The sequence below is a fragment of the Halomonas sp. SpR8 genome (assembly GCF_031010195.1).
Taxonomy (GTDB): domain Bacteria; phylum Pseudomonadota; class Gammaproteobacteria; order Pseudomonadales; family Halomonadaceae; genus Vreelandella.
In genome coordinates, this window is the sequence record NZ_JAUAMC010000002.1 from 115,344 (window position 1) to 346,029 (window position 230,686).

Below are 230,686 nucleotides of genomic sequence, written 5' to 3' on the forward strand. Positions count from 1 at the left end.
ATAGATGCTGGGCAACGCCAGGGCAAAGTGAAGCCAGCCGAACGTCAGTTGCTTGGCTATCACAGAGCGCATCAGTTCCCCCTCCTACGCGCCACCAGTGCGGTGGCTGGCGCCATGGGAAGCGCTATCGGCTGCGCCTCACACACTTCGAAACCCTGGGCCAGCAGTGCTTCGCGCAGCTCACCGGCCTGGGTCACTCGACGCCCCTGCCACAGTAGCGGCAGGTAATAGGAGAGCATGCGGCGGGCCGCCTCGGGTTCATCAGGAATTTCAGCGTGCACGCAGATCAACTCACCGCCGGGCTTTAGTGCGGCATGCAGTTTGGCCAGGCAGGCCGAAAGCTCGGGCACAAAATGCAGTACCGAAGAGCACCAGATCAGATCGTACCCAGTGCCGATGTCATCCCTCGCCAGATCGCCGCCCCGCGCTTCGATACGTGACACCAAGCCGGCTTCGGCGATATGTTGCGCGGCCACATCGGCGGCTTCTGGCAGTTCAAAGACCACACCGCTCATCTGTGGAAACGCCTTCGCCAGGGCTACGGCGACTAGCCCTGGGCCTCCGCCTAGATCCAGCAATCGCCAGGCTGCTTCAGGCGCCATCCGTTGTGCCACCACTTCACAGGCGGCAGGCGCTGTCACCGCCATCTGCTCACGTGCCAGATGGCTACGTGCCGCCGCAGCCCAGCGCTCACCGCTGGCTAGCGGCGCCGACTGCCTCTGTTCGTGCAAACCCTCGGCCAGCCCTGCGCCAAAGTCTCGCAGCGAGGCGAGTCGAAAGCGCCAAGCCTCGCCACAGTACAACGGCGAAGAAGATGCCAGGTAGCGCTGTGCAACATCAGTGCAGATATAGCGCCACTCACCTGCAGCATCTCGATGCCGGTCGAGAAGGCGCATGCTCCACAGCAGGGTCAGCCAGTGTTCGACGCTCACTGGCCGCCACCCTCTGGCGTTGGCCAAAGCCGCCGCCGAGTGAGGCTGCTGAAGCGTTTCGAAGAGTCCCTTTGCCAGCGCCAATTGCAGTGCTTCGGCCTGCACGGAGGCCAGCGCTAGATCCCAATAGGGTTGCAGTGCATGGGGAAGGAGGTCGTCAGCATGGCTCATAACGACACCCCCAAGCGCAAGCCGATTTCACGGGGAGGGCTGTACTCCCGCACGCTGTCATTGAGCAGGCCGACGGCGTCGTAACGCCGGTCAGTCGCGTTGTTGACGTAGACCCCCAATTGCCATGGCCCATGGCGATAACCACCCGCCACATCAAGCAGGACATGCCCAGGGCGACTGAAGCGGTTGGCCGCATCCAGGTAGGTTTTGCTCATGCCGCTGAGATTGGCCTGGGCATACCAGTTCTGAGGCGAGTCGTAGCGCAGCCCCAGACGAGCGCTGATATCAGGCGCAAAGGGGTTATGGTGACCGGCATGGTCACCGCTAAGATCATTGAACTCGCGAAAACGGGTACGATTGAGGGCCAGGCCCGCCTGGAGCGTCCAATGTCCGCCCAGCAGGTAATCAAGATCCAGTTCGAGACCCCGCGAGCGTGCGGCGGCGGCATTGGTGATCAGTACGCTGCCGGGCTGGAGAACCTGCTGCACCTGCATGTCGTCAATGGTCATCCAGTAACTGGCGAGCCCATAGCGAAGCCGTTGCGAAAACGCCGTTCCTTTCATACCCAGCTCATAGGAAGTGACTTCCTCCGGAGCGTAACCGGGGTAGCCACTCTGCGCCGAGAAGGAGTTGAAGCCACCGGCACGAAACCCTTCGGCATAGCGGGCATACAGCCAGTCGTCATCACCCAGACGGTACTGCAGAGCCAACTGCGAGGTAACATCACTCCAGCGCTCACTGCGTTGCCCGGCCCCCTGGGGCGTCAACGCCACCCGGCTCTGCTCTATGCGTAGGCCTGGTGTTAAGCGCCAACGCTTACCCAGCGGCAGCGTCCACTGCCCGAATAGTGCGAGGTTCTCAGCCTCTAGCGTCGCCTCATTGCGCTGGGTGCCCATCGGGTTGCTTTGTTCGAACTGCAGCTGATGGTCATCACGGTCGCCGTACAGGCCCACTACCCAACTGCTCTGCCCCTCATCGCCCTGACGCTCCAGGCGCAGTTCCTGAGATAAGGTGGTCAAACGCTGGTCGCGCCCCATGGCAAACCGCTGGGCCGGCGTAAGATCGGTATCTTGGGTAATACGATCGTGGATCTCTCGCCGCGCAGTGATCGAGCGCAGCGCTAGATCTGCCGTCAGCGCATGGTGTACATCTAAAGAGACATCCTCGCCGGATGAGCGATTGCTACCAGGGTCAAGCGACGTAACACGGCGCGACTCGTTCTCGACCCGCCCCCAAGGCGCCGCGCCATCACGATAGTCCAGCCGACCATAGCGTAGGGTAACGTCGGTGTCCTGCGTCGGCAGCCAGCGTAGACTCAGGCGTCCACTCTTGCGTTGGCGGTCATCTGCCTTACCATCTTGTCCCTGGTTCTCTACGAAGCCATCCTGTTGGCGCCACTCTCCGCTGACACCCAAATAGAGCTGTTCAGGCACTAGCGCCTGGGCAGCATCAAGGCGTAGCGAGGTTAAATCGCGGCTGCCCAGCGTAGCCTCCAGTTCGGCATAAGGGCCTTCATCCGGTTGACGGGTATGCAGGCTGATCACTCCGGCCTCGGCGTTGCGGCCATAAAGCGTCGACTGAGGGCCACGCAGCACCTCGACCCGCTCCACACCGAGCAGGTTGTGATCGAACCCCTGACCGCTCACCACCGGCACGCCGTCAATCAGCATCAATACCGACGAGGAGAAGGCGGTGGCGCCCGAGGTCAGCCCGCGCATTACCGGCAACGCGGTACCCGACTGGCCAAAGGGCTGAAAACTCAATCCAGGCGTATAGCGCGCTAATTCGGTGATATTGGCAGCGCCTGTATCAGCCAGCGTCTCGCCCCAGATCACCGCCAGGCTCGACGGCACTTCCTCTTCGGCCTGGGCTACCTTATTGGCCGTCACGTTTACCACTGGCAGCCCTTCGCCTTGAGCGATGCTGACCGTACCGCATCCTCCCAGCAGGAGTATCACCGCCACTTTCTTCAACCCTTTGCGCTGCATCGTTCCCCCTTAAACGCTGTTGCTGGCTCCTACTGGCGCAGGAGTGCTTAAGGGAGTAGGCTAGCGACAAACGATATCAATTATCATGCTCATTCATATGCAAACCAATTCACTTCTTATGCATAGCGATACACCACTGTCCCCCGATAGGCCCCTACAAGGCTCCCACTGCTGCGTGCTAGATGATGGCCTCTCGGTGGTGCTCACCCGCTACCGTGCTCGCCAAGCGCTGGTCGAAGAGAGCCACACCCCTCATACGGGGGCGGGCGTGATTATTACCTTCGGTTTGCAAGGCCACTCTGATTATCGAGAGCGCTGGGGGCCGCGTGTCGACTTCCGCCACGGCCACACCACGGTTACCGCCTTTGACCATAGCCAAGGCGAGCGCCACATTCCGGAAGGTGAAACGGTGCTTCAGCTACGCCTGGTGGCCAGCACCGGCTGGCTAGCGCGCTATTTGGGGGAGCGTTACCAGTCAGCGCTCCCCGCCTCTAAGGGCGTTCGATCACTGGCGTTTCAGCCCACGTCAGCGGGCAGCCGCGCGCATCTTCAGGCGCTCCAGGCTTCCCTCCAAACAGATAGCGCTCGTATCCAGAAACACATTCACGCCCTAAGCCTGCTGGGAGAACAACTCGAAGCGCTGTTACCGGAACCCCGCCATACACAGCACATCGCCACCGCCGACGTCGAACGCATCGTTCAGGCCCACGAGATCCTGATCAACGAATTAGACCGTCCATTAACGCTGGCTTATTTGGGAGCTCGGGTGGGATTAGGGGAGCAGAAACTAAAGCAGGGGTTTCGTCGCATGTTTGGCACTACCCCTCAGCACTTTCTTCATCAACAGCGCATGCGTCACGCCCATATGCTGCTGGAGAGCGGCCAACAGGTCGCCCAGGCCGCCTACGCCACGGGCTATCGGCACCCAAGCAACTTCAGCTCAGCTTTCACGCGCTTCTTCGGTTATGCCCCTAAAGCCATTAAACAGCGCAAAAGTTGATAACAAGCGAAACGCTTTCAACTCACCCTCGCCACCGCATCGCGGCTGGCCGCTTCACGCTGCTCACCGGTAAGTTCAACTAGCTGACCGCCGCGCATTTCCAGCAGCCGGTCGGCCTGGTCGAAGTAGTGGTCGTCGTGGCTAATCACTACCAGCGTTTTGCCTAGCGCCCTTAGCTGCGGTATCAGCTCACGGTAGAACACCCGCCGAAACTGGGGATCCTGGTCGGCGGCCCACTCGTCGAGCAGCAAGAGGTCGCGCTGTTCGGCCACTGCCAGCAGCATCGCCAGACGCTTACGCTGACCCTGAGAGAGGTTGATGTTGGTAATGCGGTCGCCATCGAAATCGAGCTTGCTGTGCATACCTAAGGCTGCCAGCCACTCTTCCATCAGCACCGGGTCGGGTGACTCGCCCGCGGGGCCCATCAAACGGTCAAATAGATGCAGGTCGGTATAAATCGCCGAGAAGTGTTGGCGATAGCGTGTCCAGTCCTCTTCCCGCAGCGGCATGCCATCGACCCGTACGCAGCCGCTTTGCGGTTGATAAAGCCCTGTAAGAAGCCTTGCCAGAGTCGATTTGCCACTGCCGTTGCCGCCAATCAGAAACACCACTTCGCCGCGATTTAAGGTCAGATCGATAGGGCCGATAGCAAAGCCCGGCCGGGACTCCTCATCCGGGTAGCGATAGCTGACCTGTTCCAGAGTTAGCGCCTGCCAGTTGTGGCGCAGCGCAGAGTGCCCAAACGCCTCACGGTGCTCGGCCAGATCTAAGCTGCTGATCTTTTCGAACGCTACCCGGGCATTAATCAGCGTCGGAAAGGCACCAATCGCCTGCATCAGCGGCGCACGCAGAAATAGCAGCGTGAGTGAGAACGTCGTGGCTACCTGCACCGATGCCCAACCCAGACCATTGGCCAGGAAGAACGCTACGCCGATAGCCCCCAACATCATAATGTTGAACCAGTTCACCGCGCTCAGATGATAGGTATCGCCAAGAATAAAATGGCGCCGACAATCCTTTGCGTTCGGGGTGTAGACATCGCGATACAGCCATTCGGCACGGTCGCGATTTAGCGCCAACTCTTTGCGCCCCTCGATCACCGACTGGTAATCCGCGTAGAGACGATCCTGTATTTCGCGCAGTTTGGCCATATGCCCATAGACCCGGGCCACCAAGCGTATGCCAATTAAAATAGTCACGATCACCCAAAGCGCGGTGACACCCAGCATGGCAGGCGAAAGCCACGCCAGGTAAAGCGTGGCGCCTACCGTCAGCACCCCACCCTGCACTAGTTCCGGCAAGCGTATAAACGCAACGGTCACTGAACTCACGTCGGTGGAGAGGCTCGCCAACAGGCGCGCACTGCCAATCTGCTCGGCGCGTTCGATATTGGTATCCAGAATTCGCTTGATCAACTGCCCCCGCAGCCGGTAGACAAAATGGTGGCCCAGCGTGGTCAGCGCCAACTGAGATGTCAGGGTAATAACCAGTAACAGCGCTATTAGCCCCAGGAACTCAGGCAGGATGCGCCAGGGGTCAGTGAAAGTGCCCAGCAGCCGTTGATTGATAAAGGCGATGACACCGATGCCCAAGCCAGCGCTTATTAGGCTGAGCAGTACCACGGCCACAAACGGCCAACGATAATCACGCCATACAATCCTCAACAGTTCCATGACAAGGCTCCTTGGCGATTCGAAGGTTAGCGCCGACGCTTGACCGGCTTATTTTCGGGTTTTAGCGGGCAGCCACCGCAAAGCGGCTCGCCGGGTAGCCGGTATTTGATACAGCACAGCCGCCGCACCCGGGTCGGCGTCTCACCGCCTAGTTCCAGATAACGCACCGGCTGATAAAGCGGGTTGCGCCGCCCATCGGGGAGCGTCTTGGTATTGAGATAATCCAGCAGCGGGTCACCCGCGCCGCTGAATTCCGGGAGTCGCGAGCAGGTCTTTCCCACGAACTCCACATAGGCGCCAAGGTTGCTCCAAAACACTTTGGGAGAAAGCCCAGAGACCGCTGAAAGCGCCTCAATAAGTGGCGCACAGTGGTCGTCAAACAGCGTGGTAAAGCGCGCCAGGGGCGCTTGAGAGGAGAGCGGGAAGCCGCCGTGTGGCAACCAGATACGCCCGATCTGACCTTTATCGCCAAACGCCAGCCGTAGTTCGTTTATACCCACCGGCAACGCGTAACTGAGGAGCAGATTGGCCACCAGCGTCGGAATCGAGACAATGCTGAAATGATACTTCGACCAGATTGAAGCGACGGCTTTGCGGTCGGCATCTTCACCGTGGCTGCGGCCGTAACGCGCCAGTTGCTCACTTAAGAAGTCTCGATCCAGCAACGCAGAGACTGCCAGCGTCGGTTCATCAGGCTGACCAAACGCTGGGGCTTTCAGGTTATCCAGCGGTGGCTGGCGGTAGAGCGCTAACAGCGCCTCCGCAGGATCCACCGCTGCTGAAAGCTCACTCGTTTTGATCGCCACACTGCTCATAGCCGCCGCAGCCCCCACATAAAGTAAGCGCCGCCAATCAGGGAGGCGACCAAGCCGGCCGGTATTTCATAAGGGAAAATAATCTGCCGGCCGACCCAATCCGCCAGCACCATCAGCAGCATACCGATCAACGCCGCGCCCAGCAGATGCTGCCCTGCCCGGGAGAAGCCCACCAAACGCGCCATATGCGGCGCTAACAAGCCAATAAATGACAGCGGCCCAACCACCAGGGTGGCGCAGGCGGTGAGTAGCGCCACCAGCAACAGCAGCGCCAGGCGGGCACGGTTCAGCGTTACCCCAAGCGCTTTGGCCGTCGGTGCGCCTAACGGCATGATATCCAGCCAACGGGTAAACGGCAGCGTGACCAGTGCCAGTACGGCGGCAATACCGCCGACGACAACGGCGTTGGTGATATCCACATAGTAGGTAGAGCCCGCCAGCCAGGCGATCACCTGCTGACCGCGCGGATCGCCACCCGCCAGCATCACGCTGCGCACCGCATCAAACAGCGCGCTGACAGCCACCCCGGTGAGCAGCAAACGCTCGGGGAGATAACCGCTCTTGCGGTTGATACCCACCAACACCACCAGCGTCGCGAAAGCCCCCAGAGTGCCGACGCCAATCAGCATCATATTGGTGGGTGCGGGCAGCAGGAAAATCCCCAGAATCAGCGCAATGGCACAACCACCGCTGATACCCAAGACTTCGGGGCTGGCCATGGGGTTGGCGGAAAGGCGCTGGAGAATCGTCCCGGCAATCGCCAGCATCAACCCGCTGGCGGCAGCCGCCATCACCCGCGGCATGCGCCACTGCATCACGTTCCAGTTATCCGGCGACAACAAGTACCAGCCATCAACACCCTGGCCTACGAGCAGCCCAAGCAGCGTGGCGCCCAATAGCGCGAGGATTAAACCCGTCGCCAAACGCGAAGGCGCCGGATGGCGATGGGCGAAAACCCCCGCCCCTTTAGGCGGCTGGTCGCCCTGGAGTTTCAGGCGCGGAATCAGCCACATTAACAGCGGCGCCCCCAGGGCACCGGTAATCGCTCCGGTCGGAATAAAGGCCGCCACCATACCACCGAAATGCTGGAGCAGCAGATCCGTGGTGGTCAGCAGCACAGCCCCAAGTAGCGCCGACCACAACAACCGCGGTCCTAATCGGCGCGCCCCGGCCATGCGCACAATATTGGGCGCGGCCAGACCGATAAAGCCGATGATGCCCACCACGCTGACGATGCTGCCGGTGATAAACACCGCCAACCCCATGCCCGCAAAACGCAGATAGGCAAGCGAGACGCCGAGGCTCTTGGCGCTGGCGTCGTCCAGCTCCAGCACCGCCAGAGGGCGCAGCAGAAACCAGGCGGCCACACAGCTAATCGCTAGCCGTGGCCAGAGAATCGCCACGCCATCCCAGCCATTTTGTGCCAGCGAGCCAGCGCCCCAAATCAGCAGCCCCGAGAGCGCCTCGTGGTTAAACAGCAGCAGCGCGGTGGAGAGCGCCCCCAGGTACAAATTGACGACCAGACCCGATAGCACCACCACAATAGGGGCCAAACCGCGCCGCCAGGAGAGCAAGAAAACCAGCCCCACTGCCAGCGCGCCGCCCACCAAGGCGACCCATTCGCGACCCGCTACCAATAGCCCCGGCGCCAGCAAGGTGGCGGTCATCAGCGCCAAATTAGCGCCTGATGCCACCCCCAGGGTCGTGGGCGAAGCCAAGGGGTTGCGCAGCACCTGCTGCATGAGCACACCCGCCAGACCCAAACCGCCCCCGGCGAGCAGCGCGATCGAGAGGCGCGGCCACCAAGCGTAGTAGAGCAGCAGCTCATCAACGTTCTCAAAGGAAGGCGCCACTAACGCCTTTAGGCCCAGAGCAAAACCGCCCTGCCCCTGCAGGCCAATCCAAAATAGCACCACCATCGGCAGGCTAAGCAACAGGCAGGCTTTCGCGGGCGACATGCCTCCCACTCGTTGGGCAACTTGCGCGGCACCTAGCATAGCAGGCCCCCTTTTGTGGTGACCGTGTCGTTCGCAAAGCGGGACGTGATAGGCAGCAGAATCATTGTCTTAGCCTTACTATGTTCGTGAGGTTGATAATTGAATTATTGACAACGATTCTAAATGATAATAATTAGCACTACAATTGACTCCTTGATTTATGCACACGTAAAGGAGACACCACCATGGCAGCCAAACCGAGCTACCAGCTTTTCGATATCACCCTCGCCCGGCGCACTCAAGTCAGCGCCTCGCTCGTCAGGTTCACCTTTACCGGCCCAGACGTTGGCCACATGGCGACCTACGCCCCGGATCAGCGCGTCAAGCTGTTCTTCCCCGAGGGCGGTGGCAGTCTCGACCCGTTGTTCGAGATCGCCAAGCTGGAAGAGCACGACTGGTACGGCGCCTACCGCGCCCTACCTGACGCCCAGCGGCCCTCTGCGCGCACTTACACCATCCGCGCCCTTCGCCCGGAAAAAGCCGAGGTGGATGTAGAGTTCGTACTCCATGGCGACAATGGCCCCGCCTCACGCTGGGCAATGCGCGCCCGCCCCGGCGACCGCCTTGCCATGACAGCCCCCGTCGCCAATGCGGAAGGCCCAAAACTGGGCTATGAGTGGAAGCCACCACAGAACGTGCGCCGGATCCTCATCATCGCCGATGAAACCGCCCTCCCCGCTGCCGCTGGCATTCTGGAAACCCTCGATGGCCTGCCTTTAAAACCCAGAGTCGAAGCGCTGTTCGAAGTGCCCCGCAGTGACGATGTTCAGCCGCTGCCCCAAGCCGCCAAACTGCACTGGTTGGCCCGAGATGCCGAGCCCGGCTGCCAACACGGGGAGCTGCTGATGAGAGCGCTGCGCGATATCGATTTGCACAGGGAAATTCAAGCGCTAGGCGGCACGCTTGCTGACGCTACTACCAGCGCGACTACCAGTGCCACGATCAACGACGAAAGCGACGATGAGGACGGCCCACTCTGGGAATCCGCCACCCTGGACGACAGCGCGCCCTTCTATGCCTGGATTGCCGCTGAAACCAAGGTCGCCATGAAGCTGCGCCGCTATTTGGTCAACGAATGCGGGCTGCCCAAACAGTACGTCACCAGCATGGGCTACTGGCGCCAAGGCAAGGCCGATGGTTAAAGGAGCGGCAAACAGCACAGCGCTAAACAGTGATCACATAAGCACACTAGCTCAAACACCTATTGGCTGGCGAGACAGCCCCAGCCACTACGGACGCATAAGCCGTGCGCTGCACTGGCTGACTGCCGCGCTGGTCACGCTGCAATTTACTGTGTTGCTGGCTTGGGGAGGGATGGGCGAAAACACGATTACGCTATTTTTGGCGAACATCGGGCCTCATGGCTCGTTAGGTTTTCTGATTCTGATCGTGACCCTGGCACGCCTTGGCTGGGCATGGATCAACCGCAAGCAGCGCCCATCCCAGCCGCCTGGATGGGGTGGGCGCATGGCGCGCCTTGTGCATATCACCTTTTATGCGCTGCTGTTGTGGCTACCCGCTTTCGCCGTTCTGCGCCAGTATGGCCGCGGCGGCGCGCTGCGCTTTTATGGCATGGAGCTACTGCCCGAAGCCGAGCGCGACATCACCTGGATGATCGCACCCGCCGACCTCCTTCACGGCCCACTCTCGTGGCTTCTATGTGGGTTAGTCATCGGCCATATAGTAATGGCACTGGTTCACAGGTTCTGGCTCAAGGACAAGGTGTTGGCGCGGATGATGGGAGTAAGTGATGGCTAAGGAACTGACGAATCTCCGCGCTAAAAATCAGCCCACTGAAAACGTCAGTTCTGTCGACCCAGTCCCCATGATAAAAACGGCTAAGTTCTCATCAGCATGATGTACGACGTGATATTGCACCACTTATAAAGACCTTACTCTTCGGCCTCTTTTATTCTAGAAAATGCCCGGGTATCAATGACCCGGCGGCGGTGTTCCTGGTAGGCCACCGCGAATATCAACAGGAAGCCAAGTAGCACGCGCTGCAGGTGAAAATCAGCCCCAATGAGCACCATCCCATTTTCGAGAACCCCGATGGTCAGGATGCCCAACAAGGTACCTCCAATGGTTCCTACACCGCCATAAAGGGCCGTTCCACCCAGCACCACAGCGGCAATGATGTGCAATTCATAGAGATTACCAAGGCTGGGTGATGCCGCATTAAGGCGGCCCACGATAATCGCCGCCGCCAGGCCGACACACGCGCCTTGAAAGGCATAGACAGCCACCTTGTGCCGGTTCACATGAATACCCAGAACTTGACAGGCTTCTTCATTCGAGCCTATCGAGACAGTGTGGCGACCGAAACGGGTGTGGAAAAACAACCAGTAGGCGAAAGCTGTCGCTGTCAGAGCAATAATCGCTGGAACCGGTACGAAACCAATGAACCCCTGACCGATGAACCTCAAAGACTCCGGCATCCGAATGATTGATCCCCCCATGAAAAAGTGAGTAGCGCCACGCAGAGCAACCAGCATGCCCAGCGTGACGATCAGGGGATTGATCCGAAAGCGTGTAATGACCAGACCGTTGAAAGCGCCTATCAAGGTGCCCAGTCCGACGACTAGCACCATTGCAATAGCGACCGGCGTGCCTGCTTCGATCAATGTACCAAGCACCATGGCACAGAGACCCAAGTTCGAACCGACAGAGAGGTCTATTCCACGACTTGCAATGACAAATGTCATTCCCAGGGCGATTATCAAATACACCGCCACCTGTCGCAGAATATTCATTTGATTGCCAATATCGAGAAACCGGTCACTCAACAGGGTGATACCAATATAAAGAAAAACGATCACAATGATGAGCGGGTTGATTTTATCGAGCAGGGAAGCCTGTGACCCTTTTTGCTTAGCCATCCCTGTATCATTGGCCTTACTTTTTAGACTCATCATTGCAGGCGTCCTCCCATGATCAGTTGGACGACATCTTGTTGGCTGACCTCATCGGTGGCTACGCTGGCCGCGATACGTCCTCCCTGTACAACCACGATACGGTTGGCAATGGAAAAGACATGCTCCAGGTTATGACTGATAACCAGGATCGAAAGACCTTGAGCATGCAGGTTTCTGATGACATTAAGCACCTTGGCTTGCTCTTGGATGCCTAAGGCCGCCGTTGGCTCATCCATAATCATCAATTGAGCCTTGGCGGAGAGAAGGATACGTGCAATTGCGATTGCCTGGCGCTGCCCACCCGACATCAGTCGCACTGGACGATCCACCGATTGCAGTTTGATCTTGATCTGATCCAGTAAACGCTCGGTCTCGAGACGCATTTTCTTGCGATCGAGTATCGGCAGAAACCCTAGCCACCGCTTCATTGGCTCCTGCCCCATAAACAGGTTGCCAGGTGCATCGACATCGTTCACCAGCGCCAGGTCCTGAAACATGGTCTCGATACCTGCGTCACGCACTGCATCGGGCCCGCTGGGATGAAACGGTTTACCCTGCCAGAAGAGCTGCCCGCCATCTGGCTTCACAACGCCAGACAGCATCTTGACGATAGTGGACTTGCCAGCACCATTATCACCCACCATGGCGACCACTTCATTGGGGAAAATATCGAAAGAGACTCCCCTTGCCGCCTCAATAGCACCGTATGATTTCCTCAGATCCTGTAGAGAAAGCAAGGGAGAAACAGCAGTATCCATAGAATCCATAACCCCTAAAATATCTCGTTCATCATCCTGCACGAGTTGCAGGACACTCCCTGAGAAGACGACACCTCACCCAAGCCGGATCGATAAAAAAGGTTCCGGCCACTTTTCATTGACCGTGGTAGTCACGCAGAAAAGCGTTGACGTCGAACATCTCTAAAGGCACGAACTGAGCAATAGAGTAGACGGATTCAGTGACAGGAATGTCGGAATAGACCGTCTTCTGGATCTGGTCTTCATTACCCGTCAGGTGTTGCAACAAGGCCTCTGCCGAGGCACGCCCCATTGAGCGAGGGTCTCTGAAGGGGGCTACGCCTATCTCACCCAGTGCCACGCCTTCCAGCTCTGCAATCGTGCCTCCCATGCCGCCGACAATAATCTCACCCGGTTCCAATCCGTTGGCGATCAAGGCTGAGCTAGCTGATACAGACATATAGCTATTAAGAGCCACGATGGCATCGAAATCATAGGCGGCCAGGGCACGCTCGGTCTGCGTATAGGCAAGATCACGGTCAAAGTCCGCATACGCTTCATAAACGATTTCAACATCAATGTCTTCAGCCTCTTCGAAGGCACGCAATACCCCTTGGCCGCGTGCCTCCGAGATCTCAGAGTCAGCGGGCCCCCAAAGCATAACGATCTTGGGGTTGAAGTTGCCTTCACCACGCAAGTGATGCATTAACCAGTCGCCTGTCTTATAACCCATTTCATCATGGCTATAGACGACCCAGTTCAACACTGCATCATCATAAGGAACACCGCCCTCGGGGCGTTCATAGTCAGTCATCAGCAGTTTGGCACCGGAGTCGGCGATAGCCATTAGCCCAGGCTCATTAAGATCCAGAGAGGTTGGCCCCATCAGCACGTAGTCCAGCTCCTGAGAGGCAAAGTTTTCAAGGTTCTGTACCATTTGAGCATGATTTGAGGGCGTATCAGGAGCAGCCTGATAGAACTCATATTCGAGCCCAGCTTCGTCAAGGTGCTCACGAAACCCTTCCCGCAACTGCCCAAATATGGCACCCAAGTCGATGCTGTGCGCTGCGAAACCAATTTCAATAGGCTCATCGGGGAAGTCGCTTTGCTGGGCCTGTGCACTTCCCACTATGAACACAGTGGCAATTACAGCGCAGGTGCCCGCGAAAGGAAGATGGCCAAAGCGACTGTGTTGCTCTGTTATTCTCATGTGTAACCTCATTCTAATTATTATTGTCGCGATAGTCATAGAAGACTGACAAGTATCAATTATGGCTGGAGCGATTTAAGTGGCTAGATTCTCCAATTAATATTGGGCAGTGTTGAGGAATTAAAGATTTTATAGAGTGTACTATCGTGCAGATTTATTATTATTTTTCCTTAGCGATACTGCATTCTTGAAAAGAGATCCGAAGCCGCTGTAACTAAGTCTGAAAAGCACACCAGACTATTTTGATTACTCCCTGATCAAAAGATCGTACACGACCCATAAAAAAGCAAAGTTGCTGGACCTAGACTTTGGGCAAAGATATCAGAGGCTTCGGATTTTGCACTGCAAAATGAGGTATCAGACTCTGTTCATAAAGATCACAAACAAAGCGAATGGACAAAATCCTAACGCGCTGATTTGGCATCTTCCCCAGACGCTCTCCGCCTCCTGATTTCAAGGCATCTTGACCGAATCAATTGGCCGCCGTAGAAACCACCTCCGCACTAGTTGGCTGTTCACCACCCACCTGCTCTGGCGCCAACAGCTTCCCACTTTCCAGTCGCACCAACCGATCCGCGAGGTGAAAGTAGCGATCATCGTGGGTGATGACCAGCACTGCCTTGCCCATGCGTTTCAGCTCGGGCAACACCTCGCAATAGAACACCTCTTTGAATAACGGATCCTGATCCGCCGCCCATTCGTCAAACACCAGGAAAGGCCGATCCTCCAGGTAGGCCACTACCAACGCCAGGCGCTTGCGCTGCCCCTGAGAGAGCGCCTGAGTGGTGAAGGCACCGTTTTCAACCCGTACCTTGTGCTGCAGATGCAGCTTGGCCAGCAGGCGGTTGCCCTCTTCGTCGAGATCTTCCCGCGGTGCTTCCAGCAGGCGCTCGAAAAGATAGAAGTCAGAAAAGACGACCGAGAAGAGCTGCCGGTAGGCATCCCAGCCATCCGCCTCGACAGGTTCGCCATTGAGCGACACCTCGCCACCATCCGGCGGATAAAGTCCCACCACCACTTTGGCCAGCGTGGTTTTGCCGCTGCCGTTACCCCCAACCAGGAACACCACTTCCCCCGGCGTAAAGCTTAAATTAATCGGCCCTAGTTCAAAGAAATCATCGCTCTGCTCGTGGTAGTACTGGTGGGTGACGTCACGCAATTCAAGCCGTTGAAAATCAGGCAACTGAGGTGATGTTTGCCTCTCCTGCCCCTGGGGCATCTCGCGGGTGATGTCATCAATTCGGCTAGCGGCTACCCGCGCCATATTGATCCGCGGAATATTGATCAGCAACCCTTCCAGGGGCGTCACCATAAACACAAACACCAGGGCAAAGCCGGTCATTACCTGGGTTTGATTAGGCCCATCCCCCGCCAATACAAACAACACCAGGCCGATGAAGGCATACATCAGGAACTGCCCCCAGCTGGTCGAGATCACGAACAGCGACATGCCATAGGTGCGCAGCCGCCGCACGCCTTCAACCGACTCCCCCAGTATCTGATCCATAAAGACCCGGCTCTTGCGCTGGTGCAGCCGCAGCTCTTTCGCCCCATCGGTAAGCGCACGGAAATGACCAAACAAGCGATCCTGCTCTGACGAGGCACTCTGGAGATAGTGAATAGCGCGTAAGTGCACCAGATGATAGCCGACAGCGCCCAACCCAATCACCCCCAGTGCAAACAAGAACACCTGCCATGACAGCATCGCCAGGTAGCCCAAGCACCCCACCACGATAACCGTATTGGTCAAAATCACCGGCAAGCTAACGAACAGTACCGCCACATTGTTGCTGTGCTCGGTGAGCGCCGATTGGATCCGCGCACTGCCCACACGCTCGAAGTGAGCAAAGGGGGTCTTGGCCACGCACTGGGCGACGAAACTGCGTAACTCCGCCAGGGCACGCTGCCCCAATCGCTCAAACAGTGCCGTCGACACCATTCGACAGACCATCAACGCCACGGCAATGCCCGCGAAGGCCCAGGCAGGGTTGGCATGAGTAGCGGCGCGGCTGGCGGCATCGCTGGTCAACGCAGCATTAATTTGGGCAATCAGCAGCACGCTGAAAAGCCCCGAGAGAATACTGGCCAGCGCGGCGGCGGTCATCAGCCCGCGGGTTCGACGAAACAGATAGGAAAGCACATTCACCTCGTTGGAAAGCGATTGGAAAGCAATTGAAAACCGGCAGCTACCTCTAAAGACGAATCACTCCCGCAAAAAGTTAATCAATTTTTATGTAAACAAGCCTCATTCTCATTCGTCCTTAGATAAGGAAGTCAGTAACGCCGCCCCGTGGCAGGTGATTTTTACGGCTGTTTTTTCATTGTTTTTTTTCGATTCGTTTTTGTGATTCGTTCTTATTGATAGGAGCTTTGCGGTGTCCAGTTCTGTCCAGGCACAAACACAGGTAGACGTACCCTATGAAAGCCCCGCGGAAACCTCTCTGCTCTCACGGCCTGAGGGCTACGGCTATCAAGTCATGGGTGATTCCACCACGCAGTCACTGCTCGTTAAGGGTGATCAAGAACGTCTTGAATGGTCATTGGTTGACGATAGCAACCACTTGACGCTGCGCTGGCCACAGCGCTCCGCGCCACCTCTCCCAGCGTTACTTGCGGCTATCGAAGGAGCTTTTGCCTGTTACCCAGCCACTGTTGCACTACACCTTCAGCTACCCACTGTTGTGCATGCCAACCTGTGTGCAGCCGGCATCGCCGTTAAAGATAGCCATGGAGAACTCTGGGCCTACGCAGAGCTATTTTGGCAGTTGCCAACCCTTTGGCTCACCTCCCCCTCCATGCGTGCCTACCCGCAGCAACCCATTTTGGAGAACGGCAAGCGACATCCACGCCGCCCGCCGCGCCCCAGCGGCACGGTCTATCAGCGCCATATTCCCTGGCTGAATGCCACTCTGAGTTTTCGCGTCCTTGACCTGGAACTCGACCTTGAACGCTTTAGCCGCTGGATGAACGACCCGGTCGTCGCTCACTTCTGGGAAGAACAAGGTGACCTGCAACAGCACCGCGAACGGCTGGAGAGCACGCTGCAAAATCCCAGCGTTGTGCCGCTGATCGGCTGTATTGACGGCGAACCCTTCGGCTACTTCGAAACCTACTGGGCCAAGGAGGATCGCATCGGCGCTTATTACGCTGCCGATGACTTTGATCGCGGCTGGCACGTACTGATCGGCGAAGCTGCTTTTCGCGGGCGGCCTTATGTGGCGGCCTGGATGCCCTCTATCTCGCACTACCTGTTTCTGGACGACTGCCGCACCCAGCGCCTGGTGATCGAGCCCCGCGTGGACAACGCCAAGATGCTGCGAAACCTTGCCCAGTGCGGTTACGCGCATGTTAAGGCGTTCGATTTCCCCCATAAGCGGGCCATGCTCGGCATGCAGCTACGCGAACACTTTTTTAACGAGCGCAGTTGGATACCGCTGCCTCCGCACCCGGGGTCAGCGCCACGACCCGACCCACGCTTCAACCTATAGACACATCAGCCACGAGGACTCTTATGCATATTCACGACTTGATCGGCATCGGCTTCGGCCCCTCCAACATTGCTCTGGCCATTGCCCTCGACGAGCAACGCCACTCAGGGCAAGCACGGGATGCCTTGTTTATTGAGCGCCAGCCCTGCTTTGCCTGGCACCCGCATATGCTGCTGGAAAATGCCCATATGCAGATCTCTTTCCTCAAAGACCTGGTCACACCGCGTAACCCAGGCAGCCGTTTCAGCTTCCTCAATTACCTCCACAGCAAAGGCCGCCTACAGGACTTTATCAACCTGCAGACCTTCTTCCCTAGCCGCCACGAATTCAATGACTACCTAAGCTGGACGGCCAGCCACTTTGAACACCAGTGCGCCTACGGAGAGGATGTGTTTGAAGTACTGCCCGAAACTGACAATGACGAGGTCGCCTACCTACGCGTTCGCTCAAGGGATGAAAGTGGCGCAGTACAGGAAAGGCTCACCCGTTCACTGGTGGTCAGCGTAGGCGGCGCGCCCAATGTGCCTGAATGCTTCGCTGAGCTAAAAGACGACCCGCGGGTCTTCCACTCCAGCCACTACCTCCGGGAGCTAGCGAAGCAAGACGCCCCCAAACGCATCGCTGTAATCGGTGCGGGCCAGAGTGCCGCTGAGATATTCCTTGATCTGCACAACCGCGAAGGTATTCAGGTGGATCTTATTAGCCGGGCATGGGCCTTTAAGCCCTCGGACGACAGCCCCTTCGTCAACGAGATATTCAATCCCGAATACACCGACTACGTGTTCAACAACCCCACCGGCCAGCGGGAAGCATTGCTGCAGGAGTACAAAAGCACCAACTACTCTGCCCCTGACTTGGCGCTGATTCAGGAAATTTACGATGTGTTCTATCAGCAAAAAGTGACCGGCCAGGCCCGCCACCGCTTCCGTCGCCGTCATGAGGTTATCGGCAGTCAAGCAGGCCCAGAAGGCGTTGAGCTAAACGTGCGTGATTTGGAGACTGGCCATACGGATATCACCCGCTACGACGCCGTGGTGTTAGCCACCGGCTATGTACGCGATACCCATAAACGGCTACTGGCCCCCGTTGCGGACTACCTGCCTGATTTTGCCGTCAACCGCCACTATCAGCTTTACACCAAGCCTGAGTTCAAACCGGCTATTTTCCTGCAAGGCAGCTGCGAACCCACCCATGGTTTGAGCGATACCCTGCTGTCGATTTTGGCGGCGCGGACAAGTGAGATTTGTGAAGTACTTAATGAGGCGCTACCAGCGGCCCATTCAGAGGCATCAATTCCATCGCTAGTAAGCACGGACTAACCAAGCACTATCAACGCATGGCCGTTCTCCTAGAGCGGCCCTTAATACCGAGACTTACGCCCATTATGTCCTTACATCCTGATGTCGCCGCTTTCTTAGACCTGATCGCCGATAGCGGCAATCCGCCTTTCCACTCGCTCTCACCAGAACAGGCACGCGCTGCCTACGAGGCATCATCACAGATGCTTGATGAGCCAATAGCTAACGATGCAACGTCCCTGAGTATCACCTGCCGAGATGGACACCGTATAGAACTACGCCGCTACCAAGGCGAGGAGTCTTTATCGCCCACCCTGCTCTACTTCCATGGCGGCGGCTACCTACTGGGCAGCCTGGACTCCCACGATTCACTCTGCCAAAGCATCGCTCAGGCGGCTGGCTACACAGTGCTGGCTGTCGACTATCGCCTGGCCCCCGAGCACAAGTTTCCGACGGCTTTTCACGATGCTGAAGATGCCTATTGCTGGTTGCTGAAGCATGGAGAAGAGATGGGCATCAATACATCACGTATCGCCGTCGGTGGTGACAGTGTAGGCGGCACCCTCGCCACGGCTCTTTGCATGTCAGCGCGTGATAATGGTTGGCACCCTCCACGCTGCCAGATTTTGCTCTACCCCTGCACCAGTGCCTGGCAGGACAGCGAGTCTCACCGCCGATACGCACAAGGCTACCTGCTAGAAGCAGACACCCTGCAGTGGATGTTTGGCCACTATCTCAATAGCGATGAGGAGCGCCACGACTGGCGCTTTGCGCCGTTGGAGGCGGCAGAACTCAAAAACCTACCGCCTGCGTTTATCGCCCTGGCCGAACATGATCCCCTGGTCGACGAAGGCATCGCTTACGTGAACCGTTTACAGCAAGCGAACGTGGATATCCAACTGACTGTTTACCCCGGTATGGTGCACGACTTCGCACGACTAGGCAGCATCGCGCCCGAAGCAACCGGTCAGGTACGCGCGGATATCGCCAAGGCGCTACGGCACCATCTCAGTCACTATCCAAGCCCATCAGATGTTTAATTGCCGCCGCATGGGGCGCTGCATGGATGGTAAATGCAGCGCCTCTAGTCACAGGTACCTTTTTAAGCAACAGAGTGTTGCAAGAGCGTACAAATTCAGAACATAATGCTAATAATAACAATTACTATTAACATACAAAATATCATGCAAGGGGATTACTATGCACCAACTTCGTACCGGCCTGCGCAGGCACCTGCTCACTGTGGCCATTGCCAATGCCTGCGCGGCAACCCTATTCGCGGCTCCGGCGGCTCTCGCTCAAGGCACCACAACGCAGGAGTCAGAAAACGACGAAGCGATCAATACATTACCCACCGTCCAGGTAACCGGCGAGTACCTGCGTGATGCTTCGACGGAAGGAACAGGCTCATACACAACTGACTCAATGAATACCGCGACGCGGCTAGGCTTATCCATTCGTGAAACACCGCAATCAGTATCAGTTATCAGCCGACAGCTGATTGATGATATGCAGTTGGAATCACTGGCGGATGTGGTCAATACAACGACGGGCCTCACTTCAACCCAGCAAGATAGCCAAAGACATGTTTTTTCAGCACGTGGATTTGAGATTAATAATTATCAAATTGATGGTATACCCACAGCTTGGGAAAGTGGTTATTCCGCTGGTGAATCACAAATGGACACCATACTTTATGACCGTATTGAAGTAGTGCGCGGTGCTAGTGGCTTGACTTCCGGTGCGGGAGATCCTTCGGCTGCGATTAACCTTGTGCGTAAAAAAGCGGATAGTGAGGAGTTTACTGGACATACCACTGTCAGTGCTGGCAGTTGGGATCGCTATCAGGGGACTGTGGATATTTCGACGCCGTTAAATGAAGCTGGAACAGTGCGTGGTCGCGTCGTTGGCAGCTATCTTGAAGAAGGTTCTTTTGTTGATTCGCTGGAAAATGAAAAATCTGTGCTTTATGGCACTTTAGCTGCCGATCTCACTGATAATACATTGATGAACATTGGTATCAGCCAACAGCAAAACAGGCCCACAGGCTCAACTTGGGGTGGTTTGCCTGTTTGGTTTAGTAATGGAGAAAGAACAGATTGGTCTCGCTCTAAAACGGTCGGCGCAGACTGGACAAGATGGGATTCTGAAGTCACTAATTACTTCGTCAACCTCGAGCACAATTTTGATTCAGGCGCATCACTTTACGCAGCTTATAGCAACAATATTAATCATGCTGATTTACCATTAGTCTATTTGTACGGTGCTCCAGATAGGCAAACCGGCCTTGGAATGGGGGCGTTTCCGGCTTGGTACGAATTTGAACGAGAGCAGGATAATATCGATATCTATGGTAACCTGCCATTTGCATTTTCTGGTCGCGACCATGAGGTGACTGTAGGTCTGATGCACAGTAAGCAGGACTTTACCTCTGAGCGGCGGAATCCACTGAGTGCACCACCAGTCGGAAATTTCTATGAATGGGATGGCTCTTATCCAGACCCTGGGTGGGGCCCAAAAACATCCTATACAAGAAAAGAAACTGAACAACTTGGTGGTTATGGAGCTTTACGCTTATCACTGACTGACCCACTGACACTTATCCTGGGTAGTCGCATTACCAATTGGGAAACTGAAGGCATAAAAACAAATGGTGACTTCTATGAGTTTAATCATCATCAGGTAGTCACACCCTATGCCGGCTTAATCTACGATATTAATAATGTCTATTCAGCTTACGTTAGCTATACAGATATTTTCAATCCTCAGGACGCGCAGGATAGAAATGGCAATTATCTTGACCCACTTGAAGGTAAAAACTATGAAACCGGCATTAAAGCGGAGTATTTTGAAGGGCGTTTGAACGCCATGCTATCAGTATTTCGTATTGACCAGGATAACTTGGCACAGCCCGATACGGGATATTTGGTTCCTGGAACCACTAACCAGGCCTCATATGCTGCGGAAGGCACTACCAGTATCGGCTATGAGTTTGAAGTGTCAGGTGCTATTACCGATGATTGGAATCTTATGTTCGGGTGGTCACAGTTCCAGGCTGAAGATTCTGATGGCTCAGCAGTAAATACCGCTCAACCTCGTCGTACCGCGACCTTGTTCACTACCTATCAACTAAATGATTTAACCCTTGGCGGTGGTTTCAATTGGCAAAGTTCCAACTACACAATGGTAACCAACCCTTTGGGAAATAGTGAAGAAGTAAAACAGGGTAGTTATGCGCTTACTCACCTAATGGCCAGATATCAGATGACACCGGAATTAAGCGCTCAATTGAATGTAAACAATCTATTTGATGAGAAGTATTACACCAACAGTGGTGCTTGGTTCGGGCAGTTAGCGTACGGCGCTCCACGTAGCGCAAACTTGACATTAAAATATGATTTCTAAAGCATCAGCATAGCAATATTTAAAACTTTCGCATCAGATGTTTACCCAGCCCTATCTATTTAGGGCTGGGTATTTTAACAAAGAACATTACTGCCAAAAGATAATATTTTCTAATGCATGTCTAGGCACCGGCATCGGTGGATTATCCTTTTAACTTAACACCTTAACCCATGGCAGTCATGATACATGTCTCTAAGGCGCGACACATGAAGTTTTTCACGACAGTACTAGCGTTTCTTACATTCTGCAGCATTGCATATGCTGGCGAAAGGCAACCCATTGCCACTTTCGACTGGGCTGTTTCAGAAACCCTGAGTATGCTGGATATTGGCCCGCTAGGCGTAACGCAACTGGAAACTTATAACGAGTGGGCAAATAACGGGCTTATCACATATGATGCTATAGATCTTGGCTTTGGCTCGATGCCAAACCTTGAGCTGATGTCACACCTAAACCCTTCACTAATAATAGGGGGTCTTACACGTCCGAATGAAAAACTATCGCATATCGCGCCCACAGAAAATATCTCCCTATTTCCGATTACGGGCGACCCTTGGCAGGCAGTGCAAGACTTCACTCTGGCTTTAGCGGAGCGACTGGGGCGTCAAGAACATGCAAAGCGTCTTATCCTCGAATATGAACAACAACTTAGTAGGCTCAGCCATAAGCTTTCTGAAGAACAAGCCCCCCTTCTTATTATCCAATTTAGGGATGATCGACATGTCTGGATATATGGAGGAAATAGTCTGCTTCAGGGTGTCTTAGATCAGCTCGGCCTTACTAATGCCTGGAATCAACCAACAAACCATGTAGGTGTTTCTGTCGTTAGTATCGATGAACTACCTGCCATTGAAGGTAGATTGGTTGTTTTGAAGAGCCCTCATTATACTGACAGCATTGGTGATCGCCTCAACCGTGGCGGACTATGGCAGGCGTTGTTACGTCTTCGCAGTAGCAATACTATCTACCTTCCAGTCAATTACTGGACTCTGGGAGGCCTCCCCTCTGCCATGCGTTTCGCTGAAACATTGGTAGAAACGCTTGATTTAGTGAATGAGGCTCCTCATCTGCATACATCCAACGCCTTTCCAGCGCACGATTCTGGAATGGATCTATCTCTGAGTGATTTGGCTGGTCTAGCTTTTCACCTACTCACCGAAGCTTAGTCTACCTAGAGATGCTGAGGCAGAAAGTTGAATGCTACTAGCTATCCCTTGGAACCTACCCTTCGCTTAATCGGCTCTGCAAAGAGGTATATAGCCCACTCGGAAAGAACGGAAAATATCACCTAACACCAGTATATCTAGCGATGGAAAAACGATGAAAAAAGCATACCTATATTACATAAAAATCAATCAAAGCTATGGTATTCATCACCACAAAGCACTGTGCCGCGTAGTGGCGATATATATAGCTATAGTTTTATACTTCCCTACCCCTGTTCACGCCCACGCCCCTTCCATCATCACAAATAGTTGGACGTTGGCTGAAACTTTAATTGCCTTGGATAGCCCCCCACAAGCTATCGCCATGACTGAAGACTATGAAACCTGGGGGCATGATAATTTGCCAACAGAAGTTAAAAATATTGGTTTGATTCAGCAACCTAATTTAGAACTCATAGCTCAGCTTTCTCCTCATCTATTCTTAACAGAAGAATACTTCAGACTAGATGAGCGAATAGCACAGCGTTTTACAACGTTAACTTTACCACAACATGACAGAAGTGTGAGTACTTGGGAAGGTCTAGTATTGCTTACTCAAGAAGTATCGGCATCTGCTAATACACATCTCTCACATGAGGAGCTGCTTAATGAGTATGAGGCAAAAATTGACAACCTTAAAGAAAGATTAGAAAACTTCATTTCTCCCCTACTGATCATTTATATACTAGATGACAGACATGTTAGGGTTTTTGGCGAAGGTAGTCTTGTTCACACAATGCTAGAAAAGCTTGGAATTACTAATGCTTGGAATAAACCAACAAGCCGATGGGGTTTTTCGGTTGTGACCACTGATGAACTTATAAATATAGATGCCCAGCTTGTGATTATCAAAAAACCAGGGGCGTACAATAACTTTAACCCCCAAAATCATAACTCCGGATTATGGGGCTATATTCCTAGTATCAAGAATGGAACAGCAATATCTACACCTCCCTTTTGGATGTTCGGCGGATTGCCGTCAGCATATCAATTTGCTAGCAACTTGGTAGATAGCCTGGAAAGGAACTAGCGGCACATCAGCATGCTTGATCGCCAACTAAGTGTTTATGTGCATAAACGTGCCGCAGGCAACTTACCTTAAAAGTCACCGCTTTACATGAAGAGCTATGCAGACGAGCTTATCAATCGATAAACTTTATCAACCAGTCAACTTTCAAGCCAAACGCTGTCATCTCTCAGAGATAGCACCCCGCATCACTAGAATCGACACTGATTACTCCAACGGCCACCTCTGATGGGTGGCCGAGAAGAGAAAATATTTTTAGCAATCAACCATTCATACTAGTTCCTCCGCTGCAAAGGTTACCCAATTCCCCCCGTCCTGCAATTCCCCCACCAGCTGCAGCACCAGCGAATCACTGGAAACTATCGAGAAGTGATCCTCAGAAGTTTCAATAGCACGACGTGGCGCTTGCCCCACTTGATGCGTTAGTGCTTGCCGTTCCTCTTGTGGACGCCCTTCAGACCACCAATAATCCGCCTCACAGCTCAGCGTCGGCAAAGTATCGGTCTGCAGGGAAAGCCTCTTCAGATGGCGCGCCACACAGAAGATCCGGGCCAGTTCTTCACCACCCAGTGCAGCATAACCTTCCCGTCCGTTTGCCATATCTGACGCCAGTAAGCGTTCTAGCATAGTGGCGAGTTCCGTTTCGCTTGGCTCCTTACGGGGCGCTTTGTGAGTACTATTGGCAACGCTCTCAGATGAAATGCTCGGCAAGATGACTGACACAAAGGCCGCAAAATCCTGCAGCCAGTCATCTTCGCTCGTCTGGCCGCTACCGGGGATATAGGGATCGACCAGTGCCAACAGGCTCACCTCCTGGGCTTGCTTTTCAAGCCGTGCCGCGATCATTGCTGCCAAGGTACCACCTAGGGACCACCCTAATAACCGATAGGAGCCCTGAGGCTGCAAGCTAAGGATAGTTGTCGCATAGTCATCAGCCATCGCTTCCAGCGATGTATCACAATGTTGCGGGTCGGTTAGCATCCGGCACGGCAGTCCATATACCGTGCATACTCCCTGTAAACGCCGTGCCAGCGGTTGATAGTCGTAAAGGGTGCCCATACCAGCATGCACGCAAAACAGCGGTGACTGCCCCTGACTCTCGCCATTGAGCATAACTACGCCATCCAGCAAGGCAACCGAAGCTTCTCCCAGCCCCAACAGGCCAGCAATGGTTGGCTTCTGCATCAGATCACGCAGTTTAAAATCAAGCGTGCTCTCCTTTAGGGCGCGCACTCGGCTCAACACTTTCAGGCTCAGCAGGGAGTCTCCACCCAGTTCGAAGAAGTTGTCGGTTTCACCGACTCGCTCAATACCCAATACTTCCTGCCAAATCTCGGCGAGTTGGCGGGCTTCCGGTGTAGAGGGGGCCACGTGCTCGCGGTTTTCATCCAGCCGCGGCTCAGGCAGCGCCGACTGATCCAACTTGCCATTGACCATGCGTGGCAGGGCTGTCAGTACCATCATATGTGCTGGCACCATATAGTCGGGCAGATGTGCTTCGAAATACCGACGTGCACGTTGCACTAATCGAGTGTTATCCGCCTCATCAGCTACCAGATAAGCAACCAACTGATGCCCAGTCGAGGATTCATGGGTAACGATGGCAACATCACTCACGCCAGGTATTTCGCGGGCACGTGCCTCTATCTCACCCAGCTCAATACGGAAGCCACGTACCTTCACTTGATGATCCGCACGGCCCATATATTCCATATCGTTATCTTCTCTCCAGCGCACCAGATCCCCAGTGCGGTAGAGTCGCCCGCCCAAGGTGTCGAAGGGATCAGCCACAAAGCGCTCGGCAGTCAAGCCGGTACGTCCAAGATAGCCCCGCGCCAAACCATAACCTCCGATATACAACTCACCCACAACGCCCTTGGGTACCGGTTGCAGGTTGTCGTCCAGCACGTAGAGCGACCGCTCGCCAACGGGGCGACCAATCGGTGCATAGGCACAGTCAAAGGTCTCCTCGGCGGGTGTCTTCCATAGCAGTGGTGTCACCACCGTTTCGGTGGGCCCATAGCCATTGATGAACCAGCGCGGCCGCAGTGTGCGGCGCGCTTTGTCATAGGCTGCCTTGGGCATCGCCTCGCCACCGAAGACGTAAAGCTCCACCGGCGGCGTATCATCACGCCCTTCTGCCCAGTCAGCGACTTGATTCAAATAGGCCGGAGGGAAAGCCACGTTCGCTGCCCGATAGCGTTGCAGGGCCGTGTAGGCTTGTTCCGCGGTCCATAACTCTTCTTCCCGAATTGCTAGGCTCATCCCCGAGCACAGGGCTGTCAGCCAGCGCTCATGAGCTCCATCGAAGGAGAATGACATGAAGTGTAACTCGCAGGAGTCGGGTTCCATGTCATAGAGTTCGCTAATTGCCTGGCAATGCATCGCCAGCGGGCCATGTGCCACTGTAACGCCTTTAGGCGTACCGGTAGAGCCCGAGGTATAGATCACGTAAGCCAGCGACTCTTCGTGCACGGCCACATCGGGATCAGCATCGTCATAACGGCTTAGATCAAGCGCCTCGCAATCCACATAAGGTATACCCTCCACCGCTGCCAAACGCGGCAGTACCCCGTGCTGCGTAAGCAGCAGGGCCATGCCACTATCCTTGATCATAAAACTCAGACGTTCGGGCGGATAGGTCGGGTCGAGTGGCACATAAGCGCCGCCCGCTTTGAGCACGGCCAGCAGAGTTACAATGACTTGGGGCGAGCGCTCCAGCGCCACGCCGACCCGCACATCGGGCCCCACCCCTTGCTCGCGCAGATAATGGGCAAGGCGATTAGCCTGAGCGTTGAGCTGCACATGGCTTAAAGTCTGGTCACCCATACGAAGTACAGTGCTATCTGGCTGTGTATCCGCATGCGCAGCGATGCGGCGATGCACTGGCATGCGGGAGAAGCCACTACGGCCACTCTGGCCTAATTCACTCAGCGCATCCCATCGAGCTGATTCAATCCATTCCAGCTCACCCACAGGCCGATCCGGCGACTCCGCCATCTGACGAATGAGCAGCTCCATAGCGCATTTCAGTTCATCAATGAACGGCTCTGGGAAGTCCCGTCGGCTATAGCAGTACTCGATCTCCAGCTCATCGTCGATCACCACCTGCAGATCCATCGCGTAGCCAGTTATGCCTTCCCCGGCAACCTCACCAAAGCGCAGACCATGCCGCTGCTGATCACGCATTGTTCTATCGACGGGGAAGTTCTCAAATACAATGATACTGTCGAACAAGGCGCGGCCCGATGACCCAGACCAGCGTTGGATATCTGCTAACGCGGCATGTTCATACTCACGAATGCCCAGATTGGTCGCCTGCACACTCTGCAAGTAAGCACCCACACTCTGCTCAGGCAGCACCGTCAACGCCACGGGGATAGTGTTGATAAACAGGCCTACCATCTCCTCAGCGCCTTGCAGGCTCGGTGGGCGGCCGGAGACCGTCGCGCCAAACACCACCCGTTCCTGATGACAGTAGCGCTGCAGTAGCACCCCCCAAGCTGCCTGTATTAAAGTGTTTAGAGTCACGCGCTGCCGCTGGGCAGCAGCTTTTAGGAGCGCGGTATCTTGCCGTCCTAGACGGGTATAGCGTTTGGCGAATCCCTGGGCCTCACCCTCTTGACGGCTCGACTCGGCCAACAGCGTCGGCCCTTCCAGCCCCACCAGTTCCGATGTCCAGAAGGCTTGAGTCGAAGCGGCATCCTGACGCTGCAACCAGCGAATGTAGTCACCGTAGGGCCTCCCAGCAGCCACCAAAGGCTCTTCCGCATAGCTGGCCAGCCACTCGTTAATTAGACGGGCTTCAGACCAGCCATCGGACAAGATATGATGCCGAGTCCATATCAATTGATAGCGGTCATCATCAAGCCGAATTAAATGCAGCCAGGCTAATGGGGGGGTCAGCCAGTCAATTTGGCGCTTGAGCACTTGCTCAGCATAGGTGGCGAGGGACTCTTCGAGCGTATCTTTCTTACTACGCCAATCCAACTGTACGATTTCTGGCTCCACTTGCGTAAAGACAAGTTGTAGTGGACGCGCCATACCCGCCTGCCATAAGAAACCCGTTCTTAGCGTGGCATGGCGCTCAACCATCGCTTGCCAAGCTCTCACTAGTCTATCGGCATCCAAGCCACTGACGTCTACGTTCAATTGATTGACGTAGAGCCCCGGCTCTTCCGCTTCAAGAGAGTGGAAGAACATCCCCTCTTGTGTGGGCGACAGGGGGTAAACATCTTCGATATTGTCCTGGTCTAAGCCTAGGGCTTCGATCTGCTCACTGCTCAGATAATCCGCCAATTCATTGAGCTCAACCTCACATCCTTGCGCTTCCTCCTGCGCACCGGTCGCATTAAACGCCAGCTGGGCTATGCTCTGATGCTCAAAGACTTGCCGAGGAGTGACCGTCCAACCAGCCCGTTGCAACCGAGAGACGATCTGCAGGCTGAGAATAGAATCCCCACCCAGCTCAAAGAAGTTGTCGTGCCGCCCCACCTGCTCGACTCCAAGTATCTCTGACCAGATCTCTGCCAGCGCTTCTTCTATTTCGCCTTGAGGCGGTTCGTACAGCGAACCACTGGTCAAATCCGGCTCGGGTAGGGCCTTGCGGTCTACTTTACCGTTAGCATTCAGCGGCAGTATATCGAGGGTGACCACAACTCCCGGCACCATATAATCCGGTAGCTTTTGACCCAACGTCTCACGTAGTAAGGTGCTATCGAGTTCACCATCGGTCTGGGGAACCACATAGGCCACCAGCCTCGAGCCACTGGGGCCTTCTTGCGCTACCACCACCGCCTCGCGAACCTCCGGCAGAGCTAATAGCTCGGCTTCGATCTCGCCTAGTTCAATACGCAAGCCGCGAATCTTCACTTGATGATCAAGACGGCCCAGGTACTCGAGCTGACCATCGACACGCCAGCGCACCAAGTCGCCGGTGCGGTAGAGGCGCTCGCCCTGCGCAAACGGATCGGCGACAAAACGTTCTGAGGTAAGGTCAGGGCGATGGAGGTATCCCCGTGCTAAGCCCACGCCACCAAGATAGAGCTCACCCGCGACTCCGGGCGGCGCCAAATTAAGATCGCCATCCAGTACGTAGGTGCGAATACCGGCGATCGGCTGGCCGATCGCTACCTGGTTGCGCCCATCGTCTTGGCAAGTCCAGTGGGTAACATCAATCGCTGCTTCGGTGGGACCATAGAGATTGTAGAGTCCTGTGTGAGGCAAACGGGCAAACACCTGATTCTGCAGTTCAGTTGGCAACGCTTCGCCGCTGCATACCAGACGCGTCAGGCTTTTGCAGGCTTCTACCTCGCCATGGGCCAGGAAGGCCTGCAACATTGAAGGTACGAAATGTAGCGTGGTGATTCCGTGGGTACGGATCAATTCGACCAGTTGGGCTGGCTCACGGTGGGATCCTGGTGGCGCCATCACCAGTCGGGCGCCCTGCATTAGCGGCCAGAAGAATTCCCATACAGAAACATCAAAGCTGAAGGGCGTTTTCTGTAGCACCGCATCGTCGGCCGTTAAGCCATAAGCACTCTGCATCCACTGTAGGCGATTGGTCAGGGCATGGTGACGGTTGGCCGCTCCTTTGGGTCGCCCGGTGGAGCCCGAGGTGTAAATCACATAAGCAAGATGTTCACCGTGCAGTTCTACCTCTGGGTTGGTTGACGCATGATGTGTCACATCCAACCGATCCAACTCGATAACGCTCAGCCCACCGGCCACCGGCAACGTATCACGTAGATGCTGCTGGGTAATCAGCAACTCGATACCGCTGTCCTCTACCATATAGACCAGCCGCTCGCTCGGATAATCCGGATCCAACGGCACATAGGCACCGCCCGCCTTGAGAATCGCCAGCAACCCCACCACCATCTTGATGGAGCGTTCCATAGCGATGCCCACTCGGGTCTCTGGCTTTACGCCAAGGCCGATCAAATAGTGTGAAAGACGATTCGCGTGGGTATTAAGTTCAGCGTAGCTGAGTGACTGATCAGCAAATACGAGCGCCGTAGCTTCTGGGGTTACCGCAGCTTGGCGTTCAATTAGGTGGTGGACAGGCGAAGCATTGGGATACCGCTGAGAGCCTTTGCCCCACTCCTGTAATTGACGTTGTTCGCCCTTATCAAGCAACTCAATATCCCCCAGCGCACACTCCGACATTTCTGCCAACGCCTCTAGAATGACGGCGTAGTGCTGCGCTAGGCGCTCAAGGGTAGTTGTGTCGAATAATTCTTCAGCGTAAACGAAGCTGGCCTCTAGGCGGCCATCCGAGCGCTCTACCACATTCAGCGTCAGCTCGAACTGCGCCTCGCTCTTCCCTAGTGGCCAACTACGTAGCTCCAGTCCAGGTAGAACCCGCAGCTCGTCTTGATCCTGCCGCTGATGATTAAACATCACTTGGAATAGTGGTGTGTGGCTCAGGCTCCGCTCGGGCTGAAGTGCTTCCACCAATTGCTCAAAGGGCAGATCCTGATGCTCTTGAGCGCCAAGCGCCACAAGCTTACACTGTTCCAACGCTTCAGCTAGACTTAAGCGGCTACTCAACTGGTTGCGCAACACTTGAGTATTAACAAAGAAGCCCACCACGCCCTGGGTTTCCGTCCGGTGGCGGTTGGCGATTGGCACGCCGACCCGAATATCTTCCTGCCCCGTATATCGATACAGCAGCGCTTGGAAACCAGCGAGTAACGTCATAAACAGGGTGACACCCTGAGCTTGGGTTCGCTTGCGCAGCCCGTTTATCAGTGACTCTGGGAGCACCATATGGTGGCGCGCAGCGTGATAATGTCCATCGTTACGGCGTGGGCGATCAGTCGGCAACAGCAGTACTGGGTGTTCGTCACCAAGTTCCGTCTGCCAATAGGCGAGCTGGCGCTCTTTCTCGCCCGCTTCCATCCATTGACGCTGCCAGAGTGCATAATCAGCGTACTGAATCGGCAGGGCTAGCGGCTGCCACGTCTCACCCGTTACCCGAGCGGAGTAGTCCGCTGCAAACTCATCGATGATCAACTGCATCGACCAGCCATCGGAGATGATATGGTGCATTACCACCACCAACAAGTGCTCATCTTCAGCTAAACGCAGTATCCCCACGCGCAAAAGTGGCCCCTGCTCCAGATCGAAAGGATCATGGCGCAGAGCAACCTGATTCTCTATCGCCGCTTCGCGTTCATCCTTCGGCATATGGGCTAGGTCAACTTCATGCCATGCGAAGTTGCTCTCGGCCTGCACCACTTGCATCACCCCATCCTCGCCATCGTCACGGAAGACCGTGCGCAATGCCTCATGACGAGATATTAAGGCGGTGAAGCTACCCCTCAATGCCTCCGTATCCAGCGAGCCCTTAAGGGTTAGAGCACCCGTAATATGGTAAGCGCTGCTTTGGGGATCCAAGCGCCACAGAAACCATTGCCGAACTTGAGAATAGGAAAGTTCACTTCGCTCCTGAGTCTTTCGCCTAACGATTGGCAACTGCGAAAAGTCGATACCCTGTTGCCTCAAAGCCCCAAGAAATGCGCTCTGCTTATCCCGTGCCAGATGTGCGAAACGCTCAGCAATCGTGTGTTTATTGAGTTCCATATCAGCTCTCCATACCATCTAATAGCGCTGCCATCTGTTCAAGCTGTGCGCCTTCTTCCTCTTTAGCGCCTTCACCCCATTTCTGAATGGACTCACACATTGAGGCCAAGGTAGCGCGCTCGAAATAACTGCGAAGAGGGAGCCGTATATCAAAATTTTCTTCCACCCTGGACTGTACCCTTAAAGCCGAAAGCGAATGGCCACCCAGCTCAAAGAAGTTGTCGTATCGCCCCACCTGTTCGATGCCAAGTATCTCTGACCAGATTTCCGCCAGCGCTTCTTCTACCTCGCCTTGGGGTGGCTCGTACTGCGAGCTACCGACCAAATCCGGAGCGGGCAGTGCCTTACGATCCACCTTGCCGTTGGCATTCAGCGGCAGTGCCTCGAGCGTGACCACGACGCCCGGCACCATATAATCCGGTAGCTTTTGACCCAGCGTTTCACGTAGTGAGCTGGTGTCGAACTCACTGTTAGTTTGGGGGACCACATAAGCCACCAGCCTAGAACCACCGGGGCCTTCTTGGGCGACCACTACTGACTCGCGAATCTCCGGCTGAGAGAGTAGTTCGGCTTCGATTTCACCAAGCTCGATACGCAGGCCGCGAATCTTCACTTGATGATCGAGGCGGCCCAGATACTCGAGCTGGCCATCCTCCCGCCAGCGCACCAGATCGCCGGTGCGGTAGAGGCGTTCGCTTTGCGCAAAAGGATCCGCGACAAAACGTTCTGAAGTAAGATCAGGGCGGTGCAGATAGCCCCGCGCCAAGCCCGCGCCACCAAGATAGAGTTCACCAGCGACTCCGGGCGGCGCCAAATTAAGATCGCCATCCAATACGTAGGTGCGAATACCGGCGATCGGCTGGCCGATCGCTACCTGGTTGCGCCCATCGTCTTGGCAAGTCCAGTGGGTAACATCAATCGCTGCTTCGGTGGGGCCATAGAGGTTGTAGAGTCCCGTGTGAGGCAGTCGAGCCAATACTTGGTTCTGCAGTTCAGTTGGTAGCGCTTCGCCGCTGCATACCAGACGCGTCAGGTTGGTACAGGTTTCTACCTCGCCATGGGCCAGGAAGGCCTGGAGCATTGAAGGTACGAAATGTAGTGTGGTGATTCCGTGGGTACGGATCAATTCGACTAGTTGGCCTGGCTCGCGGTGAGCGCCTGGTGGCGCCATCACCAGTCGGGCGCCCTGCATTAGCGGCCAGAAGAATTCCCATACAGAAACATCAAAGCTGAAGGGCGTTTTCTGTAGCACCGCATCGTCGGCCGTTAAGCCATAAGCCTCTTGCATCCACTGTAGGCGATTGGTCAGTGCATGGTGACGGTTGGCCACGCCCTTGGGTCGCCCGGTAGAACCCGAGGTGTAAATCACATAAGCGAGATATTCACCGTGCAGCGCCACCTGTGGGTTGGTTGACGCATGATCCGTGACATCCAACTGATCCAGCTCGATAACGCTTAAGCCATCGGTCAGAGGTAGAGCATCAACCAGATGTCGCTGAGTGAGTAACAGCTTGATGCCGCTGTCTTCGACCATATAGGCCAACCGATCGCTCGGATAATCTGGATCCAACGGTACATAAGCACCACCCGCTTTGAGAATACCCAATAGACCCACTACCATCTCAACTGAGCGCTCAACAGCGATGCCCACTCGGGTTTCGGGTTTTACGCCTAAACCAATCAGATAGTGGGCCAAGCGACTGGCGCGAGTATTGAGTTCGGCGTAGCTGAGTGACTGACCTGCGAACACTAATGCCGGAGCATCGGGGATTTCCGCAGCCTGCTGCTCAATCAGTTGATGGATTGGTGCAGCCGCGGAATACTGTTGGGTATTCTCTCCCCACTCACTCAACAACAGCTGCTCGTCTGTTCTAAGTAGGCTGATCTCACTTAATGGCTGTTGAGGCGCCGCTTCCAGGTTATCTACAATGCCTGCAATGGCTGAGTTCAAGTAATCACACAGCCGCTGTGCACCGATCAAACGGCTCACCTGGCCTACCAACTGGAAGCCGTTACCCAGGTCGTCCACCGACATCGTGATCGGATAGTTGGTACGCTCCTGCCCGCCCAGCACCTCCATACCTTCCCATGTATGAACAACCTCCCCCTCTTGCTGAGGTGCGCTGTAACGATAGTTCAGCAGACTCGTGAATAGTGGCGTTCCGCCAGACAACCCACTACAACGCTGTGCTAACCCAAGACTGGCATGTTCATGATGCATTAGCTCAGATAGGGTGTCGTGGGTTTGGCACAGGCACTTATCGGCACCCCGCGCCCCCATTTTAATACGCACTGGTAGCGTATTAATAAACATTCCCAACGCTCGCTCGACCCCTTCAGTACCCTGCATACGCCCGAACAGCACAGTGCCAAATACCACATCGTCATGCCCAGTCGTTTTGCTGAGCACCAAGGCCCAGGCTAGGTGAAATAGGCTAGCCGTGCTAACACCATGGCGCTGAGCCTGTTGCCGTACCTGCTGAGCTAGCTCCGCCGACAAAGGAACGCGCACTTCTTCGATATCGCTACCATTGCTGCGAATGTCTAATAGCCCAAAGGGTGCTGTCGGTTCTTCAACATCACCCAACTGCTCACGGAAGAAAGCCTCGTGATTCTCCAGACTTACCCCTAGCCGGGCCTGCGCCACGAAGTTGCGGAATGGTAGCGGCTTAGGCAGTTCGTCCTCACGACCTTGCTGGATCAGAGCAATTTCTTCCACCAGGAGCTCAAGGGTGGTGTGATCCATGACGAGATGGTGGCTAGGTAACTGCAACAACCAGCGTCCGTGCTCGGCATCGTAGGCAGCCAGCGCCCGAATCATAGGTGCTTGGCGCACATCAAGGCGATGGTGCTCAGAATCCACCAGGATGTATAGCCATTCGGCCACACCGCCGGAGGCCGCATCTGGCATGCTCGGCCACTCGATATCCAGCATGGCATGTCGATACACCACCTGCACCGGTTCGCGGAGTCCTTCCCAGTACACCGCAGTACGTAAAATATCGTGACGGGCTATGAGCTTATTAAAACCAGAAATAAATGCTTCCAGCCTCTCCCTGCTATCAAAGCCCAACAGCCGGGGCGTCACATAGGCATCGCCCTCTTCCTGCAGCCGGTGATGGAAGAGAATTCCCTCCTGTAATGGTGCCAGTGGATAGATATCCTGAATATTACTCGCCCCACCGGGCACTGCCGCTTCGATCTCACGAAGCTCTTCAGCATTAAGTTCTATTAGTGTTAGCATGTCAGGCTGAAGAGTCTGACAATCGTGAGGGATCAGACTGGGCGGAATGATGATCTCAACTTGCTCGGGTGCTTGCATCAACGCGTGAGCAAAGGATGCCAGTTCCGGGTATTGGAACAGAGTACGCACCTGCGCCGTCAGTCCCCGATGCCGCATTTGTTCCAACACCTTCAGAGCCAACAACGAATGGCCCCCCATCTCAAAGAAGTTGTCGTGGCGACCTACCTGCTCGACGCCAAGTATCTCTGACCAGATCTCTGCCAGCGCCTCTTCAATTTCGCCTTGAGGCGGCTCGTACTGCGAGCCACTGGCCAAATCTGGCTCGGGTAGGGCTTTGCGGTCTACTTTGCCGTTGGCATTCAGCGGGAGTGCCTCAAGCGTCACCACGATTCCCGGCACCATATAATCCGGTAGCTTTTTCCCTAGTCGCTCACGCAGTACAGCAGTATCAAGTTCACTGTCGGCCTGGGGAACCACATACGCGACTAGCCTAGAACCACCAGGGCCTTCTTGAGCGACCACCACCGCCTCGCGAACCGTCGGCTGAGAGAGTAGTTCGGCTTCGATCTCACCAAGCTCGATACGCAGGCCGCGGATCTTCACCTGGTGATCGAGGCGGCCCAGGTACTCGAGCTGGCCGTCCTCCCGCCAGCGTACTAGGTCACCGGTGCGGTAGAGGCGTTCGCCCTCTGTGAACGGATCGGCGATAAAGCGCTCCGCAGTGAGATCACTGCGATTGAGATAGCCACGGGCCAGACTTACCCCGCCCAGGTACAACTCTCCCGCGACGCCCTGTGGTACTAGGTTGAGTTCACCATCCAAGACGTAGGTACGAGTAGCGCTAATAGGTCGCCCAATGGGAATCTGACGGTGAACGTCATCACGGCACCACCAGTGAGTGACATGGATGGTGGTTTCGGTGGGGCCATAGAGATCATGCAGGTTGGCACCGTCGAGACACTCAGCCACGTCCTGCTGTAACGTGGCTGGAACGGCCTCGCCACCGCACATAATATGCTTGAGCCGCGTCTTGGCCTTAACATCGGGATAAGCCAGGAAGGCCTTGAGCATTGAGGGAACAAAATTGAGCGTGGTAACGCCGTGCCGCTCGATCAGCTCGATGATGCGCTCTGGGTCCCGATGGTCGCCTGGTTGGGCGATCACCAAACGTACCCCGACACTCAGCGGCCAGAAAATCTCCCATACAGAGACATCGAACCCGAACGGCGCCTTGTGCAGCACGGTATCTGTATCGGTTAGTTGGTAGGTCTCCTGCATCCAGAGCATGCAGTTGGTCAAGGCATCATGGCGGATGGCAGCGCCTTTGGGCCGGCCGGTAGAGCCAGAAGTGTAAATCACATAGGCGAGATGCTCGCCGTGCAGCGCCACTGCTGGATTGGAGGAGGCGTGATGTGCGACATCCAGCCGATCCAACTCAACAACACTGAGTCCATCCGCTACCGGCAATGATTCGCGTAAGTGGTGTTGAGTCAGCAGCAGTTCGATGCCACTATCTTCGGCGATGAAGGCCAGTCGCTCCAAGGGATACTCGGGATCTAGCGGCACATAGGCGCCGCCTGCCTTGAGAATCGCCAGCAGTCCCACCACCATCTCAATGGAGCGTTCCATAGCGATGCCCACTCGGGTTTCGGGCTTTACGCCTAAACCGATCAGATAGTGGGCCAAACGACTGGCACGGGTATTGAGTTCGGCGTAGCTGAGTGACTGCTCTTCAAATACTAGTGCCGTGACCTCTGGGGTTAACGCAGCTTGGCGCTCAATTAGATGGTGAATCGTCCCTACGTCAGGGTAGCCTTGGGCACTAGTACCCCACTCGGACAACTGCCCCTTTTCAGAATCACTCAGCAGATCAACATCGTTTACGGACTGGTCAGGATACTTAGCCAGCGCCTGGAGTAATGATTGATAATGGGCAGCAAGACGCTCGATAGTTGCAGAATTAAAAAGCTCGGCAGCATACACAAAAGTTGCTCGAAGCGTACCATCAGCCCCTTCGATTGTGTTCAGTGTCAGTTCAAATTGCGCGGCCTGCTCCCCCAAAGAGTAATTCTCGAAGGATAAATTCGGCAGGGTTAACAACGACTGTGAATCTTTTCGCTGATGGTTGAACATCACCTGGAAAAGCGGGCTGTGAGATAAGCTCCGTTCCGGTTGCAGCTCCTCGACAAGCTGCTCAAAGGGTAGATCTTGGTGCTCCTGCGCCCCTTGTGCTGCGCGCCTGCTTTGCTCTAACGCCTCGGCCAGACTCAATCGGTCATTCAACTGGTTGCGAAGTATCTGAGTATTAACGAAGAAGCCCACAACTCCCTGGGTTTCCGGTCGATGGCGGTTGGCGATTGGCACACCGACCCGGATATCTTCTTGTCCGGTATAGCGATACAGCAACGCTTGGAATCCCGTCAGCAGCGTCATAAATAGAGTGGCCCCAGCAGCCTTACTCCGCAGACGTAACCCACTCACCAGGGATTCTGGCAGCGCCACCTGGTGATGCGCAGCGCGATAACGACCATCATTGCGACGTGGGAAATCGATTGGTAATTGCAGTACTGGGTGCTCGCTACCCAGTTCCAGCTTCCAATAGGCCAGTTGGCGTTCCTTTTCACCCGCATCCATCCATTGACGCTGCCACACTGCATAATCAGCGTACTGAATTGGCAAGGCTGGCGGCTGCCAGGCTTCACCTGTCACACAAGCACGGTAGTCGGCAGCAAACTCATCAATGATCAACTGCATAGACCAGCCATCAGAGACAATGTGGTGCATCACCACTACCAGCAGATGATCATCTTCAGCACGCTGAATCACCCCCACACGTAGAAGCGGCCCAATTGAGAGATCAAAAGGGGTGTCGCAAATTTCTCGAACCGCAGTATCGGCAAGAATTTCACATTTTTCAGGCGAAATATTGCTTAAGTCGGAATAGCGAAAATCATATGCGTTTTTATCTAAGACAACCTGTTTCGCCAGGCCATCATTATTGGACACGAATACTGTCCGTAGTGACTCATGACGCTCCACCAAGGCCGTGAAACAACTCTGCAAAGCCTCAAGGTCTAACTTACCCTTTAGGTTTAGCGCCCCTGAGATATGGTAAGCCGTGCTTTTAGGCTCTAGTTGCCACAAAAACCACTGACGTGTTTGAGCATAAGATAAAGGCAATGACTTTGTTCGATCAGCGTTTGGCAACACAGGTATGGTTGGCTCTTGCTTCTTATCCTCTCCCTCACCCTGTAACTCATGTGCAAGTTCAGCAAGAGTTTGCTTCTCAAGTAACTGTTTAGGCGATACCCGCAAGCCACGCTTTCTTGCCCTAGCGACTACTTTCAGACTCAAAATCGAATCCCCCCCCAGCTCGAAGAAATTGTCGTTGCGCCCCACTCGCTCGCAGCCGATCACATCGGCCCATATCTCAGCTAGCGCCGTTTCGATATCGCCTTCGGGCGCAGCGTACATATCTCGGCTGGATGTCTTCAGTTCCGGCAGCGCCTTGCGATCCAACTTCCCATTGGCGGTTAGCGGCAGAGCCTCCAGCCGTACTATGGCGCTGGGCACCATATAGTCAGGCACGCGTTCGCCAAGCTGCGCGAGTAACGCGGCGTCATCGACATCACTCCCGGCGGCCATAACCACATAAGCACACAGTTGCGCGCGGCCTTCTTCGCTCTCCCGCGCGACGACTTCGGCCTCCGCAATACCCGGCTGATCGCGCAGCAGGGCAGCGATCTCGCTCGGCTCCACCCGATAACCGCGAATCTTGACCTGATCATCCACACGGCCAAGGAACTCCAGGCTACCGTCGGCCAGTTGGCGCACACGGTCACCGCTGCGATAGAGTCGCTCCCCCGCATGGAAGGGGCTGGCGACGAAACGTTCCGCTGTTTGCCCCAGCCGCTGTAGATAACCTTGAGCCAACCCAGGGCCACCCAAGTAGAGCTCGCCGGCAACGCCCTTCGGCACCGGATTAAGCCAGGGGTCGAGCACATAGGCCTGAGCATTGGCCAGCGGTTTGCCGATCGGCAGGGTGCTGGCAGCTCGAGCGGCTATGTCGGCTTGCTGGGTGAGAATACCGACCGTGGTTTCCGTAGGGCCGTAGTGATTAAGCACCTGGCAGTTTGGCTTGAGTTCGGCGATACGCGCCAGTAGCGCCCAGTCGGTCGCTTCGCCGCCCAGAATCAGGCGCTCGTGCGGAAGCACGTCAGCCGGAGTTGCCGCACTCAGCAGCGCCCGCAGGTGGCTAGGCACAATTTTGAGCACATCCACCTGCTGTTCGCGCATATAAGCCGCAAAGGCATCTGGGTCGAAGGCGCACTCGGGGGAAATAAGATGCAAGGTACGCCCGGTGCACAAGGCACCAAACAGCACGGTATGGCCCAGATCCGCCGCTACCGTCGATACCATCGCCATGTTGCGGGCACCTTCTGGTAGCGCCAGCGCTTCCAGAACGCCCTGCACGTAATTGGCCAGCGCACCGTGACTGACCGCTACCCCCTTGGGCTTGCCCGTGGAGCCAGAGGTATAGATCACATAAGCGGTCTGCTGGGGATGGATGATGGGCAGTTCGTGCTCTACTGCAGCCGGAATATAATCAGCAAACGCCAACTCCATTACCGGAACGTCACCGCTCCAGTCGCAAGCCGTGCAGCTCAGCAGCAAGCGAGCGCCACTATCAGCCAGTTGATAGGCCAAACGCTCCGTTGGCAGTTGCGGATCCAGCGGTACGAAGGCTCCGCCCGCTTTGAGTACGGCGAGGATACCAAGCACGTATTCACACGAACGCTCGGCGTGAATGGCAACACGCACCTCGGGGCCAACGCCTTCTGCGATTAGTGCTTGTGCCAGACGCTGGGCTCGAGCATCCAGGCTGGCATAAGTGACGCCATGATCCGGCTCATCTTGCATCGCAAGTTGTTGGGAATGCTCTTCGACGGCTCGATCCCAAAGCTGTATGACGCTCTCAGAAGGATATGCGGTAGATTTGCCCTCAAGCACCGAAGTGGGGGCAGGGATTTCGAGCGATGCCAACGGTGCATTTGGTTCTTTAAGCACTTGCTCAGCCAGACTTTGTAGTGCTCCGGCGAGTCTCTTGATTGTCTGTTCATCAAACAGTGCCGTCGCATAGGCGAAGACGCAGCGAATACCATCGGAGGAATCGGTAAAATCAAAGCTTAGATCGAAGTGAGCATCACCACCGCTGAGTTCTTCAAGATGTACCTTTAAATCACCTACGGTCTTTTCTCTTTCCAGCTCTTTCTGCTGGGTGCACTTGACCTGAAATAGCGGATGTACGCCAGGCTGGCGCCCAGGCTGTACCGCCTCTACCAAAGTATCGAAAGGAATATCCTGGTAGTCCTGCGCATCAAGCACGGTTTCTTTAACAGCGCCTAATAAACTGATAAAACCCTTGGTAGGCTCTAATAAAGTTCTCAGCACTTGAACATTGAGCAGGTAACCAATCAAACCATGTGTTTCAGCTTTGTTTCGATTAGCACTTGGAGAGCCTATCCGAATGTCGCTTTGTCCACTAAAGCGATGTAGCGTCAGCTTTAACAGTGACAGCATCACCATATACAGTGAAGCGCCATGCTCACGGGCTAGCTGATGAATACCGTGGCTCACCTCACGAGATAATTGAGCATGACACTGACCAGCTTTCGATGTTTCCAAGGAACCTCTTGGGCGATCAAAAGGAAGATCGATAGGCGCGTGCGAGTCCCCCAAGCGTTGGCGCCAATGGTCTAGCTGCCGCTCCATTTCGCCAGCCTCAAACCAACTCCGCTGCCATATCGCATAGTCACCAAACTGAATGGGTAACGATGGTAGTGCTGCATTACGTTGTTGGATTCGGGCTTCGTAAAGCTCGAATAGCTCATTGATGAGCAGTTGAATCGACCAACCGTCACAAGCGATATGGTGCAATACAATGGCAACCGCATGATGGTTAGTATTCAACTGGTACATTGCCATGCGGAATGGCGGTTCAACATCAAGCGCAAACGGGCGCTGAGAGAACTCGCCAATAAGGCGCTGTAGCTCTTTTTCCTGCTCTAACTCGGCATGGTGCTGCAAATCATCGTGTAATACCGGCACCTGCCAGCCACTGAGAACCTCCTGCTGAGGCTCTCCATCCTCGCTCTGAGGATATATTGTGCGGAGTACTTCATGACGCGTCACAAGGTCATTCACACTCGACTCGAATGCAGCAACATCCAGTGGGCCTTGCAAATGAAACACACCAGGCATGTTATAAGCTGGGCTTGCCGGATCAAGCTGCCATGTCAGCCATAAGCTACGCTGCGAATATGACAACGGAAATTGCTCAGCTCGGGTAGCCGACACGATAGGAAGCTCACGAAAATCGATGCCACTACTTCTCAGCTTATTCAAAAAACTTCGCTGCGCATCAAACTGTAATTCTGCAAAACGTTGAGCAATCTTTCTTTCATCCAATTCCATGCCTCACCCCTCCAATTCATTGAGCAGTTGATCCATAGTGGAGAGCCGCTTCGCGCGACCACCATCGGCATTCACCTGTTTTAACGCGACTTGTGTTGCCATTTTCGCCAGCGTCGGATATTCGAATATCAGCCGTACTGGCAACGCCTCTCCAAAACGCTGCGTGAAACTTGCTGATATCTGCATCGCTGCAAGCGAGTGGCCTCCTATTTCGAAGAAGTTGTCATGGCGCCCTACTCGTTCGACGCCAAGTACTTCAGACCAGATCTCTACCAGCGCTTCTTCCACCTCGCCTTGAGGCGGCTCATACTGCGAGCTACTGGCAAGATCAGGCTCGGGCAGGGCTTTGCGGTCTACTTTGCCGTTGGCATTCAGCGGCAAAGTATCGAGGGTGACCACAGCTCCCGGCACCATATAGTCCGGCAGTCGTTGTCCTAGTGCTTCACGTAGTGAACTGGTATCAAGTTGAATGTCGTCTTGGGGAACCACATAAGCGACTAACCTAGAACCACTGGGGCTATCTTGAGCGACCACCACCGCTTCGCGAACCTCCGGCTGAGAGAGCAGTTCAGCTTCAATCTCACCAAGTTCGATACGCAGGCCGCGTATCTTCACTTGATGATCAAGGCGGCCCAGATACTCAAGCTGGCCATCCTCCCGCCAACGCACTAGATCCCCCGTACGGTAGAGGCGCTCTCCCTCGGTGAACGGATCAGCGATAAAGCGCTCCGCCGTTAAGTCGCTACGATTGAGATATCCACGGGCTAGGCTTATCCCGCCCAGGTACAACTCTCCCGCGACGCCCTGTGGTACTAGGTTGAGTTCACCATCCAAGACGTAGGTGCAGGTGCCACTAATAGGCCTCCCAATGGGGATCTGGCGATGAGCCTCATCACGGCACCACCAGTGAGTGACATGAATCGTAGTTTCGGTGGGACCATAGAGGTCATGCAGGTGGGCACCATCAAGACACTCAGCCACGTCCTGCTGAAGTGTGGCTGGAACGGCCTCGCCACCACACATAATATGTTTGAGCCGCGTTTTGTCCTTAACATCTGGATAGGCCAGAAAGGCCTTGAGCATTGAGGGAACAAAATTGAGCGTGGTAACGCCGTGCCGCTCGATCAGCTCGATGATGCGCTCTGGGTCCCGATGGTCGCCTGGTTGGGCGATCACCAAACGTACCCCGACACTCAGCGGCCAGAAAATCTCCCATACAGAGACATCGAACCCGAACGGCGCCTTGTGCAGCACGGTATCTGTATCGGTTAGTTGGTAGGTCTCCTGCATCCAGAGCATGCAGTTGGTCAAGGCATCATGGCGGATGGCAGCGCCTTTGGGCCGGCCGGTAGAGCCAGAAGTGTAAATCACATAGGCGAGATGCTCGCCGTGCAGCGCCACTGCTGGATTGGAGGAGGCGTGATGTGCGACATCCAGCCGATCCAACTCAACAACACTGAGTCCATCCGCTACCGGCAATGATTCGCGTAAGTGGTGTTGAGTCAGCAGCAGTTCGATGCCACTATCTTCGGCGATGAAGGCCAGTCGCTCCAAGGGATACTCGGGATCTAGCGGCACATAGGCGCCGCCTGCCTTGAGAATCGCCAGCAGTCCCACCACCATCTCAATGGAGCGTTCCATAGCGATGCCCACTCGGGTTTCGGGCTTTACGCCTAAACCGATCAGATAGTGGGCCAAACGACTGGCACGGGTATTGAGTTCGGCGTAGCTGAGTGACTGCTCTTCAAATACTAGTGCCGTGACCTCTGGGGTTAACGCAGCTTGGCGCTCGATCAGCTGATGAATTGGTGAAGTGTCGCAATAATGCTGAGTATTCTCTCCCCACTCGCTCAACAACTGCTGCTCGTATTTTCCTAGCAGGCTGATTTCACTTATCGCGTGCTGCGGGGCACTTTGCAGACTCGCTACGATGCCTACCACCGCTGCGCGCATGTAATCACATAACCTTTCCGCGCCAACCGAACGGCTTACCAAGCCGGCTAGTTGGAAGCCCTCCCCCAAATCATCCACCGACATTCCCACTGGGTAATTAGTCCGTTCCTGCACACTTAGCGCCTCCATACCCTCCCAAGTAGGCGTGGTACTTCCTTCCAGTTGAGGCGCACTCAGACGGTAGTTCAGCAAGCTCGAAAACAACGGAGTGCCCCCAGGCAAACCACTGCAACGCTGCGCTAGGCCAAGACTGGCATGTTCGTGGCTCAGTAGCTCAGAGAGAGCATCATGCGTTTGCCGTAAGCATTCATCGACTCCTTGAGAACCCAGTGTGATGCGCAACGGCAGCGTATTAATAAATACTCCTAGTGCTTGTTCGGCACCTTCGATACCTTGCATACGTCCGGACAGCACCGTGCCAAACACCACATCATCTTTGCCGGTGGCTTTGGCCATTACCAGCGACCAGGCGAGATGGAAGAAGGCCGCCACGCTGACGCCGTGGCGCCGAGCCTGCTGGCGGATCGCCGCCGCTAGTTCACCATCAAGTACCAGACGCTGCTCGTCGATATCGTCACCATCACCTAGGACATCGTTGAGATCGAACGGCAGCGTACCCTCGTCAAGATCGCCAAGGCGACGGTGGAAGTAGGCCTGGTGCTCACTGTCAGACACGCCCAAGCGAGCCTGAGCGATGAAACTGCGGAATGGCATGGGCTCGGGAAGCTCCGCAGAACGCCCCTGCTCGATCAGGGCGATCTCTTTGACGACCTGCTTAACCGTCATATTGTCATCTATTAGATGGTGGATAAGTAACTGCAGCAGACAACCACTATCGACTGTGTCCTCAATGGCCACAGCTCGCATCAAGGGTGCGCGACGCACATCTATCCGGCAGCGACCGGGGCTGGCGGCGTGAGACAACCGTTCCAGGGGAGACAGCTTCGAGCCTTCAATACCATCGCCGGACGCCTTCCCAAGCCACTCCACCACCAGCGGTGCTTGGCGGAGGACAACCTGTACCGGTTCGTCGAGTCCTTCCCAGAAAAAAGCAGTTCGTAAGATATCGTGACGTGCCATTACTTGGTTAAAGCCATCGATGAAACTTGCCATGCGGGTGTGGTCGTCAAAACGCATGGTGTAGGAAGTGATGTAAGCATCACGCTCGGCGTGCAGCCGATGATGGAAGAGAATGCCCTCCTGCAGTGGCGCCAAGGGGTAGATGTCCTGAATATTGCTCCCCCCACCTAGTATCGTCGACTCAATGCGCGCAATCGCTTCCCGGTCGATCGATACCAGGGGGAGCATCCAGGGCTCGATAGTTTCACAGTGCTCGGGAATTAGGTTGGGCGGAACCTCCACCTTATGCAGGTTGTTAGCCGCTTCTAGCACCTGCGCGAAATCACTTAAACGCGGATGTTCGAACAACTCACGGATGGCAATATCCCGGCCTCGTTCGCGCAATCGCGCAATCAGCCGCAATGCAAGCAGCGAATGCCCGCCTAACTCGAAGAAATTATCGTGGCGGCCAACCCGCTCAACTTCCAGCACCTCACACCAGAGCCCTGCCAGACTGACTTCCCACTCGCCGCACGGCGCCTCGAACTCGCCATTCCCGACACCCATGTCGGGATCGGGCAGCGCGGCACGATCAAGCTTGCCATTGGTGGTTAATGGCAGAGCGTCCATGACGACCAGCGCGCTGGGTATCATATGGTCGGGGAGATGGTGACTCAGCCGTTTGCGCAGTACCTGAAGGTCGACTTCAACCACGGCCCCGACCATATACCCAACCAGCCGGTCGCCTCCAGGCCCTGAACACGCCACGACCACAGCATCACGAATTTCCGGCTGAGCCAACAGGCAGGCCTCGATTTCTCCGAGCTCGATACGGAAGCCGCGGATCTTGACCTGCTGGTCACCACGCCCCAGATACTCGAGCTGACCATCATCACGCCAGCGCCCCAGGTCGCCGGTGCGATATAACCGCCCACCTTCACTATCAAAAGGGTTGGCAACAAAGCGTTCGGCACTCAACCCGGCGCGCTTGAGATAGCCACGGGCAAGTCCTGCGCCCGATACGTAGAGCTCGCCGACAACGCCGATCGGCACGCGATTAAGGTCATTATCCAGCACCTCGATACCGAGGTCGGGAATGGCGACACCCACCGGGCTGCGCTGCCCTTGCAGATCCGCTGCGGTGATCGGGCGATAGGTCACGTGAACCGTCGTTTCGGTGATGCCATACATATTGATAAGGCGTGGATGCGTATCGCCGAAACACTCGATCCATGGCCGCAACATTGCAGGCTCCAGAGCTTCGCCACCGAAGATGACAACCCTCAGAGCGAGATCCTTACGTGTTTGGATGCCAGGCACGTTGATTAATTGACGGAAGGCAGATGGCGTCTGGTTGAGTACTGTCACTTGTTCCCGGCATAGCAGTTCAAGGAAATCTTCGGGGGAGCGACTGGTCCAGAACGGCACCACGACCAACTTGCCGCCCGTACAAAGGGCACCAAATATCTCCCATACCGAGAAGTCGAAGGCGTAGGAGTGAAACAGTGCCCAAGTGTCTTGCCCAGAAAATTCAAACCAACTCGCCGTAGCGTCAAGCAATCGCGTCACATTGGCGTGACTCAGTTGCGCGCCTTTAGGCTGGCCGGTAGAGCCCGAGGTATAAATGACATAGGCGAGGTTATCACCACTCAGCGCTAAACCCGGGTCGTGCGTCGGCTGCTCCGTGACGTCTAAGCTATCCAACGCGACACTAGTTAGCCATTCGCGCTGAGGGAGCTTCGTCGCCAGCTCAGACTGAGTAAGCAGCAGTTCAATGCCACTATCCTCGACCATATAGGCGAGCCGTTCGGCGGGGTAATCCGGATCCAGCGGCACATAGGCGCCACCCGCCTTGAGAATCGCCAGCAGCCCCACCACCATCTCGATGGAGCGCTCAACGGCAATACCCACTCGGGTCTCGGGCTTTACGCCTAGACCTATCAAGTAGTGAGCCAAACAGTTGGCACGAGCGTTGAGTTCGGCGTAGCTGAGTGACTGATCCTCAAATACTAGTGCCGTGGCCTCTGGGGTTGCCGCAGTCTGGCGTTCAATTAGGTGATGGATAGACGGGGCCTCAGGATACCGTTGAGAAGTTTTACCCCATTCCTGTAATTGAAGTTGCTCACCTTTATCAAGCAGCTCAATATCCCCTAATGCCTGCTCTGGTGACTTAAGTGAATTTTTCAGTAAGGCCTGAAAATATCCCGCTAAGCGCTGGATAGTGCTGGGTTCGAAAAGAGCCGAAGCATAAATAATACTGAATTCCAACTGTCCATCTGGGGACTCACGTACATCCAGTGTCAAATCGAACTGAGCATCCTGCTGCAGTAACTCCACGCCTGTAAGCGCTTGGTCGGGCAACGCCCGAAATGCACTTAGATCCTCTTGCCGATAGTTGAGAACAACCTGAAAAAGAGGATTCTGAGTCGAACTACGCGCAGGCTGAAGCGCTTCAACTAACTGCTCAAAAGGTAAGCTTGAGTGCGCCAGAGCACCGATAACAGCGTCTTGACACTGTGTCAGTATCGTTTCAAATGAGTGGCGACTATCGATATCATTGCGCAACACTAAAGTATTGACGAAAAAACCGATTACCCCCTCTATTTCCTGACGCTGTCGATTAGCAACCGGCACTCCCACGCGGATCTCTTGCTGCCCGCTATACCGGTGCAACAGTCCTTGAAAGGCTGCCAAGAGCACAGTGAAAAGGCTTGTATTCTGACTCTCGGCGAGTCGGCGCAGGCCCACTTGGAGCTCGTTGGAAAGAGCAAACTCATGCTGACCGGCACGCTTAGCCGTCGACGCCTGACGGGGATGATCAGTTGGCAAGTCCAACACAGGGTGCTCACTGCCAAGCTGTTGTTTCCAATAAGCAAGCTGTCTCTCACCCTCACCGGCTGCCAGCCAGTCACGCTGCCAACTTGCGTAGTCAGCGTATTGGACACGCAACTCAGGCAACTGAGCAGGCTCACTACGAATATGGGCGCGGTAAGAAGCCACCAACTCATCGAGCATAATCTGCATCGATACGCCATCGGAGATAATGTGATGCATGACAACGACCAAGGCATACGCATCGTCGCTCACACGCAGCAACGCCGCTCGCAACAGAGGGCCTGTTGAGAGATCGAAGGGCTCGTTATTAAGCCTTCGGATCGCATCTTCCTCGTTCTGCTTCAACTGATCGGCGGGCACGTCACGAAAATCGACGATTTCCAGCCCAAAGGAAGCGTCAGGTCTAATTAACTGCTTGGGAACTCCCTCATCGTCAACGTAAAACAAGGTACGCAGCGACTCATGCCGTGCTATCAAACCGTCAAAAGCATCATGCATTGCTGCAGTGTTCAATTGGCCTGATAAACGCAGAACGCCACCGATATGATAAGCCGTGCTCTCAGGCTCCAGTTGCCATAAGAACCATAGGCGTTGCTGGTCATGAGAGAGAGGCAGTGGCTCAGCACGACGCGCAGTTGACAATACCGGGATAGGCAAACGACCCAAATTGGTATGATCATTTCTTATGCGCTCGACTTCCTTCGCCATAGCAGACAGTGAGAAATTCTCGAAAACTGACTTAACTGAAAAATCAAGCGCCCAATGCTCGCTAATGCGTGAAGCCAGCTGCACCGCCGCCAGAGAATTACCACCACTAGCAAAGAAGTGGGCATTGCTCCCCAGTGGCGTTACCTGGTCATCGCCCAGCACTTGGCGCCATAGCGTCGCTAACTTCTGCTCCGTTTCGCTCCCAGCTTCTGCGGTAGAGTGCGATGACTCTCCACCACCAGCGCCCTCATCGTCGCCACCGCTGACAAAATGCCCAAAGGCGTGAATGGCGTAGGCATCCAGACTGCCCGCCTCCCAGCCTTGACGGCAGGCGCTGCGCTGTAACTTGCCGCTGGAGGTTTTAGGAAGGCCGCCGGGGTTGAGTAGTATCGCGACAGAAAGCGGCTCATGGCAGGCGGACCCTACCGCCTCACTAAGCGCCTCGATCAACTTCTCGGCGGGTACCAGCTTCTGCATACCGCGGGAGACTTCTGCCGCAACGCCGATCCCTTCAGCGCCTTCCGGCGTGGTCACGGCAAAGGCCGCCACGCGCCCTTTGCGCACGGCTTCCACTTCCGCCTCGACAGCGCTCTCGATATCCTGGGGATAAACGTTATGGCCGCGCAGAATGATCAGGTCTTTAATACGCCCGGCGATATACAACTGCCCTTGGTGCAAAAAGCCTAGATCGCCGGTACGTAGCCAGCGATCGTCTCGGGCGTCGAGGCCTTGTGCATTGGTATTGTGAGCCTCGCTATCGTGAGCCCCGGTACGTTGCCAGCTAACGCCATCCCGGGTAACGAAAGTTTGGGCCGTGGCTTCGGGGTTCTGCCAATACCCATGTGCCACGCTGGGTCCATTGACCCAGATCTCGCCGACGTCGCCTTCGGGCAGCGAGTGAAGCCCCTCTGGATCAACAATGTCGATTGCGTGACCTGGTTCCGGCGTGCCGCAGCCTACCAGCGTATTGCCTTCAACCGCTGAAGCGGCCTTCCCCTCAGCCAGCGACTTTTGCGAAAAAGCCGTGCCCACCACGCCTGTACCGCGTGAGTTACAGCTGACCAATAGCGTGGCTTCAGCCAAGCCATAGCAGGGTGCTGCGGTGTCAGCGGCAAAGCCCGCCGGGCGAAAGCGTTCAATAAAGCCAGTGAGAGTCGTGTAACGTACCGGCTCGGCACCTGAAAACGCGACCCGCCAGCTGGATAAATCGAGTGTCTCAATCTGTTCGTCGCGAATACGATCAAGGCACAGCCGATAAGCAAAATCGGGGCCGCCGCTCATGGTGCCCCGATGGCGGGAAATCGCTTCCAGCCAGCGTACCGGCCGCTGTAAAAAGAAGGTGGGGCTCATTAATACCAAAGGAATACCGCGATAAATGGGCTGTAACAATCCGCCGATCAGGCCCATATCGTGATAAAGCGGCAGCCAACTGACGAAAACATCGTCGGCACCAATCGCAAAGCCTGTCTCGATAGCACGCTCGTTGGCCATCAAGTTGCCATGGCTGACCATGACTCCTTTGGGCGTGGCTGTGGAGCCTGAGGTGTATTGCAAAAAGGCGATATCATCGCGCTTGGGGCGATGCTCGACCCAGTGTTCAGCGCGGCTCTCATCTACGGCATCCACGGGGATCAGTTCGGCGCTACCGAATCCCTTGCTGGCCGATGCGACCACATCAATAATCGTCGTAGAGGTAAGCACACAGGCAGCCTGGGAGTCGGCGGCAATGGCCAGCAGACGCGCCAGGTGCTGCTGCTTGGCCGACTCCGGCGGGAAGACCGGCACGGCAATCACCCCGGCATATAGGCAGGCGAAGAACGCCACCACGTAGTGCTCATCGTTATCCAGCAGGATCAAGGCACGCTCACCCGCCGGGAACCGCTGCTGTAGCTCGCTGGCCAAAGCACGCGAACGCCGCTCCAAGGTGGCGTAATCAAGGGTGGTATCACCTTGAGCGTTCACCACTATCAGCGCCCTGTCATGGGGCCTTTCCTGGGCTAAGCGACTTAAATGCTCTACAAAGTTGTTAGAAACACCGTTGTGGGGCGAGCTACTGAACGTTGTCTGGGCGTGCCTAATATTCATATGCGTACCTGCTGGAATTCCTGGCCGTGGGGTTGAGCCGTTATCTTCAGTCTTTGGAGAGGTTGCCGTGACCTTCCGCCATGGCGACGACGACTTTGCGCGGCCCTTTAAACGGCGTGCGCGCATGGGCGACCAGCATGTTGTCGAGCATCAGCACATCGCCCGCCTGCCAGGGGAACATCACCGTTTCGTCGGCCAGGACGCCGCGGATCTCATCGAAAATGGCATCGTCAATGGGGCTGCCATCGGCAAAGAAAACGTTGCGCGGCATGTCTTCTGGGTCAAGCAGCTCTTCCAGCGATTCACGCACTTCTGGCTGCAGGTTGGAGACATGGAAAAGATGGCCTTGGTTAAACCACACCTGCTCACCGGTGACCGGATGGGTCTCTATGCTTTGGCATAGCTGGGTGGTGCGCAGATCGCCGTCGGGTTTCCACTCACAGCGAATCCCCGCGCGTTGGCAGAATGCCTCCACTTCGGCGCGGTCTTCGGTGTTAAACACCTTTTGCCAAGGCATATCGAAATCGCCGTAGTTGCGTACGTAGAGAATGCCGGGGGCAAAGCGCTCGCGGATCTCTGCTGGCATGCGGCGGTAAATAGCGCGGCTATCGGCAATCGGGGTCTCTCCCCCTTCAGGGGAAGCGGTGACACAGTGGAACCAGATTTTCATCGGCCACTCGCGGGTATAGGCCTGCTCGTTGTGTAGGGGAATATGTTGGTGAGCGGGGTATTCGGTGGAGGTATAAATGCCCGATGACACCGCTGAACGTGGCGTGGAAGCGAACTCATAACTCAGCAGCGGATGGCCAAACGCAGCGGCAAACTGCTGAAAATCGTCAACGGAGGGAACATCGAAACCTCTCAGTAGCACGCCGCCCACCCTGGTCACCAGAGACTCGATATCCGCACGAAAATCGCCAAAGGCTTCCAGCAGCGGCTGCCCCGGGTAGGTGGGGGAAATCATAATGGGCAGCTCTGAATCAGTTGGCCCCTGACGTTCGGGTACGGTGTTGGGTTGTTGCGTGGGTGTTGCGCTTTGGCTGTCCATTATTGATCTCCTAAAAAGTCGTTGAGTAGCGTTCGCTCTGGACATAGCTCTTTGCATAGCCCAGGGCAGCGGCATAGCCACTCGGCGCGGGCAGCGGCCATGCTTGCAAAGGTGACAAAACGGGAAGCGAGTGCTCGAGGCAGTAGCTAGTGGGTGGCACTGGAGATGGGCTAACCGAGAGCGCCTGTAGATGGTCAGCGATTCCTAACCCCAAGGTTTTGAGCACCGCTTCTTTAACCACCCAGCGCTCCATAAAGGGCAGCGTGGCGCCGCTAATGTGGTCGCGCTGCTCGCTAGGCGATAGCACCAACCCGTGTAGCGGCGCCAGTTCGGCCTCGGGTCGGCGACGCTCAATATCGACCCCCACCGCGCCGCCGGGAGCGAGCGCGATCAAGGCGACATTGCCAGAGTGGGAGACACTGAAGGCAGGCCCATCACCGCCTTCCAGCGCTGGTTTGCCGTAGGCGTTCCGGGTGAACACCAGCTTTTCTGGTGCTATACCGGTGTGCGCTGATAGCAGCCGCCGCAGGGCAGCGCGTGTCGCCACGGCGCGCACGACATCGGCGTGATGGCGGAGCCGTTGGCCGCGCTGCCACTCAGCTCGGCTCAGCAGTCGAGCATCGTCGTCGGCTACCGGGGCGTTAAGGTCAAGCGCTAGGCACCAAACCTCAAGCCCTTCGGGCACCCCTTCAGCTAACCGCAGGCGCTGCATGGGGCACCTCCTCTAACCGTCGGGCCAGCGCCCGTTCGATGGTCGCCAGCACTTGCGCCTGCTGCTGGCGAATAAAGAAGTGGCCGCCTTCGAACCAATCTAATGAGAATGCTCCGCCCGCTTCCCGCTGCCACGCTTCCAAGCGCTCTCTGTCAATATCGTCTTCGCGCCCAGCGAGTACCTGTAGGGGGTATGCAAGCGGCTGCCCGCCGCGATAGCGGAAACTGCGACAGAGCCGGTAGTCCGCCGCCAACACATCCAGGGTGAGACGCAGCAGCTCGGGGCTTTCGAACACCTCCTCTGGAGTACCGCCCTGTTGGCGCAGATCAGCGATTAGGGCCTCGTCATTATCCAGCCCCGCCAAGCGCTCCGGGTCGCGCATCGAAGGGGCCGCACTGCCCGAGGCGAATAGCATCCGTGGCTGAGGGCGCCCCACATCGCGCAGGCGTGCCGCCATGCCGTAGGCCAGCAGTGCCCCCATGCTGTGGCCGAACAGGGCAAAATCGCCTCGCATCCGCGTTGCCTGCTCTTCGCACAGCCGTACCACCTGGGTCTCGAAGTCGCCGATCAGCGGCTCACCCAGGCGTTCGCCACGCCCAGGCAATTCGACGGGACATACCTCGACCCAGGCGGGCAACTGGCGTTTCCAGCGCAGATACATGGTGGCGCTGGCCCCGGCGCAGGGCAGGCAGAGCAGCCTTAAACGCTTAACCTGCATTCACCTGCTCCGCCTCGGCGCTGGCCTGCTCATCCATCCATTGGCGCAGCGAAAGTGGCCGCATATCGGTCCAGGTCTTTTCGACGTAGGCTAAGCAGGTTGGCTTATCGCCAAGCACGCCGGTATCCGTCCAACCGGCAGGAATTGCCTTCCACTCTGGCCATAGGGAGTACTGCTCTTCGTGGTTGACTAATACGCGGAAAACACCATCTTCACGATCAAAACAGCTTGTCATGGGTCTAACCTCATCGTTGCCTAAGGAATGAGAAATAAAACGCAATTGCTTCTCATTACTTAACGACGAGTGAGACGCTAGAAAATTTAGTGTTGGAGGGAAGAAAATAGAAAAATAAAGGGAGGGGGGCGCCAGTTCGTCGGCATTACCTTTGCCAAGCTAAAATGGCACCGGTGGGCATCAGCTTTAGCTCGCGCACATTTAGCTAGCCTGACAATCTAAGGGGGGATTAAAAAAAAGGGAGCAAAAAACCGTGGCGTATCAGTTGCGCTCATCATCACTTGGGATCAGCCCTGTTAGCAGCCAGAGTTGTTCCGCTTCATGAAACACTTGGCGATGCTGGGAAGAAGCCGCCAACCACGCATGGAACGCGTCACGGTCAGCGTCACTTAACGTCTTTTCATGCTCACGCATCAGCCAGTCCAGCGCCGTTTGCCAAACGCTATCATCGCCACTGTTGTTATCCATCGTTACCGTCAAACCTCGCTACTGCTGCCTGCCATCAGTCAACTTACTTGGTAAGCGCCGAGGGTTTTCAACGCTATCGTTATTCGTTGACAGTGTAACAAAGCGACCACAAAGTGGGGACGGAACGTGGGCTTACCGATCTGGCAACATCTGACCTCGTAGCGACCGGCGGCAATGAGTCAGTGCATCGCGAATCATAAAGTTAACTGACGTGGTAGAAACACCTAGCTGTAGCGCCACTTCCCGCTGGGTATGGCTTCCCGATCGATAGAGTTCAAAGGCGCGGCGCGTACGTTCTGGCAGCTCGTCCAACGCTTCAACCACCTGGGCCAAGGCCTGGCGATCAATCGCAATCACCTCAGGTGAGTGTGACGCGCAAGAGGCGTTATCCCCCTCCTCTGCTTTTGCAAACAGCGCTGACTCAAACGCGGAACGTCGGCAGCGGTCAATGGCGAGGTTGCGCACCACCCGTGACACGTAGGATATGGGCTGTTTTACCTCAAAAAGCGTGGTTGCTTCTGAAATTTTCAGATAGGCATCCTGCACAACATCATCGGCTTGATCAGCACTGCCCAATACTCTTGCAGCGACACAGCAGAGCCTAGGCCGCTGATTAACGAAGATGTCTTCTAACTCAGCGCTCCAGGTCTGGGTATTCACTGCTTGGCCTCCTGCCTGAATTAGCACCACGAAATAAATGGCAACAATTATTATTTGCGTTAACCCTCAGTAAGTCAACCGGTGCGAGCTAACCCACTTTTTATAACGATATGCTGGTTGATAGAACGGCTACATAGAGTCCTTCCCGCCCTTCCTATGCGTAAAGCGTTTTCTCCTTGGCCTCCCCTCTCCAGAAACCCGCAATGCATTGACTTCACCCATAAGCCATTCATAATACAAATAATAACGATTAATATTCGTAATAATAGAAAATATTAACGCAAGGAGAACATTCGTGCACCATCCCACTTTCCGCAAGCGGGGGCTGACAATCGCCATTGCTGTCGCTACCTGCAGCGCGTCGGCTGTTGTCGTGGCGCAGGACGCTGCGCTGGCACCTTCGTCAGGCGGTGAATCTTCAACCTCGTTACCTACACTGCAGGTCACAGAAAGTCGTCTTTATGAAGAAGCGACAGGGCCTGTGCATGGTATTGCTGCCACCCGCAGCGCGACAGGCACCAAAACCGATACGCCAATCATTGAAACGCCACAATCCATCTCAGTGGTCAGTAGTCAGGAATTCCGCAATTATGGCGCGCGCAACGTGAACCAAGCGCTGGGCTATACGGCTGGCGTGGCAAGCGCCTATGGCGGGGGAGGTGCCGATACAACCCATGACAGCATGATGATCCGCGGTTTCAGTGTGTATAACAGCTACCGGGATGGCAGCAAATACCAAGCCAATGTGTTCGATGCCCAGCAGGAACTCTATGGCCTGGAGCGGTTGGAGGTACTCAAGGGACCCTCGTCAATTCTGTATGGTGTGGCGTCTCCTGGGGGATTGATCAATGCGGTCAGTAAACGCCCTACCCGCGAGCCCTTGCGCGAAGTTAATCTCGAGGTAGGCAGTTTTGATCGGCGCCAAGTCTCTGCAGACTTCTCCGACTCGCTGGATGAAGACGGTGAGTTTTCATACCGTTTAACCATGCTGCGCCGCGAAAGCAACACCTTTATCGACCATGTGCCCGATGATCGCACCTACATCGCGCCTGCTTTTAAGTGGCAGCCGAACGAGGATACCTCGCTGACCCTGCTCAGCGAGTATCAGCGGGACGAGACAACTTATATCTATGGACTACCCGCCAGCGGCACCATTCTACCCAACCCCAACGGAAAGATTCCTCGGGAGCGATTCGCTGGCGAGCCCGGCTTCGACGACTACGATAACGAGAGTTACTCCCTCGGCTACCTGTTCGAGCATGACTTTTCCAATCGCCTGAAACTCAGTCACAATTTTCGCAGTTTCCACTCGGATAGAAACTTCGACAACGTCGGTATTGTTCAGCAACCTCAAAGCGCCGCTGGGCGACTGTTTTCCAGAACCGCCCATGACCGCCGCGATGCATCCAGGGCAGTCACCTCCGATACATCCTTGCAGTATGACTGGGAGGCCGGAGCAACAACCAACACATCACTGGTCGGCCTTGACTACGTCCGCCAGCGCCACGAAACAGAACGTTACCAGCAGACTGTCCCTGCCCTGGATCTCTTCAGCCCTGTCTATGGAAGTGGGGAACTGGGTGAGAGTGTCCCCAATCCATATTCCAATGTGAGCCGTAAGGAGCAGGTTGGGCTGTATCTTCAGAACCAGATGAAGATTGCCGATAAATGGGTCGTCATGCTGGGCGGGCGTCAGGACTGGACAGATACCGAAGCGTCTCGCTATTTCGACCCTTCTCAGGAGCAGCAACAGGATGATGAGGCCTTCACTGGCCGTGTTGGGTTCGTTTACCTGGCCGAGAATGGTTTGGCGCCCTTCGCCAGCTTCAGTCAATCCTTTGAGGTGGCAACGGGTACTGATCGCAACGGCGACCAGTTCGAGCCGACCCGAGGTGAGCAGTATGAGCTGGGGCTGCGTTTCCAGCCAGAAGGCTGGGATACTATGTTAACCGCTACCGCTTACGAACTGACCCAGGAAAACATGCTGGTCGCTGACCCGGTCGACACCACTTTCCAGACACAAATAGGCGAAGTGCGCTCCCGCGGCGTCGAGCTGGAGGCCAAAACGGAGATCGGCCTCAATACCAACCTGGTCGCCGCCTATGCCTACACCGATGCCCGAACCACAAAAAGCAGCCCGGCCACTCCCGAAAAAGTCGGGGAACGAACCGGTCAAGCCCCCTACAACCAGTTCTCGCTATGGGGTGACTATCGCTTCAGTGATTTCGGTCTGCCAGGGCTAAAACTGGGGGCGGGTGTACGCTATGTTGGCTCGACGCTTCCTAACGCTTATCTTGATGGCGAAGTGCCCGATTTTACTCTTGTTGACGCCATGGTCAGCTATGAGACGGGCCCATGGTTACTCTCCTTGAATGCGACCAACCTGACCGATGAAACCTATATCGAGTCTTGCACCTATGCGTGTTTCTATGGCGAACCGCGCAGTCTTGTCGGTACGGCGTCCTATCAGTGGTGATGATGGCGCTTTGTTATCCACACAAAACAGGCATGATCGTGAAACTGTTTGATCGCTCTATACGCCAGAAAAGCGTCGCTTTGGCAGTCGCCTTGCTGATCGGTTTAATGATGAGCAAGGCATTGTCTGCAAGTAACGAAAACAGCGTAGCGCCATTAGCTACGTTTGATTTCGCCATCGCGGAAACCCTCAATGCAATTGGGAACCCGCCTAGATTTCTGTCGGGTCTAGAAGGTTATGAAACATACTCGCGGCAAAGTGGCATTATTCCCAATACGACTAACCTGGGTTTTCGTCATCTTCCTAATCTTGAGCTACTGGCAAGCGATCCCCCACAGCATATTCTGATTTCACCGCCCGCTCATGCCAGCTTACTGCCAAGACTCAGAAAAATTGCTGGTGTAAAGGAGTACCCACTTTATAACCATGCCGATATCGATGGCGACCCAAACGGCTGGGAAACGATCAAGGAGCTGACGCGACAGCTTGGTGATTTGGCTGGCAACCCTTCCGCTGCGGAAAATTATATCGAGCAGTCCAACGAGCACTTCGCATCTCTAAAGCGAGCGCTTAATGATATCGATTCACCTGTTTTGCTGGTGCGCCTGTTGGATGAGCGCCATGCCCGTGTTTATGGCGCAGGAAGCGTTGAAGGCATGGTATTAAATCACCTTGGCCTTCAGAACGCCTGGCAGGGGGATTTAGGCCAATGGGGGATGACAACCGTCAGCGCAACGCCTCTGTTTGATATTGAGTCTACATTGGTGTTTCTTGACAGCCCCTACGGCCCCGACGGAGGTGTGAGGCAACTACTCTCCGATGGACAGTGGCGACACTTACCGAGCGTGGAACAGGGAAACTATACGATTATTCCCGTCAACTATTGGTCCTGGGGAGGACTGCCTGCTGCCCGGCGCTTTGCTGACAGCCTTGCCAGCCATCTTATTGAAGACGGCAACACGATAGATTCGTACCAGTGAGCCTACTCAAGCACGCCACTGTCATCGCCATGTCATGAATGGTTGTTTACCTTTATCAAACGATTTAATAACAGCCATGCACCGTTAGCGCGACGGACACCCAGGAGAAACACAATGCTTGATAGCAGCAATGACCTGCTCAAAACGGTAAAGCAAGCCGCCTATGAGGCTGGTGCCCTGCTGCGCGAGGGGTATTCGCAAAAGGGCCGGATCGCTTTTGAGCAAAAGGGGGCGTCTGACTTTGTCAGCTACTACGATACGGCAGCGGAAAACATCATTATCGACTGTATCAGCAGCGCGTTTCCCGATATCGCTTTCTTAGGCGAAGAGAGCGGCCTGACACCCACCGATAGCGACTATACCGTGATCATTGATCCCCTTGATGGCACCAGCAACTTTTTGCATGGAGTGCCTCACTTCTCGGTTTCGATCGCGGTCACCAAGGGTAACGAGCTCGTCATGGGTGTTGTCTATCAACCGCTGCTTGATGAAATACTTTGGGCGGTCCAGGGCATGGGGGCTTTTCTCAATGATCGACAGCTCACTACGCCCTCTCCTCGCCCCATGACCGAGATGCTGGTGAGCACTTGCCTGCCCTACCATGCCAAAGGCGACTGCACCAAGACCCTGGATCAACTCGCCGTGCTGATGCCCCAAGTGGCTGGCATCCGCAGCCCCGGCTCAGCTGCGCTTGAGATCGCCTACATCAGCCTGGGCCGTTTTGATGCCTTTTGGTCCCAGGGCGCGGAGCTTGAATTTTGGGATATCGCCGCCGGCATTGTGATTGCCCGAGAGGCTGGTTACACCGTCACGGATCTCGCGGGCGAGCCGAATCCTGCTCAATGGAACAGCTTACTTGCGGCACACCCCGAGAGGCATGGCCAACTGCTAGCGTGTTTAAAGGCCTGCTGATAAACGAGCAACATGCTCCTTAAGCACACGCCTTGTTTCGCAGACGCAAACAACGGTCACTGCTGAACACATGCCCAGCTTATTTCTTGTTCTTTCCTCCCTGGCGCGCTTTGAAGCGGGGGTTGGCCTTACAAATGACATAGAGCCGCCCGCGACGTTTGACCACTTGGCAATCAGGATGGCGGTTTTTGGCGGACTTGAGTGAGCTAAGTACTTGCACGCTATATCCTCTATTTAGCGTCAGAAGAGCGGCGCGAAACCGTACCGAAACGCTGTTGGAAACACGCCACCCGACCCTCTGCGGATACTCTGCGTTGCTCACCGGTATAAAAAGGGTGAGAGGCGCTAGAGACATCCAGGTCGATCACTGGGTAGGTATTACCATCATCCCAGACAATCGTCTGCTTTGAGGTGCAGGTGGAACGGATCCGAAAAGTGGCGCCGCAACTGGTGTCGCGGAACACCACGTAGTCATAGGCAGGATGAATCCCCTTTCGCATGTTCGACTCCTTCAATCATATTGATATAAGATAACATACCAATTAAATATGATTCTCATTAGCGTGTAAAGGTTGTTATCTAACCATTTTGACTCTCAAGCAACACGCCACACCGACTCGGTTCTCCCTGGTTCACCCGCTGCGCCCCCTTCCTCGGTATAAATCATTTCATTTTTTTGTTAAAAATGAGAACTATTAGCACTAGAATGGGCCATTATCATTAACCCTATCGTCAGGAGTGATTCATGTTCGAGGTCAAAGGTGCCACTTTTGAAATCAATGGCAAGCCGATTCTCAATCCCATTGACCACAGCTTTCATGAAGGCAAGGTTTACGGCTTGATTGGCCACAACGGCTCGGGGAAGTCGACGCTGATAAAGCTGATGGCCCAGCAACAGCCGGTCAGCCAAGGTGAGATTCACTTTGACCAACGCCCGCTAAGTGATTGGGGGAACCGCGAGTTCGCTCGCCAAGTGGCTTACCTGCCCCAGCATTTGCCCAGCGCTGAAAGCCTTACCGGGCGAGAACTGGTGGCTTTTGGCCGCTACCCTTGGCATGGCCTGTTGGGTCGCCATAACCAGGAAGACAAAGACGCCATTGATCGCGCCATTGCCCTGACCCACACCGAGGCCTTTGCTGACCGCTTAGTCGATACGCTCTCCGGTGGTGAACGTCAGCGGGTGTGGCTGGCCATGCTACTGGCGCAGGGTAGCCGATTTCTGCTGCTAGATGAGCCGCTCGCGGCGCTGGATATCGCCCACCAGATCGAAGTGTTGGCGCTGATCCGCAAGCTGTGTGATGAGTTAAATCTGGGGGTCATCATTGTGCTGCACGATATCAACATGGCCTCTCGCTACTGCGATGAGCTGATGGCGTTGCACAGCGGTCGTTTACTGGCCTGCGGCTCCCCAAATGACATGATGTGCGATAGCACGCTGGAAGCGATTTACGGGCTCCCCATGCAGGTCATGAAGCACCCCAACGGAGAGCACAATATCGCCGTGGCGCAATGACAGGTTACCTGCCAAATGGGCTGTTAGCGCTAGCCTGCGTTGGTTTTCTGGCTAACACCCAGGTTATGGCTTCAGTGGATGTTGTGACCCTGGATTGGACGATCGCCGAGACGTTGATCGCCCTTAACCATCCACCGGTAGGTTTAGCGGAGATTCCCCCCTACCAGCGCTGGGCAGGGGCTGGGGCGTTACCCGAAGGCGTGCTTGATGTGGGCCTTCGCTCGCAGCCTAACCGCGAACTCATCGCCCAGCAGGCTCCTGATCACATTCTACTCTCGCCGCTGTTTATGCGCTTAAGCGACCAGCTTGAGGCCATTGCCCCTGTCACCGGGTTAAGCACCTATCAGCTTGGCGAGCCTTTATGGCAACGTCTGCAGAACACAACTCATAGCCTAGCTGAGCTAAGCGGTAACCAGGCGGCAGCCGCTACGCTGGTCAACACCGTCGAAACGTACCTGGATCAACAAAAAGCGCAGCTTGAGGAGCAGCCACCGTTGCTGGTAGTGCAGTTTATCGACGCACGGCATCTACGCGTGTTTGGCGAGCAGAGCCTTTTTCAGGCGGTGATTGAACGCTTGGGGCTTACCAACGTTTGGCAACAACCCACCAATCAGTGGGGCTTTTCGACGGCCGCTCTAGAAGAGCTGCTGGCTTACTCAGAGGCGGCTATCGTTGTCGTTGAGCCGCTGCCAGTGGGCATGCAAAATGGTTTTTCTAGCAACGCGTTATGGCAACATTTACCTGCGGTGCAAGAAAACCGAGTCGTTCGCCTACCGGCCGTATGGAGTTTTGGGGGTTTGCCATCGGCGGTGCGCTTCGCTGAACTGCTCAGCGAAGCGCTGCTAGCCCGCCAGGGATAATTTAGAAGATAGCTTTTAGAAGATGGTTTAGAAGATAGCTTAGAAGATAATTTAGAAATCGAGCGAAGCAGAGAGCTTTACCGTGCGCGGCTCGCCTTGGGTCAAATACCCCCCGGTTGCCGAAGCCCAGTAGTTCTCATCGGTGAGGTTTTCAATATTGGCACGCAGGGTGAGCGTGTTGGTATTTAGTGGCATCGCGTAGCGAACGCCGAGATCCCAGCGGGTCCAGGCCTCTACCTCAAGCTGGTTTGCAGCGTCTAAATACTGGCTGCCATTGCGAACGGCGCGGCCGCTGAGTGTCCAGCCCGGCGCCTGGGGAATATCCCACTCACTGCCCACGACTAAACGATAGCCAGGCACACCCACCGCATCATTGCCTTGGTTAGTGCCATCATCCGTGCGGGTCAGCTCAGGATCAATCCACATGGCGCTACTCAGCAGGCGCAGCCCGTCCAGCGGTTCACCGTAAACGCTCAGCTCGACGCCACGATTGCGCTGTTCGCCATAATAGTCATAAACGCTGGTTTCAGGGTCAATAAAGGCGTTGGGCTGTTCGATTTCAAACAGGCTCACACTGCCACCCAAATTACCCAAATCGAGTTTAGCGCCTATTTCGTTCTGCTTGGCTTCAACCAAGCCGATACTCTGCCCTGCATTAACCGCCGTGGTGGGCGCCGTATCGCCCGGTTGCAGCGCTTCGATATGGTTGGCGTAGAGCGATAGGGAGTCAGTCGGTTTTACTACGACGCCATACACAGGCGAAAGCCGTGTATCGTTAAAGTTAACATCAAAGTTGCCGTCGTAATCATAGTTGCTCACGTCGACCTCCTGATAACGAGCGCCTAAGGTCAACAGCAGCCGATCATCCAGGAAGCCCAGGGTATCGGAAAGCGACACGCCGTTATTGCGAGTACGGCTACGTAAGTTTGGGTTGCTCATATCCCCGCCGTCCCAATCTGGCGCTTGCAGCGGCACATCGGCAGGTTGATAAATGTTGGTATCGCTAGGAGTAGTCAGCACCATCTCATAAGCCGAACGAGTAGTGCGATAAACGCTGGAATAGCCTAAGTCCAACTGGTGGCTGACCGCGCCTGTATCAAAGGCGCCCCGCAAACCAGCCTGCCCGCCAATACTTTCAGCACGATAAGGCACTTCCATCTGCCCGATAATGGCGGAACCATCCGCCACATTCACGACAGGCGTTGCATACATACCACTTTCACGAGTGTCGCTGCCACCCAGCGCTGCATAGGCAGTCCAACTGTCGGCAACATCGTACTCACCGCGCAACATCGCAAAATTGGTCTTCAACTCGGTATTGACCCACTCCGGCGCATAGTTGCTACTTGCTGAGGGAGCATCGGGGATGCTCATCAGGCCAGCTCCAACCCTGACCACCGGACGACCGCCATTCACTGTGTGAGCTTGATGCCCTATATCCAACGAGGCACGACCGCGTTCACCGCGATAATCCAGTCCCACTACGGCGGAGGTTGCGCGACGCTCTTCATCATCAATCGCGACTTCACCCCGGCCACGCTCAATACTGGCACGAACGCCAAACTGATGCTCATCGCCAAAACGCCGTCCAAGTTCTAGGCCACTTTGAACATAGCCGCTGCTAGCCACCCCGGTGGTTAATTGCGTGAGTGGCTCATCCGACGCACGCTTGGGCTCAATGTTGATAGCACCACCGACACCAGAGCCACTGGGCGCAACACCATTGGCAAAGGCATTGGCCCCCTTAAACAGCTCCACACGTTCGGCAATATTGGTCGCGACCACCTGACGGGGTAATACACCATAAAGTCCGCCGTAAGCGATGTCTTCGCCATCAAGTTCAAAGCCACGAATTTGAAACTTTTCGGCGTAGTTGCCATAGCCATAACCGCTTTGTACCGATGCATCATTGATCAGCACATCGGCCAGCGTCTCCGCCTGCTGGTTGTCGATTAGCTCAGCGGTAAACCCAATCACATTGAACGGCACATCGGCTGCATTGCGCTGCCCCCAGGTGCCAACACGCGCACCCGTGGCCACTTGGCCACCGGCAAACACAGGCGCCAGAGTATCACCGCTTGCGGTGGCTTCACCGATCACCGTGACTGTCTCAAGCGAGGCATCGTTATTGGGAGAGGATTGCCCCCAAACAACTCCAGGCAGCGGCACGACGCCGAGCACGACAAAAGTAAGCGTACGCCAGGAGGGGGAAGGCCGAGACATATCGTTTCCTCTATTATTAGCAGCAGTTGACAGTCGCTGCGACAACATAAGCCGCAGAAGGAGAACAAATGCTATATCAAAGAGGAATTATTGTCATAAGCTAAATAAACGTATTTATCAATCGCAGCTATGCGTTAACGCGGTTTAGATATTTATTTGCGCGACTGCATCTTCACTCGCGCGCGCACGCTGCTCGCCTGTCAGCTCGCTTAACTGCCCCTTCGACATCTCCAGCAACCGGTCGGCGTGGACAAAGTAGCTGTCGTCATGACTAATAGCGAACACGGTTTTGCCCATGGCTTTTAAGTGCGGTAACAGCTCGCGGTAGAACAGCCGCCGGAACTGTGGATCCTGGTCCGCCGCCCACTCGTCGAGCAGTAAAATATCGCGCTTTTCGGCAATCGCCAGCAGCAGCGCCAGACGTTTACGCTGGCCTTGGGAGAGCTGGGTGTTGATAACGCGATCTCCCTCCCACTGCAGTTTGTACTGCATCTGCAGCCGTTCAAGCCAGGTATCAACGACCTGCGGGTCAGCGGGCAGACCTTCAGGGCCCATGGTCTGATCAAACTGGTGGAAATCGGTAAATACGCTGGCAAAACGGGCGCGGAACGCTTCCCACTGTTCGGTAGTGACCACCTGCCCATCAATCTTAATAGTACCGCTTTGGGGGCGGTATAAACCGGAAAGCAGCCTAGCCAGGGTCGACTTACCGCTGCCGTTGCCGCCGATCAGAAACACCTGCTCACCGCGCTCTAGAGTCATATTAAGCGGCCCCACCTGGAAACCTTCGCCTTGGGCAGTATCCGGGTAGTGGTAGGTGACCTCTGCCAGCTCAAGGCGTTGCCAATCGGCCAGCGTATCGTCTACCGCAAAACTTGACTGGTACTCGGCTAACTCCAGGCTGCTCAATTTATCAAAAGCCACTTGAGCACTAATTAAGGTTGGCCAGGCGCCCACCGCCTGAATCAGCGGTGTGCGCAAAAACAGCAGCGTCAACGCAAACGTTGAGGCTACCGTGGTGTTGGCCCACCCCAACCCATTAGAGAGGAAAAACACCACGCCGATGGCGCCCAACATCATAATGTTGGACCAGTTATTGGCACTCAAATGGTAGGTATCAGCGCGAATAATGTGGTGACGATAGTCGCGTGCATTGGCGGTATAGCGCTCATCATAAAAACGTCGGGCACGGTCGCGGTTCAGCGCCAACTCTTTGCGCCCCTCTATGGCGGCCTGGAAATCTTTATATAGACTGTCTTCGCTTTCGCGCACCAGGCGAAAGTGGCGATACACACGCGACACCAGCACCCAGCCTACACTCATGGTAAACGCAATCCAGACAATCGTAATGACCACCATTTTGGGTGACAGCCAGGCCAAATAAGTGATGGAGGCCAGCGTTAGCACCACGCCCTGTATCAATTCCGGCAGGCGCACAAAACCAATGGTGATGTTGCGCACATCGCTGGACAGACTGGCCAGTAGGGTGGCGTTACCCAACTGCTCCAAGCGCTCAATATCAGTGTCGAGAATCCGCTTCACCAGCCGCGAACGTAGGTCAAATACAAAGTGGTGCCCCAGCACGGTCAGCGCCAACTGCGTACTTAGCGTAACGGCCAGTAGCACCGCCAGCAGACCTAGAAATTGCGGCAGCGCGGCCATACTACCTACTTCAATAAGCCGTTGATTGATAAACGCAATCACCCCCACGCCTAAGCCAGCGCTCAGCAGGCTCAAAGCAATGGCACCTAAAAAGGGCCAACGGTAGTGATGAAATACTAAGCGCAGCAGTTCCATGGGGCTCCTTGCCTTCCTGTAAAGGGCGCTGAAGTCTATCAGCAGCAGCTCTTGCCAAGAAAGCGTTATGCAACAGGGTTAATCAAGATGGCTAGTCGAAATGGTTAATCAACATGGTGCTACGTACTATCAGGTCAGATGGTTATCCCAGCGGAGTTCCAGGCTGGCGAGCAGTTCGGGCGCTGCCGTGTCAGGCGTTACACGGTAGAGCCCGCCCTGACCGGAGGAGACCAGAAAGCCGCCGTTACCATCGCAGCGGGCACCGGCGGCGTCGGGTAATTCCAGGTTGGCGTTCAGACGGCCTTGCTCCGCATCCAGTAGCAGTACCCGATTGCCGCGGGGAGCGGTAATCAGAACGTTGGCCGAAACACGGCTAAACGCAACGCTGGCGGTGTAATGACGCAGGCTGGTCGTGACCTCATCGGGCAGCGCCAGTTCCGAAAAGCGCCCGGCGGCATCCAGGCGGCAAATCAACGGATGGGGCTCCCACTCGGGGCCTTCGAACTGGTACCCGGCAATCACCGTGCCGTCTGCTGCCACGTCCAGATGACGGCAGCTTAGCTGGTGGTGCGAAGGTTCGTGACGGGCCAGAATCTCGCCGCTATGGCGATTCATCAGCAGCAGCGCCGGGGCCATGGTGTCCAGGTTGAGCTTTACCCGGCCGTAGTCGGGATGGGTCTGAATGCCGCCCAAGCCAATCACCAGGGAGTCACCATCCGGCATCAGCCGAAGCTCATGGGGGCCAATACCCTCCAGCGGCATGTCGCGTACATGGGCGTAGTCGTTGGCAGCGTCGTAAACCCGTACGAGCCCGGCGCTATCCTCCAGGCGATTGGCAGTGACATACAGGTAGCGTCCACTCAAGTCGAACACGCCATGGCCGTAGAAGTGATAGCCCTCTCCGGCGGCGATGGTGTGGGCAAGTTGGCGGCTGTCGCCGTCGATCACGTGCATCCGCGTACCGGGGCGGCGGGCAAACAATACCGCTTGGCGTGAATCCGGCCGCAAGCAACCGCCGTGGCAGCGCTCCGGCACCTCAATCATAAAGCGGGTCTGACCATCCAGTGCCACACCGGCGATAAAATGCCCGCCGCTGGGATCATCCACCGCGCTAAATAGCCAGTCCACCTCCTCACGGGCAGGCAGCGCCCAACTCAGCGGCGTCAGCGCCATGGCCACGCTGCCCAGGCCCACCTTAAGTATCTGGCGTCGCTGCATGGCTTAGTCCCCGTCGCTGGAATTAAAGCCGCGTACCAGGCCAAGCTCGCCTGCGATCTCGTTACCCAGCAGATGGCGCAGCTGGCTGATATTGATGTAAAGCGACTGCAGACCGTGAAACGCCGCTTCGTCGTCCAGGGCGGGCACCAAGCCCGGCGGCAGTTCGCTGGCCTGGGCGAGCGTCTTATCCAACTGATCACGAAACGCCTCGGCGAGGGGCAGCGCGTCGGCCTCGCGAAGCAGCGTGGTGAGGCCGGGCAGGAAGCCGGTACGCAGACCTTCCAGGCTGCTCTCTACTAAACGAACCGTCTGCCCACTACGCCAGGCTTCGGCCAGATAGCCGTTGGCGGGGGCCCCTTTGAGGCCCATAGGCTCGCCAAGGCGTTTATCTTCGAGCAGTTCGAGGGCCTGGATAGCGCTGGCCAGCGTAGTCTCGGTATAGCGCTGGGTATCGTCAGAGGTATCAATATAGTGCTCGCCAAAGGCTTGCCAATCGCGATGCAACGCACTGGTGGTATCCGCTATATGCGTCGTGATGGCCTGCATGAGTGCACAGGCATTAGGCTCGCCAAGGGCCTGCTGGTCCATGGCATCGTCATACAGCAGGTACTCCAGGGCGGGAAAGCCCTGGATCGCCACGCTGTCACCGGCAATCGCCTCGGCATCCGGCGCGTCGGCGGCTTTTAACCATCCGTTCACTTTACGGCCCACCAGGTTTTTGCGATCCGGCCAGAACTGCAGCTGCCAGCCCCGGCTGTTCTGCTCAACCGGGCCAAACTGGATAAAGCGCACCGCCTGCCAGGCCTGATAGGCGCTCAGCCAGTCATTCTCCAGCCGCTGCCTGAGCGCTTCGTCGGGGCCCTGACAGAAACGCGCGGCGCTAGTCTCCAGGCGCTCGGAGGCGGCGCTCAGCTCGGCATACTGCAGCTCCACTGCGCCGTGCCAAATATCCCGCGGTGTGGGTGCGTCCGCAGCAAAAGAGAGCGGTGCCGCCAGGAGCGTACAGGCCAGCAACCCCAAGCGGCGAAAAGATGCGATCACATAAACTCCTTGGCAATCAAGCCTTTCAACAATTCAACAACCCTTATAGGGATTCAAGAAAACGAATAAGTTCAGCGCGCTGGTCTTCGGGCAAGGCACGATAGCCCTGGGTGGCCTCTTCCGCCTCGCCACCGTGCCAGAGAATCGCCTCTTCCAGGGTGCGAGCACGACCATCGTGAAGAAAACCCGCCCGAGGATTGACCGTTTGGGCCAAGCCAATCCCCCACAGCGGCGGCGTGCGCCATTCGCGGCCATCGGCCTTGAACTCGCTGCGATGGTCGGCCAGAGCATCGCCCATGTCGTGTAACAACAGGTCGCTATAGGGCCATATTATCTGATCCGCCAACGCCGGGCGTACGACATCCGCCGCGGTGCGATGACGAGGTGTATGGCAACTGGCGCAGCCCAGGGCATTGAAGTGGTCGGCGCCCCGTTTGACCGCCGGGTCATCCATGTTGCGGCGCATGGGCACTGCCAGGCTGGAGGCGTAGAAGGTCACGAAGTCGGCTACGTCATCGCTGACCTCAGGTGTTCCGCCATTGGGAAACTCATCGCAGCCCTGGCGCTGGGTGCAGTCGGTTTGCGGCACCAGGCTGGAGGTCAGCCCCATATCGCCAGCAAAAGCATGCAGGCCTTGCTGCTCAATGCTGGGCTCGCCGGCTTTCCAGCCGAAACGACCCATAACGGTGTTGCCCGTACGCAGATCCCAGACCTGATTGGCACGGCCGGAAATGCCGTCGCCATCGGCGTCGTCAGGGTCGGCGGCGGCCAGCAAACCGGCTTCGGGAATCGCCTCCAGCAGACCCAGACCAATCATCGGCGGCGCCAGCCGCGGTGAGGTCTGCAGATCCTCGGGCAGCTCGCCGTAGGCGGGTTCGGCAATCGAGTAAAGCGGCTCTTGCAAGGTAACGCTAGTGCCATCGGCAAACGTCACCTCCCGAGGGCGATACTCGATCAGCATTTTGGCCTCCGGTTCGGCACCGCTAATGGCCGCCGTTTGTAACTGCAGGCCGTAGCTTGGCACGGGAAGCGCGCCGCGCTGTTCTAACGTAGTCGGATCCGCTTGGCTGGAAGGCATAGAGAGACGCAGAAAGAGCGCGATAGGGTTTTCATCGCCCGTCGGAGGATGTCCCCGGCCATCTTTAATGTGGCAGCCCTGGCAACTATTGGTATTGAATAGCGGGCCCAAGCCGTCGCGGGCCTCGGTGCTGGCGGGGGCGGCCACCCAGGGGTTGCGGAAGAAGCTATTGCCGACGCTGAAATCCAGCCGCTTGGTCATCGACATATTACCCAGCGGCAGCGAGTAGGCGTTGTGGTCGAACTGTTCCACCGACCCATCGCCGCCGCTCATGGGCGTCTTTTGAATTGGCGGTGACTCACTGGCATATAGCGGCGCTGCCAGCAGCATCAGGAAAATGCCAGCTCGAATATAACGGCAGGGGTAGACAATACACCTACAGTGACTCATCACGCTCTACCTTGTGTGCCTACTCGCTTGTCAGGAAAGCAAAAGCCGCACGACAGCGATGCTGCCGGCGGCTCACATTGCAACGCCAGTCTGTCTTAGAACTGGTGACCAGCGTCATCCGGCTGCAAGGAGGTGACGCCCAGCTCGCCAGCCGCCTGTTCGATGGATCCTGTTTGTGCAACGAGCGTAAGAATCGCCTCATTGATCAGTTCGCTGCCTTGCTCATTGCCCGGCGCGATCATCATGTCGAAGGCCATTGGCGAGCTCTCGGCTTCTGCCGCCTGCTTGATCGCATCAAGGCGTACCATCGTGGCTTCAAGCTGTTGGCGAAGATCGTCGGCCAGCTCGCTATCTTCCTGCACCAGCAGGTCTTGCAGCGAAGGCCCCTCGACCACGCTGCCGTCAAGGCGCTGGTAGGTGCCGGTATAGATATTCTGAACACCCTGACCGTTGTAGTAGTGAGAGTTGTGGGTATTGTCGCTGAAGCAGTCGTGCTCATCCTCAAAAGAGTTGGCTTCAAGAGCGACCTTCAAGCGCTCACCGGCCAGCTCACCCAGGGACAGCGAGCCCATGCCGAACAGCATGCGGCGCAGTCCCTCCTGATCGCTCTCCGCCAACAGTTCCTGGCGATAGTTGCCCTCTGTTTCCGGCGCCCACTGGGCCACCATCCACTCAAGGTCGTCGACTAACAGGTCGGATACCGCGTCCAGGTACGTGCGACGGCGGTCGCAGTTGTCATGGGTGCAATCGTCGCCGGTTTGAAAATCACTCACCGGGCGTTCGCCGCTGCCTGCCTCAAAGCCGTTTAGATCCTGTCCCCAGAGCAGAAACTCGATAGCGTGGTAGCCGCTGGCAACGTTGGCTTCCGAGCCGCCGATTTCATTCAAGTCGGCGAGCAATTCCGGGGTGATCTCGCTAACGTCCAGGCTTTCGCCACCCACATTGATTTGCTCGTTGGCAATGATATTAGCGGTGGCGCCTTCGTTACCCAGTTCGTGCTGATAGTCATCGCCCTCGACGTAATCGATCATGCCCTCATCGAGGGGCCAGGCGTTTAGCTGCCCTTCCCAATCGTCTACCACAGCATTGCCGAAACGAAACACTTCGCTCTGCTGATAAGGAATACGCGCTTGCAGCCAAGCGTGTTTGGCAGCCTCCAAGGTCTCGGCGGTGGGGTTGGCCAGCAATTCGTCGATACGCTCGTTCAGCACCTCGGCGGCGCTGAGCGCATCGGCGTAATTGGCATGCGCCAGGTCGGCGTAGTGGGTCACCACGGCATCGGCGCTAACAGTACCGTCTGCGGCAGTGTCGGCAAAAACTGAGGTAAAAGGCATCAGCGCGCTAAGCGCAACGATGCCAGCAAGAGGGCGACGGAGCATGATGGCGGGCATGACAGTATCCTTTCGGCTATGGCGTAACAGAAACTACTCACATAAAGTGCTAGGCAACCAGGGAGGTTTGGGCGCGCTAGCCATGTCTGAAATGTAATTCATTGACCTATGAGATTCAATCCTATTTAAGTTTAAATAGAGAGCAATACTGAAGTTAATCGCTCTTTTTTGCTTTATGTCACTTATTCTGTCGTGGGAACACCACCATGCTGGATTACAAACTGCTTCACGCCTTAGCGACCGTGGTGGAGTGCGGCGGTTTCGAGCGTGCAGGCGATGTACTGGGGCTTTCGCAGTCAGCCGTCTCTCAGCGCATCAAAGCGCTGGAAGTTCGCCTGGGCCAGCCGGTGCTGGTTCGACACCCGCACTTAGCCCCCACCCCTGCGGGCCAGAGATTGTTAACCCACTATCAGCAAGTGCAGCTATTAGAACGAGATCTGCGGGGCTCCCTGCCCACCCTGGATGATCAGGCTCCGCGCCTGCGTATTGCTATCAATGCAGATAGCCTGGTCACCTGGTGGGCTAAGGCCGTCGCACATATCTGTCAGCAGGAGGGAGTACTGCTGGATCTAGTGATCGAAGATCAGGATGTCGGGCTCAAGCGCTTGCGTGATGGCGATGTAGCCGCCTGCCTGTGCGCAACCCCCCAGCCAATTGCCGGCGCACGCTGTGTGGCGCTGGGCGAAATGCACTACCATCCGCTCGCCTCACCCGATTACGTGGCGCGACACTTCCCGGATGGGCCCAACGATGAGGCTTTCCAACGGGCGCCGGCTATCGTCTTCGGCCCTCATGATCAGTTGCAGCATCAGTTTCTGGCTCAGTGCGGTTACCATGGCCGCTTTCCTTACCACCTCTGCCCTTCTTCAGAGGGGTTTGTGCGCTTAGCCGCAGCGGGGATCGGTTACGGCATGATGCCCCAATTGCAGGTCGGCGAATTAATGGCGAGCGGCCAATTGACCAGTATTGCTCCCGGTCACTCTTTAGCGGTGCCTCTTTACTGGCATTTTTGGCGCCATAGTGGGCAGTTAATCCAACGACTTACCCAGCAGTTGAGCCATAACATATATTAAAAAAAAGGCTGTTGTGATGCTGGCTAAACTCGACACGATTTGCAGCTGTTCACTCCTCTATACCCCCTACCGTTCTACACACCCTACCGTTCACAACACTTAATCAAACAGGCTCATACGCTTCATAACGTTATCGCGCTTGATTTTCCAATGGAATATGGCCCCTGCGACATGTAGTACCAGCAACCCTAAAATGCCCCACCCCAAACGTTCATGCCACATAAACAGCTGTTCAGATAGCTGCTCGCGTTCGCCAATTAACCCTGGCAAATGCCAGTGGAAAAACTCAACGGGGAATCCACCGCTTGCCGTTGCAGCCCAGCCCAACAAAGGCATGATAATGAGCGCTAAATAGAGCAAATGATGAACGCTGCTACTCACCACTCGCTCGAAGGCGTTCAAAGGCGGCTCATGATCAGGCACCACAAAGGCCAGACGGGTAATAATACGCAGCGTCATTAGCAGCAGGATCAGCACGCCCAGCGTCTTATGGCTGGTATACAGCAAGTTCGTGAGCATATTGCCAACTAAAGCGATGGTGCGTTCATAACCCAAAAAGCCTAACGTTAAACCACTGGCCAAGGAGAGCAACACCGCGCCAGCCACCAACCAGTGCAGCATCCGATGCGGGTAGATATAGTGATCCAGTTCGTGCATGTAGTGCTCCTAACAGCCAATGCATTTGCTTTTTAGTCTAGTCAGTAACGCTCCCTAGCGCCGATTAAAGCACTCCGCGGCTATCAACGCTAAACGTTACTGGCGAAATACCTTATTGCGCTTGCTCGGGCGCGGCCAACTGTTCACGTATTAGCTCCCCCAATCGGCGCACAGGTTCCGAAGGCCGGTGTGGCGCCCGGTGGAGCGCTAGCTCAATCATTGGCAGCGCAGGCAGCCCGCTGCTCTCATCCAGCGGCCTCAGTGCCGGTGTCAACATGCTGCGAGTCACCACCACGATAGCCAGCCCAGCGGTCACAATCGGCGCCAGCCCCGCCATAGACTGGCTAGTATAGGCAACCCGCCAGCTACGCCCGGCTGATTGCAGTGCCTGCTCAGCCACTTCACGAAACACATCGGCCCCCGGTGAGTAGAGTGCCAGCGGTAGCGGGTCACTAAGCAGCGGCTGCTGGTTCATCCCCACGGCCCACAACAAAGGCTCCCGGCGGATAACATCGCCGCCTGGCGAGTTACGCTGCCGGGTTACCAGGGCTAAATCCAACTCTTTGGCTTTCACCTGTTCGACGAGATGTGTGCTGGTACCGCAGATCACTTTCAACCCGACCGCAGGATAAAGCTGATGAAAATAGGCAAATACCGAGGGCAGTAGCGATGCATAATCTTCAGGTATGCCCAAGGTGAGATCCCCAGTGACCTGACGCGCCTGCATATCGCTCCACGCCTCATCATTAAGCGCTAATAGCCGTCGGGCATGGCTGAGTAAGCGCTCACCTTCTGAAGTAAAGCGTATTCGCCGTCCTTCTCGCTCGTGCAGCGTGAGCGATAGCTGCGCCTCTAACCGCTGTAGCTGCATGCTCACGGTGGACTGGGTGTACGCCAGTCGTTTTGCAGCGGCGGTTACACTGCCGGTGTCTGCGATGGCCACCAGAGTACGCAGCAGTGTCAGGTCTAACGTGGGAGCGCGCATATATCAGCCCTTATTTATCACCATCCTTGATGATAACGATCATAAAAGATCGATATTGTGATGTATTCATAATGAGTATGCTGCTCAGCACATTCACTAATCAAGGAGAACTCTTATGCATCCCGTTCACTCCCCCGCGTTATTTCCACGTTGGTACAGCGTTGGTGCGGCGTTAGTGGCCGTGATGCTTTGGAGTGCGGCGCCGCTGCTAGCTGAGTTTGCCAAAGCGACACCGCCCTTGCAGCTAACCGCCGTTACCCTGTTAGCAGGGTCATTAGCAACGCTGCCGTTAAGCCGCCGGGGCAAGGTCGCCAACTGCGGCACAGGGTGGCAACTGAGTGTTTGGGTGGGAATCCCACTGCTCATCTTTGGCGCTGTCAGCACCTACTTTATTGGCATGCGGTTAGCGCCCGCCGCCGAAGCGGCGCTGATTACCTACACTTGGCCGGTGCTGTTTGTGCTACTCAGCCAGTGGAGCCGTTTTGGCCGCTTACAGATTGCGGGGGTTATCGGCGCGCTGATTGCGTTTTCGGGTGCGGCGTTGCTGCTGGTTCCTCAAGCCATCAATGGGGGGCTGGGAGGTGCCACCACGGGCTACGCACTAGCCCTGTTGGCCGCCTGCTGCTGGGCAATCTATTCTTGGTTAAGCCAAGCAGCGCCAGTGGCGTTAACGCCGCTGCTGCCGCGGCTACTGCTCATCGCCTGTGCTATTGCCTTGACCGCGAGCCTGGCACTGGAAGGCACGCTAGCTTTTCCCAGCGGGGAGGCATTGCTGGCAGGTATCGCCCTGGGATTAGGGCCTTACGGAGTAGCCATGGTGGCGTGGGATAAAGCATTGCGCTGGGGGCATGCGAGCCTGGTGGGCAGCTTGGCCTATGGCGTGCCGATCCTGGCCGCCCTGCTGCTGGTGCTAGCAGGCATGAGCGTACTCGACTGGCGTTTACCCGCCGCGGCCGTACTGGTGGTGGTAGGCTGCCTCAAAGCTGGCCGCTAACTTCTTACCATTTAACCTCCCCACGCCTAACAATTTACGCCTCACAATTCAATCCTCACTACCGACCAACGCCCCTATCACGATAAGCGACAGGGGCGTTGGGCATTATTGATTAACGCTGACAATTAAAGCTAATTATCAAAGCTCTGGAGGAATATCCGTCGGCTCCATCTCCAGGCTTAGTTCGAACAAGCCACTACCGGTAGCGCTAAAGCCCCGCGCGCTTACCGTGTAAGTACCCGGCAGCAACGGCTCCTGAAGGCGAGAGTCGGTACCGCCCGCACCATCGTCATCACTGAGAGCAACGCCTTGACCACTAATCTCGATAAAGGTATCAAAATCGGTAGAGCGCATTTCCAACGTCACTAACGAGCTCTCAGCCACCTCCAACTGATACGTCAGCGGTTCACCGCTATACCAACCGTTAAGCGCTTCACCAGGAGTAAGCGTGCCTTCATTACGCAGCTCCACATCGGGCATATCACGCGGCTCCATAGAGAGCGTAAACATGCCGCTGCTCTCGCCATAGGCAGTGCGTGCCGTTAACTGATATTCACCGGGGGCAAGAAAATCAGCGATGCTAGCATCCAGATTACCGGCACTATCATCATCTTCTCGGTAGTAACCGTTAGGCCCCTCAAGCACCAGATACGAGTCGATGTCGCTGGCGCGCATGTCAATCTGGTACATGCCAGCTTCTTCTACTTCTACTTGGTAGCTAAGGTCCTGGCCACTGTACCAACCGCTGAGAGAATCATCGGGAGTGAGCGCTCCATCATTGCGCAGCTCGCCATCACCCGGTAACTCATGAGGCTCTACTGAAAGCGTATAGATGCCGTCGCCATCACCGTAGGCACTGCGGGCTGTCAGGGTATATTCACCAGGCTCCAGAAAATCAGCGATGCGCGCGTCTAAATCACCAGCGCTGTCGTCGTCTTCGTGGGTATAGCCATTCGGCCCTTCAATCTCCAGGTAAGCATCGAAGTCTTCAGAGCGCATTTCCAGTTGGTAAAGGCCCGCTTCTTCTATGTTCAGGGTGATTTCACGGGCATCCCCCTGCAGCCAACTATCGATGGGCTCACCCACTGCTACCGTGTCGGCATCCGTCAACTCAACGGTTCGAGTGCCAACGGTAAACGGGCCATAGCTGTGGGCATCAGCACCGCTAACGACCACCACATAGTCGCCACTCTCCTCAATACGGTGGCGAACGACAGGGGCATTATCGAGTAGCTGTAGCTGGTCATCATAAAGCGCCACAACACCCTGCAAGGCACCGTTGAGAGAAATCTCAACGATTTCATTCTCTTCCAGCGAAATGGCATAGCGCATGAAGCGGCTGCCATCGTTGCCGTTCAGTTCGCTGGCGGAGGTTATTTCGCCACGCAGGCGCTCATCAAGGGTGAGCTTTTCAAGGCCAACAATAGCCTCGGCAACCGGCGGTTGATCCGTGGTTTCAGCGCTTTCGGCAGGCGCTTCATCGCTGGTCTGCCCTGGCATAGGAATAATTTGAGCGGCGAGAAAACCAACGGCGGCGCCACCAACCGCCACCAATACAAACGCAAACGAAGAGGATTTAGCCACAAGCAGCTCCTTGTTAAGTCGCAATAACAATCATTAATAAGTTAAGCAAATATGATTATAAGATGCTTACTCCACTAAAGTTAACGTTTAATGAAAAACCGTCTATGAAGAACCGTCTATAAAAGGCCGTCCATGAAAGACCGTCTATAAAAGACAGCGCATAGCACAAAGCCCTTTCGTTATGCATGTCATACCTGGGCGGATAAGTCACTGAAACCCAAGGGCACATATGGAGAGATTAAAAAATCTTGAAATTGAACCTATTTGCATCGATCTTCTCAAAGCTTGCTGACTCGTTGCGACAAGGGTAGTATCGATAGGCCTATCAGGCACCTCATCAAGAGTGCGGGATTCGCAACACGCAAAACCGAGGTACTCCTATGGGAGCCCAAAAACGACTGATCCGAACGATTTGTTTGGCAGCGGTAGTAAGCAGTGCTGCCAACAGTGCTTTTGCACATGAGACAGAAACGCAGGAAGGCGTCGCCTCCTTTTACAGTGACCGCTTTCAAGGCGCGACCACTGCCAGCGGAGAGCCCTTTGATCAACAAGCGCTGACCGCCGCCCACCCAAGTTTGCCGTTTGGCACAAAGGTGTTGGTGACACGCCCGGACACGGGGCAAGCAGTAGAGGTACTGATCAATGACCGCGGCCCCTTTATTCAAGGACGCATTATTGATTTATCGAAACGCGCGGCTGCTAAGCTTGGCATGATTCGCCGCGGTACAGCTCCCGTGATGGTAACGCTGTTGGATTAACGGATAACACATCCTTGATTGTTGTGTGATACCCCTTAGCCTAATCAATGCGACAGCACACAAAGCACCATTAACACAAGCCAGTAAATAGACAGGGCGACCAGCGATGGTTCGCCCTGTTTTCTTATATGGCTTACTTCCCGATACATTAACGAACTTGCAAGCAGGCTAAGTGTCTCTATGCTGCAGGAAGTTCAACACGCTATCCGCAGGAGGCACTTATGCAGTCACAATTTTATACCTTGACCGATTACCCCAACGGCCTACCCGACCGGGCGCTATTCAAACTAGAGACACAAACGCTACCCGAACTGGCCGAGGGCGAAGTACGCATTCGTAACCACTGGCTTTCCGTCGACCCTTATATGCGCGGTCGCATGAGTGGTATTCGTACCTATGTGGATCCGTTTGAGCTCGGCAAGCCCATGGAAGGCGGCGCCATTGGCGAAGTTATTGAAACCCATGATTCAAGCCTAAAAGTGGGCGACAAAGTCAGCCATATGGGCGGCTGGCGGGATATTGCCCAACTGCCTGCTCAGGGTGTTACGAAGCTACCCGATATCGACGTTCCCGAGCAGGCCTATCTCGGCGTGCTGGGCATGCCGGGCATGACTGCCTGGACTGGCCTAAACCTGATTGCCGAATGCAAGCCTGCCGACAACGTTTTAGTCAGCGCGGCCAGCGGCGCAGTTGGCTCGTTAGCCGTCCAACTGGCTAAAGCGAAGGGCTGCCATGTGGTGGGTATTGCGGGCGCCGCTCATAAGCTAGCCTGGCTGGAGTCATTGGGCGTCGAACCGGTCAGCTACCGGGATAGAGACGCTTACGAGCTTAGCGATGCTATTAAGCTCGCCAGTCCCAACGGCATCGATGTCTATTTCGAAAATGTCGGCGGCATTTGCCTTGAAGCAGCACTGAGCCAGCTTAATGAAGGCGCACGTATCGCCGTGTGTGGCATGATCGATGGCTACAATGACAAAGAGCCCGCTCCTGGCCCCAGCAATCTCGCCCAACTGATCATGCGCAAAGCCAAGATGCAGGGTTTTATTGTTGCTGACCACTGGGCAAACTATAGCTACTTTTTGAACGAAGTAGCTCCCCAAGTGGCAGAAGGCAAGCTGGATTACAAAGAGACGGTCAAAGAGGGGTTAGAGAGCACGCCTGATGCTTTCCTTGCTCTATTCAACGGCGGCAATACCGGCAAAATGCTGATCAAGCTATAGCACTCCATTTAACTCTCTCTTAATTCTCCCCTCCCTCATCTTATATCCTGACCACAGCGCACTTTTTTGCTGTGGTTAGGCTGTATAGCTAAGAAAAAATCGTCAAAACGTTAGACCAATGGCGAGTTGATAATTAAAATCATTCTTTAGAAATGTGTGTTTTAACCCATCGCCGCTGTCGATGGGCTAAAGCGCGTTGCAGGTACGCTGTTATAAGGGGATGTCTCATGGAACAACACATGCGCGATCACGGTAAGTGGCCAGCGATTTTCGTTGGCCTACTGCTGCTCATCGTTGGCTTGGTGCTGGCCATTGGCGGCGGCAAACTATTAAGCCTGGGCGGCAGTGCTTACTACTTAATTGCCGGGGTCAGCATTATTGCCTGCGGCGCTCTCTTTGCTCTACGTCGAGGCGCCGCCCTCTGGCTCTACGCGCTAACCCTTTTTACCACCCTGGCATGGGCACTGTGGGAAGTTGGCCTCGACTGGTGGCAGTTAGTGCCTCGGGTCGCCATTCTCTGCCTAATCGGCATTCTGCTGCTACTGCCCTGGTGGCGTAAGCCGCTGCATTCAAAAGGCGGCAGTCTGGCGCTTGTTGGCAGCATTGCTGCCGCTATTATCGTGGCCATTGCCAGTCAGTTCAGCGACCCCGGCACTATCGAAGGGTCGCTGGCAAATAGCGGCACACCCACCGATAGCGTCAACCCTGCCCAAGTGGCAAGTGATGACTGGCCCGCCTATGGCGGCACCAATGCGGGCACCCACTACTCCTCTCTCGATCAAATCACGCCCGACAACATCGGCGAGCTTGAAGAGGTATGGCGGATTCAAACCGGTGACAAGGCGGGCCCTAATGCGCCGCCTGAAATTACCAACCAGAATACCCCGCTAAAAGTGAACGACAGCCTGTATATTTGCACGTCGCACAGCCGAGCGATGGCGCTATCTCCAGAAACGGGCGAAACCCTGTGGTCGTTTGATCCTGAGATCAGCACCATGGGAGCGGATGATTTCTCAGGCTGGGCGCACATGACCTGCCGCGGCCTCGCCTACTATGACGCTGCTAACTATTCCACTGACGCAAGCGCAAACAGCGATGAGGCTGACAATAACGCAACACCCAGCAGCGCTACGTCGCTCTCTTTTGATATCTTTAATAACAACGACATTTTCAGCCTGGATCTCTCCTTCCTGTCGCTGCTATTTGGTGTTGAAGCAGAAAACGACACTCCACAGCCAATGCTCAGTGAAACCGATGTCATGTGCCCACGCAGGCTCTACCTGCCCACTGCGGATGCACGCTTGATTGCGCTGAATGCCGACACGGGTGAGCGCTGCGCCAGCTTTGGCGATAACGGCGAAATTGATCTTACTAACAACATTGGTGAGTTTTCTCCAGGCGGTTACTACTCCACCTCGCCGCCCACGGTCACTGAGAACCTGGTTATTCTAGGCGGGCACGTCACCGATAACAGCTCCACAGACGAACCTTCCGGCGTTATCCGTGCCTTTGATGTGCATACTGGTGAGTTGGTATGGAACTGGGATAGCGGCAATCCCGACAACACCGATCCGCTGCCAGAAGACGAAACCTACACGCGCAACTCTCCCAACGTATGGGCACCGATCAGCGTTGATGAAGAACTAGGCCTCGTTTACCTGCCCATGGGTAACGCGACGCCTGATCAGTATGGCGCCGACCGCACCGAGAACGATGAAACTTACAGCGCAGGCCTGGTAGCACTTAACGTCGATGACGGTCAGGTGGCGTGGGTTTATCAGTTTGTGCACCACGACCTATGGGATATGGATACACCGGCACAACCAGCGCTCATTGATCTGGCAACTAATGAGGGCACCCAGCCCGCGGTTATTCAGCCGACCAAGCAAGGCAGCCTGTATGTATTAAACCGCGAAACCGGCGAGCCGATTGTACCCATCGAAGAGGTGCCCGCGCCGCAAGGTGCCGTGGAAGGCGACTGGACAGCGGAGACCCAGCCGCGCTCAGCGCTAAACCTGCTACCACCGCCGCTCACCGAGCGCGATATGTGGGGCGCTTCACCGTTTGACCAGATGATGTGCCGCATTCAGTTCAACTCCTTGCGCTACGAGGGCCAGTACACGCCACCTTCGCTGGAAGGCAGCATTGTTTATCCAGGCAATGTGGGTGTGATGAACTGGGGTGGCGTTGCAGTGGATCCCGAGCGCCAGGCGCTATTTACCGGGGCTAAATATCTGGCCTTCGTTTCCACGCTGGTACCCCGCGAAGAAGTCGAAGAGGGCGAAGGCTCCGCCAGTGAACAAGGGCTGCAAATTAATGAAGGCGCGCCCTATGCCGTGAAGCTTGGCCCACTGCTTTCAGTGCTCGGCCTGCCCTGCCAAGCGCCTTCCTGGGGTGACGTTGCGGGCATCGATCTGCAAAGCAACGAGGTAGTGTGGAAGCACCGCAATGGCTCGACCCGCGACAGCATGCCGTTCGGTCTACCGATCGGCTTGAACGTTGGTGTCCCTGCACTAGGCGGCCCGTTAACCACCGCTGGCGGTGTGTCATTCTTGAGCGGCACACTGGATCAATACCTGCGCGGTTACGACATCACCACTGGCGAGGAGTTGTATAAAGCCCGCTTGCCTGCAGGTGGCCAGGCCACGCCAATGACCTATACCGGCCAAGATGGCCGCCAATATGTAGTCGTCACGGCGGGAGGGCACGGCACCTTTGGCACCAAAATGGGTGATTACGTGATTGGCTACGCGCTGCCGGAGTAATCGGTTAGCTTAGCGTCATCACCAATGATAACGGGCGACCTCATCAATGAGGTCGCCCGTTTTTATTAGCACAGGCTTTAAAGCCTGACGTTTAGCAAAGCATCGTTCAGAAAAATACCTTTTAGAAACGCACTTCTAATCCACCATAAACACTGCGCCCGGGAGCAGGTTCGTAGAAACGCCCAAAGGTGCCGTTCAAGCGCACGTTGGCGTAGTGCTCTTCATCAAACAGATTGCGCACACCTACGTAAGCATTTAGCCGTGTATCGCTACCCAACTGCCAGCCATCCCCCACACGCAGGTTTACCAGCCAGTAGCTATCAACCTCTGTTTCATTGGCGTTGTCGGCCACCATATCACCCGTGTACTGAGCTTCCAGCGTCGCAAAGCGCTCATCAATCCCCTGCCAGGTTAGCTGGTTGACCCAGGTTTGCTCGGGCAGGCCGGGAATACGATTACCAGCAAAGCTTTCAGTGGGGGTGGCGAACTGATCAAACTCATAACGGGCTAGCGTCAGGGCGCTATTTAGCCGCCACTGGCTAGCCACCTGCCAACCCAGCGACAGCTCAATGCCGTCCCGGTCGGTGTCGCCCGCGTTTTGATAGAAGGTGCGGCCGCCGTCATCATAAGGCACCAGCTCATCGCGTACGCGCACTGAAAACAGCGCTAAATCGTAATCCATCGCCAGCGGCTCGACATAACCTCGCAGACCCACCTCACGGTTCCAGGCTTTTTGCGGCGACACCGATGGGTTAAAACCGCCGCCTGCGGGGTTAGCAAACTCTGAGAACGTCGGCGTTTCAAAAGCAGTACCGGTATTGATATAAGCCTGATGCTGCGGGCGATAACGGTAGCTTAGCCCCGCCGAACCGCTCCACTCATTGAAGGTTTGATCACCGCTTTGGTCGCCATCGTCTTGGAAGCGGTCATCCACTTCTAATTCAACCCGATCAAAACGCGCTCCGAGGGAGAGCGTCACTTGCTCGGTGAGCGCCAGGTCGCCCTGGGCAAACACTCCCGCTGAGGTCGCGGTTTGGGTCTCTTCCGCCACCTGCTCGCCGACAACGCCTTGGCCGTTTACATCGTTGCGGAAGCGCTCATCGTCCTGGCGGGCCACATCAACACCGGTGATATAGCTCAACGGCAGGCCACCCAGGCTGACTTCATGGTGATACTCGGCGCTCGCGCCCAGGTAATCGCGCTGGTAGCCGATGCGGCTATCGCCCACGTAGGGCAGTTGCTGCTCAAAATCGCGCTGCGCGACGAAGCCTTTTAAATAGAACTCGCCAGTGCCTGCGGACAAATCCTCGTACTGTAATCCGAGAAGCTGCTGATCAACGCTCTGCCCTGCGTCTAGCGCCAGCGAATTAGGTGCAGCTTGATCACGGCCACTCGCCACTTCACGCGCGTTCAGCGCGCCAGGATCTTCGGAGCGGGGATTTTCAAGCAGATTAATGATCGCGGTTAACGCCCGATCGCTGCCTAACTCGCGGCGCAGCTTGGCATTCAGCAGGTATTTCTCTGTGGAGCTCTGCTCCCGATAACCATCCACATTGAGCGCTGAGAAACTCACATGGTGCGACCAATCCCCCTGAGCACCACCTGTTTGCACGACCGCTTTACGGTAGCCATCGCTTCCCACCTCGGTGCGCACGCTTGAGCCAGGGTTATCGCGCCCGTCGGCGGTAGTGACATCAATTACTCCACCTGCCGCGTTACCGTAAAGCACCGAAGAGGGGCCACGAATGACTTCAATACGCTCAGCACTGTCCAGGTCAATGGCATCTAACTGTGCCTGGCCGTCCGGCAGCGTATAGGGAATACCGTCGACCATCACCGTAATCCCGCGCACGCCAAACGGGGCGCGGGCACCAAAGCCGCGAATAGAGATTCGCTGGCCTTGGGCAAAGTTGTCGCGGTTTTGCAGGAAAACCCCTGGCACCCGCACCAGCGCTTCATCTATTCGCGTCCGCTGCTGGCCTTGAGCGATGGCTTCGCGGTCGAGCGAGGTTACCGCCGCGGGAGTGGCATATAGCTCCCGCGATAGCCGAGGCGCCGTCACTTCCAGCGTGGCCAAGCTATTGCTATCGGCCGGATTCTCTTGAGCCCAGCTTTGGCCTGCACCAAGGCAGCTTAATAAGCAAAAAGATGTGGTGGTTACTTTTAACGGCAGGTTGAACACGGAGCCTCTCCCAAACAGCGTAGAGCGAAATAAATGGCGGAATTGAACGATTGTCTACTCGGCTAGTCGTAGAGAATTAGCCAAGGCATGGATAAATAGATTGATCGTGCCTACACTTGTACAAGCTACCCCAGTGAAAGCAAAGGAGGCTTCATGGCGTTTACCGCGACTGATCCAATCAAGATGATTTTTGCCGTTATCCTTCCACCACTCGGCGTATTTTTCGAGGTCGGCTTTAAAGGACACTTTTGGCTGAACATTATTCTAACGCTATTTGGCTTCATACCGGGCATCATCCATGCGTTTTATGTGATATTGAAACACTAGGTTTTAAGAGCCGGTTTTTAAGAGCCACTTACTAGTCAGACAACGCCGCCCAAGCTAACGCTGGGGCGGTTTTTTCTTTAAGCGTAATTATCATTTATTAACAGCGATATTGTCGTACGGCCAGCTGCGAAAAGAAATAGTGCGCGCCTCCAACGCTTGGAAACGCGCATCATCAGATATAAGAAGCAAGATAATCCAGAAAGGCTTTGACACACGCCGGATTTCATGGCACTGTAGCGCCAGTTGGTTAGCAAGCAAGCATGGTTTCAGAAGTGTACGAAAAAGATTTAGAAGTGTACGAGATAGACGTGTACAAAATCTTTCGGCAAGACTGCAATTGTATTCCTTGTTTTATCCGCTATTAATCTGGGTGATACCAGGAACTTTACAATGCGCTTTGCGCGAAAGGATTTTACTATGTCTACTGGCACAGTTAAGTGGTTCAACGATACTAAAGGCTTCGGTTTTATTGCTCCTTCTGACGGCGGCGATGACCTGTTTGCCCATTTCTCTGAAATTCAAGCAGACGGCTTCAAAACCCTGCAAGAAGGCGCTAACGTCTCTTTTGACGTTACCCAGGGTAAGAAAGGCCTTCAGGCTTCAAACATCAAGCAAATTTCCTAACATTTATTGTTAGCAGTTTGCTCGAACCTTTCGAGGTTCGGATAACAAGGCCCGCTTATGCGGGCCTTGTTGCGTTTGGAGTATGTTGTGTTTGGAGCCTACCAATGTTGCGTTGGGAACTTAAGCACCCCTTTCTTATATCCGCGCATATATCAATATTCGCACATCCACCGTCACTGTTAGCCTCTCAAGCGCTGCCGCGCGAGCACGCCCTTCGGCGCTGGCCCGGTAAAGATGCGGTGTCATCGCCAACAGATCGGCAATTTGTTCGCTTCCCTTCAGTGGTAACGAGTAGCTTACTCTCTCGCTGCTATAGTTAGAAAAGCCTTCTAGTGCTTCCGCCTCACTCGAACGTTCGGGCTTTAATGTGGGGTAGATAATCTTCCGCAGCTCGCGCAGATGATCAGGCCCCGCCTCTACTTGCAGCAGCACACCGCCCGTTTTCAGCACACGAGCAAACTCGCTAGCCACAGGAAAGCCAAACATGCACAGGACGCTATCCAACGTTCCCGTCTGCACCGGCAAGTGCGCATTACTTCCCACCACCCAACTGCTTAGCGGTGATTGCTTAGCATCTTGTTTGGCAGCAGCTAGCACCGCCCACTTAGAGATATCCAATCCTATCAGCGAAAGTGACCGCGTGTTAGCCGCAGCGTCAGCTAGTTGGCGAAGGTAGTAACCTTCCCCACAGCCCGCATCCAGGCAGTTAAACGGCTCACTGTTTAGCAATTGAGACTCAGCGTAGCCCAACACGGCATGACCGACGGCATCCGCGATGGGCTGATAGTGCCCAGCGTCAAGAAAGCGCTGGCGAGCAGCCACCATTGTCTTGCTATCACCCGGATCGTGGGAGCGCTTTTGCTGCACTGGCAGTAAGTTAACGTAGCCCTGCTTGGCGATATCAAAGCTGTGCCCCTCAGGGCAGCTCCAAGCGCTGCCCGAGTGAGCTAGCGGGCTGCCATCTAATGGGCAGGCCAGCGCCTGGAAAGGAGTGATGCTCATAGCTGTTTCTGTAACCATTGTGGAAGGGTTGGAAGTGCCATAGAGGGCTGACCATTCAGCGCGTCACCAGGACAATGCCGACCAAGATAACGCCGCCGCCGATCAGAAAATTGATGCTTAGCGGCTCATTGAGCAACAGGGTACCAAAAAGGACGCCGAAAAGCGGGCCTAGAAAAGAGAACACGCCCAACTGGGACGCGCGATAGCGGCGAAGCAGCGTGAACCACAGCATCAGTGCGGCAAATGAAATAATCAGCGCCTGAAAAGCGAGGCTAGCAACCGCCATGGAAGTAAACTGCGCGCTCATTAACTGCCCCGACAGCGCCGCCACTGGCAGTAGCAACAACGCCGTCACACTTAGTTGATAACTCAGAGTGAGCTCTGCGGGGGCCTCAGACAGCGATGTCTTGCGGATCACCACCGTCGTCGCCGCCCAAGAGAACCCGGCCAGCAAACCCAACGCATCGCCGATGAGAATATCGATGCTGTAGGCACCGCTCGGCGCCATGGCAATCACCATGCCCAGAAACGCCAAGCCAACGCCCCACCACTGGCGAGGAGAGAGCTGCTCCCCCGGTACCCAAAGATGTAATCCAAGCGCTGCGAAGATGGGCGCGGTATAGAGAAAGACCGACATATGCGAAGCCAGCGTATAGGTCAGCCCCCAAGCGACAAAAACGAACTCAGCAGCAAAGCCAAGGCCAACCAGTAGCCCAGGGCCCCAGTGGAGCCCCACATCCGCCCAGCGAATGCCGCGCCAATAGGCAAGCAATCCCACCAGACAGCCTGCGATAGCGGAGCGCAGGGCGATCTGCACCACAGGTGAGATATCCTCAGCCACGCCTTTAATCGCCACCTGCTGAAATCCCAGCACCAAACAAAACAGTAGCATTAGCGAGGCTGCCGTCGCATCCACAGACTTTCGCTGCGTATGCCCTAGCATGCTGGCAGTATGGGCATTTGAGGCTATCCTTTGATTATTCATAGTGAGCTCCTATAACATCAAGGCGCTCATTGGAGCAGTAAGCGAAACGGCATACAAACGATTACTTATCAAACCTAGGCTTAGGAAAACTCACGCTATGAGAATAGAAAGGCTTCCGCTGAATGCACTGCGCGCATTTGCCGAAGCCGTGCGGGAAAATAGCTTCAAAGCCGCCGCGCATCGTTTAGGGGTGACCCCTGGGGCCGTTAGTCGGCAGGTGAAACAGCTTGAGGATCGCTTGGGCGTGGTGCTGTTTGAACGGCATGCCAATGGCGTGTGCGCAACCGAAGCAGGCCGAGGGCTTGCTGAAGATGTGCAAGCGGGTCTTTTGCGCATCGCCAGTGGCGTGCAGAACGTCACCGAGCGCTCAGAAGACGCTTTTCGCTTGCTATTGAGTGCGCCACCTTCTTTCCTACAGCTTTGGCTACTCCCCCGCTTACCCGGTTTTGAAGCCAATGAGCGGCAAATAGAGATCTCTCTGGATGCCGAGGCGCGCTTATCGCCGCCGCTATGGATGCCCAACAGGGCACGCTTATCGTTACGCTACGGCCAGGGGCCCTGGCCCGGTGTCACCAGCCAGCGTCTGCTTGAAGACACCCTCTTTCCTGTTTGCTCGCCCACCCTGTTAGCGCAGGAACATATACACACGCCCGCCGACTTGCTGGCCCAGACACTGCTCACCGTGGACTGGTGCAGCCAAGCGGGTCACCCTATCCCAAGCTGGCACGACTGGTTTAAAAACGCTGGGGTGACAATCAAGAAGATCCCCCACCAGCGCCAATACTCGCTCTACAGTTTGGCGCTCGATCAGGCTATGGCCGGGCAGGGCGTGGTACTGGCCAGCTACCCATTGGTAGCCGACCGTCTCATCAGCGGGGTGTTGGTGCGCCCTTTTGCGGAGCACTATCCGCTCGACTCTCCATTCGCCTATGAACTGGTTCTGCCTTCTGAAGGCGTAACACCACCGGCAGTGGCACGCTTCATCGAGTGGCTAGAACAAGAAGCCGCCCACTTTCGGGGCACGCCCCCAGACAGGCATCTATAAGGCAACTCAACCATGCATCGACTGCTACACGTGAAGGGCGCCTTGCCCTATCTGATCGCCATCTTTCTCAATGCCTTTGTGGATCTGGGCCACAAGATCGTCATTCAGAACACAATCTTCAAAAGCTACGATGGCGAAACACAGGTCGTACTTACCGCGCTGGTTAACGGGCTTATCCTGCTGCCGTTTATTTTGCTGTTCAGCCCGGCTGGGCACGTGGCCGACACTTACCCCAAAGTACGCATTTTGCGCGCATCGGCCTGGGCCGCGGTGGCGGTTTCACTGGGCATTACGGCCGCTTATTATCAGGGCTGGTTTTGGCTTGCATTCGCGTTGACACTGCTGCTGGCTATTCAGTCCGCCTTCTACTCACCGGCCAAATACGGCTTGGTGAAAGGGCTGTTCGGCAAGCCGCGCCTGGCAGAAGCCAACGGGTTGATCCAGGCTGTCACGATTGGCGCCATTCTGGCAGGCACCGTGGCGTTTACTGCCCTGTTTGAAACCTGGATAACACCGACTGATCAAACCCCGGCACAGTTGTTGCACCAGATAGCGCCACTGGGTTGGCTGCTAGTACTCAATAGCGCTATTCAGGTGGCAACGCTTTATCGCCTGCCGCTGGATAACACCACGCGACCGGATACCCCGCTCACCTGGCAGCGCTACATCAAGGGCACAGCCCTGAAAGACAACCTGCGCATTATTGCCCGCCAACCCGTTATCAGGCTCTCGATTATCGGCCTGGCCACCTTCTGGTCGGTGGGCCAAGTGCTTCTGGCTGCCTTTCCTGCCTATGCCAAAGATGCTTTAAGCATCAATAACACCCTGGTGTTGCAAGGCATTCTGGCGGCTAGCGGTATCGGGATTGCGCTGGGTTCGGTGCTAGCCAGCAAGCTCTCTCACAATCGCATTGAAACCGGCTTGATCCCTGTCGGCGCCGTCGGGGTCGCCGTGGGGCTATGGTGCCTGCCGCTGTTAACCACACCCGTTGGCCAAGCGCTAAACTTTGTGTTTATCGGCATGATGGGTGGACTGTTTATCGTACCGCTTAACGCGCTGATTCAGTTTCACGCCGCCGACAACGAGTTAGGCACCGTGCTGGCCGCCAATAACTGGATACAAAACATCGCCATGCTGGGCTTTTTGGTGCTCACGGTGCTGTTCGCTTTAGCGGGTGTAGATAGTCATTACTTGCTGTTACTCATTGCCACGGTGGCAATGGTCGGCGGCGGCTACACCATTGTTAAACTGCCCCAAAGCCTGGTGCGCTTTCTGTTGAGCTTCCTGCTGACACGCCGCTACCGCGTACACGTTCATGGCTTGCAAAACCTACCCGCCCAGGGCGGCGTGCTGCTATTGGGCAACCACATCAGCTGGGTGGATTGGGCCATGGTGCAGATTGCCAGCCCCCGCCCTGTACGCTTTGTCATGCTTAGATCGGTTTATCAGCGCTGGTACCTACGCTGGTTCTTAAAATCTCTGGGCTGTATTCCCATCGAACGCGGCAGCGGTGCCGAACAAGCGCTGGCCGATGTGGCTGAACAACTCAACGCTGGCGAGGTGGTGTGCCTATTTCCAGAAGGGGCTATTAGCCGCACTGGCCAACTGGGTGAATTCCGCCGCGGCTATGAGCGCGCCTGTGACATGGCCAACCCCGATGTAAAAATCGTGCCTTTCTACCTGCGCGGCCTGTGGGGTAGCCAGTTCTCCCGCTCGTCCAGCAAGTTAAAGGAGCTGCGCAACGCGCCGCTGCACCGCTCGGTCGTGGTCGCGTTTGGCAAACCACTGCCCAAAGATACCCCCGCTGATGTGCTTAAGCGGCGCATTTTTGAGCAGGCGACGCGTTCTTGGCAGCGGGCCATGGACGAGCTACCCACCCTGCCCAACGCCTGGATTCAAAGCGTTAAGCGCCGCCCTAGCGACCTTGCCCTAGTAGATACCCTGGGCCGACCCCTCAACGCAAGCCAAGCGCTCACCGCCAGCCTGCTGATGGCAAAACGGTTTCGCAAGCTCAACCCAGGTCAGAACGTCGGCCTACTGCTACCGACTAGCAGTGCAGGCGTTATCGCCAATATAGCCACGCTGCTGGCGGGTAAAACGCTGGTAAATCTTAATATCACCGCCGACCACGCGGCAGTTGCTTCTGCCATTTCCCAGGCGGAAATTACCACCGTGTTCACCTCACAGCGCTTTGTGAAGAAGCTTGAGCAGCGCGGTCTCGACGTTAATCAACTCCTTGCCGAAAAACAGGTGGTTTACCTCGAAAACCTGCAAAGCACCATTGGCCGCGCCGAACGCTTAAGCACCTGGCTCGCAGTACGCATACTGCCGATGTGGTTAATCCAGCACGGCTTTTGCCGCGGCCACGATGCTAACGCGACCGCCGCCATCCTGTTTTCCAGCGACGGCGAAGGCAATCCCAAGGGCGTGATGCTCAGCCACCGCAACCTGATGGCCAATATCAAACAAACCTCTGACGTACTCAACACCCAGAGCAACGATGTATTAATGGGCTCATTGCCGTTGTTTGACGCCTTCGGCCTCACGGTCACCCAACTTCTACCGCTGATTGAAGGGCTACCACTGGTGTGCCACGAGGAACCTGACGATGCCCAGGGTATCGCCGACGCTATTGCCAAACACAAAGTCAGCATCTTGTTTAGTATGCCGATCTCGCTGCAGATGTTTGTCGATAATCCAAAGGTTCAGCCAGCCATGCTGGAAAGCTTGCGGGCGGTGGTCGTAGGGGCAGAGAAATTCGAGGAGAGCGTACGCGCCAGCTTTGCGGAAAAATTCAACAAGCCTATCTACGAAGGCTACGGCGCGACTGAAACCGCACCAGTGGCATCGGTCAACCTGCCCGACGCCGTGGGCGCTAACTACCAGCAGGTACAACGCGGCAGCAAGCCAGGCACCGTGGGCATGCCGCTCCCCGGCACCAGTTTCAAGATCGTCGACCCTGATAGTTTTGAAGAGTTGCCCACCGGCGAAGCGGGCATGATATTAATCAGTGGTCCGCAGGTGATGCAAGGCTACCTGAATGACGCCAAGCGCACAGCCAAGGCGCTCCACAAGGCCGATGGCCACCGCTGGTACATCACCGGTGATAAAGGCTTTATCGACGAAGACGGTTTTTTGACCCTGATTGACCGTTACTCTTTAAGTCACTGGCAATCGCCGTCATGGAGAAATGATGAACAGTGACTTATAAATGTTTTGAAAAGAAATTCATCAGCAACTCGTAGTGCTTATTCTGCCCAGCGCAGTTGGGTATATGGTCCTCGCCTTCGTAGTAGTGCACTTCCGGGTTACGGCCATGCTTGATTAGGCGTTTTTCCAGGCGCCTGGTCATTTCAACCGACCACATGCGGTCTTGCGTGCCATGAGAAAGAAACAGCGGCCCAGGGTAGCGCTCAATTTCTATCGATGTGGTGGGCAATAAGCCTTCATGACTCCCCTGCCATGTCCAGGCGCGCTTACTGACGTCCCAGGCTTGCCAGCCGGGGTCGCCAGCATCGCGAAAACCACGGGCATCAAAGGCACCGCACACCACATCGGGCGGGCTATGAGCGGCGATAGCATCTGGCGTACCTTCGATCTTATCTCTTGCCATCAGTGAGCCGAGCAATAACGCGTGTTCGGCACCGCGTGAAAGACCATAAAACCCAACCCGCTCATCCACGTATTGAAAACCCCGAAGTGCACTCAGCGCTTCCACGCTACGATCGAGCGGGTAATCGATAATATGCCCCGCATTCCAGGCATTACCACCACTTGAGTAGCCATAGGGAAATGCCAAGAACCCATGCGCTGCGAATAGCATCGCGTCCCGGTGACTCCACCCTGCCCAAGCGCCTTCAGAACCATGCAGCAGCATAATGGCTGGAAAAGGGCCATCGCCCGGCGGGCCATAAGTAACGCCCCAGCCGGGTAACTCGCGCTGCACGATATTTAAAGGCATTTAGGCTCCCCGAAGGCTTCCCACATACTCACCCTTTACTTCGTATGCCATCGACACTGATTCATCCTATTCCGACGCGTTTCCCTCAGCATTATCCACCTCCGAGGAGTGTTTTACTTTCGCCCCACGTGCAACATCCTGATGACTGATAACCACGACGTCTCTCGGCCACCACTCGGGATGATTATCGCGGATGAACGCCATGAGCTTTTCGCGTACGTGCATTTCAGCTGTCCATCCAGCCATAGGATCAGAGGTCATTAAATAGCAGGTCACGGTTTGCGCCGTATTCGATTGTGCCGTTACGTAACAAAGCAGTTTATGGTGCTCAATAACGTTGTCTTCCTCTTTGGCGAACTCCAAAAACTTGTCTCTTATTAACTCAATATCGGCGCTCAGGTGCAGTGTCAGCTCCACGTAACGGTACATCTTGATGCTCTTGACTGAGAGATTCTGGAAAGGCTTCGACGTAAAGTACGTGACGGGCACGATCAACCGCCGTTCGTCCCAGGTTCTTAAGCGGATGAAGGTATAAAAGATGCCTTCTACATAGCACCACTGGTCTTCAAAGATCACCAAATCGCCAATACGAATCGGCTTGGCAAACGACAATTGAAACGACGCTAAAATATTGCCCAATACCGCCTGACCGGCGACACCCACGAGTACCGCCAGAACGCTGGCAGATGCCAGGATGGATAACCCCATCGACTCAAAAATCTGTATCTGCCCCAGGATGTAAACCGACACCCCGGTGACGGTCACCAGGATAATGATACGCCGCAGTGCGTAGAGCGATGTCAGCAGCTTGCGCTCATCCTTGGGCTTGGTGTCATCTATCTCCCCCACCAGCCGCCGCGTCATGCGCAGCATCAGAGTATCCACGAAGCGCAGCGCAATGGAACCCGCACACCAGGCGAGAATACCGATAAGCAGTACGCGGAAGGTAGTGGTCGCGACCGCTGAAAACGACACCACGTAGTCCAGCAGCATCTGGGTGAAAAGCGAGATCACGATCAGCGCCGCCGGCATGCCAATCTGCCCGGCAAACATACGAAAGGCACCGGCGGGTAGCCAATTAGACATCACACCTATTAGGCGGTGGACCCCCCAGCCCACAATGCCCACGAACAGCAAAAAGACCGGAATGGCCACCCACTCCCAAAGTCTCAGCAACCCAAATGATGACTGCAGACTTTCGGGAATGTATTGCTCCAGCATCGACGGGCCGTACTGCTCATAAAGCATCGGAATGTACGACACGCTGATGGGCATGATCAGCCATACCGGTTCATCGTCACCGACGCGGTAGCGGGCTAGACGGATATCGTAGGTTTGTCCATCGGCCCGCAGCGATGCCAGTTCAAGGTTACGCCGCGTTTCGCCAACGCGCGGGTTTTGTCCGGCGGGATCTTCTATCACGGCGTCTTCCCGCCCCGAGAGATTATCGACGCTGATCCGTTCGCCACGCTTGAACACTTCCGCCAACTGCCGAGCCAGTTCCTGACCTTGTTCGCGCTGCTCCTCGTCGCTCAACTCCGACAGATTGAGCATGTGCGCCGCTTTTTCGTACTCTTCCTGTTCGGTGAGATCGAGAAAGCTTCGCATGGCTTCACGCGGCGTGACGCGGCTGGCTTCTTCAGGTATTTCGCCAAGCCCGGTATTCAGTGAATCAACCGTAAACCACCGACTGTCCTCGCTCTCTCCTCCTTGAGGTTGCGCCGCGCTGACGCTGGAAAACGCCAATGTTACTAGTAATATCAGCCATGCGGGCCACGAGCTGTTTGCTTTCATACATGCCTTATTGATTGAGGTGGGCCTATGTATTGTCCATCGACAGGCTAATCGTGTAGCCAGCTCCGCGTTAAATATGGCGCCATCCTTGTCAGTGGAAGCGCAAATTACAGCCCACCTTCCTTGATGGTGCAAGGTGCATTGCACCATTAATCTGCGACGCATCTAGAAACTTTAATTAGGAATTCGTTGTTTTCACCTCACGGCGGAGCCCTGCCTTACGTTCCACTAACGCAACGCTGAGTCCCAACACACCCATCTATTACGCCTTTAGCCCTAGCGGTATGCTCTTTGTGTGACAGCATAACCCTGCCAAAAGGAGAGTATGATGAAAAAACTGTTGCAGGTGACCAATGCACCTCGGCCTCATTGGGTAGGCGATGGGTTCCCAGTGCGCTCGCTTTTTTCCTATGGTCAGCATGCAAACAAGCTGAGCCCTTTTCTATTACTGGATTACGCAGGCCCCAGAGACTTTCAGCCTGCACAGAAACCTCGCGGTGTGGGGCAGCACCCTCACCGCGGGTTCGAAACGGTCACGATTGTTTACCAGGGCGAAGTTGCGCACCAAGACTCCACTGGGAGGGGCGGCGTGATAGGCCCCGGCGATGTGCAGTGGATGACCGCTGGGGCAGGCATTTTGCATGAAGAGTTTCATTCGCCGGCATTTACGCAGTCAGGTGGCTCACTGGAAATGGTCCAACTGTGGGTCAACCTGCCCGCCAAAGACAAGATGGCTAAACCTGGCTACCAGGCCATCTTTGATCGGCAAATCCCACGAGTTGATCTGCCTGAAGGAGCAGGCTGGTTGAGGGTAATTGCCGGTGAGTACCAATCTCAATCAGGGCCGGCAGAGACATTTACGCCAATAAATGTGTGGGATCTAAGCCTGAATGCTGGGAAAGCCACAACGCTTGCCCAGCCCAATGGCTGGACTACTCTGCTGGTGGTCTTGAAAGGCACCGTGTTGGTCAACGGAGAAGGAATACTCCGTGAAGCACAAGTGGCCGAGCTGGCGCGCGAGGGCGAAACATTTACCCTAGAAGCCAATAATGATGTACAGCTGCTACTGCTTGCAGGCGAGCCCATTAACGAGCCGGTGGTGGGGCATGGCCCCTTTGTCATGAACAGCGAAAAGGAGATCATGGAAGCGATGGATGATTTCAACAACGGTCGTTTTGGACAAATAACCGTCTGATATCGCTTTTGATTTAACGCACTAAGTCAGCTAGCTGCCCTTAGCAGCTAGCCTTTTTAGCCGTTTTATTTGCTTGGCTGAACAGGAAAGGGGATAAATTCCGCATCGTCCCCAGGTGGAAGGCGAAAGCGGCCATGTTCAAAATCCGCCTCTACCCAAGCCTGCTTGGCGGCCTCAAGTTTTTCCCGGGAAGAGGCGACGAAATTCCATGAAATATACCGTGGCCCATTCAGAGTTTCGCCTCCCAACAACATCAATCGAGAACCAACTTCCCCTGCTACCACCGTTATCGGATCGCCGGGGCGGAACACCATCATCCTGCCAGCCTCAAACGATTCTCCCGCAATACTGACACTGCCAGACATCACATAAATACCTCGATCCTCATGATTATCCGGTAACGGTAACTTTGCGCCTGGCTGCAGCATTGCATCTGCATAAAACATTTCAGAGAAGGTTTTTACCGGTGCGCTTTCCCCCCAAGCCGTGCCTAGAATTAAGCGCACTTCCTTACCCTCGCCTTTAAGCATCGGCAGCGTCTCCTCGCCATGATGCTCGAAGCTGGCTGGCTTGTCTTCATGCGCTTCGGGAAGCGCGACCCACGTCTGAACACCTAGCAGAGAGTGTGAGTGCTGGCGAGTAATTGAACTGGTGCGTTCAGAATGGGTGACCCCATTGCCCGCTACCATCCAATTAACCGCGCCGGGACGGATTATTTGATTAGTGCCCAGGCTATCGCGGTGCTGAAACTCCCCCTGGTACAGATACGTCACCGTAGCCAGCCCAATGTGCGGATGCGGGCGAACATCAATCCCCTCTTCCTTAAGAAATTCAGCAGGCCCCATCTGATCGAAAAAAATAAACGGCCCTACCATCTGGCGATTAGGGGCAGGCAGCGCACGACGCACTTCAAAACCACCCAGATCCCGTGCACGGGGAACGATCAGTGTCTCTATATCGTTCAGATTACCTGCGGAGGGGCACCTAGGCTCAATATCGGGCATCCAGCTCATGTGAGTTACTCCGGACATAATGGCAAGCCAAGATCAGCGAAACATCCATGGCGCGGTTAAGCGAACAGAGAGGACTGGGAGATAACCCTCTCCCAGTCGTGAACACGGGTTACTTGCTGGTTAGCGTGCTGTAGCTGTTCATTAAATTACGATAGTCAGGAATGTGGTTGGCGAACAGAGCCCCCAGACCTTCAACATCATTGCGCCAATCGCGATGCAACTCGCAAGCTGTGCCAAACCATGTCATCAATTGCGCACCGGCACTGGACATACGATCCCAGGCGGCGTCACGGGTAAGTTCGTTAAAGGTGCCGGATGCATCGGTAATAACGAACACATCGAACGCTTCTTCAAGGGCAGAAAGCGCCGGAAAGGCAACGCACACTTCAGTCACCACACCTGCGATAATTAATTGCTTTTTGCCAGTTGCTCTAACGGCGTTGACAAAATCCTCATTATCCCAGGCATTGATTTGCCCCGGACGGGCGATGTAAGGAGCGTCTGGAAACATCTCTTTTAACTCAGGCACCAGAGGGCCATTGGGGCCATCTTCAAAGCTGGTAGTGAGAATGGTGGGCAGCCCAAAATATTTAGCCAAATCCGCCAGCGCTAATACGTTATTTTTAAAGCGATCCGGATCAATATCACGCACTAGAGATAACAATCCTGTTTGGTGATCCACCAATAGAACAGCGGCATTATCTTTATCGAGACGAACATAGGGTTTAGCCATGACATACTCCTTTTATCTATTTAGCTTAGTGAGCGCTTCGCATGCAAAGCACCAGCGCGTGTTTCCACCTGCTTTATAAAGTGTAGTATTCCGTTCATGCGATGATTAGATAAGAAATTAAGACACACTGTTGCACAGGGAGAACACACATGACGGCCCCTAACCTTAACGATCTTTATTACTTTGTGAAGGTAGTCGATTATGGTGGTTTTTCTCCCGCGGCTAGAGCCACAGGCATTGCAAAATCAAAACTGAGCAGGCGTATCAGTGAACTGGAAAACGAGCTAAATGTTCGTCTTCTAAACCGTTCCACACGCCATTTATCACTTACCGATATCGGCAAGCGGTATTATCAGCACTGCAAAGCCATGCTGGTGGAAGCGAAAGCAGCCCAGCAGTTCATTGAAGAGAGCAAACAGACCCCCTGCGGCATTATCCGCATAAGCTGCCCCACGGGCTTATTGAGCTTTCACGTGAGCGAGATGCTGGCGGACTTTATGGCCCGCTATCCCGAAGTTCATGTGCATCTTGAAGGCACCAACCGACGCATCGATCCGTTCGTTGAAGGTGTGGACGTTGCCCTGCGTGCACGCCCCCTCCCACTTGAAGACAGCGATCTGATTCTTAAAGTGCTGTCAGATCGTGGACAGTGCCTAGTGGCAAGTCCCGCGTTGCTTGAGCAGTATGGCGTACCCTCTACCCTGGATATGCTCGCCACGCTTCCCAGCTTGAGCCGAGCAAGACCGGAAGAGCCCCATGTATGGCGGTTGCAGCGAGAAGGAGAAGAGCGTGTGGTGGAACATTCACCGCGCTTTATTACTACCGACATGACCGCGCTATATAACGCGGCCCTAGCAGGTGTCGGCGTGGTTCAATTGCCTAGTTTGATGCTGGGTAATTCGCTGACGTCAAAAGCCCTGGTACACGTCATGCCAGAGTGGGAACCCCGGCGGGAAGTCATTCATGCTGTTTACCCCTCTCGACGGGGCTTGCTGCCTTCCGTCAGGGCGCTGCTGGACTTTCTTGCCGAGCGCTATGCCGCGCTGGGTTCTGAGCACTGATGACATAGCACATTACCTAGCCCTATCTCCCAACCGATTAAGCTCATCATCGTACATAGCCACTAACAGTAGCTCACCTGTAGCATTTACCCGAAACAGGCCGTAGCGGGCGGTCTCATAGCGTTCGGCGTGTCCCTCCTGAAAGAAGAACGCATTAGTGGCGAAGCGTACTTGCCCGTTGCGCAGCCGATAGCGCAGTTGCCGTTCGTCATCGGCTAAAGAGGTGCCATCGCATTTACTCCAGCTTGGTGAAACGAAGTCGAGCAATCCGAGCAGGCGGCAGGAAAGAGTCTGATCGGGCATCTTCCCAATAGTGTTTGAACACCGTGTGCTCGCACTTGGTGTTGAGCAGCTCATTGGGCTTCAAGAAAGTAAATATCTGATCGTAGGACTGAACCTCGTTTTCCGAAGCTCTCCGGATAATGTGCTCGGGCCCCAGTTCGCTAGGGTGGCTAAGCCCAGCGGCACCCAGCATTTCCGCCAGCGCTTTTAGGGTATTACGGTGGAAGTGATAGACCCGCGCGGTTTTATCGGCCACATCCAAATGGCGGCTCCGGTTGGGGTCTTGAGTGGCTACACCGCTGGGACACTTGTCGGAGTGACAGTTAAGCGCCTGAATACAGCCCAGTGAAAACATAAAGCCCCTGGCCGAATTGCACCAGTCGGCCCCTAGCGCCAAGGTTCGGGCAATGTGAAAGCCGGACATGATTTTGCCCGCCGCACCAATACGAATCTCCTCGCGCAACCCGGCTCCCACCAGGGTGTTATGCACCAGCATGACGGCTTCGGTTAATGGCACCCCCATGCGATTGATAAGCTCTAGCGGCGCCGCACCGGTTCCCCCTTCGCCACCGTCCACGACAATAAAATCAGGTCGCTCGCCGGTTTCCAGCATGGCTTTAACGATCGCAAACCACTCCCAGGGGTGGCCAATCGCCAATTTAAAGCCGACCGGCTTGCCCCCCGAAAGTGAGCGCAGGCGGGCAATAAAGTCCATCAGCTCCAGCGGCGTAGAAAAGGCCGAGTGGGCCGCGGGGGAAATGACATCCTGGCCCATGGGTACTTCCCGCGCTTCGGCAATTTCTGCGCTTACCTTGGCCGCTGGCAATATGCCGCCATGACCAGGTTTAGCGCCTTGCGAAAGCTTAATCTCGATCATCTTTACCTGATCGTCACTGGCGTTGGCAGCAAAGCGCTCCTCATTAAAAGAGCCATCTTCGTGACGGCAGCCAAAGTAGCCAGAGCCTATTTCCCAGACCAGATCACCACCATGCCTGCGATGGTAGCGGGAGATCGACCCCTCTCCGGTGTCGTGATAAAAACCGCCCTTACACGCTCCCGCATTGAGCGCTTCAATGGCATTGGCTGAAAGCGAGCCAAAGCTCATCGCTGAAATATTCAGTACGCTTGCCAGGTAAGGCTGGCGGCAGTGGCTGCCGCCTACGCGAACTCGGAAGTTCGCGTTTTCAATAGCGCAGGGCAGTAGCGAGTGGTTGATCCATTCATGCCCCGGCTGATACATATTCAGCAAAGAGCCAAAGGGCTTCTTATCGCTCTCGTTTTTAGCACGCTGATACACCACCGCGCGCTGTTCGCGGGAAAATGGCCGTTCGTCTAGATCAGACTGAATAAAATACTGACGTATTTCCGGCCCGATAGATTCCAAGACATAGCGGACGTGGGCCAAGATCGGATAATTGCGGCTAACCGTTCGTCGCGTTTGGCGAAGATCATACAACCCCAGCCCAGCCAGCATGCCAAAGATCGCTACGCCCCACAGCCACATTAATGAGAATCCCACCCCCAGCAGCGAAACCGCCAGCAGGATCAAGCAGACAACAAAGACAGTATTACGCAGAGGAATACGGGTTAACCCCCGAGCTTCGATCATCAGTACACGAGCTCCTTATTAACACGCCGCCACAGGGGCAGTCCCTTTGACTGGCGCGACTTAAACGTAATGGACTTGTGTAAGTTTTGGCGAACTTACGACACCCATTGATATCGAATGCAGCATTCACCTCGTATGCTACCTGTACAGGCTCTAATGGAGACACCTAATGCTAATAAAGATTGCCAAACCGAGTGATTTACACGAATCCGATGTCACGCCGGAATCTATCTACCTCTCCCGGCGGCGCTTTATGGGCGGCATGGCAGGCCTAGGTGCAGGGCTTGCTCTTTCCGGCCACGCCCGCGCCAATGCCGACTACTCCGATGTACCCGAAGGCGATGCGCCAGCCTGGTTGAAAGAAAAAATCAGTGAGACCCAATGGCGGGCCATCACCCCTAGCGACCCGGAAAAAGATAAAATCGCCCCCTTTGATGACGCCAGTGGCTACAACAACTTTTTCGAATTCGGCACTGACAAGGGCGACCCCGCCCGACATGCGGGCAGCCTACAGACAGAGCCGTGGAGCGTGGTAGTCGATGGCGAAGTCAATAACGGCGGGCGTTTTGCCCTAGAGGACTTCGCCAAGCCTTCGCAGTTTGAAGAGCGCATTTACCGTCTGCGCTGCGTCGAGGCGTGGTCGATGGTCATCCCCTGGCTGGGTATTCCGCTGGCGGAAATTATCAAACGCGCCGACCCCACCAGCAAAGCCAAGTACGTACGCTTTGAGACCCTGGTAGACCCCGAGCAAATGCGCGGCCAGCGCTCATCGTTCTCAATCATCGACTGGCCCTACGTGGAAGGCCTGCGTTTAGACGAAGCCATGCATCCGCTAACGCTGCTGTCCATGGGTATGTACGGCCGTGAGCTGCCCAACCAAAATGGCGCTCCCCTACGGCTGGTAGTGCCCTGGAAATACGGCTTCAAGAGTATCAAATCGATTGTGCGCATCTCGCTGGTGGAAGAGCAGCCGGTTAACTCCTGGCAGCAGATTGCCTCTGATGAGTATGGCTTTTATGCCAACGTTAACCCAGAGGTCGATCATCCGCGCTGGAGCCAAGCCACCGAGCGACGTTTGCCCAACAGCCTGTTCAACCCCAACACCATCGACACCTTGATGTTTAACGGTTACGCCGACGAAGTCGCCGAGCTGTATGCGGGCATGGATATGAGGAAGCACTACTGATGGCAACGCAGCATAAATGGCTAGCCTGGCGCGTCGCGGTATTTCTAGCAGCGCTAGCACCGCTGCTGTTTTGGAGTTGGCAGGTGGCGAATAACGCCGCAGGCCCTGAACCGGGGCGCTACCTGCTGCTGAATATTGGCATCGGCGCGCTATGGATATTGCTACTTACATTGAGCCTGACACCATTAACCAAGCTCACCCGTTGGAAAGGCTTTGCGCTAATCCGCCGCCAGTTGGGTCTCTGGGCGCTCGCCTACGCCACTCTGCATATGCTCAGCTATGCGCTGTTTATTCTCGGGCTTAACTGGGCGCTGCTAGGCAGCGAGATCGTCAAGCGCCCGTATATTATCGTCGGCATGATCGCGCTGATCGGCCTTGCCGTGCTGGGGGCGACCTCTAACAAGTGGTCGATGAAGCGCCTAGGCAAACGCTGGAAGCCACTGCATAAATTCTCTTACGCCATTTTGGGTTTGGTACTACTGCACTTCTTCTGGGTAGTACGCGCCGATATGCAAGAGTGGGCGATGTACGCCGCGATTGCTGCGCTGATTATGACCACCCGCCTGCCGCCTGTTGCCCGCTCCCTGCCTAAACTGCGCTATCGTTTTAGCCGTTAAAGCGTCAATAGATACCCACTTACCGAATGGATTCATGTTCTGTTCAGCTAATACGTTTATGCTGCGTGCAGTCAATCGGATACCGTTTGGAGTAGTGATAAATGGCAGTAACATATTTGGGCGCTGGTCGGCTGGTTTCGGCGCTGGCACTGATGTTGATCGGAACTGCCGCGGTTGCAGAGCAATCTGCGCAAGTTGAACAGCCGTTGCGAGTCGAACAACTGCAGCGCTGTGGCAACCTGCTGCAATTGGATAGGCAAGCGTTCTGTCTGCGCGTCAGTGGGCTTGAGAATGGCGATTTTCAGGTGAAACTGAACGGTAGAGCGCTTCAGCCAGATGACATCACCCACGACAACGACCGGGTGCGTGTAAGCATCAGCAGCGCTGATGCACAAAGCGGCCCGCTATGGTTTGAGCAGCGTGAACAGTCCAGCAACCCGGTTTGGCTCAGTCTTAACGGCAGCCACGTAGTCGCCGCCACAGATCAAGAGGTGGCCAAGAACATGGATGGCTTGACCACCTACGTGGATCTGGTCAGCCTGATTATTGAAGAGAGCCACGATGGCGCCGAGGAAGCCCAGCGTTTGGCAGAGAAGTACGACGCCGAAGTCGTCGGTATGATCCCACCGCTCAACACCTATCAGCTGCGCTTGCCCGTCAGCAACCTGGAACAGCGCGACGCGCTGGTACTCAGGCTGGGCAGCGAAGTGAGCGTGGATGCGGTGGTGGTCGAAGAGTCGGGGGCAGAAGAAAGCATTGAGAGTGAGACGGAAAAGCCGCCCGCTGCGGATAATCAGGAGTGGGCGTCGAATCGCTTCCTGGATGCCGTGAACTATTACCAGCGATGCTTATCACGTCAGGGCCACGGCGGGGATATCGAGACGCAGCCCATACGTATTGGCGTCATCGAGCGCGAGGTGGACTTCGACGCGCCGGATTTTGCCGATTACCTGGGTGACTGCCGCACTGATTCAACGCGAACCTGCGTTTACGCTCGCGATGCTGCCAAGCCCGACGGGCATGGCACAACGGTCGCTGGGGTATTTGCCGCGGCCTGGAATGAAGGCGGCAATAGTGGTTTTTTACGCGGGTTGGACGATGTGAGCCCTGGCTTCGACGTAATTGTGGATCGCAATTCAGATGCAGGCATTACGGCGAATGTTGCGGCTTCAGTCAATCTGGTAGAGGACGGGGTACGCGTACTCAACTGGAGTTGGGGCATTCACCGAGTAGGGGCCATCGATATTAACGGGAAGGAGATCGATTCGCTGGTGCGTTCCGGCATCGCCATGAGCGGTTACGAAGAACTGCTTGAAGAGTTCTTCTTATGGCTGCGCCGCGAACACCCCGACGTAGTGGTCGTGAACTCAGCAGGCAATGCGTCGTCATTTTCGGGAAGTGACGATTACCGCCTGCCCTCCTCGTTTATTACCGACCAACTGTTTGTGGTGGGTGGGCATCAACGCAGCGATGAGGATGTTCAGATTGAAGATCCCCGCTATGTGGTCAAACGTAACGCATCCAATATCGATATGCGGGTGGATATAACCGCAGCGGCCTGTGTACGGGGCTCTTCACTGGTAGAAGGTGAGCAAGGCGAAGCCCATTGCGGAACCTCCTACGCGACGCCTCTAGTCGCCGGCCTATTGGCGGCAATGATGTCGATTGACCCCGAGCTTACCCCGGCACAATTACGCATGCTACTTCGCCGCAGCGCCATGACGATCGGGGAGGAGTACGATTTCGAGCCGACAGACGCGGATGACCTAACCGCGCCGATACTGCCATCGGAACGGGCTAACGAGCTGAACCACCCGGATATAGGCCTTTCCGCCCGGTTGGATATGTACAAGGCGCTGGATCTAACGGTGCAAAGTCTGGATCGGGATCGCTAGGTCAGATAAATCAGCCAAACAAAGCCCACTTCGCGAGGTGGGCTTGTCCGAATCAACTACGTTAAGCCAAGTACTTAAGCCAAGTACTTTAGCCAAGCACTTTGCGAAGATGGGCACGATAAGCCGCTTTGTCGCGACCGACATCCGGCATCTTCATAACATCGTTGGCGATAAAGGTCGGCAATGCCTCTAGGCCGATAAACTCCTGCGATTTGTGGAATGGGAAATAAACCCCATCCACACCACGCCCTTCAAAGAAATTGTACGGCTCGTCGAAGGCTTCCAAAGGGGCATTCCAGGTCAGCGACAGCATATAGCGACGCCCTTGCAGCAAGCCGCCACTGCCATACTGTTTGGTCGGATCTTGGCGTGAGCGGCCGTCGCTGGCGTAGAGCGAACCGTGACCTTCTGTGAACACTTCATCGATGTAGCGCTTAACGATCCACGGCGCGCCCATCCACCAGCCCGGCATCTGATACACAATGGTGTCAGCCCATAGGTAGTTTTGAACTTCGTCTTCAAGATCGTAACCTTGATCAATCACCGTCTCGCGCACCTCATAGCCCATTTCCCGCAACGTACTCATCGCCACGCCGTGCAGGGTATTGTTGAGTTCACCGCCAGAGTGTGCAAACGCCTTGCCACCGTTAATCAGTAGAATCTTCATCTAACGCTTTCTCCCAAAGAGGTTCATCATCAAAGCTAACCGAATAGATTTGACGTTAATGGCGCGTATTGTGGGAGTAACAGCGCGGAAAAAGAAGCGACGTACCAGCAAGACTCTTTTGATTTTAAATCAACAATGTTAAACACTCACAAGGCAAACGGCAGCGCTATGAAAAGCAATTTATGAAAAGCACCCTTGAAGAACAACAAGCATTTGTGACGGTCGTGGATAGCGGCTCTATCACCGGCGCTGCTGAGCGGCTTGGTATGACCGTTTCCGGGGTTAGCCGTACGCTTAACCGTCTGGAGCAAAAACTTGGCGCCACGCTATTACGTCGCACAACGCGCCGCTTGGAAATGACCGAAGAGGGCGAAACGTTTCTAAACCACTGCCGCCATATTCTGGCTGCCGTTGAAGAAGCCGAAGAGGCAATGCTGGATCGCCACAATCAGCCCCAGGGCAGGCTGCGAGTTAACGCCGCCCCCAGCTTTATGCAGTTCGTGATTGTGCCGGTGATTGGCGAGTTCCGCGCCCGCTACCCTGGTATTACGCTGGAACTGGATACCCATGATCGCTTTGTCGACCTGCTCGAACAGCGGGTTGATCTGGCCATTCGCATCGGCAATCTGGAAGACTCATCCCTGCACGCGCGCTTACTCGGCCATAGCCCGCTGCGCCTTCTTGCCAGCCCCGCTTACCTTGAACGCCATGGCGTACCGCAAAATATTGAAGACCTTCAACAGCACAGCTTGCTGGGGTTTAGCCAGCTAGATCATCTCAACCAATGGCCCCTACTCCGCGCCGACGGCAAACTATTACATATCACGCCATCGCTGGCGGCCTCCAGCGGCAGCACGCTGATAGAGCTGGCCATTGCGGGAGAAGGTATTGTTTGCTTGGCCGACTTCATGACTATTGCACCCCGCCAAAAAGGCACGCTCGTTGACGTACTGCCCGACCACATTGAACCGCAAACCCAAGCCGTAAACGCCGTGTACTACCGCCAAACGACACTTTCCCAGCGCACACGGCTGTTTATGGAGTTTTTGGCAGAGCAACTGCCGGGTAGGTATTTGAAGGGGTGATAGGATTGGCTATCTTGCTTGCGCCAATGAGTGCCAAAAGTGCGCCAGCGCTAAGCCTCAACCCACCAGCTTCGTATAGACTCTCGTTTTTATTTCGGATCTTAGTAAATACTGTTTAACCCACCACCCACTCATTAAAAGCCCGTTGCTCGGTATCGATGCCTTTATGCGCATAGTAGACCAGCCGCAGGTGGCGCTCTTCATCAACGGTGAGCGTCGTGTGTTCAAACGCTACAGCACCTAGTGTTTCAAGATATAGATGACGCACTCCCTGACAGGGCGCGTTGACCTCCTGATTTTTCCACCATGCCTTAAACTCTGGCGCCACTTTGGTTAACTCTTCAACCAACTCATTGATAGCGGGATCTTCAGTTGCACGGGCAAAGTCGCGCTGGAAACTGGATAGCATCTGGCAAACCTGCTCTTCCCAGGGTGAGAGCAGTTGGCGCATGGCAGGATCGGCAAATAACAACCACAGCATATTGCGGCGTTCCGGCGAGTGAGCAGAGAAATTGAACAGCTTATCGGCGGCAGCGTTCCAGGCCAGTACATCCCAACGTAAGTTGAGGATATAAGCGGGCCGTGTGGGCAGGTCATCCATCAAGGTTTGCACCAGCGGCGGCACGCTGCACCAGGTTTTGCCGAGCTCAGAGGGTAGCCGCTGATGGGCAAGTAAGAACAGATGGCGGCGTTCAGCCGCATCCAGCTTGAGCGTCTTGGATAAGTTGTCCAGAAACGTCGCCGATACGCTAATATCGCGTCCCTGCTCCAACCAGGTATACCAAGTCAGCCCCACCCCCGCTAACGCGGCAACCTCTTCGCGCCTTAACCCTGGCGTGCGCCTTCGGCGGCCACGAGGCAGCCCCACCTCTTCCGGCACGATTTTCTCGCGATGCTTGCGTAGAAATGCAGCCAAGTCTTCCCGCGTTCGAGTAAGCGTCCGGGGAGCGGTCATCTTGTTACCTTTAATAACTTATCACTTTTAATAGCTTATCACTTTTAGTAATAGCATAAACGGTTAAATTGTACCCCTCTAAAAGCCTCTCCAGAATAGCCTCTCGCTGAAAGAACTAGCGATGATTTTTCGATCCTTATCTGACATGGAGAGCGTGATGGCTGACCAACCTCGTTTATCGGTTTATTTAATAGCTTTGGGGGCATTTGCGCTGGGGATGGCCTCTTATGTAACCGCTGGGCTTATTCCACTTATCGGCGACGCTTTTAGCGTCTCTGCTGCCAAGGCTGCCCAGTTAGTCACGGCGTTTACCTTAGCCTATGGCTTAGGCTCGCCCGTCGTCGTGGCACTACTGCCCGGCCATCATCAGCGCTTGGGCTTACTGGTGGCGTTAGCCGTTTTTATCGTGGCTAACATCGCCAGCGCGCTGGCCACCAGTTTTCTACCCCTTGCTATATGGCGAGCTATCGCGGGCGTGGGCGCGGGGGTTTATCTTGCCATGGGCATTGCCGCCGCAGCCGCCATTTCGCCTGAAGCGCAGCGTGGTCAAGCGATTGCGATCATCATGGGCGGCATGGCGAGTGGCACAGTGTTGGGTGTGCCGATTAGCCTGTTATTGGCCGAGCGTTTAGGTTGGGCGTCAGCGATGTGGCTTATCGCAGTACTCGGCTTCATCGCCTGCGCGGGGCTACAGCTGAAACTGCCTGCGCTTCCACCCGCCCCCATGCTGTCACTTGTCCGCAAACTGGCGATTTTGAAAAGCCCTCACGCCATGGGCATTCTGACGGTTTCCTTGTTGGCAGCCATTGCCAGCTTAGGGATGTATACCTTTATCGCTCCGTTTATGGCGGCCACCGAATCGGGCGCTGTTCAGTCGATCACCGGTTATTTATGGGTGTGGGGGATTGGCGGTGTCGTAGGCAGCTTTCTGATTGGCCCATTGATCGACAAATTTAACGGCCCGGTAATTACTTTGGCGATTATGCTGCTGCTCTTTATCGCGCTGATCGCCCTACCTTTATCGGCATTCGTTCATCCACTGATGACGTTACTGCCGATTGCGCTTTGGGGAGCCGTGGGCTGGGCGCTGCAAGTGCCACAAAACAACGAACTCGTTCGTACCCGCCAAGCCCATGGCGACGGCAATTTAGCCGTCGCGCTCAATGAATCAGCGCTCTACTTGGGCAGTGCGATAGGCGCGGCGAGTGGCGGCATTTTGCTTGCCTTCCATCTGCCCGTTTCGATATTAGCGGTGGGCGCAGGGACGATCGCCGCATTGGGGGCATTCGTACAGCTGGCGCTTGTGGTAAAAACCCAATATTAATGCCGCAGGTGATTAACGGAGAGCACTCGGATGCATAGCAGGCTTAACACGCCAATTTAGCCAATCGTAACCGTGCAACCGACGAAGGGACGTCACTATCCGTTAGGCTTTTCTGGCGTCCATCCACTTACTTGCCGTTCGCACGGTGATAACAATCGCGCTTAAGGGAACAATGATCAAAACAGCCCCCAGCGCCAGCATCGCCTTGAAACCAAACAAATTGAACAGCACTAATCCGACAATACACCCGGTCAGGAATGAAAAAATCGTCGTCAAATGCGTATACAGTTGCTTTCGGCAAGAACGGCGGTCGGTCGCCTCACCACGTGCCACCAGTGATGATAAGAACGAACCTAACGCGATGCCAGCATCCGTTAGAGTGCCGGTCACGTGAGTCGATCTCACCCGACCGTTTGAGAGTTGCGTTGACGTCGCGTTATGTACTCCCATCAAGAAGCCCAATGCTATCAGCACCTCCTCGTTGAAGCGCGCTGAGTAAAACAGTAGTTCAAACACCGATACTGCAGTCAATGCCACGCCTTCCGCCAAGAGAATCAGGCAGAAGATGGTTCTGAGCTTTTGCCCCACAACCACGGCAACGCGTGCGAGCGTGCTGCCAAGCACGAATGCCAAGAGCAGAGCTGCCAGAAACAACAAGCCATAGGTATTGGAATTGGCCACTTCGGACGATATCTGTGAGGCATTGCCGCTCATATGGGAAGGCAGAAACCCAAAGGCCCCCAACGCCATGGCATTGAGAATACCGGCAGCTGTCGCGAGCACCAGTGCCAGGCAACGATCCTCGGTATGAGATCGAGCTTTCTTCTTTTTGATCAACAAGCGCCTTCTCCGGCAATCTAAGAGTCGGCAAGTACGACACTAATACTAAAGCATAGTTCTATTTTTACTAATTGAGTTTAGGCTGACATACTAATATCCTAATTCAAGTATTAAATACCAAACATCAGCGTTCGATGCGCAGCAAGCCCCGCCATAGCGCCGTCGGCAACGGCAAAGGTGACCGAGCCCGCCGCTCGCGCTATATCGCCGCAGGCGAACACGCCGGGGATTGACGTGGTCTGCATTGCATCGGTTTTGACGATACTCCCCATGGGAGACTCCTCAAGCTCGCAGCCCAATTGCGCTATCAGCGGGCTAAGGTGAATGCGTGGCGCGACGAACAAACCCACCAGTGAAAACACACGATCATCCTGCATTACTAGCTCAACACCCTCAGCCTGCTCATTAAGACGTGCCGCTGCGCCATATTCTACCTGGGTGCCGCGCGCCTTAAACTGCGCCAGCTGTTCGGCATTGGGTGCAAAGGCATCATTTAGAAACAGCGTCGTCGCGCCCCAGTCGGGCAGCATCAATCCGTGGTGCATCGCAAGCTCCGAGGTGGCCAGCACTCCGATGCCCTCTTTGCCCAGTTCATAGCCGTGGCAGTACGGGCAATGGAAAACGTGTTTGCCCCATAACTCGGCGAGCCCCGGCAACCCTGGCAGCTCATCGGTAACCCCCGCAGCTAGAATAATGCGTCGTGCTTGGTATGAGCCGCCATCAGCCAGTGCGACAGAAAAGTTATCCGCCTGCCCGGTTATCGCCGCCACTTGCCCCGTGCGCCACTCAACCGTTGGGTACTCCATCAGCTGGCTACGGGCCTCTGCCGCTATCTCCGCGGGCGGCGTGCCATCCTGAGTTAAAAACCCGTGGGAGTGAGCGGCAAAGCGGTTGCGGGGCTGTCCAACATCGACCAGCACTATCTTCCGCCGCGCACGGGCGAGCTGTAATCCTGCTGCCATGCCTGCGTAGCTGCCACCGATAATCACTGCATCAAAATTCATTACCCTGCCTCCGATTGCGCCCAGCTTTTACAAGCCGAGAGTGAATACACCAATATCATGTATCTTTTATTGATACATTAAAAGGCACACAGCGGTCAATGACAATATTAACAACGAGGGTGGGAGTGAATCAGGCAGGCAGTAGAGCGTTAAGGCGTCGGCAGCTGGTAGCCTTTGCGCGTGGCAATATCATCAAACTGTTCGGCAAGCTCTGCCAGCGTGACCGCTCCCAGGCGGTCGATGAGCAGCGCTTCCGCTTCGCGCATGGCATCGAATAGCGTTGCATTAACCACCTGCTCTACCGCGCAGTCCGGGTTATCACGGTCGGTGCCGATAGCAAAAATACGTGGCCCGCCCACGGCGTTATGGATATCCAGCAGCGTTACATTGTGCAAGTCGCAGGCAATGCGCCAGCCGCCGTTGTGACCCTTTTCAGATTTTACATAACCCGCCTTGCGCAGCCCCGCCATGGTCCGCCGCACGACGGCAGCGTTGGTGCCTAGCATGGCACCAATCTGCTCGGAGGTAATCGGCTGGGATTCTCGCGCAATGTGCAGCAGCACATGCAGCATGCGAGAGAGGCGGCTATCTGTTCTCAAGGGCTGTTCTCATGGGCTGTTCTCAAGGGCAGTGATCAACTATTCAGCGAAAACAAAGGAAAATCGACGATAGGCACCTTAACACATCCACCACTGGGCTAAGCACGAAACCCGTCAGCCAAATCCCATAGGTGACGACACCTCGTTCGCCTTTAAAGGCAATCTAGGTTTATTCTCACTATACTATCGGCAGATTTGTACTCGGCTGGGGTTAAATTTTCGTCCTTCTAGTCCACTTAAGGTTGTTATGGGTCTTCAAGAAATCGCTGTTGGCGGCATCTACTTAAGCCCGCTGCTGATCTACGCGCTCATTGGCTTTATTGCTACGCTGGCTATTCGCTCGCTGCTGCACTGGGTAGCTGGCGAATACGCGCTCTGGTACGAGGCATGGTTCGACATCTCACTATTTGTCATCTTTACTGCGGCCACTACCTTCATTTTTACCGTGTTGCTTCAAAGCCCTTGAGATAGCCCTTGAGATAGCCCTTTGAGACAGCCCTTTGAAATAGCCCTTGAGAGAATCGCTGATGCGCCCTTCGCTTCGTATTGTGCTCACATTAATTATTGTCGCTATCGCTATTGCTGCCGGCGCATGGCTATGGCGCTACTACCTTTACACCCCCTGGACCCGCGACGCTCGAGTCCACGCTGAAGTCGTTACCATTGCCCCGGATGTCTCCGGCTGGGTACGCACGCTTGAGGTGGCCGATACCGACTATGTTACCCAGGGCGATACGCTGTTTGCGATCGACGATACTCGCTACCAAGCGGCGGTCGACAGTGCCCAGGCCACGGTTGAACACCGTCAGGCAACGTTAGAACTAAACCGTGCCGAAGAGAGCCGACGTAACCAGTTGAGCAACAGTCGTGCGATTAGCGCCGAGAACCAGCAGATCGCCCAGATTAATTCACGCATCGCCGCCGCCGATTTACAGCAGTCTCAGGCGGAGCTAGCCAGCGCCCAGCTAGACCTTGCGCGCACCCAGTTAACCGCGCCTGTTAGCGGCCATGTGCTTAACGTGCAGCTAACCACAGGTAATTACGTTAATCGCGGTACGCCGGTGATGGCGGTGATCGCCGACAACTCCTACTACGTGGTGGGCTACTTTGAAGAGACCAAAATGGGCTCAATCAAGGTTGGCGACCCAGTGGACGTGATTCTGATGAATGGCGACACTCACTTGGAGGGCAGTGTCACGGGCATTGGCCGGGGCATCGCCGACAGTAATACAACCCTCAACCAGCAGTTGCTGCCCCAGGTGGCGCCCACCTTTAACTGGGTGCGCTTGGCCCAGCGCATACCGGTTCGTATTTCACTCGATGAGGTTCCTGATGAAACGCTGCTCAGCGTCGGCATGACGGCGACCGTGCGTGTTCGCCCAGTCGAAAACCCTGCCGAACAGCCTGAATGACCTATGTCACCGTTTATTAGCACCTACCTGACGCCCAACGCCACGGCGGTCAAATTTGCCATCAAGACCACCCTGGCGATGATGCTCGCTCTCTATGTTGCGCTCTGGTTTGACGTGGAGCGCCCCTATTGGGCGCTGATGTCAGCGGCCTTTCTGCAGATCCGCCCGATGAGCGGTATGGTGGTGGAGAAAGGCATTTGCCAACTTGTCGGCACCTTTATTGGTGCCGTGGCGGGCATCGCGATAATGGCGCTGTTCGCCCAGGCCCGTGTTCCCGCGCTTATTGTGCTAACCGGCTGGATTATGCTGTGCACCTATGTCGGTTCACTGTGGCGCAACAACTACACCTACGGCTGCCTGATGGCCGCCGTCACCGCGATGCTGATCGTGGTGATTTCCAGCGGCAGTACGCCCGCCGGGATTTTCGATATCGCCGTGGCGCGCCTGACGGAACTGGGGTTGGGTGCGGTGTGTGCCATGCTGGTTAGTTCGCTGCTCTGGCCAACCCATGTGGGCACACACCTAGCGACTCAGGCCGACAGCGTGATTAACGAGGCTTTTGAACATGCCGCCCTGCGCTTGGAAGCCAGTAACGATATTCCCGCGATGCAGAAAGCTCTGCGCGATAGCCTTGGGCCGTTAACCCTGCTAGAAACCGATAGCCAAGCCGCCCGCTTTGAAGGCCCGGTAGGTCCTGGCCGGGTGCGCGCCACCCACGTATTAACGCGCCGCACGCTGCGCTTTTTCGCCACTCTTCAGGCGCTTCATCAGTTGATGCACGACCACGCCGACCGGCTCTCGCCACAAAGTATCGAGCTCGCGGGTCAGGTCGCCCAAGGCTTTCGCGATGCCGAACACGTCAAAGGCGTGGCGGACGCCAGAAAAGCGCTTCAAACGTTACGCCATCAGGTTCTTGAAAGCGATGATGAAAACAGCTTGGCTCCGCTCGACCGACGCCTGCGCTTGGGGCTGCGTGAGTCGCTCGGTCACGCCATGATTATGCTTGACGCCCGCGAGGCGATTGCCTCGCCCGCTAGCCATCAACTGCGCTCATCGCCGCTGGCCTGGCATCGCGACCACCTCGCCGCCAGTATCAACGCTATACGCTCGGGGCTGGTGTTCTCGCTGCTGGCCACTTTCTGGATTGTCACCGCCTGGCAGAGCGCCATGATTGCGATGATGCTCGGCACGCTGTTTTCCGCCTTCTTCGCCAGTCGTGATAATCCGATAGCGATCACCATGATGTTCTACAAAGGCATGCTGGCGGCGATTCCCAGCGCCTTTCTATTTGGTCATGTGCTGCTTTCCCAAGCCAATGGCTTTCCCCTGCTGGCACTTATTTTCGGTACGCCGCTGTTTTTGGGATTATTGGGTGCCACTAACCCGGCCACGATGGGTTACTGTCTGGCGTTTACGATTTTCAATATTCTGCTGACTATGCCCGGCAACGGCATGGATTTCTCGTTCGATAGTTTCGCCAACCGAGTAGTGGCCGTGGTGATTGGACTTAGCTGCGTCGTCATGGGCTTTCGTCTGTTGCCAGGACTAGGTACGCGCCTTAGACGGCGGCGGTTAATCAACGCCATTTCGACGGATATTCATGAGCTAACGCGTCGCTCAATTCGCGATGCCGAAACCCGCTTCAGCGGCCATATGGCGGATCGCCTACTACACTTGGCCCAACACGACGACATGCTGCCCGAAGAGCAACGTCACCTGTTTATTCTTGGCCTAACCGGGCTGGATGTGGGCACCGCTACGCTGCGCTTGCGCGACCGCCTGGATGACGCTCCGCACCCCAACATCCGTGGGGCACAACAACACCTGCTACGCACGCTGGCGAGCGGGTTTGAAGAGAGCGCCAACGGGCGCCAGCCACAAGGTATTCGTGAAGCAGGTAAGCAGTTGGAAGGGGCGATAGAGGCTTACGGCGATGTACCCGCAGACCGTCGCGTCCTGCTGGAGGGCTTGATTGAGCGGCTCGAACTGGCCCTGGAGCGCCTGGGACACATTATGGCGGAACAGCCGACGCCTCCTTTCGCAACCACTCGCTCCTCCAAAAGTGCGACTATGCCCGCCGATCAACGATAGGCGCATGCTGCGCCATCAACTCCACGACCCAATCGATAAACACACGCAGCTTGGCGCTGACGTGTCGATTCGGTGGAAAGGCGATGTACATTGGCATCGGTTCCAGGTGCCAATCCTCAAACAAGCGCACCAGTTCGCCGCGCGATACATGCTCCCTGGCCATGTAATCCGGTAGCCAAATTACGCCAAGACCGGCCAAGCCCGCTGCAAGCCCGGCATTCCCATCGTCGACCGAGATCACATAGCGCCCCTGCACGCTGACACGCTCTTCGTTGCGGTGCAGGGCGTAGGGAAAAGCCAAGCCCGAGCGCGCCCATCTGAAACCGACGATGTAGTGAGGGGGAAGTGACAGCGCTTGCGGGTGCGAAGGGACACCTGCCTTTTCCAAATAGCTCGGTGCGGCGTAAACACCAAGACTCAGATCACCTATGCGACGTGCCACCAACGATAAATCGGTAAGTTCCCCGCCGCGCACCACGCAGTCCACGCTTTCACCGATTAAATCCACCATGCGATCACTGACGCCCATATCGATTTGAATATCAGGATATTGAGCGTGGAACGCAGGCAAGGCGGGAATCAGGATCATGCGAGCAAAAGGGCTGGGTACGTCCACTCTTAGTCGACCGCGAGGCAACGCAGAAGCGTTGGACAGGCTGGTTTCGGCATCATCCATATCGGCCAGCAGCTTGATGACGCGCTCGTAGTAGGCGGCGCCGTCCGCCGTGACATTAACCTTGCGTGTGGTTCGGTTGAGCAGCGTTACACGCAGCCGTGCCTCCAGCTGCTGCACGAGTTGCGTCACGCTGGTCTTGCTCATGTGAAGTGTTTCAGCGGCCTTGGTAAAGCTGCCCGTCTCCACAACCCGAGCAAAGGCCTGCATTGCGTTAAAACGATCCATGACTGTGCCAAGCACCTCATGATTATTTGAAAACTACAAACAATGTTAAACAGAATTCGCTGTTTATCCACCACAAATGCAAGCCTAAAGTGACGTCATCGTAACTAACAGGTCAATTTTGACTTACTGATGGAGATACATATGGCTAAGCGTGACGTGGTTTTCCCATCGGGCCGCCAGGCACTTTATGAGCAGAACGCCTATTCTGCTGCCGTTCGCTCCGGCGACCTACTGTTCGTGTCGGGCCAGGTCGGCAGCCGTGAAGACGGCTCGCCCGAGCCGGAGTTCGCCGCCCAGGTACAGCTCGCTTTCGACAACCTGCAGAGTGTTCTGAAGGCGGCGGGTGCCAGCTTTGAGGATATTGTTGATGTGACAAGCTTCCACACCGACCCGGAAGCCCAGTTCACCGCGGTCATGGAAGCCAAGGCGCGGGCGTTCCCGGAAAAACCCTACCCCAACTGGACGGCGGTCGGCGTGACATGGCTGGCGGGGTTCGATTTTGAAATCAAGGTTATTGCCAGGCTCCCATCCCTCAAATAAGCGTGTGCCTATGACTCCATTCGTCATGCACTAAAGGAGCGGCTTGAGTCGCTCGAAGTGTATAAGGAGATAGCGCTATCTGCCGATAGGGATGAAGTGACTTAATAAGCAGCTCACGCTAACGATTGCCTTAGCTCAAGCGCCCAGTCGTTACGACATCGCGGCGCTTCTGCTGGCGGCTTTGATGGTTTTCTGAAAGTGCAGGGCATCGCGTTTCGGCGACGCCTGAAAAAGCCGTCCGTATTCCCGAGTGAACTGAGAGACACTTTCGTACCCCACCTCGAAGGCCGCATTGCTCGCGGTAAAACCTTCGTCAAACATCAAGCGGCGCGCATCGATCAAACGTAACCGCTGTTGGTATTGGCCCGGCGTGAGTGACGTCATGTGCTTGAAGTGCTTGTGAAATGAGCTAAGGCTCATGCCCGCTTCTGCGGCCAACTTTATGCTAAAACACCAAGCCATCGTGAAGTGCCAGCGCGCGGAGTGGGCGTCACGTGGAGAAAATCCACGCTCCAGATGACACATCAACCTGACCTGATCTGCAATCACTTTCCACCCCGCCGAGAAAGCGCCGAAGCGATCATATCCGAATTCTCTGTTCCCCATTCGCATAGCGGGGCCAGGGTGCGGGCGAGACTCCGACCGCTTGGTGTCAGAGCATAGTCCACACGCGGCGGAATCTCCTTATGATCGGTTCTTATCACAACACCATCCGACTCCAGCTCTTTGAGTTGCTGGATAAGCATTTTGTCGCTCACACCTTGAACGCAACGCTTAAGCTCACCGTAACGCTTTGATCCATCATGCAGGAAAAAGAGGATTAGCGGCTTCCACTTACCTCCTATTACGCGAAGCGTGGCGTCCAGACCACACGTAAACGGCGGAATAATATTGGCTGTTTTCATTTCGATCTCCCTACTTACCAAAAGGTGCATACTTGTATTAAGTATATTGCTCGCCCTACAGTGCTTACGTCAACAAAGGGAGAGCAACAATGAACCAGTTTCAGACCACCACAAGTGCGCCATCTAGATCTCTTTCTAGTCCACGTCCGAGCTATGACGTTTCAGACGAGACCATCCAGCTTCTGTTCGAGTTCTTCAACTCGGGGGATCATCGCTAGGCACATCACATCCTCGTTGGCGGGGCTAACCATGAGAGGTAAAAACATGAACATTGGCATCATCGGCGCGGGCCAAGTGGCTCAGGCGTTCGCCCATAAAGCGATCGGAGCCGGTCATACCGTCATCCTCAGCAGTCGTCGCGGCCCAGACAACCTGGCCGCACTGGTTGAAGGCCTCGGGCCGTCGGCAACCGCAGCCACGCCTGCGAAAGTGGCCGAGAATCCCGTGGTTTTGCTCGCGGTGCCCTGGCCGGAAGTCGATGCGGCCCTGCGGTCACTTCCCACATGGCATGGACAGATATTGATCGATGCCACCAATGGATTCGGGGAAAACGGGCTCGTCGACTTCGATGACGGAAGCTCCAGCGAGACGGTCGCGGCACTCGCGCCTGGGGCGCATGTCGTCAAGGCGATGAACTCGCTCTTCATGGCTAACTTCGCGCTGGAGCCCATCTCTGACGGCTTTCGTCGAGTAGTGTTTGTCGCGGGCGATGACAGTGCGGCGAAGACTGAAGTCGCAGATCTCTTCGAGAGTTTCGGTTTTGCCTCAATCGACCTGGGAACCCTGCGCAAAGGCGGACGAATGCAGGCGGTGGGCTCGACGCTTGCTGGCCATGACTTTTTCCTGCCTTGGCCGGCACCGCGCTCCTTCCCCGCCTTCAACGGCGAACGATAGCAGGAGCATGAATATGGACACGCAAAGCCGCACAGGCCAGCAAATCATCCAATATTGCTACGGCGATCCCAACGAAGTACTCAAGGTTGAAGATGCGACCTTCGAACAGGCGATCACCGCCGTGACGGCACCGAGCAAGACCGGCAACATCATCCTGAAATTCTGAGGAAAATCCAATGGATACCTATGACAGCGAATTGTTCAAGTCGATCAAACTCGGCGACGTTGAACTGCGAAACCGCGTCATCATGGCGTCGATGTCACGGGCACGAACCAGTAATCCCGAACTGATCCCGACCCCGCTGCAGGTCGAGTATTACAAGCAACGGGCGTCAGCCGGGCTAATTCTCAGCGAAGGAACGTGGCCGAGCCGCGAGGCCATCGGTGCAGCCGATGTGCCAGGCCTTTTCACCAACAAACAAGTGGAGGGCTGGAAACCGGTGACAGAGGCGGTTCACGAGGCCGGTGGCCGTATTTTCGTGCAACTCGGGCATTGCGGCGCAGCTTCGCATTCGGCCCTGCTCGGCGGTGCGCAGCCGTTGGCGCCCTCGGCAGTGAACCTGAATCACCAGGTGTTTGTCGGCGGCTTTCAGCAAACGACCACACCAAGGGCGATGACGGCCGGAGACATCGCACGTACCGTTGAAGATTATGCCCAAGCGACTCGCCTCGCTCAGCAGGCAGGGTTCGACGGTGTCGAACTGCATGGAACCGTCGGCTTTCTGATTCCTCAATTCCTGAGTGACAAGTTTAATCTTCGTGATGATGGTTACGGTGGAAGTGTCGAGAATCGGATTCGCTTTCCACTAGAGATCCTGAAGGCCATGATCTCCGAATGGCAACCGGGAAGAGTCGGTTTGAAGCTGAGTCCAGCAGTTGGCTTGGGAGACCTACAACCCACGCCTGCCACTTTGCCGACGTATGAACGCCTCATTACACGGGTCGCCGCATTGAAGATCGCCTATCTCCAACTCCAGGAGTCGCCAACAGATTTGACTGGAACGCCTGTCGAGGTTTTGAACGAAGGAACTGCCAGATATTTCCGCCCGTTCTTCGATGGCCCCATCATTGCCAATGGTGGGCTGGACAAGGCTAGGGCTGAGGGGGTGATTGCGTCAGGTGCCGCAGATGCAGCAGCGTTTGGGAGTCTCTATTTATCCAACCCTGACTTTGCCGAGCGACTACAGCGTGGTGTCCCACTCGCCCCCGTGCCCTCACGGGAAACCTGGTATGGCGGCGGCGCGGCCGGATATGTGGATTACCCACGTGAAACGTGATGGTCGATTCGGCGATGGGTTGGACGCGGCAAGCCCTAGCGTTGGCCGCCATAAATTACACAACCGAGAAAGATGGCGATAAGCATAATTCATGGCAACACTTAATCCCCAATGAGTTGGTAAGGTTCAATCGGCGGATAGAGGTTACGCAATTCACCCATTTAAAATCTCCAGCTATCGATGTCTTCTAGTGAGGGGCACTTGGGGCTAAACTGGTATTTCCACGCTGCTTAGAGCAGCCAGCCCCCAATACCCCTGACGCTATGATCAATACCTTTGCCGTCTCCAACTACCGCAGTCTGAAAAACGTTGTCTCTCCCCTGTCGGGTCTCAATGTGGTGACCGGGCCCAACGGGTGTGGTAAATCCAACCTGTACAAGTCGCTGCGGTTACTGGCAGAAACGGCCAAAGGCAACCTGATCGCATCGATCGCCCAGGAAGGCGGGCTCGATTACACCTTCTGGGCTGGCCCGGAAAAACTCACCAATAGCATGAGAGACGGCTCAGCCCCCATTGAGGGCACCGCCAAAAAAAGCAATACCCGCCTCAGGCTGGGGTTTGTCGGTGAAGACTTTGGCTACGCTATTTCGTTGGGAATGCCTGCGCCCCAGGGTTTTGCGGGCTACGGGGATCCCTCCATGTTCCAGTTCGACCCCGAGATAAAGCGTGAATGCATTTGGGCAGGCGACGTTTGCCGACCCAGCAGTTGCCTTATCGACCGCGTTGGCTCTGTGGTCAAAGTTCGGGTCGGTCGCAAATGGCAGGTGTACAACGCCCACCTCAACAGCTACGAAAGCATTCTTAATGAAATCAGTGACCCGATCGCCGTGCCTGAAGTCCATGCGGTTCGGCAAGCCATCCGCCATTGGCGTTTCTACGATCAGTTTCGAACTGATCCACAATCCATCATTCGCACACCGCAAATCGGCACCCGCACGCCAGTGCTGGATCACGATGGCCACGACCTAGTGGCCGCCTTACGAACCATTCACGAGATCGGTGATCGAGAGGCACTGTATGCAGCGATTGAAGACGCCTTTCCGGGCGCGAGTATAAGTTTTGCGGCCGACGCCGGTAACCGTTTTGTGCTGCAATTTCTGCAGGAAGGATTATTGCGCCCGTTGAACCAGTCGGAATTATCCGACGGTACACTTCGCTATCTGCTTTTGGTGGCGGCGCTGCTCACACCCAGGCCGCCTTCCCTGCTGGTGTTAAATGAGCCGGAAACCAGCCTACACCCGGATTTGCTACCCGCTTTGGGACGCCTGATTATCCGTGCATCGCAGGAGACCCAGGTGTGGGTGGTTTCTCACGCGCCACGCTTGGTGGCGACTTTGGAACAAAATGAGGCCTGCAACTCTATTGCGCTGGATAAAGCGTTTGGCGAGACCGTTATTCTCGGTCAGGGCTGGCTCGACGAACCGCCCTGGCAGTGGTTGGATTAAAAAGCAAAGCGATCTGTCGCACGTATCAACTGGTCGAGGATGCCAGGTTCGCTCCAAGCATGCCCTGCGCCTTCGATTATATGGAACTCGGAATCTGGCCAAGCGTTATGCAGCGCCAGCGCATAACGAACGGGGCATGGCATATCATAACGGCCATGAACGATAACGCCGGGAATACCTTTTAGCCGATCGGCGTTAGCAAGCAGCTGCCCTTCTTCCAGCCAGGCTTTGTGGGTAAAAAAGTGGTTCTCCAACCGCGCAAACGCCAGCGCAAAGTGCCCCTCTCTGTAAGGAGCCGATAAGGCAGAATCGGGTAGAAGAGTGATGGTTTCCCCTTCCCATATCGTCCACGCTTTTGCCGCTTCAAGCTGGGCTACAGGGTCGTCACCCATCAGGCGGCGATGGTAAGCGGCTACCATATTGTGCCGCTCTTCTATAGGAATTAGTGACTGAAACGCCGCCCATTTATCAGGAAACATTTCAGACACACCAAATTGATAATACCAATCAATCTCGGCTTGGGTGACGGTGTAGACGCCTCGCAAAATCAGCTCACTCACGCGATCTGGGTGCGACTGGGCGTAGGCAAGGCCCAGGGTAGACCCCCAAGAGCCGCCAAAAACCATCCACTGCGTTACGCCAACATGTTCACGTAGCCTCTCGATGTCTTCGACTAAATGCCACGTCGTGTTGGCTTCGATACTGGCATGGGGCTCAGAACGACCACAGCCGCGCTGATCAAAGAGAAGAACGTCGTAGCGCTCAGGATTAAACAGGCGCCGATGATCGGGCGAAAATCCACCGCCGGGGCCGCCATGCAGAAACACCACAGGTTTACCGCCTGGTTTACCCACGCGCTCAAAATAGACCGTATGGCCATCCCCCACATCGATCATGCCTGTTTCGTAGGGTTCGATCGGTGGGTATAGCGTTCTCAAGTTCGTCATTCATTCCTCCCGCTTCAATTACACCTTTCCAAATACCGTTTGACACTGTTGTCTTCGCCAACGACTTTACTACAGATGGCTCTTATATGACGCCGAAGAACGGTCTAGTATCCAGAGAAGGAAGTGAACCAGAAAGCAGTATGGTCAGCACTGTATCAATCAGTCAGTAAATGAAAAGGATCTCATCATGATTGAGTCAATCGAAGAACTCGAAACGATTAGAAAATCGTGTCATTCGATGGTCACCAAGAGCTCAAGCCTCTCTGCAGGTGCGGCGGTTATCCCCATACCTGGGGTAGATGTAGGCTCAGACGTTGCCATATTGATGCGGCTAATTCCCAAAATTAACCAGAAATTTGGTTTAACACCTGAACAAATCGAAAGCCTGGATACAGAATCCAAGCTCTTTGTGATGACGGCTATATCGAATACCGGCAGCAAAATGGCCGGTAAATACATCACGAAAAAACTTATCGTGATGCTGCTAAGCAAGATGGGCGTCAAGGTGGCATCCAAGGGTGTTGCTAAGTTCGTTCCCGTTCTAGGTAGTGCTGTAGCAGGTGGGATTAGCTTTACCGCGATGAAGTACATGGGTAATAGCCATGTTGAAGATTGTTATCAAATTGCCTTGGCAACACTGGAGAATGAACGGCGAAAGCACGAAATCATCATCGAGCCAGAGCCAGAACAAGGCGGCTAGCCAAGCCGCCTATTGCCTCAAGCAGGCTGAGGCTTGTTGAACGCCTCACCAATCAGTTTGCCCGGCAGGGGCCCTGTCATCGTTTCCTGGGGTTGATAGTGCATAACCGAGCGAATTGCTTCACCACGCCGCAACAGATCAAACGCCATATTGATGTTATCGTGGGTCATGTTGTGCGTAATGTAGGGATCAACGTCGAAACGCCCTGACAGCCATTCATCGACCATGCCCGGCAGCTCGGAGCGCCCCAGCACACCGCCGAACGCGCTACCCCGCCAGACCCGCCCCGTCACTAGTTGGAAGGGACGTGTCGATATCTCCTCACCGGCCCCAGCAACACCAATGATAATGCTTTCACCCCATCCCTTATGGCAGCACTCAAGCGCAGCCCGCATTAAGCGAACGTTGCCAACGGCTTCGAAGGAGAAGTCAACGCCACCATTGGTCATTTCGATGATCACTTCGTGCAGTGGCTCACTATATTCGTTCGGGTCGAGACATTCTGTAGCCCCAAGAGATAAGGCAAGTGGAAACTTGGCTGGATTAACATCAATACCAATAATGCGTCCGGCGCCCTGGAGCTTGGCTCCTTGAATAACAGCCATTCCAACGGCACCCAATCCAAATACCGCGACAGTATCGCCCTGCTGAACCTTGGCAGTATTCCTTACGGCGCCCATGCCGGTAGGTATCGCGCACCCCATCACACTCGCCTTTGCCAGAGGTGCATCACGACTTATCTTTGCCACGGCAATCTCAGGTAGCACCGTGTATTCACTAAAGGTACTTGTTCCCATGTAGTGATGCAGCATTTTGCCTTTATAGGAGAAACGGCTGGTACCATCCGGCATTAGCCCCTGCCCCTGGGTTTTACGAATAGTCTGAGAAAGGTTGGTCTTACCTGAGCGAATATAGGCGCAGTTCGGATCCTCTGGTGTATAAAGTGGGATAATATGATCGCCTGGCACCACCGACGTTACCCCGCGACCGATCTCCTCAACAATCCCTACGCCCTCATGACCCAACACACATGGAAAGTTTCCCTCAGGATCTTTACCAGACAGAGTGAACATATCGGTATGGCAGAGGCTTGTAGTGACAATTCTGACCAGGACCTCCCCCGCTTTGGGGCCTTCCAAATCGACCTCCTCGATTTCAAGTGGCCGGTTGGGTTCCCAGGCAATGGCTGCACGTGTCTTCATCATCGTCTCCGCGGTTGAACTTCAATGCACTTTATATGTTATGTTATAACATAATTTTAAAGATGCGAACCACCAATGAACATTTGGATAGAGCTAGAGAATGCCGAGCGTGGTGAATGCCGCCCATTGGCGGCGGTGATCGAATCTATTCCCTGGAACACCGACGGCTTGATCACCGCCATCGCTCAGCAGCACGACAGTGGCGAGGTACTGATGTTGGCTTGGATGAACCACGAGGCGTTGCGCGAAACACTGGCCAGCGGGCAAGTCTGCTACTGGTCTCGCTCGCGACAGACCTTGTGGCGCAAAGGTGAGAGTTCCGGCAATCGCCAGCACCTAGTTGAGGCACGGCTAGATTGCGATGGTGACGCGGTGCTGTTACGAGTCGACCAACAAGGCCCCGCCTGCCACACTGGGAGACCCAACTGCTTTTACAACGCCATTCGCCACGAGACAGTCGAAGTCATCACCGCTCCGCTTACTTGAATCAAGACCCACAGCCAACCGAATGCGTAAGTACTACCACAACAGCAAGGAGTAATAACCATGCCTTTACTGGATAGCTTTACCGTCGACCACACCATCATGAACGCCCCGGCAGTGCGTGTCGCCAAAACCATGCACTCGCCTTCCGGTGATACCATCACCGTGTTCGATTTGCGCTTTAACAAGCCCAATGAAGCCATGATGGGTGAAAAAGGCATCCACACCCTAGAGCACTTATTTGCCGGTTTTATGCGCAATCATTTAAATAGCGACAGCGTCGAAATTATTGATATTTCGCCGATGGGCTGCCGTACCGGGTTTTATATGAGCCTGCTGGGAAGCCCAAGTGAAGAGAGTGTCGGCAATGCTTGGCTCGCCGCCATGCGCGATGTCTTAGCAGTGAAGCGAATGGAAGAGATACCCGAACTCAACGAGTTTCAGTGTGGCACCTTCGTTATGCACTCGCTAGACGACGCCAAACAGATTGCGCAAAGCATCATTGACCAAGGGATTGGGGTTAACAAAAACGACGACATCGCCCTCAGCCCTGAGCGACTAAAAGCGTTAGGTAACGACGTTAAATAACAGTCTGAGGCGGACAACAGCTTAAGCTGTTGTCCGATGCACCCCGCTTGGTTTTAACGAATAACCGTCACAGGACCGTGATCGTCACAGTGGTCATCGTGGGGATGATGTAAGTGGCCATCAACTAAGTAGTCGACATGGTCGCCATGGGGAACGGCTTCGTGGCCGCAACCTGGGCCGTGTACGTGACCCGCATCATGACCTGCACATTGGTGATTAGGTGTACACGCATCAGGATTTTTGTCCGACACCTCAATCACATGCTCATCAACATGATCGCTGTGGGGATGGTGCAGGTGACCATCGTGCAAGTAATCAACGTGGCCGTTATGCTCAATTTGCGTATGACCACAATTCGGGCCGTGCTCGTGTGGGTGATTTTGATGAATATTACAGCTCATCGTTGCCTCCTTGAATAGCATTGATAGATAACGTGTGGTTGATAGATAACGAATGGATCGTAGGTATTACTCTGACGCTTCTATCCCTTCATCAGCATGAGCGAGCGCGTTTTCAATTAACTGAACAACGTGCTGGTCGGCCAAACGATAATAAAGATGCCGAGCATCGCGCCGACGTTTCACGAGGTTGGCGTTCAATAGCGTTTGCAAACGTGCTGACACGGTGGATAGCTTATTGCCGTCAACCACCAGCTCGCCGACACAGCGCTCCCCATCTTTCAGTTGATACAGCAACAACAGCCTTGCCGGGTCTCCCAGTGCTTTGAACAAAGCGGCTGTTCGCGCTAGCTGTTGAGCGCTCGGCACAAGGTCAGGAGCAACCGACTCATGGACATGTGACTGGCAAAATGTCATTTAATATTCCAATATTCCATGTAATGACATCAGACTAGACCAAGAAACCGTGCTTGGCAATAAAACAATGCTTTTCCAGCGCTTGCCCGTTAGCCTGTTTAGGTCTGCTCAAACAGCTTTCCTGATAAACACGTTTGAAGAAGCCTAAAAAGCAAAATCCCCACCTACAATGGCGGGGATTTCCGGCTGTTGGCTTGCTTGCCAATTATCTTATCTGCATCACCAGCGATAGCTCACTTTAGCGCTGATTTCGCGACCCGGATTATAGTAATCAGCCGTGCTTGAGCCGACCACGTGCTGCTCGTCGAGCAAGTTACTGACATTAACGGCTAGGTCAGCATCTTTGGTGAGCTGGTAGCTGAAGGCCGCGTCAAACAGCGTTGTCGCACTGCTCTTGGATGTGTTGGCGACATCAAAGTAGTAAGAGCCGACATAACGGGCGCCGAGACCAACACTCATATCCTGGCTTGGCAAGGTATAGTAGCCCCACAGCGACGCCGTATGTTTGGGTGCAGCAGTAAACTCATTGCCCTCCCTGGAAGCATTGCTATCGCGCACTACTTCTGACTCCATATAGGAGTAACCACCGGCCAAGCTGACGTTATCGGTCAACTCAGCTTTCGCTTCCAGATCAAGGCCCCGCACTCGGGATTCACCCACGGTTTCTCGTTCAATAACGCCATTGTCCTGCACAACCGCGATAGTGACGTCATCCCGGGTCAGGTCATAGATAGCCGCCGAGAACAGCGCATTGGTACCAAAGGGAGCGTATTTCGCACCAATTTCGTACTGTTCGCCCCGTTCAGGCTCAACGCCAATCGTAGGCGGTGCGACCGACTCTACCATGCTGATATAGGTAGAAACTTCATCGGTGACGCGATAGGTCAGTGCACCGCGGAGTGAGGTCTCCGAAAAGTCATCGGAATCGGTGACGCCCGCCATGTTGGTGCTGGAGACATCCATTGAGTCGTTACGCACGCCCGCGGTCACGATGAATCGATCATAGAAGGACAAATTCTGGGTCAGGAAGACCGACTCAGTGGTGAAGTCCTGCTTGTTGCTGCTATAGACGTTGAGGCTACTCGGTGCACCACTAAAGACGGGATTTGCGATATCAATGGAGGTCGCATCCCCGTAAAACGAACTGTCTTCGGTAGAAGCATCGCGATACTCGACACCCACGAGCGTGCTGCTATCAACCCGGTCAAAGCGGGCGTCGTACTGCAGGATCGCGTTGCCGATCAACTCCTGAGCTTCGCTGTCGGAGCCAAAATAATCGCGATCCACCACGCTGCCTACTCGCGCTGCAGAGTCAGTGATATAGACGTAACCGAAGTCGTCGGTCAGATCGCTGTAACGCAGGTTACCCCGCAACGTCAGGCCGTTATTGAAATCATGGGTAAGCTGGCCGGTGATGCTGGTGCGCTCAACGTCGTGATAGTTGAAACCAGGCTCGCCAAAGAAATCGCTGCGATCATACTCCCGGTCAAGTGGGTAACCACCGCTATTGGGGGTGTCGTCACGCTTCAGATAGTCGAAAATAACACTCGCTGAGGTGTACTCAGTTGGCTCCCAGGCCAGGCCACCCATTAAGAAACCATTGTTATCTTTGGAGTGATCGTATTCTCGATCGCTGTCCCGGATAGTGCCGGTGAAACGGTAGGCCACTGTCTCGTCAGCGTTAAGCGTGTCACCCACATCCACACCGGCCTCTTTTGCGTCGAATGAACCGTAGGAGAGATAGCCCTCCCCAAAACGTTCAAACCTTGGCCGTTTGCTCACAAAGTTGACCGAGCCACCTGGATCCGCCGGGCCAAACAGAGTGGAGTTGGCCCCACGCAACACCTCAACGCGCTCGTAGGCGTAGGGTTCCTCACGAACACCGCGCATTGAACCTAATGTCAGCCCATCACGGTAGGTGGTGGCCTCGAACCCGCGGATTTTGAAATAGTCGTTCCGGTCATCGGTGCCGTAATAATCGGTGAGAATCCCTGGGGTATATTGCAGAACTTGCTCGGTGGTGGAGGCGTTGCGCTGCTCGATCTCCTTCTCAGTGATGACCGACACGGAGGCAGGTGTATCGAGAATACTGGTAGCAACCTTACCACCCACCCAAAGCTCCTGGGCCACTATCGAGTTGGCATCATCATCGGCATAGGCCTGGGCGTTGACGATAATGGGGGCGAGGCGATACCCCTCGTTATCGTCACTGCCGTCGCCGGTTTCCTGCGCGTTCCCGAGCATGGGAATAGTCACCAGCGTCGTGCCGCACAGAATGCCGGTAGTGGTCTGCTGCCACCGTACCCGACCTGCTTTGCGCCGGACTGTGCTATTGCTATCAGTCATGTTGAAGATCCCTTGAAATGAATAAACCTACCCTGCTCGCCTCGTGGTTTTCTTTTGAAAGGCCGGGAGAGTATCCGAAGCTAGCATCTTCGAGTCAATAGTGATAATACCAATCATAATCATTTATTTTGAACTTTTGATTATGATTGCAACACACAGTGACGCCATGCTCCCCCCGAACTACCCGTCATCTATCCAAGGTCGGCGCGCAACAATATCCCCTTAAGATTGAGCACGCCTTGGCTGCCAGAAAAGCCCGAGCGGGTCACCATCATGACCTGAGCCAATCACGAAGCGCCGCTGGTTCGAGCTCAATGCTTACTCAGTTGAGCGGGAAAAGAGGCTGCTCAATGGCACGCCCCACCTGCAGTACCTTGGCGTCATCAAATGCTTTGCCCATGATTTGGACGCCTATAGGCAGTCCTTGATGATCCTTGCCGAACGGCACGGTGAGCGCGGGCAGCCCGGTCACATTGGCAGGTGCACATAAGCGCACATACGCCTCGGTAACACTCTCTTGACTGCCGTCTTCCCAGGTAAACGTTTCCTGCTCTATACGCGCGGCTGTCTGGGGCACGGTTGGCGTCAGTAGAATATCGATTTCCGAAAACAGGCCACCCCAGCGCTGTGCGATCAGATGACGGGCGCGCTGTGCCTTCAGATAGTCTCCAGCGGGCAGCAGTTGTCCGGCTTCGAGCAACGTGCGTACATCGTCACCGTATAGCGATGCGGATTGGCGTATGTCCTTGGCGTGTACAGAGGCCGCCTCGGCCACCATCAGACCCCACTGGGTCGGAATGAGGTAGTCAGCCAGCGGAATATCCACCTCCACCAGCACCGCTCCTTGCTGTTCCAAATGCGCTGCCGCACGCCTAACAGCAGCGCCTACTGGCGCCGCAACGTGGTCAAAGTAATAGTTACGCGGGATGCCAACACGCAGCCCTTGCACATCCGCCTGCGCGTTGATATCAAAAGCGGCGGGCGGTTTGCGGCTGGCGGGGTCGCGCGCATCAAAGCCCATCACTGTCTGCAATAACAGGCCAACATCCTCTACCGTGCGTGCCATAGGACCCGCATGATCGAGTGACCAAGCCAGGGGCGCAACGCCGTGGCGTGAGACCAAACCATACGTTGGCTTAAACCCGACTAACCCATTAAGTGCTGCGGGCACTCGAATCGAGCCACCGGTGTCTGTCCCCATGGCTGCCCAGGCACCGCCATAAGCTACCGCTGCTGCAGAACCCCCACTGGAACCACCCGCCGTGCGCTGTGGATCAAGCGGATTGCGCGTTTGAGGTGTAGTCAGGCCGAAAGCAAACTCATGCAGATGGGTCTTGCCCATCAGTATAGCGCCGCCACGCAGCAAGGTATCCGTTACCGCGCTGTTAGCCTCTGCTCGATGCCCATCCCGAACACGGGAACTGGCCGTGGTGGGTTGGCCGGCAACATCGAAAAGGTCTTTTAGCGCGACAGGAATGCCATGCAGCGGACCACGGTAACGGCCATGATGAATGTCTCGCTCGGCCTCACGTCCCTGCTCACGAGCGGCTTCTTCCCATACAGATACAAACGCATTGATCTCTGGCTCTCGCGCACCAATACGCTCCAGGGCTGCATCCACCAATTCTACTGGCGACAGTTCGCGTGCTGCGATGGCGGCACTGGCTTGGGCCAGTGTCAGGTTTAATGGGTTTAGCATGGCTTGTTCTCCTGGCTGGCATCAAAAGCAAATGAAGGAGGGTATGATTCATCGATAGGTAATTCGTCGAGCCGGACAATTACCGTGTGTATGTGATGCAGTACCCCAGCGATCAGGGGCGCACGTTCAGAGGCCAGGGGCAGCCCCAGACTAGTCGCCAGAGCCAGGGTTTCCTCGGTGGACATAGGGAAGGTATTTTGAGCAGTCATGCTTGATTTCCTTTCTTCATTGAGGTGCGCGCTTGCATAAGCAGTAGGGTAATGGCCAGTAAGGCCAGTGCTGTGATCACCGCACCATAGACATTGACCGCTGCCAGCAAACCGACCCTATGAGCCAAGTAGCCGACAACCATCGTGGGCACGCTATGGGCCAGATAGCTTTCGATATAAAACACCCCCATCAGCGCGGCACGTTCATGGGGTTCGGCCAACGGGAGGACACTGCGCACAGCCCCGAAAAAGCTCGCGCCAAACCCAAACCCCGCAATGACCGACCCAACCAGTAGCAAGGCAGCGCCTTCCTGGTTAGCCCCTGTCAGAATGACGACCAGCCCGACGACCAAAGCAAACGCACCAGATAAAAGAGTTTTAAATGCACTCAGCTTGCGAGCTGCCAGAACCGCAGTGGCCCCGGTGAGCGGTAGAGCAGCAACGACAAGCCCCCCCAGCCACGGCGTATTCACATGCGTAACATCAACGATCAGCGATGGCATCAGCGATAGATAAAAGCCGCCCAACATCCACGCAGCCACATTCGCCGGGGTGACAGATAACAACGTCTTGCGCGCTTGCAGCGGCACGGTAATGCGTGGTTTCAGGCTTGCCCAGGCACCCGGGCGATACGTCGCTGTCTCCGGCGCCAACCAAAGCAAGGCCAACACCACTAGAAAAATAGCCAGCAGCAACACGTACACCATGTGCAGCGGATCAGGCGCCAACACGACCAACGAGGTGCTGCCTAGCGCGCCAGCTGCCATACCAAGCAGCGGCGAGATGCTGTTGATCACGGCCCCCCGCTCGCGGCTAAGATCGAGTATCGCCGCGCCGACTGCCGCAGTGGCCATGCCGGTGGCAAAGCCTTGCAGCGCACGCGCCCCCATCAGCCAACCCGGCCCGGTAGCACACAAAAAGCCCACCATGGCGATGATCTGTAGCGATAAAGCCAGGGCAATCACCGGACGTCGGCCAATATGATCTGACAGCCTCCCCGTCACCAGCAGTGCCAGAAGCAGCGCCAGCGCGTAAGCGGCAAAAACCACGGTCAGCAGTGTGGGACTAAAGCTCCATTGCTGCTGATAAAGCTGATACAGGGGGGTAGGCGTACTTGATGCCGCCAAAAAGGCAATCATTGTCGCTATGTGAAGGCAAATGGCACTGGAAGAAGACAGTCTCCAGCTCGAAGAATGGCGGGCGGTATCAGAAACGTTGATGGACATGATCCCTCTCAAAAGGCAAAATATTAGCGTTAAGGATCATAGACTCAACAAACCACTAAAGCAAATATTTTGCTTTAGTGGTTTGTTTCACCGTACCGGTGGCCGTACCGGCGAATAAGCACAGAAGGAACACATGACCACCACACCCACTCCCCGTCCAGGAGGCCGCAGCGCTCGTATTCAGGCTGCCGTTCATCAGGCCGTTCAAGAGCTGCAACAGGAACAAGGGCGGGCCGGGCTTACAGTGCCCGCTATCGCCAAACGCGCTGAAGTCACCCCCTCGACGATCTATCGTCGCTGGGGGGATCTTTCCCAGTTACTGGCCGACGTTGCCATCGAGCAACTACAGCCCGAGCAGCCGCCAGCCGATACGGGAAGTCTGCGTAGCGACTTGTTAACCTGGCTTGTTGAGTACTTTGAGGAAATGTCATCAGCCCCTGGGCGGGCAATGCTCCGCGATGTGCTAGGCACACAAGACCACGCTTGTGCGGGGAAATGTGATGGCCTCTTGCGTCAGCAGATCGAAGTAATAAACGAACGCGCCCTCGCCAGAGGAGAGCAGCCGATTGACATAGGGCTGGTCACCCAAATAGTAGTGGCGCCTCTGATGTATCGCATACTGTTTGCCAACGAAACGCCAACTACGCAAGCCATAGAGGCGCTGCTTGAACCGTTAGTCAGCTCAGCAGATGGCTGACCTCATCCGTAGTATGTAAGCGTTGCGGCTAGCCAGCGACATAGCGGTCATAGCACTAAATTAGACGTATCTCACTCGGCGTTAGCAGCGGCCTCTAAACGACCACGTACACGCGGGCAAAGAGCGTTAGGAGCGCCCCAGCCAGGCATTGACATCTTTTACACCAACCTATTCTATATAGGAATTAATACTATAAAAACAATGAATTTCTGTTATTAATCCCTTTCCCATAATATTCCTCTTCTGGAGCAGGCCATAACAGCAGCTCGTGCGCTTTTGGTTAGCACTGCTTCTTTAAAACTATGCTTCCAAATTTAAAACTATGCTTCCAAAGCCATCTTTCCAAAATTCATGCCTCCAAAGGGGATAACGATGCCAAGGCAAGCCGCTGCATGGAAGGTGAACCTGTGGGTTACGGGATCAGGATCGTTTATCAACATTGTCGCCATGACGATCATGCTGCCTTTTCTGCCTCACTATCTCGGTAACCTTGGGGATTACTCGGAGGGAGAGACCTGGGTATGGTCAAGCCTGGTGTATGCCTCGACCTTTCTCACCGCCGCGCTGTTTGCGCCTTTATGGGGACGCCTATCCGACATCTATGGCTGCAAGATCAACTTGGTACGGGCCAGTGTCGGCATGCTCGTTTGCATGACGCTTATGGGGTTGGCTACCAGTGTCTGGCAGATGGTCATATTGCGGTTACTGACAGGCGTGGCCGGCGGTTACACCTCAGGTGCGACGATTCTCATGGCGAAGGAGGCGCCTGAATCCCGCGCGGGGCATGCGCAGGGGGTACTGTTTGCCTGCATATTAGCGGGCAGCCTGGCAGGCCCCCTGCTGGGCGGCTTTATCTCCGCGCGCCTTGGCATGCGTGAGGCGTTTTTCATTACCGGCAGCATGATCCTCTTGAACGTTATCGCCACCCTTTTTCTGGTCAAAGAGCAGCCTACGCCACAGCGGTCACGTAAAGAGGGAAAAGCGCCCGCCGCGCCTTTCGATTTCAGGATCTGGGCACTGTTGATCGCCACCCTAGGGCTGCTAGTAGCTAACCTGTCGATAGAGCCCATCATCGCAAGCGTTGTGGAAGGCGTGTATCACGCCCCTTTAGAGACAACGTTAGCGGCGGGGATCGTTCTGTCGGCCACCGCCTTGGGGAGCCTGTTCTCGGCGCTGACGCTAGGCCGTTTGGCTGACCGCTATGGCGCCATGCGTGTGGCCGCCTATAGTTTCAGCTTGGGCGCTTTGCTCATTCTCCCTCAAGCCTTTGTGACGGATGTTTATACGTTAACAGGGCTACGTTTTGCGATGGGGCTCGCCCTGGGCGGCGTGCTGCCGTGCCTAAAATCGGCCCTCAAGCATGCCTACCCCGATGCCGGAAGCCTTGGGCGAGTGATGGGTGTTTCTACTTCTTTTCAGTATATCGGCCAGGTAGTGGGACCCTTAATGGGAGGCGTGGTGGCTGCCAGTTGGGGCATCCACTACGCCTTTTATGCCACCGCAGCAGCGGCAGCGTTGTGTGCGCTGCTCATTACGATCAGTCGGCGGCATTTGGGTGAGCCGGTGCCTGCATAACGGCCCCGGCTACTGTGCCCAGGCAGTTACCGTTTCATGCATCCATGGCAAAAGAATGCGATCTGACTCAGTGCGCCTCGACAGCGGCACGCCCTTTGATGATTGAGCGGGCAAGCAGCAGATACGCCACCGAGCCGCAGGCGGCCATGGCCAGGATAACCGCTCCAAGCGTATGCGGCAGCAGGGCAGACAGTGCGCTCAGAATCCCAGCGATGCCGAACTGGGCGGCGCCCAGAAGCGCTGCGGCCGTTCCACTGCTGGTGGGAAAGAACTCCAAAAAACAGGCCTGAATATTCGGCGAGATCGCCCCTACCGCACCGATGGTCAGCATCATGGCGGGCAGGAAGGCATAAAGCGGCCACTCCATGAAGGCAGCCATCACCAACAATACGATACCGACCGCCTGACAACCCGTCGCCAACTGCAAGATACGCAGCGACGGCAACCGAGAAAGCAGCACACGATTGAGAATATTGAAGATAAGCATCGCGACGATATTCGCCGCAAACAGCAGTGAAAAGGCCGAAGGCGACTGACCAAAGTGCCCCTGATAGATAAATGACGCATAGGTGATGAACATCATCAGAGTAGAAAACGAGGCAGCCTGCCAAACGATGAACGGCAGGGCTGGCTTTGTCGACAGCACCAGTTTGTAACGCGCCAGTAGGCTCATCTGAGGGCTTTTAGCTCGCGACACCTTGCCCGTGCCAGTAAAGAGCACGCGCACCAGCAATGGCACCAGCAGCAGCGCGTACGCCGCTAAAGCAAAGAAAATAGTGTGCCAGGAACCCAACAACAGAATCGCGCTACCTACGCTAGGCGCAATGCCCGGCGCCAACACCATGATAAAGCCCATCATCGAGAACAGCTTCGCGGCGTCGCGGCCCGCCACTCTGTCGCGCACTAACGCGGGTACCGATACCAGGGTCAAACCGGCCCCAATGGCTTGAATGGCCCGCCCTCCGAGTAGGGAGTTCAGGGAATCCGCCATACCAATGACAATGCTTGAGAGCGCAAAAATCACTAGCCCGCTCATCAGAACCCGCTGCCGTCCGAAGCGATCCGAAAGCGCACCGCCGATCAACTGACCCAACGCCAGCGCAAAGACATACACCGACACACTCAACGATACCGCCTGCTGAGAAATCCCCAGCGATTCGCCGATGACCGGAAAGGCCGGCAGATACGTATCCATAGAGAACGGGCCCAGCATCATGGTCAATGCCAGGCTCAGCACCACAATGAACGGCGTTTTAGATTGGGTCATAGCAGCTCGCGGTATAAGGGCGTAATGATGGACAACATCATTGATATGATAACGACTGAGACTATCAAGGCAATCGAATAGACAACGAGGGATATACTGCATGGCGGTAATCTACACAACATTCGGCCAGTCTCTTATAGATTAGCTCGGCTATTCTAAGAACTATACTAAGAGCCATGCGAAGAACCATGCTAAGAACCATGCTAAGAACCATGCTAAGAACTATGCTAAAGACGATGCTGAAAGAACATCCCCAACAAGGAGACCAGGATACCTACCCCCAGCCAGAGCGACTCCATCTCGACAGCGATGAAGCGACCGGCTATCCAATCACCCCGCTGCCGGTGCTATCAATTGTTCGATGAACGGGGCAGATAGATGAGACTGCCACAGCAACCTGCAACGTTCACTTTGGCAGCTAACGCCGGAGCAAGAACCGCAGGGATGTGCCACAGTCCGGCCGGCATCACTCGCGTGCTCCTGCCTTGTCTGGGTGGCTACCCAGCATCAGAAACACCACCACCGACAGCAAGGCGATCAGAATCGCAGCGACTGTCAGTAGGATCGAGTGCGTGGTGGAGAACGCCGCCTTCGCGGCCATGATGAGTGCATCCGCCTGATCTGCGGCAAGTCCTTGTGCCACAACGATGCTGTCACTGATCGAGCGCGCAGCCTGTGCACCGAGGGCTGGCTCCAAGTGTGACGGCAGCACGATGGTATTGGTGTACACGCTGGCCATGAAAACCCCGAATAGGGTGATGCCTAGCCCACTACCCAATTCATACCCGGTGGCTTCCAAAGAGCCTGCAGCACCTCCTTTACTGGCATCCACGGCCCCCATAATGGCAATTGAGGAAGCGGTCAGACCGATGCTCAACGTTAGCCCCAGCACGGCCAACGCTGTTGGCACTGTCCAGTCAGGTGCGTGGAAGTCAGCTCGCGCCAGATAGGCCAGAGCGGCTGCCGCGAACCCCATCGACATACTAGCAACCCGCCGTAAGCCAAACCGGTTGGAGAGGTAGCCCGCAACGGGGCCACCGGCTGCTGCGGCCGCCATGATCGGCACCATGAAAAGGCCAGCCTGCAACGGCGTCTTGTCCAGCACATACTGCAACTCTTGCGCCAACGTCAGTTCGACGCCTGCCAGCGCGCCGGAGGCCACTAGCGCCATCACCATGCCAGCGACAATGGCCGGATGGCGAAATAGCGATAAGTCCAGCATCGGCTCCGCCGAACGCAACTGGATACGTGTAAACCAGAACAGCATCGCTAGCCCCAAGAGGAGCACCAACCCTGCACGCCACAGCGGCTGCCCCGCTCCCATCCCGGACTTGATGCCGTAGACCACAGCGATGATGCCAACAAGCAGAAACAGGGCCTGATCGAACGCCCATTTGCCTGGTGTCGTCGCCTCGCGGCGCGGCAGCAGTGCATAGGCAACCGGCGCCACCACTAGCATGATGGGCACATTGATGAGAAATACCGAGCCCCACCAGTAATGTTCCAGCAAGGCACCACCAATCAATGGGCCCACTGCCGCGCCCGCGGCCCCCACCGTTCCCCATAAGCCAAGCGCCATCGCACGCTCGCGCTCGTCCTCGAAGGTTTTACGGATGACACCCAGAACACAGGGCATGATCATCGACCCGCCAATAGCTAGCAGCACTCGAGCACCGATCAACATGGCGGGTGTCGTCGAGAATGCCGCCAGTAGTGACGCCACCCCGAACACCAAGAGCCCGGTCAGCAGCACACGACGCGTACCGATTCGGTCAGCCAGGGTGCCCATCGGCACCAGCAGGCCCGCCATCAGCAACGGATAAATATCGATGATCCACAGCACTTCGGTGCCAGTGGCACCCAGCGCCGGCGTCAGCACAGGTACCGCGACGTGCAGAATCGTCATATCGATGACAACAGGCAGGAACGCCAGCATGACGGCAAACAGAACCAGCCACCGTTGTGGGATAGCAGCAAACATTAGCTACTTAACTCCTGAATAATTGGATATAACTTACCGTTATGGGGTTCGCCAGCCATTAACGCGCTCCTGAAGACCCATCACGAAAACGAAGAACACCGGGACGAAGAGAATCACCAGAAGCGTTCCGCTAACCATGCCGCCGAACACCCCCGTGCCTATCGCATGCTGGGTTTTGGCACTGGCGCCAAACGCAACCATCAGCGGCACCACCCCCAAGCCAAAAGCGAGTGAGGTCATCAGAATCGGGCGCAGGCGCAGGCTGGCGGCTTCCACCGCGGCCTCCATCAGCCCCTTACCTTGCTCACGCAACTGTTTTGCAAACTCAACGATCAGGATCGCGTTTTTCGCCGACAACCCGATCACGGTGACCATACCGACTTTGAAGAAAACATCGTTAGGCAGGTCTCGCAGCAGCATCGCAGCCACCGCACCCAGCAACCCCAGCGGGACAACGAGTATCACCGACAGCGGAATGGACCAGCTCTCGTAGAGAGCGGCTAACACCAGAAACACCGCCAGGATTGACAGCGCAACCAGCATGGGTGCCTGGGCAGCGGACTGCCGCTCCTGAAGGGATTGCCCCGTCCAGGCCACTGCGAAGCCGGGCGGAAGTCGCTGCGCCAGACGTTCCATTTCAGCCATCGCTTCACCGGTGGAGGCCCCCGCCGCCGCACTACCGGAAATGCTGGTGGCGGGGTAGCCCAGGTAGCGCACCATTTGCAGCGGTGTTTCGTCCCATACCGGGGTAACCACCTCTGACAGTGACACCATGCCTCCCCTGCTATTACGCACGTGTAGCTTGAGCACGTCGTCGACCTGCATACGTGCCGACGCATCCGCTTGCAGAATCACCTGTTGCATCCGCCCCTCATTCGGGAAATCGTTGATGTAGGAGGATCCCATCGCGGTAGACAGGATTTCGCTAATGTTGGCGAACGATACCCCGAGCGCTTCGGCTTTCTGACGATCAATGTCAAGACGAATGCTCGCACCTTCCGGAAGGCCGTCGGAATAGACGTCGCTGACTACCTTGCTCTGCGCCGCCAGTTCAAGCAGCGTCGTCTCGGCAGCCTTAAGGGCGGCCGGCCCCTGGTTGCGTCGATCCTGTAAGAACATCGTAAAGCCGGACTTGGTGCCCAATTCATCAATGGCCGGCGGCAACATACTCATCACCGTCCCTTCGTTCAGTTGACTCATGGCTCCCTGGACTCCTTCCGCTTCACTCGCCGCCGTGGCACCGTCACGCTGCCCCCAATCCTTTAGCGTGGTGAACGTCAGCGCCGTATTCGCGCCAGACCCGGAGAATCCGAAGCCCAAAATAGACATATTGCCGTCCACTGCAGGGCGCGCCATGACGTACGACTCATACGCCCTGACGACATCCAGGGTACGCTCGGTTGTCGCATTGGCAGGTAACTGGATACTGGCCATGAAATAGCCTTGATCCTCTTCCGGCAGAAAAGCCGAAGGCAGCTGGCGGAAGGCGAGCACCAGCACGCCTGCGATGACCACAAACACCAGCATGACCCGACCACTACGGGCGACTAATCTTCCCACACGCGATTCGTACCGAGCGGTCATACGTTTAAGCGCTTGGTTGAACCAGCCGAAGAAGCCGCCTTTGTCGTGATGCCCCGATTTAATGGGTTTGAGAAGGGTTGCGCATAGCGCCGGTGTCAGCGTTAACGCCAGAAACGCCGAGAACAGAATCGAGACCACCATCGCCAGGGCGAATTGCTTATAGATCACACCGACCGAGCCACTCGAGAAGGCCATCGGAATAAACACCACCGTCAATACCAGGGTGATGCCCACCACCGCACCAGTGATCTCCTTCATCGCCTTGATGGTGGCGTCCTTTGGCGACAATCCCTCTTTGGCCATGATGCGCTCAACGTTCTCGACCACCACGATAGCGTCATCGACGATGATGCCAATCGCCAACACCATGCCAAACATCGTCAGAACGTTGATTGAGAAACCTGCCAGCAGCATCACCGTGAAGGTTCCCAACAGCGCAATCGGCGCGACCAGTGCGGGAATCAGCGTGTAACGGATGTTCTGTAGGAACAGCAACATCACCAGGAAGACCAGTACCATCGCCTCGATGAGGGTATGGATGACCTTCTCGATAGAAACCTTAACGAACGGGGCCGTATTAAAGGGGATCGATGAGCTCATGCCCGCGGGTAGCGCCTGGTTTAATTCAGCCAGGCGCGCCTGGACACTTTCCGCCGTGCGGACAGCATTGGCACCGGGTGCCAGCTGTATGGCCGCCGCCGTCGCTGGCTGGCCATCCTCACGATTGGAGAAGCCGTAGGATTGAGCGCCCAACTCGACTCGCGCCACATCGCCCAACACCACGTTGGAGCCGTCTACATTAGCGCGAAGTACGATAGCAGCGAACTCTTCCGGCGTGCTCAATTGCCCCTGTGCAGTCAACAGCGAGGATACCTTTTGGCCGGGTAAGGCCGGAGACGCGCCGATGCTGCCCGGTACAATCGGTGCGTTCTGCTCCATGATCGCGGTCGAGAGATCATTTACCGACAAGTCGAAAGCAATCAGCTTCTCCGGTTCTATCCAGATTCGCATTGCCTGCTCAGCACCGAACAGTTGCACACGACCAACACCGTCAATGCGGCGCAGCTCCTCGACGATATTACGCGCCATATAGTCGTTCAGAGCGATCTCATCGAAGCGCCCATCCTCGGAATTCAGGCCCACGATCATCAGAAAGCTGGATGACGCTGACTCTACGCTCAACCCATCCTGACGAACCGCCTGAGGTAACCGAGGTTCGACTGCCTTGAGTCTATTCTGCACATCCACTTGGGCCAGTTCCGGGTTTGTCCCTGGCTTGAATGTGGCGATGACAGACGCCGACCCCGAAGCATCGGCCGATGATTCGAAGTACAGCAGGTTCTTGACACTGGACAGCTCACGTTCGATGAGACTGAGCACGGCGTCGTTCATGGTTTGCGGTGTGGCGCCGGGATACGTCGCAGTGATGGTCACCGACGGGGGCGCTACCGAGGGGTAGTGAGCGACCGGCAACTGAGGAATGGCGATCACGCCCAGGAGGATGATAAACAGCGCGACCACCCACGCGAAGACTGGGCGCTGGATGAAGAACTGGGGCATTACGGAGACTCCTGAAGCTTAATAAGAAGATGCCACTGAAGCCTCAAGAGGCGATGACACATGCCAATCAGTCGCGCTGACTTCGATACCATCCGCCAGTCGCTCTATACCCTCGACGACGATCCTCTGTCCCGCTGTCACCCCCGCTTGCACCCGATAACTGCCGTTCGCCAATTCACCAAGCTCCACTGAGACCATCAATGCCTTGTCGCTGGCACCAATCAACCAAACGTAGGGCTTACCGCCGATGCGCACCACAGACTGTTGCGGCACCGTCAACGCATTGTCATAGCTTGCATAGGGCACGCGGGCCCGCACAAACATACCGGGCAGCAGGCGCCGATTGGGGTTGTCCACGAGTACACGCAGCAAAAGGTCACCTGTGCTGGCATCCACATTGATACCCGAAAAAAGAATGCGTCCGGTGACATCGTAGGGCGTACCGTTGCTGCCGAGGATCGTGACCGGCAAGCCTTTGTCGAGGGAGGGTTGCGCCGCTATCGCGTCTTGAAGCGATTCGAGCGAGGAAACCGAGCGCCGAACATCCACATAGACCTTATCGATCTGCTGAACACGGGCCATGGGCGTACTATCACTGCTGGCGACCAGCGTTCCCTCCGTCACCAACGCCTGATCAATTCGGCCTGCAATGGGGGACGCCACCGTGGAGAATTCCAAGTCAAGACGGCGGCGAGACAGCGTGGCACGCGCTTGGGCCACCTCAGCGGCGGCCTGCTGGCTTTTGGATACGGCGTCATCGTAAGCCTGGCGGCTAACCGACTCTGCCCTGACAAGCGGCTCCAACCGCGCTGACTGCGCACGGGCATGGGTAAGCTCGGCTTCGGCTTTCTGCAACGCCGCCTCTGCCGTTTCCACTTCAGCTCGAAATGGCGCAGGGTTGATTTCGAATAATGGCTGCGTCGCAGTCACGTCGGTTCCCTGCTCGAAAAGTCGACGTTGGACGATCCCGCTAACCTGCGGACGAATTTCCGCCACTTGAAACGGGGCGACCCGGGCCGGCAAGTCTCCGCTCAGCTCCAATCTAACGGGTTCCAAGGTAACCACAGACACTCGGGCAGGAGACGGCGCTACTTCTTGCTCAACTGGCCCGCAGGCAGTTAGCAAGGTGAGTAGCAAGGCACAGAAGCCACCATTGCGGTAAATATATCGGATCGTCATACATCGTCCCTTCAGGCATAGTTCTTGCTGGCATAATTACTGCAGACTTAATTTCTGCAGACATAGGCAAACATTTGCCTACCAATAGAATTGAAGGGGACTATATCGCTGTAGCGTGGTATTAACGTCGACGGTATGTGTAGATATGATGGAGAACACAATGAATGTTTCACTAGGCACTTTCATGTCCACGACTCATCAGTCGCCAAGTTCTCCTCCTGCCCTGCAAGCATTGGTTCTCATCGCCGAAGACGAGCCTGAGATCGCTGATATTCTGCAAGCTTATCTGAGACGTGCGGGCCTCCGAACCATCTACGCAGAAGATGGACGCAAGGCATTGGACATGCATTTTTCGATGAAACCCGATCTCGTCTTACTTGATGTAAAGATGCCTAAACTGGATGGTTGGCAGGTACTGTCAGAGGTTCGCCACCGCGGTGAGACGCCCGTCATCATGTTGACCGCCATGGATCAGGACATCGATAAACTGATGGGTTTGCGCTTTGGTGCCGACGACTACGTCGTCAAGCCGTTTAACCCTGCTGAGGTCGTCGCACGCGCTCAGGCAGTGTTAAGGCGCACCATGGCTGATGCAAACCACCAACCCCGTGTCCTCCGGGTTCCGCCCTTTGAGATCGACCTGGAACAACACGAAGCCTTTGTTCAGGTGGGAGAAGAGTCACATAGCCTTGCGTTGACGCTCACCGAATTCAGATTGTTGACGCACCTTGCACGCGTACCCAAAAAAGTTTGCACCCGCGCAGAGTTGTTGGCCGCCTGCCTACCCGAAAGTGAAGCACTTGAACGCACTGTCGACAGCCATATAAGCAAGCTGCGTAAAAAACTGGAAGACCTCGGTGTGAGAGGCATACCCGTTGGCATACGCGGTGTCGGGTACCGGCTGTGGGGAGCAGAATGAAACTCATTGGATTGAGTCGGACAATCGCATTGACAATGGCAGCGATGGCGTTTGGCATAACACTGCTAGTCGTAGTGACCTCTTATGTTTTCTATTTCATTACCTTCCATTTTTGGCAGGGGTCGATTAGCGAACCAAACATGTTCCCGTCGGGGCTCGAGTGGGCTTGGCTCGTTGGCACTACGTTGGTTGGGCTCGCGTTCGCCGTGATAGTGGGCATTCACTTGGCACGTCGCATTCTGGTGCCGCTAAACTCCGTAACAGAAAGCATGCGGCGCGTCGCGCAAGGCGACCTGGACGCACGCGCCATGACGGGTGATAGGTCGTTAGGCGAGGCCGCCGTTTTGGCAAACGACTTCAATGCCTTGGCAGACCAATTACAGCGTATGTCCAAGGAAATGACGTTCTGGAATGCGGCTATTGCCCATGAGCTGCGTACGCCCGTTACTATTTTACGCGGACGCCTGCAAGGCTTGGCAGAAGGCGTATTCCCCCCCGCCCCCCCCCAGTTTATGAGCCTCCTTACCCAAATCGACGGCATGGCTCAACTGATTGAAGACCTTCGCGCCGTGAGCTTGGCCGACAGCGGCCATCTGAACCTTGAGATCAAGAAATGTGATCTTCCTACTGAAATTGAATCAGTCGTAGAATTTTGTAGGCATGCCCTAAATGCATCAAATCATTATCCGACCCTTGATCTGCAATCTGGCGCCGTGTATTGCGATCCTGTCCGTATTCGTCAGGCATTGCTTGCGCTGCTGGAAAACGTTCGCCAGCATGCATCACCAGGGTCACTCATCATCCAAACGCGCCAGGATGACGGGTGGTGTGTTTTGCGTGTGGTGGATTCCGGCCCAGGTATTCCTCAGGAATATGCCTCTCATATTTTCACAGCATTCCGGCATGCGCGGGATGCTGGCAATAATATGCAAGGAAACAAGCGAGGAAGTGGACTCGGATTGGCGGTGGTGGCAGCTATTGCCAGAGCCCATCGTGGCGAGGCCAGATGTTACCCCTCTGATGAGGGTGGATCTTGTTTCGAATTGCGTTGGCCTTCTCAATCACACAGTACGTGATCACATAGCGCGTGATTGCTAAATGAATCAACTTTACGTCTTTAAACCCTGCACCCCATAAAGACCCGATCCACAAAACAGGCATCCCCCGAGCAAGCAATACTCAACGCACAAAAACCATCACCACCAGCACCATTGTCAGCAGTAGCAAGTATACCCCGGCATGGATGCGATCAGGGATGCGTCCGATCCATATCGACGCCAGGCGGATACCGAGCCATGAGCCCACCGCTAGCACCAGCAACGCACGCACATCCACATAGCCCGCATACCAGGCCCCAAAAGCGGTGCCACTTGCCGACAGCAACACATATGTTGCGGTACCACTTACCGCCATCGGCAACGATAACGGGTTAGCCATTGCCGTGGCCGCTGTCATGCTGGCACCTCTTCGGCGCATGAGCGGTACGGTCATTACGCTACCGCCCACACCCAGCAAGGCGGCGACCGCTCCGATGAACGTTCCCGTCATCGCTGTTACCAGATGCCCCATGGGGCGTACATCACCACTCGCCTGGTGCAGAAAACCGGGCCGAAGCACAGCATCCAGAATCGTAATACCCAGATAGCCGATAAAGGCCCAGCGCACCCACTCCCCACTTAACGACACGGCGGCTGCCGCTCCGAGCACGGCCCCCATGGCGATATAGCCAACCATGGGACGCACCAGATGCCATTGCACAGTCTGTCGACGGTGATGACGCCAAGTCGCTAATGATGCAGCAAACACCATCAACGCGGTCGAAGTAGCCACCGCGATATGCATGGCCGCCTGACCGATACCGCTATCCAGCCCATGGACGGAAATCAGCAGGGTATACAGCAAGGGAACCACGACAAACCCACCACCGAAACCAAACAACACAGTGGTAACTCCCGCCAACCCGCCACAAAGAAGCAGTACGCTATACACCGCCATTCTCCTGAAGAAACGCAATAGCAGGCACTATATGACGGCAGAAGTTGGCCGACCCTCGTCATTTGGACAATAATCATTGTGTTTCGGCCAGGTTGACGACAATGCTTAATATTCCCCTGTCAGACGTAGACGATGTAGCACGCCCCCTGGTGGCCATCGGCACTGATTACCGCCCCGGCACACTGCTCGACTTTCATACTCATCGTCGCGCCCAGTTTCTTTATGGGATGACAGGTCTTATGGAAGTCGACACGGATGACGGTACCTGGATGGTGCCACCTTTCAGTGGCGTCTGGCTGCCTGCGGGCAAGCACCATCAGGTACGCATGAACGGGGTTAGCACCATTGATTTTTTAGCGGGCTCATATCCCTGGCAGGTGTCGTGCTCGTAATCGCTATCGGTACATGGTCGACGAATAAATAGCTATAACAGAGATCCGCCACATCGCTGCTGCAAACGTTATGGCATGCGTCCAGTCATCGCTCGATGAAACCTTCATTGCCTTACACGAGACGACCTACCTTATTAGTTCAACTGGCCAGAATATCCTTAACGTCATGCCAAGGAACGCTTGTTCAGGAAATTGAGATCCAAGAAACGCAGATTGGCCATATCAATTACCAAGCTTAAAAGAGGCTGTTAGTTAATATGAGTATTATTGCCGTTGGTGTCTTGCCAAGAGAGATAGTTATCTCCCCACTCTTTCATGGCGTTGAGCACTGGGGCCAGAGTCAGCCCAAGCTCGGTAAGCGAATATTCGACACGTGGGGGAACTTCGGCAAACACTTCTCGAGAGATAATACCGTGCGATTCAAGCTCTCGAAGTTGCAATGTCAACGACCGTTGCGTGACGCCACCGATAAGCTTGCGAAGCTCTCCAAATCGTTTGGTTCCGCTGAGTAGATAGTAAATGATCAGCGGTTTCCATTTGCCGCCAGCAACAGCAACGGTCGCTTCAACAGTGCACCGATACTCATGAGCTTCTTGCTTCTTCATCCGTTATACACCCGCCATTAGTATAAAATATATCCCTATATATCAAATATGTGCCTACTTTTCAATCTCACACCTAGTATCTAGAATATCTCTTTCGCAGCAGCTAGTGCTGTGCTGCGCTCTTTTACCTGAAAAGCTTGATGGAGCACCCTGATGAAAGCAGCTTACTATGAAGCCCTAGGCAGCGCTCGTGATGTGCTGAAAGTCGGTGAATTGCCGGCACCAGAACCAGGGACAGACGAGGTGCGCGTCCGCATTCATGTTTCCGGACTAAACCCAACCGATGTCAAGGCGCGAACTGGTTTCTCCGCAGAAATGCCTTATCCGCGCATCATTCCCCATCAAGATGGCGCAGGGGTTATTGATGCCGTTGGCGCGAACGTGCCAACGGATAGGCTTGGCGAGCGGGTTTGGGTATACGAAGCACAATACGGTCGAGCGACAGGCACGGCAGCAGAGTTCGTTGTGGTTCCTTCGCGTCAGGCGGTTCACTTGCCGGATACGACCTCATTTGAAGTAGGTGCTTCGCTTGGGATTCCGGCGCTAACAGCTCACCGCTGCCTGTTTTCCGATGGCAACCTAGAAGGTCGGCGAGTGCTGGTTCATGGAGGAGCCGGCGTGGTCGGAACAGCAGCAATTCTATTGGCAAAATGGGCCGGCGCATGGGTTTCAACAACGGTAATGAACACTGAACAAGCCACCGTAGCCGAAGAAAATGGCGCAGATCTAGTGATCGACCGAAAGTCGGCAGATGTTGCGAGTATTGTTTTGGAAGCCACAGAAGGACTTGGCGTTGACCATATTGTCGATGTCGCTTTGAAGCCCAATCTTGACATCAACTTGGCCTGTTTGTCCCAAGGAGGGGTTATAAGTGCCTATGCAACCGCTAATGCAATGGATGAGCTTTCCATTCCATTGTTGAAGGCCATGATGCATGGCTGTGTCTTCCGTTTCGTGTATATCTACAATGTACCCGATGAGTTGAAACAAGCTGCTATAGCGGATATCAACTCGTGTCTTGAGGCCGGATACTACTCGCCAAAAATTGGTTTAAACATGCCTTTGCGGAATGTAGTGGATGCTCACGAGGCATTGGAATCGTCCAACGTTATAGGCAAGGTTCTTATACACATGTGAGCTGACAACGCGGTCGAAGTAGCCACCGCGATATGCATGGCTGCTTGGCCGATACCACTATCCGGCCCATGGGCGGAAATCAGCAAGGTATACAGCAAGGGAACCACCACAAACCCACCACCAAAACCAAACAACACAGTGGTAACTCTCGCCAACCCGCCACAAAGAAGCAGTAAGCTATACACCGCCATTCTCCTGAAGAAACGCAATAGCAGGCACTATATGACGGCAGAAGTTGGCCGACCCTCATCATTTGGACAATAATCATTGTGTTTCGGCCAGGTTGACGACAATGCTCAATATTCCCCTGTCAGACGTAGACGATGTAGCACGGCCCCTGGTGGCCATCGGCACTGATTACAGCCCCGGCACACTGCTCGACTTTCATACTCATCGTCGCGCCCAGTTTCTTTATGGGATGACAGGTCTTATGGAAGTCGACACGGATGACGGCACCTGGATGGTGCCACCTTTCAGCGGCGTCTGGCTGCCTGCGGGCAAGCGCCATCAGGTACGCATGAACGGGGTTAGCACACGAAGCCTGTATATCGAGCCCGACGCAGCGCCACGCGCCTCTCGCAACTGTGAGGTGCTGGTCGTGACGCCTCTCTTGCATCACCTACTACTGGCTTCCGCCAGCGTACCCGCACTTTATGATGAAAGCGGGCGCGATGGCGCCCTGGCACAACTACTCCTGCACGAGCTCCAACTGGCTACATCGCTGCCGCTGTTTGCGCCCCTGCCCCACGAGCCTCAGTTAGCCACACTGTGCAGAGAGTTTCTTGGCCAGCCGAACATTCACAGCCTTCCAGAAGAGTGGGCCCGGCAGTTACATCGCAGCCAGCGCACATTTAACCGCCTGTTCCGTCAGCAGACCGGTATGTCCTTTGCGATATGGCGCCAGCAGGCCTGTCTGATGGCGGCTATTCCCAGGCTGCTATCCGGCAGTTCCGTTACCCGAACCGCGCTGGAACTTGGCTACGACAGCCCGGCCGCCTTCTCCAGCATGTTTCGCAAGGTGCTCGGCCAATCCCCAACGGCCTTCGTCCGGGCGGCTAATCGCTAACAGGCAGATCTGCCCCAACATACCTAGCTTTTTTCAGTTACCCTTCGGCAACGTGATGACCCCTTTAAGATAAGGCGCCACGCGGCCTTTGATGATCACCCGCTCGCCTTCCACGATGCAGCTCAGCGCGCCTTTGCGGGCGCCACCCTGGCGTGCGGTTAGGGTTTGCTTGCCTAAGCGTGTCGCCCAATAGGGTGCAAGCGACGTATGGGCCGAGCCGGTCACCGGGTCTTCTTCCACGCCCACCTTGGGGCCAAACCAACGGGAAACAAAATCCACATCATCACCTTTAGCGGTGACGGCTATGCCCCGCCCCGGCAACTGTTTAAGCTGCTGCATATCCGGCGCTAACGATTCGATCAACGACGCATCATTAATCACCACCACGATATCGTCAGAGATCAGCAGTTCCTCAATCGCGACACCGCCGAGCGCTGCCGCTACCTCAGTGTGCATTGCCAAGGGTTCAAGCGTTTTAGCGGGGAAGTCCATCGCCAGCTCGTCACCCTCACGCTTTACTAATAGCTGCCCACTGCGGGTCTGAAATTGCAGTATTTCTGAGCTATCGCCTAATGCATTAAAAATCACCCACGCCGCCGCCAACGTGGCATGGCCGCATAAATCCACTTCCACAGAAGGGGTAAACCAGCGCAGATGATAGCTGGATTCAGTCGGCACAAAAAAGGCCGTTTCGGACAGGTTGTTCTCCGTGGCAATGGCCTGTAACAGCGCATCATCCAGCCACACTTCCAGCGGGCAAACTGCCGCAGGATTGCCCTCAAAGGGCTTAGAGGCAAACGCATCTACTTGGTAAAGATCAATGTTCATAACAAACGGCCTTATCTAACTTCAGAGGTCACTTCGGGGGCGGCGCTAAACCTGTTCACGATGATACCAAGTCTTAATTAGTCAAGGTTCGGCTGAGCAAGCTCACCTCCTGCTCGAACTCTATATCATGCTCGGTTAAACGCCGCTAGTTTAGGGTGTAGCATCTGAGTAGCCCGCTTGCGGAACTGCACGGCGCGATGGGACTTTAATCGGTAACAACTGAAACAATGACATCCAAGCTGTAATACTGAGTTTCACTCTGAACCTGACGTTTACCCTCTTGGAGAACGAACCGGAATTTCCGGATAGTTTCGTCCCTCTCTAGCTGTGCCTCTTGGCGAACTACCAAGAAATTCTTAGCAGTTGCTATTTACTCACGACTCGCCAATCTCGACAGTAAACCCATCATCTCTTTACGTGGCCATAGATACCCTCGGCCTTTTACCGTGCGCGGCGACTCTGCCAGCCAGGCACCCGCGTTATAGCCTGTCATTTCAGCCACATTCAGTTGGTCATAATGCAAGAGGTGTTCAAACTCCTCCTTCATTCGGTTAAGCGTGCCTTGTACAGAGCGGCTGCACTGGGTATCCACCTGTAAAGGGCGTAAATAACGGTGGGCAGCCTCCATATGACTCTCATCCGCACCACATTTGAGCAAAGTGTTCATCAGTGCATCATCAAAACGGTCATTTAACTCCACGAAATCAGGTTTTGTAAGCGCAGGCAATACCAATGGGAAGCGAGTTTTATCGTGCACCAGTAGTACGCAATTGCGCCGCTGCAACGTTACTAAATTCCCATGCCAATGGCTTAACGGGTTGATATCTAGCAGCGGTTGCTTGTAAATCCATTCCGTTCGTGGCGTTACATTAAACTGACCGTCACTATTTAGCGGTAAGCGCTCGTATAGTTTATGTGTTGCATGGAGTTGAATCACAGCACTGCCTCAGTATCGATAGCTTCATTCTTCTTTCAGTAGTATGAAATGCTCAATCAGCCGAATCATCAATGTTTTCTGATCAGGCAAGCTTTCAGCCACTAACAGCGCTAACGCCACCAAGGTGTTGTCATTGATCAGTTGCTCGACAGGCCGGGCCAGCAGTGCCTCGTTGCGGCGCAGGTACCATAGAAATAGAAACGAACCACAGCGCTTATTTCCATCGGCCAATGGATGGTTTTTGATCACGAAGTAAAGCAGGTGCGCCGCACGGGTGGCCACGTTGGGGTAAAACAGTTCGTCGCCAAAGCCCTGTTCAATGGTGGCCAAGGCTGATGTCAAACCATCGCCCCTCACCTGCCCAAATAGTTCGGTTGCCTCGCCTTTGGCGATTAAGGTTTGCTTTAACTCACCAATGGCTCTCAAGGCTTCTTCCAATTCCAGCGAGTGCATACCGGGCTGCTTAATGCTTAGCTCGGTTAATTGCTGCTCATCGTAGCCTTGCAGCAAGCTCCATGAGCGTGCGTAGTCGCTAATCACACTCGCTACGGCCTCGCCTTCTGAGGTTACCAAGCCTTGATTGGTCAAGGTTCGGCTGAGCAGTTTTAACGCCTGTTCGAACTCTATGCCACGCTCGGTCAAACGGCGTTGATTCAGGGTGTAGCCTTGAACAAGATATTGCTTGAGTACATCTGTAGCCCACTTGCGGAACTGTACACCACGCTGAGATTTCACGCGGTAGCCAACTGAGATGATGACATCAAGATTGAAGTGATCAACCTGATACGTTTTGCCATCTTCGGCAGTATGTGCAAAATTTGCACATACTGAATTTCGCTCCAGCTCACCCTCTTTAAAAACGTTGCGAATGTGCTTTGTAATAACCGAACGCTCGCGTCCAAACAATTCACACATCTGCGCTTGACTTAACCAAACGGTCTCCTGCTCCAGCGTCACCTCTAGGTGTGCTTGCCCGTCTTCGCTGGTGAATATTTGTATCTGCTGGTCATTCATAAGTGTTGCCTCCAGGTTTACATCGAGCCTTATGCATCCCTAAAGCAAGCATCACTTAATGCAGCAACATTCACTTTTGCCTACCAGAGCGATTACTCGAGCGCGCTTATCATTAGAGATTAAGTAAACCTTAACAGAAAACTGTTTATTCATACAGTCGAAAGAAGATACAAAAAACCGTTGACCTCAAGCAATCTCACAAAGCCCGGATCTCAGAGATACATGAGCCGATTATGGTTTCTATTCGGCTCATGGCTTGTCAGGAAGCCAAACAAGTGGGAGAAACGATTAAGCAATGATGAGTAACCTGCGGAACTGCTTCTTCACACACCTTGGCACACCTGCGAGCGGTGTTGCTTCAAAAGACAATCATCCAAGCAAAACGCTACTCACCCCAAGGTTTTCACGAAATGTTCGGCCAGCGCCCCTACTGCTGGCAATATATCTTTGTGGGAAGGGAAAGCCATATACAACCTATGCTGTTGCGCCAGTTTCGGTTCGTCTATATCAAGGGTTACCAGTTTTCCCTCCGCAAGGTCGTTCTTGCAAATTGGCAGTGGCAGATAAGCGATGCCGCCTCCTGACAGGCATACTTGGCGCAACAGCTCCAAGCTATTGGTTTTTATGCGAGCATTCCTCCCGCCCAACGTCAAGAACGTAAGCGATGACTCTCTGGATGGATCATCTTCGACGAAATAGCTGTTCAGCATATGCTCCGCGAGTGTTTCCGTTCGCAATGGCACAGACGACGCTTTCAGATAATCAGGACTCGCCACAAGCACCGCAGAAAAATCTCCGAGACGTCGTATCACAATAGATTCGCTATCAGGCACTCCGACTCGGAGTGCAAGGTCGATGTTTTCTTCCACCAACGCGGTCACCCGGTTAGTAACTTGCGCCTCGATGTTTATTTCAGGGTGCTTCACGATGAAATCCAACAGTGATAAAGCGAGCTGTTGTTGTGGATATTCTGCCGGGACGCTAATCCGAAGCGTCCTTTTGAACCTCCCTGCCCCTCGACCGATTTTTTCTTCGGAAGCCACAAGAGCATCAATGGACAAAGACGTGCTTTCGTAAAGCATCTTGCCGTCCACGGTTAACGTAACGACGCGCGTGGTTCGCTTGAACAAGCGCGTACCCAGGTGATCTTCCAGCGCATTGATACGGGCACTGATAGTTGAGCGAGGTAAACCTAATGCTCGAGCAGCTGCTGCGAAGCTCCCGGCCCTCACAACCTCTACGAACGTTCTTATTTGGTTCAGATCCACAAAATCGCACTCACCAACTGTCCAATAAAATGGACACTAAAAACATCATTAAACGGTAACTTGTTCAAAAATAGCCGAATACACTACCTCCCGTAAATCCTAAAAACACAACCCTTGAGCGGAGGTAAATCAAATGCAAACCAAACGAGTTATCGAGCCGGAACAGACTAATTTTTCTGGGATGTCCTGCGATCTCCTGGTAACCCAAGACGATGCCGAAGGCTTATTCAATGTTATAGAGATGCGCGTGGCGCCTCAGATGGGCGCTCCTTTGCATATTTCCTTCGATGAATATAAGTTCTTCAAAATCATCGGTGGCAGTTTCGAATTCTACGCAGCTGACGAGGTGTGGAATCTGCAAACCGGCGATAGCGCCATGGTCAAGAAAGGAGACAAGCACGGCTTCAAAAACATCGGAGAAACAATGGCTACCATCATGCTGGTCTCCAGCCCGTCCCGACATGTCGATTTCTTCAAAGAGATGGCCGCCCTAGCCACTCCTCATGATCCCAAACAAGTGATGGAGGTTTGCGAACGCAACCGCCAGCAATTGCTAGTGACATTATAAGTCTAAACCTCAGACACTAAGCCGTTTCGCAACCACTAATGTCGACCGCGCAGTTAAGGCAATGATCGACAAAGTGGTTGCTTCGCGAGAGATTGCATGCGCACTTCAAGGCCCACACCTATGCGACATGCGCCTTCTTGGTGGGAATGAAGTGTAGCCCTCCCACAACAACCGAGCCCACCAAAAAGCCAATCACCGCAGAGCACAGCGTATTGAAGCTCCAGCCCAGCATGCCCCCCAAGGCGCCGGTCGCCTCGCCAATGCCATGCTCAACATGGTGTACCCACTCATAGGGCGCGTTAAACCAGCCCGTTCCATCGGCACCCAGATTGGCCATCAGGATATGCCCACCCACCCAGAGCATAGCGACGGTTCCCACGACCGAGATGATCACTAGCACCTTGGGCATGGCCGTCACCAGAGCACGGCCCAGTGTCTGCATTGCCGAGTTATCCCGCTGGGCAAGCGTCAGGCCGATATCATCCATCTTGACCAACAGCGCCACCACGCCATACACAAGAAGTGTGATGACAAACGCGACTACCACCAGGCTCGCCAACTGCGACCAGACCCCTTGATGGGAGACCGTGGCAAGCGCGATCACCATGATTTCGGCGGAAAGAATCAGGTCGGTTCGAACGGCACCACTCACGATCTTTTTCTCGGCTTCCGGGCCCTTTTCTACCGCTGGCTTTTCGTCATCATGCCCGCCGGAGAGCTTATGCCAGACCTTCTCTGCGCCCTCAAAGGCCAGGTAGGCGCCGCCCACCATCAGGATAATTGGCAAGAGAGAGGCAAAAAAGTGATTCAGCAGCAGCGCCACCGGCAGGATAAAAATCAGCTTGTTGCGGATTGACCCCAACGCGATCTTTTTCACAATCGCCAGTTCACGCTCCGCTGTTACCCCCTGCAAATATTGCGGCGTCACCGCCGTATCATCGACCACCACCCCGGCCGCCTTCGCCGTTGCACGCCCAGCGGCGGCACTGACATCATCCAGTGATGCTGCCGACAACTTTGCCAATGCGGCGATGTCATCCAGTAATCCTATTAAGCCGCCTATGGCCATGAATGCTTCCTTTGTGAATAACAGGTGCAGATAGTAGAGCACAAAGCGGCTAGGTTGCCTTAAACAGGTGTTGAGGTACGCATCCCCACCTCGCTCAAGAAGTTGAACAACCCAACGCCGATGAACTTGGATAGTGAGGTGTGATTACACAGCAAGGGCAGTCACTCGGACTGCCCTTCCGTTCTATGCGTGAACCGGGAATGCGGAAATTAAAGCAGATTAGCACTTAACTTATATGCAATTTCTCCGCCGTACGAGCGCATGACATCCCGGCAACTGCTCCAGCAGCGTTGTACCGTCATTAGGATGCTGAAATCGCTTAAATGACAAACGAGGCCGATCACCATAACGGTGCGGCCTCGCAAGACTAAATAAGAGGCGACAACTTTCGCCTCTTTTCTACGGGGATACTCTTTTCTACGGGAATAAAGGACACAAGCGGTACGGGAAGTTTTTCTGATTAAAAGTTCTGCTTTCTGCAGTACCTCACGAACCGCTTCGTCCGTCAGTTACCCTGTGAGGGGATAAACACGCCACGGAATCGCATATTACCGGATACAAGACGATCATATGCTTCGGTTGCCTGATCGAGCGAGAAGGTCTCGACAATCGGCTTAACTTTACCTTTTGCTACAAAGTCAAGCACCTCACTGAGGTAATGTTGTCCCCCATGTGTCGAACCGATCACTTTCTGTCGCATCATGTGGAACGGCACGCCATCGGATGAGATCGAGAACGGCTTTGTAAAGTCGAGTCCGCAGAGTACCACTCGGCCGTCCACTCTTAGTCCGTTGATCGCTTCTTCCGCCGAACTGAAATGGTTGGTGGTGACAAGCAGGATGTCCGCACCGCCAATATCTCGAAGCTCTTTGCCATTGGCAACGACTTGGTCAGCTCCCAGTTGGATGGCCAGTTCTCGCTTGTCCGGTGAATGTGTAATAGCTATGGTCTCAAATCCACACGCTTTGGATAACTGCAAAGCCATGTGTCCCAAGCCGCCAATGCCTACAACAGCGATTTTCTCGCGCGGCTGCGGCGCAGCATCACGCAGACCGCTCCAGGTGGTATACCCCGCACACATCATCGGGGCGGCATCTACATACTCCAGGCCATCGGGCAACAACACTGTCCCTTCGGCCGAGATAGCAATGTACTCCGCATGGCCTCCTTGTGCTGCGAATCCCGTAGTGCGGGGCTCGTCGCAATTCATCGCAGTCTGCCCGGTCAGAGGACGGCTTTCTCGGCAGTAAGGGCAACGTCCGCACGCGGACTGCACCCAGGTCGTGCCGACCCGATCTCCTACCCTGCGAGTACGCACCCCAGCGCCGACTTCGACAATCTCGCCGACAACTTCGTGTCCCGGCGTTTGAGGATAGATATCACCACCATAACCTTGAGTCGCCCACACATCCGTGTAACACATTCCCGAGGCGTGAACTTTCACCAGAACTTGTCCCGGCTCAACCTTAGGAATGGGAACTTCTTGAACTTCCCAGGGCTGATTGGGCCCCGTCATCACGATTGCCTTCATTTTCATCGTCTTCACCTTTACATTTGGTGCGTTGAAGTATCCCGACGGCGAAAGAAGTTGGCGATCAGTAAGGTTTTCAAGCGATCGCCTGACGGGATGGTTCTCAACGGTGAGCTGTCGTTTTTCACACTAACAGATTCAGCTTATGGTACCTTTATAATCAAAACAATCCGCTTAATATTTGATGATAAGATGAAAGTAATTCACCAATTAAAAGGCACCGATCTGCCGGCATTCAGCGTATTTCTGGCAGTCGCGAACCATCGAAGTTTCCGTCACGCGGCCATCGAACTTAACATGACCCCCTCGGCGATCAGCCATTCAATCAAAGTTCTCGAGCTACGGTTGAACGTTCGGCTTTTCAATCGAACGACTCGCAGCGTCTCCTTGACAGAGGCGGGAGAACGCCTTGCGGCGAAACTACGTCCGGCCATGGACTCGATAGAAGCAGCTATCCAAGAACTGGACGGCAGTGACCAGCCTCCGAGCGGTACGGTGCGCATCAATGCAAGTGAAGGGGCCATTCGCTTAGTCCTAAGGCCTATACTTGCGAGCTTTCTGCGTAAGCACCCTCAGGTACATCTCGACATCGTCAGTGATGGCAAACTCAGCGACATCGTGGCAGGCGGCTTTGATGTCGGTATTCGATTGGCAGAAGCGGTACCAAAAGACATGGTGGCGGTACCCGTCATGGGACAGGTGAGATTCGCGGCAGTTGCTTCTCCAGACTACTTCAAACAGCGAAAACGCCCAATCGTGCCGCAGGATCTCTATAGTCACGACTGCATCCGCTTTCGCTTTGAAAGTGGCGCGATCTACCGTTGGGAGTTTGAACGACAGGGGATCGTCGAAAGGATCAATACTACAGGCCCCCTGACGTTGAGCGATCAGCCGTTGATGGTGGAGGCTGCAATCGATGGAATCGGCATTGCTTTCGTGCCCGACCATCTTGCGGCAGAAGCACTGCACGACGGTCGCCTCGAACGAGTTCTGGAAGACTGGTGCCCGGCGTATCCGGGATTGTGTCTTTACTACTCGGGTCACCGCCATGTTTCATCAGCCCTACGCGCACTAATCGATACGCTAACTCGCAAGATAAGAAATTCATAACGTCAGGGGTACTCTCCGCAAGGAGCCAAGTCGTATCGTACATCGTCCGGTTGCTGCATGTTCATTCGAGTTATCGTCTGCCAATCTGCGAGATATTATAAAGATCAAATGATACAACTAATCTGCTATCGGCAACCGTCTTCGGCTAAAGGCGGTCAAGGCCACCAGCAACGCTGTGGTGGTTAATATTGCCACTGCGCTCATTGCTATACCCACACCAGGCCCCCCTGCTCCAACTGCCCAAAGACAAAGATGGAGACGGTGCGCATACCGGCTGGTGCAACCATTATCTGATAGGCTGTTTGTAAGTTTCATGCAAAGCCTAGTGTCACTTACGACTCAGCACCTCACGCAGCCAGCCAAGCAACGCTTCGCTGCCTGGGCGTTGGGACGCACCCTCGCGTGTGTATAGGGCGATGGCATCATGCTGGGGTAAGCTCTCTCCCACTGGGCGGATCAGCTCTCCACTTTCGATCAGACGCTGCGTAGTTCGACGCCACCCCAGGGCAATACCGTGCCCTGCGACAGCCGCTTGAAGTAGCAACGGATAGCTATCAAAAACGCCACTCTTGTCGAGTGAAATATCAAAGTGCCCCATGGCACGAAACCAGCCATCCCACTCCAACCAGTCTGCCGGTTCAGCGTGGTGATGAAGTAAGCGATGGCTAAGCAAACTATCGAGACTCAGCGGCGTTGAAACCCCATTCAGGTAAGCCGGGCTGCAGACCGGAAATATCTCGTCCTTAGCGGTAAACACCAATCGATGGCTCCCGCTGGGCCGTCCGTTGGTTTGCAGCGCTATATCGAAGCTGCCACTAAATTCGGTAATTGGCCGTGTAGAGGTGGCCAGTTGAATCTCAATCTCCGGGTAGCGCCGGTTAAAGTCAGCCAGCTGTGGCATCAGCCAATAGAACGCTTCGCATAACTGGCAGAACAGCACGACGCGTTTATCATCGGGGTCGCCACGCAGCCCCTGAGCCCCCGTGGCAATACTTTCCAGGGCCTGGGAAACCGTACGACCAAACTCACGCCCCTCACGGGTAAGAAAGACCCCGCGATTTCGGCGCTCGAACAGCAACACGCCAAGATCTTCTTCCAATGCACGAATCTGTCGACTGATAGCCGCCTGAGTCAGGTGGAGCTCATCCGCCGCACGCGAAAAGCTTTCCAGCCTGGCGGCAGCCTCAAAGGGGCGCAGAGTCGCCAGCGGCGGAAGAGACTTGATGAAGTTATCCATAATTTGAGCTCATGCATTGTGACGCAGAAGTCGTTTGAAGCACTGCTAGCGGCAGCGGCATCCTAGAGCGGAATTCGTCACTGGAATGCTGCAATGAAGGCTCTCCCTGAACACGAAGATAATATCCTACAGGGCATAAGCCTTATCGTGGGGGCTGTCTTTCTGCTGGCATTGACCGACGCCCTGGTTAAGTATCTGAGTGCCAGTATGTCGCTATGGCAACTCTATGTCATCGGGTCATCAGTATCGCTGCCGATACTGTTAGGGTTAATCATTGGCCATGCAGGCCCCCGCCCCAAGGTAAAATCACGCCGCTGGGTGGCGATAAGAAGCCTGCTTCTGTTGCTGATGTGGATAGCCTATTACGCAGCACTCCCACTGATTCCGCTCTCGGTGGCGGCGGTCGCCATTTACACCACGCCGCTGTTCATTGCCGTGCTGGCTGCTTTTGGGGCGGGCGAGCATCTTTCACGCCAGGCGTGGCTGGGCATCTTCTGCGGTTTCCTGGGCGTAGTAGTGGTGTTGCGCCCCGGCGGCGACACCTTTACGCCTGCCACACTGCTACCCGTGCTTGCCGCCCTCTTTTATGCGCTAGCAATGTTGGTCACTCGCCACCACTGCCAAAGAGAGCACCCCTTACTTCTGACCCTGGGATTGAGTCTGTCCTTCCTGGCGGCAGGTAGCCTCTTCAGTGTGCTGGTCGCAATAAAAAGCACCACATCGCTCGCTGAACGCGCGCCATTCCTGTTCGCCGGTTGGCAACCGCTAGACGCCACAGCGCTATTGATCGTGGGTGCCTACGCGCTATTGCTGATCATTGTGAATACCGGCGTGGCAAGGGCCTATCAAATTGCCCCTTCGGCGTTGATCGGCACCTTTGATTACGCCTACCTCATCTTTGCCTGCCTTTGGGGCTATCTGCTATTCAGCGAAGTGCCCGACGCCATGACTTGGCTGGGTATGGGCATGATCTTACTCGCAGGGGTGATGGTGTTGCGGCAACAGCGGCGCTAATCGATATGTCTGTTTACTTCTTCGCCGCCCACACCTACTCGGCATGCGCCTTCTTATTTGGAACGAGGTGCAGCACCCCCACCACCACCGAGCCCACCAAAAAGCCAATCACCGCAGAACACAGCGTATTGAAGCTCCAGCCCAGCATGCCGCCCAAGGCACCGGTCACCTCGCCAATGCCATTCTCAACATGGTGTACCCACTCATAGGGCGCGTTAAACCAACCCGTACCATCGGCACCCAGATTGGCCATCAGGATATGCCCACCCACCCAGAGCATAGCGACGGTTCCCACGACCGAGATGATCGCTAGCACCTTGGGCATGGCCGTCACCAGAGCACGGCCCAGTGTCTGCATTGCCGAGTTATCCCGCTGGGCAAGCTTCAGGCCGATATCGTCCATTTTGACCAACAGCGCCACCACGCCATACACAAGAAGTGTGATAACAAGCGCCACCACCACCAAGCTCGTCAACTGCGACCAGAATCCCTGATGGGAGACCGTGGCAAGCGCGATCACCATGATTTCGGCGGAAAGAATCAGGTCGGTTCGAACGGCACCACTCACGATCTTTTTCTCGGCTTCCGGGCCCTTTTCTACCGCTGGCTTTTCGTCATCATGCCCGCCGGAGAGCTTATGCCACACCTTCTCAGCGCCCTCAAAGGCCAGGTAGGCGCCGCCCACCATCAGGATAATTGGCAATAGAGAGGCCAAAAAGTAATTCAGCACCAGCGCCACCGGCAGGATAAAAAGCAGCTTGTTGCGAATCGAGCCCAGCGCGATCTTCTTCACAATCGCCAGTTCCCGCTCAGCGGTTACCCCCTGCAAATATTGCGGCGTCACCGCCGTATCATCGACCACCACCCCGGCCGCCTTCGCCGTTGCACGCCCAGCGGCGGCACTGACATCATCCAGTGATGCCGCGGACAACTTCGCCAATGCGGCGATGTCATCCAGTAATCCTATTAAGCCGCCTATGGCCATGAATGCTTCCTTTGTGAATAACAGGTGCAGATAGTAGAGCACAAAGAGGCTGGGTAAGAGCACCAATAAGAGTAGTTACCGGGCACGATAGCCCAGCGATGCTGCTTCGATATTGGCAACTATCGATATGCTCTAGAAGCATTGTGATGGTAGGTAAGACTCCAACCGATAAAGTGCAGGTAAGTTTATGAATACGTCTTTTCATCTCAACCTCGACCACGAGCATTTAAAGTGCCCTATGGGTTCTTTAAGGTTTATAAATGACTTATCAGCTTGGCACATTACCAAAGCTTGCCCATAATGAGCAGTTAAAAGCTCACAAAGATCCTTAAGGGTCTTAAAATACTCAAAAAATGGTACGGCAATGAAACGGGCACGCAGCTACTCTCGCGTCACAAAACAGGCGCTCTCGATCCTCGGCAAGTTGATCAAGGCTGGCCGTTTGGAGCGCAAACTTACGGCTACCGAACTGTCGGAACGCGCAGGCATCACCCGAAGAACCCTCCGCAATATCGAAAATGGCGAAGCCGGTTCTGAGATCGGCACCGTCTTCGAGGTTGCCGCACTCGTCGGCGTCCGTTTGTTCGATGTTGACGAACGGACACTCGCGATGAACAACGCCCATCTAGAAGAAAAACTAACGCTGCTACCTAAGAGCGTCCGCCATAGTAAGCAGGAGGTCGATGATGATTTCTAAGCTTACTGACCACAAAGAGGCCTATGTCTGGCTTTGGCTGCCGGGAGAAACGCACCCCGTCGTGGCCGGCCGCATCACACAGAACGGGAACAACTATGGCTTCAACTATGGCGCCAGCTATTTGGAGCGTGATGCCGCGATACCCATCTATGACTCAGAGCTTCCGCTCCGCCGCGGCCTGATCGAACCGGCCGCGGGCTTGGCAATGGCCAGTTGCCTTCGTGATGGCTCGCCTGATGCTTGGGGCCGCAGGGTTATCATCAATCGTCTGATGGGCGCTAAGGCCGCCGAGACCGAAACCAGCGACATCAACGAACTCACCTACTTGCTTGAGTCGGGATCGGATCGAATCGGTGCACTCGATTTTCAGCATTCCGCCACGGAATACGTTCCCCGCCTCAAAGCAGAAGCATCCTATGAGGAATTGCTGGAAGCAGCCGAACGGATCGAGCAAGGCGCCCCACTGACACCCGCGCTCGATCAGGCGTTGAACCACGGAACATCGATCGGCGGCGCCCGCCCCAAAGCCCTGATCGATAACGGCGAACACAAAACAATCGCCAAGTTCTCTTCAAGCACGGACATTTACAGCGTCGTGAAGGCGGAATTTATCGCCATGAAGCTCGCGGCTTTGTGTAACCTCAATGTTGCCCCTGTCTCGATGATCGCGGCTGCTGGCAAAGACGTGCTGCTCATAGAACGCTTTGACCGCCTCAAATCAGAGGCTGGCTGGCAGCGCAGAGCAATGGTGTCGGCTCTGACGATGCTCGGCCTTGACGAAATGATGGCGCGCTATGCGTCTTATGAAGATCTTGCTGAGATCATCCGTCACCGCTTCACCAAGCCAAAGGAAACGCTGAAAGAGCTGTACGGACGGATCGTTTTTAATATCCTATGCGGCAATACGGACGACCATGCTCGCAACCATGCCGCATTCTGGGACGGCGAGATGCTTACCTTGACCCCTGCCTATGATATCTGCCCACAAGGGAGAACCGGCAACGAGGCGACACAGGCAATGCTGATCAAGGGTGAAAACCGTATGAGTACGCTGCATAACTGTCTCACGGCCGCGCCTGATTTCTTGCTCAATGAAAAAGAAGCCAAGAGCATCATCGATAACCAACTCGCAACGATTGCCAGTGAATGGAAGGAGCTCTGCGAGGAAGCCAAACTGACCGAGACCGACCGGAAGCTCTTTGTCGGTCGGCAGTTTTTGAACAGCTATTGCATTGAAGGCCTGGGGGCCGAACATAGCGCGCTACGTGAAGGCTTTGAGTCTGCACGGGCGCAGTTGCTCTGTTAAAAAAGTTACTCGGTTAAAAAGGCGACCAGTTGCGCTGTTCCGAAATACAGATGAGCCGATTGCCTATCTATTCAAATCATATTATGAGCCGATTAAGATTTTTATTCGGCTCACAGGCCAGTGAGGTGTATTCATAGAATAGAGAGGGCAGTCACTTGGACTGCCCTTTCGTTTCATGCGTGAAGCGGGAATACGGAAATGAAATCAGTGTCAGCGCTTACCTTCAATGCGTAGCGTCGCCACTTCATCTAGCGCCAAGCCTGCCGCTTCAACGATGGCCAGAGCATCGAAGATGGCGAAAGTCCAGCAACCCAGATTCAATGCCCAACAACCTGGGTTTCTCCATTTCGGCGGCCCGGTTTGAAAGCATGTGAACTAGCCGCGCAAGCGATGATGAAGGCGGCGCCAAGCAAGACCACCAGAGCCCAGGGGAAAGCACCGACACCCCATGAATTAAGAAGCATACCGCCAGCTACTCCACCGCCAGCAATCGCAGCGTTCCATGTCACCACATTCATGGAAAGCGCCACATCGGCGCCACTTCCAGCAGTATCGGCCAACGCGGTTTGCAGCAGTGTGGCAGCACCGCCGAAGGTGACGCCCCAAATCACAACGCCGATGTAGACGACAACAGGATTTTGAGTATTCAAACCAAAGATGAAGGCGGTTATCGCGAAGGCGGTAAGGCTTGCGAGTACTGTGACCCGCAAATGGCTGTCCACGAGTTTTCCCGCAATCCAGATGCCGACAAGCGACGCAGCACCAAAGGTTAATAGCACCAGATCAATCCGTTCGCCGAGTCCCACTGCCCCCACAAACGGCGCAATGTAGGTGTAAAGAATATTGTGGGCCAGCATCCACGTTAAGACCACTCCAAGCACTGGCCGCACGCCAGGTGTCGTAAAGACTTTTCGCAATGGCATACGCTCGCTGGCGGACTGTCCAGGATAGTCTGGAACCTTAGCAATGACCCATACAGTCAACATAAGCGTCAAAGCGGACATGACCCAGAAAGCGGTACGCCAGCCAGCGACCGAACCCATGTAGGTTCCAAGAGGCACCCCTAGCGACAACGCAATCGGGATTCCGACCATCGCTACGGCCATTGCACGCCCTTGCTGATGCGGAGCGACCATCCGTCTCGCATAACCAGCGAGAAGACTCCAAGCCAATCCGGCGGCAACACCCGCAAAGAAGCGGGCAACTAACGTTAGGCCATAGGAACTGGACAGCGCCGTGACCGAGTTAAAAACGAAGAACCCGATAATGGTGAGCAGCAAGACGTTACGTCGCCGCCAACCACGCGTAGCAATCGTCAACGGAATCGCTGCTAACAACGACCCCAGCGCATACGCCGTCACCATTTGACCTGCCAACGCTTGGCTAATCCCGAGACCGCCACTGATTTGAGGTAATAATCCCGCAGGTAGAGTTTCTGTCACGATGCAGATAAAGCCCGTCATGGCCAAGGCCAACAGTGCGGACATGGGAAGCTTATCGGTCGCAGCCGATTCCGCCTGAATAGATGAGTAGTCCACAAAAAATACCCTTTCGAAGATGAAGGTTAGCGCTGGGCAGCAGGCGCCCAGAGCATTGCGCGAAACATATGTATCGATCGGTATAAATACTCGGGACTATGCAGATTATTGTCAACAAGTTTTGTATCGAGTAGTATATAAGTCACTTATCTTAATGACGTACTGGAGTTATAAATGGCACAGATGGGGCGTCCCAGAGCGTTTGATCGGCAGCAAGCCATTGAGCAAGCGATGCACCTTTTCTGGGAGCAGGGTTATGAGACAACGTCTCTGAGCCAGCTCAAAACTCAGATCGGCGGCGGCATCTCTGCACCAAGCTTTTATGCTGCTTTCGGATCCAAGGAAGCCTTGTTCGACGAAGCTGTTCAGTGCTACCTGGAGAGCTATGCCCGCGTGACAGACTGCTTATGGGACGATGAAATAGCTCCCAGAGAAGCGGTCGAACTGACGCTACGTCGTTCGACGAAAATGCAGTGCGAATCGGGACACCCAAAAGGCTGCATGGTGGCCTTGGGAACCATGAGTGCGCCAAGACATGAGCATGCGCATGTCACAAAGCCGTTGGCCGTTTCACGTGCGCGTACTCATGCCGGGTTTGTACGATGCGTTGAGCGTGGCATTGCTATGGGCGAGCTCGCCGAAGGAACCGATGCTCAGGCCATGGGGACGGCATTCAGTAGTTTTCTGCTGGGTGTGTCGATATCAGCGAGGGACGGCGTCAAGATATCGGTCTTCAATGCCTCTATTACCGAGCTTATGAAATTGTGGGACGCCGCAAGCAATGAGCGATAGGGACTTTCTCAAATAGAACGTCTCCAGCCCTTAAGCAATTTCCCATGACGCCCATCCGCTGCTAGGCGATGCCCAACCCATCCGCTGCCGCCTCTACCATCAACTGGCTGCTATCCAGTGTCATAACGCCGGATACGTCAACCGACACATCCTGACCATGCTGGTGGAATTCCCAGCGGTAACGTTTCCCGCTGGGCAACCGCTGCTTTATGCATTGATGCATGGCGAGTTGGTCGGGTGTTTCGGGGATCGGTTTGCCGTATAAATAATCAGGAGAGGCAATGGCGAGGAAGCGCATGTCACCCCCGACGGGAATAGCGATCATATCCTTGGGGACGGCTTCTCTTAGTCTCACCCCCGCATCGAACCCCTGCTCAACAATATCGACCAACCGCCCTTCCGCCACCAGATCAAGTTCAACGCCGTCGTAAAGCGTTAGAAATCTCGGCACAACACGCTGCAGCAACAGGCGAATAGCCCCTTCGCTACCGTTAATGCGTAATCTGCCCGTTATCTTTCCTTCCAGGCTCGAGGCCTCTTCCAGGAGGGTATCCAGCTCGCCCAGTAGCGGTCCCAAACGCTGAAGTAACCGCTCACCACTTTCGGTCAACGAGACACTGCGCGTGGTGCGGTGTAAAAGGCGCGTGCCGAGCCTGCGCTCGAGGGTTCGCAGAGTATGGCTCAGCGACGACCGGCTGACGCCCATCAAGTCCGCCGCACGGCGAAAGCTGCGATGTTCGGCCACCGCTTTAAAGGCGTTAAGATCGGTTAACGTTGGCTTGCTCATTGGTGAATACCTTTCACTACTTCATCTCAATTGTTGAGTATTCAGTTAACAGTATTACTGGCCTAACGTATCTCCTGCAACGCCCAATCAACCCACGGGAGATAAAGCATGGCTAACACCTGGCTAATTACAGGCACCTCTACCGGCATTGGCCGCCTTCTTACCGAACACCTGCTTGAACGCGGCGATCGCGTTGTAGCTACGCTGCGACGCAACGGCGCGCTGGACGACCTGCAAACCCAGTACGGGGAGCACCTTCATATAGTGAACTTCGACGTGACCGATACGCAGGCAATGAGACAGGGCGTAGCGCAAGCCTTTGCCGCTTTCGGCCACATCGATGTGGTAGTCAGCAACGCAGGCTACGGCGTGTTCGGCGCCGCCGAAGAAGCCACGGACGAACAGATTGAACGACAGATCGCGACCAACCTAACCGGTTCGATTCAGCTCATTCGTGCGGTGCTGCCTCACATGCGCGAACAAGGAGGTGGCCGTATCGTGCAGGTGTCGTCGGAGGGCGGCCAAATCGCCTATCCCTGCTTTAGCCTTTACCACGCCAGCAAATGGGGTATCGAAGGGTTCGTCGAGTCGGTCGCTCAGGAAGTAGCGCCCTGGGGTATCGATTTCATTATTGCCGAACCCGGCCCCACTGCCACCCAGTTTGCGGATGCACTGGATCGCACACAGCCGATGCCCCTATATGAAGAGACGCCAGCGGGCGAGCTTCGTCGTGGATTAGCCTCTGGCGCTTTCACTATCAAAGGCGATGCGGCAAAAACCGTTAACCTCATCATCGAAACAGCCGATATGCCCACTCCCCCGCTGCGCCTGGCATTAGGCAGCACGGCCTACCACTCCATTCATAATGCGCTCACGCAGCGGATGAGCGAACTGGAGGCGAACAAGCAGCTAACACTGGCAGCAGATAGCGATGCGTTCATCGAATAACCTGCCCAAGACAAATGCTACCAATGAGCCGATGACGGCGTTTTTTCGGCTCAGTTAATGAGCCGAATCAGGTTCGTATTCGGCTCACATAGCGGGCATTCGGTTGAGTATATGAATCTTACGGAGATAAGCGATGAGTCAACTAGCGGGTGGATCAGCGACTGAGAGCGCAGTATTAATACTATTAAAATAAAGACTCTCAATGTAATTACTTAGGCCAAAGCCGCGTCAACACTTGCTCTAAATGAAGCCTATCTGCCCGACGCTTATCCTCAGAACGCCGAGCCAAATTCTGCAACTTGCGTTTAACACCCGGCAGGTTGCGAGCTTGAGGCAGTCCAATCAGATCAAAGTCCGGCTGCTCATCTTCAACGGAAAGCAGAAACTCTCGCGAAGGCTCGTCCATCCACCCACCAAGACGTACCAATAGCCGTTCCCGATATGTCAGTAGCTCATGCGCAGTGACGGGTTCCGCCGTCATACCCTTAAAATGTGCCTGAAAAATATCTTCAAAGCCCTTAGGCATCTGCGGTTCAAGGATTTCCCAGGCGGGTTTTGGACTACAAGTTAGGTAAACCAGGAAAGTGTACCAAAGCGCCCTATCGGCTCGCTTGTCATCCAGTAATAGTCCTACATCGAACAAGTCCCGTGGGTGCTGACGCGATAATGCTGCTGCTAGCTTCCCCGCATACAAATCAGCAAAACTCAGCACCTGAACGGTAGCGAACCCAAACGCGTCTTCAACCATCGGCCGAACATCCATCTCACGCACTGGATGTACCGTGCCACGCATGACGGGGGTGGTCTCAATCTGCACCAATGCTCTGCCGCGACTGACAATCAACCGCGTGAGACCTTTACTACCTTGGCTCGCCGAGGGCTGCACGTTCATTGTTTTAGATTGAGTTCGTATGGCATCAGCTAGCGTGATCAGCGCATTATCAATCGCGGCGGCGTCTTCAGCGAACCCGTGGGTCGGCAGCCATGTAAGATCGATATCCACCGACAATCGAGGGAGGTCGTGCTCGAACAGGTTAATCGCCGTTCCGCCCTTCAATGCAAAACGTGGCTCCAGTGACAGTATCGGAAGAATATCTACCAGCAGTTGTACACGATCGGTATAGCGTTTATACCAAGTGCTCATCCAAGTCCCTCGGTAGCGTGATCTGATAAGTCGGGTGTAAACGACCACCGGGCACCAGAACGCGTTTACCGCTGCCGAGATCCACCCCATCTAACGAGATTCGTTTTAACCATGCATGCTGGTACCGATCCGCCAAGGCAAGAAACAATCGCTTCGCCTTGATGCTATTGCAGTGGCGTAACAACTCCGTCACGCGCCTTGGGCTCAGTGTTGCCAAACTCTGCATAAGCGTATCGGCTTCGTAGGCCAGCACCGCGCTGGCGGGGTCATCGCACAGCTCCAGTATCGCGCGCTCAGGTGTAGCATAAACAATGGCTCCCGAACCAGAAAGCACCTCTTGCCGCTTAAGGCCCTGCTCAAGTAGCTGACATTTCTGCGTATCCGCAGTGAAATCAGGCACCGGCCAGTCAAAGGGGGGCTTGCCGCAGAACTCAAATCGATCAGGCATAGCCAACTGGCTAAGCCAACCAGGCGGCCGAGTAGACCCGTAAAGCGTTACCGTGGCAGCTTCGCCGAGCCGAAGGTAGTGTTCATAACCTTGCATTGCCAACGCGAAGCGCCCGCCGACGTATAACGCAAAGCCCTCCCGCTCTTGCAAGCTCCTTAGCACGCCCTGCCATTGCAGCCGCCCGCCCTTTCTCAGATAGACGCCCCGCGCCGGAGACACCAGCCAACCGCTGGTGACATAACGCGACACAAGGCTTCTCGAATAGCCATGCGCCTGCAGCCAGCGGCTTGAGACTAAATCAGAGTCTCCCAGGCTAGCTATCAAGTGGTTTAATTTTGGTGATTTTTGCTCACTCATAGTAAACATAATACGGCTTTCAAAAACCCTGTCCAGTGAATGCAAGGTTTACCCAAAAGCTTTTTTGATCACTATGGGTGAGCCTATTGGCTATATCTTGAACTCGCCCTCAAGAATTGCTTACCCACAGGATTAAGCGCCTGCCGTTTAGGCCAAAAGGCAATCAGGTTCCGGTCACGTCGGGGAGATAACGGACGCGTCACAACGTTAGCGGTCGACTTATTATTTAACGCCAAGGTAGGAACCAAGCTAACACCCACATCGCCAGCGACCATCTGCAATAGCGTTCGCGTATCGCGTACCCAAAAATCCACCTGGAAGGTATCGACTTCCTCCAACGAGTGGGCAAATATCTGCTGAATCAGCGCTTCACAACCGCCTGACGACATAACAAGCGGGTGCTCCGCCAGTTCCGCCACCGTCACGCTGGCTTGTTTGCTGAGGGAATGGCTTGCGGGCAGCACGGCAACAATCTCATCCTTCATCAATAGCTGCCAGTCAAAGTGTTCACGCCAGTAGGTGAGATTCGGCTGGGTGATATCGGTTGTGATGCCCATATTGACTCCACCCACTCGTTTATCTCTTACTCCATGCCTTCCAGAACCAGACTGATGGCATCGGGGTAGCGGCTCGTAAAACTCGCAAGCAGGGGCGACAACCAGCCAGTTAACGCAAGACGCTGTTGCCCTAACACTGTAAAGAAACATTGCCGGCATAAACGGAACTTACATTTGTGCAGATAGTGTATCGCCAACCAGAAAGTGGTCAGTTACTCAGCAAAACATAAACTGTGAAAATATAATTTTTTATAATTATAATTCGTGCAGCAAGAAGCTATGGACAAGTTTAGCACTAGTAAAAGCTGCATATTTTTGCCAATTATCATTTTTACTAGTATTGGCAAAATCACAAACAGATTTAACAACAACATGTTTTATATTTTTTGATGAAATACTAGCAGCATAACAAAAACCATAAGCTTCCATCTCCACTCCAATCGTTTCTCTATGCTGACTAACTATTTCACTAACAGTATCAGGATTTTCTAGAACTACAGCACCAGTAGCCAAAGGGCCAACCAAAAGATTTAGGGGTGTTGTTGGTCTTTGTTCATAGGGCCATGCTGAAGAAATATCATCTAAATATTTACGAGACACAGATAGCTTTTGAAATTTAGCTCTAAGAATCGGATCAAGCTGTATTTGATGTGGAGCAGAAAGTAATTTAGCAGCACCATTTACAATTGTGCTTTTACCACTTCCCCAATCCCAGCATGGATCGGCAACAAGAATGTCTCCAAAATTAGTTTTACCCTCTACGCCAGCTGCTATTCCAGTCATAAAAACCATATCAGGGCTAAACTTTTCGCAGACTTTCATCGTAGTTGCTGCAGCAGAAGACATACCCATTCTAGAACAACTAGTCGCTAATATAGTTAGTGTACCACCCTCTCCTTTATCGATTTCGCCAAAATAATATGAGTTACTATCATTAGGAAATGTTTCCTCCCTCCAATCTATATCCAATGCAAGTATAGCTTGAAGTTCAATTTTATGTAACGCTGTTATTATAGCCACATCAACTTTAAAAGGCTTTGGCACAACATGCTTAATTTTAGTTTCAATAATACTTTTAATTTTTATTCTATCACCGACTGCGAGCAAAAGAGGCCAGCCAGCATCTTCAAAAAAAACTTTACACTGATCATAAGATTCTTTATGTGATGTTATTCCAATAATATGTGTAGGCTTTTTTAACGAAACATTGTCGGAGCAATATGATATTAATTCAACACCACCTTTAGGATCTATTGGCTCACCTATATCACTCGGAATCTGTAAATCAACAATTAGCAAATCATAGAAATCTTGGCGCATTTTAATAATCGCAGATTTTGCTGAATTACAACACTCAATCTCGCAACCTTGTATGTCACTTACAATATTGGCTATCACTTGAGTTTTTTGATAAGTGTCATCTACAATAAGTATTTTTGAATTCATTTCACAATACCAATTAATAAATTTTCTAGTTTTTTCTGCCAAGCTTTATCAGCAGAACTATAATAAATCGACCCTAAATAAAAGCTCGAATACTCAGCTTTAAAGAAAGAATCTAATTCTTTTAATTCAATTTGCCCTTTAGCGAAAGTTGCATATTGAGTCACAATAATAACTGGTGTAAAAATACCGCGTAAATCCATTTGTGCAAGAAACTCTCTTCCTGCAAAACTCTCTGGAGTGCCGCCTACTGGATCATCAGGACCAGGATCAAAATTAGGCATACTCATGTCCAACAAAATTAAATCATAAGTACCGTTGCATACAATTTCTTTCAAACCGGATCGTAAGGATTGCCGCACGTTAATATCAGCGCTCTTTTCAAGAGCATTTCTTAAAAAAATTATCACATCATCGCTTTTTTCTTTCTGGTCTTCCACCAAAAGAATTCTCATAATCTTTTTATCCTTAAAACCTTACTTTCGACTAAAATTAATTTTACCACGAAATCACTATTTTCTTTAAAATACATTTCCGCCGAGTGTTTAATTTCAAGATCTTTTTCGAGTATTTTCCATAATTTAAAAAAACCGGTTCCACCCTCTTTCTGAAGCACACCTTTAATCAGACTTTCGTTACCATAAGCATCTTGATAGAATTTTAATTTTTTATTTAAGTCCGTTACCGACCCATCTAAATTACAGTTGTTCTCAACCTGTATTACTAGAAAACCTTCATCATCTTTAAACACTCGAAGCTTTATTCTCAATTGACTCTTTGGGATATTAGATTTCGAAATTGCATTTTCAAATATAATGAAGAAAACATCCACCATATAAGACAATGTTCTTTCCGAAAATACGTAAGTATCATTACAAATAAATTCAACATCGACATTCAATGTACTTCTAGCTATATCAATACTTGTATCTATTTCATATTCTTCTTTATCATCATAATCTGTATGAGCAAACCATGAGCATATGACATCAATCTGAGAATTCAAATTTGCTTTTGCCCGGTCAACGGAATTACAAAAATCAGAGACCAGCCCATTTGAATCAAATTTTCTAACCACCTCAGCTTTCAATTCATCGAAGAGATTAACGACTTGCTTTAAAAAATCATTTTTTATGTAGCCTTGAACTTGCATTAGATTATAATCAGTGCGATCCCAAAGCCATTTATTTGTTACTTTTACAAAATCATTATAACTTGGGGAAATAGGTAATTCTTTTTGGATAGCATACGACTCTAGCAATGATGTTGAATAATTAAACATAGCCAATTGATTTTTTTCGGCACCTTTAGGTTTTACAAGCTCTTCTTCAAGTATATAAACTTGCAATCTTTCATCATTTAACTCTGAAATCAACTTTTCATATTTTTTTGAAAACTCACATATAATACTTATAATTTCTGAATTCTCGGATTCTTTAAATCCCCAGGCTTCCTTCCCCCACTTAGAATCATTAATTGTTTCCTGTGTAGCACTTTGTGAGAAATACAAATCCTCATCTATTACTGGTTTACGTAATGCTGTAGGTAAAACCCCATGCCTTATACGTGTACTTAAATGATTATTTAAGCCTCTACCTCCATAAGCAAATTCAGAACGCATCAATTTAATAAGATTAAGAAAAGTTGAATTTTTAGAGCTTATACGAAAGTCTTGCAAATGAACCATTGACAAGGCTTTCCAATAATTAACACCGTCTTCTTCTAAAAAAATTCTTAATGGGTCTAAAACCTTTTCTAAATGGTTATCATCATTAGCTTCGTTATTAGTTTGAGAACTAAGTTCGATATATTTTTCAAACAGTGATCTATACTGCTGTGAGTCTCTTCCATTAAATGTAGAAGTGTCTACGTATATTCTACTATTTTCTACCTTTTTAACAGCACGGCGAATTATATGAGACCTATTGATCTCTTTTGCTTCATTTTTAATATACTCATCATTATCACCTTGTTCCATTAAGTATTTACAAACTTTGAGACGACTTTCCTCAGTATGACGAACGCTTTCAAAGCTAAAGTACAACTTCATTACACTGGGTGTACAAACCCATTTAAGAAAATAATATAACTTTTCGTTAGTGAACTCTTCTTCTCTCCCAAACAAGTCCTCAGGATATACAGCATTGTTCTTAATTAAAAAAGTTTCAAATGCCAATTTTAAATTAGGATCGTACTCGGAATCTTTAAAGCGAGAGTGGAGAGAATATGCAATAGGGATATTAATCGAATCACTTTGTGTAGCATAATCTTTAGCAACACTAAGAATTCTTTTTGTGTCAAATGTGGAGAATATATTTTCATTAGAAAGAGATATATTCACAAACTCTTCAATAGCTTCTTCATTTCTACCAGCAAGAAGAAGCGCTTCTACTAAATACCTAGCGCACTCTACTCGCGTAATAGTATCTTCACACTTAATCAACAAATTAAATGAGTTCACAGCATCATCATAATTCTTTTTTTCCAATAGACTTAATGCATAATACTTTTTCTTCCTTATTTCATCAATTTCTAATTTAAGTATTTTATTTGAGTCATTTTTATACAAATAGTAAAAAAGCTTTAATGATGACGATTCGTCTTTAACCTTATGTAAATGATCAAAATATTTGTCTTTTAAGTCTTCCCCTATTATATTAACTTTTTTTGGGCCATATTGATCAGAATATACCGATAGCATATTATCATAGTTTCGCTTCTCAATTGACCTTATAAAAGGTGCCTCCCTCTTCGTAAAAAGCAATAGTTGCCTATACCATCCTATACCTTTATACTTACTAGCTTCACAAGCAAGAGTTTCTAAAGATTTTTTATATTCTTCACCTTTAAAATAAACATCCTGCATTAGTGAAAAAAAGCCACAGAAAGCATTAGATTGCATAAGCTTTCCACTACGAATATTTGCCTTTGCTATTAATTCTAAAATTGGTATACCATACTCTAAACAACCAGCTTCATTTGCAGTCATACAAACTTCATCATAATTTCCTACTGTGTATAGATCAATTAAATCTAAAGCTTTTTTATCCTCTTTCCAGACGCTATCATACCCAAAATAATTTGAAAGCCCTTGAATAGCTGGGTAAGTAAAATTTGAACCTAAATCAAGAATCAGATGTTTAACCGGATAAGATGATAAATATTTGCTACCCACTTCACCAGTTGTATATATAAGATAGTCCAAAACCAGATAAAAAACATCCAATATAGATGTGTCTTTTACGATATTAAAAATATTATTAAAATTATAATCTTTACTTTGATCAAGCCAAAACAAGCTGTATAGCAAATAATCTTTAATTGGTTCTGGCGCAGAACGCTCTATTTCAAAAATATTAGTTTTTGTAGCTGTGAAAAATATATCTGGATCATTATGGTAGCCCGCACCATAGTTAACAAGATAATTAAACAAAGGATCTTGAGATACACCTTTTATCGAAGACATACTTTTTTTTGGTGGCACTTCTTGAGAATCACTCTCAATTGCACCGCGTAAATAAATACTCCACAATGAAATGCCACAAGATAAATCAATTTCATCTAAAATACTAATTGCTTGGCTGTACTGCTCGCTGAGAATAGCATCCCTTATTTCTATATCTTGATTTAATGCATACTGAATTATAACCTTATGGTGCTCAATAAGTGCCATACACCAAGCAAGATTCTTTTCAAGAGAAGCCGATGGCGTTTTTGCTTTAAAAAAATCCTTTACTCCGGTAGCTTTTGATAGATAAATCGCATCAAAAAAAAATGGGTGCCTTGCAACCATCGAAAAAGTGTTTCTTATTTCACCGAAAGTCAACTCTTCAAAATATTGATTCTTTGCTCTTCCTGGTGTTTTACTATTAGCAAAAATCTTTGATATTTTCTTTTGACTAGCTGTTTTCTTATGTTTAAATCGTTTCATCTGACTTCTCAATCTCTATTTTTCTTTATATTAAATGAATATTTTCATTTTTATGAACTTAAATTTTTCCTGCTTTAAAAATATTACACCATATACAAAAAATACGTAATTTATCCGAATAAACCACATCCTAATAAAAAAATTAACAGAATTACAACATCTGAAAAAAAAGCCACCCGAAATACGAGTGGCTATCGATCACCTAACAGCGTTCACGAATAATCTCACTCCCACTCAATAGTAGCAGGCGGCTTACTGCTCACATCATAAGTCACCCGCGAAACCCCCGCCAACTCATTGATAATCCGATTAGAAACCTTCTCCAGCAGCTCATAGGGCAGGTGCGCCCAGCGGGCGGTCATGAAGTCGATGGTTTCTACCGCGCGTAGTGCAATGACCCATTCGTAGCGGCGGCCGTCGCCTACCACGCCTACAGATTTCACCGGCAGGAACACGGCAAACGCCTGGCTGGTTTTTTCGTACCAGCCAGAAGCGCGAAGCTCTTCGATGAAGATGGCGTCGGCGTCGCGGAGGATGTCGGCGTACTCTTTCTTCACTTCACCCAGAATACGCACGCCCAGACCGGGGCCAGGGAACGGGTGGCGGTAGACCATGTCGTAGGGCAAGCCGAGTTCCAGGCCGAGTTTGCGCACTTCGTCTTTAAACAGTTCGCGCAGCGGCTCGACCAGCTTGAGCTTCATGGTTTCCGGCAGGCCACCCACGTTGTGGTGGGATTTGATCACGTGGGCTTTGCCGGTTTTAGAGGCAGCGGATTCGATCACGTCCGGGTAGATGGTGCCCTGGGCGAGGAAATCCACGCCTTCAATTTTGCTGGCTTCTTCATCGAATACGTCGATAAAGGTGTTGCCGATGATTTTGCGCTTCAGCTCAGGGTCTTTCTCGCCCGCCAGCTTGCCGAGGAACAGGTCTTCGGCGTCCACGCGGATCACCTTGACACCCATGTGCTTGGCGAAGGTTTCCATGACCTGGTCGCCTTCTGCTTTACGCAGTAGGCCGTTATCAACAAATACGCAGGTTAGCTGGGTGCCAATCGCTTTGTGCAGCAGCGCCGCCACTACAGAGGAATCCACACCGCCGGAGAGGCCGAGCAGTACGTGGCGGTCGCCGACTTGCTCGCGCACGCGCTGTACCTGGTCTTCGATGATTTGCGCGGGCGTCCAGAGTTTTTCGGCTTTACAGATATTCAGCACGAAGTGCTCAAGAATACGCTGGCCTTGCAGGGTGTGGGTCACTTCCGGGTGGAACTGAACGCCGTAAAACTGCTTCTCTTCCCAGGCCATGGCGGCAATCGGGCAGCTCGGCGTGGAAGCGGTCACGGTGAAGGTATCCGGCGCTTGGGCCACCTTGTCACCGTGGCTCATCCATACGTCCAGCAGGGCCTTGCCGGAAGCGGCGTCTACGTGGTCTTTAATGCCGTTAAACAGCGCGTTATCGACGTCGATCTGGATCTGCGCGTAGCCGAACTCGCTCTGGTTGGAGCCTTCCACTTTACCGCCTAGCTGCTCGGCCATGGTCTGCATGCCGTAGCAGATGCCAAACACCGGCAGACCCATTTCAAACACGCACTGGGGCGCCCGCGGGGAGTCCAATTCGGTCACGGATTCCGGCCCACCGGCCATGATAATGCCGTTGGGGTTGTACTCGCGGATCTCTTCTTCGGTGATATCAAACGCGCGGACTTCAGAATAAACGCCGATCTCGCGAACGCGGCGGGCGATCAGTTGGGTGTACTGGGAGCCGAAGTCGAGAATCAGAATCTTGTGGGCGTGAATGTCACTCATGGCGGGGTCTCGGTTAAGCGGTGTGGGTGCCGCTGGTAAGGCCAAAAAGCAAGCGGCGAGCTTTGCCCGCCGCCGTTTTAACGTAGAAGCCTCTGATTAACTATTGCGCTTGACCATACTGCGTTAAAAATCGCCTCAAAATGCTCATTTACAACTTGTAAACTCCGCTTTCTCGTTGATTTTTGCCTTGTCTGGTCTGCGCTCATTACGTTAATCAAAGGCTTCAAAATCTTCTACTGGTTAGCTCACCCGGTAGTTGGGAGCTTCTTTGGTGATCTGCACGTTGTGGACGTGGGATTCGTTAAAGCCAGCGCCGGTAATTTGTACGAACTCCGGCTTGGTGCGCATTTCCTGAATATCGCAGCAGCCGGTGTAGCCCATGGAAGCGCGCAGGCCGCCCATCAGCTGGTGGACGATGGCGCCCATCACGCCTTTATAGGGCACGCGGCCTTCGATGCCTTCCGGCACCAGCTTTTCGGCGCCTTCGGCTTTATCCTGGAAGTAGCGGTCGGCGCTGCCCTGGTTCTCGGACATGGCGCCCATGGAGCCCATGCCGCGGTAGGCCTTGTAGGTACGGCCCTGGTAAAGCTCCACTTCCCCCGGTGCTTCTTCGGTACCGGCCAGCAGGCCACCGACCATCACGGCGCTGGCACCGGCGGCAATGGCTTTTGAAAGATCGCCCGAAAAACGGATGCCGCCATCGGCAATCAGCGGAATATCGAACTCTTTAAGCGCTTCGGCGACGTTGGAAACGGCGGTAATCTGCGGTACGCCAACGCCGGTCACAATACGCGTGGTGCAAATTGAGCCAGGGCCGATACCCACTTTGACGGCATCTGCACCCGCTTCGGCCAGCGCTCGGGCCGCAGCGGCGGTGGCGATATTGCCGCCAATCACCTGAATGGCCGGGAAGTTCTCTTTGATCCAGCGTACGCGATCAATCACGCCTTTGGAGTGGCCGTGGGCAGTATCTACCACGATCACATCTACCCCGGCTTCAACCAGTGCCGCCACGCGATCAGGCGTTTCCGGGCCGGTACCTACCGCAGCGCCGACCAACAAACGGCCATCGCTGTCTTTGGCGGCCATTGGGTAGGTGCGGGCTTTTTCGATATCCTGGAAGGTGACCAGGCCGCGTAGGTGGAACTGGTCATCGACAATCAGCATTTTCTCGATGCGGTGTTCGCGCATCTTGGCTTTGCTGGTTTCGAGATCGGTGCCTTCCTTGACGGTAATCAGTCGCTCGCGGGGGGTCATGATGTCCGCTACGCTGTCGCCGTGGTTGGGCTGGAAGCGCATGTCGCGCTCGGTCACAATACCTACCAGGGTTTCGCCTTCCACTACAGGAAAGCCGGAGAAGCCATTTTCCCGCGCCATGGCGAGCAGGTCTTCCAGCTTGGCTTTGGGGCTAACGGTCACCGGGTCTTTCACAATGACGCTTTCGTGTTTTTTGACCTTGCGCACCTCGGCGGCTTGCTGGGTCATGGCCATGCTCTTGTGGATAATGCCGATACCGCCTTCCTGGGCCATCGCAATCGCTAGACGCGCTTCGGTAACGGTGTCCATCGCAGCGGATACAAGCGGAATATTGAGCGAGAGATTACGAGTCAGGCGGGTTTTGAGGCTGACATCCTTGGGAAGAACATCGGAGAAGCCGGGAACGAGGAGTACGTCATCGAACGTTAGTGCTTCTTGGGCCAAACGTAGCATAGCGGCAACACCCTGATTGAGAGGAAGTGGGGCGTGAAAGGTTAATCGCCTATTATAGCTTTTTGAGGGGTGCCCCAGCAATGCAGTCGCACTGCTGTGCTTATACCTATTGCTAATGACGTATGCTGTTAGGCTGATTGTGCCGTTATTTTGGTAGGGCCGACTACTTTCATACAAGGCTTGGCTATTTTGAACTAAGGCAACGCTATGCAGGAAACCGTAAAAGCCCTAACCGTCAGCCAACTCAACCAGCGTGCCAAGCAGACCCTTGAGCACGATGTGGGCGAGGTGTGGGTGGAGGGCGAGCTCTCTAACGTTTCCCGCCCCGCTTCCGGGCATGTCTATTTCACCCTGAAAGATGACCGGGCGCAGATTCGCTGTGCGCTGTTTCGTCAGCGGGCGCGGTTTGTCTCCGCGCCGATGCGCGATGGCGACCAGGTCAAGCTACGCGGGCGGGTATCGCTGTTTGAACCCCGCGGTGATTACCAACTGATTGCCGAGGCGGTGCAGGCCGCGGGCCTGGGCGAACTGCTGGCCGCCTTTGAGCGCTTAAAAGCGCAGTTGGATGGCGAAGGCGTGTTTGCCAATGCGCGCGAACTGCCCTTCCCACCGCGCAAGATTTTGATTTTAAGCTCTGCTACCGGGGCCGCTATTCGCGATGTGCTGGCAGTGTTGGAGGCCCGCTGGCCGCTGGCGGACGTGACGCTAATTCCGGTGCCGGTCCAAGGTGCGGAAGCCGCCCCGGCGATGATCGCCGCCTTGGGCCTGCTTAATCGTCAGGCACGGCTAGACCCTGAGCGCGATGTCATTTTGATTACTCGCGGCGGCGGCAGCCTGGAAGACCTGTGGGCGTTTAATAACGAGCACCTGGCCCGGGCGATTTTCCACTCCCGACTGCCGGTGATGTCGGCGGTGGGCCATGAGGTGGATGTCACCCTGGCGGATTTTGCCGCCGATATGCGCGCACCCACACCTTCAGCCGCCGCCGAACGGCTGGTGCCGGATCAAACCACCCTTAAGCGCCAGCTCGAGCACCAACACAGCCGCCTGCAGCGGGCCATGCAGGCGCGACTAGAGCGCGATAGCCAACGGCTGGATACTCTCCGCGCCAAGCTGCGCCACCCCGGCGAGCAGCTTAACCGCCAGCGCCAGCACTTAACTGCCCTCTCCCAACGGCTAAATCGCGCTATTCAGCAAACGCTCACTCAGCAGAAAGCTCAGGTAAACCAGCTGAGCAGACGATTAGCCAGTCAGGATATGGCACGGCTGCATCGGGCGGAAAGCGAGCAGGTCCATCAGTTGCAGCGCCGTCTAAGTAGTGCCATGCAGCGCCAGTTAGAAACTCGCCAAACACGCTTAGCCAGCGCGGCCCGCGAGCTAAACGCGGTCAGCCCGTTGGCGGTATTGGGGCGTGGCTATGCGATTGCCCAGGATGAGCAAGGGCAAGTGGTTCGGCGTGCGGAAGATACCCAGCCAGGCCAGAAGCTCAAGTTAAGCTTGGGTGAAGGCAGAGTAAGCGTGGAAGTAAAACGGCGCTACAAGAAGTAGCGCCGCTAGTGCTTCATCGACGGATATCAACTCAGCTTATTTCTTATCCTTGCTCGACTTCTGTTTTGAATCATCATCGTCGGCTTCGGGGTTAACGTGATGCGTGTCTGGCATCGGGTTAGCTTCTTCGTAATGATCGTCTTTATGTTTGGGCGCTTTCTCGTCTTTTTTACCGGCTTGTGACATATCACGTCCTCCAGGCTGTGAATAACGTTGGCATTACATTGCATGCTATTCACTGTAGTTCTTCACACGTAACTTGCAATCCATCGCCTCTCGCCTGAAAACGCTTACATCATAAAAATAAACCCAAAAAACAATAGTTTAATCACTAAAAACATCAAGCCCACCCAGTAAATTAGCAAACTAAATAAAGCTCATGCATTGCCGCTATTGCTACGTTTTCCAGCTCCCACGACACCCCATGAGAGCGGTTTGCACCTCTGGGTTACTCGGGTCTACATTAGACGTGGAGGTCTAAGGAAATAGACGCTAGCGCTGATTTATCTTCAGCCTAGATATCCTCGTATTCTGTGCCCACAATGGAGTGACCGCACATGAGTGATCAACAGCAACCTGCCCAACACCAAGACAAGCAGCCTGGCGATGAACACGCCATGCACCCTCAGCCTGAGTACATTCGCGAGAGCTATCGCGGCGCTGATAAGCTGCTCGATAAAGTGGCGATTATTACCGGCGGCGACAGCGGTATTGGTCGGTCAGTGGCCGTTCACTTTGCTCGCGAAGGTGCGGACAGCGTGATCGTGCACTTAGAAGAAGATAAGGATGCCGAAAAGACTAAACGGCTTGTTGAAGCGGAAGGTCGGCGCTGCCTCGTCTTGAAAGGCGATGTGGCTGAACCGGCGTTTTGTCGCGAGATCGTCAAGCGAACGCTCGCCCATTTCGGCAAGATAAATATCGTAATCAATAACGCCGCTGAACAGTACGATTGGGAGGATATTACCGAGATTCCTGACGACCAACTGCTGCGCACCTTTCAGACCAATATCTTTAGCCACTTCTATCTCAGCAAATCAGCTCTGCCCCACCTCAGCAAGGGCGACACCATCATTGCCACCTCATCGATCAATGCTTTTAAGGGCAATGACACGCTGATCGACTACACCGCCACCAAAGGCGCTATTCAAGGACTGGTGCGTTCTCTAGCCATGTCGTTGATGGACCGCGGTATTCGTGTGAATGCAGTGGCACCAGGGCCAGTGTGGACACCGCTCATTCCCGCCAGTTTCGATGATGAAAAAGTGGCTTCGTTCGGCGATCAGGTGCCCATGAAGCGCGCTGGCCAGCCCAGCGAAATGGGGCCTGCGTATGTCTACCTTGCCTGCGAAGAGTCGTCCTACATGAGCGGCCAAACGCTGCACTTAAATGGTGGGGTTATCTTAAATACCTAGAAGTATTACGCGTATTACCGGGGTGGCTTAGCGCCGCCTCTCACTGCCGTCTGGGAATAGCACTCGAATACGTATTGAGATGTAAGAGGTGTTTATCCGCTTGCTGCAAGGCTTCGAGCGTCTTAGGCCGATCAAATTCCGCCAATAAAGTACACAGTACTTCGGAGACGGCTAACGCAGGGGTTAGCGTATGGAAGAAGCTATCGCTTCAGCGGCGACACTTCACTATCGGTTAATGGAAACAATGCTCACAATATCTTTATAGATGTGCCAATCTCCTTGTCATGTGAATTTCTCACCGTTGGATAATAAGGGAACGAGGCTATGACGCGTATTCTTCACCGTGGTATCGGCACAGACCTACCTCATGCGGCGTCGGCGCAGGGCGTCTATATCACCGATACCTCGGGACGTCGCTATCTGGATGGCTCAGGCGGCGCGGCGGTAACAAGCGTCGGTCATGCCCACCCGGAAGTGCTGGCGGCCATGCGCTCGCAGATTGATAGCCTGTGTTACGCCCACACCTCCTTTTTCACCACTAACGCCGCCGAGGAGTTGGCCGAAAAGCTGGTGAATTTAGCCCCTGAAGGGCTGGATTATGTCTATTTGGTGTCGGGTGGATCAGAAGCGGTTGAAGCGGCCCTAAAAATGGCCCGGCAGTACTTTGTCGAGATTAATCAGCCCCAGCGGCGGCACATTATTGCCAGACGGCAGAGCTACCACGGCAATACTATCGGCGCGCTGGCAACCGGTGGCAATGCCATGCGGCGCCAGCAGTTTCAGCCCATCTTGCCTGAAACGCACCACGTATCGCCCTGCTATGCGTACCGCGATAAGGGCGACGATGAGTCGCCAGAGGCCTATGCTGCCCGGCTTGCCGAAGAGCTTGAGGCAAAGATTCTGGCACTTGGCCCTGAGGAGGTTATGGCCTTTGTTGCCGAGCCCGTCGTCGGGGCTACCTTAGGGGCGGTCGCTTCTGAGGCGGATTACTTCAAACGCGTGCGTGCCATTTGCGATAAATACGGCGTACTGCTGATCCTCGATGAGGTGATGTGCGGCATGGGCAGAACCGGCACCGTCTTCGCCTGCGAACAAGATGGGGTAACGCCGGATATCGTCACCATTGCCAAAGGGCTGGGGGGCGGCTATCAGCCAATCGGCGCGGTGATGCTATCGGCCAGCATCTACGCCAGCTTTGCCAATGGCTCTGGGCTGTTTCAGCATGGTCACACCTACCTGGGCCACCCTATCGCCGCCGCGGCCGCCAACAAAGTCGTTGAGATCATCGCACGACCAGAGACGCTGGCGAACGTTAATGCCATGGGGGCTAGACTGCAGCGCGGCCTTGAAGCGGCGCTCGGCGCATCACCTTATGTGGGCGACATACGCGGTAGGGGCTTGTTTCGCGGTATCGAGATCGTGGCGGACAGAGAGAGTAAAACGCCTTTCGATCCGGCGCGAAAACTTCACGCCAAGATCAAGCGGCAGGCCATGACGCGTGGCCTGATCAGCTATCCCATGGGCGGCACTATTGACGGCATTTACGGTGACCATATCTTGCTGGCACCGCCCTATATCATCGAGCCTAGCGAAGTCGATCTGATCATTGAGCGTATTGCCGATTCCATAGACGCCGCAATCGCAGAGTGATGGCATAACAAACAACTATCTGAAAGGAGCTCGCCCATGACATCGTCTCCCTGCCCGCCTATTTCCGACGCCGACTGGCCTGAGGAAATCACTCATCTACGCGAAGATTTTGCTGGCGGACTCAACGTTTATCGCACCATGGCCCATCACCCGGCTCTGCTCGCCGCCTGGGCTCCTTTGCGCCAACACGTTGTAAAGGAGAATGCGTTAGGCCCGGAATTAACCGAAGTGGTGATTCTACGTGCGGGGCTTCGTATGGGCGCGGCGTACGAGTGGGCCCATCATGTCAGTCGCGCGCTCGCCCTGGGTTTCTCCGAGGCTCGGATCAATGCGATTCGCGGTAACCCGGAAGGCGTTGACGGTCTTATCGTCAACGCCGTGGATGCGTTATTCGATGAGCGCATGCTCACCAAGGAGCAGGAAGCCGAGCTTGCTGCGGCAATCGGGCGTAACGCCGTCATCGATCTGATCGCCATGGTGGGTTTCTATTCGGTGCTGGGCTATTTGCTCAAAACCTACGACACACCGATTGATGAGAATATTCAACAAGAAGCGCAAAAAATGCCGACGCTGTTTTCAATAGCGCCAGGCTCCAGCTCATAAATCAGCTGTGCTAACGGTTCCCCCTTTTAAAAGCGGGTTACGTTAGTTGCTTGACCAGTACCTTCGATTTGCGGGCGTGATTGTAAGTTTCGCGTTTCAGCGGCGGCAGATCTTCCAGGCTGGCGGCGCGGAAGCCGCGCTCGACAAACCAGTGAGCGGTATGGGTCGTCAGTACGAAAATTTCGTTTAAACCGCGCTGGCGGGCGCGCCGTTCCAGCGCTTCCACCAGGCGCTCGCCGCGCTCACCGCCGCGGTAGCTGTCGTGAACTGCCACACAGGCCAGCTCGGCAATGCTGGTATCGGGAAAGACTTGCAGCGCGGCACAGCCAATTACCATGCCATCGCGCTCGATCACCATGTAGTCATCGATTTCGTGCTCTAAGCGCTCGCGAGAGCGCGCCACCAACATGCCGCGCCGCTCTAGTGGTTCTAGCAGCTCCAATAAGCCCGCCACATCGTTAAGCGTGGCCGGGCGTAGCTGTTCGTAGCGGTGCTGGGTAATCATGGTGCCCACGCCGTCACGGGTGAATAGCTCACCCAGTAAGGCATCATGATTGCGCCACGAAAGCAGGTGCGTGCGTGCCACGCCTTCCCGTGCGGCGGTACAGGCGGCCTGCAAATGGCGGGCTAATTCACTGCCCGGCACCGCGGCCGTTAAACGCGGCTCGGCTTCCGCTGGGGAGAGCTGGCGAAGCAGTGCACCGCCTTCATCTTCCAACCCTTCTGACTCACCAAGCAGAATCAGCTTATCCGCCTTCAGCGCCACGGCGGCATGCTGGGCGACTTCTGAGGCGTCTAGATCAAACACTTCGCCGGTGCTGGAGAAGCCAAGCGGCGGCAGCAGTACCAGCGAGCCTTTCTCCAGCAGGCCCTCAATCGCATTGGCGCGCACCCGGCGCACTTCGCCGCTGTGGTCGAAATCAACACCTTCGCGCACGCCAAGAGGCTTAGCGGTGACCAGATTGCCCGAAATCACGCTCAGCTCTACACCGTGCAGCGGCGTGCTGGGCAAGCCAAGCGAAAGCCGCGCTTCCAGCCATAAACGCTGGTGAGCGGCGACCTGCTCAACATGGGCCATCACAGCGCGGTCGGCCACCCAGCGGCCATCAATACGGGTTGGCTCGACGCCAGCGGCGGTGAGCGCTTCATGCACCTGGGGGCGAATGCCAAACACCACCACCAAACGCACGCCCAGCGTATGCAGCAGGGCCAAATCCTGAATCAGTTGCTCCCCTCGCCCAGACGCCATCGCTTCGCCTTCAATTAAGATGACAAAGGTTCGTCCCCGGTGAGCATTAATATAAGGGGAAGCGTTACGAAACCAATCAACAAAGGGGAAGCGCGTATCCAAGGGCCGCTCTCCGGCAGCAGGTGAAAGAAACAGGCGTTTAGCACATCTAACCTGAATACTTTAACAGAGCACGAAAAACAGCGGCACCTTCTAATGTCAATCTGCTCAATCTAATGCAGAAAAACATGAAGATGCCGCTGTGATTTTATCGCTTAGGTCGTTCTTAATGCGTTCGAGCTTGGGTGTACTGCGCTTTTGCTAGCTTATTTATGAGCCAAACATGCCTTTGAACATAAAGAAGAACAGAATCGCGAGGCCCGCACCCGCCGGCAGCGTGATCAACCAGGACATCACAATGGTGCCAATAACGCGCAAATTAAGCGCTGCCAAGCCACGTGCCAGGCCGACACCTAACACCGCTCCCACTAGCGTATGGGTAGTAGATATCGGCAAGCCGGTACCCGAGGCCAAGACGACTGTCGTCGCCGCCGCCAAGGTGGCCGCAAAACCGCGGCTTGGAGTGAGCTCTGTAATCCCGGTACCCACGGTCGCGATCACTTTATGGCCGTAGGTAACCAACCCCACTACAATGCCACCGCCACCAAGTACCAGTACCCACCAGGGCACTAGCGCGGCACTGTCGATGACGCCTTCGCTACGTACAACGCTAATAACCGCAGCGAGTGGGCCAACCGCGTTCGCCACGTCGTTGGAGCCGTGGGCAAAGGCCATGGCGCAGGCGGTAAAGATCATCAGTACGCCAAATACCCGCTCGACGTTGGCATAACCAAAATGATCGCTGGTGTTCTGCACGTATTTGACCCGTCGCTCCATCACTACGCCTAGCGCCATAATTATTAAGCCAATCGCAATAGAAATCAGCAGGCTCTGGCCGAAACTCAAGTGTAGCCCAATATGTTTCAGGCCTTTGGTCAGTGTCACCATTGCGACGATAAAGCCGACCAGGAAGATATAGCCTGGCACATAGCGTTTGGCCGCAGCAAAAGGATCGTCGTTTTCAAAAATCAGGTGATGAACCGACTTAAACAACACGAAACCGATCGTACCGGCAAGCAGCGGCGAGATAATCCAGCTAGAAGCAATTTGCCCCACTTTGCCCCATGCAACCGCATCAACGCCAAGCCCCACAGCCCCAAAACCAACGATGGCACCGACAATTGAGTGAGTCGTAGACACCGGCCAACCGCGTGCGGACGCTATCATCAACCAAATCGCGGCGGCTAATAGCGCGGAGAGCATTCCGTAAACCAGTAGATGCGGATTATCCGCCAATAATACGGGGTCAAGCATTCCCCCTCGAATGGTCGCGGTGACTTCACCACCGGCCAACCAGGCCCCCAGAAACTCAAAGATAACCGCGATAAGAATGGCTTGTTTGATGGTGATCGCTTTCGACCCCACCGAGGTTCCCATTGCATTGGCGACGTCGTTCGCACCAACACCCCAGGCCATAAAGAAGCCGAACAAACAGGCCAAGATAATGAAGATTTCACTGTGCTGGACAATAATCAGCATGAAGCTCCCCTTAGCGGGCTGTCAGGATCTGCAAACGGCTACCCACACGCTCGGCGCGGTCGGATAACTCGCCCACCCATTCGATGATCTTGTAGAGAAAGATCACATCTACGGGGGGCAGCTCGCTCTCAAGCGCGAACAGCTGGCGACGTATAGTCACCTGTTGATCATCGGCCTGGTGTTCGAGGACGTGCAGCTCACGAATCATTTTCTGCATCACATCAGAGACGTTTTTGCCAAAACCGGACTCCAGCAGGTCTTTAAGCTCTTCCAATGCCTGGCGAGCCTGTGCAACACACGCAATGCTGGTACGAATGTAGTCAAGCATCGGCTCGGCCAACTCATCCGGCACGCGCATTTTACGCCCCAGCATAATGCCGGTAATGTCGCGCACCTTATTGGCGATTTTGTCCTGCACACTGATCAGGTCGAGCAAGTCAGACCGCGACACCGGTAGAAACATGGTGTTGGGCAGGTTCAACCGCAGATCTGTTTTCAGCGTATCGGCATCGTGCTCTAAGCGGGTGACGTTTTCGCGCAGCTCCGCTGCTTTGTCCCAGTCATCAGCAAGGGTTGCCTCAAAGAACGGCAACAGCTGATCGGCGCATTCATTCGCCTTGACGATATGGGCCAGTAGCGGCTGGAATGGCGAGCGGCCAAACATCGAAGAAAAAGGATTGGAGGTAACCATAGTGCCTTTAAGCCTGTTTTCGGGAAGCCTGGAGATGGCGGCGCCAGTATAATGAGTGTGCTCGCCGCCGTCATGAAAAGTTCATAAATGTCATCAAATATTCACTCAAATGCCACAATACCAAGGTAGCTAGTTTCATGAAAAACCCCAATCCAATGGAAGTAGAGCTTAAGCTAGCGCTTGGCCCGACAGGCCCCAGCACCCTGCTTGAGCAGCCTTTCCTGAATACCACCAGCGCCCGCCAACAAACGCTGGCCAATAGCTATTTCGATACGCCGGAAGGCGATTTGGCTAAGGCGCGCCTCGCCGTTCGCCTGCGCCAAGTGGATGGCATCGTGCTGCTTACGGTGAAAACGGCAGGCCAAGGCGGTGGTGGGCTTTCTCAACGACAGGAGTGGGAGTGGCAGGTGTCTGGCCCCGCGCTAGATCTAGCGGCGCTCGCAAAGTTGCCCCCTTTTCAGGGTGAACTCGCCCATGCATTGCCTGCGCTGGCGCCTCAACTGCGTACCGACTTCTCACGCCGCAGTTGGCAGTTAACCGGTTTAGCAACGCCAGACGCCACAAGCCAGGGCAGCCATATCGAACTGGTATTGGACGAAGGTGAGATTATTAGCGGTGGCTACCGCACACCAATTCGCGAAGTGGAGCTTGAGCTGAAAGATGGCGACCCTGAATCGCTGTGGACACTCGCTCTACAACTCGCCGAGCAGGTTCCGCTGCGCCCCTCAGACAGCAGCAAAGCAGCGCGGGGCAATGCGCTAAGCGAACAGCGCTGGCTTCTACCTGAAGCGCACTCGCCAGCAGAGTGGCTACACCGTGCTACGCTGGCGCTAGATGCCTACCACGACAGCCAGCAGGCGGCCTTTTTAACCGGAGCTCAAGCGGCGTTGATACAGCTTGCCGAACACCCGGCGCTCGACGATTCGGCTCGCGTTTTTGCCCAGGCGCTTCCCCGCGCACTAGGTGCCGATGGCCAGCCAACGGCTGCTTATGGTAAAGCGGCGTTGACACTTGCGCATCGCTTGGCTTACCAAACCGCGCTACGCTAACATTTCTCGTTATTTCAGGACTGGATTGAGGCACTCTTCAGGATAATGCAATGAATTTACACTTAACCCCCGGTGCGGAAGGCCTGCGCGCCCGACTGTTTCATATCATTTTCGAGTCTGACACACCGGGGGCGAAAGCGTTTGATATCGCCTTGATCGTGGCCATTTTAATCAGCGTCGCGGTTATTCTGCTGGATAGTATTGAGATTTATGCCGAGCGCTATGGGCTCATTTTCTTCTACATCGAGTGGGCGCTGACGATACTGTTCAGCATTGAGTTGCTAGTACGAATTTACTGCCTTGAACGCCCTTTAATCTATCTAAAAAGCTTTTACGGCATCGTTGATTTAATCGCTATTTTACCCACCTGGCTGGTACTGCTGGTGCCAGGGGCGCATGCGTTGGTGATTGTCCGCCTACTGCGGGTGCTACGTATCTTCCGCATTTTGCGATTGATGGAGTTTGTCGGCGAAGCAAGCCTGCTAATGGATGCTCTCAAACGCAGCATGCGTCAAATACTGCTGTTTTTTTCGGCTATTTTTATGGTGGTCACGCTTTTTGCAGCACTGATGTACACCATCGAAACGCCGGAGGCGGGCTTTACCAGCATTCCCATGTCGATGTACTGGGCCATCGTGAGCATGACCACGGTCGGCTACGGCGATATTGTGCCCGCTACGGCGTTAGGCAAAGCGATCACCATGGTGCTGATGCTACTGGGCTACTCAGTTATCGCCGTGCCCACCGGGGTGTTCTCTGCCCAGGTGATACGCTCGATTCGCGAGGAGCGCTACTCCGAAGAAGCCTGCCCCGGCTGCGGGCACGACCGCCATGACAAAAAAGCCCGCTACTGCCTGCGCTGCGGCACTTGGCTGGATGAAAATAGCGAAGACCCGCGTAACAAAGACGAAGATAGCCACGAGGAAGACAAAAACGCGCCCCAAGACGGCTAAGTCTGAGGCGCGTAGTGTTTTCATTGAGTGCGGGATGGAGTGGTTATTTAACCGGTCACTCCACTTCGTGAGGGGCGTCCCAGGCGTCTAACTCAGCATCGCTCCATGCGCCATAGGTCGCGTTGGGGAACACGATCCAGTCCTTACCAAACCGCTCGGCATTCTCTTCAACCAGCTCGTGCTGCTGTTCCAGATCGGCACCGGCGAAGTCACCTGCGAAATCGTGTAGCGAGTCGCCTAGCTGCATTACCAGGGTGTGGTTCTCAACCACCTCGGCGCGGCGCTCCGCCTTAGCAGGCCCTAATAGCATCACGCTCTGTTCAGAAACCTGGGGCAGCTCTAGCGCTTCTAGAGTGGCAATCGTATCGGCCTCGTTCTCCTGGTAGCGGTCTGAGACGTAAAAAATCGCCACGCCCTGCTCGTCCGCGAAATCCAGAAACGCTTTGGCACCCGGCATTAAGCGCGGCTCACCCTCACGCTCCCAATGCTTCCAAGTATCCCAGGTGGTGTAGTCGTGGCATGCCTGCATATCGCGAACCAACAGCGCGCTATTATCCAGCACCGTTTCATCCAGGTCGGTAATGATAGCCAAGTCGTCGCTGCCACCATGCGCCTCGATCTGATCCTCAAGCCGGTAAGTGGCGAGGGCAAATCCCTGGCGCTGCAAGGCGGCCGCTTCTGCAGACTGCTGCTGATAACGCAGACCCATCGCATAGGCTTGCTGAGCACACAGTTCTGCGCCATCGCTAGCCGCGTGGCTGGTCAGCGGTAAAGCGGTCAGGCTGGCTAACGCTGCCAGAGTGCAGAGTCGAGAGGTGAAAGGCATTGTCATTGAATGATCTCCTGGGATAGGCGATCTCAAAAAGACGAGGCGACTCCTCGCCTTAAAGGACCACGATTTATTATCGAAAATAAGCATAAAGAGCATATTTTATTTTCATTGAACATTCAAATAACGATAAAACAGAGCAAATTCCTGCTCGATCTGCCTACGAGCCAGAGATTTGCCTTGAAAAGTGCTTTTAGCCGACGAAAGGAGAAGTGTCGCCGCGTCCTTCGCGAACAATTTTGGGCGGCAGTTCGCGCAGGTCGATAACGCTGGTGGGATCCAAATGGCATGCGCCGCCATCAATAATGGCATCCAGGTGGGCACCAAAACGTTCACGGATCTCTTCTGGGTCGTTCATGGGCAGGTCATCACCTACCGGAATCAGCGTGACGCTCATCAACGGCTCGCCTAACGCCGCCAGTAGCGCATGAGTAATGCGGTGATCCGGCACACGCACGCCAATCGAGCGGCGCTTGGGGTGCAGCAGCAGGCGCGGCACTTCGGATGTTGCATCCAGAATATAAGTATAGGGGCCAGGCGTGTGGGCTTTTAGCAGCCGGAACACGTCGTTATCTACCTTGGCATAGGTACCAATTTCCGATAGATCAGAGCACACCAGAGTAAAGTTGTGCTTATCGTCCAATGAACGCAGCCATTTAATTTTTTCGATGGCTTTTTTTTCGCCCAAGTGGCAGCCCAGGGCATAGCCCGAGTCGGTGGGATACGCCACCACGCCGCCTTTACGAATGATCTCAATGGCCTGATCGATCAAGCGCTTTTGGGGGTTTTCTGGATGAATCTGAAAATACTGGCTCATAAGTTACTCCTGTCCGTAGGCTCTATGCATAAACAATTCATATAACACAGTGTAAACGTTAGCGAATCATCTCGCTGCAAGCGTGCCTGCTGGCGCCTCGCGCAGATGCACCAAGCGCGGATGCTGCCATATCGGTAGCGCCGCCGTGCGCGGAATTAAGCTCATACTCCCGGGTGCCGCGTGGCTGCCGGGAAAGTGAAAGTCGCTGCCCATGGAGGCATACAGCTCACGCTCGACCAGTTGACGCGCCAGGTCACGGGTGCTGTCCGGGTTCTGCTGGCCGCTAACTAGCTCGACCGCTTGCCCGCCCGCCGTCTGAAAGGTGTCCATCAACAGCCCGCGCTTACGCCGGGTTAAACCGTGGCGCAGCGGATGGGCAATCACCGCCACACCACCAGATTCGACAACCCAACTCACGGCTTCGCTGATTTCCGGCCAGTGAGCTTTAACATCACCCTTCTTGCCGCTGCCCAAATAGCGCTTAAACGCGCTGGCCCAGTCGGGCACGACGCCTTCAGCCACCAGCGCGCGGGCAAAGTCAGGACGACCAAGAGGGCGGTCGCTGCCAGCGTGCAGGCGCGCTTTTTCCAGGGCGTTGGATAAACCGATTTTTTCCAGCCGCTCGGCAATCACCTCCGCGCGCTGAATTCGCGCTTCACGCTGCTGAATCAAACCCTCCACCATTGGCCCCTTTAAGCCGCCGGGCAGTAGCGCGACAACGTGGATATTCACACCTTGCCAGCGTGTGGATAACTCACAGCCAGGCACAAGGCACAGCCCAGCTCGCTCAGCCGCGCGGCCCGCTTCTTTAATGCCGTCCATGGTATCGTGGTCGGTAAGCGACATATGCGTCAGCCCGCGCTCAGCGCACAGCGTTACCAGCTCGGTGGGCGTTAGCGCGCCATCGGAGGCAGTAGAGTGCATGTGCAAATCAACCGGGTAGCGTTGGTCGGCATCAAAGGTGTAAGGGAGTCGGGGCATAAATGACGCCGTGTGGGCAGTTTGTCAGAATGCGCTTTTAAGATAGTGTAAAACGCGTTGTTCAGCGGTGAATGACGTTCACAGCAAGCCAGAACAGTGAGTAAGATATGGTGCGCGCTTAAGCCAGTGCGGTCAATTAGCGGTCACATTGCTTCCCCGTTTTATCAAGGAGTTATATAAAAATGCTGTATGCCATTATCAGTGAAGATGTCCCCAATAGCCTAGAGCGTCGCTTGTCCGCTCGACCCGACCATCTGGCGCGCCTGGAAGCATTGCGCGATGAGGGACGCATCGTCTTAGCGGGGCCTCACCCTGCTATTGACGCTGAAAATCCCGGCGATGCGGGCTTCTCCGGCAGTCTTGTGGTGGCAGAATTTGAAAGTCTTGAGGACGCCCAAGCCTGGGCCGATGCGGATCCTTATATGATTGCCGGCGTCTATGCCAAGGTCATCGTTAAGCCCTTCAAAAAAGTGTTGCCTTGATCTCCAAAGGCGAGTGTGGAGGGTCCACCGGGGTTGCAAAGAGTTTTTCACAGAGCCTGTGGAAAACTCTGTGCAAACCCGGCGGACGCTTTGCGCTAACCCAGAGATAGCGCCAGCGCTGGCAAATTGATCGTTTTTTAACCACCTATTCACCAAGATGGATACCTGCTTGACCCAACGCCCAAACGCTTTACCTCCCCTAGCGGCATTAACCACGCCAACACTTACCTGGAACGAGGGAGCGCCTCACTCGCAGGCGTTTGATGATGTCTATTTCACCCGTGGCGATGGGCGAGCGGAAACCGAGCATGTCTTTCTTGACGCCAACCACCTTCCTGAACGCTTTGCCGCTTGGCAGGCAACGCGCCCCTTCGTAATCGGGGAAACGGGATTTGGCACCGGCCTCAACATGCTCTGCGCTTGGGCCTGTTTTGAACAACATGCGTCCCCTAATGCCCGCCTGCATCTGTTATCCACAGAGAAATTTCCCCTTGAGCGGCATGCGCTTGAACAAGCGCTCTCGAGCTGGCCTTCACTCGCCCGTTATGCACACACGCTGTGTGCCCAGTGGCCCGCTCCGGTAAGCGGCATTCACCGCCTGCACTTAACCGAGCGCGTCACGCTTGACCTCCACTTCGGTGATACCACCGAACGCTTAGCGCAATTAGACGGCCAGGTCGACGCCTGGTTTTTAGACGGCTTTGCGCCCTCTAAGAATCCCGATATGTGGCAGCCTGAGCTATTTAACGCCATGGCCGCCCGCTCGCGCCCTGGCGCTACTTTCGCGACGTTTACCTGCGCGGGGATTGTTAAGCGCGGCTTGAGAGCGGCAGGCTTTAACTGGAAAAAAGTGCTGGGTTATGGCCGCAAACGAGAAATGCTTGCGGGCAGTATCGAGACGCCGCCCGTCGACCAGCGCCGCCAATCAACACCTTGGTTTACCCCACCGCCGGTGACGGCTGTAAAGCACGATGCGATGAACGTAGCGATGCACGTAGCAGTAGTCGGTGCAGGCCTTGCAGGAAGTAGCATGGCGGCAGCGCTGGCTAGACGTGGCATTAAGATGACGGTCATTGAGCGCGAAGCCCCCGGCGCGGGCGGCTCGGGCAATCGCCAGGGCGTGCTGTATGTAAAGCTCGCCGCTGAGACCAATCACCAGAGCCGTGTTTATCTCGCGGGATTACTCTATAGCCAGCGCTGGCTGGCGCAGCAGCACGCCTCCCAAGCCTTATGGCAGCCCTGCGGCGTGGTGCAACTGGCGAGTAGCGATAAAGAGGCTCACCGTCAGCAGCGTTTTATTAACAACCACCCACTGCCCAGTGACGTCGTCACCTGCATGGAGAATCCGACGCTAGCCGCTACGGCAGGCATAAGGGTTGACGCCCCCCACGGGCTCTATTATCCACAGGCAGGCTGGGTACGCCCTAAGGCGCTTTGTGAGCACTTGCTTAGCCAGCCAGGCGTTAGCGTGCAGCAAGGCGACGTTACCTCACTGACCCAACGTGAGGGTGGCTGGCAGCTTAATCTTGCCGATGGCAGCACATTCGAGGCGGATCAGGTGGTGATTGCCAGCGCCCATTTAGCCAATCGCTTTGCCCAAACCGAAGCGCTGCCGCTGCAGTCGGTGCGCGGCCAGATTAGCGAAATGAACCTGCCTGAATCAGTATCTGGCCCCAAACGGGTGGTTTGCGCGGGGGGCTATGTCGCCCCAGCTCTGGATGGCGTGCTGACCTTCGGCGCCAGCTTTGTGCCTAATAACGCCACAATCGATGTGACGGCGGAGGATCACCAGCGCAATATTGATGAGCTGCGTCAAACGCTGCCTGCATTGATAGAAGAGCTAGAACAGGCGGGAGCAAAGCTTACCCCTGCAAACCTAAAGGGCCGCACGGCGGTGCGTGCAGCAAGCCCCGACAAAACCCCTTACGCAGGGCCAGTGCCGGTAGCCGAGGCGTGGCGCGCTGACTATGCGCTGCTCAGCAAAGATGCCACTCGCGTGGCGGATACGCCTGGCGAGCACTACCCCGGTCTGTGGATATCGACGGCCCACGGCTCGCGGGGATTGGCCAGCGCACCACTGTGCGCCGAGGTGATTGCCTCACGAATATGCGATGAACCAATGCCACTTGAAGCGCCGCTGGTAGATCATCTTCACCCAGGGCGGCGGATTATCAGTGCGATTATTCGCGGCGCGAACACTTTAGGCACCTCTGATTAGCCGAAAGATTTAGATATCACCCTCTTCCTCATCGTCGGCTATATCTCTGCCAAACGACCGCCATCGAGCCAGAGTCATCACTTCGGTCATCTCTAGCTCTAAATCATGGGCGATGATTAGCTCGTTGCGTTCAAGCTGCTTTTTCAGCTCGGCTACCCAGCCGTGCATTCCCTCGCCCGTGGTATCGGTGGTGTCGTAGCCTTGGCGCGTCACAAATGCCTCTAGTAACGCATCAAGGGTTTCCGGTGGCAGCATTCTGGCGGGCACTTCAATAAAACGACTCATTAACGCTGCTCCCACGCTGCCAAACGTTCAATAAAGGTGGCTTCATCAATCACTTCGACGCCCATCTGCTCGGCTTTGGTAAGCTTGCTGCCTGCCGCTTCACCTGCCACCAAACAGGTGGTTTTTTTCGAGACGCTGCCCGCCACCTTGGCGCCCAGCGCTTGCAAGCGTGCCTTGCCTTCATCACGGGTCATGCTCTCAAGCGACCCCGTCAGCACCCAGGTTTGGCCTTCCAGCGGCGTCGGGCCCTGGGTGACTTCCGCTTCTTGCCAAATAATGCCAGCTGTACGTAATGCAGTAATGGTTTCCTGATTATGCGGCTGGCGGAAGAAAGTATGCACATGGGCGGCCACAATCGGGCCTACATCATTAACCGTTTCCAGCGTGGCCAGTTCAGCGTCTTGAACACCTTCCAGGGTGCCAAAGTGATTGGCAAGGTTCGCCGCCGTTGCTTCGCCTACTTCACGAATGCCCAGCGCGTAAATAAACCGCGCCAGGGTGGTCGATTTGGCAGTTTCGAGGGCATTGACCAGATTCGTCGCTGACTTCTCGCCCATCCGCGGCAGGCTTTGCAACTGTTCAACAGTTAAGTCGAACAAATCGGCGGGGGTTTTTACCCAGTCCAAATCGACCAGTTGCACAATCAACTTTTCGCCTAAGCCGTCAATATCCAGCGCCTTACGGCTAGCGAAGTGTTTGAGCGCCTCTTTACGCTGCGCCGCGCAGTAAAGGCCGCCCGAACAGCGCGCCACCGCTTCGCCTTCCAAGCGTTCGATTTCAGAGCCACACACCGGGCACTGTTGGGGGAAAACAATGGCCCTAGCATCAGCCGGCCGCAGCTCGCTGTGTACACCAACTACTTGGGGAATAACGTCTCCCGCCCGCCGAATCGATACCGTATCGCCGATCATTACACCCAGGCGTTTGATCTCATCAGCGTTGTGAAGCGTGGCATTGGAAACCGTCACGCCCGCTACGGTAACCGGCTCAAGCCGCGCTACCGGGGTAATTGCCCCGGTGCGCCCCACCTGGAACTCTACATCGTTGAGGATGGTGACCTCTTCCTGGGCAGGAAACTTAAACGCCACCGCCCAGCGCGGCGCGCGGGCGACAAAGCCAAGCTCACGCTGGTGGCGCAAGTCATTGACCTTGATCACCACGCCGTCGATATCAAAACCTAAGCCATCACGCTTTTCACCCAACTGTTCACAGTAATCAGCGACGGCTTCGGGGCCTTTGACAATTTTCAGTTCACTACTAGAACGAAAGCCCCAATCTTTAAGCCTTGCCATCTGGCGGCTATGAGTTGGAATCACGCTGTCATCTAAATTTGCCATATTAATGCGGGCAACTTGGTAGGCGTGAAACTCTAGCGGGCGTTTCGCGGTAATGCGCGGATCTAGCTGACGCAGGCTGCCCGCCGCTGCATTACGCGGGTTGGCAAATACCTTGCTGCCCTCTTCCCGGGCGCGCTCATTGAGCGCCTCAAAACCGGAATGACGCATAATCACTTCGCCACGTACTTCCAAAAGCTCAGGGACGTTTTTGCCCAGCAGTTTTAACGGCACCGAGCGCAGCGTGCGCAGGTTAGACGTAATGCCTTCGCCGGTACGGCCATCACCCCGCGTCGCCCCACTAACCAGAATACCCTGCTCGTAGACCAACGATACGGCGGCGCCATCCAACTTGGGTTCGCAGGTAAACTCAAGCTCGTCAGCGGTGCACTCCAACCGCTCGGCTACCCGTTCGGCAAAGGCGAGAATATCGTCACGGCTAAAGGCGTTATCCAGCGACAGCATAGGAATAGCGTGAGCCACCGTGGGGAAGCCGTCCGCGGGTGCTGCGCCAACGCGCTGGGTCGGCGAATCAGGGCTCACCAGCTCTGGATGTTCGGTCTCCAACCGCAGCAGGCGCTGGAATTTGCGATCGTAGTCGGCATCCGTGAGCGTCGGTTCATCCAGCACGTAGTAGCGGTAGTTGGCCTCATCCAGGGCAGCCCGCAATTGGGTAATCTCTTCCAACGGTTTAGAAACAGACTGACTCATTTAATGGGTTCCAGTACTAGCGAATAGCGGCCACAATCAATGCAAAGCCTAAAGAGTGTCAAAAAGAGTAGAAATGGTTCGTATTGAACAAAAACACCCGCCTTCTGGCAAGAAGGCGGGTGTTGAGCAGCAGGAGTGGCTTAGCGAGCTTGCATATGCCGGTGCAGGCGGTGGCGGCGCTCAAACTCCCGTACCCGTTGGCGGGCAAATTCGATCGTTTGAGCGGTCATCACGCTACGGTTTTCATCTTTCAATTCGCCGCCCATATGACGCACCACCACCATGGCGGTTTCCACCATCGCTTCAAACGCGGCAGAGCTGTCAATGGCACCAGGTAGCGGCATCAGTAGCGTAATACCGGGCGTCATAAACTCATCCATCTCTTCAATGGGGAAGGTGCCGGGCTTCACTATGTTAACCATTGAGAACTGCAGCTCGCTGTCTTCACTTTCCGTCTCAAAGCGATGGAAAATGCCCATCTCGCGGCTGTAGCGCAAACCACACACCATCATCAGCTCAAGCAATTTACTACCGTCGAAACCTTCTGGATCACGCGACAGTATGCTGATCACCACCACTTCTTCAGCGTTAGAGAGCGTCTCTTTAGCGTGTTCGCCGCTGACATCATGGCGTAAGGCTTTTTCTAATGTGGGATGAACACGCACACGCTCTTCTGCGGCACGATCGTCATAGGCCATATCGCTGGCATAATCGGTTTGGTCATCGAAGCCAGCAAGGTGCTCTTCTGAATAGGAACCCTCATCATAAGAATTTTCTTCATAGCCGGCATGGCCAGAATGCTCATAGCGAAGAGCCTCTTCTTCAGCAAGACGCTGCTGAGCGGAAAGCCTCTCTGCGGCTGCGGCATTAGCCGCTGCTTCGCGTGCCTGAGCTTGTTCTTGAGCTAGGCGTGCGCGCTCAGCGTCAGCGGCTTCTTTCGCTTCACGGCGCTGTTCGGCTTCAAGCGCTTTACGCTCTGCCTTTTGCTTGGCCAAGGCTTTATCGCGCACCGCTTTCTCGGCCTTTTTACGCTGTTTCTCTTTTCGCAGCTCGATCAAACGGCGCTTCAGAGAACGCCCCATGCCTTCAAAGTCAACCAGCCGATACTCATCAACTTGGTGATCGTCGAGTTCTTCTTGCTCGCCCACGGTGTCAGAACGCAACTGACGCCGTTTAGGTGAATGCTCATTGGCATGTTTGGCAAATACAGCATCTTCCGGCTCAGCGCGCAGCACTGGCTCAGCGTCGTAAGAAGGCTGAGCTGTCTTTTCAGGATCTGAAGCCGTATCACTCGCACTTATCGACATTGCGTCAGTTGCAGCAGGTTTAGCCGCCATGGGCTCATGCTCGGCCGCTTCATTGACCGTTTCATCAGACGAACTTGACGCTACAGGTGAATGAGCAGATTGCTCTGCTTCATGAGGCGGCTGCACAGCAGCGTCAACATGGGCGTTAGACGTGTCCGCTGTCGACTTATCGGTCATCGAAAGGCTTGGTTCGCGACGCTCATGCTCAGTCGGCATGGATGTAGGTGTAGATGAAGCCGTAGAGGACGCAACTGGATCGGCGGTCATTGCAGCGGCCGTTGGCTGCTGTGCAATAGAGGCTGCTTTATCCGCTTTATCCGCTTTACGTTTAGCCGCTTTAGCCGAAGCGGAACGTCTAAACTCAGCAAGCACCCTGGAAGGCCCAGGATGCTCTTGACGTTCTAACTTTGGCTTATTGCCTAAGCCGCTATAGTCAGCAGGCTTAACGACTCTGGCACCGCCATTCGGAAGTTCCCAATTGATCTCAGCTTCTTTAGCTGCTTCATCCGGGTCGTCTAGCGAACTTCCGGAAGCATCTTTACCTGCCAGATCAAGGCGGGGTACACGACGCTGACGTTGAAATCTTCGCGCACCGTCTATAACGATGAGCGATACCAACGCCAGCCCTAAAATGATTAACCACTCTCTTAGTTCCATGTCGAACATTCCATGGTCGTCTTGCCGGTTGCTAAGGCACGGTGTCTAAAAGTTCATGCCTGAATATAGGTAACAGCTATTAAATGAATACTTGCATCAATGTTACCAAGCATAGCGCGATTACTATCAAAAGGGCCAATTTTTGCCGCATTTAACGTGATTTTCACGTGCTAGCGAAGTTATGACACTATTTAAGGCGGAAAATTCGACCTTAACTTCAAACAAAAGTGCCCCGAGTTTTTGCTCTCACACTTATAAAGTGCTTTATAAAGGAATCCTGATCGCTAGAAAAGCCATTTTGACACACAATTCGCCTGCGACTGCTTGATCCATCTATAAGTAATAGGGGTAATATAGTTAAGTTGAGCGCTTTAGGACATTTTTTTTACGCATTCGGCAAATATTGGTCAGCAAATTATTAATCAAACCCACTATGTTATTACCCTCTTGCCCAAAATTCTTCCGCTGCAGAGCTTAACCGGGCTACGGGTCGCGTTAGGTGTATTTGCACATCAATATCCTATCTTTCATCCAGCACACGCACTAAACAAAAACCCATAACCTACTGATATAAAATTATTTTTTTGAGATAAACCACTCCTTTACCCTCTAACGCCATCGACATTAACACCGCGGCCAAGCGGCTACTAAACGTTGCTTTAAGCGCTAAAACACCTGTATTACCCGATAAACGGTGAGCCACAATACGGCCAAGCCCCGATCTTCTGTACATGCCAAATAAGGCAGTTGGTGGGGAGCAATATCGTGGCTAAGTATGCTGTTCCTTAATGCGATCAACGTATCCTCCCCCACTTGCTTGCTGACAAACTGCTCTTGAGCCAGCAGCGAAGTCACCGCTGGATGGCGATGACAAAGCAAAAAAGCACCTCCCTATGCACCAGCAACTTCTCACAGCCGGCCGGCTGACCGCTACCGTAATGGGCAGGCTGACGATAATGTCTGGGTCTATTCGGCAGGCGGCAACGAATTTTTATGCGATAACCCGCGCACTGGGTGAAAGTTAAGGGTGAAGGTGAATAGCGAAGGCGCTTAATCGATCAACGCTGCGGCCTCTTCGACACCCACTGAAACTAACCGCGATACGCCGGGCTCTTGCATGGTCACCCCCATTAAGCGCTCGGCGGCTTCCATGGCAATCTTGTTGTGGGTGATGTAGATAAACTGCACGTTTTCCGACATCTCTTTTACCAGCTTGGCGTAACGGCCTACGTTGGCATCGTCCAGCGGCGCATCGACCTCATCCAACATACAGAACGGCGCAGGGTTAAGCTGAAAGATCGCAAACACCAGCGACAAAGCAGTCAGCGCTTTTTCGCCGCCCGAGAGCAGATGAATCGTGCTGTTCTTCTTACCTGGCGGGCGCGCCATAATCGCCACGCCGGTTTCTAACAGATCATCGCCAGTGAGCGTTAGCCATGCGGCGCCGCCGCCGAATACGCGAGGGAAAAGGGTTTGTAGCCCGGTATTGACCTGATCAAAGGTTTCCCGAAAGCGCACGCGGGTCTCTTGATCAATCCGCTTAATCGCCCGTTCGAGGGTTTCAAGTGCTTCAGTCAATTCGGCATGCTGCGCTTCTAAGTAGTTGCGCCGCTCCGCCTGCTGATCGTACTCCTCAATGGCGGCGAGGTTGATCGCCCCCAGGCGGCGAATTTTGTCCGTGGTACTTTCCAGGCGCTCTTGCCAGTTCGCTTCAGTGGCTTCTGCTGGCAGTTGTTCAGCCAGGGTGTCGGCGTTATGGCCAAGTTCCGCTAATTGCTCGTCCTGAGTGGCGGCTTTTAGTGCCAGCGCCTGAACATCCATGCGACGCTGCTGGAGCTGCTCGCGACTCTGTTCCAGATTGCGTTCATGCTGCTGGCGGGCCAACTCATCGTTACGCAGCTGCTCTGCCAACCCCTGAGCCTGCTGTTTAGTGGCGTTTAAGCGCTCCTCCTGCTGCTCGCGCTGGTGGAGCAGCTCTTCGAGCTCTTCCCCGGCTAGCTCGTCGGGCTCGATCAACATTTCCCGCGATTCTTCCAGCTCGGCAATCCGCAGCGATAGGCGCTCTTCAGAGTCGCTGGAGCGCGCCTGCTGGGAGCGCAGGCTTTCGCGTTCGGTACTTAAACGTTCTCGCTCAAGTGCCAGCGCCTGCTGCTGCGCTTTAAGCGGGGCATGCTGCTGAGTGAGTTGCTCTCGTGCTTCACGCTGCCGGTTGCGCTGCTCTGCGCTGGCTTCCCGCGCTTGCGCTGCGCTCTCCAGCTGTTCCATCGCCACATCCCAGTGGGCGCGTTGTTCGTCGATGGTAAGCGCTAACTCTGCTTCATCTTCTTGCAATTGGGCAAGTTCAGCATCGAGCTCAGTGGCGCGACTTTCTAGATGTTCCAGGCGTTGGGCGAGGCTGCGTTCTTTTACCGCCAGTTGCTGTAGAGAAGCGGCGTGAGCCCGCTCCTGCTCGGCCTGCTGTTCACGGGACTGCTCAAGCGCTTCAATCGTCTCGCTAGCAGCCTCACACTGCTCTTCTGCCAGCGCCAGCGCATCTTCTTCACTCTCGCGCTGGGCGGTTAGTTCGGCGTAGCGGCGACGCGTTAACAGCAGCCCATCAATACCTTCACCGTTGGCCTGTTGATGCACCCAGCCACGGCCCAGCCAGACACCATCCTGGCTTACCACGCTTTCGCCGGGCGCCAGGTGCGCGACTTGCTGCTGGGCCTCTTCGGCTGTTTGGGTATAGTGAATACTTGCTAACCATTCACCCAAGGCACCTGCGCCTTTCACCAAGCTATCCAAACGCTGTCCAGACGCTGAAACAGTGGGGGACGTCTGGTCGATTAAGCACCAGTCGGTCGCCAAGGCTTCGGGCAGTGCGGCTAGCTGGTGGCGAGCCACCATACGGGCATTTAACCAGGGCGCCAGCAGCCACGAAGTAAGTGCTTCCCAACCGGGCCCTACCTGCAGCACTTCACCTAGCTGAGGGGCGTCCGCCAAACCGTGCGCTTCGAGAGTCGTGCTGATGGCGGGGTCGTGATCCGCCAAGGCGGCGTCCATTAACGCTTTGAGTGATGCTAGCTCACCCTGACGTTGACTGAGTTCTGCGCGCTGGTGATCTCGCGACTGGGTAGCCTGCTGATAAGCCGCTTTGGCATCGCTATAACGCTGCTGCCACTGATCACGCTGGGTTTGAAAACCTTCCGACTGCTGCCGGGCATCTGCTAACTGGGCTTCACACACGGCGTGCTCTTCGCGCAGGGCGGTGAGGTCGGCCACCTCGCTACGCTGCTGGCGGCGACGCTGGTTTTCCGCCTGCAGGCGAGCGATGCGCTGTTCAAGGTCGCGCAACTGATCCTGGCTGCGATCTGCATCGCGGCTGGTATCCCGCCAGCGGGTTTCGGCATCGGCCCACTGCTGCTCAGCGGCTTCCAGCGCTGGCGAAGCATCGGCGAGCGCCTGTTCAAGGCTTTCGAGCTGCTCTTCTAGCGCTTCGTGTTCAGGCAGCAGATCCTCAAAACGCTCGTCAATCGCCGCAAGGCGCGTTTGATCGCCCTCGCTGACCCGGCGCTGCTCGTCTAACTCGCGGCGGGCGGTAGCAATATCACTGGCAAGCTGGGTTTCACGGCTGCGGCGGTGGGCCTGATCCTGTTCTAAGCGGGCAATGCGCGTAGTGGTTTCAAAGAACTGCTGCTGGTGGCGGTCAAGCACCTCCGAGAGTTCATCGTGCTGCTCGCGGGCTTGCTCCAGGCGGGTTTCGCACTGGCGAACCCCAAAGACATCTTTTTCGACCGCGATTTCCAACTCGCGTACGCGACTCTCCTGGTGTGACTGCTCGGCGCGCAGGGTGCGCCCGCGCAGCACTGCCAACTCACCCTTGAGTCGATACTCTTGCTCTTTTAGGTCTTGATAGCGTTTGGCGGCTTCGGCCTGACGCTTGAGGCGCTCGAGCTGCTTATCCAGCTCTTCGCGGATATCGTCGAGGCGCTCCAGGTTCTCCTGGGTGCGACGCATACGGTTTTCGGTTTCCCGGCGACGCTCTTTATATTTGGAGATACCCGCCGCTTCTTCCAGCGTCGAGCGCAGGTCATCAGGGCGGGCTTCAATCAGCCGCGAAATCATGCCCTGGCCGATGATGGCATAGGAGCGCGGCCCTAACCCGGTGCCCATAAACAGGTCGGCGATATCGCGCCGGCGGCACTTCTGGCCGTTAAAGAAGTAGTTGGACTGTCCGTCACGGGTGACTAAGCGCCTAACGACGATTTCGGCATACTGGGCGTATACGCCGCCCATGGTGCCATCGCGGTTGTCGAACTTGAGCTCTATGGAAGCCTGGCTGATTGGTTTGCGGCCGGTGGAGCCGTTAAAAATAACGTCGGCCATGGATTCGCCGCGCAGGGTTTTGGCGGAGGACTCCCCCATTACCCAGCGCACGGCGTCGATAATATTGGATTTACCGCAGCCGTTGGGGCCCACGATAGCGGTCATGTTGCCATCGAAAGGTACCGTGACGGGGTCCACGAAGGACTTGAACCCGACTAAGCGTATCGACGTTAAGCGCATCCCGACACTACGCTTTTAGTTAATAAACGATTATTCAAAGACACGGTTAATCACCACTTCGGCGGCTTCATCATCTGAAATCGGGCCGACGCTGACACCTTCAAGGTCGCCAAATAGATCGCCCGGCTGGGGCGTCGCTTGGCCAGAGGGAGAAACACGCACCATCAAGCGCGCTTCACGCACTTGTGAGATTTGCGCCTGAGGCGACATCGCCGCGCTATTATCCAACACCACGGTCATCGGCAATTCTGACACTAACGCCCTCACCACCGCCAACGGAGGCAACTCGCCCTCGATATCACGGGCGGTGATAAACACGGTGTCGTCGTCATTAACGCGCCCGGCAAGTGACTCATCTAAGGCGACGCTTACCCTAATGCCGGTGCCCTCTGCGGCGTCCACCTCGGCCGCTTCAGGTTCTACCCCCATGCGCTCTTGCGCCACGCGGATACCCTCGCGTAGAGACGCCGCCGTGTCGGGATTTTCAACATTCGCCACCGCGCGGCGCCAACGATCAATCGCCTGTTCATAGTCGCCGTTGTCGAAGGCGTGGATACCCAGCATTCCCAACACGGTTGGCTGGCGCGGGTCTTGCTCTAAGGTTTCGTCAACCAGCGCCTGAACTTCGTCAGTAAGCTCACGCTCGGCCATAAAGAAGCGAATTTGCGCGAGTTGAGCGAGCAGCGGCGGAATCCGCCCTTCAATGTCGATCAGGCGCTCAAGGGCATCCACCGCTTCGGGCATCTGCCCGGTTTCACGGTAGAGCGGAAACAGCGTGCTCCACACGTTAGGGTTATCCGGCTGGCGCTCGGCCTGCTCTTCCATGCGCTCAATGTACATCTCAAGCGATCCTTCGGGGTCGTTCTGCACCTCTTGCTGCACGGCCAGTAATACCAGGTCACCCTCGGCGCCCTTTTGCTGATACCAAATGACACTAACGGCCACTACCGCGACCATCACCACCGGCACCACAAAGCGTCCTGCCCCGGCGGGTTTGAGCGGCCGACGCACACGCACCGCGGTATCTTCCAGCAGGCTGCGCTCCAGCTCCAAACGGTCTTCTTCAAAGCGCGCGGCATCGATGTCGCCACGCTCCCGAGCCGCTTCTAACGACGCCAAGCGGCGTTTGAAAATCGCCACGTTCTGCTCATCGGAGATATCGTTCGCTTCAAAGGCGTGCTGTTGGTCATGCAGCCTGCGCGCAGCCCTCAGCGGCGAGACCAGCAGCCACAGCGCGGGGAGCAGTAAAAGAGCAATCGCAATCCAGAGCAGCGTCATGAAGACCTCTTGCGGTTAGTCAGCGCATCAATGCGCTGGCGCTCTTCGGCGCTCAGCGCTTTGGCAGAGGCGTTGCGGCGAGCACGAATCATTAACACAACGACAATAGCCCCCAACAGCACCAGCGCAATGGGCAGCCCCCAAAGTAGGTAGGTGCGACTCTCCAAGCGCGGATTGTAGAGAATATATTCGCCGAACCGCTGCACCATATGATTGATGATTTCGATATCCGACTGGCCGTCTTGTAGCAGTTGATAAACCCGCTCGCGCATATCTCCCGAGATCGGCGCATCGGAATCATCAATGGCCTGGTTTTCACACAGCGGGCAGCGCATAGACGCGGTTAAGTCGTGGTAGCGTTTTTCCATCACCGGGTCGTCAAATTCGCGCAGTTCGATACCGCCCGCCATGGCCCCGAACGCAATGCCAAACAGCAGCAATGCCGCGACGGTTCGCATTAACGCCATTTTTCCACCTCCGGAAGGATCCGTTCGCGTACATCTTCTGGCGATACGTAGCCTTTATGGTGATAGCGAATCACTCCGTCGGCATCGACCAGAAAGGTTTCCGGGGCGCCGTAAACGCCAAGATCAAAACCCAATGCGCCTTCCGGATCGAAAATATTGGTTTCAAACGGATCGCCAAACTCGCTGAGAAACGCCATACCCTTCTCGCGGGTATCCCGGTAGTTAACCCCCACCATGCGAATATCGTGATCGGCGAGTTCCAGCAGCTGCGGCATCTCCTGCTTGCACGCGGGGCACCACTCACCCCATACGTTGACCAGGGTCACTTCGCCTTTGAGCAAGGTTTGATCGACACGCCGGTTTTCATCGCGCAGCGTCGTGGCTTCAAAGGCCGGGAACTCCCTGGCCATCAGTGCTGAATCGCGCTGGGAGGGATCCAACGCTAAACCTTGGTAAAAAAACAGCGCCAAGGCTAAAAAGCACACCGGCAGCAGTAACAGCAGTAGCCGTCGCTTCATATCACGGCCTCCCGGTTTGTCGCGCGCTTGTCGGCTGCCTTCGCCGATTCACGAGTGACTGCGGCACGCCGGTAGCGTTTGTCGAGTACTGCTAGCAACCCGCCAAACGCCATTAGCAGCGCACCCAGCCACAGCCAGCGCACAAACGGCTTGTATTGAACGCGCATCGCCCAACTGCCATCGCCTAGGTCTTCGCCCATGGCGACATACAGATCGCGAAACAGCCCCGGCCGCAGAGCAACCTGGGTCATTGGCATGCCGGTGGCCAGGTAGAGGCGCTTTTCCGGACGCATGGTAAAGCGGCTGCCTGAGTCGCCACGCTGTACTTGAATGATGGCGGTATCGGCCAGAAAGTTAGCCCCGCGCCGCTCGGTGAGTTCGCTCATGGAGAACTGGTAGCCAGCCACTTCTACCGTGGTACCCGGCGACATACGTACGTTGCGCTCGATATTGTAGTTGGAAACCACCGCCACCCCGACGATAGTCACCGCCACCCCCACATGCCCCAGCACCATGCCCCAGTAAGCCAGGGAGAGTTTGCGCAAACCGGCGATAAACGAGCTGGCATGGCGCGTTTTATCGAATACATCACGCACCATGGGCAATACAATCCACAGCGCGGATACGATGCCTAGCGAGACCCAAAGATTCCACTCACCGCGATACAGCAGCGGCATCAATATGCCTAATACCAGTGCGGCGGCACCCGCCATCCACAGTTTGCGCACCAATACACGCCCCTGCATGCCTTTCCAGCGCGCAACCGAGCCTAATCCCATGAAGATGCACATCACCACGGTAAGCGGTACGAACAGGGCATTAAAGTAGGGCGGGCCGACGCTGATTTTACCCAGACCCAAGGAGTCCAGAATCAGCGGGTAGACGGTGCCGAGTAGCACGGTGACGGTCATAATCACCAGAAAGATATTATTAACCAGCAGCAGCGCATCCCGGGAGAGCCAATTAAAACCGACTTTATGGCTCACCCGCGGGGCGCGCAGGGCAAATATCAGCAGCGACAGCGTCACCGTGATGGCCAACAGCATGAGGATAAAAAAGCCACGGGCCGGATCGTTGGCAAACGCGTGTACCGAGGTCAGTACCCCGGAGCGCACCAGGAAAGTCCCCATCAAAGACAGCGAAAAGGTCGAGATCGCCAGCAGTACGGTCCAGCTTTTAAACGAGCCGCGTTTCTCGGTAACGGCCAGTGAATGCACCAGCGCAGTCCCCGTCAGCCAAGGCAGCAACGACGCGTTTTCGACCGGATCCCAGAACCACCAGCCGCCCCAGCCAAGCTCGTAGTAGGCCCACCAACTGCCCAGCGCGATACCCACGGTAAGAAACGCCCAGGCTAGATTGGTCCAGGGCCGCGCCCAACGGGTCCAGGCGGCGTCTAACCGCCCACCCATTAACGCCGCGATGGCAAACGCAAAGACCACGGAAAAACCCACGTACCCCATATAGAGCATTGGCGGATGCACCACCAGCCCGAAGTCTTGCAACAGCGGGTTAAGGTCGGCGCCATCCTGAGGCACATCGGGCAGCAGCCGTTCAAAGGGATTCGAAGTGATCAGAATAAACAGTAAAAAGCCGACGCACACCATACCCATCACGCCCATCACTCGGGCGACCATATCCCGCGGCAGGTTCCCGGTGAACAGACTGGCCGCAAACCCCCAGCCTGCAAGCATAAAGCTCCACAGCAGCACTGACCCTTCGTGGTTGCCCCACACGGCACTGAACTTGTAGTACCAGGGCAGTAGCGAGTTGGAGTTGTTGGCCACGTTCGCCACGCTAAAATCATCGAGCATATAGCTGGCGGTCAAACAGCCGTAGGCGATGGCAACAAACACAAACTGCCCCACCGCCATGGGCTGGCCGTAAGCCATCCACAGCGGGCGCCGAGTCGCGGCACCGGCCAGCGGCATTACTGCCTGCACCATTGCCATTAGCAGCGCAATGATAAGGGCAAAGTGGCCAATTTCTGGGATCAGTTTGATAAGCATGTGTGCTCCGCATAGGACTTATTAAGTCCTTATTTACCCTAGTATTCGCTTGCCTGGGGTACGCCTTCTTCGTCCAGGCGTTTGCCCACCTCGGCGGCTTTAGCTTGGTAGTCGGCCGGCGAATAGCCTGCTTCTTCCAGCGCCTGGGCGACTTCAGGGGGCATATAGTTTTCGTCGTGACGGGCAAGTACTTTATCGGCATACAAACGGCCATCGGCCTGAAGCTCACCGACCACCACCACGCCTTGGCCCTCACGGAACAGGTCGGGCAAAATGCCGCTGTAGTATACCTCCAGGTCATCGACGTAATCAGTCACGGTAAATTCGACGTCAAGGCTTTCAGGGTCACGGGAAACAGAGCCCTCTTTGACCATGCCACCCGCGCGGATTTGGCGCTCCATAGGCGCATCACCTTGTGCAATCTGCACCGGGCTAAAAAACAGATTGATATTGGAACGCAGTGCATAGAGCGTTAGCCCCACGGCGATCGCGGCCAGCGACACCAAGCCCAGAATAACAAAGAGTTTCTGCTTGCGTTTAGGCGTCATTGGGCGTTCTCCCTCAAACTGTTTTCGCGTCTTACGCGACGTCTCAAGCCTTTGATCAATTGGCGCTGCTCAACGCGGGCATGCCAGACGGTGGCAAGCAGCAGCAGCGCTGTCACGCCCCAGGCAGACCAAACGTAAGGGGCGTGACCACCCATGGCGAGGAATTCGGAAAATGAATCAAAAGCCATTAGCGCGCCTCCTCTACCTGGGCTTTTATCAAATCGTGCACCCAGCGCTTGCTAGCCTCGCGGCGCAGAATCTCGCTGCGCGTGCGCATCAGCGTTAAGGCGATAAAAAAACTGTAAAACCCCAGCACCATAATCACCAGCGGCAGCCACATCTCGGTGGGCATGGTCGGGCGCGAGGTCAGAGTAAATGAAGCTGGCTGGTGCAGGGTGTACCACCAGTCCACTGAGTATTTGATAATGGGGATATTGATCACCCCCACCATGGCCAACACCGAGGCTGCCCGCGAGGCGCTATCACGGCTGGTGAACGCCCCGCGCAGGGCAATCACTCCCAGATACAAAAACAGCAGAATCAGCATGGAGGTCAGCCGGGCATCCCACATCCACCAAGTGCCCCAGGTCGGCACGCCCCACACGGCACCGGAGAACAGCGCCACAAAGGTCATCGCCGCACCCAAGGGCGCCATCATCGCTGCGGCCATATCGGCTACTTTAATTTTCCAGACCATAAATACCAGCCCGGACACCGCCATGGAGATAAAAATGGATTGGGCTAAAAAGGCCGCCGGCACATGAACATAGATGATCCGAAAACTGTTGCCCTGCTGATAATCCGCCGGGGCAAATGCCAGCCCCCACAGCGACCCAGAGACGATTAACAGCACTGCCGCAACCCAAAACCAGGGCTGTAATTTAGCACTAATGCCGTAGAACCACTTGGGTGATCCCAGTTTATGTATAAAGGCCCACATAGCGTGTCCTATCCTTAACCGTTAATACTGATACGCAGCGATGCGGCGATTGCCCACGGTGCTAACATCAGTGCGGCGGCAAGCAGCGCGCCCAAAATTGCCAGATGTGCCGAAACGCCGTCGCCCACAATCGCAGCCTGCACCGCGCCTGCGCCAAAAATTAATACCGGGATATACAGCGGTAGAACCAGCAGCGAGAGTAGCACACCGCCCCGCGCCAAACCGACGGTTAACGCCGCGCCTATCGCCCCAATCAAACTCAGGCTGGCCGTGCCCAGCGCCAATGAGAGCGCCAGCACCGCATAACTACCCGCTGGCAAAGCCAGCATAATGCCTAACAGGGGCGCCATTAGCGCTAAAGGCAGCCCGGTCAGCAGCCAGTGTACAGCGACCTTTGCCAAACTTAGCGCAGCTAACGGCTGCGGTGCCAGCAGCAGTTGCTCAAGACTGCCGTCGTCATAATCGCTGCGAAACAGACTGTCTAACGACAGCAGTGCCGCCAGCAGGGCGGCAACCCACAGTAACCCCGGTGCAATCACCGCCAATAGCTCCGGGTCAGGAGAGATCGCGATTGGAAACAGGGTGATCACCAGCGCAAAAAACACCAGCGGGTTGAGCACCTCACCGCGACGCCTGATCAACAGCGTTACGTCTCGCATCAGCGTCGCCTTCACCGCCACCATCAATCCGCCCTTATGCACCCGCAGCGTCACTGACGGTGCGGGCATGCGGGTAGCTTGGCGGTAGCCTGAAGGACTGTCTGAAGAGCTATGTGATGAACCCTGTAAAGAGCTGTGCAACCGTATCTCCTTCTACCCCAAGGCTATCCGTCTTAGCAACGGGGAAGCGGTTAACTCATGGTGTGTCGTGACGAGCACGCAGCCTCCCGCCTCAGCATGGACGACGAGCTGTCTTTCCAGATCAGCAACGCCTTGGCGGTCTATCGCAGTAAACGGCTCATCCAGTACCCAGAGCGCCCGCGGCGTTAGGGTTAAACGTGCCAAAGCAATGCGCCGCTGCTGACCCGCCGAAAGCTGCCCGGCGGGGACATCTTCAAAACCGGCTAGACCGACACTTTCAAGGGCATCCAGGCGCTCAGACTCACTACCACTTTCACCGCTAAGCGATTGATACCATGCTAAATTCTCTAAAGCAGACAGCCCTGACTTGATCCCCGGGGCATGGCCTAAATAGAGTAAATTTGCTAGAAATTGTTCCTGAGCGTCGCGCATCGCAACGCCATTCCAGAACAGCTCTCCTTGATAGTCGCGGAGCTGCCCAGAGAGAATTTTTAGCAGGGTCGTTTTACCACTGCCATTAGGCCCTTCAATCCGCACGATTTCACCGCTGCGAATATCGAGATCCAAGCCCTTAAACAGTGAGCGATCATCACGTTCACATGACAGCTGTCGGGCTTGTAAACACAGGCTCAAGAGTCTCTCCAGGCAGATTGATTTCGCGTCGAACTCTACACGGAAAGCCCGTTTCTCGCCACTCACACAATGCGTCGCTGGGTCGCAGCGTGTTGTCTTCAAACTGGGATACGACTAAATACTGCTAGCACTGTATGCAAAGACAGGTCTATACTAAAAACCACTGTATGAAAGAACATGCAATGGAGATTTTCTGATGACGATATCGATGGCAACACAGACCGCTAAGCGTAACCACTTACACTCAGTGCCACGCGCCTATTCGATGGTGCCTAGCGTTACACGACGCAATACCTATGCGCTAAAAGTGCGCGGTAACGCAATGCGTGATTGCAACTTATTCGATGGCGATGTCATTATTATTCGCCGCTATCAACACGATACCCAAACAGAAACCGCCGTTGCCGAAATCAACCAGCAAAAAATAGCCTTGAAGCAGCTCGCAATCAGCCGCCTTGGCGTAGAGCTATGGCCTGAGGACAGTCTGCAGCCAGCGCTCTTTTTGCACAACCGTGATATTCAAGTGCTCGGCATGGTGATGGGTGTTGAATCTCATCCAAAGGCTTGCCTGACTAGGAAGCATACTGTCACGGAGCATTAATGCGCTACCGGGTTCCTGCACTTTCCCCATTGTCCTGGCATACGACTGATATCGAAGTTGAGAAGAGCCAATTTATTACCTGGACCTGCCACGCCTTAGACACCGGATCGTTCAACCATATGCTGAATGCGGCTAAAGCCGAGCATCCGAATGCTAGCCATCACTGTACCGCCTATATTGCGGGGCCTCCCGGCGAGCAAAATCTGATCGGTTTCTCTGACGATGGCGAACCTGGCGGCACCGCTGGTCGGCCCATGTTCCAGGCTCTTCAGGGTAGCCAACTGGGGCATATTGGCTGTGTGGTGATCCGCTATTTTGGTGGCACCAAACTAGGCACCGGTGGCTTAGCCCGCGCTTACGCCCAAGCGGTCAGCCATGCGCTTGAGACACTGCCCACCTTAGAAGTCGTTGAGCGCGATACTTACACGCTGCGGCTCAGTTTTGCCAACGAAGCCACAGCCCGCGCTTGGTGCGAAGAGCACGAACTGCCTGTCGAGCACGCCGACTACGATGGCGACGGCGTCCGCCTGGCCATTGGCTGGCCACGGGACTACCCGTTTGATCTTTCCCCGTTGGAAAACCGCCTGAAGAGCTCTATAGACATTCTCACTGTCTAGCCAGCCCATCAAAAAAAAACGCGACATACTGAAAGTATCAGTACGCCGCGCTCGGTTTGATCGCTATTAAAGCTTTACCCCAGATATTTAATCATGACCCCTGCAGCGACCGCAGAACCAATAACACCCGCCACATTGGGCCCCATTGCGTGCATTAGCAGGAAGTTATGTGGATTGGCCTCAAGCCCCACCTTGTTAGCCACCCGCGCAGCCATCGGTACGGCGGAAACGCCTGCGGCGCCAATCAAGGGATTGATGGGCATTTTGCTCACCAGGTTCATCAGCTTAGCCATCAACACCCCGGCGGCCGTGCCGATGCCAAAGGCGATAATCCCCAAGCCCAGTATCCCCAGCGTCTCAAATGACAGGAAACTATCCGCCATCAACTTGGAGCCAACCGATAAGCCAAGGATAATGGTGACGATATTGATCAAGGCGTTTTGCGCGGTATCCGACAACCGCTCTACCACGCCGCACTCGCGCATCAGGTTACCGAAGCAGAACATCCCCAGCAGCGGCGCCGCATCGGGCAGAAACATTGCCACCAGAACTAGTAGCACCAGCGGGAAGACGACTTTTTCCAACTTGGAGACCGGCCGCAGCTGGGTCATTTTGATTTGACGCTCTTTCTGGGTCGTTAACAGGCGCATAATCGGCGGCTGAATCAACGGCACCAGCGCCATATAGGCGTAGGCAGCCACGGCAATCGCACCCAGCAGTTCTGGCGCCAGCACGCTTGAGACGTAGATGGAGGTTGGGCCGTCGGCGCCGCCAATAATACCAATGGCGGCAGCCTGATTAAGCGAGAAATCCATCACGCCCATCGATGTGAGCAACACGGCGCCAAACAGCGTGGCAAAAATACCAAACTGAGCAGCAGCGCCTAAAAATAGCGTACGCGGATTGGCCAGCAGCGGGCCAAAATCAGTCATGGCACCAACGCCCATAAAGATAATCAGCGGTGCAATGCCTGAGGCAATCGCTACGCTATAGAAGCTGTAGAGCATGCCATCGCCATAACCCACATTCATAGCAATATCCCGCGCGGCACGCACTTGATCTGGCGCGGCGCTATCGTGGGAAAGCGCTTTGAGCGACTCCCGCCACGCCTCAGTGCCGCTCAAAGGATCAAGAGAAGCGCCCAGCGCTGCAGCCATCTGCTGTAGCACCGCGGGCTTTGCCACCTCAATCGCTTGGTCCAGGGCTGAAATAGCCAGCCCTGCTTCAGGAATATTGGCAAGAATGCCGCCAAAACCGATCGGCACCAGCAGCAGCGGTTCAAACTTCTTATAGATGGCAAGGTAAAGCAGCAGTAGCCCTACCACCATCATGACCGCCTGGCCTAGCTCAAGGTTATACAGCCCGGAGCCTTCCCATAACGTTATTAATTTATCCATTACCGGGACCCTTAGAGTTCGATCAGCTTATCGTCCACGTCGACGCTGTCGCCCTCGCTGACGTTAACCTTAGACACAGTGCCTGCGCTGCTGGCACGCACTTCGGTTTCCATTTTCATGGCTTCAAGGATAATTACGACATCACCCTCAGCAACGCTGTCACCGGGACGTACATTGACCTTGAAAATATTGCCAGCCAGCGGAGCGTCGATGCTTTCTCCACTGGAGGCAGGCGCTTCCACTTTGGGTGCGTAAGTACTGGCGGCAGTTTGCTCTTGCACTTCACCTAGCTCACCGCCTTCAGAGACTTCCACCACAAACGACTTGCCGTTGAGCTTAATGGTGTAGGTCTCTGGCCCACCACTGGTAACCGGCGCTTTGCTCTCTGCTTGAGCCGTTGGCTTCGCTGCTTTCGCCTCAGCTTTGACTGCCTGAGGAACGGGCTCGAAAGCCTCCGGATTGTCGCGATTCTTGAGAAATTTCAAACCAATTTGCGGGAACAGGGCATAGGTCAGCACGTCATCGACTTCGCGCTGCCCCTCCGCCAAGCGGATGCCCTCAGCGCTGGCCTTGTCTTTAAGTTCGGCGGCCAGCCTGTCCATTTCAGGCGCAAGATTGTCTGCCGGGCGGCAGGTAATCGGCTCGCCGCCTTCTAATACGCGCTTTTGTAGCTCGGTATTAAAAGGTGCGGGGGCGGCGCCGTATTCACCCTTGAGCAGCGCCTGGACCTCTTTGGAGATAGACTTATAGCGCTCACCCATCATCACGTTCATTACCGCCTGGGTGCCGACGATTTGCGACGTTGGCGTCACCAGCGGGATAAAGCCAAGATCCTCCCGCACGCGTGGGATCTCGCCCAGCACGTCATCCAGCTTATCGCCTGCGCCCTGCTCTTTGAGCTGACCTTCCATATTGGTCAACATCCCGCCCGGCACCTGGGCAATCAGGATGCGCGAATCAATGCCGCGTAGCGAACCTTCAAAAGCGGCGTACTTCTTACGCACTTCGCGGAAGTAACCGGCAATATCTTCCAACAGCTCAAGATCCAGTCCGGTATCGCGGCCGGTATCTTTCAGCATTGCGACCACGGATTCGGTCGGGCTGTGCCCGTAGGTCATCGACATCGACGAAATCGAGGTATCAACGTTATCAATCCCCGCCTCGACCGCTTTCAAAATGGTGGACGTAGAAAGGCCGGTCGTCGCATGACAGTGCAAGTGGACCGGAATCGACAGCTCTTTTTTGAGACGAGTCACCAGGTCAAACGCTGTATAAGGCGTGAGCAGCCCCGCCATATCCTTGATAGCCAATGAATCCGCGCCCAAACCGGCAATGGTTCTGGCAAGCTCGACCCAGCTATCCAGGGTATGAACCGGGCTCACAGTATAAGAGATGGTGCCCTGCGCATGACCTTCAACGTTACGCACCGCTTGAATGGCGCGTTCCAGATTACGCGGGTCATTCATGGCATCGAATACGCGGAAGACATCTACGCCGTTGGTTTTTGCGCGCTCAACAAACTTATCCACCACGTCATCCGCGTAGTGGCGGTAGCCCAGCAGGTTCTGTCCCCTAAGCAGCATCGCTTGGGGTGTATTCGGCATGGCTTCTTTCAATGCACGAATACGCTCCCACGGGTCTTCCCCTAAATAACGAATACAAGCGTCATAAGTAGCGCCGCCCCAGGTCTCCAGCGACCAATAGCCCACGCGATCCAGCTTTTCGGCAATCGGAAGCATATCGTCCAGACGCATACGCGTAGCAAACAGCGATTGATGGGCATCGCGCAGCACGACATCGGTAATGCCTAAAGGACGTTTTATCTCGTTCATGATCTTGGCTCACAGTTAAGAATTGTAAGTTTGTAGTAAAAATAACAAAAAAATAGCCAAAAGTGGACTGTAACGAAAAAAATTAGAAAGTTAATGACGGCGAGTGGAACGGTATCGCTGCACTGCAGCACTGAGCACCGCCAGCGTTTCGTCATTTTGAGTAGCAGAGCCGGAGGGCCGTGGTGATTTATTACCCATCTCCGCCGCTACTGGAGCCGGCTGGAAGCGTCCAATCAGTCGCGACATTAGCGTCACGCTAATCACTAAAATGGTAAGAAAAACAAACACTACGCCCATACCGAGCGCCATCAACGCTAACCCGTCTTGTAATAATTCTTGATTCTGCATTAGGCACTCTCCTGAGCTTTCTTTACGGCCACAAGCACCGCTTGTGCGCACATTGATTAACCAATGCGACGTAAGTCGCTTGGCGCAGTAAGGGGAATACACTAACCTGCCACACTCAGAATAGAATGCAATGGCGCGATAGTGGAAGTCATGGTTGTTAATTTACTACAAAACGGCAGAATTGGCCTAGCCCCGATGGAAGGGGTGATCGATGCACTCACTCGAGATTTACTGACTCGCCATGCCGGTTTCGACTGGACGGTGACCGAATTTGTCCGCGTGGTCGATGCTCGCCTACCGCCCAGAGTGTTTTATAAGCATTGCCCAGAACTTACGCAACCGCCTGTGGCAACGCCTAGCGGTATTCCAGTGCATTTACAGCTGCTGGGCTCAGACCCTACCGCGTTAGCGGCCAACGCGCGCCAAGCGCTTAAACTCGGCGCGGTAAGCGTCGACCTTAATTTCGGCTGCCCAGCCAAACTGGTCAACCGGCACGATGGCGGCGCCTCGCTACTTCGCCAGCCGGATCGCGTCTACCAGGCGGTTAAAGCCGTTGCCGAGACGCTGGATGGCGCGATCCCCGTGACCGCCAAGATTCGCCTAGGCTTTGCTAATCGCCGCTTAGCGGTTGCCTGTGCTCAAGCCACCGAAGCAGGGGGCGCCGCGCAGCTAGTGGTGCATGCACGCACCCGGGATGAAGGCTATCGCCCACCGGCGCACTGGGAGTGGATCGGCAAAATTCGCCGCCATGTCAGTATTCCCGTCGTGGCCAATGGCGATATTTGGACGCTGGAAGATTACTGGAAAGCGCGCACGCTGTCTGGCTGTCGCGATGTGATGCTTGGGCGCAGCGCACTGGCAGACCCCTGGCTTGCACCCCGCATCCGCCACTGGCTGCAGACCGGCGAGCGGCTACCCGAGAGCAGTTGGGCAATGCGCGCCAGCGTGCTGAAAGAGTACGCCGCGCTTCAGCGCCAGAACCTGCCCGATCGGGTGGTGGTATCACTGGTAAAGCAGTGGCTCGCTCAAATGCGCCAGGGCAATGGTGAAGCCGAACAGAATTTCCAGCGCGTGAAGCGCCTCATCGAGCTGGATCAACTGCTGAGTAGCCTTGTCGTCGCCGAACAATAGGGACTTCCAGCTTTACGATAGCCAAAAAAAAGCGCCCTACCGCAAAGCGGAGGCGCTATACACGATCGCAAGACCGGGGTGCGAGCCATAGCCGGTCAGGCTGGTAAGAATAGTCAGACTGGAAACAGAAAACCCGCTCTCTGTAAGAGAGCGGGTTTAGAATCTGGCGCGCCCGGGAGGATTCGAACCTCCGACCCCCTGATTCGTAGTCAGGTACTCTATCCAGCTGAGCTACGGGCGCGTGGTATTTTGCTAACAATTACTTTTAGAGCTACTACTTTTAAAACTACTACTTTTAAAGCTACTAGCTAGTTGGCGCGCCCGGGAGGATTCGAACCTCCGACCCCCTGATTCGTAGTCAGGTACTCTATCCAGCTGAGCTACGGGCGCATACCTTGTATGCCATGTACTTTTAGCTAATACCTCTTAAACCAAGGTTTTTTAGCTAACAAGCATTTTATGGCCGTGCAGTTGGCGGAGAGAGAGGGATTCGAACCCTCGATAGGGCTATAAACCCTATACTCCCTTAGCAGGGGAGCGCCTTCAGCCACTCGGCCACCTCTCCTTAACGGCACGGCGCGAATATTACCGATTCAGGGTTCTTATGTCTAGCCCTGCATAGTTTTTTTTCGTACCGGCCATATCTTACAGTTAAGCTCACGTTTGAAGCATCACTTCATGGTGCCGTCGTGTGGGCCTCATTCCGCTTCGTTTTCACTATCTCTTTCACGCTGAATACGCTGGTAAATCTCTTCACGGTGAACTGCCACATCTTTAGGCGCATTAACACCGATACGTACTTGATTGCCTTTCACACCTAGCACGGTGACGGTGATTTCATCACCGATCATCAGGGTTTCGCCAACACGGCGAGTTAGGATGAGCATGGCTGATCTCCTTTTCAGACGTTTTATGCAACGGGATATGTCAGCCGGAGGCAACACCATACCATTATGCGGCATAGCGCTGCCTGTCACCAATGTCTCCGGCTCCATGACACCTTAACCTCCCGTTGAAAGAAAGCTCACCACCACACGGCAGCAAGTACCCCTTCAGCGTAGAAGGTTTAGGGCATAATTGTTATTCAGATTCGATATCTGCCTTATCTAAACCAAAGGCTTTATGTAATGCATTGACGGCAAGCTCCATATGCTTCTCATCAATCACAACAGAGATTTTAATCTCAGAGGTAGAGACCATACGAATATTGACGTTCTCTTCAGCGAGAACACGGAACATTTTCGACGCCACACCCGCGTGAGAGCGCATGCCCACACCGACTAATGAGACCTTGGCAATGTTGTCGTCGCCACGTAGCTCGCCACCACCCAAAGACGGGATCACCGTCTCTTCAAGCAGCTTCTTCGTCGCTTTGTAGTCACCCTTGGCAACCGTAAAAGTGAAATCGGTATAGTCTCCGGCGGGGGCCACATTCTGCACGATCATATCGACTTCGATATTAGCATCGGCAATGGGACCCAGAATGCGCGACGCGACCCCAGGTACATCCGGCGTATTGAGCAGGGTTAGTTTTGCTTCATTCTTGGTAAAGGCGATACCGGAGATCAGTGGTTCTTCCATAGCGTCCTCGTCTTGGTCAGCTTCTGCAACAATTAGGGTACCGGGGCCGTCTTCAAAGCTCGACAGCACCCGCAGGGGCACGTTGTACTTACCGGCAAACTCTACCGCGCGGATCTGCAGTACTTTAGAGCCGAGGCTTGCCAGCTCCAGCATCTCTTCCACGGTGATACTCGATAAGCGTTGGGCTTTGGTACATACGCGGGGGTCGGTGGTGTATACCCCGTCGACATCGGTGTAAATCTGGCACTCGTCGGCGCCGAGCGCTGCAGCTAGCGCCACCCCAGTGGTGTCTGAGCCGCCGCGACCCAGCGTGGTGATATTGCCGTCTTCGTCGACCCCTTGGAAACCGGCCACAACCACTACCTGTCCGTCTTCAAGGTCGGCTTTCAGGTCGTCGGTTTCAATGCGTTGGATACGTGCTTTGGTATAAGCGCTATCGGTATGAATACCCACCTGGGCGCCCGTATGGGAAGTAGCAGGTACGCCGATCTGCTGAAGCGCCATGGCGAGCAGTGAAATAGTCACCTGCTCGCCGGTCGACAGCAGCATATCCATTTCGCGCGGCGCGGGTTCGTCGTTAAGCGCCTGCGCCATGTCCGTCAGGCGGTTGGTTTCGCCGCTCATGGCGGAGACCACGACCACCACCTGATGGCCTTGATCGCGGAAACCCTTAACCTTTTCCGCTACGGCCTTGATACGCTCGACAGAGCCCACCGAAGTGCCGCCGAACTTCTGTACGTATAGTGCCATATGCCGTTTTTCCTATGCGTTCGGGAATGGAGGATGAAAGTGTTATAAGTTTTAAATAAATAATAAGGCCGGTAGCAATAATGCCACCGGCCTTAAGGTTTAGCTAAGAACGTTTTCCAACCATGCCGGTACGCTCTTCAACGCATCCGGCAAGGCGTCGGGTTGACTACCTCCGGCTTGGGCCATATCAGGACGGCCTCCACCCTTACCGCCTACCTGAGAGGCGACATGATTCACCAGTTCACCGGCTTTCACTTGTCCGGTCAAATCCTGGGTTACCCCAGCGATCAGGCTTACTTTGCCCGCGGTCTGGTCGGCAACGCCCAGGATAATCACTCCCGAGCTGAGCTTGTTCTTAAGCTGATCAAGGACGCCGCGTAGATCTTTGCCTGACACGCCATCCAACTGCGTCGCCAGCAGCTTCACGCCGTTGATCTCCTGCACCTGGCTAAGCATATCGCTACCTGCAGCACTGGCCAGCTTGGCTTTGAGCTGCTCAAGCTCTTTTTCCAGACTCCGGTTACGCTCAACCAGTGACTCTACCCGCGCCTCGACCTGCTCTGGCTTAGTCTTCAACCGTTCGCTAAGACGCTCAAGACGGGCTTCCTGCTCTCGGAAGTAGGCCAGCGCATTGTCGCCGGTGATCGCTTCGATACGGCGCACGCCGGACGCAATACCTACTTCGCTCATCACATGGCAGCAGCCAATATCGCCGCTGCGTGCCACGTGGGTACCACCACACAACTCGATAGAGAAGTCGTCGGCGCCAATGGTCAGTACGCGCACGTTCTCGGCATATTTGGCCTCAAACAGCGCTGCCGCGCCTTTGGCCTTGGCTTGATCCAGGCTCATCTGCTCGATCTTGGTCGGCGCGTTAGCCAAAATCTGCTCATTGACCAGCCGCTCGACTTCCGCTAGCTGCTCGGCGGTCATCGGCTCGAAGTGACTAAAGTCGAAGCGCAGGCGCTCGGCGTTAACCAACGAACCTTTCTGCTGTACGTGATCACCCAACACCATACGCAGTGCTTTATGCAGCAGGTGGGTGGCGGAGTGATTGCGGATGGTAGCTTTACGCAAGCTTGCGTCCACTTCGCCGCGCACATTGGCACCGACACTCAGTGAGCCTTCAACCATTATGCCCTGGTGTAAATGATGACCGCTCTGCTTCTGGGTATCAGTGACCTGGAAACGGCCGCCGTCGACATACAGGTAGCCGGTATCGCCTACCTGACCACCGGACTCGCCGTAAAACGGCGTGCGATCGAGTACCACGACGCCCTTCTGCCCGGCTTCCAGGGCGGCTAATTCGTTGCCTTCGCTGTCGACCAGCGCCGTTACCTTGGCCTGATCTTCCAAACGGTCGTAGCCGGTAAAGGCTGTTTCGCCCTCCAACTCAATAGAGGCGCTGTAGTCGGCGCCAAACTGGCTGGCCGCCCGTGCACGCTCACGCTGGGCCTCCAAGGCCTGCTGAAAGCCCTCTTCATCCAGGGTAACGCCACGTTCACGGCACACATCGGCGGTGAGATCGAACGGAAAGCCGTAGGTATCGTAAAGCTTGAAGACGGTTTCACCCGGCAGCACCTTGCCGTCCAACTCAGCCAGGGCCACGTTCAATAGCCCCATACCGTGATCCAGGGTGCGAGCGAACTGCTCTTCTTCTTTTAGCAGCACGCGGGCAATTTGATCGCTCGCTTCACGCAGTTCCGGATAGGCATCGCCCATCTCAGCGTCCAGCGCCTCGACCAGCTTATGGAAGAACGGCTCCACCGCACCCAGCTTGTGGCCATGGCGAATCGCGCGGCGAATAATCCGGCGCAGCACATAGCCGCGCCCTTCGTTGGAAGGCAGCACGCCATCAACAATCAGGAAGGCGCAGGAGCGGATATGGTCGGCAATCACGCGCAGCGAAGGCGTGGCGGTATCCGGGTGGCCGGTGGCTTTGGCTGCGGCCTGGAGCAGGTTCTGGAACAGGTCGATTTCGTAGTTGGAGTGCACGCCCTGCATCACAGCGGCGACCCGCTCCAGCCCCATACCGGTATCGATAGAGGGCTTGGGCAGCGGGTTAAGCGTGCCGGCAGCATCACGATCAAACTGCATGAACACTAAGTTCCAGATCTCGATATAGCGGTCGCCATCCTCTTCCGGGCTGCCCGGCGGGCCACCCCAAACCTCTGGACCATGATCGAAGAAAATTTCCGAACTGGGGCCGCAGGGGCCGGTGTCGCCCATTTGCCAGAAGTTATCTTCATCCAGCTTGGAGAAACGCTCAGGATCGATGCCGATTTCATCTTTCCAGATGCGCTCAGCTTCGTCATCGCTGATATGCACCGTTACCCACAGTTTGTCTTTAGGCAGACCCAGCGTTTCGGTCAGAAATACCCAGGCAAAGCGAATAGCGTCGCGCTTGAAGTAGTCACCAAAGCTGAAGTTGCCCAGCATTTCAAAAAAGGTATGGTGGCGCGCGGTATAGCCGACGTTGTCTAAATCATTGTGCTTACCACCCGCGCGCACGCAGCGCTGCGCAGAGGTGGCGCGCACGTAGGGGCGCGGATCGCGGCCTAGAAACACATCTTTAAACGGCACCATGCCGGCATTGGTGAACAGCAGCGTCGGGTCGTTGCCCGGTACTAAGGAGCTAGTGGGTACAATGGTATGCCCCTGCTCTTCGAAGAAGGTGAGAAAGGCCTGTCTAATCTCTGCGCTTTTCATAGGGTATCCGTAACAAGAAAGCGTGATGTCCCAGGGCGCTGTCACCGCTACCCTCAGGGGTCGCAAAGCAGCCATTATAGCGCAGTTGTCAAACGACTAAAGCCGCACTTAGTGGCAGAAAGGCAAACAACTCGCGACAGAAGGGCAACAACGATGAGAACAACCCGACCGACAAGCGTATTAGAGCACTACTAGAAATGTAAGAGGGGGGGATATTTTATCGGCTGGAGAAAACGTATTACAGGCAGGAGAGCGCATAGCGGATTTGCTCAAAATCGAAGCCGCGGTTGGCGAGAAAACGCTCCCGCCTAGCGCGCTCTTTGGGTGTCTCACCGGGGCTATCGAAGCGCCGCGCCAGGGTTTCCCGGGCCAGCTCAAACCAGTCGATCTGCTCGCCCTCCTCGACCTCTGCAAATGCACTATTGAGGGTTTCCTGGTCAACGCCGCGCTGGCGCAGCTCGCCTTTAATACGGATCACGCCCTGCCCACGCAGAATGCGTGAACGGACGAAACTGGCCGCAAAGCGAGCATCAGACTGAAGCCCTTGTTCGATCAGAGCGTCTAGGCACTCATCAATAGCGTCGTCGTCGAAGGATTTCTTCTTTAGCCTTTGGGCAAGCTCGGCGCGGGAGTATTCGCGCCGAGCCAGCAAGCCAATGGCGATGTCACGGGGCGTGGCATCGCGCTGGGAGGTGAACGCCATCAAGTCGCCTTAAAGCAGATCGTCGTCGCCCGCTTCTGCTTCAACAGGAGCTTCGGCAGCGGCCTCTTCTTTCTTGGGGTCAGGCTTGGCTAGAAGCTGTTCGCGAATCTGCGTTTCGATTTCAAGCATGATCTCTGGGTGCTCTTCGAGATAGAGCGCCGAATTCGCTTTACCCTGGCCGATTTTCTTACCTTTATAGCTGTACCAGGCACCTGCTTTATCGACTAAGTTGCACTGCACGCCCAGGTCGATAACTTCACCGGCGTGGTAAATGCCTTTGCCGTAAAGAATCTGGAATTCAGCTTGGCGGAACGGCGGTGCCACCTTGTTTTTAACCACTTTCACACGCGTTTCGTTACCGGTGACTTCATCGCCCACTTTAACCGAGCCAGTGCGACGAATATCCAAGCGTACGCTAGAGTAGAACTTAAGCGCGTTACCACCAGTGGTGGTTTCAGGGCTACCAAACATAACGCCGATCTTCATGCGGATCTGGTTGATAAAAACCACCAGACAGTTGGCGTTTTTGATATTACCGGTGATTTTACGCAGCGCTTGCGACATCAAACGCGCCTGCAGGCCGACGTGGGAATCACCCATTTCGCCTTCGATTTCAGCACGCGGCGTTAGCGCGGCGACCGAATCGATAACGATGACGTCGACACCGCCAGAGCGTACCAGCATGTCGGTAATTTCTAGCGCCTGCTCGCCGGTATCAGGCTGGGAAACCAGCAGGTCATCCAGATTGACCCCCAGCTTTTCGGCATAGCTGGGATCAAGGGCGTGCTCGGCATCCACGAAGGCACACACTTTGCCCTGCTTTTGCGCCTGCGCAATCACCGAAAGGGTCAGGGTGGTTTTACCCGACGACTCCGGGCCAAAGATTTCGCAAACTCGGCCAAATGGCAGGCCGCCAATGCCGAGGGCAATATCCAGACCTAATGAGCCAGTGGAAACCGACGGCATGACGACACGCGGTGCGTCGCCTAGACGCATGACGGTGCCCTTGCCGAACTGACGATCGATTTGGGTGAGTGCAGCGTTTAGCGCTTTAGTGCGGTTGTCATCCTGAGCCATTCAGAGATTCCTCATAACAAGCTGTATAATTACCCAGTAGTATGCCAAAGATTGCGCCGTAAACAAATCCTTGATTACCCTTTCGCTCAACTATTTTACCCATTCATGCTTACCAACCTACTCACACGGCTATTTCTTATTGCTCGCTTTCGCCCGAGCATCTAACCGAGCTACCAGCCCTGCCAGGGCCTGACGCACGGCTTGCTCGCGCACCGCTTGGCGATCACCGGGAAAGTGGAAACGTTCAGCCTGCTGATCATCGGCATCTCCCCAGGCCAGCCAAACGGTACCCACCGGCTTTTCATCGCTGCCGCCATCAGGCCCGGCCACACCGCTAACCGCCACGCCCAATCCCGCACCGCTCTCTTGGCAAGCGCCGAGCACCATGGCTTTCACCACCTCTTCGCTTACCGCGCCGTGTGCTGCCAGTATGGCGTTTGGCACGCCCAGCAGCCGGGTCTTCGCCGCATTCGAATAAGTCACATAGCCAGCCGTAAAGTAGGCTGAGCTGCCCGCTGTTGAGGTGATCGCGCTGGCAATCCCCCCGCCGGTGCAGGACTCTGCGGCGGTTACTTCTACATTTAACTGCTGACAAAGCCGCCCCAGGCGCTGAGCCAACAGCGTTAAATCAAGATTTTTCAGGCTAGATATGCTGGGCACTATCGTCGCTCCTTCAAGTGAGTCGTCAGTTCAGCGTAGAATACTGCGTTTAGCTTGCTTTAAAAAATTGCCCATGCCGTAAGCCGAGATGGCTTGCGCCACGCTCAATCAGGACGCCCATGTCACAGGCCATTCCCCCTAATACGCCAATGATCACGCAATATTTAAAGATCAAACGCGAACACCCCGAGGTTTTGCTGTTCTACCGGATGGGGGATTTTTACGAGCTGTTTTTCGACGACGCCAAGCGCGCCGCCGCGCTGCTGGATATTACCCTTACCCAGCGCGGGCAATCTGGCGGTAAACCCATCCCGATGGCGGGCGTGCCCTACCACAGCGCGGAGGGATATCTGGCGCGCTTGGTCGCCGGTGGCGAGTCAGTCGCCATCTGTGAACAGATTGGCGACCCAGCTACCAGCAAGGGTCCCGTTGACCGCCAGGTAGTGCGCATCGTTACTCCCGGCACACTCCATGATGAAGCGCTGCTTGATGCCCGCCGTGACAACGTACTGGTGTCCGTCTCCCCTGGAAAGGAGAGCTGGGGCCTAGCTTGGCTGGAGCTCTCCAGCGGTCGCTTTAACGTGCTGGAAGTGGCGAGTGAAGCGGAAATGCTTGCCGAGCTCACCCGCCTCTCCCCCGCCGAGCTGCTGGTGCCTGAAAGCCTGACGCTGCCAGACGCTTGGTCGCAAAAGCGCAGCCTGCGCCGCCAGGGTGAGTGGCTATTTGATTTGGAGAGTGCTACTCGCAGCCTGTGCGACCAGTTTGAGGTGCAGGATTTACGCGGCTTTGGCTGTGCACACTTAACCACCGCTTTGATTGCTGCCGGGGTGCTGATCGATTACGCCCGCGACACCCAGCGCTCGCGCCTGCCCCATGTCACCGCGATCAGCGTTGAGAACCGCGACGATGCCGTGGTGATTGATGCCGCCAGCCGCCGCAATCTGGAAATTGATATCAACCTCGGCGGCAGCAGCGACAATACGCTGGCCAGCGTGCTGGATACCTGCACCACCGCCATGGGCTCGCGGCTACTCAAGCGCTGGCTCAACCGGCCATTACGCCAGCGCGACATAGTCCAGAACCGCCATGCGGGTGTGGCGCTGCTAAGTTTAGATGCGGCCTATATAGCACTGCGCGAGACGCTGAGCGACGTAGGCGATGTGGAGCGGATTCTGGCCCGGGTAGCGCTGTATAGCGCCCGCCCCCGGGATTTGGCACGCCTGCGCGATGCGCTGGTCACTCTGCCTACTCTGGAGCAGCAGCTCAGTGAGGTAGAGAGCGGTAGTACGCTGGACAACCTGCGCCCGCATATTCGCCCTTACCCGGAAATGGCCGATATGCTCAGCCGTGCACTGGTCGAAAATCCACCGGTGGTGATCCGCGATGGCGGCGTAATTGCCGATGGCTTTGACGCCGAGCTCGACGAGCACCGGGGCATGGCCGAAAACGCTGGCGACTACCTTATTCAGCTAGAAACTCGCGAGCGTGAGCGCACCGGGCTTGCCAATCTCAAAGTCGGCTACAACCGAGTGCACGGCTACTTTATTGAGCTACCCCGCGCCCAGGCTCAGCAAGCCCCCGCCGACTATATTCGCCGCCAAACGCTGAAAAACGCCGAGCGGTTTATTATTCCCGAGCTCAAAGAGTTTGAGGATAAGGCGCTGTCGGCCAAATCCCGTGCCTTGACGCGTGAAAAGTGGCTTTACGACCGCCTGCTTGGCGACCTGAATAACAGCCTTCACGCCCTACAAAGCACCTCTCAAGCGCTAGCCGAGCTGGATGTGCTGTGTGCCTTTGCCGAACGCGCCGAAGCGCTGAACTGGGTGCGCCCAACGCTCAGTGAAAGCACCGGCATCCAAATTGATGCGGGGCGCCACCCGGTAGTGGAGCAGGTCAGCGAAACACCCTTTGTGCCTAACGACGTAACCCTCAACCCAGACCGGCATATGCTGATCATTACCGGCCCCAACATGGGCGGTAAATCGACCTATATGCGCCAGACAGCGCTGATTGCCCTGCTGGCGCACTGCGGCAGCTTTGTGCCCGCCGATGCCGCTGAGATCGGCCCACTAGATAGAATCTTTACCCGTATAGGCTCGTCGGATGATCTGGCAGGCGGTCGCTCTACCTTTATGGTCGAAATGACCGAAACCGCCAATATCCTCCACAACGCCACCCAGCAAAGCTTGATTTTGATGGATGAGATCGGCCGCGGCACTAGCACCTTCGATGGCTTGTCACTGGCCTGGGCAAGCGCCGAGTATTTAGCAAAAGGGCGTGCCTTAACGCTGTTTGCCACCCACTACTTTGAAATGACCGCCCTGCCCGAACACGCCGAAGGAGTGGCTAATATTCACCTAACGGCCACCGAACATGGCGACAGCATCGTATTTATGCATCGCATCGAAGCTGGCCCAGCCAGCCAGAGCTACGGCTTGCAGGTGGCTCAGTTAGCGGGCGTACCGGGGCATGTTATTAAGCGTGCCCGCGAAAAATTGATGAGCCTGGAGCAGCGCGATGTGGATAACACCACACAGATGCCGCGGACCACTCCACAGCAGAATGACTTGTTCGCCGCGGCGCCACATCCGGTGATTGAGGCGCTTGAAAACGTCGATATGGATGACTTAACACCACGGGAAGCGCTGTCACTGTTGTATCAGTGGCGAGACCTGATCTAATGGTGCTTATAGAATGCAAGTCTATCAGTGAGATTCAGGTGCCAGGGCAGGTTGTAGCGAGGGTCTTTCGACAAGGATGTCGAAAGTAGCGCCCACGGATGGGTTTACAGCGCCCTCGCGGAAACCTGTCCTGGCATTGCTACCAACCGGAATCATATGGTGCTTGCCGACAGGTAGGCGCACCTCTAGAATGTCGCTCAAACTTTTAGCTTATAAAAAACGGCTGATTTATAACCATTCACGATTGATCATGGCCGAGAGATACCCGGCCCTGCAAGAGGGATAGCAAGATGACGTTTGTCGTTACCGAGAACTGCATCCAGTGCAAATACACCGACTGTGTGGAAGTCTGCCCGGTCGACTGTTTTTATGAGGGCCCGAACTTCCTGGTCATTCATCCGGACGAGTGTATCGACTGCGCACTGTGTGAGCCCGAGTGCCCCGCCGAGGCAATATACTCAGAGGATGAGCTGCCTGAAGGCCAAGAGACCTTTATTGAGATTAATGCTGATATGGCAGAAGTGTGGCCCAACATTGCCGAAAGAAAGGATCCGCTACCCGATGCCGAAGAGTGGGACGGCAAGCCAGGTAAGCTTGAGAAACTAGAGCGCTAAGCCTAGCGAACGCAAAGCGTCGTTTTAAAATCAGCGACCACTTATTAAAACCAGCGCTTTTTCAAGACAGTGTTGGTTTTTTTATTGCATCGCTATTTTATGGCATCGTGAAACTGACAACGCCAAATTACGGGCAAAAAAAAGGCGACCCGTAGGCCGCCCGCTCCAAGCACTTCCTCTGACCACTCCCTGGATCAACCTCCTCAGATGACTTCCTTGCCGGGGCCTAACTCACTTTAACACCCAGCGCATCTGGCCTTCATCCCGTTGCATCCTGCCTAAAGCATCCTTGCCTCCCCGTGTCCTGTGTATATAGTGGCAGAACCCGGCAGCTTCTCAACAACGCCAAAATACAAAAGGCGAGTCTTAACGACTCGCCTTTTTCTAACGATTATCCATTAAAAACAATCACTTAAATTTAAATTAGTGAAAAATTTCGTTTTTTCTTACCCCAAACCGAGCGATTCTCGTCGGCATTTGTAAGATATCTCTTACAAAATCTTGAGACATCTCTTACAAGCCCCACTTAAAAATCGCTCGATATTGCCGTTTTACTGCCCCTTAATGGCTTTCAGGCCAGGATAAGTCACCTCACCCAGCTCCGCTTCAATCACCAGCAAGCGGTTGTACTTGGCAACCCGATCAGAGCGGCACAGTGACCCCGTTTTGATCTGCCCAGCGCAGGTGCCCACTGCCAAATCGGCAATGGTGGTATCTTCCGTTTCACCAGAGCGGTGTGAAATCACCGCTGTAAAGCCTGCGTCCTGAGCCATCTTGATGGCATCCAGCGTCTCGGAGAGCGAGCCGATCTGGTTGAACTTGATCAAGATAGAGTTACCAATCTGCTCATCAATACCGCGCTTGAGAATCTTGGTGTTGGTGACAAACAGGTCATCGCCCACTAGCTGTACTTTATCGCCCAGCTTATCCGTTAGCGCTTTCCAGCCCGCCCAATCCGATTCATCCATACCGTCTTCGATGGACACGATCGGGTAATCGGCGCACAGACCCGCCAGGTAATCAGTAAAGCCCTGGGCGTCGTAGCTTTTGCCTTCACCGGAAAGGTTGTACTGGCCGTCTTGGTAGAATTCGGAAGACGCACAATCCAGCGCCAGAGTAACGTCTTTACCCAGGGCATAGCCGGCATCACCAACGGCTTGCTTAATCACTGCTAGCGCATCGGCGTTAGATGCTAGGTTAGGTGCAAAGCCGCCCTCGTCACCCACTGACGTAGAAAGACCTTTTGCCGACAAAACCTTCTTCAGCGCGTGGAAAATTTCTGCGCCCATGCGCAGCCCTTCGCGGAAGTTAGCCGCGCCCACCGGCTGCACCATAAACTCTTGGATATCAACATTGTTATCCGCGTGCTCGCCGCCGTTGATGATGTTCATCATCGGTACCGGCATGCTGTACTGACCCGGCTGACCGTAGAGTTCGGCAATGTGGGCATACAGCGGCACACCCTTGGCGTTAGCGGCGGCTTTAGCGGCGGCCAGGGAAACCGCTAGAATCGCATTAGCCCCCAGATTCGCTTTATTCTCGGTACCATCCAGCGCCAACATGGCATCGTCCAGGCCGCGCTGGTCGCGTGCATCCATCCCCATCAACGTATCGCGAATCTTGCCGTTGACCGCTTCGACTGCTTTCAGCACGCCTTTGCCCAGATAACGCGACTTATCGCCGTCGCGTAATTCTAATGCTTCCCGGGAACCGGTTGAGGCACCGCTGGGGGCACAGGCTTCACCGACAGCGCCACTGGCAAGGCGTACCTGCGCCAGCACGGTCGGGTTTCCACGCGAATCCAGCACTTCCAACGCACTGATAGCAACAATTTTGGTCATGGCAGTTTCCTTTACGGTAGGTCGGATAAAATTATTAATATAACGTCCTGCTTAGCGAATCGTCAGCGGCTCAAACCCTTTGACCAGCGCATCTAACTGGACCAGTTGGGTTAAGAACGGCTCTAGCTGGTCCAGTGGTAGTGCACAGGGGCCATCGCATTTGGCGTTATCAGGGTCAGGATGGGCCTCTAGAAACAGCCCTGCAAGGCCGACCGCCACACCTGCGCGGGCCAATTCGGCTACCTGCGCCCTGCGGCCATCAGCGCTGTCGGCGCGCCCACCGGGGCGCTGCAGCGCGTGAGTGACATCAAAAAACACCGGATAGCCGGTTTGTTTCATATCGCCAAAGCCAAGCATATCAACAATCAGGTTGTTGTAACCAAAGCTTGAGCCGCGCTCGCAGAGCATCAACTGATCGTTGCCCGCTTCCTGAAACTTGCTGAGGATATGGCGCATTTCATGGGGCGCCAAAAACTGCGGCTTTTTGATATTGATGACCGCACCGGTTTTAGCCATGGCGACGACCAAATCGGTTTGGCGGGCCAAAAAGGCGGGCAGTTGGATAATATCGGCGACTTCAGCGGCCGCTTCCGCCTGCCAGGGCTCGTGCACATCGGTGATGATCGGCACGTTGTGGCGGGCTTTGATATCGGCCAGAATCTGTAGGCCCTTCTCAATACCCGGGCCGCGGTAGGAGTTGATTGAGCTGCGGTTGGCTTTATCGAAACTGGCCTTGAACACATAGGGCAACCCCAGCTTTTGGGTCACCGTTACGTAGGCTTGAGCAACTTCATCGGCAAGCTCGGCTGACTCCAGCACGTTCATGCCGCCCAGCAGCATCAGCGGTAAGGAATTGCCGGCGGTTAAGCCGGCAACGTTAATATGACGCTCTTGCGGTTGTCCTTGAGACTGTTCTTGAGACTGTTTTTGAGACAGCTCTTGAGACCGGTCTTGAGAAGCCATGCTTTTGCCCTCTTATTCCTGCGCATTCGCATGGGCGCGACTACGCGCTGTTTTGTGATCCAAGGCGGCGTTAACAAAGCCCGAGAATAGTGGGTGGCCATCGCGGGGAGTAGACGTAAACTCCGGGTGGAACTGGCAGGCTACATACCAAGGATGATCCGCCAGCTCGATCATTTCGACCAGCGATTGATCAACGCTCTTGCCTGAGATTACCAGCCCTGCCTTTTCAAGCTCATCGATAAACTGGTTATTGACCTCAAAACGGTGGCGATGGCGCTCAACAATCTCTTCGGAGCCATAGGCTTCCCGCGCCTTAGAGCCCGACGCCAAATGGCACACCTGGCCGCCCAAGCGCATGGTGCCGCCTAAATCGGACGCCGCATCACGTAGCTCGATTTTACCTTCCGGGTTCAGCCACTCGGTAATCAGCCCCACTACCGGGTGCTGGGTATCGTGGGTAAACTCGGTAGAGTTGGCGTCGTTCCAGCCCGCCACATTGCGGGCAAACTCAATCACCGCCACCTGCATACCCAGGCAGATGCCTAAATAAGGCACGTTATTTTCGCGAGCGAATTGCGCGGTCAGAATCTTGCCTTCTACGCCGCGTTCGCCAAAGCCGCCGGGCACCAGAATGGCATCTTTACCTGCTAGACGCTCAGTGCCGTGGCGCTCAATATCTTCGGAATCAATATAGTCAACGTTGATCTTAATGCGCCCTTGAATGCCGGCGTGAATCAGCGCTTCGTTAAGCGACTTATAGGCATCCAGCAACTCCATGTATTTACCCACCATGGCGATGCTGACGGATTTGAGCGGGTTCAGCTTGGCGTCCAGCACCTTCACCCATTCGGACAGATCAGCTTCGGGCGCTTCCAGGCGCAGCTTATCGCAAACGATCTCATCCAGACCGTGTTCATGGAGCATCAACGGAATGCGATAGATGGTATCGGCATCCTGCAGCGGCACTACCGCGCGCTCTTCGACATTGGTGAACAGGGCGATTTTACGCCGCTCGCTCTCTTCCAGCTCCACTTCGCTGCGGCAAATCAGAATATCCGGCTGAATACCGATCGAGCGAAGCTCTTTAACGCTGTGCTGGGTCGGTTTGGTTTTGGTCTCGCCGGCCGTCTTGATGTAGGGCACTAGCGTTAGGTGCATGAACAGCGCGCGGTTAGCGCCCTGTTCACTACGAATCTGGCGGATTGATTCCAGGAACGGCAGCGATTCGATATCACCGACCGTGCCACCAATTTCCACCAGCGCCACATCAAACCCTTCACCGCCCGCGTAAACGCGTTCTTTAATCTCGTCGGTGATATGCGGAATGACCTGAACGGTGCCGCCCAAATAATCGCCACGACGCTCTTTGCGCAGTACGTGCTCGTAAACACGGCCGGTCGTAAAGTTGTTGCGCTGGGTCATTTTGGTGCGAATAAAGCGCTCGTAGTGGCCGAGATCAAGGTCGGTTTCGGCGCCATCTTCTGTGACGAATACCTCACCGTGCTGGAAGGGACTCATGGTGCCCGGATCCACATTGATGTACGGGTCGAGCTTGAGCATGGTGACCTTAAGGCCGCGGGCCTCTAAAATCGCCGCAAGCGAGGCGGAGGCGATGCCCTTGCCAAGAGAGGACACAACGCCGCCGGTCACGAAGATATATCGTGTCATGGAAAACCTGTCGAAACGTGATCAAAAGGCGTAACAGAAAGCCACACCAGGATGGGATGACAGAATAGCAGAGTACGCCTAAAGGCTCAATTTGAACTGAGCAGTCAAAACCTACTCAGCAGAATCACACTTGCGCCGCTGCCCCAGCGATGGGTCTCCGCGAGGGCGCTGAGAACCCATCCCTGGGCGCTACTTTTGTCGTCTGACCGCCATGGTGGGCTGGTTTAAGTTAGGTATTGCTGTCGATTAATGAAGAGATGTGCTTGCCAGCAAGCCAAGCATTTTACTTTGGGGAGTCGCATAAGGAATTACCCGAATCTGATGGCTGCTGCTTAGATCGGCGGCAATCTCTCGGTAGACTTTTTGCTGATCAGCATTGCTACCCGTAGGCTCTTTGCATATGAAAACGGTGTCTCTTGGCATACCGCCGTGCTTGGCCAAACGATTCATCTGCATGATCCAGCGATCACCCTTATCAATGATGCTCTTCGTATCATCCAAGTCGAATGAAAGAGGACGAATAGCTTGGGCAGTAATGCCACCGCTTTGCCACACAAAAGGAAAGGTGACGTGATATAACTCATCACCCAGCTTCTCCTCTCGGTAGGTGCGATCGGTGAACTGCTCCTTGAGTAACGTGTTGATACGACGTTTCAACTTAGTTTCTGCGTCTTCTCGCTGCGTAAAATCATGGCAAACATAGCGATTGAATAGCTCTTGCAGTGTTGCGGCCGGGTTGTCGGTGGCAATGGTGCCCGGCTGGCTAAATCGGAACATCGTCTCGCTAGGTGCAGTTAGGTGCTTGAATAAACCTAGCTGCAAAGCGGTGTCGTAAGGGTGAGCATTAGCCAGTTCAGCTACTCGATGGATTTCTTTTGCAAAGGCTTGCCGAGCATTCGTGAAAACAGCTGGATCTAGCTTGTCGAAGAAATTGGTGATGCGTTTGCGCGTACGTGTTTCGACCATTTCAAGGAATTGACCATTATTACAGACCATGACGATTCCCAGGTTCGCGAACTCACCTGTCTCGGGATAGGGCTGAAAGCGCAGCACTGCGTAGTTGCAGATGATGCTCATACCATTCTCCAAAAATCGCCATTGTGGATGCGGTTAAGTAACTCAAAACGCTCATCCAGTGCGGGGTGAACGAGTGACTCTTCATCCCTGCTCCTTATACTGGTTACAGATGCCATGGAAGCTAGCTTCCATGGCTGGCACACCTGAACCATACAGGTTGATGTGCGCCCCTGCTGCAACACCAACCGTGCAGCTCTCACTGAAACGTCAATAGGCGCTAAAGTTTGTCTTACATAAATGCCTTTAGCCTAATGGGCGCCATAGTTTCCGGGGCTTATTTGTCTTTGCGAAGAGTGAAACGACTAAGCAATGGCAAATAAGCATATTTAGTAACGTTTTAAACGCCCAGGTAATCCAGAATACCTTCGGCTGCCTGGCGACCTTCATAAATCGCCGTAACCACCAAGTCAGAGCCGCGCACCATATCGCCACCGGCAAAGATTTTTTCGTTGCTGGTTTGAAAGGCGTACTGGCCGTGCTCCGGTGCGGTGACGCGGTCACGCTCGTCGACCTGAATATTGGCACTATCGAACCACGGCGCGGGACTGGCCTGGAAACCGAAAGCGATGACCACGGCATCTGCCGCGATGATCTCTTCAGAGCCGGGCACCACTTCCGGACGCTGACGGCCGTTTTCATCCGGCTCGCCCAATCGAGTGCGTACTACCTTGACGCCTTCAACTTTCTCTTCACCGACGACTGCGACCGGCTGACGGTTGAACAGAAACTCCACTCCCTCTTCTCGGGCATTGGCGACTTCACGGCGCGAACCCGGCATGTTGCCTTCATCACGGCGATAGGCACAGGTCACGCTGGTGGCGTTTTGGCGAATAGAAGTACGGTTACAGTCCATCGCCGTATCGCCGCCGCCCAGCACCACCACGCGCTTGCCTTCCATAGAGATATAGTCGTTCGGGTCTTTTTCGAACCTTAGGCAGCGATTAACGTTGGCGATCAGGAAATCGAGGGCCTTGTAAACGCCCGGCAGATCTTCGCCGGGGAAGCCGCCTTCCATATACTTATAAGTGCCCATACCCAGGAAGACCGCGTCGTACTCCTGCATCAAGGTCTCAAACTCGATGTCGGTGCCGATTTCGGTATTCAGGCGGAACTCGACGCCCATCTCCTCAAAGACCGCCCGGCGGCGCTCCATCACACTCTTTTCCAGCTTGAACTCGGGAATACCGAAGGTCAGCAGACCGCCGATTTCCGGGTACTTATCAAATACCACCGGCTTGACGCCATTGCGCGCCAGAATATCCGCACAGCCCAAGCCCGCCGGGCCTGCACCAATGATGGCAACTTTTTTATCCGTCCACACCACCTTGGACATATCCGGGCGCCAACCCATGGCAAACGCCGTATCGGTGATGTACTTCTCCACCGAACCGATCGTCACCGCACCAAAGCCGTCATTGAGCGTGCAGTCGCCTTCGCATAGACGATCCTGGGGGCACACGCGGCCACACACTTCGGGCAGTGAGTTGGTTTTGTGCGACAGCTCGGCGGCTTCAATTATGTTGCCTTCCACCACCAGCTGCAGCCAATTGGGAATATAGTTGTGAACCGGGCACTTCCACTCGCAGTACGGGTTACCGCAGTGCAGGCAGCGGTGCGCCTGGCTGGCCGCATCGGTGGGCTTGAACGGCTCGTAAATTTCCGCAAACTCTTTGGCACGGGCGCGGGCGTCTTTCTTTTGTGGGTCTTGGCGACCCACATCAACAAACTGAAAATCGTTATTTAAACGGTTAGCCATGGTCTCTCTCCTGTCAGCGTGAGGGGCATAAGCGGGTTATTGCGGCTGACGCCGAGACTGATCCAGCAAACTACCTAAGCTTGCCGCTTTTGGCTTAACCAGCCAGAAGTGGCGCGCATAGTCGCTGAAGTCTTCCAAAATAGCCGCCCCACGCGCGGAACCCGTCGCGGCCACATAGGCTTCAATCATTTCACGCAGGTGTCGACGATATGCCTCCATTGCCTCTGTGTTAACACGATGAATTTCGACCAGTTCGTGGTTGTACTTGTCCACGAAGGTGCGATCTTCATCCAACACGTAGGCAAATCCACCGGTCATACCCGCACCGAAGTTCACCCCGGTTTCACCCAGCACGCAGACCAGGCCGCCGGTCATATATTCGCAGCAGTGGTCGCCCGCACCTTCAATCACCGCTGAGGCGCCGGAGTTACGCACGGCAAAACGTTCGCCTGCGGTACCAGCGGCAAACAGCGTACCGCCGGTAGCGCCGTACAAGCAGGTATTACCGATAATGGCGGTTTTGTGGCTCTCAAACTGGCTAACTTTGGGCGGCACAATGACGATACTGCCGCCATTCATGCCCTTGCCAACATAGTCGTTGGCATCGCCTTCCAGGAAAAGATTCAACCCACGGGCGTTCCACACCCCGAAACTCTGCCCCGCCACGCCGACAAACTTAGCCGTCACCGGCGTGGCTTCCAGCCCTTCTTCACCGTAGCGCTTGGCAATCGCGCCAGAAGTGAGCGCACCCACGCTACGGTCACAGTTAGTGATGGTGAAATCAAACTCACCACCCGACTGACTTTCAATCGCATCCTTTAATGCGGCTAACACTTCCTGGTTCTTAGCACCGGGATCGTGAGGCACGTTACGGCTGACCTTACAGAACTGCGGCGCATCTTTGGGCACAAAATCATTGGCCAGCAGCGGCATTAAATCGAGCTTACGCTGGGAAGCGGTATTGCCTTCCAGTACTTCCAGCAGATCAGTACGCCCGATCAGGTCAGTGAGCTTGCGAACGCCCAGCGCCGCCATCAGTTCACGCACTTCTTCGGCGATAAAGCGGAAGTAGTTTTTGACCATATCCACGGTACCGCGGAAGTGCTCGCCGCGCAGAAAGTCGTCCTGGGTGGCAACGCCGGTGGCACAGTTATTGAGGTGACAGATGCGCAGGTATTTGCAACCCAACGCCACCATCGGCGCGGTGCCAAAGCCGAAGCTTTCAGCACCCAGAATCGCCGCTTTAACAACGTCTAAGCCGGTTTTAAGGCCGCCGTCGGTCTGCAGGCGAATCTTGTCGCGCAGGCCGTTGATGCGCAGCGCTTGGTGCACCTCCGGCAGTCCCAATTCCCAGGGCGAACCGGCGTGCTTGATGGAGGTCAACGGACTCGCCGCCGTTCCGCCATCGTAGCCGGACACAGTAATCAAATCCGCGTAGGCCTTGGCCACGCCAGTAGCGATCGTACCGATACCCGGCTCGGAAACCAGCTTGACCGATACTTGGGCGTCCGGATTGACCTGCTTAAGGTCAAAAATCAGTTGCGCCAAGTCTTCGATAGAGTAGATATCATGGTGCGGTGGCGGAGAAATGAGCGTCACGCCGGGCACCGCATAGCGAAGCTTAGCGATCAATTGATTCACTTTACCGCCAGGCAACTGGCCGCCCTCGCCGGGCTTGGCGCCCTGGGCGACTTTAATCTGCAGCACTTCCGCGTTGACCAGATACGCCGGGGTAACGCCAAAACGGCCGGAGGCGATCTGCTTGATTTTCGAGCTGCGAATCGTGCCGTAGCGTGCCGGGTCTTCACCACCCTCACCGGAGTTAGAGCGCCCACCCGCTTCGTTCATGGCCTGGGCCAACGCTTCATGAGCTTCCGGGGAGAGCGCGCCTAGCGACATGCCCGCGCTGTCAAAGCGTGGCAGCAGCTCTTCAACCGGCTCTACTTCATCCAGTGAAAGCGGCGTTTCTACAGGCTTGAGCTTGAGCAAATCGCGAATAGTGGCCACCGGGCGCTCGTTGACCATCTGGGCGAACTTCTTCCATTTGATGTAACTGCCTTCCTGAACCGCAGCCTGCAGCGACATCACCACATCAGGGTTATAGGCGTGGTACTCGTAGCCATGCACATACTTGAACATGCCGCCCTGGGAAATTCCTTTACGGGGAATCCAGGCATCTTTGGCAACAAGCGTTTGCTGCATCTGCAGCTCGGCAAAACCGGTGCCTTGGATGCGCGATGCCATGCCCACAAAGCACATATCCATCACTTCATCCGCCAGCCCCACTGCTTCAAACAGCATCGAGCCACGGTAGGAGGCCAGCGTCGAGATACCCATTTTGGACAGGATCTTGAACAGGCCTTTCTGCAGACCTTTACGGTAGTTC

Annotated in this window: 184 protein-coding genes and 3 tRNA genes (2 of these 187 only partly in view); 69 read left to right on the forward strand and 118 right to left on the reverse strand. The window is 54.9% G+C overall.

Annotation, left to right across the window (positions count from 1 at the left end; all coding sequences use genetic code 11):
* The 3 genes in view from QT230_RS04005 to QT230_RS04015 are tightly spaced (each overlapping or abutting the next) and all read right to left on the reverse strand, a layout consistent with a single transcriptional unit that may run on beyond the window.
* Positions 1-72, reverse strand: partial view of an MFS transporter gene (locus QT230_RS04005; protein ID WP_308320273.1) — the beginning only. The gene continues 1,146 nt to the left of window position 1, outside the view; 72 of the gene's 1,218 nt are visible here — the first part of the coding sequence; it begins with the start codon at positions 70-72; its stop codon lies off the left edge, out of view.
* A complete protein-coding gene (locus QT230_RS04010) occupies positions 72-1,103 on the reverse strand; it encodes a methyltransferase (protein WP_308320274.1) in 1,032 nt (343 codons plus the stop codon). Before QT230_RS04010 ends, QT230_RS04005 begins: the two co-directional genes overlap by 1 nt.
* Positions 1,100-3,091, reverse strand: a complete 1,992-nt coding sequence (locus QT230_RS04015) for a TonB-dependent receptor (protein WP_308320275.1) — start codon at positions 3,089-3,091, stop codon at positions 1,100-1,102. The genes QT230_RS04010 and QT230_RS04015 overlap by 4 nt, the downstream gene beginning before the upstream one ends.
* An 85-nt stretch (positions 3,092-3,176) precedes the next feature.
* Between QT230_RS04015 and QT230_RS04020 the strand changes: the two genes are divergently transcribed.
* Positions 3,177-4,091: an AraC family transcriptional regulator gene (locus QT230_RS04020; protein WP_308320276.1), complete on the forward strand. Its 915-nt coding sequence runs from the start codon at positions 3,177-3,179 to the stop codon at positions 4,089-4,091.
* Between the two features lie 17 nt (positions 4,092-4,108).
* Here the strand turns inward: QT230_RS04020 and QT230_RS04025 are convergent, their stop codons facing one another.
* The 3 genes from QT230_RS04025 to fhuB are packed head-to-tail and all read right to left on the reverse strand — an operon-like array spanning position 4,109 to position 8,576.
* Positions 4,109-5,764 (reverse strand): multidrug ABC transporter permease/ATP-binding protein, encoded by a 1,656-nt coding sequence (locus tag QT230_RS04025; protein ID WP_308320277.1) that lies wholly within the window; start codon positions 5,762-5,764, stop codon positions 4,109-4,111.
* A 26-nt stretch (positions 5,765-5,790) separates the two neighbouring features.
* Positions 5,791-6,579 carry a siderophore-iron reductase FhuF gene (gene fhuF / locus QT230_RS04030; RefSeq protein WP_308320278.1) on the reverse strand — a complete coding sequence of 263 codons (789 nt, stop codon included), beginning with the start codon at positions 6,577-6,579 and terminating at the stop codon, positions 5,791-5,793.
* Complete coding sequence (gene fhuB, locus QT230_RS04035; RefSeq protein WP_308320279.1) at positions 6,576-8,576, reverse strand: Fe(3+)-hydroxamate ABC transporter permease FhuB; 2,001 nt, start codon at positions 8,574-8,576, stop codon at positions 6,576-6,578. The genes fhuF and fhuB overlap by 4 nt, the downstream gene beginning before the upstream one ends.
* Before the next feature lie 185 nt (positions 8,577-8,761).
* On the opposite strand from fhuB, the gene QT230_RS04040 reads away from it, so the two are divergent.
* Positions 8,762-9,718 carry a siderophore-interacting protein gene (locus QT230_RS04040; protein ID WP_308320280.1) on the forward strand — a complete coding sequence of 319 codons (957 nt, stop codon included), beginning with the start codon at positions 8,762-8,764 and terminating at the stop codon, positions 9,716-9,718.
* Positions 9,711-10,334: a cytochrome b gene (locus tag QT230_RS04045; protein WP_308320281.1), complete on the forward strand. Its 624-nt coding sequence runs from the start codon at positions 9,711-9,713 to the stop codon at positions 10,332-10,334. Before QT230_RS04040 ends, QT230_RS04045 begins: the two co-directional genes overlap by 8 nt.
* A 134-nt stretch (positions 10,335-10,468) precedes the next feature.
* Here QT230_RS04045 and QT230_RS04050 read toward each other — a convergent pair whose 3' ends face one another.
* From QT230_RS04050 to QT230_RS04065, 4 genes are all read right to left on the reverse strand, one after another.
* The gene (locus QT230_RS04050) at positions 10,469-11,491 is read right to left on the reverse strand and encodes an ABC transporter permease (RefSeq protein WP_308320283.1); all 1,023 of its coding nucleotides are present in this window, start codon (positions 11,489-11,491) and stop codon (positions 10,469-10,471) included.
* The gene (locus tag QT230_RS04055; RefSeq protein ID WP_308320284.1) at positions 11,488-12,258 is read right to left on the reverse strand and encodes an ATP-binding cassette domain-containing protein; all 771 of its coding nucleotides are present in this window, start codon (positions 12,256-12,258) and stop codon (positions 11,488-11,490) included. Before QT230_RS04055 ends, QT230_RS04050 begins: the two co-directional genes overlap by 4 nt.
* A gap of 106 nt (positions 12,259-12,364) precedes the next feature.
* Positions 12,365-13,438 carry a sugar ABC transporter substrate-binding protein gene (locus QT230_RS04060; RefSeq protein ID WP_308320285.1) on the reverse strand — a complete coding sequence of 358 codons (1,074 nt, stop codon included), beginning with the start codon at positions 13,436-13,438 and terminating at the stop codon, positions 12,365-12,367.
* Positions 13,439-13,910: 472 nt separating this feature from the next.
* A complete protein-coding gene (locus QT230_RS04065) occupies positions 13,911-15,578 on the reverse strand; it encodes a cyclic peptide export ABC transporter (protein ID WP_308320287.1) in 1,668 nt (555 codons plus the stop codon).
* A gap of 235 nt (positions 15,579-15,813) precedes the next feature.
* Between QT230_RS04065 and QT230_RS04070 the strand changes: the two genes are divergently transcribed.
* The 6 genes from QT230_RS04070 (at position 15,814) to QT230_RS04095 (ending at position 23,864) form a co-directional block, all read left to right on the forward strand.
* Positions 15,814-16,926: a GNAT family N-acetyltransferase gene (locus tag QT230_RS04070; protein WP_308320289.1), complete on the forward strand. Its 1,113-nt coding sequence runs from the start codon at positions 15,814-15,816 to the stop codon at positions 16,924-16,926.
* A gap of 23 nt (positions 16,927-16,949) precedes the next feature.
* Positions 16,950-18,245 (forward strand): lysine N(6)-hydroxylase/L-ornithine N(5)-oxygenase family protein, encoded by a 1,296-nt coding sequence (locus tag QT230_RS04075; protein WP_308320290.1) that lies wholly within the window; start codon positions 16,950-16,952, stop codon positions 18,243-18,245.
* A gap of 65 nt (positions 18,246-18,310) precedes the next feature.
* Positions 18,311-19,264, forward strand: a complete 954-nt coding sequence (locus QT230_RS04080; RefSeq protein WP_308320291.1) for an alpha/beta hydrolase — start codon at positions 18,311-18,313, stop codon at positions 19,262-19,264.
* A 160-nt stretch (positions 19,265-19,424) separates the two neighbouring features.
* On the forward strand, positions 19,425-21,629 hold the full coding sequence (locus QT230_RS04085; protein ID WP_308320292.1) for a TonB-dependent siderophore receptor: 2,205 nt from the start codon (positions 19,425-19,427) through the stop codon (positions 21,627-21,629).
* Between the two features lie 206 nt (positions 21,630-21,835).
* Positions 21,836-22,795, forward strand: coding sequence for an ABC transporter substrate-binding protein (locus QT230_RS04090; RefSeq protein WP_308320293.1), 960 nt, complete (start codon positions 21,836-21,838; stop codon positions 22,793-22,795).
* A 154-nt stretch (positions 22,796-22,949) separates the two neighbouring features.
* Entirely contained in the window at positions 22,950-23,864 is a 915-nt protein-coding gene (locus QT230_RS04095) for an ABC transporter substrate-binding protein (RefSeq protein ID WP_308320294.1), read from the forward strand.
* 267 nt (positions 23,865-24,131) lie between these two features.
* Here the strand turns inward: QT230_RS04095 and QT230_RS04100 are convergent, their stop codons facing one another.
* The 9 genes from QT230_RS04100 to QT230_RS04140 all read right to left on the reverse strand — a co-directional run bounded on the left by QT230_RS04100 (position 24,132) and on the right by QT230_RS04140 (position 53,647).
* Positions 24,132-31,448 carry a non-ribosomal peptide synthetase gene (locus QT230_RS04100; protein WP_308320296.1) on the reverse strand — a complete coding sequence of 2,439 codons (7,317 nt, stop codon included), beginning with the start codon at positions 31,446-31,448 and terminating at the stop codon, positions 24,132-24,134.
* 1 nt (position 31,449) lies between these two features.
* The gene (locus QT230_RS04105; protein WP_308320297.1) at positions 31,450-41,166 is read right to left on the reverse strand and encodes a non-ribosomal peptide synthetase; all 9,717 of its coding nucleotides are present in this window, start codon (positions 41,164-41,166) and stop codon (positions 31,450-31,452) included.
* Between the two features lie 3 nt (positions 41,167-41,169).
* Positions 41,170-49,806: a non-ribosomal peptide synthetase gene (locus tag QT230_RS04110; RefSeq protein ID WP_308320298.1), complete on the reverse strand. Its 8,637-nt coding sequence runs from the start codon at positions 49,804-49,806 to the stop codon at positions 41,170-41,172.
* A gap of 46 nt (positions 49,807-49,852) precedes the next feature.
* Positions 49,853-50,854 (reverse strand): TauD/TfdA family dioxygenase, encoded by a 1,002-nt coding sequence (locus QT230_RS04115; protein WP_308320299.1) that lies wholly within the window; start codon positions 50,852-50,854, stop codon positions 49,853-49,855.
* 10 nt (positions 50,855-50,864) lie between these two features.
* Positions 50,865-51,566 carry a 4'-phosphopantetheinyl transferase superfamily protein gene (locus QT230_RS04120; RefSeq protein ID WP_308320300.1) on the reverse strand — a complete coding sequence of 234 codons (702 nt, stop codon included), beginning with the start codon at positions 51,564-51,566 and terminating at the stop codon, positions 50,865-50,867.
* Complete coding sequence (locus QT230_RS04125; RefSeq protein WP_308320301.1) at positions 51,544-52,284, reverse strand: alpha/beta fold hydrolase; 741 nt, start codon at positions 52,282-52,284, stop codon at positions 51,544-51,546. The genes QT230_RS04120 and QT230_RS04125 overlap by 23 nt, the downstream gene beginning before the upstream one ends.
* The gene (locus QT230_RS04130) at positions 52,274-52,519 is read right to left on the reverse strand and encodes an MbtH family NRPS accessory protein (protein ID WP_064236157.1); all 246 of its coding nucleotides are present in this window, start codon (positions 52,517-52,519) and stop codon (positions 52,274-52,276) included. Before QT230_RS04130 ends, QT230_RS04125 begins: the two co-directional genes overlap by 11 nt.
* A 261-nt stretch (positions 52,520-52,780) precedes the next feature.
* Positions 52,781-52,987, reverse strand: coding sequence for a DUF4880 domain-containing protein (locus QT230_RS04135; protein WP_308320302.1), 207 nt, complete (start codon positions 52,985-52,987; stop codon positions 52,781-52,783).
* A gap of 132 nt (positions 52,988-53,119) precedes the next feature.
* Positions 53,120-53,647, reverse strand: a complete 528-nt coding sequence (locus tag QT230_RS04140) for an RNA polymerase factor sigma-70 (RefSeq protein WP_308320303.1) — start codon at positions 53,645-53,647, stop codon at positions 53,120-53,122.
* Between the two features lie 295 nt (positions 53,648-53,942).
* Here QT230_RS04140 and QT230_RS04145 point away from each other — a divergent pair, with 295 nt between their 5' ends.
* The 3 genes from QT230_RS04145 (at position 53,943) to QT230_RS04155 (ending at position 58,015) form a co-directional block, all read left to right on the forward strand.
* On the forward strand, positions 53,943-56,123 hold the full coding sequence (locus tag QT230_RS04145; protein WP_308320304.1) for a TonB-dependent siderophore receptor: 2,181 nt from the start codon (positions 53,943-53,945) through the stop codon (positions 56,121-56,123).
* The gene (locus QT230_RS04150) at positions 56,123-57,103 is read left to right on the forward strand and encodes an ABC transporter substrate-binding protein (protein WP_308320772.1); all 981 of its coding nucleotides are present in this window, start codon (positions 56,123-56,125) and stop codon (positions 57,101-57,103) included. Before QT230_RS04145 ends, QT230_RS04150 begins: the two co-directional genes overlap by 1 nt.
* A gap of 114 nt (positions 57,104-57,217) precedes the next feature.
* Entirely contained in the window at positions 57,218-58,015 is a 798-nt protein-coding gene (locus tag QT230_RS04155) for an inositol monophosphatase family protein (RefSeq protein WP_308320305.1), read from the forward strand.
* Between the two features lie 79 nt (positions 58,016-58,094).
* Here QT230_RS04155 and ykgO read toward each other — a convergent pair whose 3' ends face one another.
* Positions 58,095-58,235 carry a type B 50S ribosomal protein L36 gene (gene ykgO, locus QT230_RS04160; RefSeq protein WP_308320306.1) on the reverse strand — a complete coding sequence of 47 codons (141 nt, stop codon included), beginning with the start codon at positions 58,233-58,235 and terminating at the stop codon, positions 58,095-58,097.
* A gap of 10 nt (positions 58,236-58,245) precedes the next feature.
* Positions 58,246-58,515, reverse strand: a complete 270-nt coding sequence (locus QT230_RS04165) for a type B 50S ribosomal protein L31 (RefSeq protein ID WP_308320307.1) — start codon at positions 58,513-58,515, stop codon at positions 58,246-58,248.
* Between the two features lie 245 nt (positions 58,516-58,760).
* On the opposite strand from QT230_RS04165, the gene QT230_RS04170 reads away from it, so the two are divergent.
* On the forward strand, positions 58,761-59,528 hold the full coding sequence (locus QT230_RS04170) for an ATP-binding cassette domain-containing protein (RefSeq protein WP_308320308.1): 768 nt from the start codon (positions 58,761-58,763) through the stop codon (positions 59,526-59,528).
* Positions 59,525-60,388, forward strand: coding sequence for an ABC transporter substrate-binding protein (locus tag QT230_RS04175; RefSeq protein ID WP_308320309.1), 864 nt, complete (start codon positions 59,525-59,527; stop codon positions 60,386-60,388). Before QT230_RS04170 ends, QT230_RS04175 begins: the two co-directional genes overlap by 4 nt.
* A 51-nt stretch (positions 60,389-60,439) precedes the next feature.
* Here the strand turns inward: QT230_RS04175 and QT230_RS04180 are convergent, their stop codons facing one another.
* The 6 genes from QT230_RS04180 to QT230_RS04205 form a co-directional block, all read right to left on the reverse strand.
* Positions 60,440-62,611 carry a TonB-dependent siderophore receptor gene (locus QT230_RS04180; RefSeq protein WP_308320310.1) on the reverse strand — a complete coding sequence of 724 codons (2,172 nt, stop codon included), beginning with the start codon at positions 62,609-62,611 and terminating at the stop codon, positions 60,440-60,442.
* A gap of 144 nt (positions 62,612-62,755) precedes the next feature.
* Positions 62,756-64,408, reverse strand: a complete 1,653-nt coding sequence (locus QT230_RS04185; protein ID WP_308320311.1) for a multidrug ABC transporter permease/ATP-binding protein — start codon at positions 64,406-64,408, stop codon at positions 62,756-62,758.
* Between the two features lie 129 nt (positions 64,409-64,537).
* Positions 64,538-65,626 carry a DUF1513 domain-containing protein gene (locus tag QT230_RS04190; RefSeq protein ID WP_308320312.1) on the reverse strand — a complete coding sequence of 363 codons (1,089 nt, stop codon included), beginning with the start codon at positions 65,624-65,626 and terminating at the stop codon, positions 64,538-64,540.
* Positions 65,627-65,629: 3 nt separating this feature from the next.
* Entirely contained in the window at positions 65,630-66,667 is a 1,038-nt protein-coding gene (locus tag QT230_RS04195) for an imelysin family protein (RefSeq protein WP_308320313.1), read from the reverse strand.
* A 43-nt stretch (positions 66,668-66,710) separates the two neighbouring features.
* Positions 66,711-68,135, reverse strand: a complete 1,425-nt coding sequence (locus QT230_RS04200) for a di-heme oxidoredictase family protein (protein WP_308320314.1) — start codon at positions 68,133-68,135, stop codon at positions 66,711-66,713.
* Positions 68,136-68,230: 95 nt separating this feature from the next.
* A complete protein-coding gene (locus tag QT230_RS04205; protein ID WP_308320315.1) occupies positions 68,231-69,526 on the reverse strand; it encodes an imelysin family protein in 1,296 nt (431 codons plus the stop codon).
* Between the two features lie 206 nt (positions 69,527-69,732).
* Here QT230_RS04205 and QT230_RS04210 point away from each other — a divergent pair, with 206 nt between their 5' ends.
* The gene (locus tag QT230_RS04210) at positions 69,733-70,599 is read left to right on the forward strand and encodes a LysR family transcriptional regulator ArgP (protein WP_308320316.1); all 867 of its coding nucleotides are present in this window, start codon (positions 69,733-69,735) and stop codon (positions 70,597-70,599) included.
* A gap of 99 nt (positions 70,600-70,698) precedes the next feature.
* On the opposite strand, the gene QT230_RS04215 is transcribed toward QT230_RS04210, so the two are convergent.
* Both QT230_RS04215 and QT230_RS04220 read right to left on the reverse strand, forming a co-directional pair.
* Positions 70,699-71,256 (reverse strand): cytochrome b, encoded by a 558-nt coding sequence (locus QT230_RS04215; protein ID WP_308320317.1) that lies wholly within the window; start codon positions 71,254-71,256, stop codon positions 70,699-70,701.
* Positions 71,257-71,368: 112 nt separating this feature from the next.
* Positions 71,369-72,241: a LysR substrate-binding domain-containing protein gene (locus QT230_RS04220; protein ID WP_308320319.1), complete on the reverse strand. Its 873-nt coding sequence runs from the start codon at positions 72,239-72,241 to the stop codon at positions 71,369-71,371.
* A gap of 115 nt (positions 72,242-72,356) precedes the next feature.
* Between QT230_RS04220 and QT230_RS04225 the strand changes: the two genes are divergently transcribed.
* Positions 72,357-73,235 (forward strand): DMT family transporter, encoded by an 879-nt coding sequence (locus tag QT230_RS04225; protein ID WP_308320320.1) that lies wholly within the window; start codon positions 72,357-72,359, stop codon positions 73,233-73,235.
* A 138-nt stretch (positions 73,236-73,373) separates the two neighbouring features.
* Here the strand turns inward: QT230_RS04225 and QT230_RS04230 are convergent, their stop codons facing one another.
* Positions 73,374-74,819 carry a hypothetical protein gene (locus QT230_RS04230; protein WP_308320321.1) on the reverse strand — a complete coding sequence of 482 codons (1,446 nt, stop codon included), beginning with the start codon at positions 74,817-74,819 and terminating at the stop codon, positions 73,374-73,376.
* A 380-nt stretch (positions 74,820-75,199) separates the two neighbouring features.
* Between QT230_RS04230 and QT230_RS04235 the strand changes: the two genes are divergently transcribed.
* From QT230_RS04235 to QT230_RS04245, 3 genes are all read left to right on the forward strand, one after another.
* Complete coding sequence (locus tag QT230_RS04235) at positions 75,200-75,577, forward strand: septal ring lytic transglycosylase RlpA family protein (RefSeq protein ID WP_308320322.1); 378 nt, start codon at positions 75,200-75,202, stop codon at positions 75,575-75,577.
* Positions 75,578-75,798: 221 nt separating this feature from the next.
* On the forward strand, positions 75,799-76,797 hold the full coding sequence (locus QT230_RS04240) for an NADP-dependent oxidoreductase (RefSeq protein WP_308320323.1): 999 nt from the start codon (positions 75,799-75,801) through the stop codon (positions 76,795-76,797).
* A gap of 227 nt (positions 76,798-77,024) precedes the next feature.
* Positions 77,025-79,562, forward strand: coding sequence for a glucose/quinate/shikimate family membrane-bound PQQ-dependent dehydrogenase (locus QT230_RS04245; RefSeq protein WP_308320324.1), 2,538 nt, complete (start codon positions 77,025-77,027; stop codon positions 79,560-79,562).
* Between the two features lie 121 nt (positions 79,563-79,683).
* Here QT230_RS04245 and QT230_RS04250 read toward each other — a convergent pair whose 3' ends face one another.
* Positions 79,684-81,744 (reverse strand): TonB-dependent receptor, encoded by a 2,061-nt coding sequence (locus QT230_RS04250; RefSeq protein ID WP_308320325.1) that lies wholly within the window; start codon positions 81,742-81,744, stop codon positions 79,684-79,686.
* A 153-nt stretch (positions 81,745-81,897) separates the two neighbouring features.
* On the opposite strand from QT230_RS04250, the gene QT230_RS04255 reads away from it, so the two are divergent.
* Together QT230_RS04255 and QT230_RS04260 are read left to right on the forward strand one after the other, a co-directional pair.
* Entirely contained in the window at positions 81,898-82,071 is a 174-nt protein-coding gene (locus tag QT230_RS04255; protein WP_035538925.1) for a YqaE/Pmp3 family membrane protein, read from the forward strand.
* Between the two features lie 417 nt (positions 82,072-82,488).
* On the forward strand, positions 82,489-82,695 hold the full coding sequence (locus QT230_RS04260) for a cold-shock protein (RefSeq protein WP_007111402.1): 207 nt from the start codon (positions 82,489-82,491) through the stop codon (positions 82,693-82,695).
* Between the two features lie 135 nt (positions 82,696-82,830).
* Here QT230_RS04260 and QT230_RS04265 read toward each other — a convergent pair whose 3' ends face one another.
* Both QT230_RS04265 and QT230_RS04270 read right to left on the reverse strand, forming a co-directional pair.
* Positions 82,831-83,697 carry a putative RNA methyltransferase gene (locus tag QT230_RS04265; RefSeq protein ID WP_308320333.1) on the reverse strand — a complete coding sequence of 289 codons (867 nt, stop codon included), beginning with the start codon at positions 83,695-83,697 and terminating at the stop codon, positions 82,831-82,833.
* Between the two features lie 55 nt (positions 83,698-83,752).
* Positions 83,753-84,682, reverse strand: coding sequence for a DMT family transporter (locus QT230_RS04270; protein ID WP_308320334.1), 930 nt, complete (start codon positions 84,680-84,682; stop codon positions 83,753-83,755).
* Between the two features lie 97 nt (positions 84,683-84,779).
* Between QT230_RS04270 and QT230_RS04275 the strand changes: the two genes are divergently transcribed.
* Positions 84,780-85,727: a LysR substrate-binding domain-containing protein gene (locus QT230_RS04275; protein ID WP_308320335.1), complete on the forward strand. Its 948-nt coding sequence runs from the start codon at positions 84,780-84,782 to the stop codon at positions 85,725-85,727.
* Between the two features lie 12 nt (positions 85,728-85,739).
* The gene (locus tag QT230_RS04280) at positions 85,740-88,931 is read left to right on the forward strand and encodes an acyl-[ACP]--phospholipid O-acyltransferase (RefSeq protein WP_308320336.1); all 3,192 of its coding nucleotides are present in this window, start codon (positions 85,740-85,742) and stop codon (positions 88,929-88,931) included.
* A 1-nt stretch (position 88,932) separates the two neighbouring features.
* Here QT230_RS04280 and QT230_RS04285 read toward each other — a convergent pair whose 3' ends face one another.
* Complete coding sequence (locus tag QT230_RS04285; protein WP_308320337.1) at positions 88,933-89,688, reverse strand: acyl-CoA thioester hydrolase/BAAT C-terminal domain-containing protein; 756 nt, start codon at positions 89,686-89,688, stop codon at positions 88,933-88,935.
* A 66-nt stretch (positions 89,689-89,754) separates the two neighbouring features.
* Positions 89,755-91,482 (reverse strand): mechanosensitive ion channel domain-containing protein, encoded by a 1,728-nt coding sequence (locus QT230_RS04290; protein WP_308320338.1) that lies wholly within the window; start codon positions 91,480-91,482, stop codon positions 89,755-89,757.
* A 328-nt stretch (positions 91,483-91,810) separates the two neighbouring features.
* Here QT230_RS04290 and QT230_RS04295 point away from each other — a divergent pair, with 328 nt between their 5' ends.
* Positions 91,811-92,677 (forward strand): pirin family protein, encoded by an 867-nt coding sequence (locus tag QT230_RS04295; protein WP_308320339.1) that lies wholly within the window; start codon positions 91,811-91,813, stop codon positions 92,675-92,677.
* 65 nt (positions 92,678-92,742) lie between these two features.
* Here the strand turns inward: QT230_RS04295 and QT230_RS04300 are convergent, their stop codons facing one another.
* Entirely contained in the window at positions 92,743-93,690 is a 948-nt protein-coding gene (locus tag QT230_RS04300; RefSeq protein ID WP_308320340.1) for a pirin family protein, read from the reverse strand.
* 109 nt (positions 93,691-93,799) lie between these two features.
* Positions 93,800-94,423 (reverse strand): isochorismate family cysteine hydrolase YcaC, encoded by a 624-nt coding sequence (gene ycaC / locus QT230_RS04305; RefSeq protein WP_308320341.1) that lies wholly within the window; start codon positions 94,421-94,423, stop codon positions 93,800-93,802.
* 149 nt (positions 94,424-94,572) lie between these two features.
* Here ycaC and QT230_RS04310 point away from each other — a divergent pair, with 149 nt between their 5' ends.
* Positions 94,573-95,484, forward strand: coding sequence for a LysR family transcriptional regulator (locus QT230_RS04310; RefSeq protein ID WP_308320343.1), 912 nt, complete (start codon positions 94,573-94,575; stop codon positions 95,482-95,484).
* A 12-nt stretch (positions 95,485-95,496) separates the two neighbouring features.
* On the opposite strand, the gene QT230_RS04315 is transcribed toward QT230_RS04310, so the two are convergent.
* Both QT230_RS04315 and QT230_RS04320 read right to left on the reverse strand, forming a co-directional pair.
* Positions 95,497-95,787, reverse strand: a complete 291-nt coding sequence (locus tag QT230_RS04315) for a GDYXXLXY domain-containing protein (protein WP_308320344.1) — start codon at positions 95,785-95,787, stop codon at positions 95,497-95,499.
* Positions 95,720-97,375 carry an FMN-binding glutamate synthase family protein gene (locus tag QT230_RS04320; RefSeq protein WP_308320346.1) on the reverse strand — a complete coding sequence of 552 codons (1,656 nt, stop codon included), beginning with the start codon at positions 97,373-97,375 and terminating at the stop codon, positions 95,720-95,722. Before QT230_RS04320 ends, QT230_RS04315 begins: the two co-directional genes overlap by 68 nt.
* A 169-nt stretch (positions 97,376-97,544) precedes the next feature.
* Here QT230_RS04320 and msrP point away from each other — a divergent pair, with 169 nt between their 5' ends.
* From msrP to QT230_RS04335, 3 genes are all read left to right on the forward strand, one after another.
* Complete coding sequence (gene msrP / locus QT230_RS04325) at positions 97,545-98,561, forward strand: protein-methionine-sulfoxide reductase catalytic subunit MsrP (RefSeq protein ID WP_308320347.1); 1,017 nt, start codon at positions 97,545-97,547, stop codon at positions 98,559-98,561.
* A complete protein-coding gene (gene msrQ, locus QT230_RS04330) occupies positions 98,561-99,178 on the forward strand; it encodes a protein-methionine-sulfoxide reductase heme-binding subunit MsrQ (RefSeq protein WP_308320349.1) in 618 nt (205 codons plus the stop codon). The genes msrP and msrQ overlap by 1 nt, the downstream gene beginning before the upstream one ends.
* A gap of 101 nt (positions 99,179-99,279) precedes the next feature.
* Positions 99,280-101,073 carry a S8/S53 family peptidase gene (locus QT230_RS04335; protein ID WP_308320350.1) on the forward strand — a complete coding sequence of 598 codons (1,794 nt, stop codon included), beginning with the start codon at positions 99,280-99,282 and terminating at the stop codon, positions 101,071-101,073.
* Positions 101,074-101,161: 88 nt separating this feature from the next.
* Here the strand turns inward: QT230_RS04335 and QT230_RS04340 are convergent, their stop codons facing one another.
* Positions 101,162-101,740, reverse strand: coding sequence for an NAD(P)H-dependent oxidoreductase (locus tag QT230_RS04340; RefSeq protein WP_308320351.1), 579 nt, complete (start codon positions 101,738-101,740; stop codon positions 101,162-101,164).
* Between the two features lie 182 nt (positions 101,741-101,922).
* On the opposite strand from QT230_RS04340, the gene QT230_RS04345 reads away from it, so the two are divergent.
* On the forward strand, positions 101,923-102,825 hold the full coding sequence (locus tag QT230_RS04345) for a LysR substrate-binding domain-containing protein (RefSeq protein ID WP_308320352.1): 903 nt from the start codon (positions 101,923-101,925) through the stop codon (positions 102,823-102,825).
* A 115-nt stretch (positions 102,826-102,940) separates the two neighbouring features.
* Here QT230_RS04345 and QT230_RS04350 read toward each other — a convergent pair whose 3' ends face one another.
* Positions 102,941-103,780, reverse strand: coding sequence for a helix-turn-helix transcriptional regulator (locus QT230_RS04350; protein ID WP_308320353.1), 840 nt, complete (start codon positions 103,778-103,780; stop codon positions 102,941-102,943).
* 157 nt (positions 103,781-103,937) lie between these two features.
* On the opposite strand from QT230_RS04350, the gene QT230_RS04355 reads away from it, so the two are divergent.
* Positions 103,938-105,104, forward strand: coding sequence for an MFS transporter (locus QT230_RS04355; protein ID WP_308320354.1), 1,167 nt, complete (start codon positions 103,938-103,940; stop codon positions 105,102-105,104).
* A 102-nt stretch (positions 105,105-105,206) separates the two neighbouring features.
* Here the strand turns inward: QT230_RS04355 and QT230_RS04360 are convergent, their stop codons facing one another.
* The 3 genes from QT230_RS04360 to QT230_RS04370 form a co-directional block, all read right to left on the reverse strand.
* Positions 105,207-105,944 (reverse strand): YoaK family protein, encoded by a 738-nt coding sequence (locus QT230_RS04360; RefSeq protein ID WP_308320355.1) that lies wholly within the window; start codon positions 105,942-105,944, stop codon positions 105,207-105,209.
* A gap of 110 nt (positions 105,945-106,054) precedes the next feature.
* Positions 106,055-106,948, reverse strand: a complete 894-nt coding sequence (locus QT230_RS04365) for an NAD(P)/FAD-dependent oxidoreductase (RefSeq protein WP_308320356.1) — start codon at positions 106,946-106,948, stop codon at positions 106,055-106,057.
* Between the two features lie 149 nt (positions 106,949-107,097).
* Positions 107,098-107,547, reverse strand: a complete 450-nt coding sequence (locus QT230_RS04370) for an Rrf2 family transcriptional regulator (RefSeq protein WP_308320357.1) — start codon at positions 107,545-107,547, stop codon at positions 107,098-107,100.
* A 247-nt stretch (positions 107,548-107,794) separates the two neighbouring features.
* Between QT230_RS04370 and QT230_RS04375 the strand changes: the two genes are divergently transcribed.
* From QT230_RS04375 to QT230_RS04385, 3 genes are all read left to right on the forward strand, one after another.
* On the forward strand, positions 107,795-108,013 hold the full coding sequence (locus QT230_RS04375; RefSeq protein ID WP_308320358.1) for a DUF1656 domain-containing protein: 219 nt from the start codon (positions 107,795-107,797) through the stop codon (positions 108,011-108,013).
* 61 nt (positions 108,014-108,074) lie between these two features.
* A complete protein-coding gene (locus QT230_RS04380) occupies positions 108,075-108,959 on the forward strand; it encodes an HlyD family secretion protein (RefSeq protein ID WP_308320359.1) in 885 nt (294 codons plus the stop codon).
* A 3-nt stretch (positions 108,960-108,962) separates the two neighbouring features.
* Positions 108,963-111,050, forward strand: coding sequence for an FUSC family protein (locus QT230_RS04385; protein WP_308320360.1), 2,088 nt, complete (start codon positions 108,963-108,965; stop codon positions 111,048-111,050).
* Here the strand turns inward: QT230_RS04385 and QT230_RS04390 are convergent.
* Positions 111,028-111,951, reverse strand: a complete 924-nt coding sequence (locus tag QT230_RS04390; RefSeq protein ID WP_308320361.1) for a LysR substrate-binding domain-containing protein — start codon at positions 111,949-111,951, stop codon at positions 111,028-111,030. The two genes, QT230_RS04385 and QT230_RS04390, sit on opposite strands and share 23 nt — an antisense overlap.
* Positions 111,952-112,092: 141 nt before the next feature.
* Between QT230_RS04390 and QT230_RS04395 the strand changes: the two genes are divergently transcribed.
* A complete protein-coding gene (locus QT230_RS04395) occupies positions 112,093-112,491 on the forward strand; it encodes a RidA family protein (RefSeq protein WP_308320362.1) in 399 nt (132 codons plus the stop codon).
* Positions 112,492-112,641: 150 nt separating this feature from the next.
* On the opposite strand, the gene QT230_RS04400 is transcribed toward QT230_RS04395, so the two are convergent.
* Both QT230_RS04400 and QT230_RS04405 read right to left on the reverse strand, forming a co-directional pair.
* Positions 112,642-113,103, reverse strand: coding sequence for an AraC family transcriptional regulator (locus tag QT230_RS04400; protein WP_308320363.1), 462 nt, complete (start codon positions 113,101-113,103; stop codon positions 112,642-112,644).
* The gene (locus QT230_RS04405; protein WP_308320364.1) at positions 113,037-113,396 is read right to left on the reverse strand and encodes a helix-turn-helix domain-containing protein; all 360 of its coding nucleotides are present in this window, start codon (positions 113,394-113,396) and stop codon (positions 113,037-113,039) included. Before QT230_RS04405 ends, QT230_RS04400 begins: the two co-directional genes overlap by 67 nt.
* 264 nt (positions 113,397-113,660) lie before the next feature.
* Between QT230_RS04405 and QT230_RS04410 the strand changes: the two genes are divergently transcribed.
* The 4 genes from QT230_RS04410 (at position 113,661) to QT230_RS04425 (ending at position 117,012) form a co-directional block, all read left to right on the forward strand.
* Positions 113,661-114,290 (forward strand): NAD(P)-binding domain-containing protein, encoded by a 630-nt coding sequence (locus QT230_RS04410; RefSeq protein ID WP_308320365.1) that lies wholly within the window; start codon positions 113,661-113,663, stop codon positions 114,288-114,290.
* A 13-nt stretch (positions 114,291-114,303) separates the two neighbouring features.
* Positions 114,304-114,456 carry a hypothetical protein gene (locus QT230_RS04415; RefSeq protein WP_308320366.1) on the forward strand — a complete coding sequence of 51 codons (153 nt, stop codon included), beginning with the start codon at positions 114,304-114,306 and terminating at the stop codon, positions 114,454-114,456.
* A gap of 10 nt (positions 114,457-114,466) precedes the next feature.
* Positions 114,467-115,567 carry an alkene reductase gene (locus QT230_RS04420; protein WP_308320367.1) on the forward strand — a complete coding sequence of 367 codons (1,101 nt, stop codon included), beginning with the start codon at positions 114,467-114,469 and terminating at the stop codon, positions 115,565-115,567.
* 263 nt (positions 115,568-115,830) lie between these two features.
* Entirely contained in the window at positions 115,831-117,012 is a 1,182-nt protein-coding gene (locus tag QT230_RS04425) for an AAA family ATPase (RefSeq protein WP_308320368.1), read from the forward strand.
* Here the strand turns inward: QT230_RS04425 and pip are convergent.
* Positions 117,009-117,959, reverse strand: coding sequence for a prolyl aminopeptidase (gene pip / locus QT230_RS04430; protein ID WP_374694440.1), 951 nt, complete (start codon positions 117,957-117,959; stop codon positions 117,009-117,011). The genes QT230_RS04425 and pip overlap by 4 nt on opposite strands.
* A gap of 187 nt (positions 117,960-118,146) precedes the next feature.
* Between pip and QT230_RS04435 the strand changes: the two genes are divergently transcribed.
* The gene (locus tag QT230_RS04435) at positions 118,147-118,659 is read left to right on the forward strand and encodes a hypothetical protein (protein WP_308320369.1); all 513 of its coding nucleotides are present in this window, start codon (positions 118,147-118,149) and stop codon (positions 118,657-118,659) included.
* Between the two features lie 17 nt (positions 118,660-118,676).
* On the opposite strand, the gene QT230_RS04440 is transcribed toward QT230_RS04435, so the two are convergent.
* On the reverse strand, positions 118,677-119,861 hold the full coding sequence (locus QT230_RS04440) for an S-(hydroxymethyl)glutathione dehydrogenase/class III alcohol dehydrogenase (RefSeq protein WP_308320370.1): 1,185 nt from the start codon (positions 119,859-119,861) through the stop codon (positions 118,677-118,679).
* Between the two features lie 75 nt (positions 119,862-119,936).
* Between QT230_RS04440 and hisI the strand changes: the two genes are divergently transcribed.
* Complete coding sequence (gene hisI / locus QT230_RS04445) at positions 119,937-120,347, forward strand: phosphoribosyl-AMP cyclohydrolase (RefSeq protein ID WP_308320371.1); 411 nt, start codon at positions 119,937-119,939, stop codon at positions 120,345-120,347.
* Between the two features lie 60 nt (positions 120,348-120,407).
* The gene (gene luxS / locus QT230_RS04450) at positions 120,408-120,932 is read left to right on the forward strand and encodes an S-ribosylhomocysteine lyase (RefSeq protein WP_308320372.1); all 525 of its coding nucleotides are present in this window, start codon (positions 120,408-120,410) and stop codon (positions 120,930-120,932) included.
* Positions 120,933-120,985: 53 nt separating this feature from the next.
* Here the strand turns inward: luxS and QT230_RS04455 are convergent, their stop codons facing one another.
* The 6 genes from QT230_RS04455 to QT230_RS04480 all read right to left on the reverse strand — a co-directional run bounded on the left by QT230_RS04455 (position 120,986) and on the right by QT230_RS04480 (position 127,227).
* Positions 120,986-121,333: a hypothetical protein gene (locus QT230_RS04455; RefSeq protein ID WP_308320373.1), complete on the reverse strand. Its 348-nt coding sequence runs from the start codon at positions 121,331-121,333 to the stop codon at positions 120,986-120,988.
* Positions 121,334-121,399: 66 nt separating this feature from the next.
* Complete coding sequence (locus QT230_RS04460; protein ID WP_308320374.1) at positions 121,400-121,747, reverse strand: metalloregulator ArsR/SmtB family transcription factor; 348 nt, start codon at positions 121,745-121,747, stop codon at positions 121,400-121,402.
* 219 nt (positions 121,748-121,966) lie between these two features.
* A complete protein-coding gene (locus QT230_RS04465) occupies positions 121,967-124,093 on the reverse strand; it encodes a TonB-dependent siderophore receptor (protein ID WP_308320375.1) in 2,127 nt (708 codons plus the stop codon).
* A gap of 322 nt (positions 124,094-124,415) precedes the next feature.
* Positions 124,416-125,792, reverse strand: coding sequence for an amidase (locus QT230_RS04470; RefSeq protein ID WP_308320376.1), 1,377 nt, complete (start codon positions 125,790-125,792; stop codon positions 124,416-124,418).
* Positions 125,786-126,001: a hypothetical protein gene (locus QT230_RS04475; RefSeq protein WP_308320377.1), complete on the reverse strand. Its 216-nt coding sequence runs from the start codon at positions 125,999-126,001 to the stop codon at positions 125,786-125,788. The genes QT230_RS04470 and QT230_RS04475 overlap by 7 nt, the downstream gene beginning before the upstream one ends.
* A complete protein-coding gene (locus QT230_RS04480; RefSeq protein WP_308320378.1) occupies positions 125,998-127,227 on the reverse strand; it encodes an MFS transporter in 1,230 nt (409 codons plus the stop codon). Before QT230_RS04480 ends, QT230_RS04475 begins: the two co-directional genes overlap by 4 nt.
* Positions 127,228-127,360: 133 nt before the next feature.
* On the opposite strand from QT230_RS04480, the gene QT230_RS04485 reads away from it, so the two are divergent.
* Positions 127,361-127,924, forward strand: a complete 564-nt coding sequence (locus QT230_RS04485; RefSeq protein WP_308320379.1) for a TetR/AcrR family transcriptional regulator — start codon at positions 127,361-127,363, stop codon at positions 127,922-127,924.
* A gap of 372 nt (positions 127,925-128,296) precedes the next feature.
* The gene (locus QT230_RS04490; protein ID WP_308320380.1) at positions 128,297-129,499 is read left to right on the forward strand and encodes an MFS transporter; all 1,203 of its coding nucleotides are present in this window, start codon (positions 128,297-128,299) and stop codon (positions 129,497-129,499) included.
* Between the two features lie 67 nt (positions 129,500-129,566).
* On the opposite strand, the gene QT230_RS04495 is transcribed toward QT230_RS04490, so the two are convergent.
* Positions 129,567-130,766, reverse strand: coding sequence for a Bcr/CflA family efflux MFS transporter (locus tag QT230_RS04495; RefSeq protein ID WP_308320381.1), 1,200 nt, complete (start codon positions 130,764-130,766; stop codon positions 129,567-129,569).
* Between the two features lie 236 nt (positions 130,767-131,002).
* On the opposite strand from QT230_RS04495, the gene QT230_RS04500 reads away from it, so the two are divergent.
* Positions 131,003-131,131 (forward strand): hypothetical protein, encoded by a 129-nt coding sequence (locus QT230_RS04500; protein ID WP_308320383.1) that lies wholly within the window; start codon positions 131,003-131,005, stop codon positions 131,129-131,131.
* A 101-nt stretch (positions 131,132-131,232) separates the two neighbouring features.
* On the opposite strand, the gene QT230_RS04505 is transcribed toward QT230_RS04500, so the two are convergent.
* The 3 genes from QT230_RS04505 to QT230_RS04515 are packed head-to-tail and all read right to left on the reverse strand — an operon-like array spanning position 131,233 to position 137,070.
* Positions 131,233-132,747: an MFS transporter gene (locus QT230_RS04505; RefSeq protein WP_308320384.1), complete on the reverse strand. Its 1,515-nt coding sequence runs from the start codon at positions 132,745-132,747 to the stop codon at positions 131,233-131,235.
* A gap of 39 nt (positions 132,748-132,786) precedes the next feature.
* Complete coding sequence (locus QT230_RS04510) at positions 132,787-135,891, reverse strand: multidrug efflux RND transporter permease subunit (RefSeq protein ID WP_308320385.1); 3,105 nt, start codon at positions 135,889-135,891, stop codon at positions 132,787-132,789.
* Between the two features lie 18 nt (positions 135,892-135,909).
* A complete protein-coding gene (locus tag QT230_RS04515; RefSeq protein ID WP_308320387.1) occupies positions 135,910-137,070 on the reverse strand; it encodes an efflux RND transporter periplasmic adaptor subunit in 1,161 nt (386 codons plus the stop codon).
* Positions 137,071-137,230: 160 nt separating this feature from the next.
* Here QT230_RS04515 and QT230_RS04520 point away from each other — a divergent pair, with 160 nt between their 5' ends.
* Both QT230_RS04520 and QT230_RS04525 read left to right on the forward strand, forming a co-directional pair.
* Complete coding sequence (locus QT230_RS04520; RefSeq protein WP_308320388.1) at positions 137,231-137,989, forward strand: response regulator; 759 nt, start codon at positions 137,231-137,233, stop codon at positions 137,987-137,989.
* Positions 137,986-139,065 carry an ATP-binding protein gene (locus QT230_RS04525; protein WP_308320389.1) on the forward strand — a complete coding sequence of 360 codons (1,080 nt, stop codon included), beginning with the start codon at positions 137,986-137,988 and terminating at the stop codon, positions 139,063-139,065. Before QT230_RS04520 ends, QT230_RS04525 begins: the two co-directional genes overlap by 4 nt.
* Positions 139,066-139,168: 103 nt before the next feature.
* Here QT230_RS04525 and QT230_RS04530 read toward each other — a convergent pair whose 3' ends face one another.
* Positions 139,169-139,978 carry a sulfite exporter TauE/SafE family protein gene (locus QT230_RS04530; RefSeq protein WP_308320391.1) on the reverse strand — a complete coding sequence of 270 codons (810 nt, stop codon included), beginning with the start codon at positions 139,976-139,978 and terminating at the stop codon, positions 139,169-139,171.
* A gap of 107 nt (positions 139,979-140,085) precedes the next feature.
* Here QT230_RS04530 and QT230_RS04535 point away from each other — a divergent pair, with 107 nt between their 5' ends.
* The gene (locus QT230_RS04535; protein WP_308320392.1) at positions 140,086-140,376 is read left to right on the forward strand and encodes a hypothetical protein; all 291 of its coding nucleotides are present in this window, start codon (positions 140,086-140,088) and stop codon (positions 140,374-140,376) included.
* A 248-nt stretch (positions 140,377-140,624) separates the two neighbouring features.
* Here the strand turns inward: QT230_RS04535 and QT230_RS04540 are convergent, their stop codons facing one another.
* The gene (locus QT230_RS04540; RefSeq protein WP_308320393.1) at positions 140,625-140,981 is read right to left on the reverse strand and encodes a helix-turn-helix domain-containing protein; all 357 of its coding nucleotides are present in this window, start codon (positions 140,979-140,981) and stop codon (positions 140,625-140,627) included.
* A gap of 153 nt (positions 140,982-141,134) precedes the next feature.
* On the opposite strand from QT230_RS04540, the gene QT230_RS04545 reads away from it, so the two are divergent.
* Together QT230_RS04545 and QT230_RS04550 are read left to right on the forward strand one after the other, a co-directional pair.
* Entirely contained in the window at positions 141,135-142,118 is a 984-nt protein-coding gene (locus QT230_RS04545; RefSeq protein WP_308320394.1) for an NADPH:quinone reductase, read from the forward strand.
* A 292-nt stretch (positions 142,119-142,410) separates the two neighbouring features.
* Positions 142,411-143,184, forward strand: coding sequence for a helix-turn-helix transcriptional regulator (locus tag QT230_RS04550; RefSeq protein ID WP_308320395.1), 774 nt, complete (start codon positions 142,411-142,413; stop codon positions 143,182-143,184).
* Positions 143,185-143,217: 33 nt separating this feature from the next.
* Here QT230_RS04550 and QT230_RS04555 read toward each other — a convergent pair whose 3' ends face one another.
* The 4 genes from QT230_RS04555 to QT230_RS04570 all read right to left on the reverse strand — a co-directional run bounded on the left by QT230_RS04555 (position 143,218) and on the right by QT230_RS04570 (position 147,231).
* Positions 143,218-144,012, reverse strand: a complete 795-nt coding sequence (locus QT230_RS04555) for a PhzF family phenazine biosynthesis protein (protein ID WP_308320396.1) — start codon at positions 144,010-144,012, stop codon at positions 143,218-143,220.
* Positions 144,013-144,382: 370 nt separating this feature from the next.
* Positions 144,383-144,949 carry a hypothetical protein gene (locus QT230_RS04560; RefSeq protein WP_374694441.1) on the reverse strand — a complete coding sequence of 189 codons (567 nt, stop codon included), beginning with the start codon at positions 144,947-144,949 and terminating at the stop codon, positions 144,383-144,385.
* A gap of 24 nt (positions 144,950-144,973) precedes the next feature.
* Positions 144,974-145,963 (reverse strand): virulence protein RhuM/Fic/DOC family protein, encoded by a 990-nt coding sequence (locus tag QT230_RS04565; protein ID WP_308320398.1) that lies wholly within the window; start codon positions 145,961-145,963, stop codon positions 144,974-144,976.
* Positions 145,964-146,352: 389 nt separating this feature from the next.
* Entirely contained in the window at positions 146,353-147,231 is an 879-nt protein-coding gene (locus QT230_RS04570; protein WP_308320399.1) for a LysR family transcriptional regulator, read from the reverse strand.
* Between the two features lie 133 nt (positions 147,232-147,364).
* Between QT230_RS04570 and QT230_RS04575 the strand changes: the two genes are divergently transcribed.
* Positions 147,365-147,799: a cupin domain-containing protein gene (locus tag QT230_RS04575; RefSeq protein ID WP_308320400.1), complete on the forward strand. Its 435-nt coding sequence runs from the start codon at positions 147,365-147,367 to the stop codon at positions 147,797-147,799.
* A gap of 118 nt (positions 147,800-147,917) precedes the next feature.
* Here the strand turns inward: QT230_RS04575 and QT230_RS04580 are convergent, their stop codons facing one another.
* Entirely contained in the window at positions 147,918-148,868 is a 951-nt protein-coding gene (locus tag QT230_RS04580; protein WP_308320401.1) for a DUF808 domain-containing protein, read from the reverse strand.
* A 505-nt stretch (positions 148,869-149,373) separates the two neighbouring features.
* Positions 149,374-150,405 (reverse strand): alcohol dehydrogenase catalytic domain-containing protein, encoded by a 1,032-nt coding sequence (locus QT230_RS04585; RefSeq protein ID WP_308320402.1) that lies wholly within the window; start codon positions 150,403-150,405, stop codon positions 149,374-149,376.
* Positions 150,406-150,456: 51 nt separating this feature from the next.
* Here QT230_RS04585 and QT230_RS04590 point away from each other — a divergent pair, with 51 nt between their 5' ends.
* Positions 150,457-151,509, forward strand: coding sequence for a LysR family transcriptional regulator (locus QT230_RS04590; protein WP_308320403.1), 1,053 nt, complete (start codon positions 150,457-150,459; stop codon positions 151,507-151,509).
* A 328-nt stretch (positions 151,510-151,837) separates the two neighbouring features.
* Here QT230_RS04590 and QT230_RS04595 read toward each other — a convergent pair whose 3' ends face one another.
* Positions 151,838-152,746, reverse strand: coding sequence for a LysR substrate-binding domain-containing protein (locus QT230_RS04595; protein ID WP_308320404.1), 909 nt, complete (start codon positions 152,744-152,746; stop codon positions 151,838-151,840).
* 93 nt (positions 152,747-152,839) lie between these two features.
* Here QT230_RS04595 and QT230_RS04600 point away from each other — a divergent pair, with 93 nt between their 5' ends.
* A complete protein-coding gene (locus QT230_RS04600) occupies positions 152,840-153,760 on the forward strand; it encodes a DMT family transporter (RefSeq protein WP_308320405.1) in 921 nt (306 codons plus the stop codon).
* Between the two features lie 34 nt (positions 153,761-153,794).
* Here QT230_RS04600 and QT230_RS04605 read toward each other — a convergent pair whose 3' ends face one another.
* Complete coding sequence (locus tag QT230_RS04605) at positions 153,795-154,745, reverse strand: DUF808 domain-containing protein (protein WP_308320406.1); 951 nt, start codon at positions 154,743-154,745, stop codon at positions 153,795-153,797.
* A 364-nt stretch (positions 154,746-155,109) separates the two neighbouring features.
* Here QT230_RS04605 and QT230_RS04610 point away from each other — a divergent pair, with 364 nt between their 5' ends.
* Both QT230_RS04610 and QT230_RS04615 read left to right on the forward strand, forming a co-directional pair.
* Positions 155,110-155,442 (forward strand): helix-turn-helix transcriptional regulator, encoded by a 333-nt coding sequence (locus QT230_RS04610; RefSeq protein ID WP_215090401.1) that lies wholly within the window; start codon positions 155,110-155,112, stop codon positions 155,440-155,442.
* Positions 155,432-156,748, forward strand: coding sequence for a type II toxin-antitoxin system HipA family toxin (locus QT230_RS04615; protein WP_308320407.1), 1,317 nt, complete (start codon positions 155,432-155,434; stop codon positions 156,746-156,748). Before QT230_RS04610 ends, QT230_RS04615 begins: the two co-directional genes overlap by 11 nt.
* A 317-nt stretch (positions 156,749-157,065) precedes the next feature.
* Here QT230_RS04615 and QT230_RS04620 read toward each other — a convergent pair whose 3' ends face one another.
* Positions 157,066-158,286, reverse strand: coding sequence for an MFS transporter (locus tag QT230_RS04620; protein ID WP_308320408.1), 1,221 nt, complete (start codon positions 158,284-158,286; stop codon positions 157,066-157,068).
* A 174-nt stretch (positions 158,287-158,460) separates the two neighbouring features.
* Here QT230_RS04620 and QT230_RS04625 point away from each other — a divergent pair, with 174 nt between their 5' ends.
* The gene (locus QT230_RS04625) at positions 158,461-159,078 is read left to right on the forward strand and encodes a TetR/AcrR family transcriptional regulator (RefSeq protein WP_308320409.1); all 618 of its coding nucleotides are present in this window, start codon (positions 158,461-158,463) and stop codon (positions 159,076-159,078) included.
* A 61-nt stretch (positions 159,079-159,139) separates the two neighbouring features.
* On the opposite strand, the gene QT230_RS04630 is transcribed toward QT230_RS04625, so the two are convergent.
* Entirely contained in the window at positions 159,140-159,865 is a 726-nt protein-coding gene (locus QT230_RS04630; protein ID WP_308320410.1) for a LysR family transcriptional regulator, read from the reverse strand.
* A gap of 108 nt (positions 159,866-159,973) precedes the next feature.
* Between QT230_RS04630 and QT230_RS04635 the strand changes: the two genes are divergently transcribed.
* The gene (locus QT230_RS04635; RefSeq protein ID WP_308320412.1) at positions 159,974-160,813 is read left to right on the forward strand and encodes an SDR family oxidoreductase; all 840 of its coding nucleotides are present in this window, start codon (positions 159,974-159,976) and stop codon (positions 160,811-160,813) included.
* 208 nt (positions 160,814-161,021) lie between these two features.
* Here QT230_RS04635 and QT230_RS04640 read toward each other — a convergent pair whose 3' ends face one another.
* The 8 genes from QT230_RS04640 to guaB form a co-directional block, all read right to left on the reverse strand.
* Positions 161,022-161,957 carry a nucleotidyl transferase AbiEii/AbiGii toxin family protein gene (locus QT230_RS04640; RefSeq protein ID WP_308320414.1) on the reverse strand — a complete coding sequence of 312 codons (936 nt, stop codon included), beginning with the start codon at positions 161,955-161,957 and terminating at the stop codon, positions 161,022-161,024.
* Complete coding sequence (locus QT230_RS04645; RefSeq protein ID WP_308320416.1) at positions 161,941-162,771, reverse strand: type IV toxin-antitoxin system AbiEi family antitoxin domain-containing protein; 831 nt, start codon at positions 162,769-162,771, stop codon at positions 161,941-161,943. The genes QT230_RS04640 and QT230_RS04645 overlap by 17 nt, the downstream gene beginning before the upstream one ends.
* A 74-nt stretch (positions 162,772-162,845) precedes the next feature.
* Positions 162,846-163,319: a LysR family transcriptional regulator substrate-binding protein gene (locus QT230_RS04650; RefSeq protein ID WP_308320418.1), complete on the reverse strand. Its 474-nt coding sequence runs from the start codon at positions 163,317-163,319 to the stop codon at positions 162,846-162,848.
* Between the two features lie 255 nt (positions 163,320-163,574).
* Positions 163,575-164,765, reverse strand: coding sequence for a hypothetical protein (locus tag QT230_RS04655; protein WP_308320420.1), 1,191 nt, complete (start codon positions 164,763-164,765; stop codon positions 163,575-163,577).
* Positions 164,762-165,217 carry a hypothetical protein gene (locus QT230_RS04660; protein ID WP_308320422.1) on the reverse strand — a complete coding sequence of 152 codons (456 nt, stop codon included), beginning with the start codon at positions 165,215-165,217 and terminating at the stop codon, positions 164,762-164,764. The genes QT230_RS04655 and QT230_RS04660 overlap by 4 nt, the downstream gene beginning before the upstream one ends.
* Positions 165,214-168,693 (reverse strand): hypothetical protein, encoded by a 3,480-nt coding sequence (locus QT230_RS04665; RefSeq protein WP_308320424.1) that lies wholly within the window; start codon positions 168,691-168,693, stop codon positions 165,214-165,216. The genes QT230_RS04660 and QT230_RS04665 overlap by 4 nt, the downstream gene beginning before the upstream one ends.
* Positions 168,694-168,917: 224 nt before the next feature.
* The gene (gene guaA / locus QT230_RS04670) at positions 168,918-170,495 is read right to left on the reverse strand and encodes a glutamine-hydrolyzing GMP synthase (RefSeq protein ID WP_308320425.1); all 1,578 of its coding nucleotides are present in this window, start codon (positions 170,493-170,495) and stop codon (positions 168,918-168,920) included.
* A gap of 240 nt (positions 170,496-170,735) precedes the next feature.
* A complete protein-coding gene (guaB, locus tag QT230_RS04675) occupies positions 170,736-172,205 on the reverse strand; it encodes an IMP dehydrogenase (protein ID WP_308320426.1) in 1,470 nt (489 codons plus the stop codon).
* 207 nt (positions 172,206-172,412) lie between these two features.
* Here guaB and xseA point away from each other — a divergent pair, with 207 nt between their 5' ends.
* Positions 172,413-173,753: an exodeoxyribonuclease VII large subunit gene (xseA, locus tag QT230_RS04680; RefSeq protein WP_308320427.1), complete on the forward strand. Its 1,341-nt coding sequence runs from the start codon at positions 172,413-172,415 to the stop codon at positions 173,751-173,753.
* A gap of 36 nt (positions 173,754-173,789) precedes the next feature.
* Here xseA and QT230_RS04685 read toward each other — a convergent pair whose 3' ends face one another.
* A complete protein-coding gene (locus tag QT230_RS04685; RefSeq protein ID WP_308320428.1) occupies positions 173,790-173,939 on the reverse strand; it encodes a hypothetical protein in 150 nt (49 codons plus the stop codon).
* A gap of 371 nt (positions 173,940-174,310) precedes the next feature.
* Between QT230_RS04685 and QT230_RS04690 the strand changes: the two genes are divergently transcribed.
* The 3 genes from QT230_RS04690 (at position 174,311) to QT230_RS04700 (ending at position 177,418) form a co-directional block, all read left to right on the forward strand.
* The gene (locus QT230_RS04690; RefSeq protein WP_308320429.1) at positions 174,311-175,165 is read left to right on the forward strand and encodes an SDR family oxidoreductase; all 855 of its coding nucleotides are present in this window, start codon (positions 174,311-174,313) and stop codon (positions 175,163-175,165) included.
* 324 nt (positions 175,166-175,489) lie between these two features.
* The gene (locus tag QT230_RS04695) at positions 175,490-176,815 is read left to right on the forward strand and encodes an aspartate aminotransferase family protein (RefSeq protein ID WP_308320430.1); all 1,326 of its coding nucleotides are present in this window, start codon (positions 175,490-175,492) and stop codon (positions 176,813-176,815) included.
* Positions 176,816-176,851: 36 nt separating this feature from the next.
* Complete coding sequence (locus tag QT230_RS04700) at positions 176,852-177,418, forward strand: carboxymuconolactone decarboxylase family protein (RefSeq protein ID WP_308320431.1); 567 nt, start codon at positions 176,852-176,854, stop codon at positions 177,416-177,418.
* Between the two features lie 37 nt (positions 177,419-177,455).
* On the opposite strand, the gene argA is transcribed toward QT230_RS04700, so the two are convergent.
* From argA to QT230_RS04715, 3 genes are all read right to left on the reverse strand, one after another.
* Positions 177,456-178,769 carry an amino-acid N-acetyltransferase gene (gene argA / locus QT230_RS04705; protein ID WP_308320432.1) on the reverse strand — a complete coding sequence of 438 codons (1,314 nt, stop codon included), beginning with the start codon at positions 178,767-178,769 and terminating at the stop codon, positions 177,456-177,458.
* Between the two features lie 207 nt (positions 178,770-178,976).
* Positions 178,977-180,245, reverse strand: coding sequence for an anion permease (locus QT230_RS04710; RefSeq protein ID WP_308320433.1), 1,269 nt, complete (start codon positions 180,243-180,245; stop codon positions 178,977-178,979).
* 10 nt (positions 180,246-180,255) lie between these two features.
* On the reverse strand, positions 180,256-180,936 hold the full coding sequence (locus QT230_RS04715) for a TIGR00153 family protein (RefSeq protein ID WP_308320434.1): 681 nt from the start codon (positions 180,934-180,936) through the stop codon (positions 180,256-180,258).
* A gap of 137 nt (positions 180,937-181,073) precedes the next feature.
* Between QT230_RS04715 and QT230_RS04720 the strand changes: the two genes are divergently transcribed.
* Entirely contained in the window at positions 181,074-181,985 is a 912-nt protein-coding gene (locus QT230_RS04720; RefSeq protein ID WP_308320435.1) for a CYTH domain-containing protein, read from the forward strand.
* A 50-nt stretch (positions 181,986-182,035) separates the two neighbouring features.
* Positions 182,036-182,938 (forward strand): ion transporter, encoded by a 903-nt coding sequence (locus QT230_RS04725; protein WP_308320436.1) that lies wholly within the window; start codon positions 182,036-182,038, stop codon positions 182,936-182,938.
* A 55-nt stretch (positions 182,939-182,993) separates the two neighbouring features.
* Here QT230_RS04725 and QT230_RS04730 read toward each other — a convergent pair whose 3' ends face one another.
* The 3 genes from QT230_RS04730 to QT230_RS04740 all read right to left on the reverse strand — a co-directional run bounded on the left by QT230_RS04730 (position 182,994) and on the right by QT230_RS04740 (position 185,565).
* The gene (locus tag QT230_RS04730; protein ID WP_308320437.1) at positions 182,994-183,770 is read right to left on the reverse strand and encodes an HAD family acid phosphatase; all 777 of its coding nucleotides are present in this window, start codon (positions 183,768-183,770) and stop codon (positions 182,994-182,996) included.
* Between the two features lie 190 nt (positions 183,771-183,960).
* Positions 183,961-184,584, reverse strand: coding sequence for an L-threonylcarbamoyladenylate synthase (locus QT230_RS04735; protein ID WP_308320438.1), 624 nt, complete (start codon positions 184,582-184,584; stop codon positions 183,961-183,963).
* Positions 184,585-184,650: 66 nt separating this feature from the next.
* Complete coding sequence (locus QT230_RS04740; protein WP_308320439.1) at positions 184,651-185,565, reverse strand: PHP domain-containing protein; 915 nt, start codon at positions 185,563-185,565, stop codon at positions 184,651-184,653.
* Positions 185,566-185,747: 182 nt separating this feature from the next.
* Between QT230_RS04740 and QT230_RS04745 the strand changes: the two genes are divergently transcribed.
* Positions 185,748-186,047, forward strand: coding sequence for a YciI family protein (locus tag QT230_RS04745; protein WP_308320440.1), 300 nt, complete (start codon positions 185,748-185,750; stop codon positions 186,045-186,047).
* 169 nt (positions 186,048-186,216) lie between these two features.
* Complete coding sequence (gene mnmC / locus QT230_RS04750; RefSeq protein ID WP_308320441.1) at positions 186,217-188,265, forward strand: bifunctional tRNA (5-methylaminomethyl-2-thiouridine)(34)-methyltransferase MnmD/FAD-dependent 5-carboxymethylaminomethyl-2-thiouridine(34) oxidoreductase MnmC; 2,049 nt, start codon at positions 186,217-186,219, stop codon at positions 188,263-188,265.
* A 9-nt stretch (positions 188,266-188,274) separates the two neighbouring features.
* On the opposite strand, the gene QT230_RS04755 is transcribed toward mnmC, so the two are convergent.
* From QT230_RS04755 to ccmA, 14 genes are all read right to left on the reverse strand, one after another.
* Positions 188,275-188,550 carry a YheU family protein gene (locus QT230_RS04755; protein WP_308320442.1) on the reverse strand — a complete coding sequence of 92 codons (276 nt, stop codon included), beginning with the start codon at positions 188,548-188,550 and terminating at the stop codon, positions 188,275-188,277.
* Positions 188,550-190,595: an NAD-dependent DNA ligase LigA gene (gene ligA / locus QT230_RS04760; protein ID WP_308320443.1), complete on the reverse strand. Its 2,046-nt coding sequence runs from the start codon at positions 190,593-190,595 to the stop codon at positions 188,550-188,552. The genes QT230_RS04755 and ligA overlap by 1 nt, the downstream gene beginning before the upstream one ends.
* Positions 190,596-190,735: 140 nt before the next feature.
* Positions 190,736-192,559, reverse strand: a complete 1,824-nt coding sequence (locus QT230_RS04765; RefSeq protein ID WP_308320444.1) for a cell division protein ZipA C-terminal FtsZ-binding domain-containing protein — start codon at positions 192,557-192,559, stop codon at positions 190,736-190,738.
* A 666-nt stretch (positions 192,560-193,225) separates the two neighbouring features.
* Positions 193,226-193,438: a hypothetical protein gene (locus QT230_RS04770; protein ID WP_308320445.1), complete on the reverse strand. Its 213-nt coding sequence runs from the start codon at positions 193,436-193,438 to the stop codon at positions 193,226-193,228.
* A gap of 171 nt (positions 193,439-193,609) precedes the next feature.
* Positions 193,610-197,104, reverse strand: coding sequence for a chromosome segregation protein SMC (gene smc, locus QT230_RS04775; protein WP_308320446.1), 3,495 nt, complete (start codon positions 197,102-197,104; stop codon positions 193,610-193,612).
* Between the two features lie 30 nt (positions 197,105-197,134).
* Positions 197,135-198,382: a c-type cytochrome biogenesis protein CcmI gene (ccmI, locus tag QT230_RS04780; protein ID WP_308320447.1), complete on the reverse strand. Its 1,248-nt coding sequence runs from the start codon at positions 198,380-198,382 to the stop codon at positions 197,135-197,137.
* A complete protein-coding gene (locus QT230_RS04785) occupies positions 198,379-198,849 on the reverse strand; it encodes a cytochrome c-type biogenesis protein CcmH (protein ID WP_308320448.1) in 471 nt (156 codons plus the stop codon). The genes ccmI and QT230_RS04785 overlap by 4 nt, the downstream gene beginning before the upstream one ends.
* Positions 198,840-199,367, reverse strand: coding sequence for a DsbE family thiol:disulfide interchange protein (locus tag QT230_RS04790; RefSeq protein ID WP_308320449.1), 528 nt, complete (start codon positions 199,365-199,367; stop codon positions 198,840-198,842). The genes QT230_RS04785 and QT230_RS04790 overlap by 10 nt, the downstream gene beginning before the upstream one ends.
* Positions 199,364-201,373: a heme lyase CcmF/NrfE family subunit gene (locus QT230_RS04795; protein ID WP_308320450.1), complete on the reverse strand. Its 2,010-nt coding sequence runs from the start codon at positions 201,371-201,373 to the stop codon at positions 199,364-199,366. Before QT230_RS04795 ends, QT230_RS04790 begins: the two co-directional genes overlap by 4 nt.
* A 38-nt stretch (positions 201,374-201,411) precedes the next feature.
* Complete coding sequence (gene ccmE / locus QT230_RS04800) at positions 201,412-201,921, reverse strand: cytochrome c maturation protein CcmE (RefSeq protein WP_308320451.1); 510 nt, start codon at positions 201,919-201,921, stop codon at positions 201,412-201,414.
* Entirely contained in the window at positions 201,918-202,109 is a 192-nt protein-coding gene (gene ccmD, locus QT230_RS04805) for a heme exporter protein CcmD (protein WP_308320452.1), read from the reverse strand. The genes ccmE and ccmD overlap by 4 nt, the downstream gene beginning before the upstream one ends.
* Complete coding sequence (locus tag QT230_RS04810; protein ID WP_308320453.1) at positions 202,109-202,861, reverse strand: heme ABC transporter permease; 753 nt, start codon at positions 202,859-202,861, stop codon at positions 202,109-202,111. Before QT230_RS04810 ends, ccmD begins: the two co-directional genes overlap by 1 nt.
* 14 nt (positions 202,862-202,875) lie before the next feature.
* Positions 202,876-203,589: a heme exporter protein CcmB gene (ccmB, locus tag QT230_RS04815; RefSeq protein WP_308320774.1), complete on the reverse strand. Its 714-nt coding sequence runs from the start codon at positions 203,587-203,589 to the stop codon at positions 202,876-202,878.
* Between the two features lie 84 nt (positions 203,590-203,673).
* Complete coding sequence (gene ccmA / locus QT230_RS04820; RefSeq protein WP_308320454.1) at positions 203,674-204,294, reverse strand: cytochrome c biogenesis heme-transporting ATPase CcmA; 621 nt, start codon at positions 204,292-204,294, stop codon at positions 203,674-203,676.
* Between the two features lie 196 nt (positions 204,295-204,490).
* On the opposite strand from ccmA, the gene QT230_RS04825 reads away from it, so the two are divergent.
* Positions 204,491-204,895, forward strand: a complete 405-nt coding sequence (locus QT230_RS04825) for a S24 family peptidase (protein WP_308320455.1) — start codon at positions 204,491-204,493, stop codon at positions 204,893-204,895.
* Entirely contained in the window at positions 204,895-205,512 is a 618-nt protein-coding gene (locus QT230_RS04830) for a YigZ family protein (RefSeq protein ID WP_308320456.1), read from the forward strand. Before QT230_RS04825 ends, QT230_RS04830 begins: the two co-directional genes overlap by 1 nt.
* Before the next feature lie 74 nt (positions 205,513-205,586).
* On the opposite strand, the gene QT230_RS04835 is transcribed toward QT230_RS04830, so the two are convergent.
* From QT230_RS04835 to QT230_RS04845, 3 genes are all read right to left on the reverse strand, one after another.
* Complete coding sequence (locus tag QT230_RS04835; protein WP_308320457.1) at positions 205,587-206,909, reverse strand: sodium ion-translocating decarboxylase subunit beta; 1,323 nt, start codon at positions 206,907-206,909, stop codon at positions 205,587-205,589.
* An 11-nt stretch (positions 206,910-206,920) separates the two neighbouring features.
* Complete coding sequence (oadA, locus tag QT230_RS04840; protein ID WP_308320458.1) at positions 206,921-208,741, reverse strand: sodium-extruding oxaloacetate decarboxylase subunit alpha; 1,821 nt, start codon at positions 208,739-208,741, stop codon at positions 206,921-206,923.
* A 90-nt stretch (positions 208,742-208,831) separates the two neighbouring features.
* Positions 208,832-209,089 carry an OadG family transporter subunit gene (locus QT230_RS04845; protein WP_308320459.1) on the reverse strand — a complete coding sequence of 86 codons (258 nt, stop codon included), beginning with the start codon at positions 209,087-209,089 and terminating at the stop codon, positions 208,832-208,834.
* 150 nt (positions 209,090-209,239) lie between these two features.
* Between QT230_RS04845 and QT230_RS04850 the strand changes: the two genes are divergently transcribed.
* The gene (locus QT230_RS04850) at positions 209,240-210,220 is read left to right on the forward strand and encodes a tRNA-dihydrouridine synthase family protein (RefSeq protein ID WP_308320461.1); all 981 of its coding nucleotides are present in this window, start codon (positions 209,240-209,242) and stop codon (positions 210,218-210,220) included.
* A gap of 164 nt (positions 210,221-210,384) precedes the next feature.
* Here QT230_RS04850 and QT230_RS04855 read toward each other — a convergent pair.
* The 9 genes from QT230_RS04855 to QT230_RS04895 form a co-directional block, all read right to left on the reverse strand.
* Positions 210,385-210,461, reverse strand: a tRNA-Arg gene (locus QT230_RS04855).
* A gap of 72 nt (positions 210,462-210,533) precedes the next feature.
* Positions 210,534-210,610: transfer RNA gene (locus tag QT230_RS04860), tRNA-Arg, on the reverse strand.
* Positions 210,611-210,692: 82 nt separating this feature from the next.
* Positions 210,693-210,785 (reverse strand) — tRNA-Ser (locus QT230_RS04865).
* A gap of 133 nt (positions 210,786-210,918) precedes the next feature.
* On the reverse strand, positions 210,919-211,107 hold the full coding sequence (gene csrA / locus QT230_RS04870; RefSeq protein WP_308320462.1) for a carbon storage regulator CsrA: 189 nt from the start codon (positions 211,105-211,107) through the stop codon (positions 210,919-210,921).
* A gap of 193 nt (positions 211,108-211,300) precedes the next feature.
* Positions 211,301-212,551, reverse strand: coding sequence for an aspartate kinase (locus tag QT230_RS04875; protein ID WP_308320463.1), 1,251 nt, complete (start codon positions 212,549-212,551; stop codon positions 211,301-211,303).
* A gap of 99 nt (positions 212,552-212,650) precedes the next feature.
* Positions 212,651-215,260 carry an alanine--tRNA ligase gene (gene alaS / locus QT230_RS04880; protein ID WP_308320464.1) on the reverse strand — a complete coding sequence of 870 codons (2,610 nt, stop codon included), beginning with the start codon at positions 215,258-215,260 and terminating at the stop codon, positions 212,651-212,653.
* 238 nt (positions 215,261-215,498) lie between these two features.
* A complete protein-coding gene (locus QT230_RS04885; RefSeq protein ID WP_308320465.1) occupies positions 215,499-215,963 on the reverse strand; it encodes a regulatory protein RecX in 465 nt (154 codons plus the stop codon).
* Between the two features lie 9 nt (positions 215,964-215,972).
* Entirely contained in the window at positions 215,973-217,040 is a 1,068-nt protein-coding gene (recA, locus tag QT230_RS04890; protein WP_308320466.1) for a recombinase RecA, read from the reverse strand.
* Between the two features lie 129 nt (positions 217,041-217,169).
* Positions 217,170-217,703, reverse strand: coding sequence for a CinA family protein (locus QT230_RS04895; RefSeq protein WP_308320775.1), 534 nt, complete (start codon positions 217,701-217,703; stop codon positions 217,170-217,172).
* A gap of 116 nt (positions 217,704-217,819) precedes the next feature.
* Between QT230_RS04895 and mutS the strand changes: the two genes are divergently transcribed.
* Complete coding sequence (gene mutS / locus QT230_RS04900) at positions 217,820-220,381, forward strand: DNA mismatch repair protein MutS (RefSeq protein ID WP_308320467.1); 2,562 nt, start codon at positions 217,820-217,822, stop codon at positions 220,379-220,381.
* 290 nt (positions 220,382-220,671) lie between these two features.
* Positions 220,672-220,995, forward strand: a complete 324-nt coding sequence (gene fdxA, locus QT230_RS04905) for a ferredoxin FdxA (RefSeq protein WP_308320468.1) — start codon at positions 220,672-220,674, stop codon at positions 220,993-220,995.
* A gap of 551 nt (positions 220,996-221,546) precedes the next feature.
* Here fdxA and eno read toward each other — a convergent pair.
* From eno to gltB, 6 genes are all read right to left on the reverse strand, one after another.
* Positions 221,547-222,836: a phosphopyruvate hydratase gene (gene eno / locus QT230_RS04910; RefSeq protein WP_308320469.1), complete on the reverse strand. Its 1,290-nt coding sequence runs from the start codon at positions 222,834-222,836 to the stop codon at positions 221,547-221,549.
* A 51-nt stretch (positions 222,837-222,887) separates the two neighbouring features.
* Positions 222,888-223,799 carry a 3-deoxy-8-phosphooctulonate synthase gene (gene kdsA, locus QT230_RS04915; protein ID WP_308320470.1) on the reverse strand — a complete coding sequence of 304 codons (912 nt, stop codon included), beginning with the start codon at positions 223,797-223,799 and terminating at the stop codon, positions 222,888-222,890.
* Between the two features lie 12 nt (positions 223,800-223,811).
* Positions 223,812-225,467, reverse strand: a complete 1,656-nt coding sequence (locus QT230_RS04920; protein WP_308320471.1) for a CTP synthase — start codon at positions 225,465-225,467, stop codon at positions 223,812-223,814.
* 246 nt (positions 225,468-225,713) lie between these two features.
* The gene (locus QT230_RS04925) at positions 225,714-226,544 is read right to left on the reverse strand and encodes a DUF3037 domain-containing protein (protein ID WP_308320472.1); all 831 of its coding nucleotides are present in this window, start codon (positions 226,542-226,544) and stop codon (positions 225,714-225,716) included.
* A gap of 337 nt (positions 226,545-226,881) precedes the next feature.
* Entirely contained in the window at positions 226,882-228,300 is a 1,419-nt protein-coding gene (locus tag QT230_RS04930; protein ID WP_308320473.1) for an FAD-dependent oxidoreductase, read from the reverse strand.
* Between the two features lie 36 nt (positions 228,301-228,336).
* Positions 228,337-230,686, reverse strand: partial view of a glutamate synthase large subunit gene (gltB, locus tag QT230_RS04935; RefSeq protein ID WP_308320474.1) — the 3' portion only. The gene runs 2,093 nt beyond the window's last position; 2,350 of the gene's 4,443 nt are visible here — the last part of the coding sequence; the start codon falls outside the window, past its right edge; it ends in the stop codon at positions 228,337-228,339.

Bases quoted from the DNA above. Each gene is read 5' to 3' on its own strand.
- xseA (WP_308320427.1), top strand. From the start codon at position 172,413: ATGCAGGAAACCGTAAAAGCCCTAACCGTCAGCCAACTCAACCAGCGT.
- QT230_RS04580 (WP_308320401.1), bottom strand. From the start codon at position 148,868: ATGGCCATAGGCGGCTTAATAGGATTACTGGATGACATCGCCGCATTG.
- QT230_RS04745 (WP_308320440.1), top strand. From the start codon at position 185,748: ATGCTGTATGCCATTATCAGTGAAGATGTCCCCAATAGCCTAGAGCGT.
- QT230_RS04655 (WP_308320420.1), bottom strand. From the start codon at position 164,765: ATGAATTCAAAAATACTTATTGTAGATGACACTTATCAAAAAACTCAA.
- QT230_RS04785 (WP_308320448.1), bottom strand. From the start codon at position 198,849: ATGGCGTTAATGCGAACCGTCGCGGCATTGCTGCTGTTTGGCATTGCG.
- QT230_RS04925 (WP_308320472.1), bottom strand. From the start codon at position 226,544: ATGAGCATCATCTGCAACTACGCAGTGCTGCGCTTTCAGCCCTATCCC.
- QT230_RS04270 (WP_308320334.1), bottom strand. From the start codon at position 84,682: ATGAATAATCAAAGGATAGCCTCAAATGCCCATACTGCCAGCATGCTA.
- QT230_RS04245 (WP_308320324.1), top strand. From the start codon at position 77,025: ATGGAACAACACATGCGCGATCACGGTAAGTGGCCAGCGATTTTCGTT.
- QT230_RS04695 (WP_308320430.1), top strand. From the start codon at position 175,490: ATGACGCGTATTCTTCACCGTGGTATCGGCACAGACCTACCTCATGCG.
- QT230_RS04645 (WP_308320416.1), bottom strand. From the start codon at position 162,771: ATGTTTACTATGAGTGAGCAAAAATCACCAAAATTAAACCACTTGATA.
- QT230_RS04220 (WP_308320319.1), bottom strand. From the start codon at position 72,241: ATGCGCGCTCCCACGTTAGACCTGACACTGCTGCGTACTCTGGTGGCC.
- QT230_RS04600 (WP_308320405.1), top strand. From the start codon at position 152,840: ATGAAGGCTCTCCCTGAACACGAAGATAATATCCTACAGGGCATAAGC.
- QT230_RS04125 (WP_308320301.1), bottom strand. From the start codon at position 52,284: ATGCAGGTTAAGCGTTTAAGGCTGCTCTGCCTGCCCTGCGCCGGGGCC.
- QT230_RS04665 (WP_308320424.1), bottom strand. From the start codon at position 168,693: ATGAAACGATTTAAACATAAGAAAACAGCTAGTCAAAAGAAAATATCA.
- QT230_RS04740 (WP_308320439.1), bottom strand. From the start codon at position 185,565: ATGCCCCGACTCCCTTACACCTTTGATGCCGACCAACGCTACCCGGTT.
- QT230_RS04115 (WP_308320299.1), bottom strand. From the start codon at position 50,854: ATGGACAGCCAAAGCGCAACACCCACGCAACAACCCAACACCGTACCC.
- QT230_RS04535 (WP_308320392.1), top strand. From the start codon at position 140,086: ATGCTTAATATTCCCCTGTCAGACGTAGACGATGTAGCACGCCCCCTG.
- QT230_RS04010 (WP_308320274.1), bottom strand. From the start codon at position 1,103: ATGAGCCATGCTGACGACCTCCTTCCCCATGCACTGCAACCCTATTGG.
- QT230_RS04480 (WP_308320378.1), bottom strand. From the start codon at position 127,227: ATGTCCATCAACGTTTCTGATACCGCCCGCCATTCTTCGAGCTGGAGA.
- QT230_RS04585 (WP_308320402.1), bottom strand. From the start codon at position 150,405: ATGAAAATGAAGGCAATCGTGATGACGGGGCCCAATCAGCCCTGGGAA.
- QT230_RS04085 (WP_308320292.1), top strand. From the start codon at position 19,425: ATGCACCAACTTCGTACCGGCCTGCGCAGGCACCTGCTCACTGTGGCC.
- QT230_RS04335 (WP_308320350.1), top strand. From the start codon at position 99,280: ATGGCAGTAACATATTTGGGCGCTGGTCGGCTGGTTTCGGCGCTGGCA.
- QT230_RS04045 (WP_308320281.1), top strand. From the start codon at position 9,711: ATGGTTAAAGGAGCGGCAAACAGCACAGCGCTAAACAGTGATCACATA.
- kdsA (WP_308320470.1), bottom strand. From the start codon at position 223,799: ATGGCTTCTCAAGACCGGTCTCAAGAGCTGTCTCAAAAACAGTCTCAA.
- QT230_RS04170 (WP_308320308.1), top strand. From the start codon at position 58,761: ATGTTCGAGGTCAAAGGTGCCACTTTTGAAATCAATGGCAAGCCGATT.
- QT230_RS04475 (WP_308320377.1), bottom strand. From the start codon at position 126,001: ATGACTGCTCAAAATACCTTCCCTATGTCCACCGAGGAAACCCTGGCT.
- QT230_RS04755 (WP_308320442.1), bottom strand. From the start codon at position 188,550: ATGAGTCGTTTTATTGAAGTGCCCGCCAGAATGCTGCCACCGGAAACC.
- luxS (WP_308320372.1), top strand. From the start codon at position 120,408: ATGCCTTTACTGGATAGCTTTACCGTCGACCACACCATCATGAACGCC.
- QT230_RS04300 (WP_308320340.1), bottom strand. From the start codon at position 93,690: ATGAGCTGGATGCCCGATATTGAGCCTAGGTGCCCCTCCGCAGGTAAT.
- msrP (WP_308320347.1), top strand. From the start codon at position 97,545: ATGCTAATAAAGATTGCCAAACCGAGTGATTTACACGAATCCGATGTC.
- mutS (WP_308320467.1), top strand. From the start codon at position 217,820: ATGTCACAGGCCATTCCCCCTAATACGCCAATGATCACGCAATATTTA.
- QT230_RS04730 (WP_308320437.1), bottom strand. From the start codon at position 183,770: ATGACAATGCCTTTCACCTCTCGACTCTGCACTCTGGCAGCGTTAGCC.
- QT230_RS04875 (WP_308320463.1), bottom strand. From the start codon at position 212,551: ATGGCACTATACGTACAGAAGTTCGGCGGCACTTCGGTGGGCTCTGTC.
- QT230_RS04190 (WP_308320312.1), bottom strand. From the start codon at position 65,626: ATGCAGCGACGCCAGATACTTAAGGTGGGCCTGGGCAGCGTGGCCATG.
- QT230_RS04640 (WP_308320414.1), bottom strand. From the start codon at position 161,957: ATGAGCACTTGGTATAAACGCTATACCGATCGTGTACAACTGCTGGTA.
- ccmE (WP_308320451.1), bottom strand. From the start codon at position 201,921: ATGACGCCTAAACGCAAGCAGAAACTCTTTGTTATTCTGGGCTTGGTG.
- QT230_RS04150 (WP_308320772.1), top strand. From the start codon at position 56,123: ATGATGGCGCTTTGTTATCCACACAAAACAGGCATGATCGTGAAACTG.
- QT230_RS04565 (WP_308320398.1), bottom strand. From the start codon at position 145,963: ATGAATGACCAGCAGATACAAATATTCACCAGCGAAGACGGGCAAGCA.
- oadA (WP_308320458.1), bottom strand. From the start codon at position 208,741: ATGAACGAGATAAAACGTCCTTTAGGCATTACCGATGTCGTGCTGCGC.
- QT230_RS04080 (WP_308320291.1), top strand. From the start codon at position 18,311: ATGTCCTTACATCCTGATGTCGCCGCTTTCTTAGACCTGATCGCCGAT.
- recA (WP_308320466.1), bottom strand. From the start codon at position 217,040: ATGGCTCAGGATGACAACCGCACTAAAGCGCTAAACGCTGCACTCACC.
- QT230_RS04605 (WP_308320406.1), bottom strand. From the start codon at position 154,745: ATGGCCATAGGCGGCTTAATAGGATTACTGGATGACATCGCCGCATTG.
- QT230_RS04155 (WP_308320305.1), top strand. From the start codon at position 57,218: ATGCTTGATAGCAGCAATGACCTGCTCAAAACGGTAAAGCAAGCCGCC.
- QT230_RS04275 (WP_308320335.1), top strand. From the start codon at position 84,780: ATGAGAATAGAAAGGCTTCCGCTGAATGCACTGCGCGCATTTGCCGAA.
- QT230_RS04040 (WP_308320280.1), top strand. From the start codon at position 8,762: ATGGCAGCCAAACCGAGCTACCAGCTTTTCGATATCACCCTCGCCCGG.
- smc (WP_308320446.1), bottom strand. From the start codon at position 197,104: ATGCGCTTAACGTCGATACGCTTAGTCGGGTTCAAGTCCTTCGTGGAC.
- QT230_RS04510 (WP_308320385.1), bottom strand. From the start codon at position 135,891: ATGCCCCAGTTCTTCATCCAGCGCCCAGTCTTCGCGTGGGTGGTCGCG.
- QT230_RS04405 (WP_308320364.1), bottom strand. From the start codon at position 113,396: ATGAAAACAGCCAATATTATTCCGCCGTTTACGTGTGGTCTGGACGCC.
- fhuB (WP_308320279.1), bottom strand. From the start codon at position 8,576: ATGCTAGGTGCCGCGCAAGTTGCCCAACGAGTGGGAGGCATGTCGCCC.
- ycaC (WP_308320341.1), bottom strand. From the start codon at position 94,423: ATGGCTAAACCCTATGTTCGTCTCGATAAAGATAATGCCGCTGTTCTA.
- QT230_RS04660 (WP_308320422.1), bottom strand. From the start codon at position 165,217: ATGAGAATTCTTTTGGTGGAAGACCAGAAAGAAAAAAGCGATGATGTG.
- QT230_RS04130 (WP_064236157.1), bottom strand. From the start codon at position 52,519: ATGACAAGCTGTTTTGATCGTGAAGATGGTGTTTTCCGCGTATTAGTC.
- QT230_RS04025 (WP_308320277.1), bottom strand. From the start codon at position 5,764: ATGGAACTGTTGAGGATTGTATGGCGTGATTATCGTTGGCCGTTTGTG.
- QT230_RS04425 (WP_308320368.1), top strand. From the start codon at position 115,831: ATGATCAATACCTTTGCCGTCTCCAACTACCGCAGTCTGAAAAACGTT.
- hisI (WP_308320371.1), top strand. From the start codon at position 119,937: ATGAACATTTGGATAGAGCTAGAGAATGCCGAGCGTGGTGAATGCCGC.
- QT230_RS04790 (WP_308320449.1), bottom strand. From the start codon at position 199,367: ATGAAGCGACGGCTACTGCTGTTACTGCTGCCGGTGTGCTTTTTAGCC.
- ccmB (WP_308320774.1), bottom strand. From the start codon at position 203,589: ATGCCCGCACCGTCAGTGACGCTGCGGGTGCATAAGGGCGGATTGATG.
- QT230_RS04320 (WP_308320346.1), bottom strand. From the start codon at position 97,375: ATGATCGAAGCTCGGGGGTTAACCCGTATTCCTCTGCGTAATACTGTC.
- QT230_RS04400 (WP_308320363.1), bottom strand. From the start codon at position 113,103: ATGCGAATGGGGAACAGAGAATTCGGATATGATCGCTTCGGCGCTTTC.
- QT230_RS04540 (WP_308320393.1), bottom strand. From the start codon at position 140,981: ATGAAGAAGCAAGAAGCTCATGAGTATCGGTGCACTGTTGAAGCGACC.
- QT230_RS04575 (WP_308320400.1), top strand. From the start codon at position 147,365: ATGCAAACCAAACGAGTTATCGAGCCGGAACAGACTAATTTTTCTGGG.
- QT230_RS04525 (WP_308320389.1), top strand. From the start codon at position 137,986: ATGAAACTCATTGGATTGAGTCGGACAATCGCATTGACAATGGCAGCG.
- QT230_RS04735 (WP_308320438.1), bottom strand. From the start codon at position 184,584: ATGAGCCAGTATTTTCAGATTCATCCAGAAAACCCCCAAAAGCGCTTG.
- QT230_RS04625 (WP_308320409.1), top strand. From the start codon at position 158,461: ATGGCACAGATGGGGCGTCCCAGAGCGTTTGATCGGCAGCAAGCCATT.
- QT230_RS04135 (WP_308320302.1), bottom strand. From the start codon at position 52,987: ATGGATAACAACAGTGGCGATGATAGCGTTTGGCAAACGGCGCTGGAC.
- QT230_RS04630 (WP_308320410.1), bottom strand. From the start codon at position 159,865: ATGAGCAAGCCAACGTTAACCGATCTTAACGCCTTTAAAGCGGTGGCC.
- QT230_RS04315 (WP_308320344.1), bottom strand. From the start codon at position 95,787: ATGCCCGATCAGACTCTTTCCTGCCGCCTGCTCGGATTGCTCGACTTC.
- QT230_RS04710 (WP_308320433.1), bottom strand. From the start codon at position 180,245: ATGCTGATTATTGTCCAGCACAGTGAAATCTTCATTATCTTGGCCTGT.
- QT230_RS04885 (WP_308320465.1), bottom strand. From the start codon at position 215,963: ATGGCGTTCACCTCCCAGCGCGATGCCACGCCCCGTGACATCGCCATT.
- QT230_RS04470 (WP_308320376.1), bottom strand. From the start codon at position 125,792: ATGCTAAACCCATTAAACCTGACACTGGCCCAAGCCAGTGCCGCCATC.
- QT230_RS04380 (WP_308320359.1), top strand. From the start codon at position 108,075: ATGCGCCCTTCGCTTCGTATTGTGCTCACATTAATTATTGTCGCTATC.
- QT230_RS04550 (WP_308320395.1), top strand. From the start codon at position 142,411: ATGCTCAATATTCCCCTGTCAGACGTAGACGATGTAGCACGGCCCCTG.
- QT230_RS04520 (WP_308320388.1), top strand. From the start codon at position 137,231: ATGAATGTTTCACTAGGCACTTTCATGTCCACGACTCATCAGTCGCCA.
- QT230_RS04345 (WP_308320352.1), top strand. From the start codon at position 101,923: ATGAAAAGCACCCTTGAAGAACAACAAGCATTTGTGACGGTCGTGGAT.
- QT230_RS04685 (WP_308320428.1), bottom strand. From the start codon at position 173,939: ATGTCACAAGCCGGTAAAAAAGACGAGAAAGCGCCCAAACATAAAGAC.
- QT230_RS04845 (WP_308320459.1), bottom strand. From the start codon at position 209,089: ATGCAGAATCAAGAATTATTACAAGACGGGTTAGCGTTGATGGCGCTC.
- QT230_RS04355 (WP_308320354.1), top strand. From the start codon at position 103,938: ATGGCTGACCAACCTCGTTTATCGGTTTATTTAATAGCTTTGGGGGCA.
- QT230_RS04260 (WP_007111402.1), top strand. From the start codon at position 82,489: ATGTCTACTGGCACAGTTAAGTGGTTCAACGATACTAAAGGCTTCGGT.
- QT230_RS04395 (WP_308320362.1), top strand. From the start codon at position 112,093: ATGGCTAAGCGTGACGTGGTTTTCCCATCGGGCCGCCAGGCACTTTAT.
- QT230_RS04295 (WP_308320339.1), top strand. From the start codon at position 91,811: ATGAAAAAACTGTTGCAGGTGACCAATGCACCTCGGCCTCATTGGGTA.
- QT230_RS04240 (WP_308320323.1), top strand. From the start codon at position 75,799: ATGCAGTCACAATTTTATACCTTGACCGATTACCCCAACGGCCTACCC.
- QT230_RS04500 (WP_308320383.1), top strand. From the start codon at position 131,003: ATGCTGAAAGAACATCCCCAACAAGGAGACCAGGATACCTACCCCCAG.
- QT230_RS04095 (WP_308320294.1), top strand. From the start codon at position 22,950: ATGAAAAAAGCATACCTATATTACATAAAAATCAATCAAAGCTATGGT.
- QT230_RS04255 (WP_035538925.1), top strand. From the start codon at position 81,898: ATGGCGTTTACCGCGACTGATCCAATCAAGATGATTTTTGCCGTTATC.
- QT230_RS04850 (WP_308320461.1), top strand. From the start codon at position 209,240: ATGGTTGTTAATTTACTACAAAACGGCAGAATTGGCCTAGCCCCGATG.
- QT230_RS04285 (WP_308320337.1), bottom strand. From the start codon at position 89,688: ATGCCTTTAAATATCGTGCAGCGCGAGTTACCCGGCTGGGGCGTTACT.
- QT230_RS04075 (WP_308320290.1), top strand. From the start codon at position 16,950: ATGCATATTCACGACTTGATCGGCATCGGCTTCGGCCCCTCCAACATT.
- QT230_RS04545 (WP_308320394.1), top strand. From the start codon at position 141,135: ATGAAAGCAGCTTACTATGAAGCCCTAGGCAGCGCTCGTGATGTGCTG.
- QT230_RS04650 (WP_308320418.1), bottom strand. From the start codon at position 163,319: ATGGGCATCACAACCGATATCACCCAGCCGAATCTCACCTACTGGCGT.
- pip (WP_374694440.1), bottom strand. From the start codon at position 117,959: ATGACGAACTTGAGAACGCTATACCCACCGATCGAACCCTACGAAACA.
- QT230_RS04725 (WP_308320436.1), top strand. From the start codon at position 182,036: ATGAATTTACACTTAACCCCCGGTGCGGAAGGCCTGCGCGCCCGACTG.
- QT230_RS04165 (WP_308320307.1), bottom strand. From the start codon at position 58,515: ATGCGAAAGGGGATTCATCCTGCCTATGACTACGTGGTGTTCCGCGAC.
- QT230_RS04420 (WP_308320367.1), top strand. From the start codon at position 114,467: ATGGATACCTATGACAGCGAATTGTTCAAGTCGATCAAACTCGGCGAC.
- guaB (WP_308320426.1), bottom strand. From the start codon at position 172,205: ATGCTACGTTTGGCCCAAGAAGCACTAACGTTCGATGACGTACTCCTC.
- QT230_RS04210 (WP_308320316.1), top strand. From the start codon at position 69,733: ATGCTGGATTACAAACTGCTTCACGCCTTAGCGACCGTGGTGGAGTGC.
- QT230_RS04835 (WP_308320457.1), bottom strand. From the start codon at position 206,909: ATGGATAAATTAATAACGTTATGGGAAGGCTCCGGGCTGTATAACCTT.
- QT230_RS04415 (WP_308320366.1), top strand. From the start codon at position 114,304: ATGGACACGCAAAGCCGCACAGGCCAGCAAATCATCCAATATTGCTAC.
- QT230_RS04690 (WP_308320429.1), top strand. From the start codon at position 174,311: ATGAGTGATCAACAGCAACCTGCCCAACACCAAGACAAGCAGCCTGGC.
- QT230_RS04280 (WP_308320336.1), top strand. From the start codon at position 85,740: ATGCATCGACTGCTACACGTGAAGGGCGCCTTGCCCTATCTGATCGCC.
- QT230_RS04465 (WP_308320375.1), bottom strand. From the start codon at position 124,093: ATGACTGATAGCAATAGCACAGTCCGGCGCAAAGCAGGTCGGGTACGG.
- msrQ (WP_308320349.1), top strand. From the start codon at position 98,561: ATGGCAACGCAGCATAAATGGCTAGCCTGGCGCGTCGCGGTATTTCTA.
- ccmD (WP_308320452.1), bottom strand. From the start codon at position 202,109: ATGGCTTTTGATTCATTTTCCGAATTCCTCGCCATGGGTGGTCACGCC.
- QT230_RS04930 (WP_308320473.1), bottom strand. From the start codon at position 228,300: ATGGCTAACCGTTTAAATAACGATTTTCAGTTTGTTGATGTGGGTCGC.
- QT230_RS04390 (WP_308320361.1), bottom strand. From the start codon at position 111,951: ATGGATCGTTTTAACGCAATGCAGGCCTTTGCTCGGGTTGTGGAGACG.
- QT230_RS04495 (WP_308320381.1), bottom strand. From the start codon at position 130,766: ATGACCCAATCTAAAACGCCGTTCATTGTGGTGCTGAGCCTGGCATTG.
- QT230_RS04920 (WP_308320471.1), bottom strand. From the start codon at position 225,467: ATGACACGATATATCTTCGTGACCGGCGGCGTTGTGTCCTCTCTTGGC.
- QT230_RS04225 (WP_308320320.1), top strand. From the start codon at position 72,357: ATGCATCCCGTTCACTCCCCCGCGTTATTTCCACGTTGGTACAGCGTT.
- alaS (WP_308320464.1), bottom strand. From the start codon at position 215,260: ATGAAAAGCGCAGAGATTAGACAGGCCTTTCTCACCTTCTTCGAAGAG.
- QT230_RS04515 (WP_308320387.1), bottom strand. From the start codon at position 137,070: ATGACGATCCGATATATTTACCGCAATGGTGGCTTCTGTGCCTTGCTA.
- QT230_RS04455 (WP_308320373.1), bottom strand. From the start codon at position 121,333: ATGAGCTGTAATATTCATCAAAATCACCCACACGAGCACGGCCCGAAT.
- QT230_RS04635 (WP_308320412.1), top strand. From the start codon at position 159,974: ATGGCTAACACCTGGCTAATTACAGGCACCTCTACCGGCATTGGCCGC.
- QT230_RS04020 (WP_308320276.1), top strand. From the start codon at position 3,177: ATGCTCATTCATATGCAAACCAATTCACTTCTTATGCATAGCGATACA.
- fdxA (WP_308320468.1), top strand. From the start codon at position 220,672: ATGACGTTTGTCGTTACCGAGAACTGCATCCAGTGCAAATACACCGAC.
- QT230_RS04200 (WP_308320314.1), bottom strand. From the start codon at position 68,135: ATGAGTCACTGTAGGTGTATTGTCTACCCCTGCCGTTATATTCGAGCT.
- ccmI (WP_308320447.1), bottom strand. From the start codon at position 198,382: ATGACGCTGCTCTGGATTGCGATTGCTCTTTTACTGCTCCCCGCGCTG.
- QT230_RS04810 (WP_308320453.1), bottom strand. From the start codon at position 202,861: ATGTGGGCCTTTATACATAAACTGGGATCACCCAAGTGGTTCTACGGC.
- QT230_RS04100 (WP_308320296.1), bottom strand. From the start codon at position 31,448: ATGGAACTCAATAAACACACGATTGCTGAGCGTTTCGCACATCTGGCA.
- QT230_RS04410 (WP_308320365.1), top strand. From the start codon at position 113,661: ATGAACATTGGCATCATCGGCGCGGGCCAAGTGGCTCAGGCGTTCGCC.
- QT230_RS04340 (WP_308320351.1), bottom strand. From the start codon at position 101,740: ATGAAGATTCTACTGATTAACGGTGGCAAGGCGTTTGCACACTCTGGC.
- QT230_RS04110 (WP_308320298.1), bottom strand. From the start codon at position 49,806: ATGAATATTAGGCACGCCCAGACAACGTTCAGTAGCTCGCCCCACAAC.
- QT230_RS04505 (WP_308320384.1), bottom strand. From the start codon at position 132,747: ATGTTTGCTGCTATCCCACAACGGTGGCTGGTTCTGTTTGCCGTCATG.
- QT230_RS04610 (WP_215090401.1), top strand. From the start codon at position 155,110: ATGAAACGGGCACGCAGCTACTCTCGCGTCACAAAACAGGCGCTCTCG.
- QT230_RS04720 (WP_308320435.1), top strand. From the start codon at position 181,074: ATGAAAAACCCCAATCCAATGGAAGTAGAGCTTAAGCTAGCGCTTGGC.
- QT230_RS04060 (WP_308320285.1), bottom strand. From the start codon at position 13,438: ATGAGAATAACAGAGCAACACAGTCGCTTTGGCCATCTTCCTTTCGCG.
- QT230_RS04485 (WP_308320379.1), top strand. From the start codon at position 127,361: ATGACCACCACACCCACTCCCCGTCCAGGAGGCCGCAGCGCTCGTATT.
- QT230_RS04365 (WP_308320356.1), bottom strand. From the start codon at position 106,948: ATGAATTTTGATGCAGTGATTATCGGTGGCAGCTACGCAGGCATGGCA.
- QT230_RS04265 (WP_308320333.1), bottom strand. From the start codon at position 83,697: ATGAGCATCACTCCTTTCCAGGCGCTGGCCTGCCCATTAGATGGCAGC.
- QT230_RS04015 (WP_308320275.1), bottom strand. From the start codon at position 3,091: ATGCAGCGCAAAGGGTTGAAGAAAGTGGCGGTGATACTCCTGCTGGGA.
- QT230_RS04205 (WP_308320315.1), bottom strand. From the start codon at position 69,526: ATGCCCGCCATCATGCTCCGTCGCCCTCTTGCTGGCATCGTTGCGCTT.
- QT230_RS04440 (WP_308320370.1), bottom strand. From the start codon at position 119,861: ATGAAGACACGTGCAGCCATTGCCTGGGAACCCAACCGGCCACTTGAA.
- QT230_RS04700 (WP_308320431.1), top strand. From the start codon at position 176,852: ATGACATCGTCTCCCTGCCCGCCTATTTCCGACGCCGACTGGCCTGAG.
- QT230_RS04105 (WP_308320297.1), bottom strand. From the start codon at position 41,166: ATGGAATTGGATGAAAGAAAGATTGCTCAACGTTTTGCAGAATTACAG.
- QT230_RS04050 (WP_308320283.1), bottom strand. From the start codon at position 11,491: ATGATGAGTCTAAAAAGTAAGGCCAATGATACAGGGATGGCTAAGCAA.
- QT230_RS04435 (WP_308320369.1), top strand. From the start codon at position 118,147: ATGATTGAGTCAATCGAAGAACTCGAAACGATTAGAAAATCGTGTCAT.
- QT230_RS04185 (WP_308320311.1), bottom strand. From the start codon at position 64,408: ATGGAACTGCTGCGCTTAGTATTTCATCACTACCGTTGGCCCTTTTTA.
- fhuF (WP_308320278.1), bottom strand. From the start codon at position 6,579: ATGAGCAGTGTGGCGATCAAAACGAGTGAGCTTTCAGCAGCGGTGGAT.
- QT230_RS04715 (WP_308320434.1), bottom strand. From the start codon at position 180,936: ATGGTTACCTCCAATCCTTTTTCTTCGATGTTTGGCCGCTCGCCATTC.
- QT230_RS04235 (WP_308320322.1), top strand. From the start codon at position 75,200: ATGGGAGCCCAAAAACGACTGATCCGAACGATTTGTTTGGCAGCGGTA.
- QT230_RS04290 (WP_308320338.1), bottom strand. From the start codon at position 91,482: ATGAAAGCAAACAGCTCGTGGCCCGCATGGCTGATATTACTAGTAACA.
- QT230_RS04385 (WP_308320360.1), top strand. From the start codon at position 108,963: ATGTCACCGTTTATTAGCACCTACCTGACGCCCAACGCCACGGCGGTC.
- QT230_RS04460 (WP_308320374.1), bottom strand. From the start codon at position 121,747: ATGACATTTTGCCAGTCACATGTCCATGAGTCGGTTGCTCCTGACCTT.
- QT230_RS04555 (WP_308320396.1), bottom strand. From the start codon at position 144,012: ATGAACATTGATCTTTACCAAGTAGATGCGTTTGCCTCTAAGCCCTTT.
- QT230_RS04120 (WP_308320300.1), bottom strand. From the start codon at position 51,566: ATGCAGCGCCTGCGGTTAGCTGAAGGGGTGCCCGAAGGGCTTGAGGTT.
- QT230_RS04595 (WP_308320404.1), bottom strand. From the start codon at position 152,746: ATGGATAACTTCATCAAGTCTCTTCCGCCGCTGGCGACTCTGCGCCCC.
- QT230_RS04090 (WP_308320293.1), top strand. From the start codon at position 21,836: ATGAAGTTTTTCACGACAGTACTAGCGTTTCTTACATTCTGCAGCATT.
- QT230_RS04825 (WP_308320455.1), top strand. From the start codon at position 204,491: ATGACGATATCGATGGCAACACAGACCGCTAAGCGTAACCACTTACAC.
- QT230_RS04830 (WP_308320456.1), top strand. From the start codon at position 204,895: ATGCGCTACCGGGTTCCTGCACTTTCCCCATTGTCCTGGCATACGACT.
- QT230_RS04180 (WP_308320310.1), bottom strand. From the start codon at position 62,611: ATGTCTCGGCCTTCCCCCTCCTGGCGTACGCTTACTTTTGTCGTGCTC.
- QT230_RS04310 (WP_308320343.1), top strand. From the start codon at position 94,573: ATGACGGCCCCTAACCTTAACGATCTTTATTACTTTGTGAAGGTAGTC.
- eno (WP_308320469.1), bottom strand. From the start codon at position 222,836: ATGACCAAAATTGTTGCTATCAGTGCGTTGGAAGTGCTGGATTCGCGT.
- guaA (WP_308320425.1), bottom strand. From the start codon at position 170,495: ATGAGTGACATTCACGCCCACAAGATTCTGATTCTCGACTTCGGCTCC.
- QT230_RS04215 (WP_308320317.1), bottom strand. From the start codon at position 71,256: ATGCACGAACTGGATCACTATATCTACCCGCATCGGATGCTGCACTGG.
- QT230_RS04175 (WP_308320309.1), top strand. From the start codon at position 59,525: ATGACAGGTTACCTGCCAAATGGGCTGTTAGCGCTAGCCTGCGTTGGT.
- QT230_RS04055 (WP_308320284.1), bottom strand. From the start codon at position 12,258: ATGGATTCTATGGATACTGCTGTTTCTCCCTTGCTTTCTCTACAGGAT.
- csrA (WP_308320462.1), bottom strand. From the start codon at position 211,107: ATGCTCATCCTAACTCGCCGTGTTGGCGAAACCCTGATGATCGGTGAT.
- ligA (WP_308320443.1), bottom strand. From the start codon at position 190,595: ATGAGTCAGTCTGTTTCTAAACCGTTGGAAGAGATTACCCAATTGCGG.
- QT230_RS04350 (WP_308320353.1), bottom strand. From the start codon at position 103,780: ATGACCGCTCCCCGGACGCTTACTCGAACGCGGGAAGACTTGGCTGCA.
- QT230_RS04375 (WP_308320358.1), top strand. From the start codon at position 107,795: ATGGGTCTTCAAGAAATCGCTGTTGGCGGCATCTACTTAAGCCCGCTG.
- QT230_RS04795 (WP_308320450.1), bottom strand. From the start codon at position 201,373: ATGCTTATCAAACTGATCCCAGAAATTGGCCACTTTGCCCTTATCATT.
- QT230_RS04765 (WP_308320444.1), bottom strand. From the start codon at position 192,559: ATGGAACTAAGAGAGTGGTTAATCATTTTAGGGCTGGCGTTGGTATCG.
- QT230_RS04615 (WP_308320407.1), top strand. From the start codon at position 155,432: ATGATTTCTAAGCTTACTGACCACAAAGAGGCCTATGTCTGGCTTTGG.
- QT230_RS04490 (WP_308320380.1), top strand. From the start codon at position 128,297: ATGCCAAGGCAAGCCGCTGCATGGAAGGTGAACCTGTGGGTTACGGGA.